Genomic DNA, 221,612 nt, shown 5'->3' on the forward strand with positions numbered 1-221,612 from the left:
CCCTTTTTCACCTCGGTAGCGGTCATGCATTCGAGGCAGCCGAACACCTCGTTCTCGTTGTTCCCGAAGACGCGTGCGAAGTCGCGAGTGACGAAGGACCCGCAGCTTCGGCAACGGTTCTCAGCGACTGTGTCGTTTCCGCTCGTCATCTGATCGTTGGAGACTGTCATGGCTGGGCCTCGGCGATACGACAAAGGACAGTCCGACCACTTTGTTATCCACTACCTACCGGGACGAAAGCATCTCCTGCCGCAGCGCAGGTCTAAGATACGTATTGGCAAGCGGCGTCTACAAAGCCGGTAAGCAGTGGTTACGCGCCGAAAACGGGAAAAACGAATCGACGGTCGAGGTGCCGAGACAGCCGTGAGAGAGCGTCTGGACGGTAACGACGCACACGACGCCGGACCGCCGCAGAGTTTAAAGAACTTCGAGGTCTAAAATAGGACGATGCCCAAAATAACACTCGACGAGGAGACCGTATCTCGCCTCGACAGCCTCCGCGTCGAAGACGAGTCCTACGACGAGATCGTCAACGAACTCATCAACATCTACGAAGCCGAGGAACTGACGCTGTTCCACGGCGGCGACTACTCTAGCGACTGATCTCTTTCGGCGGGGTGACGACGATGGGAGCAACAGCGGAGGCTCAACCTACCGTCCACAGCGTCGACCGCGCGTCACTCGCTCGTCTCGCGGTGCGCGACGACCGTCTCGCCCGCGCGCACGCGGTCGCCTTTCCCCACCCTGACGTCCGAGCGGTCGAGGGCCGGGGGTAGTAGGACGTCGGCGCGACTGCCGAACGCGATGTGGCCGAGCCGGTCGCCGCGACTCACGTCGTCACCGGCCTCGACGTACGGGTGGATGCGGCGAGCGAACGCACCCGCTATCAGCGTCAGGTCGTGGTCGGCAAAGCGGACGTGGACCCGCTCGTTGCGGTCGGACTCCTTGCTGAACGCCGGCCGGTGGGCGCCGGCGTGGTGCTCGACCGACTCGACCTCACCGCCCATCGGCGCGCGGTTGACGTGCACGTCGGTGACGTTCATGAACACGCCGACGCGGACGCGGTCGCCCTCCTCGCGGACGACCGAGACACGGCCGTCCGCCGGCGCGAGAACGCCCTCCGCGGGCGGCGTTCGGTCGGGGTCGCGGAAGAAGAGCAGGACGGCGACCCCGAGTCCGAGCGCGAGCAGGGTCGCGACCGGCGAGAGCAGTCCGAGCGGACCGGAGAGAACGAAGGGCGGGGTGGCGTACCTCCACGCACCGGGTGCCAGCTCCATCGCTACTCGCTGACGGCCGAGCGGACGCGTTTCCACTTGCCCTGGGACTCCAGACGCTCCTGAAGTTCGTCGGCGTACTCCTGGGCGAGGCGTTCGGCCGCCGCGAGGCGGTCCTGGTCGACGCCGTTACCGCCGCCGCCGAGACCGAGCGCGTCCTTGACCGACGAGAAGATTCCCCTGCTCTCTTTCTTGCGCTGACCGCCGCCCATCGCGTTCATCTGCGACTGTATCGACTCCATCTCCGGCATCACCTGCTCGACCTTGCTCGTGTCCGCGACGAGTTTCGCGCGCTCGTCGTCGCCGGGATGCTCGATGTCGAACTCGACGGCGGTCATGACGAGGCCCCACTCCTGGCGGGAGAACTCCGAATCGGTGACGCGCTGGGAGAACTCCCGGTCGACCGCCATCCGGTCGCCGACTATCATGTCCGTCCAATCCTGACTGGGCATGCGTGACAATCGCGCATCGTCGGACTTGGCGCTTTCGCCTACCTCCGGGCTGGCGTCGCCTGACACCCGGCACTCCGGGTCGCCGTTGGGACCGTTTCTCCGGTGAAAAGACCGCGTGGTCGTCGCCGCGCCAAAAGAGCGTCGAGAACGCCGAACTATCCCTTCTTGAAGCCGACCATGAAGCCGCCGGCGAAGCCACCGCTTATCGACAGCGTCGACAGCAGCGTCGCCACCCAGGAGGGCGGCGCGCCACCCTGGGCGGCTTCGCCCGTCTTGAGGATGCCCGCCGAGAGCTTCTCCCAGTCCACCGACATGATGCCGCGCGACTCCAGGAACTTGAACAGGGCGAGTTCCAGACCGACGATGATGGCGAGGAGTTTGGCCACTTTCTTGGCTGCGAACCCGATGATACCGCCGATGAGGGCACCGCTACCGAACTCGAGTCCGAGCTGTTGAGGGTCGATACCGACTTGCATTGGTCGAACCAGAATCCCGATAGGTTAAGTTTCTTGTGGTTTATTAAATCGGATACATCAGAATTACGCCAGCAACGAGCGCCAGCCCTTCGAACTGCTGGCGGTCCTGAATGGTTGGGCTTTTAGCATCCCGACTCTATCGTCCCGATAATGCCCGACCCGGAGGACGTGTGCGTGCTCGTTCCCACGCTGAACGAGGCCGAGACCATCGGCGAAGTCGTCGACGAGTTCGGCGAACGCGGGTACACGAACGTCCTCGTGGTCGACGGTCGTTCCGACGACGGAACGGCGGAGGTGGCGGCCGAGCACGGTGCGCGCGTCGTCGAACAGACGGGCACCGGCAAAGGACAGGCCATCCGCGAAGGACTCCGACGCATCGAGACCGAGTACGTGCTGATGCTCGACGGCGACGGCACGTACCGTCCGGACGACGCCGAGCGCATGCTCGCACCGCTGGACGACGGGTACGAGCACGTCGTCGGCAACCGCTTCGCGGAGATGGAGGACGGGGCGATGACGCGACTGAACACGTTCGGCAACCGCGCCATCAACCGGGCGTTCCGGGTCATCCACGGTCGCAACTTCAAGGACATCCTCAGCGGCTACCGGGCGTTCACCCGCGAGTCGGCCGAGCGGTTCCGCCTCGACGCCGACGGGTTCGGCGTCGAGACCGAGATGGCCGTCGAGTGCGTGCGTCACGACCTTCCCACGACCGTCGTACCCGTACAGTACGAGGAGCGCCCCGAGGACTCCGAAACGAACCTCCACCCGCTGCGGGACGGCGGCAACATCGTCCTGACGCTGTACCAGCTCGCGAAGACGAACAACCCGCTGGTGTACTTCGGCGTCATGGGCCTGTCGAGCGGCCTCTTCGGCGTCCTGCTTGGGGTCTACGTCGGCGTCGAGTGGGTCACCCGGAGCGTCTCCCACGAGGTGCTTGCCATCGTGGCCGGCGTCTCCATCCTCTTCGGCGTCCAGTTGCTCATCTTCGGCGTGCTCTCGGACCTCATCGTGACGCTCCACCGCGAGCAGATGCACCGCATCGAGGAGCGCCGCTGACTCGACGTCCGCCGGACCCCCGGTTCGAACTCCGAGAAGGGCGTTCTCGACGGTCGGAGCGGGACGACGACCGGCAGCCCACAACCTTTTTCTCGAATGATTGAGTGAAACCGCCTAATGGCTGACCTCACGGACCTTCTTGGAGACATCGTCGACGACGCGGACGCCGTGTTTCTCTTCTCCCCCAGCGGGTCGTACTACGAGCGGTTCGACGACCTCACCGACCCGGACCTCGTCGTCGTCGGAGCGGACAACCAGGTCGGCGCGAACGAGTTCGTGGAGCTACCGGTGGAGTTCGAGAACGTCAGGGACCGCGTCCGGTTCGGCCTCGAGGGTGGGCTGGAACAGGGAGTCATCGAGGACGGCGACCTCGTCGTCTGCGCGACCGACGTGTTCGACGACAGTATCGACACGATTTCCCGCGTCCGCGCGGACGAGGAGGACCACTCGGGCATCTACGACCTGTTCGCCAACTCGCGGGCCGACCCCGGCGTCATCCGCGACGTGTTCGAGGTCGCCATCGAACTCGGGAAGAAGGGCCAGAAGGGCAAACCCGTCGGCGCGCTGTTCGTCGTCGGCGACGCCGGCAAGGTGATGAACAAGTCCCGCCCGCTCTCGTACAACCCGTTCGAGAAGAGTCACGTCCACGTCGGCGACCCCATCGTGAACGTGATGCTGAAGGAGTTCTCCCGTCTCGACGGCGCGTTCGTCATCAGCGACTCCGGGAAGATAGTCTCGGCGTACCGCTACCTCGAACCCTCCGCGGAGGGCGTCGACATCCCGAAGGGTCTCGGTGCGCGCCACATGGCCGCCGGAGCCATCACCCGCGACACGAACGCGACGGCCATCGTCCTCTCCGAGAGCGACGGCCTCGTCCGGGCGTTCAAGGGCGGTGAACTGATTCTGGAACTGGATCCGGAGGAGTACTGATGGCAGTAGACTGGCAGGTCATCCTCCAGGAGGAGTACCGCATCGTCCTGGCCGCCCTCATCCTCATCGGGGGCGGCATCGCGGGCTACCTGCTCGGTCGCCTCAACAAGCGCGTCCTCCGTGCCGCGGGCGTCCCCGAGGTCGTCGAAGGGACGCCGTTCGAGCGCACCGCCCGGAGCCTCGGGACGACGACCGTCGCGCTCATCGCCCGCATCACGTCCTGGTTCATCTACGGAGTCACCATCCTGCTGGCGCTCAACACGGCGGAGCTCCCGCTGTCGACCCAGCTGTTCTGGCAGATAACTCTCTTCGTCCCGCACCTGTTCGTCGCCGCGCTCGTCTTCATCCTCGGCTTCGTCATCGCCGACAAGGCGGAGCTGCTGGTCAGCGAGCGCCTGCGGAGCGTCAAACTGCCCGAGATAAGCGTCATTCCGCGACTGGTCAAGTACAGCATCGTCTACGTCGCCTCGCTCATCGCCCTGAGCCAGGTGGGCGTCGCCACGCTGACCCTCATCGTCCTGTTCGCCGCGTACGTGCTCGCGGTCATCGCCTTCGGCGTCGTCGCGTTCTGGGACCTGCTGCGGTCGGGCGCAGCGGGCATCTACCTCCTGCTCAACCAGCCGTACGGCATCGGCGACGAGATTCGCGTCGCCGACAACCGGGGCATCGTGCAGGAGGTCGACATGTTCGTCACGCGCATCGAGAACGACGACGAGGAGTTCATCGTGCCGAACCACGTCGTCATGCGAAACGGCGCGGTTCGGTTCCGGAACTGATCAGTCGTCCGCGACGCTCTCGGTCGACATCTCTCGCGCCGGGACGCCGGCCACCGTCGCACCGGGCGGCACGTCCCGCGTCACGAGCGAGTTGGCGGCGACGCTCGCACCCGCCCCGATCTCGACGCCGGGGAGTATTATCGCGCCCGCCCCGACCATCGCGCGCTCGCCGATGACCACCTCGCCGGTCCGGTACTCGTCCTGGAGGAACTCGTGGCAGAGAATCGTCGCGTCGTAGCCGACGATGGCGTGGTCCTCGACGGTGATGAGGTCGGGCCAGAACACGTCCGGCGTCGACTCCAGGCCCCACGAGACGCCCCGACCGACGGTGACGCCGATGCGGCGGAGCAACCAGTTTTTGAGTCGCAGACTCGGGTTGACGCGCACGAGCCAGATGACGGCGTAGTGAAGCGCGACCCGGAGCGGATTGCGGGCCTCGGTCCAGTACTGCAGGGAGTTTCGACCGCCCGGCGTCGCGTGGTGCGCGATGCGGTCGTGGCGGCGCGTCGTGTCGTCGTCGGTCACGCACCGGGGTAGACGCCGCGAGGGCTTGAAACTACTCCTCGGCCAGTTCGAAGAAGGGATCCAGTTGCGTCGCCGCGTCGGTCAACTCGACGTGACTCCCGTCGTACCGGACGACGCCGGCCGCCGCGAGACGCGGAACGTGCGCGTGGTGGAGACTCGCCTCGACGGCCTGGCGGTCGGGGTCGGCGTCGCATCGGGCCTTCGTCTCGGCCGCGAGTTCGGGAAGCGCCACCGCGCAGTCCCGGTCCCGGAGGACGGCGAGGGCGTTTCGGCGACGCTGGTCGGCGAGCAGGTCGAAGACGTCGTCGGTCGACAGCGCGTCGTCGTACTGGGTGGGGTCGGTTACCATGGTCGGAAATCGACAGGCTTCGGTTTTGTTATGGAACGGCTGACCGTCGACAGGGCGAGCCTACCGCGGTCGACGCCGGTTTCGAGCGAGTTACTCGCCGCGCAGTTCCGCGACGTGGTCGACGCGGCGCTGGACCAGGTCCTCGGTCCCGACGTCGTGGCGGACGCGCAGGCCCTCCTCGCCGGCGACCGCGAGCGCGTCCTCCGCCACGCGCTCGGCGTCCGTGATGGTGTCACTCACCCCCACGACGGCGAACGACCGCGAGGTGGTCGTGTAGACGCCGTCCTCGCGCTCGTCGACGCTGGCGTAGTAGAGGATGGCCTCGCCGTCGCTCCCCTCCGCGGCCCGGGCCGCGCTCCCCTCGTCGATTCGCACCTTCGCGCCGGCCTCGGGGTCGGTCGGGTACCCCTCAGGGACGGCGTACTTGCAGACGGTCGCTTTCGGGGCGAACGATAGCTGCGGCAGGTCCTCGCCGTCGCGGGCCGCGACGAGCACGTCCAGCAGGTCGGTGTTGAGCACCGGCAGCGTGTTCATCGCCTCGGGGTCGCCGAACCGGGCGTTGAACTCGACGACCTTCACGCCCTCGGCGGTGAGCATGAACTGGCCGTAGAGGACGCCCTTGTAGCCGTCGAGGGCCTCGACGGTCGCTTCGAGAACGGAGACGGCCTCGCGGTAGTCGTCCTCCGTCAGGAACGGGAGTTCGAGGCCGGCGTCGCTGTAGCTCCCCATCCCGCCGGTGTTCGGCCCCTCGTCGCCCTCGTAGGCGCGTTTGTGGTCCTGGACCGCCGGTGTGACGCGCAACTGGCCGTCGGCGACGAACGCCTGCACCGTGAACTCCTCGCCGACGAGGCGCTCCTCGAGGACGACGCGGTCGTAGTCGTTGTCCCGGAGGTACTCTTTGGCCTCCTCGGCGGTCACCTGGTCGCCGACGACGCGGACGCCCTTCCCGCCCGTCAGTCCGGCGGGCTTGACGGCGAGGTCGCCGTCGTACTCGTCGATGTACTCGCAGGCGGCCGTCGTGTCGTCGAACGTCTCGAACTCCGGACAGCCGGGGATGTCGTTCTGGCGCATGAACCGCCGCTGGAACGCCTTGTCCGTCTCGATGCGCGCCTCCGCCTCGCGGGGGCCGAAGGCGTAAATCCCGGCGTCGTCGAGCGCGTCGGCGACGCCCGCTTCGAGCGGCCCCTCCGGACCGACCACGGCCAGAGTCGCGCCGACCTCCTCGGCGAAGGCGGTGACGGCCTTCGAGTTCGTCGTCTCCAGCGTCTCGAACGACTCCGCCACTGCGGCGATGCCGGGGTTTCGATTGCCGGCGCAGGCGTGCACCTCGGCGTCGCCGTCGGCCAGCGCCCGGGCGATAGCGTGTTCGCGGCCGCCGCCTCCCACCAGCAGTACCGTTTCGCTCATGTCCGGGGAGAGTGGGCACGGGAGTGTAAAGGTTGCTCTTGTCGCTGCCGAGAGTGTACACGAACGTGGGCATCCATCCCCGTTGCGTCTCTCACCGCGGTGGGACCTCGCGGATTCGACCCGGCCGTCGACCCGGTTCGAAGGCCGACGCGGCGCTTTCGACGGCCGATGTACGGCGACGTCGGCCTCTGCTTTTTTCATTACGACGAACGACCGACATTACGTGGCAATAGCACCCGATCCCTCGGAGATTTTCCAGCGAGCGGTCGAGGAAGGCGACCGCCGCCTCGGCCAGTCGACGCTGGAACTGGTCGCGACCAGCTTCATCGCGGGGTTCACTGTGGTCTTCGGCATCGTCGCGCTCGGCATCGTCCACGCGGTCGTCGAACCGCGCTTCGGCGACCTCGCCACGCTTGCCGGCGCGCTCGCCTTCGGCACCGGCGTCGTGTTACTGGTCGTCGGACGGGCGGAGCTGTTCAACGAGAACTTCTTCGACCCGGTCGCGAAGGCGGTCGACCAGTCCGACACCTGGATGGTCTCGCAACTCCTCCGCCTGTGGGTCGTCACCTTCGCGTTCAACCTCGTCGGCGGCGCTATCTTCGCGCTCGTCTGGTCGGTGGACGGTGCGCTCCCGTCGGGAACGCCGCACGCGCTGCACGCCTTCGCCGAGGAAATAGCGAACCGCCGCCCGACAGCCGGGTTCGCGAAGGCCATCGCGGGCGGCGCGCTCGTCACCCTCCTTTCGTTCCTCCTGGAGGCCGTCAACAGCGTCGACAGCCGCATCACCGTGGCCTACCTCGTCGGCGTCCTGTTGGCGCTCGGACCCTTCGACCACGTCATCGTCACGGTACTGCACGTCTTCTTCGGCATGCTCTTCGGCTCGTCGATCGGTTTCGGAACGCTAGCCCGGACGACGGTCGTCGTCACGGCCGGCAACCTCGTGGGTGGACTCGGCCTGGTCACGCTCACCCACGTCGCGCAGGCGAGAGGGGCGGCCCAGTCCGGGGGGTGACTCCCGACGACACGTGGCAGGTTCGTCGGGGAGCGTCCCGTGACCGGGACGGTGGCGTCGTTCCGTCGGAGGCTGGCGAGGGTCGGGCGGTACCGCGCTCGAACGCGAGTCGTCGAGTACCGGTGTGCCGGGGTTTACATCCCGCCGGTTCGTACTGTCGTCCATGCCCGAACCGACGAGCCGAAACCGACTGGACGAGGAGGAGAGCCCCTATCTCCGCCAGCACGCCGACAACCCGGTTCACTGGCAGCCGTGGGACGACGCGGCGCTCGAAGCGGCGCGGGAGCGCGACGTCCCCATCTTCCTCTCTATCGGCTACTCGGCCTGCCACTGGTGTCACGTGATGGCGGAGGAGAGCTTCGAGGACGAGGAGGTCGCGGAGGTGTTGAACGACGGGTTCGTGCCGATCAAGGTCGACCGCGAGGAGCGACCCGACCTCGACTCGCTGTACATGACCATCTGCCAGCAGGTGACCGGCCACGGCGGCTGGCCGCTCTCCGCGTGGCTCACGCCGGACGGCAAGCCGTTCTACGTCGGGACGTACTTTCCGAAGGAGGCCAAGCGCGGCCAGCCGGGGTTCGTCGACGTGCTGGAGAACGTCCGGCGGTCGTGGGAGCAGGACAGGGAGGAGGTCGAGAACCGGGCCGAGCAGTGGGCGAACGCCATCGAGGGCGAACTGGAGTCGACGCCGGCGGCCGGCGACGCGCCGGGGAGCGACCTGCTCGACACCGCCGCCGGGCAGGCGGTCCGGAGCGCCGACCGCGAGTACGGCGGCTTCGGAACGAACGGGCCGAAGTTCCCCCAGACCGGGCGAATCCACCTCCTGCTGCGCGCCGCCGACCGGACGGGGACGGTCCAGTACCGCGACGTGGCCCTCGAAGCGCTGACCGCGATGGCCGACGGCGGTCTCTACGACCACGTCGGCGGCGGCTTCCACCGCTACGCCACCGACCGCGAGTGGACCGTTCCGCACTTCGAGAAGATGCTCTACGACAACGCCGAACTCTCGCGGTGTTACCTCGCGGGCTACCAGGTGACCGGCGACGAGCGGTACGCCAGCGTCGCACACGACACGTTCGGATTCGTCGAGCGCGAGATGCGCCATCCCGACGGCGGGTTCTACAGCACGCTCGACGCCAGAAGCGAGGGCGAGGAGGGGAAGTTCTACGTCTGGAGTCCCGAACGGGTGCGCGAGGCGGTGGAGACCGACCTCATGGCCGACCTCTTCTGCGACCGCTACGGGGTCACGGAGTCCGGCAACTTCGAGGGGTCGACGGTGCTGACGGTCAACGAGTCCATCGACGCGCTCGCCGAGGAGTACGACCTCCACGGGAGCGAGACGGTCGAACTGCTGGACGAGGCGCGCCGCCAGGCGTTCGAGGCGCGCAGCGAGCGCCCCCGGCCCGCCCGCGACGAGAAGATTCTCGCCAGCTGGAACGGGCTGATGATATCCGCGCTCGCCGAGGGCGGCCTCGTACTGGACGAGACGTACGCGGACCTCGCGGTCGACGCCCTTGAGTTCGCTCGCGAACGCCTCTGGGACGACGAGGCCGGGAAACTCCACCGGCGATTCAAGGAGGGTAACGTGGGCATCGACGGCTACCTCGAGGACTACGCGTTCCTCGCCCGCGGGGCGCTGGACTGCTACCAGGCGACGGGCGACGTCGACCACCTCGGGTTCGCGGTCGACCTGGCGCGCGCCATCGAGTCGGAGTTCTGGGACGACGACGCCGGGACGCTGTACTTCACGCCCGAGAGCGGCGAACGGCTGGTCGCCCGGCCCCAGGAGCTCTCGGACCAGTCCACGCCGTCCAGCCTCGGCGTCGCCGTCGACACCCTGCTCTCGCTATCGCATTTCGTCCCGCACGAGCGGTTCGCCGACGTGGCCGAGCGCACCCTCGAAACCCACGCCAGGACGGTCGAGTCCAACCCCCTCCAGCACGCGACGCTCTCGCTGGCCGCGGACCGTTACGCCGCGGGGTCGCTCGAGATGACCGTCGTCGCCGACGAACTGCCGGAGCGGTGGCGCGGGCGCCTCGCCGAGGCGTACCTCCCGACCCGCCTCCTCTCGCGCCGCCCGCCGACCGAGGAGGGACTGGCCGCGTGGCTGGACGCTCTCGACCTCGACGAAGCGCCGCCCGTCTGGGCGAACCGGGAGCAGGAGAACGACGAGCCGACGCTGTACGTCTGTCGCTCGTTCACCTGTTCGCCGCCCGTGACGGACGTCGACGCCGCGCTGGAGTGGGCGGCCGACCTCGCACCGGAGTAGCGGAAAAGCAGTCGCGCCGTCAGGCCAGCACGTTCGCGTCTATCATCTGCCGGGCGAGGTAGTCCGCGGCCGGGCGGTCCTCTTCTTCCTCGAAGCGCGCGACTTCCTCGTTTTCCTCGCCGTCCTCACCCTGACGCTCGACGACGATGGTGGGAATGAGTTCGACGTCGTACTCCTCGACCAGTTCGCCCTCCTTGTTCTCGTCGACCTCGTGGACCGCCACCCTGTCCTCCGAGACGCCGGCGGCGTTCAGCGCCGCGAAGAAGTCGGGGAGCTCCGAGTGACAGTCTCCACACCAGTCCGCTCCCCAGACGTGGTAGGACACCTCGCCGATGGCGGCCTCGAACGCGTCGACCGTCTCGCTGTGTTCCGCCGCGTCCCACATGGGATCCGGTTCGGTCATTTCCATGTCCCCGGATTCGGACCCGACGTAGTTAAGTTCGTGCCTTGCGGCACGGTATCGAGCACGAGACGGACTATCACGGACGTTCGTGCACGTAATTCCGGCACCGACTGCCGCTGTCCGCTAGGGGTTTACGTTCGCACGTCCTACCGTGGACCAATGAAAGAGAGCATCCTGGACGCCGTGGGGTCGCCGCTCGTCCACGTCAGCTCTCCCGAAGGAGCGACCGTCGCGGCGAAGGTCGAGGCGTTCAACCCGGGCGGGTCGGCGAAGGACCGCCCGGCCCAGGCGATGGTCGCGGCCGCCGAACAGGCGGGCGAACTCTCGCCGGGCGACCGTATCGTCGAACCGACGAGCGGGAACACCGGTATCGGCCTCGCTATCGTCGCCGCCGCGCGGGGGTACGACCTCACCATCGTCATGCCCGAGTCGAAGTCGCCGGAGCGACGGCAGGTGATGGCCGCCTACGGTGCGGACATCGAACTCGTCTCCGGCGACATGGAGACGGCCCGCGACCGCGCCGACCGACTCACCGAGGAGACGGGCGCGATACAGCTCGGCCAGTTCGAGAATCCGGCGAACGCCGAGGCGCACTACCGGACCACCGCCGAGGAGATACTGGACCAGGTGGACGGCCGCGAAGTCGACGCCCTCGTCGTGAGCGTCGGCACCGGCGGCACCATCACCGGCACCGCCTCCCGGCTGCTGGAGGAGTTCCCGGACATGGAGGTCGTCGCGGTCGAACCGGAGCGCAACGCCGTGCTCTCGTCCGGCGAGTCCGGCGACGACGACTACCAGGGGATGGGACCGGGCTTCGTCTCCGACCTGCTCGAGACCGACCTCGTGGACGCCGTGGAGACGGTCGCGCTGGAGGACGCCGAGGACGAGTGCCGCAGACTCGCCCGGGAGGAGGGCATCCTCGTCGGTCAGTCCTCCGGCGCGGCGAGCGTCGCCGCGACCCGGGTCGCCGAGCGCATCGCGGAACCCGAACTCGACTGCCCCGAGGTGCCCGACGACTGGAGCGAGGTGGCGAGCGACGCGGACGGCGAGAGCGACGCCACGGTGTCTTCTGACGGCGGCGCCGAGCAGGGGTACGACGACTGCCCGCTCGTCGTCACCGTCTTCCCCGACAGCGGCGAGCGCTACCTCTCGACCGGCATGTTCGACTGACGCCGTCTCCGACGCAACCGCGGTCGGCGACGTATTCGCATCGCCCGGCGTCGTGTGCGCCCGGCGGGAGGCGCTCAGTTCTCGAACTCCGATTCGGTGACCCGGACGACGAGCGTCTCGGGGACGTCCAGGAGGTCGTACTCCGGGACCTCGCCGTCGGCCCGGGCGACGTACATCGGTTCGACGAGTTCCCCCTCGTCGGTGACGCCGTACACTTCGAGCAGGGCGTCGGTCTCGGCGGGCCGGACCTCGCCGTCCCGGATGGACGCGGCGAGGTCCCTGGAGAGCCACTCCTCGTCGCTGACGCTCGGTTCTCGGACGATGGCGTCGTCGGCGAACCGGACGAGATACCAGTTCAGGTCGTTCAGCAGCGAGACGGCCGCGCCGAGGCTGATGGTCTCCAGTTCGAGGCAGTTGCGATACGGCTCCCGGAGGTCGTAGGTCGCGAGGGCGTCGCGCGCCGTCTCCCGGGAGAGGAGTTCGGCACGCAGGTCCACGTCGTCGGAGCCGACGAGACAGACGCGAGTCACTGTCGATGGGTTCGGACGGCGGACCAAAGCGATTTCGACTTAGACGTCGACCAGTTCGACGTTCGCGGCGGCCTCCCGGGCGCGCTCGAAGAGGTCGTCCGGTTCGGCGTTCTCGACTATCTCCAGCGTCGCGTTCGTCTCCGGGAAGTCGGGCGCGACGCGGTTGCAGCCGGCGGGAATCGTCGAGTCCCGGAACGTGCCGATTTCGCGCGCGCGGTCCGTTATCTCCGTCTTGTCCATCGTGAGCAGCGGCCGATGGACGGGGAGGTCGGTCGCCGCGCTCGTGACGCCGAGGTTGCGCGCAGTCTGGCTGGACTTCTGGCCGATGGCCTCGCCCGTGACGATGCCGCAGGCGTCGACGTCGCGGGCGACGTGTTCCGCGACGCGGTACATGAACCGGCGGTAGACGAGCATCCTGGCCGGTCCGACCTCCTCGACCAGCAGGTCCATCACGTCGCCTGCGGGCACCTTCCGGACGGTCACGTCGAAGTTCGGCGCGTACGCCGCGAGTCGCCGGACCGTCTCCATCGCGCGGGCCTCGTGGTCCTGGCCGCCGTAGTCGCCGAGGTCGAGGTAGACCGGGACGACCGGCGACCCGCGTTTCATCACCTCCCAGAGGGCGACGGGCGAGTCGATGCCGCCGCTGACGAGGCCGACGACGGGTGCCTGGCTGCCGAGCGGGAGTCCGCCTGGCCCCGCCCGCTTCTCGACGAAGACGAACGCCTCGGACTCGCGCACCTCCACCCGGAACGTCGTGTCGGGGTCTTCGAGGTCCACCGCGGGGTCGTCGACGGCGTTCCAGACCGCCTCGCCGCCCTGCCGTTCCACGTCCTCGCTGGTGAACGGCAGGCTCTTGTCCGCTCGACGGGCGCGCACGGCGAACGTGTCGCCGTCGTACAGCGCTCGGGCGGCGTCGGCGAGCGCGCTCCGGACGGCGTCGAGGTCCGGGTCGACGACCACGGCGGCGCTGGCCGACCGCACGCCGAACGTGTCGGCCACGGCGTCGGTCGCCGCGTCGACGTTCTCTTCGTCCGCGTGGACGAGCAGGCGCGACCACCGCCGTTCCACGTCGGCGTCGACGCCCCGCGAGTCGAGCATCGCCGCGAGATTGTCCCGGAGCCGCCGCTCCATCTCCGTTTGGACCTTGCCGCTCTTCACGCCCACGTCGGCGTGCCGGACGAGGACCGTGTCGGCTCCTGGCGGATACACGTGCGGAGATAGTCAGGTGGCGAATAAACGGCCTTCGGTTCCAGCGACGGAACTCGACTGCACCGTGTTGCTCGTCCACCCCCTCGAACCGCGACGCCACGCCGTCCTCCGGTATCTACTCGACCGCGTGGCGTTCCGGGAGGCCGTCGTTCGACGACCCGCGTGGTCAGAACGTCCGCAGTTCGCCGTCGATGACCGACTCCGTTATCGAGGTCACGTCGGCGAGTTCGCGGTCGACGATGTCGACGACGTCATCCTCGATGTCCGAGAAGCCGACGCCCTCCTCCGGGACGACCTCGGCGTCCGCGATGTGGGGCTGGTCGATGGGACGACCGATCTGGGAGAGGAGTCGAATCCGAAGGTCGCGGATGCCCGCTACCTCGTCGACGACGGACTTGGCGATTTCCGTGCCCAGCAGGTTGTATATCTTCCCGATGTGGTTGACCGGGTTCTTCCCCGACGTGGCCTCCATCGACATCGACCGGTTGGGGGTGATGAGCCCGTTCGCGCGGTTGCCGCGGCCGACCGAGCCGTCGTCGCCCATCTCCGCGCTCGTGCCGGTCGTCGTCAGGTAGATGTTCTCCTCGTCCGCGCCCTCGGTGTCGGCGGTGTTGACGTGGACGGTGACCTCGCGGTCGGTGTACTCGTCGGCGACCGAGCGGACGTAGTCCCGAACGGCCTCGACGACGGCGTCGTACTCCGCACGGTCGGAGACGTGCTGGTCGATCATCGCGGCGGCGACGGTCACGTCGATGTGGTCGCGCTGGCGTTTGCCCATTATCTTCACGTCCGGGCCGAGTACGGGGTTCTCGGCCGCGAACTCGGTGTTGAGGCGTCGTTCCGCGTTCAGGACGATCTGTTCGGTCTCGGTGAGCGGTGCGTGTCCGACGCCGAAACTCGTGTCGTTGGCCATCGGCACGGTCGCGCCGTCTTCGCCGAACACCTCCTGGAGGTCGCCGCTCCCCTCGCCGAGTTTCACGTCGAGGATGACGTCGGTACCCACGTCGAGCGCCGGAATCTGTTCACGCAGGTACTCGCGGGCGGCGTCGAGCGCGATGGTCTCGGCCGGAATCCTGGTCCCCTCGTACTCCTTGGTCGCACGACCGACGATGAGCACGTAGATGGGTTCTATCATCTCGCCGCCGCCGAACTGCGGGTTCGCGCTCCCCGCGACGAGCTGCGTCTCGTCGGTGTTGTAGTGCAACACTTTCCCGACCCGGTCGAGGTACGCCTGTGCGAGCGCGCGGGAGACGCTCTCGGCGATGCCGTCGCAGATGGAGTCGGGGTGGCCGATACCCTTTCGCTCGACGATCTCGATCTCCTGATCTTCGACTGCCCGCCGGTCGATGGGTTCGACCTGAATGTTCCGCTCGGTCATTATCGCAGGTTCACAGCCGTAGAATCTATAACTTGCGGAAACGGTTCGCCGCGCTCGTATTACTCGCTCGCATCTTCGTCCGCGAGGAGCAGGCCGAGGTACGAGGTCCGAATCTGTTCGTCCGGGTCGAGACCCAGGTCGTCGAGGACCGCGTACGCGCCCTCGCGGGCCGCTTCGATGTCGGACTCGTCGGCTTCGACCTCGACCTCCACGAACTCGCCGAGGTCGTCGACCGCGTCGAGCGTGACGGTGTACCCGTCGAGTTCGTAGTACTCGCGCTCCTTGCGCACGGTCGCCGCCGGGTCGAACCCCAGCGCGTCGAACACGTCGTGGGCCGCCTCGGCGTCAGCGACGCCGGTCTCGACCTCCCGGCGCGTCTTCGACTCCTCCTCGACCAGCGGTCCCTTGTACGTGACCACCTCCTCGTCGTGCCGGTCGGCCGCGCCGGCGCGCTCGTCGCCCTCGCCCCGCGCTCTCCGGCGCTGCCGGCGCACGCGCAGCGCCTCGTCCGTCTCCGCGAACTCGCGGTGCGGGGCGTCGTAGTAGACGTCCTCCTGGACGACCCGTCCGACGGGCGTCGCGCCGAGTTCGTCCAGGCGCTCCCGGACGTCGTCGTGGTCGGCGCGCACCTTCACTTCGACCTCGTACATGGTCGGAGCGAGGCGTGTCAGGGTCAAAAGCCCTGTGCGACTCCCCGGGGGACGAGCGACGGCGACCGCCACCGCGGGACCGTCGCGACAGACGCGCGTCTGACGCTCTCGGGAAGTTTATTACGAGTGGCTCGAAGAGATACTGTTGTGTCGCTCCGCTCCGACCCACTCGACGAACTGTCGATTCCCGACGAGACCACCGTCGAAGAACACGACCTCGTGACCGACAGCGACGTCATCGTCGGCGCGCAGAGCACCGTCGAGTTCGGCGTGCGCGGAAACAACGTCCTCGCGGGCGAGCGAGTGACGTTCGGCGGTCACATCGAGGCGGAGGAGGACTGTCGCCTCGACCTCTGGTGCGACGTGGACGGCGACGTGCTCGTCGGCCAGGACGCCTACCTCGGCGAGCGCGTCCACGTCTCCGGGCAGTTGATGGTCAGCGGCGACCTCGACATCGGCGACGACGTCCAGATAGACGACGGGTTCGAGGCGAACGGCTGGATCGTCATCCGGAATCCGATGCCGACCATCGTCTTCCTCTTCGTCTACCTCTCCCAACTGCTCCGCATCGGCGAGGAGGAAGCCGCGGAGAGCCTCGTCGACGAGATGCTGGAGGGAGCCGAGGCGGACCCGCTGGTCGTCCCGCGGAACGCGAGCGTCAACGACGACGCCTGGCGCGTCTCGACGCCGGCGACCATCGGCGACGACTGCCGCCTCCACGGCAACGTCCGCGCCGAGGAGATAGCGGTCGGGGCGGGCAACGAGGTGTTCGGCAGTCTCCGCGCCCGCGGCGACATCGTCGTCGGGGAGGGCACCCGCATCCACGGCGACGTGACGACCCGGAACGGGACGGTCGTCCTCGAAGCCGACGCCGAGGTGCTCGGGGACGTCTCCTGCGACGACCTGCGGTTCCACGAGAACGCGACCGCCGACGGGACGATGCGCGCCAGCGGGGAGATGACGATGATACGGGAGCGGGGGCGTCAGCCGACCCACGCCGAAGAGACGGACGAGACCGGCGCGGAGCAGGCGGAGGGCGCGGACTCGCCCGACGATACCGACGCCGACGGCGCGTCAGAATCGGGCGAGGCCGATTCAGACGACTCCGCGCCGACCGGGGAGGCGACCGAAGACAGCGAAGGGGCGTCGGACGAGGACGAGACGGCCACCCCGGACGCGACGGGGGCGGGCGAAACCTCCGGCGACGGGGCCGACCCGGACGACGGGGAGGCTGAGGAGTCCCGGTCGTCCGCCGGCGATACCGACGCGACCGGAGACGACGCGACTGGTGACGCCAGCGACGACGTGACCGGCGGGGTGGACCGCTCCCACGGGAGCGACGAAGCCGACGATTCCGCGAACGGCGGAGCCGACGATTCCGAGAGCGATGCTCACGAGGAGTCCGTCGTGCCGGAGCCCAAGCGGCCGGACGGACCCGGAACCACCTCCGGAGCGTAGGCTCCGACCGGTTTCGAGCCGCCGCCTCTAGCGGTTTCGAGCTACTTACCGCCCGAGCGACAGCACCGGCGAGAGTCGACGGTCGGTCTGCGTGTCGGTTCTCTGTTGATTTGGCGACAATATAATAAAGAATGCGCGAGTTGGTACCGAGTGCCGCATGAAAGACAGACATACACAAGGGACGTGGTATCGATGCACTCAGTCGTGTTGACCAAGGGCGTACCGGACTTCCGCGAGGGGCAGGTGTCGTTCGACGAGGACGGCCACCTCGAACGCGGGAAGACGCCCACGGTGATGAACCCGAACGACGAGTACGCACTGCAGGCCGCCCTCCAGACGAAGGTGAAACACGGGGGGACGGTCAGCGCGATGAGCATGGGGCCACCGGGGTACGGCGACGTGCTCCGGGAGGCGATGACGGTCTACGCCGACGACTGCTACCTGCTCTCGGACCGCGAGATGGCGGCCGCCGACACCTGGGCGACCGCAATCACGCTCAGCGCGGGAATCGAGAAGGTCGGGGAGCCGGACGTCATCTTCGCCGGTTTCAAGACCGCCGACGGGGAGACGGGCCAGACCGGTCCGCAGACGGCGTGGTGTCTCGACCGCCCCATCGTCACGCACGTCGTCGCCATGGAGATCGACGAGGACGAGCGCCGCGTTCGCGCGAAGCGCCTCGTCGAGGGCGACGTCGACGAGATAGAGACGGTGGAGGCGCCGCTCCCGGCGTTCATCGTTCCAGACCCCGAGTTCGAGGCGTCCTACCGGAAGGCCGAACATCGGCTCCGGCGCAAGCAACTGAAAGCCGAAACCGAAGAGCGCGCCGAGAACCACGAGGAACACATGACGACGTGGGACCACGCGGCCCTGAACCTGGACCCGGACTACATCGGACTGGACGGGTCGCCCACCATCGTCTCCGGGGTGGACCCCATCCCGAAGGCCCCGGCGGAGCGCGACGCGACCATGGTGGACCCGGACGACGAGGCGGCCATGGGCGACGTCGTCGAGACGATGCAGACGTTCGCGGGGGGTGACTGACCGTGGCGGACATCGACCCCGACGAGCACACCGTCGACGAACTCGAATCGGAGGTCCAGTCCGTCGACGACCCCGGCGCACTCGACGACCTGCTGACCGACGAGGAAGAAGGGAAGAACCGCGAGACGGCGAAGGAGGCCATCCAGGCCCGCATCGACGAGTTGCAGGAGGAAACCGAGGACGGCGACGCCGCGGGCGACACAGACCACGAGGAGGAGTACGCAGACGCCGGCGAGCGCGGCGACGACGAGAGCGAGGAAACGGCGGACGCGGGGAGCGACGAGGAGGACGCCGAGAGCGGAGACGAGGAGGAAGAGGCCGGAGGAGAAGGCGAAGACGGAGACGACGACGAGGAAGAGGACGGCCTCGACCGCCCGACGGCGGACAAGAGACACGTCCGGGCGCTGGAAGACGGCGTCTACCGGGACATGTACGTCTACTGCGAGACGCAGGGCGGCGACCTGCTCGACGTGTCGAAGGAGATGCTCGGCAAGGCCCGCGAGCTGATGGACGGGTACGCCGAGGACTACGGCCCGCCGGACGACGGCGGACCAAGCGACGAAGAGCGCGTCGTCGCCGTCCTGGTCGGCGACGAGATGGAAGCTCTCGCCGAGGAGGCGGTCGCCTACGGCGCGGACGTCGCGGTGTACCACGAGGACGACCGCCTGGAGCGGTTCCGGCACAAGCCCTACACCGAGATAGTCGCCGACGTGGCGCGGGGCGGGTCGCCGCCGGGCGAACCGGCGGGCGACGACCAGCCCGACTGGCGCGACTACGACAAGCCCCGGTACTTCCTGTTCCCGGCGACGAACAACGGTCGCGACCTCTCCGCGCAGGTGCAGGGCGAACTCGACTCCGGGCTTGCCAGCGACTGCTCGGGGCTGTTCATCGAGAACGAACTCATCACGAACCCCGTGAAGACGGGCGAACCCGGCGAGAAGGTGGAGTTCGAGCGCGTCCTCCACATGAAGCGCCCCGACTTCTCCGGCTTCGAGTACTCCACCATCCTGTGTCTCGACAACCCCGACCGCGAGTTCCACCCGCAGGGCTGTTCGGTCATCCCGGGGAGCTTCGAGGCGATGGACCCCGACTTCGACCGCGAGGGGCTCGTCGTCGAACACGACCTCGAACTGGCCGACGACTGGTTCCGCGTCGAGGTCCCGGAGTGGGACACCCTCGACGCGGGCATCGACCTCACCGGCAACGAGGTGGTCGTCGCGGTGGGTCGTGGCATCGGCGACGACCCCACTCGGGGGCTCGAACTGGCGCTCGACCTCGTGGACGCGTTCGACGACGCCGACCTCGGACTCTCCCGGGGCGTCGTCACCGCCTCCTACGACGTCGACGGACACGTCGAACAGTACGTCACGGAGGAGCGCCAGATCGGCGAGACGGGCCAGGTCATCGAACCCGACCTGTACGTCGCCGCGGGCATCAGCGGCGCAATCCAGCACAAGGTCGGGATGGACGAGTCCGAAACCATCGTTTCGATCAACACCAACCCCGAGGCCGACATCCGGGACTTCTCCGACTACTTCGTCGAGGGCGACCTCTTCGACGTGCTCCCCCGCCTCACCGAGGCCGTCGAGGCGGGCGAACTGGACGCGGTCACTGCCGAGGACGATGACTGACGAACGCACGACGACTGCGAACGCGACGACCGAGAACTGCGAGCGAGGAACACGACGATGACCGAGGAACACGAACACTACGAGGCTGTCGTGGTCGGAGCCGGACCGGGCGGAGCGGCGGCGGCCGCGACACTGGCACAGAACGGTATCGAGACGCTCGTCCTCGAACGCGGCGTCGAGGCCGGGGCGAAGAACGTCTCCGGGGGCCTCATCTACGCCGAGGAGTCCGCCCCCTACACCATCGACTCCCTGTTCCCCGGCTTCCGCGAGGAGGCGACCGAGCGACCCATCTCGAACTACCGCCTCCACAACGTCGCCGGGGAGAAGGTGAAGACCTTCGACATCACCGACCTCCACGAACACGACACGGAGTGGTCCGACGCCGTCCTCCGGCGGCACATGGACTCGTGGCTCGAAGACCGGGTCCACGAGAAGACGAAGGAGACGGGCGGCGGCCTGCTGACCGACGTCCGGGTGAACGGTCTGCTCCGCGAGAACGGCAAGATAGTCGGCGTCACCTGCGACGAACTCGACCCCATCCGGGCGGACTTCGTCGTCGCCGCGGACGGCGTCAACAGCGAACTCGCGCGCGACGCCGGCCTGATGGACTGGGAGGAGCCCGAGGAGTGGTTCCAGGGCGTCAAGGCCGTCATCGACGTCCCGGAGGAGGTCATCGCGGAGCGGTTCGACGTCGACGACGACGAGGGCGAGGCCCACCTCTTCTCGGGCGACCTGTTCGAGGGCGTCCGCGGCGGCGGCTTCCTCTACACGAACGACGATTCGCTGTCCATCGGGACCGTCTTCCACCTCGACAGCCTCGTCGACGAGCGCGCGGAACCGCACGAACTGCTCGACAACCTGCTCACCCACCCCCTCCTCGCCCAGTGGCTCGACGGCCACTACGACGAGGTGGAGTACTCGGCGAAGCTCGTCCCCGACTCGAAGAAGGCGGCCCACCCCGAACCGCATCGCGGCCGCCTCGTCGTCGTCGGCGACGCCGCCGGCCAGATGCAGGCCCAGGGCCCCATCATCAAGGGCATGAACCACGCCGTGACGGCGGGCGCGCTGGCCGGCGAGGCGTTCGCCGAGGCCAGCATGCGCGGCGACCCCGACGCCGCCGGCCAGCTCTACTCGAAGAAGCTGAGCGAAGAGGGCGTGATGAAGAAGCTCCGGCCGCCCCAGTACCGGCTGGCGCGGACGCTCGGCGAGAACGACACCGTCACGGACCTCGCGGAGAGCGTCCTCACGTCCGGACTCGGCCGGGCCGTCCTGCGGGCCGGCCCCGTCGCCGACCGGCTGGAGAACCTCTACAGTTCGCCGTTCCTCTCGATGATGATTCCGGACACGACGACGCCGTACGTCACGCTGCCGACCGTCATCGCCGAGGAACTCGGCACCCGGGTCAGCGACGAGAGCGACGTCGAGCCCAAGAGCCTCGCCGACCGCATCGGCGACCTGACCTACGACACGGACGTGGGCAACCCCCACATCGAACTGCGCGACAGGTCGTTCGAGGCCAGCGGCGCGGCCGTGACCGCCTGTCCGGTCAGCGCCGAGGACTTCGGCGGCGGCTGCTACCGCGCCGAGACGGTCGGGACGAACGGCGACGAGGAGACGGTCGTCAGCCTCGACACCCAGCCGTGCGTCGAGTGTGGCACCTGCGCCATCGTCGCCGACACCGACTGGGAGCACCCCCGGGGCGGCAAGGGGGTCGAGTTCCGGGAAGGATGAGCGAGTACCGCGACCGCATCGCCGTCCTCGCCGAGCGCTCCCGGGTCGACCGCGAGGCGTTCGAAGCGCCCGAGAACCGGCCCGACGAGGAGCGAGCCCTGTCGTATCTCCGTGACGGCGTCGGTGACGTCGTCTCGGTGTACGTCGACGGGCGCACCGGTGAGTTCGCCGCCTTCGACGAGGTGGAGATGTCGATGCTGGAGCGGGCACTGAACGACTGGTTCGAACTGTACGCCCGCTGTTACGGCGAGACCATCGAGGCGGAGTTCACGGTGCGAGAGGTCGCGGAACTCGTAATCGACACGCACGACGTCTCCGACGTCGCGCAACTGCTGACCCACGTCCCGGAGCGACGATAGAGACTCTCCCGGGAACCGCGGCGTTATTCGAGCGCTTCTTCCTGGCCGACGAGTTCCCAGAGTGGGTCGAAGTCGTCCGGTAGCTGGTCGCGGACCTGCTGGAGTTCGCCCTCCGGAACGACCTCGGCGACGAGACTCACGACGGCCTGCGCGTAGTAGTTCGCGTCCTGTTGGTCCACGTTCGCGCGCTCGGCCACGCGGGAGACGAACTCGTCGTAGTCGAACCGCTGGCCGGAGTCGGCGTTCTCCAGATACCAGTCTATCTCCATCGGTAACGGACCGGCGAGGTCGGTCGCCTCGCCCTCCTGAATCCGCTCGCCGAGCGTCGTCAGCACGGCCCGGATTGCACGTACGGTCTTTCCTTGCGTTCCCAGTTCGAGTCGGTGTTGTGTCTGACCGATGAACTCGCTGTAATCCATGTTTCCCCCCATCGGATACAGGTCGCCCCTGTACAAATATCGCATGGCGGCGAGGGGTCGGAACACCGCACCCCACCGAAGCAGGGCGCGCCGTCTAGCCGCGAACCGCTGTGTGCGATTCGGGACGTTTTAGCGGCGGACGCTCGTACCCTCGCGCATGCCCAAGCCGAAAGACGCCTTCGACCGGCTCCACCCCTGCGACTTCTACGAGCCGGACGAACTGCTCGACCCGGACCTGATGTACACCGTCTACGAGATAGCGCGACTCCTCCAGGGCCTCGACGCCGACGCGGAACTCGACGTCGCGGACGAGGAGATACTGCTCGACTGGGCGATACCGTGGATAATGCGCAACTCGGAGCAACTGGTCGTCGCCGAACCGCCGTCCGACGAGGAACCGGGGTACTACGGCCTGAAGACATGAGGCTGCTCGTCGTCGGGAGCGACCGCGTCGACGCCGGCAAGACCACGTTCACCGTCGGCCTGCTGGATCACGTCGACGGCGTCGGGGTCAAGCCACGCGCCGGCAACGACTACTGGTTCGACCACGACGACGTTCGCGAGGCCGTCGGCGAGGGGCGACTCTACGGCAAGGACGCCAGGCGAATCGCGGCCGCCAGCAGGGGGGACCTCGCACCGGAGGACGTCAACCCGGTCCACCGGCTCTGGCAGCCCTCGCCCGGCCCCGATTCGGGGCTGCTCGGGCAGTCGCGCCGGGAGTTCCTCGTCGACCGCGTCGGCGACGGCTTCCTCGCGAACGAGACCGCCGCGTTGCCCGAGTTCGTCCGCCGGCACCTCCCGCTGGGCGACGCCGCGTCGGTCGGGTCGCTCGCCGAGTTGAACGACCGGACCGAGAAGCGCCACCTGCCCCACTTCCGGGCGCTCGCGGAACGCATCCGCGAGGCGGACCGGGCGGTCGTCGAGTCGTACAGCGACATCGCCCGGCCCATCCGGAACGTCGAGTTCGACGCGGTCGCCGTGGTCGAACCACGCCGCGTCAGGGCGTACGACGGCGAACGGTTCGACAAGGCCTGCGATGTCGCCGACGGTAGCCCCCGCGACGGTGCCCTGGAGGAGCGCGTCGAGGACGTCGTCGACCTGCTCGACCCCGCCGCCGTCGAATCGCTCCCACCGCTGTCCGACGCCGAACGCTCGGACCCGGCGGCGGTCGCGTCGGCCTACGAGAACGCCTACGAGGCGTTGCTGTCGGTTTGAGAAGGGGTTAGCGCATCCGGGCGGCCTTCGACGCGAGTTCCACGTCGTGGTAGGGGTTCGTCGTCACGCTCGGACCGTGACCGGTGTGCATCTCACGGAGGTCCTCGTCTATCGCTCCGAGCACGCGGTCGATGCTCTCGACCAGCGCGTCACGGTCGCCCTCTTCGAGGTCCGTGCGGCCGAAGCTCCCGTTCTGGAAGACGAGGTCCCCCGCGAACAGCACCCCTGCCTCGGACGAGTAGAAGCAGAGGTGGTCGTCCTTGTGCCCCGGCGTGTGGAGTGCGCGGTAGTCGTGGTCGCCGATGGGGACGTCCTCGCCGTCCTCGATGCGGTGGTCGACGCCGGGTTGGTCGACGTCGAACCCCCACGCTTCGGCGTCGTAGGCGGCCTTCACGTCGGCGACGTTGCCGACGTGGTCGGGATGCGTGTGGGTGAGGACGACGGCGTCCAGATCCTCGACGCGCTCCTCGATGCGTTCGACCACGTCGAAGTTCGCACCGGTGTCCACGAGCACGGTGCGCTCGCCGTCCACGAGGAAGGCGTTGCTCGTGAACGACTGGACGCCCGCCGCGACGTTGCGAATCATGTCGCGGAGTTGGGCGCGGCGTCGTTTCCCGTTTTCGTTCCGTCGTTCGGGCGGCCCCGCCCGCGACTCCGGGTAGCCAGAGTTTTTAACCACTCGCTCGAATGGGTGGGCGTGAAGCGTCGTAGTTTCCTTCGGGCCGGAGTGGTGGGCGTCCTGAGCGCGACCGCCGGCTGCACCAGCGCCGCGGTCGGGACCAATCAGGGGCGCGTGGTGTCGAAGACGGTCCTCGCCGGAGATCTGCCGATAGCGGAGGACCGTCCGGGCAAGTTCTCGGTTCGCGAGGGGTACGCCGGAGCGTCCAACTCCACCGAGAGCGAGGTGAACACGATAAGTAGCACGACCACGGACAGTAGGACCACGGACGGCGAAACTACGGACGGCGAAGCGTCCGGTACGACCTCCGAGGAAGGAACCACGAGCTGGAACGCCAGCGACGGGAACGAGGGCGGCGGCGAGGGCGGGACGACGCTCAGCGCCGGCAACCTCACGGTCGGCGAGGAGTTCGCGAACCACCTCCGGAAGGAGTTCGGGTCGCTCGCGTTCGTGGTCTCCATCGTGCACTACAAGACGGCCTGGCCCAACGAGGCGGAGGTCGGCGAGCACAAGCGTTACACCACCTACCGGTCGCTGTTCAACCGCATTCAGGTCGGCGAGAGCATCACGTTCCAGCCGGACCCGACCAGCACGTCGACGCTGAGTTCCGTCTCCTGCGTCGCGAAGGACCGCGAGTCGCTGCAGGTCCGGTGTTCGACGGGCGACAACGACGGGTCCCCGGTCTAATCCTCCGCGAGTTCGTCGACGAGCGTGTCGCGGCTGTAGCTCTGGAGCACGCGGTGGGAGTCCCGGAGCGTCGAGATGACGAACGTCGAGTAGGTGCGTTCGACCTCGTCGATGGTCTCGAAGTCGCTGATGAGTCGCTCGACCATCTCACGGTCGGAGAGATGGGCGACGAGGATGAAGTCGGTCTCGCCCATCGTGAAGTACGCCTGGGTGACGCCCTCGACCTCCAGCAGCTCCTCGCCCACGTCCTCGTACGTGCCGCTGTAGTCGGCCAGGACCTCCACGACGACCGTGACGCCGAGGCCGAACTTCTCGAGGTCGATGTCGTAGAGGTCGTTCTCGATGATGCCCTCGTCCCGGAGATTGTTCAGCCGGTAGTGGATGGTCGAGACCGGGATGTCCGTCGCCTCGTGGAGCACCTCGGGACTCCCGGTTTCGAGGTCCGAGATAGCCTTCAGGAGCGTGATGTCGCGTTCGTCCATCGCTCTCCCGTTGTCGTTCGGGATAATTAACGTCGGCCCTTCGCGGTCGGCTACCGTGAGACCGTCGTTCGCTCGCGGGAATCCGAACACTGACCTGCGCCGCCGCCCTCGACGTCGGTATGTCGAAGCGCGCGCTCGAACGCCGCCTCGCCGAGGTCCGGGGCTTCGAGGACCCCCAGGTCGAACTGGAGCAGTACCCCACCCCGGCAGACCTGGCGGCGCACCTCGTCCACCTCGCGGACGTGCACGGTGACGTCGCCGGCAGGACGGTGGTCGACCTCGGCGCGGGAACCGGCGTGCTCGCGCTCGGGGCCGCGACCCGCGACCCCGCTCGCGTCGTGGCCGTCGACGTCGACGAGGCCGCCCTCGACCGCGCCCGCGAGAACGAGCGCAGGGTCGCGCCCGCGGTCGGCGTCGACTGGGTACGGGGCGACGCGACTCGCCCGCCGCTGTGTCCCGCCGGACGAGGTGCGGACGCCGGGGTGACGGTGCTGATGAACCCGCCGTTCGGCGCACAGCGGGGCAACGAGCACGCCGACCGCGCGTTCCTCGACGCCGCGGCGTCGCTCTCCGACGTCTCCTACTCGATACACAACGAGGGAAGTCGCGAGTTCGTCGAGGCGTTCGCAGGGGACGCGGGCGGGGAGGTGACCCACGCGTTTCGCGCTGAGCTGCCGCTCGAACGGCAGTTCGCGTTCCAGCAGGAGCAGCGGCGCGTGCTCGACGCCGAGGTGTTCAGGGTCAAGTGGCCGCCGTCGCCGACGAGCGACGGCGGGAGTCGGGGTGAGCGGTGAGAGCCGTCCGAGTCGCGCGACGTGGGCGGGTCAGTTGTAGCTCTCCTTCTTCGCCACGCGAACCCGGGTGTCGTCGACACGGGCGTAGACGACGTCGTTCTCGCGGGTGAACTGGACCCCCTCGGCCGACACGGTGACGTTGGCCGTCGGTAGCGGCCGGGAGGCGACCGTCGTGCTACCGTTGGTGAGCCGCAGGCGGAACGGGTTCTTCCGGGGGTCGTCCGCCGGAACGATGGAGACGTTCATGCCCGCTACCACGGGGTCGGCCGTCGCCGGGTCGGAGGCGTACGCGTGGCGCCACCCGTCGTCGGCCGGACGCAACCAGACCTGGTACGCGGCGCCGCCGCCGACCGCCGACCAGCCGATGCGTCGCGCGAACACCGTCTCGGCCCAGCCGACCCCGCCGACGCGGACGGCCCTCCTTCCGGCGAACGCCAGCTGTCCTTTGGTCACCTCGCGGGTCCACACCTCCCGCCCCTCGTTGACGACGATGACGCCGCTGGTGTCGACGCTGGTCGTCTCCCCGCCGACGGAGACGTCGACCACGCTCACCTTCTGGTTCGGTACGTCCTCGGCGTACAGTACGGTGTAGTCGCGCACCTGCACGCCGGTCGCACCCTCGACGTTGCCGTCGCCCTGGACGGTCGTGAGGTTCACCGGCGCCGCGACGCCGGCCATGACGATGAGCGGAACGAACACCAGGACGGTCCCCGCCTGCCGCGCGCCCGGTCCGAACGAGGTAGCATCGTGGGTCCGTACCGCGAACGTGACGAGCGTGGCCAGCGCCAGCACGAACACGATGCCCAGCCCGCGGAACAGGACGTACGTCTCGACGCCCCGGTACCACCACAGCGCCCAGAGCGACAGCGACGTCGCCACCAGCAGCGTCCCGGTCCACGTCCGGAGCGCCGGCGGCGTGGCCCGGTCGCGGAACCGGAGGACGAGGAGACCGGCGACGACCCCGAGGAAGAAGCCGAGCGCGTGGCCCTGGACGGCGATGCCGAACCACCAGGGTTTCGAGTAGCTGGCGCTGGCACCCTGGACCACCAGCGGGTTCTGGAGCGCCTGGTAGACCGTCTGGACGACGCCCTGGGCCGACAGCGCGACGACCGTTCCCAGCGGATACCGGACGAGCGCGAACCCGATGAACGCGAACAGAACGCCGGAGAACCCGATGATAGGTCCCCAGGCGAACAGGCTGGTGCAGAGTCCGACGACGCCGACGCCGAGCGGGAAGACGACGAACGCGCGAAGCCAGGGGTTCGTCCGCCACGACCCGAACGACTGCTCGCCGCGCCGGGTCGGGTAGTGGCCGACGTAGTACTCCGCCAGCGGCGCGACGGCGAGCGTGCTCGTCACGTTCCCCAGCAGGTGTCCCGGCCCGGCGTGGGAGAACGGCCCGAGCACGACGCCGAGCGGGTAGAGGTACGACCAGGACGCGAACGCGACCGTGACGGGGTTGCGCCAGTGCTCCCAGCCGTGCTGGACGAACAGGTACACGCCGACGACGAAGGTGACCGAGACCAGCGTTCCCCAGGGGACGCCGAGCAGGAACCGCTTCCGCAGCCTCGCACTCCAGCGACCGTTCGGACGGTCCAGCGCCCAGACGACGAGCAGCGAGACGACCAGGCCGACCGGGATGGCGACCCGTATCGGCCATCCGTCGAACGGAGAAGCCATACGCGGACTGTGTGACCACGGGGATATAAATGAACACGTATCTGTCGACTGACCGGATTGGAGGAGAGCGCCGACCGTGCCGACTGAGTGGCGACTTCGAAAGGAGTAATTCCGGAGGTCGCGAACCCGGACCCATGGTCGACGTACCAGACGAGGGCGACGTGGCGACGTACTCGCGGACGTTCACCGAACGAGAGGTCGAGCAGTTCGCCGACCTCTCCGGTGACCAGGGAACCCACCACGAGGGCGACCGTCCGATGGTCCACGGGCTACTGACGGCGACGCTCCCGACGAAGATCGGCGGCGACATGGACTACGTGGCGCGGTCGATGGAGTTCGAGTTCCGGCGGCCCGTCTACGTCGGCGAGGAGGTCTCCTGTGAGTCGCGCGTCGAACGCGTCGACGAGCACGACGACCGGTACGAGATGGCGGCGACGTTCGTCTGCCGGAACGGAGACGACGAGGTGGTTCTGGAGGGCCGAACCGAGGGCGTGATATTCCGGTGACCGACGCCCGCCGGAGTCTACTGGTCGAACTCCGGCAGGTCGTCCGGCGCGTCGAACTCCGCCTCCCAGTCGACGTAGTCCCGTTCGAGCACGTCGCAGACGGTCTGACCCAGTTCGGTCAGGGCGGCGTTGATGGAGGAGACGGCGTTCCAGGAGTCGAGGTCGGGGTGGACGTCCCGCTCCTGCCAGTCCTCCGGAATGCCCGGGGCGTGGTAGCCGACGCGGTCGGCGAAGTCGTCCCAGAAGAAGTCGAACTCGTAGAACAGGTCGAGGTCGCAGGCCGTCTCGAACTCCCGCTCGTCGAGGTCGGTGTGCTCGGACCACTGGTTGAACGCCTCGGTCCAGGCGCCCTCGCGCAGGAACGTCTCCAGTTCGTCGCGTCGGTAGTCCGTCTCACCGTCGACTGACACGTCCTCGTACTGCTGGATGTCCGCCTCGGCCCGTAGCTCTGGCGGGTCCGGCACCGCAACGTCGAGTCCCATACGCCCCGATAGGACAGACCCGCGGATAAGCGTTCCTTCAGCGAGCACGGTTCGTCACAGTGCCGAACCGTCCTTCCCACTACCGATGCGAACTCCACCGACGATACGCGCAAATCGGCTCTCCGCCGCCGTCGAGTTGCAGCGCCGGTGAATCTGCACCTAACTGGCCGTAATCCTCGTTATGAGCGCCGAAAGAAGGCCGATACGCGGCGCTCGTCGCTGGACGGTCATGGCGTTTTATGCCGGGAACCGCCGGACGGTAGTGCGAAATGAGGAGAACCACACTAACACGAACGGTCGCAGTCGGACTAACGCTGCTGCTCGTCGGCTACGCCGGAGTGGGTGGCGTCCTCGCGGCGCAAGAGACGACGACCGAGACGACAGCGGCGGGAACGCAGGAGGGCGGCGACGGTGACGCGAACGTCAGGGTGGCGCACATGTCGCCGGACGCCCCGCCCGTCGACGTGCTGGTCGACAACGAGACGGTCGTCGAGAACCTCTCGTTCGGTAACGTGACCGACTACCTCGCCGTCTCCGCCGGGGCGCACAACGTGACGATTCGGGCGGCGGGCGACCCGAGCACCGTCGTCTTCTCCGGAGAACTGACGTTCGACGCCGAATCGCGCCGCACCATCGTCGCCGCTGGCGAGGTCACCGACGAGGGGACGACCGACTTCGAGCCGGTGGTTCTCGAAGACGACTTCACCGTCCCCGAGGAGAACGCCTCGGTCAGGCTCGTTCACGTCTCACCGGACGCGCCGCCCGTCGACATCACGGTCCAGGAGACGAACACGACGCTGTTCGACAACGTCTCCTTCCGGACCGCCACGGAGTACACGGAGGTCGCCCCCGGCAACTACACGGTTCAGGTCCGGCCCGCGACCGCGAACGACTCCGGCGAGGTCGTCCGGACGTTCGACCTGTCCGTCGAAGGCGGTACCGTCTACACCGCGTTCGCGGCGGGATACCTGAACCCCGACGACGCGCCGGCCGACGTACCGTTCCAGCCGATAATCGTCGTCGACGCCGGCGGCGCGGCGAACGAGACGACTGCAGCGGAGACGACGACCGAGGCCGCGAACGAGACGACCGCGACGGGGACGACGACCGGGCAAACGACCGAATTCGGCACGACGACCGAAGCGACGGGAACCCAGACGACGGAAGCGACCGGCACGACTGCGGCGGCCGGAACGACGACCGTCGCGGGGACGGTGACCGGCACGACCACCGTCGGCGGCACGACGACCGACGGCGGTTACTGACCTTCGGCACCGAACTTCGCCCGGTGAACCGGGATTTCCGCCGTACGAACAGACGGCCGTAATTCTCGTTACGAGTGCGTTCAGCGGGCCGTTCCGCGGAGTACCGGGCTCTTTCTGTTGTGGACGGTCTTACCGTTTTAATGACGGACCCGTCGAATCGGCGACTCGATGAGGGGGAATAAATCGAAACGAACGCTGAGTATTGTGCTCGTAACATTGCTACTCGTCGGTTACGCCGGAGCGAGCGTCGGACTGTCGACGGACCATTCGGATAGCGCAGACGGCGATGCGATGGTCCGCGTGGCACACATGTCGCCCGACGCACCGCCCGTCGACGTGCTGGTCGACAACGAGACGGCCGTCGAGAACCTTTCGTTCGGCAACGTCACGGAGTACACGGCCGTTCCCGCAGGCGATCGGAACGTGACGATTCAGGCGGCGGGCGACCCGAGCACCGTAGTTTTCTCGGGGAACGTCACCTTCGAGGCCGACACCAACTACACAGTCGCCGCGACGGGCGAAATCTCCGAAAACGCGACGACCGAGTTCGCACCGGTGGTGCTCGAAGATAACTTCACCGTTCCCGAGCAGAACGCCTCGGTCCGACTCTTCCACGCATCGCCGGACGCCCCACCCGTCGACGTGACCGTCGAGGAGACGAACACGACGCTGTTCGACAACGTCTCCTTCCAGAACGCCACCGACTACGTCGAGGTCCCGGCGGGCGACTACACGCTGGAGGTCCGGCCCGCGACCGCGAACGACTCCGGCGAGGTCGTGGCGACGTTCAACGTCACGCTCAACGAGAGCACGGTGTACACCGCGTTCGCCGCGGGGTACCTGAACCCCGAGGACGCGCCGGCCGACGTGCCGTTCCAGCTGTTCTTGGCCATCGACGCCACGGCGGAAAAGAAGACGACGACGGCGGCACCAGCGAAGACGACGCCGAAGAAGACCACGCCGAAAGAAACGCCGGAGAAAACGACCCCGAAAGAGACGCCAGAGAAAACGACTCCGAAGAAAACGACGCCAAAGGAGACGCCGAAGAAGACCACGCCAAAAGAGACACCACGTAAGACTACGCCGAAAGAGACGCCGACGAAGACCACGCCGAAAGAAACGCCGGAGAAAACGACGCCGAAAGAAACGCCGGAGAAAACGACGCCGAAAGAGACGCCGCGTAAAACGACCCCGAAAGAGACGCCAAAGAAGACTACGCCGAAGGAGACGCCACGCAAAACGACTCCGAAGGAGACGCCGACGAAGACCACGCCAAAAGAGACGCCGGAGAAAACCACGCCAAAGGAGACGCCGAAGAAGACCACGCCGAAGGAAACCCCAGAGAAGACTACTCCGAAAGAGACGCCAAAGAAGACTACGCCGAAGGAGACGCCACGCAAAACGACCCCGAAAGAAACGCCAGAGAAGACTACTCCGAAAGAGACGCCGAAGAAGACGACACCGAAGGAAACCACGCCGAAAGAGACGACAACGAAGACGACGACGATAGAGACGACGACGATAGAGACGACGACGAAGACCACGCTGGAGAAACCCAAGACGCCGGAGACGCCTGAGACGCCAGAGAAACCCGAGAAGCCGAAGGAGGACGGCGAAAAGCGGTTGAAGAAGACTACTACGACCAAAGACGACGGCTACTGAACGCCGACATTTTTCTTCCGACGGTTCGGTTCGCCGACGTAGAGTACGCGGTAGAGAGCGTCGACGAGTTGCTCGGACGCGACGGCGTCGGTGACGCCGAACGGGTCGAGCGGCGACCGACGTGGACCACCGCGTGGTCGTCGTGCGCGCCAAGACGGAGTCGATGGTCGCTGGGTCAGCCCTCGATGCGCTCGGCGATGGAGTGGAGTTCCTCCATGCGTTCCTTCTTGGCGGCGTCGCGGAGCGACTGCTGGTTCTCCGTGGGGCAGTCGAGGTCAGGGACGGGCGTCGGCGTGCCGGACTCGTCCAGCGCGACGAACGTGAAGAAGGAGGTCGTCGTCTCGCGCTCCTCGCCCGTCCGGGGGTCTTCGGCGCGGACGTTCACCTTCACGTCGACGCTGGTCCGACCGGTCGAGAAGACGAACGCCTCGACGACCGCGACTTCGCCGAGGTCGATGGGACTGATGAAATCGACGTGGTCCATCGAGGCGGTCACGCACTGCTGATTCGAGAACCGCATCGCCGCGATAGCTCCGCAGATGTCCATCCAGTGAAGCACCACTCCCCCGAGCGCACGCCCGAGGTTGTTCGTGTCGTTCGGCAAGAGTAACTCCGTCATCTCCGTGTACGAGTCCATCAGCGTCGCGCTGTCGCTCATGGCCGGACGTTCGCGTGACGCCCACTTAGTTCGTTGCGCCTCTGGACGACCCGACGCCGAGAAGGTCGCTCCGCACAACGGCCTCACTTAAAAAGTGAAGCATTGAACGGACACGGGGATGGGGCTCGGCCCCGTCGTGTTTGGTATGTCAGGAATGACACTCTCCGAGAACCCCGAACCGATCGCCTCGTCCCGGCATTCATGGGGCGACGACACGTCGCTCGTCCAGACCGTCGTCGAGACGCTAGAGGCGGCGACCGGGCAGCCCTCGGAGTCCCTCGCGCCGCTCCACCATTACGTGGACGTGGACGCTCTCGAAACCGTTTTCGGCCCGCGACCGAACGGAGTAGGGCGATCTGTCGCCGGCCAGATATCCTTCACGGTCGCCGAACACGAGGTCGTCGTCGAGAGCGACGGCCGCGTCCTGGTCAGGTCCGACGAGTGACGTGGGCGAGGTAGCCGACCGCGGTACTCGACCGGAGACGGCCTCGCAGGGCGCGATTCTATTCCCGTGTGGCCGTGACGTGAAAAACTGTCTTCTCACCGACAACGGTAAAAACGGAGGGTGAGAATGTGGACTGATGACCGACCAGGACCCGCCGTCGTCCGAGAACGGCGACGGGAGCGTACGCGTCGTGGGGACGGCCCACGTCTCCGCCGAGAGCGTCGAACGCGTCGAGGAGGCGGTCGAAGACGACCGCCCGGACACCGTCGCGGTCGAACTCGACGAGGGGCGGTACAAGCAGATGCGGGGCGAGATGTCCGACGACCTCGAACCGACCGACCTGCTGCACGGCAACACCGTCTTCCAGTTTCTCGCCTACTGGATGCTGTCGTACGTCCAGACGCGGATGGGCGAGCAGTTCGACATCGAACCCGGCGCGGACATGAAGGCGGCCATCGAGGTGGCCGAACGCGAGGGTAGCGACGTCGCCCTGGTCGACCGAGACATCCAGACGACCATCCAGCGGTTCTGGGCGCGGATGACCGGTCGGGAGAAAGCACGGATGGTCGGCAGCCTCGCGTTGGGCGTCACCGACCCGCTGACGCTGGGACTGCTCGGCGGTGCGATCCTCGGCACGTTCTTCGCGCTCCTGTTCGGAATCTTCTTCGCGCCCCTGCTCGGCGTCGGTGAGTTGCTCACGTTCGGCGCGAGCGCCGGCACGCTCGAACTGTTCGGGGCCGTCGTCGGCGGTGGCGTCGCCGGCCTCGCGGTCGGTGCGTTCGCGCTCTCGATGGGTCTCACTCGACGCTACGACGTCGTACTCGCCGGCGGCGCACTCGTCGGCCTCGGCGTCGGTGCGGCGGTCGGCGTCGGTGCCATCTCCCCCGTGCTGGTCGGCGCTCCGACGCTCGAATCCATCGGTGCGGTCGCGTTGCGCTCGCTCGTCGCCATCGCGGCCGGCGTCGGCGTCGGTCTCGTCTTCGGGCTCGTCGCCGGCTTCGTCATGGGTACGGGCGTCGAGAGCGAGGCGGAACTGGACGAGGAGTTCGACGTCGAGGACCTCACCGACAGCGACGTCATCACCGCCATGATGGAGGAGTTCCGGCGCTTCTCGCCGGGCGGCGCAGAGGCGCTCATCGACGAGCGCGACGCGTACATCGCGCACAACCTCGTCGACCTGCGGAACGCGGGAAAGGACGTCGTCGCAGTCGTCGGTGCCGGTCACCGCGCCGGCATCGAGGAGTACCTCGAACGCCCAGAGACGCTGCCGCCGATGGAGTCGCTGACCGGCACGGAACGGGGCCGGCGCTTCTCGCTCTTCAAGCTGTTCGGCTATCTGGTCTCCGCCGGTTTCGTCGCGTTCTTCGTCCTGCTGTTCATGGCCGGCGTGCGGAACGCCTTCCTCATCAAGGTGTTCGCCGCCTGGTTCCTCTTCAACGGCATCTTCGCGTTCTCGCTGGCGAAGCTGGCGGGCGCACACTGGGGGAGTGCGCTCGTCGGCGGCGCTATCGCGTGGCTGACCAGCGTCAACCCGCTGCTCGCACCCGGCTGGTTCGCGGGCTACGTGGAACTGAAGTACACCCGGGTCAACGTCGCCGACATTGCGACGCTGAACGAGATAATGAGCGACGAGGAGAGTCCCATCTCCGACCTCGTCACGCGGATGATGGACGTGCCGCTGTTCCGGCTCATCGCCATCGTCGCCATGACGAACCTCGGGAGTATGATAGCGACGTTCATGTTTCCCTTCGTCGTGCTCCCCATCGTCGCCCCGGGAATCGGCGGCGTCGACCGCATCACGGAGCTGATGATACGAGGCGCACAGAACAGCGCCGACCTCATCGTGGAGGCGCTCACGTGAACTTCAGCGGCCGCGAACTCCGGGACCTGCTGGTCGCGTGGCTCGCGCTCGGCGTCGCGTTCGCGTTCTTCCTCGAACGCGACCTCGTCCGGGCGCTGATGCAGGGAGGCGCGCCACCGTCGCAGTTCCTGTCGGCGCTCGTGCTCTCGCTGGTCACGGCCGGCGTCGGCTTCCTCCTGCACGAACTCGCGCACAAGGTCACCGCCATCAGGTTCGGGCAGGCCGCCGAGTTCCGCGCCGACTACGGCATGCTGTTTCTCGCCGTCGCGGGCGGCCTCGCCGGCTTCCTCTTCGCCGCGCCCGGTGCCGTCTACCACCGCGGTCGAGCCACGCTCCGGGAGAACGGCCTCATCGCGCTCGCCGGCCCGGCGACGAACGTCGTACTCGGCGTTCTCTTTTTCCCCTTCATCTTCCTCGGACCGGGCTTCGTCTCCGAGGTCGGCTACCGCGGCGCGCAGATCAACTTCCTGCTCGCTGGCTTCAACATGTTGCCGTGGGGGCCGCTCGACGGGAACACGGTTCGCAAGTGGAGCACCGTCGCCTTCGTGGCCGCGCTCGTTCCGACCGTCGGCGTCGGCCTGTTCGCGCTGCTGATTATGTGACGTCGGCGTCGAGCACGATCTGCTCGTCCGTCACGTCCTCCAGCTGGGACTCCTGGAAGGTGTACTTCTCCCCCTCGACGTTCAGAACGGACAGGGCCTCGTCGGACGCGTCGTCGGCGACCGCGACGTAGGCGACGCCCTGGTCGACCTTTTCGACGGTTCCGAGCGTCTCGCCGTCCCGCGTGGCGACGTCCTTTCCCTCCTCGCTCTCGGTCAGCGTCGGTTCCATACCGGGACGACGTGGGCGGTCGTCAAGGGTACTGTGGGCAATCGATGACCCGACTCGCTGTGCGGTCGACGCCGCTCCGCCACGAGGCTCCTTCCCCAGTCGGGCGGGGAAGGTACAACGGCCGTTTCACTCTCGACAAGATACTTACCAATATCAGTCGTCTTTTCGCGTATGCGCCGCAGAACCCTCCTCACCGGCGTCGCGGCCGGTCTGCTGTCCGGTTGCGTCGGCTCGCCCGGAACCGGTTCCGGACCGGAACCGGCCGGTTCGACGTCCGGCGGAACAACGACCAGTACCACGACGAACGACGGGACCACGACCGCCGTCCCGCCGGATGCGCGGTACGCCGTCACGAATTTCTCGGTCGAGACGGAGAAGGTCGCGCCGACGGCGAAGTACGCGCTGGAGACGACGAAGGTGTACTCCCGCGAGGCCGCGCTGGCGGAGGTGGACGCGAACGATATCGTCGACGTGTCGGAACTTCCGGACCCCGACGTGCGCGAGGCCATCGCGGCAGCAATCCGGGACGGAAAACTGCGGACCGACGACGTGCCGGCGGGACTCGACGACGCGCTGGAGCGCTACGCTTTCTTCACGGGCGTGAACGCGGACGGCGGCACCCACACTCACTACGGGCTGAAACTGTACCGTCTCTCGCCGTCGTCGTCGCCGCAACTGCGGTTCGACGCACGTCCCGTAGACCGGGGCGTCGCGCCGGACGACCCGGGCGAGATAGCGTTCGCCGTGACGAACGAGGGCGAGACGACCCAGGAGATTTTCAGCGGTACCGTCCCGCCGTTCGGCATCCTCCAGGCCGAGGCGTCCGACGCCGACCGGCAGTTCCTCCTCTGGCGCGACTACGAGGAAGAGGGCTGCGCGCAGGTGGAGAACGGGCGCGTCCGGGCCGTCTGTGACATCGGGAAGCTCACGCCCGTCGAACCCGGCGAGACGGTGACGAAGCGGTACGAACTCCGGCCGGGAACCCCGGGGATGGAATCCGGCAGCTACGTCGTCGACGGGACGCTGAGCTACAGTTCGGAGATGCAGGAGCCGTCGACGGAAGTCGAGTGGTCGGTGAACTTCGCGCTCGAAGCGCGGTGACGACCGTTACAGCACGTCCATCGCGTCGAGTCGCTCGGGCAGGTAGGTTTCGGTGACGAAGTCGAGGCCGTGGGAGGCGAGTGCCTGCTGTTCGGACTTCTTGTTTATGTCGAGCTGGAGCTCTATCTGTTCCTCCCAGTAGTCGGTCTGGAAGCGCGGGTCCTCGAGTTCCGATTCGAGGGCGTTCACGTCGGAGTCGCTGAGAGGGTCGGTCGGCAGGTCGTACTCAACGATGTCCTCGGGCTGGATGCCGATGAACCGCGCCTCGGGAGTGGCGAGGTAGTCGCTCAGATGTGCGGACTTGATGGAGCCGTACGCCACGGAGCCGAAGATGCGGTACGACCACGGGTCGCCGTCAGTGAACACGGTGACGGGGAGGTCGAGTTCGTCGTGCAGACGCCTGGTGATGCGGCGGGTCGCCCGCGCCGGCTGCCCCTTCAGATGGACGATGAGGGCGTTGTACTCGTCGTCGAACCCGTTCTCGACGAGGCGGTCGCGCATCCCACCGGTCTCCACGGCGAGGATGAAGTCGGCGTCGTTGTCGAGGAACTCGATGGTGTCGGGGTTGTTCGGAATCTGGTAGCCGCCCTCGCCCACGTCCTCCTGGCAGTGAATCTCGCGCTCGCCGCGTCGAGTCTGCTCGCGGAGGTGCAGCGGTCCCATGATGGTCGCGCCGGACTCCTCGGGGCGCATGTGGAAGTCCTCGCGGGTGACCTCCGAGACGATCTCCAGGTCCTCGACCAGCTGGTTCGACTCGTCCTGGTCGGAGAACTGCGCTTCGTCGGCGTCCCAGGACTCCGAGAGGTAGTAGAGCTCACGCAGGGTCGACGAGCGGTCCTCCTCCAGTTGCGTGGCGAGGAACTCGATTGTGTAGACCGCCTTCATCAGCTTCTGGGCACCGCGAACGCTCTTCGCACTGCGGGTGCTCTGGCGGTCGCCGTACACCCAGACGTCCTCGTCCTCGTCGTACTCGATGTTGCTTTTCGTCCGCGTCGGCAGGCTCATCCGCGGCACTTCGCCCTGTTCGAACTGGTCGTAGAACTCCGCCGCGAGTTCGATGAGTTTCTCGCGTGCGTCTGCGTCTGTGTCTGCGCTCATGATTCGTCGGTGATGGTGAGTTTCTCGCTCTCGACGCCGTCGACGTTCACGTCGAACGACGCCTCCTCGTCCGTTTCGTACTGCAGTTCGACCGTCTCCCCGCTCTCGACGATGGGCGACCACTGGACGAACCACTCCTCGTCCATGTCGACCGCCGTCGCGCCGTCGGAGAGGTTCCGCGGCTCGGCGGAGACGATGTCGGTCACGTCGACCTCCTCGTTGCGGTCGGTGTGATTCTCGACCGAGAGGGTGACGACGCCGTCCTCTACCTCGCGCTCGACGAGGACGTTGTTCATTATCCGTGCCAGCGCGTCCCCGTACTCCGGCTCCTCCTGGTCCGTCACCTCGGCCAGCTTCGTCGCCATCTTCGGGAGGATGGAGGCGATGACGTTCTGCTTGCGCTTGCGCTGCTGGAGCGACCGGCGCTTCTTGAGGTACGACTTCAGGTCGCGGGCCGCCTCCCGGATGGCGAGCTCTATCTCGTCTTCGATTTCGGGGACGTTCGCGACGGCGTCCTTGCTCTCGCTGGTGAACGGCACGTTCGTCGACGCGACGTGGACCATGATGACGACCGGTCCGTTCGGAATGCCGCTACCGCCCGGCTGGTCCAGGTTGTAGTTGCGCCAGCCGATGGACTTCACCACGTCGGTCGTCGCGCACGCACCGCGCTGGTACACCAGCGGGACGCGGTTGGCGAACCGCAGCACGTCGGCCTTCCCCTCGCTCTCGAGGTCGCCGCCGTAGGCGATGCCGGCCTCGACGATGAACGGGTCGCCGCCGTGTACGTCGGCCTCGCGGGTCGAGGCGGCGTAGAAGTCCGCATCGAACTCCTTTCGGAGGCCGGCCTCGACCAGCTCCGCGGTGATGGGCGAGAGGCAGTCGGTCGGCGGCGAGATGATGTTCGTCTCTCGCATCGCCTCCAGCAGTTCGCTCGTCGCGTCGCGGTCGTCCGCCAGTTCGCGCACGAGCGGCACGTCGTCCGGGACGGTCACCGTCGACTCCCAGACCGCCTCGACGACGTTCTCGCGAGCCGTCTCGCCGACCGTCGCGTCCGCGTACTCCTCGGTGTTGTCCGCGGCGCGGTCGACGAACTCGGCGAGTTCCGGGCGCGTAAAGCGGTCGGTCCCGTCGTCGCGGTCGAACTGCGAGGCGAGGCGCTCCGCGAGCGCCCGGACGGTCTCGTCGTCCTTCTGGGTCGTCGTCGCCGCGTCGACGTGCTGGTAGAGGTCCGAGACCCGGTCGTCGGTGACGGCGTCCCACGCCGCGTCGACGGCGTTCGCCTGGACCGTGTCGCCGAACGTCGCGCCGTGGTCGTCGGCGACCGCCTCGGCGGCCTCGGCCACGGCGTCCCGGAGCTGGCTGTGTGCGATCGGTTCGCGTTCGCTCACTTCGGCGGCGACGCGCTCGGCGAACGCGGCCGTCGCGTCCGCACCCTTGTTCGCCACCGCGTCCTCGACGGCGGCTTCCACGTCGGCGTCGTCGTGAGCCTGCGGACCGGACCACGCCATCTCGCGGCCGAAGTAGCGGTCGCGGAAGTTGTCGACGATGTTGTCGGCGGTCTTCCGGCCGACGCGGGTGAACTCCTCCTGGACGAACCCGGAGACGCTGTGGGAACTCGTCTCGGCCAGCATCTTCAGCACGGTGCCGAGTTCGACGCCGTGGGGGTGTGGCCGGATTTCTTCGGTCTCGGCCGGCATCTCGTACCCCTCGGCACGCTCGAACACCTGTTCGTCGTCCATGCTCGGCTCCTTGAACCGGATGCGAGCGTGCGGATTGACGACTGCGGTGTGTTTGATGTACCGGAGAAGCTGCTGTCGCGCCCGCATGTTCGCCTCCATCTCCAGCTCGATGCGAGTGCCGTGGGTCGGGTTGAGGTCGCTCTCGCCCGGCGAGAGGTCCCGCTCCGTCTTGATCTCCGGTTCGTTCTCGTCGGTGTCGATGATGAGTTCGAAGTACTCGGCCGACGAGCTGTTCTCGGTCCGGCTGGTGACCTTGGCGGGCTTCCCGCTGGTCAACTGGGCGTACAGGACCGCCGCCGAGATGCCGATACCCTGCTGGCCCCGCGACTGTTCGCGCTTGTGGAACCGCGAGCCGTACAGCAGTTTCCCGAAGACGTTCGGAATCTGCTCGCGGGTGATTCCGGGACCGTTGTCCTCCACGACGAGGCGGTAGTAGTCGCCCGCCTCCTCGATCTTGACGTAGATGTCCGGCGGGTCGAGACGCGCCTCCTCGGTGGCGTCGAGCGCGTTGTCGACGGCCTCCTTGACGGCGGTGACCAGCCCCCGGGCTCCGCTGTCGAACCCGAGCATGTGCTTGTTCTTCTCGAAGAACTCGGCGATGGAGATCTGGCGCTGGCTTTCGGCCAGTTCCTCGGCGATCCCCTCGTCGCCGAGCGTCGACTGCATGGAAGGCATTCTTCGCCTGTACTTATTGGCGGGGAGCTTAAAACTGCCCGGATGGGGCGCGGTGAAAGTGAAAGTGGGCTCGAGACGCCGGCGAGAGGAAGTTTTCGACCCTTCCCGACGGCCGCGGGTACTTCGTCGCCGGAAGCCATCCGCGTTCAACGACGATGGCCCCGGCCGGGTTATCTCCGCCGGAGTCGGTGTCGGACGAATCCCGGCATTCGGCGCTTCGTCCACCCGTTCATTATAATAAATTTACAAATCTCGCGCGCGCGTGCGTGAGCTTTATCAGGGGTCAGGCTCTACGATAAATCAGGATTTATGAGTGACGCAAATGAGTACGGAGCCGGGCAGATACAGGTGCTCGAAGGGCTGCAGGCCGTTCGAAAGCGCCCGGCGATGTACATCGGTTCTACAGACTCTCGCGGACTACATCACCTCGTGTTCGAGGTCGTCGACAACTCCATCGACGAAGCGCTGGCGGGCCACTGCGACGCCATCGACGTGACGGTCCACGAGGACCACTCCGTCAGCATCGTCGACGACGGTCGCGGCATCCCCGTCGACACGCACGAGGAGTACGACAAACCCGCGGTCGAAGTCATACTGACGGTCCTCCACGCGGGAGGGAAGTTCGACAACAAGTCCTACCAGGTCTCCGGCGGGCTCCACGGGGTCGGCGTCTCCGTGGTGAACGCCCTCTCCCAGCGCCTCGAAGTCGAGGTCAGGCGGGAGGGCGTGCTCTGGCGACAGACGTTCGAGCGCGGCGAACCCCAGGGCGAACTGGAGCAGGTCCGGGACCTCGACGACGACGAAGAGACGGGCACGGAGATACGGTTCTGGCCCGACGAGGAGATATTCGAGACGACGGAGTTCACCTACTCGACGCTGGAGACCCGGCTTCGAGAACTCGCCTTCCTCAACTCGGGCGTGCGGATATCGCTCGACGACGAGCGCGACGAGGAGTCGGGTGACACCTTCCACTACGACGGCGGCATCCGGGAGTTCGTCGAGTACCTGAACGAGACGAAGTCCCCGCTGCACCGCGACGTCATCTACTTCGAGGACGAGGAACAGGACATCCAGGTCGAGGTGGCGATGCAGGCCACCGACGAACTCCAGGGGTCGATTCACGCGTTCGCGAACAACATCAACACGCGCGAGGGCGGCACCCATCTCACCGGGTTCAAGACGGCGCTGACGCGCGTCGTCAACGACTACGCCAACGGGAACGACCTTCTCGGAGACATCGACGAGAACCTCAAGGGCGAGGACATCCGGGAGGGCCTCACGGCGGTCATCTCGGTGAAACATCCCGACCCGCAGTTCGAGGGCCAGACGAAGACGAAACTCGGCAACAGCGAGGTACGGGGCATCGTCGAGAGCGTGATGCACGACGGCCTCGGTACGTTCTTCGAGGAGAACCCCGACACCGCCGAGGCCATCGTCGCCAAGGCGGTCGAGGCCGCGAAGGCCCGCAAGGCGGCGAAGAAGGCCGAGGAGCTCACCCGACGGAAGAACGCCCTCGACTCGACGGCCCTGCCCGGCAAACTCGCCGACTGCCAGTCGCGCGACCCCGAGGAGTCCGAACTGTTCGTCGTGGAGGGCGACTCCGCGGGCGGGTCGGCCAAGCAGGCCCGGGACCGCAAGTTCCAGGCCATCCTCCCGCTGTTCGGCAAGGTACTGAACGTCGAGAAACACCGCCTCGACCGCGTGCTGGAGAACGACAAGATACGCCACTTCATCACCGCCATCGGTACGGGCATCGGCGAGGAGTTCGACCTCGACGAGGCGCGCTACCACAAGATAATCATCATGACGGACGCCGACGTCGACGGCGCGCACATCCGGACCCTCTACCTGACGCTGCTGTACCGCTACATGCGGCCCCTGCTGGAGGCCGGGTACGTGTACGCGGCCCAACCGCCGCTGTACCGCATCCGCCACCGCGGGGAGACGTACGACGTCATGACGGAGGAGGAGCGCGACCGCATCATCGAAGAGGAGTGCGACGGCAACCCCTCGCAGGTCCAGCGGTTCAAGGGACTGGGCGAGATGAACCCCGAACAGCTGTGGGACACGACGATGGACCCCGAGAACCGCATCCTCAAGCAGATAACCATCGAGGACGCCGCCGCGGCGGACAAGATGTTCTCGGTGCTGATGGGTGACGCCGTCGAACCGCGCAAGCAGTTCATCCAGGAACACGCGACGGAAGCGGAGTGGGTAGACATATGAGTTCGGAACCCTCGGACGTCCCCGACGAGGTCGCGGAGCGAATCGACAGCGTCCGCGTCGAGGACGAGATGGAGCAGAGTTACATCGACTACGCGATGTCCGTCATCGCGGGACGCGCGCTGCCGGACGTGCGCGACGGGCTGAAACCCGTCCATCGGCGCATCCTCTACGCGATGCACCGCTCCGGCATCACGAGCGGCGCGAGCCACCGCAAGTCCTCGAACATCGTCGGGGACACGATGGGCGACTTCCACCCCCACGGTGACCAGTCCATCTACGACGCGCTCGCACGGATGGCCCAGGAGTTCTCGATGCGTTACCCCCTCATCGACGGCCAGGGTAACTTCGGGAGCGTCGACGGCGACCCGCCGGCGGCGATGCGGTACACGGAGGCCCGGATGGCTCCCATCGCGGAGGAACTGCTGGCGGACATCGACAAGGACACCGTCGACTGGCAGTCCAACTACGACGACCGCCTCCAGGAGCCGGAAGTGCTGCCGGCGGCCGTCCCGAACCTGCTCGTCAACGGTTCCTCGGGCATCGCGGTCGGCATGAGCACCAACATCCCGCCGCACAACCTCGGAGAGATCGTCGACGCGACCGTCGAACTCATCGACAACCCCGACGCGACCGTCGAGGACCTGATGGAGCACGTCAAGGGGCCGGACTTCCCGACCGGTGCGAACATCGTCGGGAAGAACGCGATTCACAGCGCGTACAAGACGGGTCGCGGGCGACTCAGGGTGCGCGCTGAGTACGAGGTCCAGGACGACCGCATCGTCATCTCGGAACTTCCCTACCAGACGAACAAGGCACGGCTCATCGAGAAGATAGCCGACAGCGTCAACGACGGCACCATCGAGGGCATCCGCGACCTGCGCGACGAGTCCGACCGCGACGGCATCCGCGTCGTCGTCGAACTCAAGCAGAACGCCATCGCCGAGGTCGTCGAGAACCAGTTGCTCGACCACTACCTCGAGAAGACGTTCGGCGTCATCAACCTCGCGCTGGTCGACGGCGAACCGAAGGTGTTGAGCCTCAAGGAGACGCTCGAACACTACGTCGACCACCGCAAGAGCGTCGTCCGGCGGCGCTCGAAGCACGAACTCGACGAGGCCGAACACCGCGCACACATCCTCGAAGGCCGACTGCGCGCGCTCGACGACATCGACGACGTGGTCGACCTGATACAGGACGCCGAGGACCGCGACGCCGCCCGCACCGCGCTCGAAGGCGAGTTCGGCTTCTCGGAGACCCAGTCCGAGCACATCGTCCGCATGCAGCTCGGGAGCCTCACCTCGCTCGAGGCCGCGGAGATAGAGGAGGAGTACGAGGACGTCCAGGCGCGCATCGAGCGTCTCCAGACCATCCTCGAAAACGAGTCCGAACTGCTGGCCGTCATCAAAGACGAACTCCGCGAAGTGAAGGCGGAGTACGACGACGACCGCCGGACCAGCATCGTGGAGGGGACCGACGAGGTCACCCGCGAGGACCTCATCGCCGAGGAGGACGTGTTCGTCGTCGTCACCGAGCAGGACTACGTCAAGCGCATGCCCGTCGAGCGGTTCGACGCGCAGGGTCGGGGCGGCAAGGGCATCATCGGCGCGGACGTGAAAGACGACGACCGCGTCTCGAAGGTGTTCCGGGCGAACACCCACGACTACCTGCTCTGTTTCACCAACTACGGGCAGGTGTACCGGCTGAAGACCTACCAGATACCCGAGATGTCACGGACCGCTCGAGGCAAGTCCGCCATCAATCTGCTCGACCTGGACGACGGCGAGGACATCACGGCCGTCGTCACCACCGACGAGTTCGAGGACGACGAGTCCCTGAGCATGGTCACGCGCCAGGGCTACGTCAAGCGAACCAGCGCTGCGGAGTTCGACAACATCCTCTCGACCGGCATCATCGCCGCGAAACTGGAGGACGGGGACGAACTCGTCGACGTGGAGGTCACCGACGGCACGAAAGACCTCGTGCTGGCGACCCGCGACGGGATGACCATCCGGTTCGACGAGTCCGACGCCCGCGAGATGGGTCGCAACGCCCGCGGCGTCCACGGCATCGACCTCCAGGACGGCGACGAGGTCGTCGGGATGGTCGCCGCCGACAGCGAGGGTCGCGAACTGCTCACCGTCACCCGGCAGGGGTACGGCAAGCGGACGCCGCTCGACGAGTACCGCCCGCAGTCGCGCAACGGCATGGGCCTCGTCGACATCAAGACCGGCGACCGGAACGGCCCGGTCACGTCGGTGAAGTCGGTCGCCCCCGACGACCACCTCGTCGTGATGAGCGAGAACGGCCAGATAATGCGCATCCGCGCCGCCGACATCTCGCGAGTCGGCCGCAACACGATGGGCGTGACGGTGATGGAGATAGACGACGAGGACGCCGTCGCGAGCGTCGACGTGCTGCCGACGCCGGACGACGAGAGCGAAACAGTCACCGACGGCGAAGAGTAGGCGACCAGCAGTTTCCTTTTCAGTTCGCTATCTTCGCGACGTCGTAGAGGTCGTCGACCTCGTAGTCCGGTTCGGTCGAGAGCGACGTGTCCGCGCAGTGTGGTCGCCGGACGAACGCCGAGTCGAGGCCCGCGCGGTGGGCGGCCACCACGTCGCTCTCGCTGTCGCCGACGAACAGGGCCGACTCGGCACCGAGGTCGTCGAGCGCGCGTTCGAGGAAGTGCGGGTCCGGTTTCTTACGGTGCAGGTCCTCGACGCCCATGCCACGGCCGTAGTAGGTGTCGAACAGGTCGTCGAACTCGCAGAACTCGATGACGAACTCGACGGTCCTGTGCTGGTTCGAACTCACGATGCCGAGGTCGTGAGCGAGGTCCTCGATGGCCGCCACGTCGTCGTACCGCGCCCGGCCGCCCTCCCGGAACTCGGCGAGTTGCGCGTCGGAGGCGTGGCGGTCGCGGGCGTGCCAGAACTCCGCCGGGTCCACGTCGTAGACGGAACAGACGTCCCGGAGGCTGTCGGAGGTCACGCCTCGTACGACCTCGTCGACGTGGGTCGCGTCGGGGTTCTCGACGCCGACCGCCCGGAACGCCGACTCGGCGGCGTCGACTAGGTTTTCGTCGGTCGGCGGTTCGACCAGAACGCCGTCGTTGTCGAACAGAATCGCGTCGTAATCTGTCACTCTCGCGGGTCGTTCGGCGACCCCCATGACAGTGTCGGTCCCCCTCGCTGGTCTCGTTCCGTCCTCTACCCCCGGGTAGACGCGTGAACTGTCGAATCGGAGGTGGCGACGCGTCTGCGCCGACAAAAGCGAAGCGGGTCGCCTCAGAGGATTCGCTTCCCGAGCGCGCTCGCGGCGAGTTCGGTGGCGAGTTCGGCCGTCTCGTTGTGCTCGTCGAGGATGGGGTTGACCTCGACGACCTCCAGCGAGCGCAGGACGTCCTCGCGGTCGTCGCGCTCGGCGACGGTTTCGAGCGCGGAGTGTGCCTCGCGGTAGGTGACGCCGCCGCGCACGGGCGTCCCGACGCCGGGTGCCTCGTTCGGGTCCAGCCAGTCGAGGTCGAGGCTGACGTGGATGCCGTCGACGCCGTGGGTGGCCACGTCGAGTGCGTCCTCGACGACCGGCGTGATGCCGCGTTCGTCGATGTCCGACATCGTGTACACCGTCACCTCGCTGTCGCGGATGGCCTCCCGCTCCTGGTCGTCGATGCTCCGGAGGCCGACGATGACGACGTTCTCCTCCCGGAGTCGCGGAACGTTGGCCCACTCGGTGTCGGCGAAGTCGTCGATACCCAGCGCGCCCGCGAGGGGCATGCCGTGGACGTTCCCGCTCGGCGACGTTCCCGGCGTGTTGAAGTCGCCGTGGGCGTCGAACCAGACGGCGCCGATGTCCGCGTCGCGCGCGGCCCCGCCGAGCGTCCCCATGGCGATGGAGTGGTCGCCGCCGAGCACGAGCGGGAAGGCGTCGTTCTCTATCGACGCCGCCACTTCGTCGGCGAGCCGCGAGCAGACGTCCGCGGTCTCCCGGAGGAACTTCGCCTTCCCCTCTGGCGGTTCCTCGCGTTCGGGGTCGCGCTCCTCGGCGCGGGGGACGAGCAGGTCGCCGGTGTCGACGGCGGTCACGCCGGCGGCGGCGAGTTCGTCGGCGAGCCCCGAGTACCGGATCGCCGACGGCCCCATGTCGACGCCGCGGCGGTTCGCTCCGTAGTCGACCGGCGCACCGATGATGTGGACCGTTCTTGACATGCTTCGACGAACGGGACGGGGAGAAAAAGAAGCCCCGGTTCGAGCGCGAGGACGGTTCGCACGGAAAAATCGCAGACGGAGCGGCCTCTGTGACGCTGCAGTCGAGAGGGTTATCAGTGGCAGGGCGAAAACGTCGATTATCCGCCAAACTTCATCCACTCCGTGCCATTTAAGGAAATCAATTACTAAGTTTCGGGGTAATGTCTAGCATCGAGTTGACACCGAGCCAGAAGACGATACTGACGGCGCTGTTGAACCTCCACCGCGAGGCGGAAGACGCCATCAAGGGCGAGGACATCGCCGCCGAAGTCGACCGCAACCCCGGGACCATCCGCAACCAGATGCAGAGTCTCAAGGCCCTCCAGCTGGTCGAGGGCGTTCCCGGCCCGAAGGGCGGGTACAAGCCGACCGCCAACGCCTACGAGGCGCTCGACGTCCAGGAGATGGACACCGTCGCCGAGGTCGGACTGCTCCACGACGGCGAGGAAGTCGAGGAGGCCAACGTCGAGGAGATAAGCCTCACCAGCGTCCACCACCCGGAGCTCTGTCGCGCCGAGATACACCTCCGCGGTTCCGTACGCGAGTTCCACGAGGGCGACGAGGTGACCGTCGGACCGACGCCGCTGTCGAAGCTCGTCGTCGAGGGCGTCGTCGACGGCAAGGACGACACCAACCACATCCTCATCCTGAAGATATCCGAGATGGAAGCGCCCGCCGAACAGCCCGAGCACTGACGACCGCCGCCCGCCGTCAGTAGCCGAATCTCGTTTCGCACCTTCTTCGTCTCTTCTCGCCGACCGGCGTCCGTCCCGGCCGTGTCCCCCGTTAGCTCGCGACAGTGGGCTCGTCTCGACGGGGGAGCGCGACCGGGGTTCCGGGAGTCGGCATCGAACTGTTCCGGAAGGTATTATCGCTCGACGCCCCTACCCCCGCTGATGAGCGGTCGAACACGCACTCGGTCCCTCGACGTCGCCCTGGCCGCGACGGTCGTTCTGACCGCGCTCACCGGTCGAGCGCTGGCGCACGGCGGTAGCCTCCGGGGAGCGTCGGGCGACTCGCTGTCGGTGCCGACGTGGTTGTTCCTGCTCACCGGCGGCGGCGTCGTCAGCGCCTCGTTCCTGCTCGCCAGCTTCGTCACCGACCGGGCGTTCATCCGCTCGCTCCACGACTGGCGACGACGCCTGGCGACGCTGAACGACCACCTGGTCACCGCGACCCGGGTCGTCGGTGTGTTCGCACTCGCGGTCGTCGTCGTCGCCGGCTTCGTCGGCCCGTCGGCTCCGCGCCGGAACATCGCCATCCTCGTCGTCTGGGTCGGCTGGTGGGCCGGGTTCACGGCGACGACCTACCTCGTCGGCAACGCGTGGCCGGCCATCAACCCCTGGCGCACGATAGCCGACCTGCTCCCCACGGGGACGACCGACTACCCGGAACGGCTCGGCGCGTGGCCGAGCGTCGCCGGACTGCTGGCGCTCGTCTGGCTGGAGGTCGTCAGTCCGCTCGCGAGCGACCCCGACCTGCTCGCCGGCGTCGTGCTCGTCTACTCGGCGGTGACGCTCGCCGGGGCGGCCGTCTACGGCACCGACCGCTGGTTCGACACCGTCGACCCGGTCGCGCGCGTGTTCCGCTACTACGGCCGGGTCGCTCCGGTCCAGCGCACCGACGACGGCTTCGAACTGCGCCTGCCGGGCGCGCGCCTCGCCGAGACGAAACTCGTCACGGGGTTCGACGAGGTCGCGTTCGTCGTCGCGCTGCTGTGGGTGACGACGTACGACGGTCTCGTCGCCACCGACCTCTGGGCGGACGCGGCCCGGGCCGTCGTCGGAGTCGGCGTCCCGCCGCGCGTCGTCTACCTCGCCGCGCTGCTGGCCGGGTACGCCCTCTTCCTCGGCGTCTACTGGCTGGCCGCGCGGCTCGCGCAACGGTCGGCCGACACCTACCTCACGCCGGCCGCCATCGCCCGGCGGTTCGCCCCCTCGTTGCTGCCCATCGCGGCGGGCTACCACCTCGCCCACTACCTGGGGTACTTCCTCGCACTGTCGCCGACGCTGTTCGGGGCGCTGGCCAGTCCGCTCTCGCCGCCCCAGGCCGTCGTCGTCGTCCTGCCGGCGTGGTTCAGCGGCCTCCAGATGTCGTTCGTCCTGCTGGGTCACCTGCTCGCGGTCTGGGTGGCCCACGCGACGGCCTACAGGCTGTTCCCGATGCGTCTGCAGGCCGTCCGCAGCCAGTACGCCCTCGTCGTCGTGATGATACTGTACACGATGTCGAGCATGTGGATCGTCTCGCAACCGTCCGTCGACCCCCCGTACGTATGACCACCGACCAGCCATCCCACGACCGGACGCCCGACGACCAGCGGACAGACGACCCGCAGTTCGACGACCGGTCGGCCGACGACTGGCCGCTCGAAACCCGGGTTCCGGCCGACGAGTCGCCGGTCGAGTGCGCCTACTGCGGCCGGCCGTTCCCTCGCGAGAAGCAGCTCGTTCTCCACCGGGGGCTCGACCACCCCGACGCGCTCGACGAGTCGGAGGTCAAGGCGTTCCGGGAAGCCTACGACGCGGAGAACGAGGAGCTTCGCCTGTTCCGGCTCAAGGCGGTCGCCCTCCTCGTCCTCCTGTACTTCGGCTTCCTGTTCACCTACTCCGTGGTCACGTGACGGGCGGTCCGGCAGCCGACCCGTCGTTCTCGAACGACGTACGTCCGGCAGTCCGTCCTCGTTCCTGACACGCGCGAATTTCGGCGGCTAAACCAAAAGACACGAAACCCTCGGGAGCAAGGCTTCGGGTATGAGCAACTATCTCGTTGCGATGGAGGCGGCCTGGTTGGTGCGCGACGTAGAGGACATCGACGACGCCATCGGCGTCGCGGTCAGCGAGGCCGGCAAGCGTCTGAACGAGAAGGACATGGACTACGTCGAGGTCGAGGTCGGCGCGACCGGCTGTCCGGCCTGCGGAGAGCCGTTCGACTCCGCGTTCATCGCAGCGAACACCGCCCTCGTCGGCCTCGTGCTGGAGATGAAGGTGTTCAACGCCGACAGCGAGGAGCACGCGAAGCGCATCGCCAAGAGCGAAGTCGGCGGCGCGCTCCGCGACGTTCCGCTATCGGTCGTCCAGACGGTCGAGTTCGGCGAGGACGAGGACATCGAGTTCGGCAGCGGCGACCAGGAAACTAGCGAACTCTGACGAGTCGAACGATTTATTTGATAACCCGGAGTTATTTTAGGTATGGAGATCCCGACGACCCAGGACATCCGCGAACGTCGAAAGGACCTGGGACTCACGCAGAGCGAACTGGCCGAGCGAGCGGGCGTCTCTCAGCCACTCATCGCCCGCATCGAGGGCGACGACGTAGATCCGCGTCTCTCGACGTTCCGCCGCATCATCAACGCCCTGGAGGAGTCCGAGGGTGACATCGTCCGCGCGGAGGACCTGATGCACGAGGAGGTCGTCAGCGTCGCGCCCGGCGACACCGTGAGCGAGGCGGTCGGCCGGATGCAGGACGCGGGCTACTCGCAACTGGCGGTCATCAACGAGGGGGTGCCGGTCGGCTCCATCAGCGAGAGCGACCTCGTCCACGTCGACGAGAACGCTCGCGACCAGCCCGTCCGGGAGTTCATGGGCGAGAGCTTCCCGACGGTGTCGCGGTCCGCCACGTTGAACGAAATATCGAACCTGCTCGACCACTACAAGGCCGTGATGGTCACCGCCGACGGCGAGACGGTCGGTATCGTCACCGAGGCCGACGTCGCGGCTCGACTGTCGTAGACGCGTCCCCCCGCTCGGTTCACCAGTTGCGCGTCGGGAGCAGCGCCGACGCCGTCGCTTTTCGCCGGTCGCCGTCGTGTGGAACGACGACGTCGACGTCCTCGCCGTAGTCCACGATCAGCTCCCGGCACGCGCCGCACGGCGGGACCACCTCGAAGCCGCGGTCCTCGTCCGGAAGCGGATGGCGGACAGCGGCCACGGCGTCGAACCGGGTCGCGCCGTCCGCGACCGCCGCACCGAACGCGACCGGTTCGGCACACATCGACGCTCGACCGACGCTGGCCGGGAGGCTGACGCCGTCGTACACGTCGTCGCTTGTGGTGCGGAGTGCAGCACCGACGAGGTGTGCACCGCCCCACCGCTCGGGGTCGAACGCTGCCTCGGTCGCCGCCCGCGCTCGTTCGACGAGACGCTCGTCGGCCGCCGTCAGGTCCCTCGTCTCGACGGTAATCTCGGAGGTCACACCGTCGAGTCGTAACCGGAGAACAAATGCTTTCCGTCAGGTACCGTCGTGAGGGTCACGTCAGCGTCAGTCCGCGGATTCCCACGCCCTCGCCCTCGCGAACCTCGCCGACGACCTCGCCGTCCGTCGCCGCCGCCAGCGACTCCGCGTCGTCCTCCGGGAGCGCGACGACGAATCCAGTCCCCATGTTGAACGTGCGGTGCATCTCCTCGTCGCTCACGTTGCCCTCCTCCTGGACGAACGTGAACACGTCCTGGGCCGGGAGGGGGTCCGATATCTCGTAGCGGAACGCGCCCATTCGAGAGAGGTTCGTCCAACCGCCGCCGGTCACGTGCGCGGCGGCGTGGACGTCGCGCTCGCGCAGCGCCGGCAGGAGGTCGGCGTAGATGCGCGTCGGTTCCAGCAGTTCCTCCCCGATGGTCCGGTCGCTCCCCGGGAACGGGTCGTCGTAGTCGTGGTTCCGGGTGACCGCCTCCCGAGCCAGCGTCAGGCCGTTCGAGTGGATACCACTGGCGGGGAAGCCGACGAGCGCGTCCCCGACCGTCGCCTCGCCGGGGAAGACCGCGTCCTTCGGCGCGAGGCCGACGCAGGCCCCGGCGAGGTCCAGCCCCCGGATGACCTCGGGCATCACCGCCGTCTCGCCGCCGACGAGCGCGACGCCGGCCGCCTCCGCGCCCGCCGAGAGGCCCTCGCCGACCTGCTCGGAGAACTCCTCGCTCGGCTCCTCGACGGCGAGGTAGTCGACGAACGCGACCGGTTCGACGCCCGCCGCCACGAGGTCGTTGACGTTCATGGCGATGCAGTCGACGCCCACGGTGGAGTAGTCGCCGAGCGCCTCGGCGACGAGGAGTTTGGTACCGACGCCGTCCGTCGCCAGCGCGAGATAGCGGTCGCCGACGTCCAGCAGTCCGGCGTAGTCGGTCGTGTTCTCGATGTCGCCGACGGCACCGACGAGCGCGGCGGTCGCCGCCTCGCTCGCGTCGATGTCGACCCCCGTCTCCGCGTAGGTGAGTTCCTCGTCCGCGTCCTCGCTCATGTGCGACTGGCCGCGTGCCGCGGGTAAATGTCTGCCGCTCTCGGCCGCGAGAACGCCAAGACGGAACGGAGGACGGCTGGTTCGGCGTCGTTGGCTCTGTCGAGCCTATCGTTCGGACGAGAGCAGCCCGTAGTAACTGACGTCCACGCGTTCGCCGTTCGCGTACTCGTGTTCTCGAAGCGTCCCTTCCTGCTGGAACCCCAACTTCTCCAGGACTCGCTTCGAGGCTTCGTTCCCCTCGACGACCTGCGCCCAGACCTTGTGGAGACCCCTGTCGTCGAACGCGTGCTCCAGACACAGGTCCGCCACCTCGGTTGCGTAGCCCTCGCCGTGGTACTCCGGATGGATTATGTACCCGATTTCGGCCCTGCTGGCCTGCGAGTCGAGTCCCGAAAGCAGGACGGTTCCGACGGCGACCCCGTCGCGACAGACGAGGAACACGACTACGTCGTCTCGCTCTTCGACGAGTTCTGCGACGTCGGTCTCGTGCCACGGAAGGGAGATTCCCGCTTGCCGTCGGTTAGACGGGTCGTTGTGCTGCTCCTCGACGAACGCGTAGTCGTCCGGACGAATCGTGTTGAGGGTCACCCCGTCGCCGCCGAGAAAGACCGTCCCGGGCATGAACTCACAGTCTACGCCCGCTCTCTTAGTTGTACCCGGGAAAAGCGAGGCGCGTCACCGGTGCATACCGTCCGCGCGGACCGAATCGTCCGAGCGTCGTTTCGACGTCGTGGACGTCTCCGTGTCGCGTTCCCCCAACGGTGATTCCACGGGTCAGCCGGCTGGCCTGAGCACGCGCCACGCGACGCCCGGGCGCAGCAGCGAACTGGGAGGCCGTTCCATCATCATCACCCGGAAGAAGGCGTCGGATAGAACGCCGTCGGTGTGGGCCCTGCGGACCAATCGAGACAGATATCGGCTGGTGACGTCGGTTCCGCGCGGCTTGGGACCGTCGGTACGCCGGAACTGGAAGTCGGCACCGACCGCCATGTTCCACGCGACGTCGACGGTCCCCGCGGCCCGTTCGAAGAACCGGACCGCGAGGTCGTCGCGGCCGTCCGTCGCGAGGACGGAGTGGAGGATCAGCGCCTCCAGCGCGGCGACCGACATGCCCTGGGCGTAGATGGGGTTGAAGCTGGCGACGGCGTCGCCGACGACGACCAGACCGTCTGGGAACCGTTCGAGGTCCTCGTAGCGGTGCCTGACGTTGGACGGGAAGGGATAGTGCACGATGTCCTCGGAGGTCCGGGAGTGCTCGTCCAGCAACCGTTTCGGGTGGGGGACGGGCAGGCTCGCGGCGAACTCCGCGAATCCCTCCGCGTCCGCCGGCGGGTGGTCGCCGTGGAACCCGAACATCGTCACCAGCCATCGACCGCCCTCGACGGGAAGAATCGCGCCTCCGCGAGTGTGCGGCGGGGAGGGCTGTACGACGAACGCCCGGCGGTCGTCGGCGGGACGCCGGAAGAAGGCGGTGCTGTAGGCGAGGTCGATGCGCACCTCGTCGACGGGCGGCGACGCGTAGCCGTGCGCGTCCAGCCAGACCGGCGTCCTGCTCGTTCGACCGGTGGCGTCGACGACCAGGTCCGCGACGAGTTCCTCCGGCGTCGACCCTTCCCGTTCGACCACGACGCCCTCCACCGTCGTCGCCGCGTCGTCGGTGAGGTAGTCGATCGTACGGCAACTCGGTCGCAGGTGGACGCCGTCGTGCCCGGCGACGCGATGGCGGACCAGTTGCTCGTACAGCGGGCGAGTGGCGCAGTACAGCGGTATGCGTCGCGGGCCGTCGGCGAGGAAGCCTCCCCCGTCGTAGAAGTTGACGTCGCGGGCACCGTCGATTACCAGCCCCCCGTCGGCGAGCAGGTCCTCGCCGTACCCCGGGAAGAGGTCCTCCAGCGTCGCGTGTCCGGCCTCCAGCAGCACGTGGAGGTGGTGGGACTGGGGGACACCCCGGCGGCTGACCGGTTCGTCGGGCAGGGGGTCGCGGTCGACGACCGTGACCTCGTCGAACCCGTCGGCGAGCGTGCGAGCCGACAGCAGACCGGCCATGCCGGCCCCGACCACCACCGCGTGCCCCCCGGGTTCGGAAATCCTGTCGCTGTCGTATCGCGGAACGGTTGCTAAGGTCACGGCTGTCCACTCCTCCCCGTCGAGTTCGCGCAGTGGTGTGTTAAGTGTTACCGCATCAGAGGAGAGAGGTTCGGTGGCGACTCGCGGCCCGTTCGTCGGGGGTCAGGCTCCGTCTCAGAGGTCCACGCGGTCGCCTATCTCGACGATCTCCAGCGACCGCGGACGGTCGAAGCTGCGGACGTGGTCGTAGAGGGCGGTCGGGTCCGCGGTGAGCCCCTTCCACATGTCCCAGTGGCTCGGGAGCAAGCGGTCGAGCTGGAGCGCGTTGGCCGCCTCGGCTATCTCGTTCTCGTCGCTGTACCACTTCGTGCGCTTCGGTTCGCCCGACTCCTTGTCCGGAACGTTGCCGACGGAGCCGAACGCCAGCACGCCGAGGTCCAGGTCGTACCGCTCGCCGACGTCCGCGAGGTCGTCGCCGGGTTTGGTGTCGCCGCCGTGGAAGACGGTCCCGGCGTCGTGTTCGAACACGTACGAGACGGGGTGAGCGGCGTCGGCGTCGTGGGCCGGTTCGACGTGCACCGTGAACTCGCCGACGTCGAAGGAATCGCCCTCCGCGACCTCGGCGAGCTGGTCGTCGTCCACGTCCCACTCGTCGGTCCAGCGCTCGTCCTCGCGGGCCACTTCGAGGCCGGCGTCGGGCGCGTAGAACGTCGCACCCGTGCGTTCGAGGATGGGTGCCTGGCTCGGACCGTGGACGTGGTCGGTGTGTTCGTGGGTGGCGAGGACGGCGTCCGCCGCCGAAACGTCCGCCGGGTCGAAGGGCACGGGGACCATCCGGACCGTCCGCGGCGGGTCGCCCGTCCCGAGGTAGGGGTCGACGAACAGCGTCGTCCCGTCGCGGCCCTTCAGCACGAAGCCGTTGCAGCCGAGATACCAGACGGCGACGCCGTCGGGGTCGGCGTCCTCGACGGCGCGCGGAAGCCAGTCGCCCCAGTCGCTGTGTATCGTCATGTACCACACTGCTGTGAGAACCCGCCTAAGTGTTGCGAAAGAGGTAACCAGACGACGGATTCGAGACGCCCCTCCCGCCAGCCAGGATGAATCCATAGGCAATAATGGTAAAACCGAAGACATATATTCAGACAGTAACTTCGTTCGAACGCCTGCAGACGGTCGCTCGCCGACTGCAGGCGACTGGATCGACGTGTCTCTGACAACTGCGGCGTCCCGCGCCGCGTCGCGTCCGGGAACTCACCCGGATGCGTTTCGGAACCGAACGTTACTCGCCTTCCCACTCCGGTTCGCGGTCCTCGAGGAACGCGTCGATGCCCTCGTTCTTGTCCCCGGAGGCGAACAGTTGCGCGAACAGTTCCGCCTCGTACTCGATGCCCGCGTCGAGGTCCATCCGGCTACTCGCCTTCACGGCTTTCTTCGCGAGTTCCAGCGCGAGCGGGCTCTTCGACGCCATCCGTCCGGCGAGTTCGGACACGCGGTCGTCGAACTCCCCCTCCGGGTGAACCTCGTCGACGAGGCCGATGTCGCCGGCTTCCTCGGCGTCGATTATCTCGCCGGAGAGAATCAGCCGCATGGCCTGGCCCTCGCCGACGAGGCGGGCGAGACGCTGGGTGCCGCCCCCGCCGGGCATGATACCGAGATTTATCTCCGGCTGGCCGAGTTTGGCGTCCTCGCGGGCGATGCGCACGTCGCAGGCCTGCGCGAGTTCGCACCCGCCTCCGAGAGCGTGACCGTTGACGGCCGCGACGACCGGCTTCTCGAGGTCGTCGACGTACTCGTAGACGCGGGGGCGCTTGCTCGCCTCTCGCTGCTCGATGGGGCCGCGTTCGCGCAGTTCCGTCACGTCCGCCCCGGCGACGAACGCGCCGGACTCGTCCGACCCCGTCAGGACGACGACGCGCACCGTCTCGGCCGCCTCGACCGCGTCGAGCACCGCCTTCAGTTCGGCGCGCAACTGGGCGTTCAGCGCGTTCCGGGCGTCCGGACGGGAGAGGGTGACCGTGGCGACGTGGTCCGCGCGTTCGCCGACCGACACGTCCACCGTCTCGCACTCGCCGGCGACCGCTTCGGGGCTTCCGGGGACGTCTCCGGCGTCGTCGCTCATTCGTCGTCACCCCCGTCGCCGTCGTCGGACCGCGTCGCGTCCCGGTCGGTCGGCGCGCCTTGCTCGACGGTGGTGCCCACTATCTCGCCGTCCTCCCAGACGTAGAACCCCTCGCCGGTCTTCTTGCCGAGTTTCCCGGCGCGCACCTTCTGGCGGAGGATCTGGGGCGGGCGGAAGCGCTCGCCGAGTTCCTCGCGGAGGTGTTCGAGGATGTCCAGGCGCACGTCCAGGCCCACGACGTCGCCGAGTTCGATGGGTCCCATCGGGTGGTTGTAGCCGAGTTCCATCGCGGCGTCGATGTCCTCCGGACCGGCGACGCCCTCCTGGAGCATCCGCATGGCCTCGACGCCGAGCGCAACGCCGAGCCGCGAGGACGCGAACCCGGGCGAGTCGTTCACCTCCACGGCGGTCTTGTCGATGCCGTCGACGAACTCGGTGGCGAACGTCACCGTCTCGTCGCTGGCCTGCTCCGGGACGACCACCTCGACGAGTTCCATGATGTGGACCGGGTTGAAGAAGTGGAGTCCGACGGCCCGCGAGGGGTCGTCGAGCGCACTGGCGATCTCTGTCAGCGAGAGCGAGGAGGTGTTCGAGGCGACGACCGTCTCCGGACCGACCAGCGCCTCCACGTCCGAGAACGTCTGTCGCTTGACGTCCATCTCCTCGGGCACCGCCTCGACGACCAGGTCCGCGTCGTCGACCGCGGTTTCGAGGTCGGTCGTCCCCGTGATACGGTCGAGCGCCGCCTCCATCTCCGCCTCGGTCACCTTGTCGCGCTCGACGCCGCCCCGCAGGTTCTCCTCGATGCTGTCGATGCCGTCCGCGACGAGGTCCTCCTGGATGTCCCGGAGCGTCACCTCGTGTCCGCCCGTGGCCGCGACCTGGGCGATACCGTGGCCCATGGTCCCGGCACCGAGTACGCCTACCTTCATGCGTCGAAACGCGAGGGGGGACAGGAAAAGCGTTTATCTACGTGACGCGTCGCCGTCGTCCGGAGAAGACGACGCCGAGCGGGGCACGCGAAGGGGAGACGACGATACGCGTCGCCGGTCCGGCCTTTCGCCGGCAGCAAATCTATCCGGAATCGTCGCCCCGCACCGGACGGACCTTGAACCCGTACCGCGTCACGCCCTCCTGCGTGTAGATGCGACGTATCGTCGCCTCGACGCGGTCGCCGATGTCGAGAGTGCCGGGGTCCGTTCCCGTCACCTGCGCCGGCGCGCTCGCCGTCTCGTCGCCGTCGTCCCGCGCGTCGCCGTCCTCGCGCGACGTCCCGCCGCTCGCGGGTTCCCGCTCGCGCGGGCCATCGAACGCGACGACGACCACGTCGAAGTCGCCGGACTGGGCCTGCTGTTCGGCGAACTCCGGGGGTGCGCCGCCCTGCGAGATGGTCGTCGTCGCCTCGACGGTCCCCGTTCCCGGGAGCGCCGCGTCGTCGTACTCCACCAGCGAGTTGCAGTCGGTGCACGCGCCCTCCGGCGGGAAGTTCAGCGCACCGCAGTCCGGACAGCGGCCGGCGACGAGGCGGTGGCGCTGGTCGAGCGTCCGCCGCCAGGAGGGGACGCTGACGTACGCGCCGCCGCCGCTCGGCGGCCCCGACGTGAGTTCGCCGCGCTGGCGGAGATACTCGGCGTAGGAGAGCGACTCGCTCCCGGAGAGCGAGAGCGACGCCGGAACCTCGTCGGCCCCCACGAGCAGCGCGTCCGCGCCCGCGCCGCTGCCGAACGCGGCGGCGAGCACGCGGTCGTGGCCGTCCGCGAGCGCCGTCGCGAGCCCCAGGGGGACGCTGGCCGCGCCGGTGTCGCCGAGTTCGTGGACCGTCGCGGCCGCCCGTATCTCGTCGGTCCCGACCCCGAGCGCGCCCGCGGCGCGGTAGGGAAGTTTGCCGTCCGGGGCCTGCACTGCGGCGGCGTCGACGGCCTCGAAGTCGAGTCGGTCGACCGCGCTCGACAGCGTCTCGGTGAACGCCTGGCGGTCGTAACTCGTGACGCCCAGGCCCTCCGTGGCGTCCGCACCCCGCCGCCGGAAGCGCGTGCCGGGGTACTCGGCGGCGAACTCGGCCCGCTGGACGACCTCCGCCGGGCCGTCGTCGGCGAGGACGAACGCCGCCGCGCCCGCGCCGGCGGCGTGTTCCTCCTCGCTGTCCGGTTCGCCGCGCGGACAGTCGGCGGCGACCACCAGGCCGACGCCGTCCCACGGCCCGGCGGCGAGGGCGGCGTCGAGCGCTCGCGTCCCCGCCCGCGTGCTCCCGGTGAAGACGTGTCGTGTCACGCTCTCGGTGAGGCCGAGCGTGCCGCCGAGGCGGGCGGTCAGGTCCTCCTCGGCCAGCGGCGGCGTCGTCGAAGCGACGGCGAGGAAGGCGACGTCCTCGCCGGCGCGGTCCGCGGCGTCGAGCGCGCGGGTCGCCGCCTCGTGGGCCATCGTGAGCGCGTCCTCGTCGGCGGCCGGAACCGCCTTCGACCGGACGCCCGCCGCGTGGAACTGCCCCCACGCTTCCTCGAACGCCGCCGCGTCGACGCGGAACCGCGGCGCGTACGCGCCGACCGCCGCGATGTTCGGGGTCTCGCCGCTCATGGTTCCGCCTCCTTCCCTCGCGGACGCCGCCCGCTCGCGCCGTCCGAGTCGTGTGGCGACTCGCGCTCGAAGACGTGCACTACCGCCGCGCCGCCGCTCCCGCCGACGTTGTGCGTGAGACCCCGCGTCGCGCCCTCGACCTGCCGGTCGCCCGCGCGACCGGAGAGCTGCTCGAACGCCTCGACGACTTGGCCCGCTCCCGTCGCGCCGATGGGGTGGCCCTTCGACTTGAGGCCGCCCGAGGTGTTGACGGGGAGGTCGCCGCCGAGTTCCGTCGCGCCCGAGGCGACGAGGTCGCCGCTCTCGCCCGGTTCGCAGAAGCCCAGGTCCTCGTAGGCGAGCAGTTCCGCGATGGAGAAGCAGTCGTGGACCTCCGCGAAGTCGAGGTCGTCCGGACCGACGCCGGCCATCTCGTAGGCCCGGTTCGCCGCCTCCCGGGACGCCGGAATCGAGGTGTACGTGTCGCGCTGGAACAGTCCCACGCGGTCGCTGGCCGCGCCGACGCCCGCTATCCTGATGGGGGCGTCGGTGTACCGTTCCACGACGTCCTCGCCGACGATGAGCGCGGCGGCCGCCCCGTCGGTCGTCGGGCAGCAGTGATAGAGCGTGAGGGGGTCGGCGACCACGGCCGCGTCCCGGGCGTCCTCCAGCGAGCACTCGAAGCCGAGGTGGGCGTGGGGGTTCTTCGCGCCGTGCGCGTGGTTCTTCACCGCGACGCGCGACAGTGCGTCCCGGGAGGTGCCGTGCTCGGCCATGTGTGCGTCCGCCATCTGGGCGTAGACGCCCGCGAAAGTCGTCCCGGAGAGGCGCTCCCACTCCGTCTCGCCGGAGACGCCGAGCCAGTACTTCGTCGCGTCGCTCGACGTGTCGGTCATCACTTCGACGCCGCCCGCGAGCACCACGTCGGCCATCCCGCTCTTGATGGCCTGGACCGCCTGCCGGACTGCGTAGCCCGACGCGGCGCAGGCGTTCTCGACGCGCGTCGTCGGGACGCCGTCGAGGCCGACGTGCTCCGTGGCGGCCGGGCCGGCCAGCCCGAGCTGACGACCGCCGACGCCCAGCGTGCCGACGAACGCCTCGTCCACGTCGTCGGGGGTAATGCCCGCCGGCACGCTGTCGCACGCGTCCTCGAACGCCGTGTGGAACAGCGACCGGTAGCTTTCGTCGGGGAACGACCCGAAGTCCGTCTGGGCCGCGCCGACGAGGTACGCGTCTCGCATGCGCCACACTCACAGCCCCGGAAAGAAATAATTGCCGTCACTTCGGGACTCCGGGGTCCGGGTCGACGGTCCCTACGCCGAACGCCGTTCCGCGAGACGGCACAGTCCGCGACCGACGCCGTACCCCACGACCGCGCCCGCGACGCCGATGCCGACGAACGCGAGCGCGAGCGCCCAGAGCGGTGCCTCCCCGGTCGACTGGCCGGTCGCTATCCGCATCAGCCCCAGGACGACGCTGAACAGTGCTCCGGGGACGACGCCCACGGCGAGCGAGGCGAACACGCCGCCGTCGCTGTACGCGCTCACCGCCGAGACGACCGGCGGCGCGCAGAACAGCACTGCGGGCAGGACGGCGTCGTAGACGAGGCTGACGAGCCCTCTTGCACCGGGGAAGCGCTTGCCGACCAGGACGACGAGCAGCAACGCGAGGACGAGCGCGGCGAATCCGCCGACGAAGCGACGCCAGTGGCGACGCCTGTCGTCCGGCCGACCCCAGAGACGAGTGGATTCGAACGTGGTAACCGACGAGAGCGGCGACATCTTCCGCCATGACGTGCGGCAGTCTGTCGGATAAAAGTTCTGTGACATCTCGACCCGAGAAAGGACTTTGTCGTCGGCTTCCGAACCACCGAGTGGTATGGTATACAGCGACATAGAGGCCGCGTCCCGCGACGAACTCCGGAGCCTCCAGGGCGACCGCCTCGCCGAGACGGTCGCCTACGCGTACGAGAACGTCCCCTTCTACCGCGACGCCCTCGACGAGGCGGGCGTCGCGCCCGACGACGTCGAGAGCGTCGCGGACGTGACGGAACTCCCGTTCACGACGAAAGAGGACTTCCGGGACGAGTACCCCGACGGCCTGTTCGCGGTCGGCCACGCCGACGTGAACCGCATCCACGCCTCCTCGGGCACCACCGGGAAACCGAAGATAGTCGCCTACTCCGACGACGACCTCGACCTCTGGCGCGAGGTGATGGCGCGCTCGCTCGCGGCCGCGGGGGTCTCGGAGGACGACGTCGTCCAGAACGCCTACGGCTACGGACTGTTCACGGGCGGTCTGGGCTTCCACGACGGCACCGAGGAACTGGGTGCCTGCGTCATCCCGACCGGCGGCGGCAACACCGGCCGACAACTCGACATGCTCCAGGACATGGAGAGCGACGTGCTCGCGTGTACGCCCTCCTACTGTCTGTATCTCGCCGAGGCGGCAGAAGAGCGGGGTATCGACCCCCGGGAGCTACCGCTCTCGACCGTCGTCATCGGCGCGGAACCGTTCACCGACCCGATGCGCGAGGAGATAGAGCAGGCGCTCGACGTGACCGCCGTGGACGTGTACGGTCTCTCGGAGGTCATCGGCCCCGGCGTCTCCATCGAGTGCGAGGAGGCCCAGGAGGGACTGCACGTCTGGGAGGACCACTTCTATCCCGAGGTGATCGACCCCGACACGGGTGAACCCCTGCCCGAGGGCGAGGAAGGCGAACTCGTGCTCACGTCGCTGACGAAGGAAGCGCTGCCCGTCCTGCGCTACCGCACGGGCGACATGACCTCGCTCACCTACGAGGAGTGCGACTGCGGGCGCACCGCCGTCCGGATGGACAACGTCACCGGCCGCACGGACGACCTGATAATCGTCCGCGGCGTCAACGTCTACCCCAGCCAGATAGAGGAGGTGATGGTCGACCTCGACGACGTCGCGCCGTACTACCGCATCGACCTCTTCCGCCGGGGTAACCTCGACCGGATGGAACTCACCGTCGAGTACCACGAGGAGTACGGCGGCACCCACGAGGAACTCGAGGACCGCATCCGGACGGTACTCGAAGACACGCTGGAGGTTAACCCCGACGAGATAGAGGTCGTCGGTCCCGGCGTCATCGACCGCTCGGAGACGGGGAAAGTGAAGCGCGTCTACGACCACCGGTGAGCGGATTCCCGCTTCCGTGAGCGCCGCGACCGTCACGGTACGGGTAATTATCCGTTGATTCTAACACTAAACTTATCACGGTAGTCTTCGACACTCGGTCATGAGAATCACTGGAGACTCGCGTTCGGCCCGACCAGCACGATGATTCTCGACGTGTTCCTTCCCGCTATCTTCGGGCTGGTCGGTCTCGTGGGCGTCGTTGGGTTACTGTCGTTTTTGAGCTCTCTGCAGACGGTGCTATCGACCGGCGTGTCTCCACCGGACGCCCTCGGAACGGGCCGAGTCGCTGTAATCGGCGAAGTCGAAGCGACCGACTCGCCGGTTCGCGCCCCGCTCTCCGGCGAGGAATGCGTGGGATACGTCCTCGACAGAGAAGTGAAACATCGTACGGGTGGAACCGGCGTCGGCTTGCTCGTTCCGCGATGGCACCGCAAGGACGTCCACTACGAACTTCCGCCGACGTATCTCGCCGACGTCGAGGGAGACCGCGTGCGAGTCCAGTTCGACGCAGACGTCGAGTCGTGGCGGACGCCCGTGCCGGACGAACTGTTCAGCAACGTTCAGCTCGGGGTCGACGATCGAACCCGATACGACGAAGACGCGTCACCACCCGAGGCTGTACACGGCATTCTGGGAGACGTTCCGGACGTGTCGAGCGCGGGGTCGGTGTTCGGGGTCGGGTCTCATCCTCATCGGTACACAGAATGGCGACTCGAACCTGGCGACCGACTCTATCTCCTCGGACACGCGCACGACGACGCGTCGGAACCGACGATTCGAGCGCGAATCGACGAAGACGTCCTCGTCGACCTCGGGGCGAACAGCCGTCTTCGACTGCTCGGCCTGCTCACCGCCCGATTTCTGGCTACCGGAGCGCTCGCTGCGTTCGGACTCGGCGGTGCAATCGTTCTGGTTTGAGACGTCTCTTCCGTCAACCGACGACCGGTGATTCGCGTCTCGTCGTCGAACGTTCCCTCTTCGACGCCAACGTGATTCAGCCTGTCAAAGCGTGATACGTCGAATCTCGTGTAGTATATAAATTTCTGGTACCGGGCTTCGACAGTTATCAAATCAGATATCTAAGGATATCCTTAATTATACGTGATATGAAATCCGGGTGCATGTATAGAAAAACTGACCGGATATCACGGAGGGACGTTCTCCGAACGAGCCTCTTGCTCGGTGGGTCACTCCCGCTAGCGACGAACGGCGGGGGTGCGTTGGAGATCGACGACGAACCAGCGTTCTACGACGACTGGGAAGACGGGGACTACACTTCGAATCCCGGCTGGCGAGTGTACGACGACGATGGTGACTTCCGAGCGCGCGTACGTTCGCAATCGACTCCGGAAGGCGGACGACACGTTCTCCAGATACGCGAGACGACCGGAGGGGGAACGGACGGCATCATCGGCTGGCGGACCGGGTTGGCCGGCTGGGAGGACGAGTGGACCCTCAGCGGGTCGTTCTACACCCAGAACGTCCCGCTGAATAGCGACTTTCAGGGCCACAACGTCATCCTGTACGACGACCCCGACGAGAATCACAGCCCTCTCAAAGTTCACCTCGGTTTCGTGGACTCTCGCGGGCGGCAGAAACCCTTCCTCGTGGAGGGCGATCTCGTGGATTCCGTCCAGAAGACCGATAGCGTCGATTGGCAGGAGGACATCTGGTACCACTACGAGGTCAAGCACGACGGCGACGGCACCTACCTCGGCCGGCTCTGGGAGGACGGAACGGGACGACCCTCGACCCCGAACGCCAGGAGCGTGGGGAGCCCCCCGAATACCGAGAAGCGATTCGCTTCGCTCCAGATAAACGGTGCCCACTACCGAGCGTTCGATATTAACCACTCGTTCATGGAGTGGCAGGCCGGCACGAGAACTGACGATCCGACGGCCAGTTTAGAGCAACTCATCGACCGGAAAAGCGAGAAAATCGACGCAATCCAGGGTCTCGCGGCGCAGACGATAGGAGAGGACGAGGCGAACTCGACCGTCGACCAGTCGGCGCAGGAACTGTTGGCAGAAATTCGGGAAGACGGTCTGGAAACGTCTACCGAACAGTACGAACGGGCGCTGAATCGGATGAATGCGACCGAGTCGGTGACCGAGACGAGCACACGCGCAGTCGTCGGCGAGGACAACCCGACCGAGAAGACCTCCGAGAACGTCTACTCGTTCGCCACAGGTGCGGCCATCGAACTGATTCCGGAGGTCGGCGAGAAAATCGGTGCGGGCATCCTCAAGCGAATCAACGCGTCGATTCTGGACGACGTGACGGGCTTCCTCGACGATATCACGCAGAGCATCCGGGGGAGTGGCGCGCTACCGACCTCCTCGTTGAACGACATCGACGCCGACCTCAACGCGTACAAGATTTCGCAAGCTTCCCGCAGCGAGAGCGCGATTCGAAACAACAAGGACAACGCACGGGAAGCAGTCAACGGTGCAGCTGGCGGGACGCTGAAGGCGGGCGAGTTGGCTTACGCTGCGACTAATCCCGACGCGAAGCAAAACCTGCTCGACTCGCTGGAGGAGACCCTGTTCGAAACCTACTACTTCGCGCCCGACCTGCCGTCGGTGGACGTTCCGGTTCCATCGAACATCGACCTCCCGGACTTCGAGGTCTCGTACGACGTACCCGACGAGGAGTTACCGTCCTACCTACGCGGTACGGTGCCGGACAGTATCGATATAGATACGACCGACCTCGAAATCCAACTGACGGAAGCGCCCGTCCTCGAAGAGATCTCGGCGTTACTGGACACGTACCAGGACGACGTGAAGACGGGCGGCATCAACACGACGATCGACGCCAGGATGGAGTACCTCCACTCGAACGTCTCGTCGTTGTCGGCGCAGGACGCCGATACGCGTGAGACGTTGCAGAGCACCGCTGCCGACGCAATTCAGGCGGTGGAGACGCTTCTCAACGACATACTGATAGACGGTCTCGAGAAAATTTCGGACGTGCTGAGTCTCGCGGCGGACCTGGCGTCCGCGGGCTCCGTCGCCGCGCTCGTCGGTGCCGCCTTCCTCATCGTCACCGGGTTCGGAGCGGCGACTGCACTCGGACTGGCAGGAACGCTCGCTACCGTCGCAACCGCCCTCAGCGTGGCGGCGTTGTTCATCGACAGCGTCCAGATCGCGTCCGGGTTCGGGTTCGCGATGATCGACAACGAAATCCACCAGACAGCTACGTATCTTCTCGGCGAAACCGACCTCAGCGGGGTGAACCTATGAGCGACGACCGTGTGGTCGCGTTCCGTGACGCGGTGGGTTCGGGCGACACAGCGACAGCGATCGATCGGTTCGACGACTTCGACGAGGCGCTCAACGATAGACAGGCGCGCGAGAGCGCGGTTCGAGACGTCGCCCGAAGGATACTCGCTCGAAGCTCGCAGAACCCGGAGAGTGCCGAGGCGGCAAAACGGTACCTCGAAGCCGTCGCCGAAGCACAGCAGGCGCGACTCCAGGCCAAGTACGACTTTCTGCTTTATCTCAAGGACGGACCAAGCGGAAGCGACGTCGCAGACAAGGTGGATTCGGTGGTCTCGGCGAACGAATCGGTCAGAGAACGAGAAACCTCGATGCGGCAAAACTCCGGGGACATCGCGCTCCCGACGGCTGTGCAAGTGACGGGACCCAGCGTCAGGACCGTCCCACTCGGGGAGTCGCTCGACATCGAATACGAAGTAGTGAACGTCGGACTTCGAGGGGTCTCCGAGGTTGCAATCGACGTAGAAGGCTTCGACGCGACCGCCGAGTCGTCAGCCATCGACGCGCTCCCGGCCGGAAAGGAGACGACCGTCACCGTGTCCGGAACGCCGAAGACGAGCGACGAGACGGCGCTGAAGGTAACGGTCGACGACAGTACGGCCCAGACTCGCGTCGTCCCGCTCGACAAGGCAGAGTACGTCGAACGAGTTGGAACTCAGTTCGAGGAAACGAAGTCGGAGGTAAACGACGCTGCCTCGCTGTCTCGCCGGACCATCGGGAACGGAAACGGTGAGTCGTCGAGAGATCCCTTCTCGAAGGACGGTCTCGAAGTCAAGCTCCAAGCCAACGTCGAGAACGACCGGTTGACGCTTCGAGAGAAGGTACAAGCCAAGGAGAGCGTCCAGATTCGGACGACAGTGAACGTCCATCCCGCGGCGACACCGGAGCAGGGTGCTACGGCGTATCTCGCGGTCGCAACGAGGGTCCTCGAACTCGCCGAGCGTGCGCTCGAGGAGAACCGCCCATCGCTTGCAGATGAACTCCTCCGGGAGTACGTGTCCGCGCTCCAGTCGGCCAGTGACGCTCTCACCGACTCTTCGTCCGGTACTGGGAAGTCGAACGGTAAGGGTAACGAAACGGAGGGCGACTACTCGCCGATCTCCCAGCGCCAACTGGCGATCTGGGTACAGGACCTCGGCGAAATTTCCGATATCGCCGCGACCGCCCTGCGAGCGCAGGCGTAACGACTGCACTCCAATTTCTCGTCGGCGATTCCTGCTATCGGCCCCAGTACTCCTCGGGAGAGACGCCAGCGACTCGTGCACGAACTACCATGTACCCGACCATGACCATCGCGGTGGTCAGGACCAGTACCACGCCGCGAACGCCGGTCGGTATTTCGCGGCCGTCACCGTCGGTCAGATCGAGCGCAGGGTCGTCGAATCCCGTGGCCGCACCGATTGCGGGTCCGATGATCAACAGGAAGACGACGACGTACACCAGTACCACGACTCCCAACTCCGCAACGCGGTGACGTTTCACGTCCTGGAGTAGTTCGAGGAGCGGAAAAGGCGTTCCGCAAACCTCCGTCGAACGCTGTCTCGAGGGGGCGGTCGGTCGACTCCAAGAGTCCGGGGATCCGTCTGAATCGTTCTCCCGGACGACGTTCACGAGCCCCCCGACGGTTCCGAGAGCGAGTACCGCGTTACCTGCGTCTCCGGCGTCCGTGCTGTCATTCTCGTCGCCCGCTGGCGCGTCCAGCACACCGGTACGGGGTATCGTTGCGGACTCGGACGTCTTCAGGCGTTCTGGCAGTTGTCACCGCGCCGACTGCGCAATAGGAGAACGGTCGGCGGGCATCACCTGTAAACGAGGTTTTGGAGCCCAAACGTGTCTCAACGAAACCGGTCTTCACTCGGTGGGGGATCAGTCCGTCCGAACGCTGGCAATCACTCGTCCGGGAGGTACACCCGACCGCGGAACGTAGCAACACGCTCGTCGGCCTCGTCGGTGACGGTGACGCGGTACGAGGCGGTCCGGCCGCGCTGGTGGAGTCGCTCGGCCTCGGCGGTCAGCGTCTCGCCGACCGCGACGGCTTCGAAGTAAGAGACGTTCGTCTCCAGCGCGAGCGCGGTCTCCCCCTCGGCGTTCGACGCCGCGGCGAAGGCCGCGTCCGCGAGCGAGTAGACGGCGCCGCCGTGGGGCGTCCCGTGGAAGTTCAGCAGGTCCTCGGTGACGGCGAGTTCCGTCGTGGCGGTGCCGGGGGCCAGTTCGACGAGTTCGACGCCGAGCGTCTCGCAGAAGGGGTCGGCCGCGATGCGTTCGCGGCGCTCGTCGGGAATCTCGGTCATGGTGGCGGTAGGTGCAATACTTACTTATATTTCACCGAAGTTTTCTCCGATATGCCGTACAGCTACCAGCCACACCACTTCGAGGACTTCGAGGAGGGACAGACGTTCGAGAGCGTCGGCCGCACCGTCACCGAGTACGACTTCGTGATGCACTCGGCGTTCGCCGGCGACTGGACCGAACTCCACACCAACAAGGAGTACGCCGAGGACGAGTACTTCGGCGAGCGGGTGGCCCACGGCCCGATGACGTTCGTGCTCGCCACCGGATTCGTCTACCGCATCGGGATTCTCGAACGCACCGTCCTCGCGTTCCTCGGGATGAACTACATGGACATCCCGAACCCCGTCTACATGGACGACACCATCAGTCTCGACATGGAAGTGACCGAGACGAAGGAGATCAGCAGTCGGGACGACGCAGGACTGGTCGTCATCGACACCACCATGACGAACCAGGAGGACACCGTCGTCTTCGAGGGCGACATGAAGTTCCTCATCAAGACCAGAGAGTAAAGGACGGTTACGCATCTCGCCGTCGTCGGGCCGACGAAGATCTTTCTTCGCACGATTTTTCACGACAGTCCCCGAACACCGTCGCATGTCCAGACTCGACGTCGTCGCCGACCACGAGGACGACTACCCCATCGTCGACACCCACTGTCACCAACCGACGGAGGAGTTCCTCCACGACGCTGGCGGTCTGATGATGGAGGACGCCGCGAACAAGTTCGGCACCTCCATCGAGACCGATACCTACGACCACCTCATCGAGGAGTACCACGAGGCCGGAATCGGTACGACCGTCCTGCTCGGCTGGGACGCCGAGACCAACACCGGCAACCCGCCGGTGCCCAACGATTACGTCGCCGAAGTCCGGGACGAGTACTCCGACTTCTTCGTCGGATTCGCCAGCGTCGACCCCCTCAAGGAGGACTGCGTCGAGGAGGCCGAGCGTGCAGTGAAGGACCTCGACCTCTCGGGGTTCAAGTTCCAGCAGATAGCGCAGGGCTTCGACCCCAGCGACCCCGAACACGAGGAACTCTGGGCCACCATCGAGGACCTGGGCGTTCCGGTCGTCTTCCACGGCGGCAACTCCACCCTCGGCGCGGGCGCGCCCGGCGGTCGCGGACTCAAGATCAAGCACGGCAATCCGATGCTGATAGACGACGTGGCCGCGGAGTACCCGGACCTCCAGATTCTCATCGCGCACCCGGCGTTCCCGTGGGAGAAAGAGCAACTCGCCATCTGCCAGCAGAAGGGCAACGTCTACATGGACCTCTCGGGGTGGATGCCGCGGTACATCGACGACCAGGTGCTCCACTACGCGAAGAGCCTGCTCGCGGACAAGGTCATGTTCGGCACGGACTACCCGATGATAGAACCCGGACCGTGGCTCGACCAGTTCGCGGAACTGGAGTTCCCCGAAGACGTCCAGCGCAAGATACTCTGGGAGAACGCGGAGGAGTTCTTGGGACTGTGAGCCGGGCCGCCGAAGCTCGACGGTAGGAACCGACGGTCACTCGAACTCGGGGTCGCGCCCCTCCAGGAAGGCCGCCACGCCCTCTTCGTGTTCGGGCGTGTCGTAGGCCTGGGACTGCACCATGTTCTCGTAGTCCGCCGCCTCGCGCCATCCCTTGCCCATGTTCTCGTGGATGGCGCGCTTGGCGAGACCGATGGTCCTCGTCGGGCGCTCCTGGAGCGTGTCGAGCAGGTCGTCGACGGCGGGATCGAGCTGCTCGTCCGGGACGACCTCGTTGACCAGCCCCATCTCGGCCGCCTCGTCGGCTCCGAAGTACTCGCCGGTGAACGCGAGTCGCTTCGCGGTCCGGAGGCCGACGATGCGGGGGAGCAGGAAGGAGCCGCCGGTGTCCGGGATGAGGCCGACGCGGACGAACGCACAGCCGAACCTCGCCGAGTCGACGGCGTACGCGAAGTCGCTGACGGCCGTGATGGCCAGTCCCGCGCCGACGGCGTCGCCGTTCACTTTCGCGACGATGGGGACGGGAGCCGAGAGCGCCTCCTCGACGACGCGTCCGAACGTCGCCGTGATGCGCTCGTAGGCCGCCTCCGTGGTCTCCTCGCGCTCGGCCATCGACTGCACGTCCCCGCCCGCCGAGAAGGCGTCGCCCTCCCCGGTCAGCACGACGGCGTCGTGCTCGTCTGCGTCGGCTTCCGCGAGCACGTCTGCCAGTTCCTCGGCCGTATCGGTCGTGAAGGCGTTCATGACCTCGGGACGGTCGAAAGTGACTGTTCGGATGCCGTCGTCGTCCGTTACGTCCATACCGGGGGAGTCGAGTGGCCCACATTTAATTGCCCGCCACTCGGACTCGCGGTATGGACATCGAAGCGTTCTTCGAGGACATGCCGTTCGCCGACCTGCTCGGCGTCGAGGTGACGGCAGCCGAGGACGGCCACGCCGAAGGTCGCATCGAGATGCGCGAGGAGCTCTCGTGGAACCGGGACCGACAGATGGCTCACGGCGGTGTGACGTTCACGCTGGCGGACACCGTCGGCGGCGCGGCGCTCGTCTCGCTGAACGACCAGCCGGTGCCGACCATCGACATGCGCATCGACTACATCGAAGCCGGCACGGGCGACCTGTACGCGGAGGCCGACGTGGTCCGGAACGGCAACGACGTCGGCGTCGTCGACGTGAGCGTCCACGACGAGGACGACGAACACGTGGCCGAAGCCCGCGGCGTCTACAAGACGGGATAGCCGGCACTCGCGCCGACCGGCGTCGGGGAGGCGAGCACGTCCGGACGCCGAACGCTTCCGCGACGCGGAGACTTAAACCGGAAGGCGCGGCCAACGTCGGCGTGACCTGACGAGTCGCCGCGAAGCGGTCCGCGGGAGTACGGCACGCCGCTTCGCGCTCGTGTCCGCCGTCTGTTCGCCACTACACATCGACCGGAGGAACGGTCTGCCGCGGCCGCCGTCCGCGAGCGTCACAGTCCGTCTCGGGGGCGCTACTCGAAGAGCTGTGAGAACAGCGTTCGCTCCGCGCGGTGGACGCGCTCGAGGAACGCCGACTTGCTGATGGCGAGTTCGTCCGCGACCTCGCTCGCGGTGGCCTGCCGTGGGACGCCGAAGTAGTCCATCTCCAGGGCGGTCCGTAGGGCGCGCTCCTGAGCGGGCGTGACGTCCCACGTGCGAGCGACGGCGTCCTCGTCTTCTGAACCGAGGGGATGGACTCGAGAGAGCGTGACGCCCACCGCTTCCCCCGCCGCTTCCAGAACTCCCCGGAGCACGTCGTGACCGACGACCGCGCCCGTGAACGTCGCGCCGCCGTCGCGGTAGCGGAGCGACTCGGCCATGAATCCCGCGTTCGTCAGTTCGTGGACGATGCAGGGATGCTTCGAGAGACAGCGGTAGTTCCGGCGGTCGTCCGTCGTGGAGACGTGCAGGTAACGGATGCGGTCGTCGGCGTCGAGGAACTCGGCCAGGGGGTCGCCCTCGACGTCGTCGAAGCTGGGCGGCACGCCGGCGCTGAACCGCAGGAGTGCGTTACCGTCGTACCGGAGCTGGGGCGGCTGGCAGTCGACGCGGACGCCCGTCTCACGGGACGCCTCCGCGAGCGGACAGTCGTCGCCGGTGACGGTGAACTCGACGACCAGGCACTCCTCTATCACGTCCGACGGAAGGCACCGCGTGTATTTAAAAGCGCTCCATAGGCGGGTCAAGTAGTATGGGACGGGAGGTGTAATGAACGACCATGGACATCGAGACCGTCAAACAGCGGGCCGGACCGCGAGAGTTCAGCCCGAAGGACGACCTGCCGGAGGAGTACCGGAAGGCGGCGACCCGGATGATCCAGTTCCACGCGAACAGCGAGATAATGGGGGCGTACCTCGAACGTCCGTTCATCCGGGAGGCCCCGAGCCTCGACCGAAAGCTGGCGTTCTCGGCGAAGGTGCAGGACGAGATCGGTCACGGGCAACTGCTGTACCGGGCCGCCGAGTCGCTCGGCGTCAAGAGCCGCGAGCAGATGCTCGACGAACTCGCGAACGGGCAGGGGAAGTTCCTCAACTGCTTCCACTACCCGCTGGAGAGCTGGGTCGAGACGCCGATGATCGCGTTCTTCGTCGACGGCGCGGCGATGCGCCGGCAGGCCACGCTCAAACAGACCAGTTGGGAACCCTACGCCCACGCGATGGACAAGGTCTGTTTCGAGGAGGGGTTCCACGTCAAACACGGCGAGGCCATCCTCTACGAACTGATGACGGGGTCGAAGAAGGAACAGGAGATGACCCAGGAGGCCTTCGAGGAGTGGTGGCCCAGGATCATCCAGTTCTTCGGCCCGACCAACGACAAGTCGACCCACCACGACTTCGCCAGCGAGGTCGGCCTGAAGCAGATGTCGAACGACGACCTTCGCAACGCCTTCCTGAACTCCTACGTCCCGAAGGCGAAGAAGTACGGCCTGGAGATTCCCGACGAGCCGCGCATCCGCGAGAACGGCGACGGAACGTTCGAGGTGGTCGAGGACGACCTCGACTGGGACGAGTTCTTCACCATCGCGAAAAACGAGTACGAACCGGGCCTCGGACAGATAAACGGTCGCAAGCGCGCCCAGGAGGCGGTCGAGTGGGTTCGCGAGTCGATGGACAGCCACGAACAGCGACTGTACGGCGGCGAACAGCCGCAGGCGGCCGACTGACCATGATCTGGGAAGTGTTCAGACAGGAGCAGGAAGGAGAGTACCACACCCACTGCGGAAACGTCCACGCGCCGGACCGGGAGATGGCACTGCTGTTCGCGGAGATACAGCACGCCCGGCGCAAGCCGACCAACAGCCTCTGGGTCGCGCCCCAGAAGGAGATCGGCGAGGTCGACACCGAGGACGCGAAGTTCGGCGGGACGACCGACAAGTCCTACCGGTGGGCGACCTCGTACAGCTTCGAAGCGGCGGCCGAGGAGGTCGCCGAGTCCGAGAGCGAACAGGTCGAGGCCGAGCGCAGGGTCGAGGGAGGTGACGACTGATGGCGACCGTCGAGAGCCTCCCGGGACCGGGCGACCTCTCCGACGAGCAGCGCGAGGCCGTCGAGACGCTGCTGTACCGACTCGCCGACGACGAGTTCGTCCTCGCCGAGCGCTACACCGAGTGGCAGGTGCGCGCGCCGACGCTCGAGTCCGACCTCGCGCTCGCCAACATCGCGCAGGACGAACTCGGTCACGCTCGGCTCTGGTACGACCTGCTGCAGGACTTCGGTGCCGAGGAGTCGGAACTCATCTGGGAGCGCGAACCGGGAAGGTGGCACCACAGCACGCTGACCGAACTCCAGTTCGAGGAGGGGGACTGGGCCGACCCCGTCGTACGGTCGTACCTCTACGACGTGGCCGAGGAGCTGCGACTCGCTGCGCTGGCGGACTCGTCGTACCCCCGCATCCGGGACCGCGTCGGCAAGATACGAGACGAGGAGGACTACCACCGCGAGCACGCCGAGAGCTGGCTCGAACGACTCTGCGAAGACGAATCGAGCCGCGAGCGCGTCCAGAGTGCGGTGGACCGACTGCTCCCGTATGCGCTGACTATCTTCGCGCCCGTCGACGAGACGGTCGAGGAACGCATCGACGACCTCGGCCTCCGAACACGGTCGCTTGCGGACATGCGCGAGGAGTGGCTGGACACCGTCGTCCCGTACCTGGAGAGCCTCGGTCTGTCGGTGGACGACGTCGAACTGCCCGAGCAGTACGACGCCCACCACGAGAACGTAGAGTTGCCCGAGACGGTGGGCCGCGACCGCTCTCACACGGACGACTGGGACGACCTCTGGTCGGCGTTCACGAAGACGTACCGCGAACTCGACCGCGACCGGGCCGCCCGCATCATGGAGGACCCCGACGATGTCGAGTGACGGTGACGAACAACGTTCGTCGTCTCGTGAGACTCACGGCGTTCCGTACGACCCCGAGATACCCGACCTCGACGACGAGGGAGCTACGGAACGCGACGGCGTCCCCGGGGTAGACGACTGCGCGGAGCCGGCACTGTGCGCCTACACCGAGTACGTCGAGGGCGACGGCGACGTCGAGGACCTGCCGGCGACCGGCGAAGACGCGACCGGTCTCGAAGCAGACGTCTGGGAGGCGCTATACGGCGTCGAGGACCCGGAGATGCCCATCTCCATCGTCGACCTCGGACTGCTCTACGGCGTCGAGGTGACCGAGAGTGACGAGGACGGCGGTGCGACGGTCGAGATACTGATGACGCTCACGTACTCCGGCTGTCCGGCCCGGAACATGCTGACGGACGAGGTGCGCGAGACGGTGGCCGCAGTCGAGGGCGTCGCGAACGTCGACCTCCGACTGGTCTGGTCGCCGGAGTGGACGATCGACATGGTGACCGAACGCGGCAAAGACGACCTCCGCGAGTTCGGACTGAGCGTATGAGACGGCCCGACCCCAGCGTCGACACGAGCGGCGAGGATTCGGGCGCGGAGTGTCCGTACTGCGGGTCGACGGACACCGAGCGCGAACATCCCAAGGGACCGTCGCTCTGTCGCTCGATGCACTTCTGCAACGCCTGCGAGCAGCCGTTCGAGAAGTTCGAGTAGCGATTACGGGGCCGTCATCTTCTTTGGCGGGAGCCCCCCAACTCCGTGTCTGTCCGCCAATCAGCCGACGCGAGAGGATCTGCGGACGGGAATGACCGTCGAGATAGAGCAGACGGACGCCGACAACGCCGACGACGTCGACCCACTCGTCGGCGACATCGTCAGGTTCCTCTCCGACGAACACACCCAGCCCGGCGGCGTGGAGGTCGAACTGGAGTCCGGAGTCACCGGGCACGTCAATCGCGTCGCACCCGACAAGTAGCTACTCGGATTCGAGTTCCAGCAACTGCTTCTTGAGCGGTACTCCGCCGTTACCCGAGTAGCCACCGAGTCCGTCCGCGGCGACGACGCGGTGGCAGGGGACGACGACCGGGAGCGGATTCCGGCCACACGCCCGTCCCACGGCGACGGCCGCGGTGTCGAGGGCGGCCGCCAGTTCGCCGTAGGTTCGCGTCTCGCCCCGCGGAATCGTCTGCATCGCGTCCATCACCGCTCCGGTGAAGTCGTCGGGCGTCTCGACCGTCAGGTCGAACGAGCGGCGCTCGGCGGCGGCGTACTCGCGGACCTGCCGCCGGAGTTCCGTCGGCGACTCGTCGACGAGCGAGGCGTCGAGTTCGACCGTCCACTGCCACAGCGGGACGGTCACGCGACTCGCAGGAGCGGTTTCCGCTTCCGGCGTCGAGGTACCGTCGTGCGGTTCGGACATACGGTCGAGATTCGGGGAGGACCGGTTTAACGCTCTCGCCGGCCGCCGTTCGACGTCGATACGTACGGCCGCCGTCGAGTGCCCTGGCTCGACGACCGTCGCCGCGGAGCACCGAATAACGCAGGTTTAAACGAGAAGGCGCACAACCCACGACCATGACAGAGGCGGACGAGGGGTGGTTCGCGGGGGTCGACCCCGACGACGTCGACGCGGGCGCGGCAGCCGTCCGCGAGGGGAGCGCCGACGCGCCGGCCGATTGGCCGCGCCGCGCGGTCGACGCCGGATTCGCCGAGGACGACGCGGACTACTACGCGAAGCTCCGCGAGGCCAGCATCCGGGCGACCCGCGAGGCGGTCACCGAGCGCGAGCGAGCCGACGACCGCCAGCTCGTCCACGCCGTGCGGGCGATGGACGACTGCGAATCCGAAGCGAACGAACTCGCCGAGCGAGTCGCCGAATGGGCCGGGACGCTGTATCCCGACGCCGACACCGGCGTGGCCTACGCCCGCGAACTCGCCGAGCGCGACCCCGAATCCCCGGTCGAGCGACGGGTCGTCTCGCTCGCCGAGCGCGTCGCGGACCTGGCCGACGAGCGCGACGCGCTCCGGGAGTTCGTCGAACGACAGGCGCCCGCGGTCGCCCCGAATCTCGCGGCGCTCGCGGGACCGGTGCTGGCCGCGCGGCTGATAGCGCTGGCCGGCGACCTCGAATCGCTCGCCAAGATGCCCGGTGGGACGGTGCAGGTGCTCGGAGCGGAGGACGCGCTGTTCGCGCATCTCCGGGGGCACGCCTCCTCGCCGAAACACGGCGTCATCTACACGCACGAGTCCGTCAGGGGCGCGCCGCCGGACCGCCGCGGCGCGGTCGCCCGCACGCTCTCGGGCAAGCTCGCCATCGCCGCGCGCGTCGACCACTACTCCGGCGAGCGCAAACCGGAGCTGGACGAACAGCTCGGCGAGCGCCTCGACGGCATCCTCGACCGGAGGGGTGACGGATGACGCTACCGGAGGGGGTCGAGCGCCGCGAGTTCGACGGCGAGGAGCGGCTAGCGACCCAGGGACCGCCGGTCTACGGCGAACCGACGGACGGCGAGTGGCGGCTCTGGGACGCCCGGCGCTCGAAGCTCGCGGCCTTCCTCGAATTCGGGATGGAGACCGCCCTCCAGGGCGACGAGACGGTGCTGTACCTCGGCGCGGCCAGTGGAACGACGGTGAGCCACGTCGCCGACTTCGCGGGGCCGACCTACGCGGTCGAGTTCGCTCCCCGCCCCGCTCGGGACCTGCTCGACGTCGCGGAGGCGCGCCGGAACCTCTTCCCCCTGCTGAAAGACGCTCGCAAGCCCGAGACCTACGCGCACGTCGTCGAGTCGGAGGTCGACGCCATCGTCCAGGACGTGGCCACCCGCGGGCAGGCCCGCGTCGCGCGAGAGAACGCCCGATTCCTCCAGCGCGACGGCGTCCTGCTGGCGGCCATCAAGGCCAGGAGCGAGGACGTCGCCAGCGACCCCGAGGAGGTGTTCGACCTCGTCCTGGCGGACCTCCGCGAGGAGTACGAGATTCTGGAGACGCGACAGCTCGACCCGTTCCACGACGACCACCTCGGCGTCGCGGCGGTGCCCCGCTAGCGAACCGAAACGGTCAAACTTCGGAGAGATTTTGAGCCGAGAGTCCGGTGACGAACGTATGTCCTCGGTCTCGGCGCGCGAAGCCCTCCGATACGCGACCGACGACGAGATGCTAAAACTCTACGCGGTTCTCGTCGGCGGATGGGTCCTGCTGCTGGTCGGCCAGTTCGCCTTCCGCACGGCCGTCAACCCGGCCGTGACCTTCGTCGGATTCGTCGTCGCGCTCGCCGCGGTCGTCGCGCTCGCCGCGGTCGTCGCGGTCGTGAGCGGCGTCGTCGCCGTCGCGTACAAGGTCCTCTCGGAGAGCTAGCAGCGGGGGCCGATTTCCGTCGAATCGTTGACAGCGGCGTCGAACACCCGGTAGACGCGGCCGTGTCCCGGAACTATTTACCCGGCGGGTTGCTAACTTCCGCAAAATGGAGTTGGGTTCGGCCGAGAACTTCAGCGAGAGGGGGACTCTTGGCGTCGAAGAGGAGTTCTACGTCGTCGACGAACGGGGTCGCCCCACTGCGGGAACCGACGAACTCGTCTACGAACACGACCCGCCGGAGATTCTGGAGGACCGTCTCGACCACGAACTGTTCAAGTGCGTCATCGAGACGCAGACGCCGAAGACCACGCTCTCGTCGGCCGGCGAGCAGGTTCGGGCGGTCCGGGAGGCGCTGGTCGACCACGCCCGCGAGCACGGGTTCGGCGTCGCCGCCGCCGGCCTCCACCCTGCCGCGAAGTGGCGCGAACTCGAACACGCGGACAAGGAACGGTACCGCGAGCAACTCGACCGAATCCAGTATCCACAGCACCGGAACACGACGGCGGGGCTCCACGTTCACGTCGGCGTGGACGACGCCGACGCCGCGGTCTGGGTCGCCAACGAGATACGGTGGTACCTCCCGGTGATGCTCGCGCTGTCGGCCAACTCGCCGTACTGGAACGGCTTCGACACCGGTCTCCAGTCCGCCCGCGCGAAGATATTCGAGGCGCTGCCGAACACGGGGATGCCGACCGCCTTCGACTCCTACGAGGAGTTCGCCCGCTTCGAGGAACGGATGGTCGAAGGCGACGCCATCAACGACCGGGGCGAACTCTGGTACGACGTGCGACCCCACTCCGGCCACGGCACCGTCGAGGTGCGGGTGCCCGACGGCCAGGCCGACCCCGAGCGCGTGATGGCGTTCGTCGAGTACACGCACGCGCTCGTGACCGACCTCGTGGAACGGTACGAGGACAGCGCGGACCCGTGGGCCGCGTACCGGTCGGCCGGGCACGGGCCGCGAGACCGCGGTGCGGGCTACAACCACCGCCGAGAACTGCTGGACGAGAACAAGTGGCGGGCGATGCGCTACGGCCACGACGCCACCTTCGTCGCTCGCGACCTCGACGGCGAGGTGTCGCTCGCCGAGGTCGTCGACCGCGAGAGTGACCGTCTCGGCGTCTCCGGCATCCGCGACGTCTACGACGGGGAGAGCGGCGCGACCCGGCAACGCCGTCTCCGGGAGGAGGAGGGGGCCGAAGCGCTGTACGCGTCGCTCCTCCTGTAGGCAAGGTTTTTAATCGCGCGTAGCTTTCGTCCTTCTTGAGACAACATGTCCGGGGAGAACACCGACGACGAGCGGGAGGACGTCACGGTCGAAGACGACACCGTGGAAGAAGCCGAGATAGAAGACGTAGACGAGGACGTCACGGTCGAGGAGGAGTTGACGGTCGAGGACGACACGGTGACCGACCGCGTCACCGTCGAAGAGGAGGGCGAGGAGACGGCGGTGGTCGAAGAGGAGATAGACGAGACGGGAACCGAGCGCCTCTCACGAGGGCGGGAGCGTCTCGAAAAGGAGGCGGACCGCGCGGTCGAGGGGTTCGACCAGGGCATCGTCGACCTGCTCTCGTGGGTCCTCGACACCGAGACGCGCGCTCGCATCTACGTCTACCTCCGCCAGAACCCGGGGAGCACGAGCGAGGAGATCGCCGAGGGGACGGGGCTCTATCCGAGCACCGTCCGCGAGTCGCTGGCGGAACTCCACGAGGAGGAGAAGGTCACGCGCGAGAAGCGCGAGAGCGCCGGAGCCGGCAACAACCCCTACGAGTACACCGCCATCGCGCCGAGCGAACTCGTCGGCGGCATCGTCGACCAGGTCCAGAGCGAACTCAATACGGTAATCAACCTCGACCGACACCTCCAGGACGGCGAGTCGGAGACCGAGACCGAACCGGTCAGCATCCGGGTCGAGGACGACCCCGGGGAGGCGGGGTCCGACGTCGGCGCGACCGACGACGAGGAGGGCGACGCCGACGACAGCGACGAGGACAGCGAGGAGTAGCGGAACGGCACGCCGGGCGTTCGTTTTGCTGTGGGAGCGACAAACGCGTCAGTCGGTGACGTCGGCGTTCGTAAGAACGCACCAGTATTCCAGCGTATGTTTTATATATCCCTTCTCGGATGTGAACTGTATGAGTAACTTCACCGAGGGGAACGAAGTGGTGACCAGCTCCGCGAGCGGGGTCACCGTCGAGAAATCGTTCGACGGCGAGGAGTTCGCCGTGCCGGCTATCACGTTCGAGATAGCGTCAGAGCGCGACGAGGCGGTGTCGGTTCGGATCACCGACCGCATCCCGGACGACTTCCCGATGGACAACGTCGGCTTCCATCCCGAGTTCGAGAACGACAACTGGACGGCGTACAAGGACCACCGCGTCCAGTTCGAGCGCGTGCTGGACGCCGGGGAGACGCTGACGACGGTGTACGGAATCCGACTCTCGAACTGGCAGGAGGCCGAACAGTTCCTCCGGCCGCCGATGGTCGACGCCGTCGGAGCGAGCGAGGAGCGCGAGGCCAGCGACGACGAGGAGGTCGCGGACAACACCATCACCGACATCGTCTCCGAGGACAGCAGTCAGGTCGTTCGCGACGTCATCGCGGGCGAGAGCGACTTGCCCGGTCTCGGCGACGACGGGGACGAGGACGGGAGTGACGACCCCCTCGGGGACGACCCGCTCGCCGACGAGGGAAGCGACCCGCTCGCGGAGGCCGACGGCTCTCGCGACGACCCGCTCGCTACCGGTCCGGAGGGTGACGACGACCCCCTTGGCGACGAGGATTCCCTCGACGACCCACTGGGTGACGACGACCCGCTCGGCGGTGACGGCCCCCTCGCGGGCGACGACGCCGACTCCTTCGCGGACGACGGGCGGGGAGGCGACGACCGGCCGGCGGACGGCGCGTCGGTCGACGCGGACCCGCTGGCGAGCGACGACTCGCCGGAGGACGACTCGCTCGCGGGCGACGTACCGGACGACGGGGCCGACGACGAGGACGAAGACGCACTCGCGCTGGGAGAGTCGAACGAGGAGGAGACCGGTCGTGAGCCGGTGGCGGACGCGGAACCGGCCGAGAGAGGCGGCGACGTGACGGTGCCCGACCGCGAGACGTCACCGCCCCGGCCGGGGAGCGTCGCGGCCGCACTGGCCGACGAGATCCGGGCAGGCGAAGTCGCCGAGGGCGACCTGGACGTGCTCCGGGAGGAACTCGACCTCGAGATGCCCGAGAGTACCAACGTGCGCCTTCGTCACCTCCAGTCGCGGGTCGACGACCTCTCGGCGTACACGGAGGCGCTCGAGGAGTTCATCGACGAGAACGGGACCGCCCAGGACGTCGTCGACGACTTCGAGAGCGAGGTCGCCGCCCTTCGCGAGGAACTCGCCGACGTCCGGGAGGGCGTCGAGAACGCGAAAGACGACGGCGCACAGACCAGGGCCAGGGTGGCCGACCTCGAAGACGACGTGGCGGCCGTCAGCGAGGAGACGGACCGGGTCGAGGACCTCGAAGCGGACCTCGAAGACGTCCGGGAGGACGTAGACGGCGTCGCCGACCTGGACGAGGAAGTCGTGGAGCTCCGCGAGGAGCTGACCCACCTCAGGGACCTCGAAGCGGACGTCGAGAGCGTCCGCGAGGACGTCGAGCGCCTGGACGACCTCGGCGAGCGGGTGGACGAACTCGGCGATCTCCGGGACGACCTCGAGGACCTCGAAACCGGCCTCGCCGACGTGCGCGACGACGCGGCGCGCGTCGAAGACCTCGAGGCGGACCTCGACGACCTGGCCGACGGTCTCGACAGCATCGCGGACGTGGGCGAGGACGTGGAACAGTTGGCAGACCAGCTAACGGACCTGGAGGACCTCGTGGCCCAGAACACCCAGGAGACCGCCGCGCTCGACGACGAGGTCGAAGACCTGCGCGACGACCTGGAGGAGGCGATGTCGCTCGAAGACGACATCGCAACGCTGTCGTCGGACGTGGACGACCTGGCGACGTCGCTGTCGAGCACCGAGTCCGACCTCGCGGACCGCATCGAGAGCGTCCGCGGTGACGTCGCCGACATCGAGTCGGAACTCGCCGAACTCGACGAGTGGCGCGAGGACCTGACCAGCGCCTTCGGGACCTGACCTCACTTCAATTACTTGCGAGTGCGGCCGCAAGCAATGGGGGTGCTGGCCGCATACTCCGAAACGAGAGATGTCAAGCACCAAGCGTGGGGGTACGGGCGAGACGGACGGGATCGCCGACGAACAGGAACTGTACGGCGACCCGCAGCACGAACGGGCCGACGATAGTTCGAAAGCCGGACGCTACGGCGAACCGCAACACGAGGTCGAGGAGTACGACTCGCCGACCGAGTGGAAGTTCGTCGCGGGGCCCGGCGACGGGAGCCGTCGTTGCGAACGGCCGATGACCATCACGCGACTGGCGAAAAGCGACTGATTTTCGAACCGGTCACCGCGTCCGATTGCCGCGCTCTTCGGGACCGATAGCGAGGGCGTTCTTCACGAGACTGCGGTGGCCGCGGCGCAGTCGCTCCGAGACGGCCTGGTGGGAGATGTCCAGACCGTCGGCGAGGTCGTCGGCGGTCGAGTCCCGCGGAATGTCGTAGTACCCTTCGTCGAGCGCCATCATCAGCGTCTCGTGCTGTTCCTCGGTGAGGCCGAACAGGCCGTGACGCGTGTCGTTCATCTCGTAGATGTTGCGGATGTCGAGCGACAGTCCCGAGTCCTCGCAGAAATCGTACGTCGCCGACAGGGCGTTGCGGTCGGGAAAGAGGAGACGAAGCCGCCAGCGCTCGTACTCGCCGTGGGCGTTGAGGACGGTCGCCTTCTCCTCGACGAGCACGTGGACGATGACCTCGATAGATTCCACCCAGTTCATCCGGTACAATCGCTCGTCTCCGAGGTCTTCGAGCACTTCGAAGCCGTCGATGCTGGGGTCCTCGCGTAGCGCATCGTCGAGCGCGTCGAAATCGTCCGACTCCGCCCACATGTACGGCAGTACGCTGTCGTCGTCGTGGGCCGCGACGCGCAGTACGTTGAACTCGGCGTCAGGGACTGCGTTCAACGTTTTCCGAAGTGCGAACTCGTCTGCGGGGAGTTCGACCTCCGCGATGGTGCTCATGCCCGGACACAAGCGAGCGAGAGCAATACGCCCTGTGGTTCCGACGACGGCCGTTCACCGGCGGGGCGAACCGGGCCACGCCGTCCGTCGAACGTCGCTCGGGGCGAGCCGCCCCTGGGGTCGTCCGGCGCACGGTCCGGGCCGTGGTCCGTGCGTCGAGCCACGCTGGAGTACCGTTAGTGAACTATAACTTCGGGGGCTCCGAGAGTCGACGTATGGAACTCGACCCCGAGATGGCGGCCGCGATAGCCGAGATAGAGCGCGCCGGCGTCCCGCCGTGGCACTCGCTGTCCGTCGAGTCGGCCCGCCGCGTCGAGGACGAGGTGTTCACCGCCGAGGAGTCACGACCGGTCGCGTCCGTCCGCGACCTGGCGATTCCCGGGCCGGGCGGGGAGATACCGCTCCGGCTCTACCGACCCGGCGAGACGGGAGACGGCCCGTTCCCCGTCGTCGTCTTCTACCACGGCGGCGGCTGGACGCTCGGAACGCTCGACTCCATCGACGGCGTCTGCCGCGAACTCGCGGCCCGGGCCGACTGCGTCGTCGTCTCCGTGGACTACCGGCTCGCTCCCGAACACCCCTTCCCCGCCGCGGTCGACGACGCACACACCGCCCTCTCCTGGGTCGACGACCACGCCGGCGCGTTCGGCGGCGACCCGGACCGCCTCGCCGTGGCCGGCACGAGCGCGGGCGGCAACCTCGCGGCCGCGACGACGCTCCGCGCCCGGAACTTCGACGGTCCCGACGTCGCCGCACAGGCCCTCCTCTACCCCATCACGGACCATAGCTGCGACACGGACTCGTTCGCCGAGAACGCGGACGGGCCGCTGCTCACCCGCGCCGACATGGAGTGGTTCTGGGAGCGCTACCTCCGCAGTCCGGTCGACGGCGCGAACCCCTACGCGTCGCCGCTCCGCGCCCCGGACCTCTCGGGCCTCCCGCCCGCCACGGTCGTCACCGCCGGCTTCGACCCCCTGCGCGACGAGGGGGTCGCGTACGCCGAGCGACTGGCGGCGGCCGGGGTCGACGTCGACCACCGCCACTATCCCGGGATGGCCCACGGCTTCCTCAGCCTGACCGACGACGTCTCGACCGCCGACGAGGCGATGGACGGCGTCGCGGACTGGCTGCGCGAAACGCTCGGATGACGACGGTCTCCGGGAGGCCGTAGAATCCGGAGAACGGCCGTCAAGCGCCAGTTCAGCCCCTCGCCCGTCATGCTTTTGTCGGTGAGTTCGCTCTCTGGGACCGATGCGCACGGCAGCACTCACCGACGTCGAAGAGTTCGAGATACGCGAACGGGAGCGACCGACGCCTGAACCGGACGAGGTGCTCGTCGAGGTCCGGGACGTCGGCATCTGCGGGTCGGACGTTCACTACTTCGAACACGGTCGCATCGGCGACTACGTCGTCGACTATCCGCTCGTGCTCGGCCACGAGAGCGCGGGAGTGGTCGCCGAGGTCGGTGACGACGTCGACGAGCTCGCGCCGGGCGACCGGGTCACGCTCGAACCGGGCGTCCCCTGCCGTCACTGCGCACACTGCAAGCGCGGCGACTACCACCTCTGCGAGGACGTCGTGTTCATGGCGACGCCGCCCCACGACGGCGCGTTCGCCGAGCACGTCGCCTGGCCCGCCGACTTCGCGTACGAACTCCCCGACTCCGTCTCGACGCGTGAGGGTGCGCTGTGTGAACCCCTCAGCGTGGGCATCCACGCCTGCCGGCGCGGCAACGTCGGCGTCGGCGACACCGTGCTCGTCACCGGGGCCGGTCCAATCGGCCTGCTCGTCGCCGAGGCCGCCCGCGCCGCCGGCGCGACGGACGTCCTCGTCACCGACGTGGTCGCGGAGAAACTCGCGTTCGCCGAGGAAGGCGGGGTCGACCGCGCCATCGACGTGACCGAGGAGGACCTGGCGACGGTCGTCGACGAGTACACCGACGGCGTCGGTGCCGACGTGGTCGTCGAGGCCTCCGGCGCGGAACCGTCCATCAGGTCCACGCTCGACGGCGTCCGCCGCGGCGGCACCGTCGTGTTCGTCGGCCTCGCCAGCGAGGCGGAAGTTCCCCTGGACGTCGTCGAGATAATCGACAACGAACTCGACGTTCACGGGTCGTTCCGGTACGCGAACACCTACGACGCCGCCGTCGACCTGCTCGCCGACGACGAAGTCGACGTCGAGCGAATCATCGACTTCGAGAGCCCGCTGGAGGACGTCGACGCCGCCTTCCGGCGGTCGATGGAACCCGAGGTCGTGAAAGGGATGATAACGTTCGACGGATAACTCCGTCGTCCCGGTCCACAGCACCGTCCGGAGACGGTCTGCGACACCGTTCCCGCGCGTTCTCCACGTCGAATCGGCCGACCAAGCGCGCCGCCGAGGACTGTTCGGTGGTCGTCATCGGCACGACCGAACGCGGCCTCCTCTCGCGGCTGGTGCGCGGTTCGCTCATCATGGACGTGGTCGACGTCGACTGCTCCGTCCTGCTCGCGGAGAGAGCGCGCGACAGGAGCCTCCTCGAGCGGCTACTGGCCGGTAGCGACGGTATTTTTCCGATTCCGGCAAGCGACCGGCGGAACGCCGTGGGTTCGTCCCGGTCTCGCGGCCGACGAACGAACGCTCGCGAGCGTCGGTCGCCTCCCACCTGGCCCTCGATTTCGTATAGCGGCATACGGTTTGCGTATCGCGTCTCGACCAGTGTGGCTCTCCGAAGACGTATCTCTTCCTACAGCAACGAGGCGTCAGCGTCGGCCGTACAGCAGATCGAGATACTCCTCGCGGAACGTCGGGAGTTCGACCCTCGCGCCGGAAGCGAGTTTCACGACGACGCCCGTGCTGTCGTCGAGGTAGAGATGGACCGCAGTCGCTTCCTCGTGCTGGACGACGAGCGACTGGGCGTCGCCGAGGTGGGAGTACACGTCCTCGACGTGGCGACGGTTGAACACCGCCATCGAGCGGTGAATGATGATCTGGAGGTCCCGGTCGGAGAGGTCCGTTTTCAGGTCCTCGCGGACGTACCGGACGTTGTAGGCGAACGACTCGCTGTCGAAGGAGGCGATCCAGCGCAGGTCGTCGCCGTACCGCTCCTCGAGCGCAGAGACGAACTCGGGATACTGTGGTTTCGACATGCCGCCTCTTCGGCAACTACCGGCAAAAGCGTGTGGTCGAACCAGAGAGGGTGGAGGACCCCACGTCATCGAAACCGGCGGCTCACGTCGAGACGAGCAGCAGGACGAGGAAACCGACGAGCGCCAGCACGAGTCGGAGGACGCTACTGGCGACACGTTCGTGGAGCGAACGTTCGACCGCCCGGTCCGTGGTCGCCCAATCCGCCACCCGGTCGACGACCCGTACGACGCCGCGGTCGAGCGCCGCCCCGACGCCGGCAACGATTTCGACGGTCGTTTCCTGCGAAACTCGACCCACCGGCCGGTACACCGAATCGAGGTCCGGTACGACCGGAATATTGCCGAGGGGGCGTCGCAGGACGGCGAACGCGACGAGGCCGACCGCCAGTATCGCGCCGGCCTTCTGGAACTGTCCGAACGTGAACGGGGTGGCGGCCGCGGGCGCGCCGGGGAGGACGGCGAACTGGAGGGACGGGAAGAGACCGAAGACGACGCACGGAATCGCGAGCAGCGCCATCGCGGCGATGCCGCGGGCGTTTGTCTCCCGCACCGCGCGGTCGCGTGGGGGGTCGCCGTGCAGGAAGACGTAGTATCCGAACTTGGCGAACGAGAGCACGGTGCCGACGCTACCGACCAGCAGCGCCCACCAGAGCACGTCGCGGTTCGCGGCCGCGGCGGCGTCGACGATCATGCCCTTGCTGACGAACCCGTTGGACCCCGGGACGCCCGAGATGGCGAGCGCGGCGACGACGAACGCCGCGAACGTCGCCGGCAACGGGCGGGCGAGCCCGCCGAGTTTCTTCACGTTCTCGTCGCCGGTCCGGACGGCGACGACGCCCGCGACCGCGAAGAGCAGGCTCTTGTAGAGGACGTTGTTCTGGAGGTGCGCCATCGCACCCGCCAGCCCGAGCCCAGTTCCGAGACCGACGCCCGCGACCATGAACCCGACCTGCGAGACGACGTGATAGGAGAGCAACTGGCGGAGGTCCGTCTGGAGGACGGCCAGCGTCACGCCGACGAGCAACATCGCGCCGCCCATCCACGCCACCGCGACGTTGCCGCCTGGGAACGCCCGGGCGAGCGCGTAGACGCCGACCTTCGTCGTTACCGCGGCGAGCAGGACGCTGGCGGCGACGTGCGGCGTCGGGTAGGCGTCGGGAACCCAGACGTGCAGGCCGACGAACGCGGCGTTCAGTCCGATGCCCAACCCGGAGAGGAGCGCCGGGAGGCCAGCGGCGACGCCACCGCCGTAGAGGAAGGTTCCGGTCTCGACGAACTGGAGCAGGACGCCGGCGGTCAGCAGCAGGCTCCCGATCTCGTGATAGACGGCGTACCGGTAGCCGGCGGGGACCGCGTCGCCGCCCGCGTGCCAGAGCAGCAGCGTCGCGCCGACGGCCATCACCTCCCAGAAGACGAGCAGCGTCAGCCAGTCCCCGGCGAAGACGGCTCCGACGCCGGCCCCGGCGTACGCAACCATCACGGCGACCTGCCCCCGCGGCGCGTCGGTCGCGTCCGCGTAGAGCACGGCTACGGCGGAGGCGTACCCGAGCGTCGCGCCGAGGAACCGCGAGAGTGCGTCGGCCTGGAAGACGACCGTGTCGAAGCCGAACAGCGAGACGGAGAGATGCGTTCCCGACGGAACCGCGAGCGACCAGGCGGCGACGAGCGCGCCGGCCGAGACGCCGACCGCGTGGCCCGCACGCCGCGGCAGGACGAGCGCGGCGACCGACGCGACGAGGAGGAACACTGCCGGCGGCGCGAGGGTGAGCGGTTCAGCCACGAGCCAGCACCTCCTCGACGTCGAGCGCGGTATCCCCGAGGACGTCCGTGACGACGCGCTCCGCGAGGGCGAAGAACGGGAACGCGCTGGGCCGGACGCCGAAGAGGACCGCGAGCGCGGCGGTGGCGAGAAGCGGAGCGAGCAGCGACCACGGCGCTTCGCGGCCGTCGTCCTCGTCGCCGTCTGCGACCGGGTCCGTCCGGAAGCCGGCCCGCGCGAAGATGGGCCAGAAGAAGAGGAGTTTCAGTAGCCCCGAGAGCAGGACCGTCGTCGCGAGGAGTGGACGCCCGGCCTCGAACGCGCCGAGGATGACGTACAGTTTGCTGACGAAGCCGGCAACGCCCGGGATGCCGACGAGGCCGGCCGCCGCGACGGCGAAGGCGGTCGTGGTCGCCGGAAGCCTGCGAGCGACGCCGTCCATCCCGGAGACGCGGTCGACGCCCGTCTCGTGGGTCACGACGCCGACCGAGAAGAACGCGGTTATCTTCATGAATCCGTGGGCGACGAGATGGAGCAGCGCCCCGAACACCGCCGCGGGAGCGAGGAGGGCGACGCCGAGCACGATGTACGACAGCTGGCCGACCGTCGAGTACGCCAGTCCCCGCTTGAGTTTGTCCTGGCGAAGCGTGAGCACGCTACTGACGATGACGGTCGCGGCGGCCGCAGTCGCCAGCGGTAGTCCGACCCCGAACTCCCGGACAGCGTCGGGACCGAAGACGAAGAGCACGACCCGGACGACGCCGAACGCGCCGCTCTTGACGACCGCGACGGCGTGCAGGAGCGCGGAGACGGGCGTCGGCGCGACCATCGCCTCCGGGAGCCAGCGGTGGAACGGCACGAGTGCGGTCTTCACGCCGAACCCGACGACCAGCAACGCGAACGCGGCGGTGGCGGCCGGCGCGTCTGCGCTCCCGAGACCGACGCCGCCTGGCACGAAGGCGACGGTGCCGGCAATCTGGTGAAAGAGCGCGGTTCCGCCGAAGACGGCGACGCCGCCCGTGAAGGTGTACGCCAGGTACGTCCGGCCCGCGGCGCGCGCTTCCGCCGTTCCGAAGTGGACGACGAGCGGGTACGTCGCGAGGGTCAGCAGTTCGTAGAAGACGAAGAGGACGAGCAGGTTCGCCGCGAAGGCGACGCCGATGGAAGTGGCGACGCTGGCCGCGTAGGCGGCGAAGAAGCGCCCGCGGCGCTCCTCGTGTGCCACGTAGCCCGCGGCGTAGACGGTCGCGAACACCCAGAGGACGGCGACGAGCAGCGCGAAGAGCACGCCCAGCGCGTCCGCCCGGAGCGCGAAGGGGACGCCGCCGGGCAGCGTCGCCAGTCGGACCGCCCCGCTTCGGCCCGCGACCGCCGCCGGCACCAGTGCGGCGACGATTGCGAGTTCGGCCAGCGCGACGGCGACCGTCGCCGCGTTCCGCGTCCGGTCGCCGAGCGCGAGCGCGGCGGCGACCGCCAGCCACGGGAGGACGGTCGCGAGCAGGACGCCCCATCGAGCGGCGAGGTCGTCGAGTATCATTCGAGCAGAGCCGTCAACGTCGGTTCGAGGAACGTTTCGAGGGGGGCGGCGACGAAGCCGAGCAGGACACCGGCGAGGACGGCGATTGCGGCGGCGACGGCGGTTCCGGTCGGCGCGCGGGCGCCGCTACCGTCGGTCGCGTGCGGAGGGTGGGAGTCGGCTCCTGCGTCTCCGGGGGCGACCAGTCGCTCGAGCACGCGCCAGAAGTACAGCAGCGAGAGGAGGCTGCTGGCGACGACGAGCGCGGCCAGCGCCGGCGCGTCGGCGGTCAGCGTCCCGACGACGAGGTACCACTTCGAGGCGAACACGCCGGCCGGCGGCACGCCGACGAGTCCGAGCGCGGCGGCGGCGAGCGCGGCGCTGGCGAGGGGCGCGCGCCGGGCGACCCCCGCGTACTCCCGGACCGTCTTCGCGCCGGTGGACTCCGCGATAGCTCCGGCAGCGAGGAACGCTCCCGTCTTCAGCGCGGCGTGGGAGAGCAGGTGGACGACCGCGCCGGTCAGCGCGAGGCGGTTGGCCAGCCCCACGCCGAGGACGACCAGCCCGAGTTGCGAGACGGTCGAGCAGGCGAGCAGGCGCTTCACTTTCGACTGCCGGAGCGCGAGCAGCCCCCCCACCACGACGCTCGTCGCGCCGACGGCGACGACGGCGACGCGAGCGAGCGGCACCGCCGCCAGGAACTCGATTCCGAACGCCGCCAGCACGAGGCGAGCGAGCGCGTACGCCCCGGCGGTCGTCACCAACCCCGACAGCAGGACGCTGACCCCGACCGGGGCTTCGCCGTGCGCATCGGGGAGCCATCCGTGCAGCGGCACCACGGGCACCTTGACGCCGAGACCGACCGCGACGAGCGCGAACGCGGCGATGGCGGGTGTTCCGGCACCCAGGCGCTGGCCGAGGAGGGAGACGTTCAGCGCGCCCGTCGCGACGTAGGCGTAGCCCACCCCGAGCAGGTAGAGGGCCGCACCGACAGTTCCGACGAGCAGGTAGCGCAGTGCCGCGCCAGCCGCGACGTCCGTGTCGGCGGTCGCGACCAGCGCGTACGACGAGAGTCCGGCGAGTTCGAGGAAGACGTAGAGGTTGAACGCGTCGCCCGTGACGAACACGCCCGTCAGGCCGGCGACGAGCAGGAGGACGAGCGCGAGAAACGACCCCGCCCGTTCCGTCGTCGTCGTCACGGCGACCACCAGCAGACCAATCGCCGCGACGAGCACGACGAACGGGACCGCGAGGCGGTCGACGACGAGTTCCACGCCGGCGAGCGCCGGGAACCCGCCGAGAACCGCGCGAACGGAGCCGGACCGCGCAACGGCCCGGAACAGCGCGAGCGCCAGGACGGCCTGTGCGGCAGTGGCGGCGAGCGCCGTCCAGCGGGCGGCGCGGGCCCACAGCCGACCGAGCAGGGCCACCGCGACCGCGGCGACGGCCGGTATCAGGACGAGCAGCGCGGGCAGGACGGAGAACGGGGTCGACGGGTCACTCACCCACGCCACCCCCGACGCGGACGACGAGCGCGAGCGCGACGGCAGTGACGCTCACCCCGACGACGATGGCGGTCAGCACGAGAACGTGCGGGAGCGGGTCGACGTACCGGACGCTATCGGTCGCCGTGCCGGAGACGAGCGGCGCGCGACCGCCTCGACGGAAGCTGGCTCCGACCAGAAAGAGGAGGACGCCGGTCTGGAAGAGGTTCAGTCCGAGCACCTTCTTCCTGAGGTCCGGGTCGGCGATCACGACCAGCAGGCCGACGCCGACCAGCGCGACGCCGGCGAGGAAGACGAGTCGCGTCACGCCGCCCCTCCCTCGAGCAGGCTGAACAGCGCGGTGAGTGTCGCGGCCACCGCGACCGCGATGCCGAGTTCTGCCAGTTCGACGGCGTAGACGACGGCGACCGGGAGCGCCCGGAGGTCGAGGACGCCGGCGCCGACCGAGAGGGGAGCGAGGACGACGACGGCGAGTGCGACGACGCCCACAGCGGCCGCACCGCCGAGCGACTGGACGTCGAGCCACCGCTCCGCGGCGTCTCGACCGAACGCCAGCGCGAGCAGGACGGCGGTCGCGGCGACGACGACGCCGCCCTGGAACCCGCCCCCGACCGAACTCGTGCCGTGGAACGCCGTGAACAGGCCGAACGTCATGGCGAAGGGCGCGACGACCCGAACCGCGGCCCGGACGACGACGCTCACCACTCTCGCCCTCCGAGCACGACCAGCGCTGCGAGACCGGCGGCGAAGACGACGAACACCTCGCCGACCGTGTCGAAACCGCGGTAGACGACCAGCACCGCCGTCACGACGTTCTCCACGCCCATCTCCGGCGCGTTCGCGAGGTAGAATCCGGCGGGACGGCCGACATCGCCGGCAACACCGGGCGCTATCGGCTCGCCGCCGGTCGGGAGCGCGGGCACCGTCGCGGCGAGTGCGACGACGAGCGCGGCGACGGCCAGCGCGGGTCGCCAGTCGAACGACGCCGGGACGGTCGCGCGGCCGGTGCGCGCGATCGCGACCAGCAGCAGCGCCGAGGTGATACCGGCACCGACCGCGGCCTCCGTCAGCGCCACGTCCGGGGCGCGGAGGACGGCCCACAGCGTCGCCATCCCGAGGCCGTACCCTCCGAACGCGACCGTCGCGGCGAGCGGGTCGCGGAGGACCGCGACGACGAGCGCGCCGCCGACCACGACGACCAGCGCGACCGCGAGCAGGGGATTCACGGCTCCTCGCCCTCCTGACGCATCCACGGTTCGACGCCGGCCTCGCGGGCGGTGCGGACGATGGCGTGCGTGGCGACTGGCGAGGTCACGAGCACGACGACGGCGAGGACGGCCACCCGCGGACGGGCGTCGGCCGGCACCGCGACGCCAACCGCGGCGAGCGTCAGCAGCGCGCCGAGCGTCTCGCTCTTGGAGGTCGCGTGCGCACGGGCGAAGCAGTCCGGGAGCCGCACCAGCCCGACCGCGCCGACCGCGACGAAGAAGACGCCGCCGGCGGCGAGCGTGGCGGCGAGGTCGGCAGGGGTCACGCCGGCCCTCCCGCGTAGCGCGCCAGACCGATGGCCAGCAGGAAGTTCAGGAGGGCGTACGCCAGCGCGACGTCGAGCAACCCCGGCTCTGCGAGCACGGCGGCGAGCAGCGCTATCACCACCACCGTCGTCGTCCCGACGGCGTTGGCGGCGACCGCACGGTCGTACAGCGTCGGCCCGCGGTAGATCCGGTAGCCGGCGACGCCCGCCAGCGCGACCAGCGCGACCGCGGCGGCGAACAGCGCGTTCACGAGCCCTCACGCTCCGCCGGGCCGACGAGCCGCAGTTCGCCCCCGCCACCCCGCCCGCGGAAGACGAACGCGACGGTGCGCCGGAGGCGTCCCTCGCGGAGCGTGGCACGGGACCCCGCCGTCAGCGAGTGGACGAGCAACGTCCCCTCGTCCGCCTCGACCGTCACCGTCCCGGGCGTGAGCGTTATCGCGCTCGCCAGCGTTGCCAGTTCGGTTCGAGATTCGGCGTCCGTCTCGTAGTACTCCAGCGCCGGGTCGACGGGCAGCGACGGATGGAGGACGGCGTACGCGACGGCGACGTTCGCCTTCGCCACCTCCCAGATGAGGACCGGCAGCGCGAGCGCGGCCCGGACGGTGCGACCGCCGCTCCGCCGGAGTGCCGCCGGACGTGGGAACGTCACCCGCGCGAGCAGGCCCGCGACGACCGCGGCGCTGACCGCGCCGGTGGCCGCGTCGTAGGCCGTCGGCTCTCCGAGCAGGAGATAGAAGCCGAACGAGACGGTGAAGAGCGCGAGAAACGAGCGTACCTCGGGTAGCCCGCGGAGAGTTCCGTCGCGCATAGACTCTCGAAACGACTGCATCCGACATTACTTTGGTGCCAACTAGAGTAGGCGGTCGAGCCGCAGGAACCGACGACCGGAGTCGGCGTCGACGCGCCGGAGCGACTCGACTCGTTCGCCGCTCGGCCGTCCGCGAAGGGTGACGGTCAAGACCCCGCTCCGCGTACGCGGAGACGATGATTCCGCTCCTGCACGACTTCGAGGGCGAGCGAGTGCTCGTCTTCGGCGGCGGGTCGGTCGGCCTGCGGAAGGCGTGCCGGTTCGCCGGCGAGGCCGAGGTGGTGGTCGTCGCGCCGGCTTTCGACGAGCGCGTCCCGGCGGCGGAGATGGTCCGCGCCAGCCCCGCGGCCGACGAGGACGCCGGAACGTCGACGGTGGCGGAGTGGTTCGACCGGGTCGAACCGGCCCTGGCGGTCGCGGCGACCGACGACGCGGCGGTGAACGCGGCCGTCGAGCGAGCGGCCCGGGAGCGCGGGGTGCTCGTGAACCGCGCCGACGAGTCGGGCGAGCGCGACGCCGGCAGCGTCGTCGTCCCGGCGACGGTGCGAGACGGGTCGGTGGTCGCGTCGGTCGCGACCGGCGGGCTGAGCCCCGCGCTGAGCAAGCGTCTCCGGGAGCGCATCGAACCGGAACTCGACGGCGCGGGCCGGGTGGCCGAGGCGGCCGCCGAACTGCGAGGAGACCTGCGCGACCGTCCACCGGAAGAGCGACGTGACGCCCTCCGTGCAGTCGTCGACTCCGACCGCGTCTGGCGGGCGGCGCGCGAAGGAGAGGACGTCCGGGCGACGGCGGAACGGGTGGTAGAAGAAACGCTGGACGTCTAGTCGGCGCGTTCGGGAACGCGTTCGCCCGGGTCGAAGGCCCGGAGCGCGGCGAGGCGGTCGGCGGCGTCGCCGTCGGCGAGAACCTTCCGCGCGAGTTCGACGCCGTCTGTCAGCGTCTCGACGTCGCTCCGGGCGTACATCCGGAAGGCGGCGTTGACGGCGACCGCGTCGGCGAACGCGCCGTCTCGCTCGCCGGACAGGACCGCCTCGGTGATGCGAGCGGAGTCGGCGCGCACGTCGGTCACTTCGAGTGCGGCGGTGTCGCCGTCGAGACCGAGCGTCGCCGTCTCTATCTCGTCGTCGCGGAACTCGCCGTCCCAGTCGGCGAACCGGGTCGTGCCGGGGCGCACGTCGTCGTACCCCTCCAGTCCCTGGAACGCGACGACGCGGTCGACTGACTGGTCGCTCTCGCGGAGCGCGCCGACCAGTTTCTTCGCGAACGAGAGGTGGAAGAAGCTCCCGAGGTGGGCGTCGGCGTCCGCCGGGTTCGCCAGCGTCTCGACCGTGTTCACGAACGAGCGCACGCCGAGGTTCCTGCGGGCGGGGAGCAGGGCGTCGACGCCGGGGTTGGCCCGCGACTGCGGATAGAAGCCGAAGCCGACCTCGTCCACCATCGCCGCGCTCGCGGCGGGCGCGAGGTCCGTCTCGACGCCGAGTTCGTCGAGCACGTGGCGGTAGGCGACCCCCTCGCTTGCCGGAACGCGGTCGGCGCTGTGGACGACGACGGGCGTGCCGGCGGCCGCGGCGACGAGGCCCGACGCCACGCCGAGCAGAGCCGTGTCTGACTTGCCGTCGTAGTTCGCGCCGCAGTCCACGGGGTCGGCGTCCGGGCGCGCGACGTCGACCGAGCGCTCGCGCATGGCGTCGACGAAGCCGGCGAGTTCGGTCGGCGTGTTGCGCTTCCACCGGTTCGCCATCCAAAACGCGCCGAGCGTCTCCGGGGCGGGGTCGCCCGCCAGGATGCGCTCGAAGGCCTCCCGGGCCTGGTCGTAGCTCATGTCGTCGGCCGACCGCGGGCCGGAACCGACCGCTTCGGTGAGGAGGCGCTTCAGCGGCCACTCGCCCGTCATTCCGACCCCCTGTCCGATGCGGTGGCGTTCCACGGTCCAGCGCGCGCGGCGGTCGCACCTTCGAGGCAGTCGACGACCTGGTCGCGCACGCCGACCACGTCGCCGAAGACGGTCGCCGCCGGCGGTTCGACGCCGACCTCGCCGCTGCGCTCGGCGATGGTGCCGACCGTCCCGGTGACGGTGAACTCCTCGTCGCAGGTCGCCTGCTCGACCACCGCGGCCGGCGTCTCCGCCGGCACGCCGTGTTCGCGCAGCGCCCGGGCGTTGTCCGCCATGCGCCCGACGCCCATCAGGACGACGAGCGTGCCCCCGGCGACGACGCAGTCGGCGAGCGCCGACCAGTCGATGGCGCTCTCGTCCTTCGTCGGGTCCTCGTGGCCGGTGACGACCGTCAGGCTGGAGGCGTGCTCTCGGTGGGTCACCGGGATGCCGGCGACCTCCGGCGCGGCGATGGCGCTCGTGACCCCCGGTACCACCTCGAAGGGGATGCCTTCACGCGCGAGGTGTTCGGCCTCCTCGCCGCCCCGGCCGAAGACGGTCGGGTCGCCGCCTTTCAGCCGGACCACGTCGTTTCCCTCCCGGGCCTTGCGGACCATCAGGCGGTTTATCTCCTCCTGGGTCGTCCGCTCGCCGTTCGGGTCCTTTCCAACGTCGATACGTTCCGTCGCGTCGGCGTAGCGGTCGACGACGTCGTCGCCCACGAGCGCGTCGTGGAGGACGACGTCGGCGGTTTCGAGCACCCGTGCTGCCTTCACCGTCAGCAGTTCGGGGTCGCCCGGACCTGCGCCGACGAGGTACACCGTTCCCTGATACATAGTTAGCTCTCCTCGTTCGCGAAGCGCGTCTCGCGCAGGTAGCGTGCGCGGTAGCGGTTCGCGGGGTCGCTCACGTCGCCGGGGCGGACGCCCTCGACGCGGCCCTCGGCGGCCGCGTCCACGAGCGCCGACAGCTGCTCGTGCTCCCCCGACGTGAGCGTCAGTTCGCGCGTCGATTCCTCGTCCGTCGCCGCGAACTCCCGGGCCGCGGCGACGAACAGCGAGCAGGCCTCGCGACACGGGAACTCGCCGTCGCCGCGCGGCGCGTCCACGTCCGCGTCCGACGCTTCGTCCCACTCGCGGCGTTTCAGGCACTGCGAATCCGCACAGCAGGCGCGGGACGCCCGGTCCAGCGCGTCGCCGGAGAGGTCGTCCACGTCCGCGTAGATGCCCGTCTGTCGGTCGGCCGTCTCGCGCCAGTGAGTCACGTCGAGGTCGCCCTCTCGCTCGCGGTGCCAGTTGGCGACCGTCGCCGGGTAGAACCAGTCGACGGCCCGAACGCAGTCGTCGCCCGAGAGGTCCACCAGCGCCCACCCGGTCCGCAGCGTCGGCGCGGTCTTCAGCGGCCGGTACTCGCCCTCGGCGTCGTACTTCGCCAGTTCGCGCGCCTCGCGCGGGTCGGTCCGCTCGTCGAGGTCCGCGCGCTCGCTCTCGCGGTCGTCGACGTGGCGCAGTTCGTACCGGCGCTCGCCGTCCGCTCGCCGGACCGTCACCGCGAGCTGGCCCCACGTCCGCGTGACGCCGTCCGCGAGGGCGTCGTAGCGCGCGGGAACGGCGTCGTCCGGTTCCAGCCACCGGAGGAAGGCCCGGCGGTAGCCGCCGTGGCCCTCGACGACTCGCTCCCAGTGGTGCCAGTTGTCGACGTACGCCGCGTGGTCGCGGGCGACCGCGCGGAACTCGGCCTCCGTGAGACCGACGTGACGGTCCTCGGGCGTCTCGAACGCGAGTCCGGCGTCTCGGTCGTCTCGCGCGACCCGCAGGCCGTCGAACGCGACGCCGTCCGTGGCCGCCGCGAGGAGTTCCTCAACCTTCGAGTCGTTCATCGTCCACCTCCGCGCCGAGGTCCGCGGCGCGCTCGACCGCCACGTCCGCGACGAGCGGTTCCGTGCCGACCGCACCGGCGTACCAGACCTCCCGGCCATCGACCGTCGCCGGCACGTCGTAGTCGGCGTCGCCGCCCTCGCCCTCGGCGACCAGTCCCAGGTCCTCCGGGATGTCCTCGGTCGTGTGGTAGCCGTCCGCCACGAACAGCGGGACGACGACGAGCGACTCGCTGTCGAACTCGTCGTACAGGTCGTCGACGTACGGCGGTTCGTCCATGAACAGCGCCTGCACCTCCTCGAAGCGGTCGCGCTCGCGGATGCGGCGGACGTGGCGCTGGGTCGCGCGGGCGCTGTTCTCGTTGCGCTCGGTGCCGTGGCCGACGACCGCGACGCCGACGCCGTCGCCCACGTCCGGGTCGCCGGTCACGCGTTCTACGCGGCGGACGACGACGTCCGTCATCGCGTCGTGCGTCCCGACCGGCGGCGCGTAGCGAACCGGAAATCCGACGTCCAGGTGGCGGTCGTCGGTCAGTCGGAGTTCGCGAGGGAGCACCTGCTCGGTGAAGTACCCCTCGCTGACGAACAGGGGGACGACGTAGGCGGCGTCGCTCTCGACGGTGCGGAGCACCTCGGAAAGCGACGGCTCCTCCTTCCAGAACGCCGTCCGAACCTCGTCGAACGCGCTGCGTTCGCGGACGGCGTCCGCGTGGTCGAACACCGGACGGTCCGACCGGGGGTTCAGGTGGGAGCCGTGGCCGGCGAGCACGAGCGCCTGCGTCGTCCCCTCGCCCATCAGCGTTCGCCCTCCAGCGTCCTGTCGGAGTCGGTCGCGGCGTCGCGTTCCGATTCCGAACCCCCGCTGCGGTTCTCGGAGAGGTGCTCCCATATCTCCGTGCAGCCACCGCCGTCCGCGACGTCCTGAAGGTGTTCGGTGTCCGCCGCACGGTCGCTCGCCGACCGTCGACCGGACCGGTCGTCGGCGTTCTCGCTCATCGACTCACCTCTGGCGTCGGCGATGCGTCCGGCAGCCGGTCGTCCAGATACGGACGCTCCTCGTCAGGGGTCGTCTCAGTTCTCATCGACGTTTCGTAGAACGGAAACACGGATAAGGACGCCTCTACCCGTAAACGACGCCGTCGCTTCGAAATAGCGGCAAGACCGGTCGCAATCTCCGATGGCCCGAATTCGGCGAATCCCTTTCGAGCAGCGTCCGTTCGCCCGCGAGCGGCGAGAACGGCCGAATCTCCGTGACGAGCACCGCGGCGGTCGTTGCGAGCGACGACGCGCTCAGGTGGCTCCCCCGCGAAGCAGCGAGCGTGACTGTCTCCCTCCGACTTCTGGACGAAGGAGCCTGGGTGAGCGTGAACGACTCGCGGGTCGTCGGCAACAGCGACGTGTGGCGACTCGCCGACCACGCCGTCTGTGACTGCGAGACGGCCTTCTTCGTCGTCGAGGTGTTCACCGAGACGGCCGTCGACGCCCGCAGCGTCGACGTGCGCGCGGGCGGTCGCTGCATCGGCTGCGGCGAGAGCGCGACGACCGACTGGCTCACCGTCGGCCGCGTCGACGACGGCGCGTTCCGCCGCGTCGCGGTCGGCGGCGTCCACGTTCCGGGGTGATCGGTCGCTGTCGTCGGTTACCGTCGTCTCCGCGAGACCGCGAAAGAATTGCCGGTTTCGGGAAGTCAGGGAGAGGATTGACGGCAAGCGTGGGGGTATACCCGGCGACTCCCTAGTTGGCCTCATGCCGAGCGACGTCGAGAAGTGGAAAGACGAGGTGTACGGCGAGGAGATACGTGACCATCTCCGACGATTCGCCGAAGAGGGCTGGGAGGCCATCCCGGACGACGAACACGACGCGTGGTTCGAGCGGTTCAAGTGGTGGGGGCTGTACCACCAGCGCGACGGACAGGAGAGCTACTTCATGATGCGCATCGGGCCGCCGAGCGGCGTGCTCGACCCGGGTCAGTTGCGCGTCATCGGCGAGATAGCGCGCGACTACGCCACCGGCCCGGCCGCGAATCCCGAGTTCGGGAACGGCTACGCAGACGTGACCACCCGGCAGGCGGTCCAGCTCCACTGGATAAACATCGAAGACGTCCCCGAGATATGGGACCGACTGGAGGAGGCCGGTCTCTCGACGAAGCAGGCCTGTGGCGACTCGTGGCGCAACATCGTCGGCTGTCCCGTCGCCGGCAAGGACGAACGCGAGTTCGTCGACGCCCTGCCCGTCGTCGACGACCTCCAGGAGAACCTCAAGGGCAACCCCGACTACGCGAACCTGCCCCGGAAGTGGAAGGTGTCCGTCACGGGCTGCCGGGAGGGTTGCGGCCAGGGCGACATCAACGACGTGGGCATCGAGCCGGCGGAGAAGGAGATCGACGGCCAGCAGGTCCGCGGGTTCAACGTCCGCGTCGGCGGCGGTCTCGCGGGTCGGGAACCGCGGTTCGCCCGCGACATCGACGTGTTCGCCGAACCCGACGAAGTCGTCGACGTGCTGGGTGGCCTCTCCGGGCTGTTCCGCGACCACGGCAACCGCGACAACCGCCGGCGCGCCCGCATCAAGTTCCTCGTCGACGAGTGGGGGACCGAGAAGCTCCGGCGCGTCCTCCAGGACGACTACGTCGACTTCGAACTGAAGACGGCGGGGCGCGACCTCCGGGAGCAGTACTCCTACAACGCGGGCGTTCCGGAGGACCACGGCCACGCCGACCACGTCGGCGTCCACCGGCAGAACGACGGGAACTACTACGTCGGCCTGAACGTGCTCGTCGGCCGCGTCGGCGCGGAGGACTTGATAGAAATCGCCGACGTCGCCGAGAAGCACGGCTCCGGCGAGGCTCGGCTCACCCAGCGCCAGAACATTCTCCTGACGGACGTCCCCGAGGAGAACGTCGACGACCTCCTCGACGAGCCCGTCCTCGAGCACTACAGTCCGGACCCGCACCCCTTCCAGCGCGGCTCCATCGCCTGCACGGGCACGGAGTTCTGCTCGCTGTCCATCGTGGAGACGAAGAACCGACAGGTCCGGTTCTCGCGCTGGCTCGTCGACAACGTCGACCTGCCCGACGACGTGGAGAACTTCCACATCCACCTCTCGGGCTGTACGGCCTCCTGCGCCCAGCCCCAGATCGCGGACGTGAGCCTCCGCGGGATGAAGACGCGCAAGGACGGCGAACCGGTCGAGGCGCTCGACATCGGTCTCGGCGGCGGACTCGGCGAGAATCCGGCGTTCGCGGACTGGGTCCGCGAGCGCGTCGCGGTCGACGAGGTGCCCGGCGCGATACGGAACCTCGTCGAAGGGTACGCCGCCGAGCGGGGAGACGGCGAGACGTTCCGGGAGTTCGTCCAGGCTCGCGACGAGGAGACGCTGACCGAACTCGTAGAGCCGGAGGAGACCTCCTACGACGACCCGTACATGCACAACACCAAGAAGACGTGGTACCCGTACGCCGACGACGACGAGCCGGAGTCGAGTCCCGCGCCGAACAGCCCGGAGGACCAGCCCGTCTCGGGGGACGACTGAGATGGCCGACCGGGTGATGAGCGTCACCGCCTACACGACCTTCGACCTGCTCGACGCCGTCGCCGAGGGCCACGGCTGGACCGACGAGGCCGACGCCGTCCTGGACGTGAGCACGCCTCGCGTCGAGGACCCCGAGGTGGTGACGCTCCAGCTCGAACTCGACAACACGCAACTCGACGACTTGCCGGCCCACGCCGACACCGTGACGCTCTCCCCGGACCGCGCCCGCGAACTCGCCGCCGAACTCGAACGCTACGCCGACACGGTCGAATCCTGACCGTCGCGACTCCCCGCCGACGCCCCCGGCGTTGGATATAGCGGTATGTGATTTACGAGTCGCTCGTCGGACGGCGTCGTGACGTCGACCGACGACTCCGTCGCTCACCGGCACTCGTTTTTTGCCGGCATCGGACCGCCGACGACCGCTTCGTGCGAGAGACGGAACCGACGACCGGTCGTCGACACTCCATCGTCCACCCCGCCACACGTCGCCACACGGTCGACTACCAGACGACGCTCTTCACGCCAGCACGTAGCGGACTGCAGTCGCGTTCCGGAGAGCGCGCACGGTCGACGTTCGGGGGTGCCCCGACCGCCACCGGCCGAGGGAACGATTCCACGACCGTTCAACCGGGTGCGTGCTCGTGGCAACCGAGACAGCGAACTCACTCGCCCCCGCAAATGGAGTCGCCCGCGATTCGACCGATGCTTCCATCTCTCCCGGAGCCGTCGAGAGCCCTCTCACTTGCCGAGCGCCAGTGCCGACGCCTCGACCGCTGGCCTCGACCCCCCGCCGAGCGACGCGCAGTTCGGAATCGAACCGAATCTCCCCGACGACGACCGTCGTCGTCGCCGCCGAGTTATCAGCGTTACTGGTACTACGATGGGTGGTTAGATAGTGTCGCTCGCCGAGATAATAATCATATCCGGCCGCAGTTAGAGTACTAATTGAGGAGATAAGTTCGCTTATCACGATTCGTGGGACAAGTTGAAGTGGTGGGGGTGAGATGCCCCGTTCATGCCCGACGACGGGACGGACCGCGCTGTCGTGAAGACCTACGTGCCGAAGTACCAAAAATCCGAGTGGAAGGCCCACGCCGACGACCTCGACATGAGCCAGAGCGAGTTCGTCAGGACGATGGTACAGGCGGGACGACGGGGATTCGACCTCGGCTCTGCGGAACCCTCTGAAGGCGGTTCGAACCCTGGGGGTGACGGCCTCGAAGACGCCGTCCTCGACATCCTGGCCGACGAGCCGCTCTCGTGGGACGAGCTCGTCGAGCGACTGGCCGGGGACTTCGAGGACAGACTCGACGACGCGCTCGGCGACCTCCAGGACGAGAACCGCGTCCGGTACAGCGGACGCCACGGCGGGTACGTGCTCGTGGAGGCGAACGATGGCGAGTAGTCCGGCAGCGGGCGAGACGGACCCAGAGGACCCGGTGGGCTACTTCCTCCAGGACCTGGAGTTCCACGGCAAGAGCGAGCGCACTCGCGGGGCGTACGAACGCGTCCTCCGGGAGTTCGAGTCCTTCCTCGACGACCCCGACCGAAACCCCTCGGGGCGGGCCGTCGCACCCGGCGACGCGAGTCGACGGGAGTGCATGGCCTGGATTCACACGCTCCGCGGCGAGAACGCCGAGAGCACGGTCGCCACCTACGCCTCCTACCTGCACCGGTTCTACGCCTACATGACCCAGGTCGGCGCGTTCGACTCGAACCCGATGGCGCTCGTCGTCGAGGAGATGCACGAGTCCATCGACAAGGACCCGACGCGCCGCGAGATCTCGATTCCGCGGATGGCGGCGTTCGTCGACGGAATTCGCCATCCGCTGGAGCGCGCGCTCGTCGTCACGCTGCTGAAGACCGGGATGCGCGTCGGCGAACTCTGCAACCTCGACCTCCGGGACCTGAACCTCACCGACGAGGACGTGCGCACGGCGTACGAACTCGGCCAGCGCCCGCAACTGGACGGGAGACCGGACTCGCTGTACGTCGCAGCCGACGTCTCGCGCGGCGAGGTGGTCAACGGAGAGGAGCGCAGCGCCTCGAACAAGCGCAAGCGAGGGACCGTCGTCCCCGTGGACGACGAACTCCGGGCGACGCTGGTACGCTGGCTGGCGGTACGTCCGGACGCGCAGTCGCCCGCCGCCCCGCTGTTCGTCAGCACGAGCGGCGACTGGGGGTCCCGCGTCACGCCGAAGACCGTCCGACACGTCGTCGAACGCCACGCCCGGGAGGCAGGCTGGTACCGGACCGGCGGCGGCGCGGAGGAGAACGTCACGCCGCACTACTTTCGGCACTTCTTCACCACGCATCTCCGGGACCGGACCGGCGACCGGGGAATCGTCAAGTACCTCCGCGGCGACGTGGCGAGCGACATCATCGACACCTACACCCACAACTGGGGCGACCGGGTGCGTGAGGTGTACGAGGCGAACGTCTACTCGCTGCTGTAGTCCGAGACGGAACTCGTAAATCGTATTTCGCTATACTGAACTCGGTGTGGAAGGTTCCGACCGCCGCCATCCGCGCTGGAGAACTTCCGTTCGAACTCGGTGGGTGACGGACGTGGCGTGTCGAGTACGGGGTTCGTAGGGTCACCGAGGCCGTTCGGTCCGCGGTGCGAATCGTCCCTCCTAGATACCGACGGCCGTCATTTCTCACGGTCGGTCGCTGGTCGCCGGTCTATATGCCGAGCCACTCGTCGTTCCGAATCTGGTACCCGTTCGCCCGGCAGTACTTCGCCGCTTGCCGGCGTACCGCCCGGGACCCCGGAAGCTTCTCTTTGTCGCGGATGCGCTCGACGATCCAGTCGGTGATGGCCTGAATCCCTTCGTCGTCGTCGTCGGCGTCGATCGCTTTGAGTTCCCGAAGCGTCTTCTCGTAGGCTTCGCGCTGTGAGCCACGGAGATCAGCGTTCGGGAGCATCTCGCTGGCTTCCACGATCTGTTTCATGGCCGCGGCGACCGTCGGCCGCTGTACCCGCGCCCGGACGGAAGTGGGAGAGCGGAACGTCTCCTCGTCCGTGTCCGGTACCAGTTCCTCGACGGTGTACGTCCCGTCGTCCGATTCGACCTCGCGGTCGCCGACCGCCGCGACGACGTCGGTCCCCGTCGCCGGAAATTCCAGAGATTCGAGTTCCGTCTCGAAAGCGGTGAGTTCTGCCTCGTCGACCGGTGGTTCCGTTTCGTCTTTGCGTTCCAGTTCCTCGGCCATGTCGCGCTCTCGCTGGCGTCTTTCGTCGTCGTGCGCTTTCTTGTCTCGGCCATTCTTGTTGTCTGCCATCCCTCATTTTAGGGTCTCTAATCGGATAGTCCTATGGGCAGTGGGACGGGAGCTCTCGAACGTCGTCGGGAGACGTCGAAAACCGAATCCAGCGGATGCCCTCTTCGTGAAGCCCTGCCGAAGGTGTCGCTCGACCTCGGAGGAGCCGACCCGCTGCGGAACAGCGCGGACTGTGAGACGAATCGGCTGTCTTCCCCCTCGCGGATCGAACGCGGGTACTGTCGCGGTGGCGTCGCGAGCGCGAAATCCGCCAGTTCACCGTCAACGTGGCCGAAGCCGTCGGTCGGACGGCGTCTCGCACGCGCCGCATGAATCGTATTACGCTATATCAAATTTCGGGCGCGGTCGAGCGCCGAACGTTCGGAGAGACGCCCGGAGAGAGCACCGCAGTCGCGTTCGGAGGGGTTGGCCCACGCACGGACCGGACGGCGACGCCGGCGCGGCGAAACGGAGTCGCGGTCAGTCCTGGGCCGCCTCGGCCGGCTGGCCGTGTTCTATCTCGGTTCCGAGTACGTCGAGGAACTGGGCGATCCACTCGACGTGGTCGCCCCAGTCGCGGCCGGTGACGAGGTTGCCGTCGGTCGTGACGCCGTCGTAGTACTCGCCGCCGGCGTCCTCCACGTCGTGCTGGAGGGCAGGATACGCCGAACAGGTCCGGCCCTCGACGACGTCGGCCGCGGCGAGAATCTGTGCGGCGTGGCAGATGGCCGCGATGGGTTTGTCCGCCTCGTCGAAGTGACGGACCACGTCGAGGACCTCGTCGTAGGTCCGGAGGTACTCCGGCGCGCGACCGCCGGGGAGAACGAGTCCGTCGTACTCCGCCGGGTCCACGTCGTCGAGCGACGCCGTCAGCGCGAAGTCGTGGCCGCGGGACTCGACGTACGTCTGGTCGCCGCGGAAGTCGTGGACCGCCGTCTTGACCGTCTCGTCGCTCCCCTTCTCCGGACAGACGGCGTCCACCTCGTGGCCCACCGCCTGGAGCGCCTGGAACGGTACCATGATCTCGTAGTCCTCGCCGAAGTCGCCGACTATCATCAGCAGTTGCTTGCCGGGCATGCCGGACGGACGTACGTGAGACGGTAGCATATACGTGGCGGTGGCCGAATCGCGAGAATCGACGGACGGACGACGACGGCCGGAGCGACGCCGCGTTCCGTCGAATCTGAACGCTCAAGTTCGCCGGGGAGCTACCGACTGCCAATGAGCGACCCGCAGAAGCACGAGGGCTTCACGTTCGACGACGTGAGCGTCGTGATGGGGACGTACAACGAGGAGGAGGCTATCGATGCAGTGCTCTCGGACGTGGAGCGCGTGACGGACGGGCGGGCCGAGATCGTGTGCGTCGACGGTTCCACGGACCGGACGCCGGAGATAGCTCGGGAGCACGGCGCGCGGGTCATCCGCCAGGAGCCGGAGGGGTACGGCGTCGCGGTACGAGCGGCGCTGCTGGCGGCCGAACGTCCGGTCGTCGTCACTACCGACTGCGACGACACCTACCCGATGGAGCAGTTGCCGGCGTTCCTCGACGCCATAAACGAGGGGTACGACGTGGTCAGCGGCGACCGGCTCTACTACGGCGCGCAGGCGATGCCGGAACTGAACCGCTGGGGGAACCGGGCGTTCGCGGCGCTGGCGAGTCTACTGCTCGGCGAACGCGTCCACGACACGACGACCGGGATGCGCGCCTACCGGAAGGAGGTCTTCGAGCACATCTCGTGGACGGAGAACACCGGCCTCTCGGCGGAACTGCTCGTCAGGCCGCTCGTGCGCGGGTACCGCGTCAAGGAGATTCCCATCGCGTACGACGAGCGGCTGGGGGAGACGAAACTCGACCCCCTCTCCGGCGGCGCCGCCATCGCGAAGTCCATCGCCAAGGTCGCACTCCAGGAGCGACTCCGGCGCATCGTCAGGGGTCCGTCTCCACCGTCGCGTTGACGAAGGTACCGTCCAGCGTCGTCTCGCCCGGCAGGTAGGTTCCCTCGCGCCCGCAGTGGACCGTCAGCCGGCAGAGCCGTTCCTCCGGGGGCCAGAGCGTCCGAACCGTCCCGTTCGCCGCCAGCATCGACGCCTCCTGTCGGTAGGTGAACGTCGACCCGCCGGGCTGGACGACGGTCACGGCCAGCGACACCCTCTCCGCGCCGTCGACGGGCACGCGCGCCCGTCCCGTCTCCGTGAGGTTTGCGCCGACGGCGTCGACGACCCGGGCTCCGTCGGGCGTGACGACCCACGTCAGCGTCGCGCGGTCGTCGCCGGTTCGGGTCAGCGAGTAGGTCGCCACCCGGTCGCCGGCTTCGAGTCGGACGTTGACGCCGCGGGTGTCGTCGGGAATCCCTACGGTCGTCGTCACGCGAACGCGCTCGCCCTCCCGGACGCGGAGACGCTGGAGCGCGGGCGTCACCGTCGCGTCGGCGGCCGGCGACCACCGTCCGCGGTAGGTGTACCGGTAGAGCTTCCGGTCGTCGTAGGCGTCGACGATGCGGAAATCGCCCGCCGCATCGCGATTCTGGGCGTACACCACGTCGCCGTGCAGCGACGGGTCGTTCCGCAACGCCTGGAACGGATGGTTGAGCCAGACGCCGTACGGCGTCGGAACGAACACGAGGGCGTTCGAGAGGTCGCGTCGCTCGAACGGCTGGTAGGCCGCGGCGTGCTTCTCCGAGAGGTCCGCGTTGGCCGCGACGGGCCGCGAGACAGCGCGCTGCTCGGCGACGGCGACGACGGGCGCGGCGACTAACAACAGCGCGAGGAGGACGGCCCGGGCCTGCGAGCGGTCGAGGCGAGCGCGAACGAGCCGGCGGGCGCGAGACGCGAGGGCCACGGCCCCGCTGGCAGCGAACGCCGAGAGGGGGAGCAGCAGGTCGAAGTGGTAGAACGGACCGAACAGCGCGATGAAGCCGTCCCCGGGGTTGTCCAGTTCCGCGAGGACGTTGAGATTCCCCCAGAAGTAGACGTTGCCGGCGACGAATGAGAGGAGGAGGCCGGCGAAGACGGCCCGGAGTTCGAGGTCCGAGAGGCCGGGACGGCCGGTCGTTCCGGGGCCGGACCGCGCGGCTCTCGAGCGCGAGACGAACGCTCCGAGGCCGGCGGCAGCGAGGAGCGTGCCGAGGGGCGCGGCGACGGTCCATCTGGCGGCGAACGACCACAGCACGCGGGCGTTCGCCCGGAGCGCGAGCAGCGGCGTGTAGTTGCGCTCGTACCCGAGCAGTTCGCGGCGACCGAAGCCGAGGCCGTCGTGCGGCGCGAACGCGGCGTAGGGGAACCGGAGCGGCGACCCGGTGACGTGCCAGTTGTACGCGAGCGTGACCCCGACCCAGGCGAGCCCCAGCGCCGAGACGACGGCGTAGCGGCCCGCGATTCGGCGGAACGTTGGGGAGCCGAACAGCGACGAGGGATTGCGAAGCGAGCGGTCGGCCGGCCGCGCGCGGGCGAGTTCCAGCAGGGCGTGCGCGGCGAAGGGAACGACGAACAGGACCGCCGTGTACGGCCGGGCGAAGAACGCGAGACCGACGAAGCAACCGGCGAGTGCGGCCCACCGGTGGTCGTCCAGGCGGACCGCCCGGACGTACGCGGCGGCGAACGCGAGGTTCAGCATCGTCGTCGGCGCGTACGGGAGGAAGGTGGCGGACGTGACGAGGAAGAGCGGCGTCCCGAGCAGAGCGACTCCGGCCAGCAGGCCGGTTCGGGTGTCGAAGGCGTCGCGGGTCAGCGCGACGACGAGCGCGGCGTTGGCGGCGGCGACGCCGGCGAGCGCGTAGCGGTAGCTTCCGGCGAGTTTCCCGAGCGCGAAGACGGCGGCCGGGACGGGGGTGTACTTCGAGTACATGCGGTCGCCGTCGACGACGAAGAACCAGGGACGGAAGGCGTCGGGAAACGGCGTCCGGAGGAACAGCCGACCGTCGAGCAACATGGCGGCCTGCTGGAGGTAGACGCCCTCGTCGTGGTTGACCGAGAGGTAGGGGAAGACGGTGGTCGAGAGCCAGAGGACGACGACGGCCGCGGGCAGGCCGACCGCGAGGGGAACGGCGACTGCGCGGAGGGTGCGGTCGACGCGCGGTCGGCCGGTCGGCTCCCTGAGCGCGCGCCGTAGGTTCATCAGTCGGCTTCGGGGGCGCGAGCCTGGGTCTCGCGCTGGCCGCGGGGGAACCACGCGAGGTCGTGGTCCGCGGCGAGTTCGACGTTCACGGGCGTGTCGAGCGGAATCTGCCGGTCGTGGTTGTGCATGCACTGGAGCACGTCGGCGTCGTCGTCATCGTCGCCGGCGTCGAGTTCGACCCGGTAGAGCACGGTCGGGCCGAGGTACCGCCGGTAGGTGACGCGGCCGTCCGCCGCGTCGGCGTCGGCGGGGACCGCTTCCAGGTCGTCCGGGCGGACGAGCACGTCGACGCGAGTCTTGTCGTACTGGCTCGCGAGGCCGTGAATCTGGTCGCGCGGGATGGGCCCGACGCCGGTCAGCACCTCGTCGCCGTCGACGTACCCCGAGAGGAAGCCGGCGTGGCCGAGGAAGGAGGCGACGAACCGCGACTCCGGATGCTGAAACACCTGTTCCGGCGCACCGACCTGCTCTATCTCGCCGCCGTTCATCACGGCGACTCGGTCGCTGATGGACATCGCCTCCTCCTGGTCGTGGGTGACGGAGACGGCGGTCACCCCCGCTTCCTTCAGGATGCGTCGCACCTCCTCGCGCATCTCGACGCGAAGGTCGACGTCGAGGTTCGAGAACGGTTCGTCCAGCAGGAGGATGTCGGGTTCGGGCGCGAGCGAGCGCGCGAGCGCGACCCGCTGCTGCTGGCCGCCCGACAGTTCGTCGGGGTAGCTGTCGCGGTGACTCTGGAGGCCGACGAGGTCGAACATCTCGTCGACGCGGCGTTCGCGTTCCGCATCGGAGACGTCCGTCAGCCCGAACGCGACGTTCTCCTCGGCCGTCAGGTGGGGGAACAGCGCGAACTCCTGGAAGACGACGCCGATGCCGCGCTGCTCGGGAGCGACGAACGAGCCGTTCCCGGCGACGGCGCTGCCGTTCAGCACCACCTCGCCGCCGTCCGGGCGTTCGAGACCGGCGACGAGCCGCAGGGTCGTCGTCTTGCCACAGCCGGAGGGGCCGAGCAGGGTCAGTATCTCTCCGTCGCGAACGGACAGCGAGAGGTCGTCGATGACGCGCGGTCCGCCGCCGTAGCGTTTGACCACGTCGTGGAGTTCGAGCACCGTCTCGCTCGACGGGCGGTCGTCGGTCGGTACGTTCTCGGGGCCGCTTGCGAGTTGACTATCTGACATCGTATCCCTCCCGTGAGAGTATCACGAGCATCGAGAGTCCGGAGACGACCAGCAGGACGAGCGCGGGCACCGCGGCCGCGCCGAAGTGGCCCGCCTTCTGCGCCTGCCAGATGAACGTCGACAGCGTGTCGAAGCCGATGGGCCGCAACAGCAGGGTCGCCGGCAGTTCCTTCATCGTCGTCAGGAAGACGAGCGCCGCCCCGCCGAGGAGGCCCGGCGCGATGAGAGGCAGCGTGACCGCCCGGAACGCACCGACCGTGGTGCGGCCGAGCGTCCGGGCCGCCTCCGGCAACTGCGGGTTCACCGTCAGGAACGACGCCCGCGTCGACCCGACCGACTGGGGCAGAAAGCGGACGACGTAGGCGAACACCAGCAGCGGGACGGTCTTGTACAGCGGCGTGGCGTAGCGGTTGCCGAAGTACACGAGCGCCAGTCCCAGGACGACCCCCGGCACCGCGTAGCCGACGTACGAGAGGCGCTCGTACGCGTCGGTGAGCACGGAGTCGTGACGGGCGGCGAGGTACGCGACCGGCAGGCCGGCCAGCGTCGCGGCCAGCGCCGCCAGGGCGGCGACGTAGACGGAGTTGGTGACGTACTGCCACTCGAACTCGAGCGTCGTGGCGTACTCGGAACCGCCGCCGACCAGCCACAGCGCGAGGATGGCGAGCGGTACCGCGAGCGCCAGACCGGCGACGAGCGCGGGGACCGCCATCGCGGGCCACCGCCAGCGGCCGAGTCGCACCCGGTCGTCCGCCCGGCCGCTCTGCCGACCGGCGTCGCGCTCCTCGCCCCGGATGCGGGACTCGACGGCGAGGATGACCAGCGTCCCCGCGACCAGGACGAGCGAGAGCAGGGAGGCGTAGTCCCGGCCTATCTGCTGTTCGACGTAGATGACGCGAGTGAACACGTCGAACTGCATGATAGCCGGCGTGCCGAAGTCCGACAGCGCGTACAGTGCGACCAGCAGGCTCCCGGCCGCGATGGCGGGCTGGACCTGCGGGAGCGTGACGCGCTTGAACGCGTCCCAGCGCGAGTGGTCGAGCGTGCGCGCGGCTTCGACCAGCGTCGTGTCCAGGGACTTCAGCGAGGCTCGCGTCGTGATGTAGACGTAGGGGTAGGTGTACAGCGTCAGTACGAGCAGTGCACCCTCGAAGCCGTAGACGGCCGGCAGCGACTCGACGCCGAAGGGTGCGAGTAGCTGCTGGAGTTCGCCGCGGGGACCGAACGCCGAGACGAACGCGAACGCGCCGATGTAGCTCGGGATGACCAGCGGGAGCGACACCGCGACGGTCCAGAACCGCCGGAACGGCAGGTCGGTCCGGACGGTCAGGTACGCCAGCGGCACCGCGAGCAGAATCGACGCGCCCGTGACGCCGACGACCAGCAGCGCGCTGTTGAGAAGCACCTGGACGGTGCGCGAACTGGTCAGCAGTTCCAGGGCGCGGGCCTGCCCCACGCCCGCGGCCATGCCGACGAGCCACAGGAGCGGTAGCAGGACGGCGGCCGACACCGCACCACCGAGCAGGACGAGGCCCAGGGGTAGCTCGCGCAGCCCCGAACGCCCGCTCGTCCGCTCGGTTTCGGCGTTCATGTCAGAGGAGTCCGACCTCTCGAAGGATGTCGAGCGTCGGTTTCAGCTTCGAGAGCTGGCCGAGGTCGAGGTCGGCCGGCGGTTCGAGTTCGTCGATGGTCGGCAGGCGGCCGAGCGGCTCGACTTCGGGAATCAGCGGATACTCGTAGGTCTTCACGGCGAAGTACTCCTGGGCCTCGGCCGAGAGCAGGTGGCGGACGAAGTTCGACGCCAGTTGCTGCTTGCCGGTCGTGTTCACCACGGCCGCACCCGCGACGTTGAACATCGACCCCGCGTCGTTCTTCGTGAACGCGGTGCCGATGGAGGCGTTCTCGTTCCCGGCGAGTACGCGCTGGATGTAGTAGTGGTTCGTGAACCCCGCCTTGATTTCGCCGCGGGCGACCGCCTGCGCGACGAGGAACTCGTCGGAGTAGTTCTTGACGATCTTCTCGCGCTTCATCGCCTGGAGCCACTGCTTGGTCTTCTGCCGGCCGTTCAACAGGCGCATCGCGGTGACGAACGCCTGGAACGAACCGTAGGAGGGTGCCCACCCCATCTTGCCGTCGAACTTCTTCTGGTTCGGGAACGCGAAGATGTCGTTCGGAATCGCGCCCTCGTCGAACGCGTTCGTGTTGAACGGAACGGACCGCGCGCGCCCGGAGGTACCGACCCACTCGCCCTGGGGGTCGCGGAACCGCTCGTCGACCATCGTCAACACGTCCTTCGGGAGCTTCGCCGTTCGACCGGCCTCCGAGAGCATCCCCAGCGACCCCGCGTTGACGGAGTAGAACACGTCGGCAGGGCTGTTTTTCCCCTCGGTCTGGATCTGCTGGACGAGTTCGGTCGAGCCGCCGTACTGCGTCTTGACCTCGAAGCCGTCGTAGAGGTTCTCGATGAATCCGATGAGTTCGCCGACGAGCGCCTGTCCGCGCCCCGAGTAGAGAGTTAGCTTGCCCTTCAGGTCCGGCATCTCCTGCATCGACGTGCCGCCGGGTGGCCCGCGGTTGCCGAACGGCGACCGTCCCGAGCCTATCTGGCCCGCGACGTCGGTGCTGTTGTTTCCGCCCCCACCACCACCGCCGTCGTTGCCGTCCATCAGTCCGCCGAGACAGCCGGCCGTCGCGCCGACGGCACCGGCACCAACTGCGGCCAGAAACCGGCGGCGACCCCCGTCGTTGCCTTCGTAGCCAGCGGAGTCGCGTCGCTCCATATCATAGATTAGGCCGGCCTAAAGCGCTTATACCTACCGGTTTATTCCGTGGACCGGACGGGACCGAGGTCGTCGTGGCGGGGGCCGTCGCGAGAAGCGACGTGGACCGCGCGTCGCTCCGGACCTAGTCGTCGGCCGGGACCGGTTCGCGGGCGGCGTCGAGTTCGTCGAGGCAGGCGAGCCAGTCCACCATGTGCTCGCCGACGTAGTTGAGGAACGCGCCGTTCTCGTACTCGTCGTAGTCGCCGTCGGCGAGCGTGGCCGCCATCGCCGCGTACGCCTCGGCGAACGAGTCCGCCTCCTCGCCGTCTCCCGCGACGAGCGTCCAGAGGTGCTCGTTCAGTTCCAGGCCGGCGACCTCGTTGCTGAGGTCGCCGAACGTCGAGCGCGGGGCCTTGTCGTGTCGGCAGAGCGGCGCGCCGTTGACGATCTGCTTGCCGAGCACGTCGCAGGCGCGCTTGAGGAAGACGCCGCTCCAGATGTCGTCGAACCGCCCCACGTCCCAGGGGTTGTCGTCCATCGGCAACTGGTAGAACGCGGGGACGACCTCCCGGCGGAACGCGAGGTTCATCGAGCAGACCGTGAGGTAGTTCCCCGGCGCGGCGACGAAGTTCTCGCCGTAGTCCGCCGGGGACGTGCGCGTCTGGGCCTGTCCCCGGAGGTCGCCGTCCATCAGGATGCGGACGGCGTCGAGGTCGGGCACGTTCGTCCAGAGGCCCTGCGAGGCGACCACGTCGCCGACGCAGGTCTGCTCCGTCGCCGTCTCCTCGTCCATCGCCGAGTAGGGGTAGCCCCGGGGGTAGAGGCCGTGCTCGTCGGCGTTCTGGTAGAGGACGTTCACCCAGTTCTCGTCGGAGGACACTCGCTCGATCTCCCCCTCGTACCGGAGGTTCCGGAGGTGGCGACCGAAGTAGTCCACGCCCGGCAGGGGACGGGTGTCGTCGTCGACGAAGACGCCGTACTCGAAGTCGCCCGCCCAGAGGTACAGCAGCCCGAAACTGGTCTGGGCGTGGCTGGCCTCGGGGACCAGATGGTCGTACTCCGCGACGCCGCGCTCGTCGAACCACCGTTCGCGGCGGGGACCGTCGAACACCCCACCCGAGACGGCGAGGTCGTCGAGCATCGCCTCCATCGCGTCGGTGTCGCAGAACGATTCGGTGACCAGCACGAAGTGCAGGCGGTCGGTGTCGAAGCCGTGGTCGCGGGCGTTTCCGACGTAGTCGCGCACGCACTCCGGTTCCCGGATGGTCGGTACGACGACGCAGATGTCCTCCTCGCTCATCTCTCTCGGTACGTGATGGTTTAGGCTACCCTAAAAGGTTGTCTGTTCCGCCTCGACGTCCCGCCCCCGAACGTCCCCGTGACCGCCGTCGTCCCCGGGCCGCGCCGGTCGGGGGAGTCAACTTCCTTATACGTCTCGATAAATCCAAATAATCGAAGGTACACGTTTCCTCCGTCATGGAGATCGATTATCAGCGCGAACGCGAGTCGTTCCAGTGGGAGATTCCGGACGACTACGCCATCCCGGCGGTCGTCGAGGACCACGCAGACGCCTTCGGCGACCGACTCGCCGTGCGATTCCGGGACGAAGCGGGCCGCGAGGAAGAGCGCACCTACGCCGACCTGCGCGACGACGCGAACCGGTTCGCCAACGCCCTCGAAGCGCTGGGCGTCGGCGAGGGCGACCGCGTGATGCATCTCCTGCCGCGCGACCCGGACGTGTTCGCGGTGCAACTCGGCGCGCTGGCTCGCGGCGCGATTCTCGTCCCCTCCTCGGCCATGCTGAAACCGAAGGACATCGCCTTCCGCGCGAACGACTGCGACGCGACGACGATGGTGTGTCACGCCGACCTGACCGACATGGTCGAGGACGTCGTGGCGGAGACGCCGCTCGACACCTTCGTCGTGCTGGGCGACGACGAGACCGACGGGAGCGAACGCGCGGCGGACTGGCGGTCCTTCTCGGACCTGCTCGACGGCGCGGCCGCCGACCACGACGGTCCCGACCTGTCGGCGTCGGACCCGATGTCCATCAACTACACCAGCGGAACGACCGGCCAGCCCAAGCCCGTGCTCCACCGCCACCGCTGGATGCACTGCTTCGAGCGCGTCAACGGACGCTACTGGTGGGGCGTCGACCGCGACACCGACTTCTCGGACGAACTACTGTGGGCGACGACCGGCACGGGGTGGGCGAAGTGGTTCTGGAGCCCCGTCGGCGTCGCGCTGACGACCGGCGCGCCGCAGTTCCTCTACGCCGGCGAGTTCGACGCGGAGACGTTCCTCGACCTCCTGGAGGAGGAGGGCGTGACCCGCCTCTGTGCCGTCCCGACCCAGTACCGGATGTTCGCCCAGCAGCCCGACCTCGACGCGTACGACCTCTCGCTCACGGAGGCGGTGTCGGCCGGCGAACCGCTCAACCGCGAGCCCATCCAGGCGTTCGAGGAGGCGTTCGGCGTCACCCCGCGAGACGGCTACGGCCAGACCGAGACGGTCGCGCTCGTGACGAACTACCCCGACATCGACGTGAAGCCCGGCAGCATGGGCAAACCCGTGCCGGGCATCGACGTGACGCTGCTCGACGACGACGACGAGGCGGTCGAACCGGGCGACATCGGCGAGATAGCGGTGCCGGTCGACAGCCCCGCCATCTTCGACGGCTACTTCGAGAAGCCCCACCTGGACGAGCGGACGTTCGCCGGCGACTACTACCGGACCGGCGACCTCGCCTCCCGCGACGAGGACGGCTACTTCTTCTTCGAGGGCCGGGCCGACGACATCATCATCTCCTCGGGCTACCGCATCGGCCCGTTCGAGGTGGAGGACGCCCTCGTCGGCCACGAGGCCGTCACCGAGGCGGCCGCGGTCGCCAGCCCGCACGAGGAGCGCGGGAACGTCGTCAAGGCGTACGTCGTGCTCGCCGAGGGCCGCGAGGGCGGCGACGAACTCGTCGAAGAGCTACAGGAGTACATGAAAGCGGAGACTGCGCCGTACAAGTACCCCCGCCGGGTCGAGTTCGTCGACGAACTGCCCAAGACGTCCAGCGGGAAGATCCGCCGCGTCGAACTCCGGGACCGCGAGGAGTCGAAGTTCGGCGAGTGAGCCGTGAGCGTCGGGCTCCGACGGACGCAGGGCAGCGGCTACCGCCGGCAGAAGAGAAACGCCCGCCTCGTCCGGAATCCCCGCCCGTTCCGCGCTACTCGACCGTGAATCCCTTGTCGGTCAGTATCTCCCGAACGCGGTCGCGGTGGTCCCCCTGGAGTTCTATCTCGTCGTCGTCGTTCACCGTCCCCCCGCTGGCGACCTTGCTCTTCAACTCGGACGCGAGGTCGCCGACGTCGACGTCGTTCGGGTCGAGACCCGTGACGATGGTGACCGGCTTGTCGTACCGGCGTTTCTCCGTTCGTATCGTGATTCGTTGCTCCGTCCGCCCGAGGTCTTCTTCGATACCGAGTTCCTCCGGCAGTCCCGTGATGGAGCTAAGGTCGTCGTCCTCTGGCACAGCAGTACTCGTACGCCGTCGAGACGTTTTACGTTGTCCCCCCTCGCAACGCTGACGAGTCGGACGACCAGGCGTCGCCCTCGGGACGGTCGAGTCGCTACTCCAGGTGGCGACTGGGCGACGCCAGCGTGTCGACTCCCGGACTGTAGTAGAACACGGCGTCGCCCGCGGGACGGTCGAAGCCGTTGGCGCGAAAGAGGTCCTCGGCGTCGACGGTCGCCTCCGCGTCGTACAGCGGCCATCGTTCGTGGGCCACGGTCGTGTAGCGTATCGACCCGTCCTGTGCCTCGGTGAAGAGGCAGTGACGCTCGGTGAGGAACTCGGCCAGCGACCCCGGGTCGGACCGGAACTGCTCGCCGGTCGGCCGATACGTGGCCGAGACGCGGACCGGGCGCGAACCCGGATGGCGGCGGCGGCTCTCGAAGCGGACCTCCCCGTCCGCGACCGAGAGGTCGATGTCGGCGTAGTAGTACGGCAGGTGGTGGGAGAGGCGCGCGCCGAGCACGCTCAGGAGACCGTCGGCGTCGAGGTTGAAGAAGTAGATGCCTGGCTCGCCGTCGCAGGTGACGTACGTTCGGAGGTTGAGTTCCGGGAGACGTCGACCGAGCCGTTTCGGGGTCAGCCTCGGGCGGACGTTGACGTTCGTGAACGGGACGACGGAGAGCCACGCCTGGCCGTCCCGTGTCTGGACGTCCAGCGCGTCGGGAACCTGTCTGGCGACCAGTTCGGGGTCGACGGACCAGTTGGCGAACAGGACGTGTCGCCAGTCCAGGTGGAGCGACGGGAGCACGGGGACGGCTACGTTCCGGCGGCAGGTAACCGTACTCCCCGCACGGAGTCGACCCGTCAGAGCGAGTCGAGCACGTCGCCGAACGCGTCCAGTCCCGCGCGGGCCGCCGAGGGGTCGCGACCGAGGCTCAGCCGGAACCGGTCGGCGTCGGCGAAAAAGCGCCCGGGAACGACGAGGACGCCCGCCTCCCACGCCGCCTCGGCGATTTCGTCGCCGTCCGCGGACTCGTGGGCGAGGAAGCCGTACGTGCAACCGGGCGCGACGAAGCCGTGGAGGTCGTCGCGGTCTGCGACGAAGGAGGCGAGCAGGTCGTGGTTCTCGGCGATGCGTGCGCGCGAGTCGCCGTCGAGACGACCGGCGTCAGCGTCGGCGGGGGCCTCGCTCCGCCGGCGCTCGTCGTGGAGCGCGCGACGCGCGAGCGCCACGCTCGGTCCGGCGACGCCCGGGACGTGGAACCCGACCGACCGCGCGCGCTCGACGAACGACTCGTCGGCGACGAGCCACCCGACCTGCAGCGAGCCGAGTCCGTGGAACTTCGTCAGCGAGTTCGTCACGACGGCGTTCGGCAGGTCGGCCGCGGTCGGACCGCCGAGCGGGCCGTCGCCGCGCTCCCCGTCGAACGGCGCGTACACCTCGTCGACGAGCAGGGGGACTCCGGCGTCTTCCGCGACGCGACTCGCGGCGGTAAGCGTCTCGCGGTCCGACAGTCGACCGCTCGGGTTGTGGCGGTTCGTCACCGTGATACACCGGGTCGCGTCCGTGACGGCGCCGGCGATGCGGTCCGGGTCGAGCGCGTAGTCGTCGTCCGGCGTGCGGCGGAAGCGGTCGACGGTCGCGCCGAACCCCTGGGGAGTCGCCGTCAGCGGTTCGTACCCCGGCTTCTCGACGAGCACGCGCTCGCGTCGCGACTCCTCGTCGTCGTCCGCCGCTTCCTCATCGCCGTCGAACGCCGCGGCGACCGCGAGGAAGTTGGCGTGGGTCGCGCCCGCCGTGACGAGGACGTTCTCGGTGCCGACGCCGTACGCGTCCGCGAGCAGGGCGTCGAGGCCGACGTCGGACGGCGGGGCGGGGAGGTCCTCGAGCGCCGGCGGGACGACGCCCTCTCCCTCCGGTCGTCTCCGGCGCAGGTCGCTCGACCCGAGGTCGTGGTCCGCCCGCTCGGGGCGACCCGTTATCCATTCGAGGTACTCGATGTCGGGGAACACGACGAGAGATAGGCGGACCCCGCGTTTAGTTCTCCGGGCTCCGGCAGTGTCATTACCCGCGGACCTTCACGGTGTGTCCGGCGTTCGCGACGAGCTCGTCGAACGCGGCGTCGGCGTTCTCGGCCAGCGGATAGGTCCCGTGGTAGGGGTCGGGGTCGCCGTCCACGCCCGTCACGGTCCGGATGGCGTCCGCGACGGACTCGTAGTTCTCGCCGACGATGTCCTGAACGAGCGTCGGCATCCCGGCGCGGTCACAGAGTTCGCGGGCGGCCTCGCGGCCGACGTACACCGTCCCGGTCCGGCGGTCGGCGAGGACGAGCGCGAACGGCGTTTCGCCGAACTGCGCCCGGAGGAACGTCTGGGCGGCGTCGTCCTCCCACGATATCGCGCCGACGTCCCGGAGTCGCCGGAGCGCGGAGGCGGCCGCCGAGCAGAACGGACAGTCCCCGTCGAAGACGAGCACGGCGTCGTAGTCGCTCATGGACGTAGATACGGGCTCCCGGAGCATAAGCGTCCGCGGTCGACGCGTTCAGCGCTTGGAGTTGCCCGGCGGCCTGTCGTGGGCGGCGCGGTGGTCGAGCATCTCCTCGTACTGGCAGGCCCGAATCGTCAGGTCCGAGCGCGGTTTCGCGGTGCAGGGAAGAATCAGGTTCGCGTCCTCGTCCTCCTCGAAGTAGCGGCGGGCGTCGGACTGGTCGACCTCGCCGGAGAGGAGTTCGGCGGCGCAGGTCGTACACCAACCCTGCTGGCAGTCGGCGGGGAGCCAGACGCCCTCGGAACGCGCGGCGGCGAGGACGTACTCGTCTTCGGGGACGTCGATGGTCACCGTCTCGCCGGCCTGGTCGACGTCACAGTCCTCCGGCACCTCGATGTCGACGGAGTAACTACTCACGGGAGAGGATACCAACCAAAAACGGATGAGCGTGTCGTTTACGCCGAGTCGTTGATGCGGTTGTTCGTCGAGTACGGCGCCTCGCCGGGTTCGCCGCGGACGAAGTGGCCGGCCGGGTTTATCTCGCCGTCGCGCTCCATGCTGAGGAGTTCGACGAACCACGCCTCGTGTTCTATCTCCTCCTGCAGGATGCGGCTGGCCATGTCGTAGGTGCGCGGGTCCTTCCCCTGGGTCATGTCGCAGATTTCGCTCCACGTGCGGATGGCGCACCGCTCGGCCTCCAGCAGGACCTCGAGGACGCCTTCGGCGTCGAGGTTCGAGAGGTCCGGTTCCTCTCCCTCGTGGGGCACCGGCAACTCCGCGTGCGGGCAGGAGGCCCGTCCCATGAACTCGCCGATGTCGTAGGGAAGGTGTCCCCCGAGTTCGTACACCCGAGGGGCGACCAGTTCGAAGTGTGCGCGGTCTTCGAGGCGGGCGTCCTCCGTTATCTCCTTGTAGTCCTCGTGACCGGCGAGGTGCATCCGGAGGTTCGTGTAGTAGTAGTACGTCGAGAACTCGGCACCGATAGCGTCGACGAGTCGCTCCCGGAGTTCCTCTGGGTCGAGCCCCCGGTCGCGAAGCGTCTCCATCCCCACTCGTTTGTCGGTACTTCCCGGTTCGACGCTTCCTGAACCGTGTCGTCGTTCGTCGTCTGCCATTTTGGTTCCCCCCGACCACGCGAACGGTTAACGAACCCTTAACGTTTCTTGCCAGTTCGGGAGCAGGAGTTGCGACTCGACGAGGGGGTCGTCGGAGCGTCTCGCTCGAAAAGGAACGGCGGTCGTCGCGTTACGCCGAGTCGTTGAACCGGTTGTTCGTCGAGTACGGCGCGTCGCCGGGTTCGCCGCGGACGAAGTGGCCGGCCGGATTGACCTCGTCGTCGCGCTCCTTGCTGAGGAGTTCGATGAACCACGCCTCGTGATCGATCTCCTCGTTGAGGATGCGCTGGGCCATGTCGTAGGTGCGCGGGTCGCATCCCTCGGTCATGTCACAGACCTCGGCCCACGTGCGGATGGCACAGCGTTCGGCCTCCAGCAGAACTTCGAGTATGTTCTCCGGCGTCGGGTCGTCCGGCAGTTCGGCGTCCGGACAGGACGCGCGGTCCGCGAAGTCGCGGATGTCGGTCGGCAGTTTGCCGCCGAGTTCGAAGACCCGCGGGAAGACGAGTTCGAAGTGCGCGCGGTCTTCGAGACGGGCGTCCTCCGTTATCTCCTTGTAATCCTCCTCGCCGGCGAGATAGCAGCGGAGGTTGGTGTAGTAGTAGTATGTGGTGAACTCCGCGCCGATGGCGTCGACGAGCTTCTCGCAGATTTCGTCGGGGTCGCCGCCGCGCTCGCGGACGAACTCCTTCCCGACTCGCTTGCTCGTATCACCCGGTGCGATGCTTCCCGAGGCGTGCTGCTTTTCTTCGTCAGACATAGTTTTACCCTCGTTTTGCGAAATAGTATTTCTGTTACTTAAAATCTGATTTATGATTCCGAACGAAGTTTTGATATACCGAAACCCGATCCCTCTGGTAAAAGCGTCGTGGCCGTTTCCGCGACGAGTATCGCGGTGGTTCCTCGACGGGCACTGTACCGTTCGGCGCTCGCCGACGTATCGTAAGCGAACGCTCGACGAGAACGCGAAACGCCGCGGGCGACGAAACGCGTTAGACCCCCCGTCACCAAGACGGGACCAGTGCAGGAGACCATCGACTGGCTTCGCGGCCGCCCGTACTACGAGGGCCAGATCGAACGGCACGAGACGCTCGCCGGGAGCGACGGCGAGTTCCGCGAGGTCGCGGTCGAATCGCGGCTCGAATCGGCGCTCGCGTCCAGAGGCATCGAGCGCTTCTACCGTCATCAGGCGGACGCTATCGACGCGGTCCGCGACGGCGAGAACGTCGTGCTCGCGACGCGGACCGCCAGCGGGAAGAGCCTCGCGTACACCGTCCCGGCGTTCGAGCGCGCGATGGACCACGGCGGACGCACGCTCTACGTCGCGCCACAGAACGCGCTCATCAACGACCAGGAGGAGACGCTGTCCGAACTCGCCCGCGACCTCGGCTTCGGCAGTCGCGTCTCCGTCGACCAGTACACCGGCCGGCTCGACAAGGGGGAGAAGCGGGACGTCCGCGACCGCCGGCCGACGGTCGTGCTGACGACGCCGGACATGCTCCACTACGCGCTGTTGCCGTACGCCCACCGCCTCTGGGACTGGTTCTTCGAGGGACTCGAAACCGTCGTCGTCGACGAGGTCCACGAGTACCGCGGCGTCTTCGGCAGCCACGTCGCGCTCGTCTTCCGGCGGCTGGCGCGGATCTGCGACCGCTTCGACGCGGACCCGGACGTCGTCTGCTGTTCGGCGACCATCGGCAACCCCGTCGAGCACGCCAGCGGCGTGACGGGGCGTCCCCAGTCGTCGTTCCGTCTCGTCGACGAGGACGCGAGCGTCACGGGGCCGACCCACTGGCTGCTGTGGAACCCGCCGGAGTACGAGGACGGCGCCACGACCCGCAGGCGGTCGAACCACACCGAGACGAGACGCCTGTTCGTCGACCTCGTCGCCCGGGACCACCAGACGCTCGCCTTCACGCGAGCGCGGCAGGCCGCCGAGCAGTACGCCATGCAGAGCGAGGAGGACCTCAGAGAGCGCGGCCGGAGCGACCTCGCCGACAGCATCGCGGCCTACCAGGCGGCGCTCCGGAACGACCGCCGCCGGGAGCTCGAAACGGGTCTCCACTCGGGGGACGTCAGGGGCGCGTGGAGCACGAACGCGCTCGAACTCGGCGTCGACATCGGCGAACTGGACGCCGTGCTGCTCGACGGCTACCCCGGCACGCGGATGGCGGCGTTCCAGCAGGCCGGTCGCGCGGGCCGCGGCGACGACGCTAGCCTCGTCGCGCTCGTCGCGGGCGAGGACCAGCTCGACCAGTACCTGATGAGCAACCCCGACGAGTTCTTCGAGGGCGACCCCGAGCGGGCAGTCGTCAACCCCGCGAACGACGAACTGCTGCCGGACCACGTCACGTCCGCGGCGCGCGAGACGTGGCTGTCGCCCGACGACGAGGAACACTTCGGGGAGTCGTTTCCCGACCTCGTGGCGGACCTCGAATCCGAGGGCGACCTCGAACGCCGCCAGACCGACGCCGGGGTACGCTGGACGTACGACGGCGGCGGCAGCCCCCAGCACGAGATGAGCCTGCGGACCATCGACGACCGCGAGGTCGACGTGCTCGACCGCTCCACGGGCGACGTCATCGCCTCGCTGCCGTTCGGGGACGCCCTGACCGACGTCCACCCGGGAGCGATCTACCACCACCAGGGCCAGAGTTACGAGGTGGTCGACCTCGACCTGGAGCGCGACGTGGCGGAACTGTCGCCGACGTGGGCGGACTACTACACCCGGGTCCTCCACGACAAGGAGATAACCGTCGAGACGGACCTGGCGGAGAAGACGCTGTCGACCCGCGACGACTGCGTCGTCCGGTTCGCCGACGTGACGATGCGAAAGACCATCACGGGGTTCGAGCGCCGCGACGCCTCCCGCGGGGAGACGCTCGGCCGCGAATCGCTCTCGCTGCCGGAACTGCCCCTCCGGACGAAGGCGCTGTACTTCACCGTTCCCGACTCGCTCGACCGCGAACTCCGGGCGATGGACGGGAGTTTCAACGGAGCCATCCACGCCGCCGAGCACGGCATGATATCGCTGTTCCCGCTCGAACTGCTCTGCGACCGCCGCGACATCGGCGGTCTCTCGACGCCGCTCCACCCCCACACCGGGGCGAGCACCGTGTTCATCTACGACGGCTACCCCGGCGGCGTCGGACTCACGCGCGAGGGGTACGAGACAGTCGAGGAACTGATGGACAACACGGCGGAGATGATACGGAACTGCCACTGCGACGCCGGCTGTCCGGCCTGCGTTCAGTCGCCCCACTGCGGGAACGCGAACGACCCACTGGACAAGGACCTCGCCGCACACCTGCTGGAGCGACTCGTCGGCGCGTGAAGCCTCGTCGCGACCACCGGACTGGTCCCAGAGAGCCGATAGTTCGAGAGGTCACAACGCTTTTAGGCCATCCTAAAATATGTTAGGCCAGCCTAAACATGGACGAAACACTCCGGGCGGCCCGCAGCGAGATCGAGGAACTGGCGGTCGAAGACGGGGAGTTCTGCGTCGCGTGCGCCGAGACGGGCGAACGCCCGCCGCCCGTCACCGGCGCGCGGTTCGCGGACGCCGACGACGCCCGACGCGCCGCCGCTCTCGCCCGCGAGTACCGCGACGGGCTCCGCGAACACGACCCCGACCTGCCCCACCACCGGTTCGTCGTCAGCGAGTCCGCCGCCCGCTCGCTCCAGTTCGCCGGCGTCCGGGAGCGAACCGACGACACCCGGGCGAACGGCCTGCCGCGGACCAGTCGGTCGGTCGTCGCCGCCGGTGACGGCGAGGGCGAGTGGCTCCGGATGGCGAACGCACCGCTGGTCCACCTGACGCGAAACGGCGACCCCGTCGGCGACGACGCCGTGGGCCGACAGCTCGACTCGAAGCTCTAAACCGACTCTTCTTCTCGGACGACCGCGCGCAGGTCCGGAATCAGGTCGAGGGCCGCGTCGGCGTCGCCGAGCACGAGCAGCGCGTAGTAGCGAAGGTACGCCTGGACGGGGACGCGGACGACCGCGAGCACGAACAGGAAGACGGCCACGTAGGCGACCGCGAGGAGGCCGACGACGACCAGCCCCGCCGCGCTCGAAATCAGCGCCGAGACGCCACCGAACCCGACGACGACGCCGACCGCCACGACCGCGAACGGCACCAGCACGACGGCGGCGAGGAACCCGCCGACGAGAGAGACGGCGATTCCGGCGGCGATGGCGAGGACGATTCGCAGTAGGGCGTAGACGGCGAACTGCTTCCACTCCGTCCGGAGCGTCGGCCAGAACGTGCGCCAGCCGTCGAGGACGCCCTCGTCGCGCAGCAGCATCACGGGGACGACGAAGTTCGTCGTGAACCCGTCCACCACCGCGACGACGAGCGAGAGGACGACGAACGCGGGGACGAACAGGGCGAGCGCCCCGACGACGACCGCCGGCGACCCCGTCGCCAGCCCCGGGAACAGCAGGAGAGCGAGGCCGACGACCGGGACGAAGACGACGAGGAACAGGACGATGCGAAAGACGAACAGGCCGAGTCCCTTCCGGAAGTTGTCGCTGGCGTATCGGCGCACGTGGACCTGCTGGCGGCGGAGCGACTCGAGGAATGCGAACTCCATCACCGACCCGACGAGCACGAACGCCAGCGCGACGAGCAGACCGAGGAGTACCAGCACGACCGCGGCGGCGACGAGCGTCTCCGACGGAACGAACGAACCGTCCGGCACGACGAACGTGTCGTCGGTCGTCACCGTCCCACCGTCGACCCCGCCCGGCGTTCCGGTCCCGGTCATCGGCGGCGTCGCGCCGCTCCCCCCGAGGAAGAGGACGACGAACGCGAGCTTCAACCACTGTCGAACGTCGAGCGGAAGGAGGAGCGACCGGACCGGTTCGACCGCGTCGTCCAGGGCTTCGACGGCGTACCAGACCATGATGAACGGTTCGGTCTCCTGATACTTAAACAATCGCAGGAACGCCCTCTTCCCGGGGACGAGATGTAAAGAATCAGTTACGGAAGAGGTTGAAAGAAGAGACTGGGCTCAGTCGGCCCGCGAGCGGGCGTGTGCCGCCCGAACCGCCCGCTCCAGCGCGTCCCGCTCGGCGGGGCCGTGGAGGTGGGACCGACAGTCGCAGTCGGACGCGCCGACGCCGGACACCTCGGGAATCGCGTCGGCGACCGGTCCGTCGGCCCCGAGTCGCCGTGCGACGTCGCACTCGACGTCCCGTTCCGCGGTCCGAACGTCGTCGGCGAGGCGCGACGCTGGATGACCGAGCAGGTAGTCGACGTGCCAGTGGCGCGCGTCGTGGTCGCCGCGCGCGACTCGCTCGTGGCGTTCGACGCGCGAGAATCCGCCGGAGCCGAACGCGCTGCCCGTGTAGGCGTACCAGCCAGGAGAGAGGTCGCGGTCGCCACGCGCACCGAACGCTATCTCGGCGTGCGACCGAAGCTCCACGAGCAGCGTGTACGTGCCTCGCTCGGTCATGGGTGGGGTCGAGTCGACGTCGGGGCACAATCAACGTTCTGCAATGCGCCAACAATTACCAAAACAACTATGTGTAGGATATTTTAATGGTGCGTATGAGGAGACGACAGTTCCTTTCGACGGCAGGGGTCGCGAGCGCGCTCGGTCTGGCCGGGTGTGGGGGCATGCTGGAGGAGTCACCCGAGTCGAAGGTCGACGCGTGGCTCGAAGACCACCAGGAGTCGAGACGGCTGATGGAAGCGGGGTTCCAGGCCGGGGACAGCGCGTACCGGCGGGGCCGATACGAGGAGGCCGCCACCCAGTACGCCAACGGACTCGACGGCGTCACGACGCTGCTGACCGACGCGAAAGAGCGGCGGAAGAAGATAGACGACGGCAGTCGCCTGCACGAACTCTTCACGAAACTCGTCGACTACTACGCGCACGTCGAGAAGGCGATGACGATACGGCGAGACGCCGCGCGCCTCGCCGCGGACGGCGATACGGCGGCAGCCGAGCGCAAGCGCGACGAGAGCACGCCGCACGTCGAGAAGGCCAACGAACTCTGGGCGACGCTGGCCGACGAACTCGACCTGACGGCCTCGACCACCACGACCCAAGGGGAGAGCTTCCCGCCGCTGGCCGTCCGGGTACTCTACGACGGCGAGTGGCAGGGTGCCGTCTCGGCCGGAGGATCGTCGCGAAGTATCTCCGGAGTGGGCGAGAGGGTCGTCGAAGTCGACTCCGACGCGAACGTCGTCTCCGCGAACGCCCAGAAGGAGGGCGGGGGCGGGTCGAAGCTGACCATCCAGGTACTGGAGGACGGTAACGTCGTCAAGGAAACCAGCACGACCGCCGAGTACGGCGTCGCACAGGTCACGGCGGACGTCTAAACTCGCACGTCCGCCACGTCCGCGTCGGCGTACTCCCGCAGCGTTTCCGGGTCGACGGGGAACACCGCTTCCGGGGTGCCGGCGGCAGCCCACACCGTCTCGAACTCCGCGAGCGTTTCGTCGAGGTAGACCGGCAGGTCCCCGTCGTGGCAGAACGGCGGTACGCCGCCGATGGACCAGCCGAGGGCGTCCCGAATCTCGTCGGCGTCGGCCATGGACACCGCCTCTTCTGGGACGCCGCGGCGGTCGGCGAGTTTCGCCTCGCTCACGCGGTTCGCACCGCTGGTGACGACGACGACGAGGTCGGTACCTGCGCGCATGACGATGCTGCTCGCTATCTGTGCGACGTCGCAGCCGACGGCGTCGGCGGCGTCTTCGGCCGTCTTCGTCCCCTCCGGGAACTCGTGGACCTCGACGTCGAAGTCGTGTTCCTCCCGGGCGCGCTCCCGGAACTCCGCTGCTCGTTCGTGCATGTCGAGGCAGGTCGTCCGCGCGGCCAAAGACGTTAGCGGTCCCCCTCCGATCGGTCACCGCGTCACTCGCCGGACGACATCTCGCCACGGTCGTCGAGTCGACGCTCGTACTTCTCCAGCGCCTCGTCGAGGGCCGCCTCGGCGTCGACGTCCAGCGACGACGCCAGCGCGAGCAGCGCGAACAGCGCGTCCCCGATCTCGTCGGGGTTCACCGACACCTCGTCGGGGTTCGCGCCGTACGCGGAGGACTCGTTCGCGTCTTTCGCCAGTTCGCCGACCTCGGAGGCCAGGTCGAGCAGGCGAAACGCGGGCGGGGCGTCCATCTCGTGTTCGGCGACGAACGCGGCGACTCGCTGCTGAGCGTCCATGTCAGGGTAGTTTCACGCCGGAGATTTAGGTGCTACGAGTAGACGGTCGGGTATGGCACTCGAAGTCGAAACCGACGAGCGCGTCGAGGTGGTGGACGTGACCGACCGCGTCGCCGAACGCGTCCCGACGGACGGAGACACCTGCACCGTCTTCGTCCCGCACACGACCGCCGGCGTCGTCGTCAACGAGAACGAGCGGCGACTGCTCGCCGACCTGGAGGACGCCCTGGCGGACCTCGTGCCCGAGGACGGGGGCTACGGCCACGACGAACTCGACGGCAACGCCGACGCCCACCTGCGGTCGATGCTGCTCGGCGAACACGTCACGGTCCCGGTCGAGGACGGCGACCTGGCGCTGGGGACGTGGCAGTCGGTTCTGTTCGTCGAGTGCGACGGGCCGCGGAGCCGCCGCCTGCGAGTTCGGTGACTACACCAGGCGTTCACCGCAGTTCGTACACTCGACCTTCTTCTTCCCGGTCGCGGTCCGCTCGACGCTGAGCGCGCCCCCGGAGTTGCAGCTCGGACAGACGCTCTTGCCGGTCTCGGTCGCCTGCTGCTGGGCCATCCAGCGCAGGTTCCGCTCGGTCTGCCGGAGCCGCTCCGTCGTTTCGTCGAGCTGGGACCGGAGCTGCTCGACCTGCGACTGGAGTCGCTGGACCTGGGTATCGTCGCTCTCGTCGGAGGGGCGGCCACCCTCTGACGAATCCATCTCGTCGGCGACCTCGGACTCGTTGGACGTCATGAGGTACGTGTTACCGACACTCATAGGTACAAAAATCTGGTGTCGGTACGCGTAGATTTTTGTCGGTGACGACGCCGCTCGATGCGATATATTCTGTCTTCCGGTACGGGAATCGACGAGCGTCGGCGCGGTCAGTCGCTCCGGACCGCGCGGGCGTCGTCCGAGCCGAAGCGGTCGAACGCGGACTCGAAGTCGGTGTCGTCCTCGGAGATGGCGTCCCAGGCTTCGAGACCGCGCTCCTTCCGGGTGCCGGGGATGGTGTTGTCGAGGAGGAACGCGACGAGACCGCCGACGGCCATCCCGGTACCGCCGATGACGTAGACGGTGTCGGCGACGACCTTCGTCCCGAGGACCGGACCGAGCACGGCGACGTTCCGCATGTTCTGGCGGAAGAACGCCGCGCCGCCGACACCCTCGGGGGCCGCGCTCGCGACGTTGGCCATGTAGGCCGGAATCGCCAGTCCGACGAACAGCGCGACGCCGATGACGTAGATGTTCCGCGAGGAGTCGAGGTCGACGTACTTCAGGTTCGAGAGGCCGACGGCGACTATCTGGCCGAACATGGCGACGTAGAGGCCGCCGATGACGGGGTCCGGAATCGAGCGGATGAACGCGCCGAAGTAGCCGACGAAGCCGACGCCGAGCATCGCGACGGCCCCGATCTGGACGACGTAGCGCGAGGCGACGCCGGTCAGCCCGATGGCCCCGATGTTCTCGGAGTAGGAGGTCGACCCGCCGGCGCCCATGACGCCGGCGAAGACGTTCATCAGCCCCTCCATGCCGATGCCGTGGTTGATGCGTCTCTCGCTCGGCGCGCCGAGACCGGAGAGGCGTGCCACCGCGTGGTAGTCGCCGAAGCTCTCGACGATGGAGGCGCCCACGCCCGCGAGCATCCCGACGACGAGCGAGGCCTCGACGCGGGGGACGCCCCACTGGAGCGGCGTCGGAACGACCACGGCGGGTGCCTCGAAGATGGTCCCCATGTCGACGTACCCGGCGGTTCCGGCGGCGTAGACGCCCAGTGCGGAGAGGACGGCGGCGACGGCGTACGCGGTGACGACGCCGAGCAGCACCGGGAAGAGCTTGAACGCCCGGACGCGGGTGTCGAGGTACTGCGAGAAGAGGGTGATGAGGACGAGCGTGAGCAACAGGAGCGGCCAGTTCTGGGTCGCCGAGGTCACCTGGCCCGTGCTGAAGAGGGAGAGACCGATGAGCGCGATGGTCGGCGCGATGACGACCGGGGAGAGGTAGCGCCGGATGCGCCCGATGAGGCCGAGGTAGCCGACGGCGACCTCGAACAGCGCAGCGACGATGATCGCCCCCTGGAGGCTCAGGAGGGCGGCGCGCCAGTCGGCCATCCCGGTGGGGTTCGTCGCCTGCACGACGCCGATGACGGCGAGGGCGGGCGCGAGCATCGAGAACGGCGCGCCCTGCACGATGGGGTAGCGGTTGCCGAACGTCGTCTGGGCCAGCGTGGCGAGACCGGAGACGACGAAGAACGTCCCGATGAACCGCGGCCAGAGGTTCGCCGGCATCCCGAGCGTCCCCGCGAGGATGAGCGGGACGGCGACGTTCGCTCCGACCATCGTCAGGTAGTGCTGGACGCCGAGCAGTATCGATTCGCCCAGCGGCGGTCGGTCCTCGATGCCGTACTCGACGAACGACGCCACCGACCCGTCCTCCGACGGTTCCTGGCCCGGTCGGCCACCGTCGGGTCGCGCGTCGCCGGTCGCCGCTTCGTCCGGTCGCGTTTCGTCGACCACCGCTCCGTCGGAGCGTGCAGCGTCCGCCGCGTCGTCCGGTCGTGCGCCGTCCGCCGCTCCGTCGTCGGGGCGTGCAGCGTCGGAGACTCCTCCGTTCGATTCCGCCGTGTCGCTGTGTTCCTCGCTCATTCGCCAGTCCGTTCGTCGGATTCCTCGTAGTCGGCTTAAAAGTGGCGTTACGAAGAGCGAAGTAAATCCTACGAATCTCGCAATCGAGCGGCGGCGTCGCGGTCGGGCAGGGCGGCCATCGCGCCCTCCTCCGTCGTCGTCCGGGCGGCCACGGCGTTCGCGAAGGCGAGCACGTCCGAGAGGGAGACGTCGGAGCGGTCGTCCTCGGCGGCGAACGTGGCGAGCGCGCCCGCGGTGAAGGCGTCGCCGGCACCGGTCGTGTCCCTGACCGTCACGTCGTAGCCCCGGTGGGAGGCCGCCCCTGCGCCCCAGGGAGCCTCGGCCTCGGAGTGGGCGTACGCCCCAGTTCCGCCGAGGGTCAGCAGGACGGTGTGGGGGCCGCGGTCGCGGACCGCGGCGGCGAGTCGCTCCGGTTCCTCGGTCTCGAAACCCGCCATCGCGAGGTCCTCCGGCGTCGCCTTCACGACCGTGGCGACGTCGAGCAGTTCGGCGACCGCGTCCTCGAAGCCGCCGTCCGGCCACAGTTCCGGCCGGGCGTTCGGGTCGAAGACGACCTCGCAGTCGCGCTCGCGGGCGCGTTCGGCGAGGTCGACCGTGGCGGTCCGTCCCGGTTCGGTGGCCAGCATCACGCCGCCGACGTACACCCACTCGACCGCGTCGAGCGCCTCGTCGGGGACGCCGCCGGGTTCGAGGCGCGTGTCGGCGGTGCCGTCGCGGTAGAAGGAGAACTCGCGGTCGCCCGTCTCGTCGTGGGTGACGAACGCGAGCGTCGTCTGGGCCGCGGGGTCGCGTTCGACGAACCGCTCGGGGACGCCGCGCTCGTTCAGCGTCTCGGCGAGGAAGTGGCCGAAGGGGTCCTCGGCGAGGCGCGTCCAGAACCACGGCGTCTCCTCCAGGCGGGCCAGCGCGACGGCCACGTTCGCGGGCGCGCCGCCGGGCCGTCTGGCGAACGACGGAACGTCGGAGAGCGGGCCGGGACGTTCGGGCAGGAAGTCAATCAGCGTCTCCCCCGAGACGAGTACGTTCGGGTCGGGCATGCTCGTTGTTGGGTCGTCCCCCGAAATAGTGTTTGTCACCCGCTTCCCGCCGGACTCGGACGTCCGTCGACGTTACAGCAGGTCGTCGAGGTGTGCCTTGCTGGTCTCGACGTACTCGTACTCCAGCGTGAACACCTCCAGGGAGAGCGTCCCCGACCAGTCGTCGGGGAACGCCGCGAATATCCGCTCGAAGTCGATGGTGCCCGCGCCGAACGGGAGGTGTTCGTCCTTCGGTTGCCGGGTGTCGTTCAGGTGGACGTGACTCACCCGGTCGGCGTGGTCGGCGACGAACGCGGCGGTCTCTGCGGAGTCCAGTCCGTCGATGCGCGCGTGGCCGGTGTCGAGCGTCATCGAGACGTCCGTCTCGGCGAACAGCCGGTCGAACTCCTCGATGGAGAACCAGCCGCCCGGCACGTTCTCGGCGCAGAGTTCGACGCCGCGCTCGGCGGCGAAGGCGTCCAGGTCGGCCAGCGAGTCGACGACGGTCGCTCGCACCGTCTCGCCGTCCCACGCCGGCCGCCAGGCGTTCGAACTCGCGTGGACGACGCCCTTCTCCGCGCCGAACGCGGCGGCGGCCTCGACGGCCGCCCGGAGCTCCCGGAGCGCGCCCTCGCGGACGTGGTCGTGCGGCGACCCGACGTCGAGCGTGAACGGCAGGTGGACCGCGAGGTCGAGGTCGCGCTCCTCGGCCGACTTCCGGACCGACTCGGGGTCGACGTTCCGATGTGCGCTCGGGCCGTCCAGCATCACTTCGACGTAGTCGAACCCGAGGTCGGCCGCCACGTCGAACGCCGCCTCGCGGTCCATCCCCATCTGGGTGACGAAGCCGGTTCGCTCGTCCATGCCGGAGCGACGACGGACGGCGTGTTAGCTCTGGCGGGGCGGACGTCCGAGGGGTCGGCGTTACGCGGCGACGTCGCCCGCGACGCTACCGGCGGTGCTGTTGTTCCCACCGTCGGTGAGGCGAATCTGGGCCGACTGCTCGCTGTCGAAGGCCCGGACGCTGTGCGTGTACGCGCCCGGTTCGCCCGGAATCTGACCCGACCTGACCTGGAACGTTACCGTGCGGGACTCGCCGGGGGAGAGTTCGACCGTCTGTCGCTGGACGACGACGCCGCCGAACGCGTAGAAGACCTGCTCGACGCCGGACTGGTCGCCGGGGTTGGTGAGTTCTGCCGTCACCTCGAACGACTCACCGACGGAGACGGTGTCGGGTGCCGAGAGGTTCGTCACCTGGAACCCCGGCTCCTCCGGACCCGCGGTGGCGTTCCCCTGCGACAGCCGGGTCGGTTCGCCGAGCGTCACCTGCTGGTCCGCGTCCCGGAAAATCGTCTCGTCGCGGCTCTCGACCGCGAGAAAGCCGTACAGGAACTGGACGTTCCGCACGCCGTCGGGGACGTCGAGGGTACCCGCGTCACCCCGCGCCAACTGTTGGCGGACTCGGCTCGCTTCGGCCGCGCTGATTCGGTTCCCGAGGACGAGCCGCAGGTTGGTCACCCTCGCGTCCGCCGGGCCCGCCGACAGCGTCCCGGTCTTCACGAACAGCGTCAACGTTCCGTTTCGCAGCGTGAGGAATCCGCTCTCGACGAGTAGTTCCGTGCCCGCGAGCGACACCCGTTCGTCGGTGAACTGGACCGGTTCGAACGTGGCGTTCGTCTGGTTAGTCTGGTTCGTATCCTGTGCCGTGCGTTCGCTCGCGACGTCGACGGATGCCGAACCGTTCTGTCCGGAGGCGCCCGTCGTCCCGGCGACAGGTGCCGCGACGAGCGCGAGGACCGCGAGGAACACGCCGAACTGCTGGACGTTCATACCGACGTACGTACGCCGCTTTCGTCGTTAAACGAGGCGACCGTTCGCGCTGTTCGGGGCCATACGCTGGCGTTACGGTCGGTGGTCGGCCCGGCGGGTCTCGTTCCGTCGACCCAAGCGTCGGTGCGCGGGAGGCGATGTCTGCAATACCGAGATTCGGCAGGGGTTTCACCTCGGAAAGGTGGCGATACCGCGTGAACGGTTACCAACGGTCGTTAGTTACTATTCGGTGGCTCTGGTCGAAGGTGCGGGGGAAACGATGACCAACGAACCACCGGACGACGCTCGATTCGACTTCTCCCGTCGCGCGTTCCTCGGAAACTCGGGGCTCGCAGGCGGGGCCATGCTACTCGCGGGACAGGCGGCGGACGTCGCTCGCGGGGAGCAGCGAAAACGACAGCAGGCGGACGACGACGCCGGCGTCGACGAGGAGGGACTCAAGTATCTCGACGTCGACGAGGCTCGGGTCGTACAGGCGATGGCGTCGCGCATCGTACCGTCCGACGAGTACGGGCCGGGAGCGGTCGAGGCCGGCGTACTCTACTTCATCGACCACCAGCTCGACAGCGAGTGGGGTGCGGGCGACAAGTGGTACATGGAGCCGCCGTTCGTCAACCGATACGAGGGGGCGATTCCCAACCAGGGATGGCAGTCGAATCTCGTTCCGCGCGAGGTGTACCGGTTCGCCGTCGAGTGGATAGAGGAGTACACGAACGAGCAGTACGACAGCAGTTTCATCGAGCTGTCGGACGAGCAGCAGGACGAGGTGCTGCTGGCCGTCCAGGAGAACGAGGTCGACACGTTCCAGTCCATCAAGCCGCGGGAGTTCTTCACGCTCTTTCGGCGGAACGTGCTGGAGGGGATGTACTGCGACCCGATGTACGAGGGCAACCGCGAGATGGTCGGCTGGAAGCTGAAGCGGTTCCCCGGGTCGCCGGGAGCGCTCGGAAGCTACAAGCAACTCATCGACCGCGGGGAGTTCATCCGCATCCCGCCGCGGAGCGTCGAGGACGACGTGGAGTCGGTCGGCATCGAGACCGGCGCGAGCGAGGGCGGGAACCAGGAACAGGGCCAAGGTGCCGTCCACAACCACGACCACGGCCCGCGGTACGAACTCGAAGGCGAGAACCCCGACGACGTGCACGGGGACGTCGAGGAGGACACCGATGCCTGAGCGACTCGACCCCGTCGACGTCGTCACCGTCGGCGCGGGATGGACGGGTGGCATCGTCGCGAAGGAACTCGCGGAGGACGGCAAGCAGGTCGTCAGCATCGAGCGCGGCCGCGATCGGAGCCCCGACGACTACCTCACGATGCACAACGAGCTGCGGTACGCGCTCCGCTACGAGATGTTCCAGGACCTCTCGAAGGGGACGCTGACGTTCCGGCTCGACCCCGACGACGAGGCGCTTCCCATGCGCCAGCTCGGGTCGTTCCTGCCGGGGAAGGGCGTCGGCGGGGCGGGCGTCCACTGGAACGGCCAGACGTGGCGGTTCCTGCCGTACGACTTCCAGATACGGTCCAAGACGCTCGACCGGTACGGGCCGGAGAAGATTCCCGACGACATGCTGCTCCAGGACTGGGGCATCACGTACGAGGAGCTCCGTCCGTACTACAGGGAGTTCGAGAAGATGGCCGGCATCTCGGGGAACGCCGGCAACATCGAAGGCAACATCCAGGACGAGGGGAACCCGTTCGAGGGACCGCGCAAGATAGACTACCCGACCGAGGCGATGATAACGACGCCGGTCCTGGAGCGGTTCATGGACGCCGCGGCGAGTCAGGGCAACCACCCGTTCATGGCCCCGTCCGCCAACCTCTCGGAACCGTACACGAACCCCGACGGTGTCGCCCGTGGACCGTGTCAGTACTGCGGATACTGCGAACGGTTCGGCTGCGAGTGGGGCGCGAAGACCGACCCGACCGTGACCGTCCTTCCCGTCGCCGAGGAGACGGGGAACTTCGAACTCCGGACCCACTGCGACGTGCGCAGGCTGCAGTACGACGAACAGAAGGGCCGCGTCACCGGCGTGAAGTACGTCGACACCCGCGACAACACGGTGTACATCCAGCCGGCGGAGACCGTCGCACTCACGGCGTACGCGCTCTGGAACGTGAAGCTACTCCTGCTGTCCGGTATCGGGGAGCCGTACGACCCGGAGAATCCCGAGGACAGCGGTAACGTCGGGAAGAACTACTGCTACCAGAACTTCGGCGGGAGCGCAACGGGCTTTTTCGACGACGAGGAGTGGAACCTCTACATGGGCGCGGGCGCGCTCGGCGCGGCCGCCGACGACTGGAACGGCGACAACTTCGACCACACCGACCTCGACTTCATCCACGGCGGCAACATCGCCATCACCCAGACCGGCAAGCGACCCATCGCGAACAACGCCTCGCCGCCGGACCTCGACCGGAGCTGGGGGTCGGAGTTCAAGCGCGCCAGCCTGAAGTACCACAACAGCTCCGTCGGCATCTCCGCACAGGGCGCCGTGCTGCCGCACCGGACGAACTACCTCGACCTGGACCCGAACTACACCGACGAGTGGGGCGACCCGCTGCTCAGGATGACGTTCGACTGGACCGAGAACGACAAGAAGCTCGCCGAGTTCGAGGGCGAACGCTGCGCCGAAATCATGGAGGCGATGAATCCGACGAAGATGCAGGTGAGCAAGACGGTCGTCGGTCAGGACGAGAGCTACGACATTCGGCCGTACCAGTCGACGCACAACACCGGCGGCGCGATAATGGGTCCGAACAGCGACGTCTCGGTCGTCAACTCGTATCTCCAGTGCTGGGACGCCGAGAACCTGTTCATCCCGGGCGCGTCGGCGTTCGCCCACAACAGCGGTTACAATCCCACGGGCACCGTCGGCGCACTGGCGTACCGGGCCGCGGACGGTATGAAACAGTACTTCAAGCGCCCGCGGATGCTCGACTGAGAGGTTTCTCTTTCGAAGACTATTTTCTCTCGAAAACTGGGTGGTCGTCTCTGTTACTCCCGTCGGAGTCGCCTATCATCTCCCTCGTCGAACCGGGCGCCACCGCTCTCGACCGACGGGCGACTGAACTGACGGGGGTACGACCGTCGGTCCAGTCCCTGACGGTCTAGTTGCCGCCGTCGCCGCCGTTGCCACCCCCACCGTCCTGAATCTCCACGTCGCCGACCATCGTCGTCGGGTGGATGGTGCAGATGTACGTGGTGATATCGGACGTAGCGACGAACCGCAACGTCTGGGTGGCTCCCTGCTCCGCGAGGGTGTCCGTCACCGAAATCGCGTCGTCCGGCGGCGTGACCGTCTCGACGGTGGTCTGGGTGGCGGTACCCTCCGTGGTCGTCGTCTGGGTGGTCGTCGTCTGGGTACCGGCGGTGCCGGTCTGGACGTCCGGGAAGATGACGGAGAGGTTGTTCCCCTGATCGTCCTGGAGCGCCCAGTTGTGAGGCTGGCCGTCGAGGTTCTCCCACGTCACCTCGTACACCCGACCGGGCTGGAGCTGGAGCGTCGGGTTCTCCTGGTCGGCGATGCGCTGCGGTTCGCGCCCATCCCACGCTTGCACCCGCCCGCCGAAGCTGAACGACGTCGCGGGTTCCTGTTGCGCTGTCGTCGTTGTCGTCGTCTCCTGTGCGGCCGACACCGCGGAGAGTCCGAACACCGAGCCTCCCGCGACGGCGAGGAAGCGCCTGCGTGACTGGCTACTACCGGAACGTGAGTTCTCGTCCATCATCTCAGAACACCACCATCGAGGACCACCGACGAGACAATAAACGAGGGCTATCGTTCGGAGAGTAATCGAGCGGGCGAACGACGAAACCCACGTTTCGAACGGGTAAGCGGCAGATAACGCCGCCCGTCGGTGGGGCCGACGGTACGAGACTAATTGGACCGACAGCGCAAAGGTCGTGGGAAGGATAGCGCGAAGCCGGTTAGGTCGACGGTGCGCGGTCAGTTGGGTCGACGGCGCGAGTCGTCTGGTGGGGTTCAGACGTACCCCTTGACGCTGGTGTGGACGCCCATCGCCTCGAGGGTCTCCTCGAGCGCGTCGAGGACGACCGCGAGGTCCTGCTGGAGGGCGTACTCGCGGTACTTTCCGCCCGCGGAGCCCTCGTTTATCTCGCTGACCGTGAGGATGCCCAGCATCGCGAGGTCGTCGAGGTGTTCGCGGAGCCAGCGCGCCGTCAACGTCTCGCGCTGGGCGGCCTCCGAGAGGGCCTTGTACCGGGAGTATATCTCGCGGGAGCGCGCCGGCGTCTCGTCCTCGGCTTCGAGCGTCGCCAGCGCGTAGACGACCAGGCGCTCGTGGTCGTTCAGGTCCGCGATGCCGCGCGCGACCTGCTCGCGTTCCAGCAGGTCCCGACCGCGACGGACGTGTTCCTCGGTCACCTGTTCGGCGTTCTCCTCCCGCGCGAGGTCGCCCGCCTTCATCAGCAGGTCGAGCGCCTTGCGGGCGTCGCCGGACTCCTGGGCACCGAACGCCGCACAGAGCGGGATGACGTCCTCCGAGAGCACGTCGTCCTTGAACGCGACTTCCTTGCGCTGTTCGAGGACGGCTCGAAGTTCGTTGGCGTCGTACGTCGAGAAGGAGATGGAGCGTTCACAGAGCGACGACCGGACCTTCGGCGAGAGGCTGTCCCGGAACGTGAGGTCGTTGCTGATGCCGATGAGACCGATTCTGGCCTCGGTGATGTTCTCGTTCTCTCGGGCACGCGAGAGCTGGTAGAGGATACTGTCGTCCTTGAGGTGGTCGATCTCGTCGAGCACGAGCAGGATGATGCCGCCGTGGTCGTCGAGTTCGTCCCACATCAGTTCGTACACCTGCGAGCGCGAGTACCCCGTCTCGCTGATGCGGTTGGCGGGGTCCCGGAGCATGTTGACGAGGTGGCTCGCGACCCGGTAGCTCGAGTTGAGACCGTCGCAGTTGACGAGTTCGGTCACCACGTCGAGGTCGTCGTACTGTTCGGCGTTGTCCGACAGTTTGTCGAGCAGGAACCGCGTCGCGGCCGTCTTCCCGACCCCCGCCTTCCCGTAGAGGAAGATGTTGTCCGGCTGTTCGCCGTAGATGGCCGGCTGGAGCGCGCCGTGGTACTCGTCCAGTTCGTCGTCGCGTCCGACGAGCGTGTCCGGCGTGTAGTCGTCCAGCAGTGCTTCCCGATTCTTGTAGGGAGAGTGCTCTCGAACGAATTCGAACGAACCCATTACCTGGGCGGAAACAGGGGACGCTCATAACGGTTCCGAACCACCCGTTCCGCTGATTCCGCTGATTCGTGTGTGTCAGACGGTGCGCCGACGGCGAGCGGGCAGAGAATCACTTCCCCGCGCCGGTGGATGCGGACTCCGTCGACGCACACCCGACGTCGACGCTCGGCCGATATCCCCGCATCGACCGATATCGACACGTTGACCGATACAGACGCTTCGACTGACGTCGACGAACCGACTGACCTCGGCGGACCGACCGACGTCGACGAACTGGCCGACGTCGACACAGTGATCCCACGTCGACGCCGTGACTTCACGTCGACGGAGACCACCGAACGTTCAGACGACCGTCGCCAGGGGAGGTGCGGACCCGAGGTGATTCAGAGGCACACCACCCGTTCGTCTGTTTCCAGTGATTCGTCTGAAGCTAGGACTTAAAAGACACCCCCACCCCTTCGTTCCGCTGTGTGTGGCGAGTAAGGAGGGATGGGGAACGACGTGGAGGCTTTGTAGTAGAAACTTTGAAGAGACCACCCCGAAAACAATATCCGCAAACTAGGCGAAAAAGACTATTTCAGCTATTTAGTCGAGATATAAACCGAGCCGGTCGGTCGTCTCACACGAACGGTTCTGATCACCGCCGCCCGCTCGTCGACCCTCCCCACTACGACCCACGAAGACAGAGGAACGCCGGGGTGGGGGTATACTTAAACCACTGCGAACAGAGGAAACTCCGGAAATGGTTCCCCTGAGGCTGAACCGCGCTCGTTCGCCGGCAAGAGGTTCGGGATATCGAGGGACGCTGGTCGAGAAAGGCCCGGACGCGGTCCAGCGTCCCCGACCGGCCTCTCGAAGACAGAGGAACGACGGTGTGTGCGAACCGTCGGCTAGCCACGCCGTCCGAACCGGCGACGAACTGACGGTCGGTGAGGTCGCCGCCGGAGCGGTCGACCCTGCTGAGGACACGGTCCCGGGGACGACGGGGTTCCGCGTCCGCCAGGAAGACAGAGGAACGACGGGGTGGGGTGGTGGCGAACGACAGAAACGAGAAAGGAGGTGAGGGCACGAGACAGAGAGCGAAAACGACGGTCCGCGCGGCGGTCGCCAGTTAGAGGATGATGCTCTTCTGTCGGACCATCTCCTCGATGGTCAGGTGAAGGCCCTGCCGACCGATGCCGGAGGCCTTGTTGCCGCCGAAGGGAATGTCGCCGATGCCGTGACTCGGCGCGCCGTTGATGCGGACCGCGCCGGCGTCGAGTTTGTCGGCCACGCGGCGCGCGCGGTCGTAGTCCGACGTGAACACCGCGGCGTCGAGCGCGAGGTCGCCGCGGTTCGACACCTCGATGGCTTCCTCCTCGCTCTCGAAGGTCGTTACCGCAGCGACGGGACCGAACTGCTCCTCGTGGACGATGCGGGCGTCCTGCGGGACGTTCGCCAGCAGCGTCGGTTCGAAGAACTGTCCGTCGCGCTCGCCGCCGCGCACGAGGTCCGCGCCCCTCTCTAGGGCGTCCTCGACGAGTTCCTCGACCCACTCGGCCTGGTCCTCGCTGATGAGCGGCCCCATCTGGGTCTCCTCGTCGAAGAGGTCGCCGACGACCCAGTTGTCGACCTCGGCTTCGAGACGCTCGACGATTTCGTCGTGGACGTCCTCGTGGGCGACGACCCGGCTCACGGCCGAGCATCGCTGGCCGGCGTACTTGAACGACCCCTTCGCACAGGAGCCGGCGACGTCGGAGAGGTCGGCGTCGGGGAACGTGACCGCGGGCGCGTTGCCGCCGAGTTCCATGTGGAGATTGACCATGCCGCTCTCGCGGGCCACGTGCTTGCCGGCCGCGCTGCTGCCGGTCATCGTGACCATGTTGATGCGGTCGTCGCCGACGAGCAGGTCCCCGATGGTGCTCGCACGGCCGGGGACGAAGTTGAACGCGCCCGTCGGGAGGTCCAGGTTCGAGACGACGTCCGCGAGGATGGCGGCGCTCACGGGCGTCTTGCTCGCGGGCTTGAGGATGACCGAGTTACCGGCCGCGAGCGCGGGCGCGACCTCCAGGGCGGTGGTCGAGAGGGGGTAGTTGTACGGCGTGATGGCCAGGACGGTGCCGATAGGTTCGGGTTTGACGATGGCCTCCCAGCCCTCGTGTCCACTGGTGGTCCCCTGGCGGAACTCGCCTTTGAGGTCGCGGGCTTCCTCGGCGGCGCGGTGGAACCGCTCGGCGGCGCTGTCGACCTCGCCGCGCGCGCTGGAGATCGGCTTGCCGGCCTCGCGGACGATGACCTCCGCGAGTTCGTCCTTTCGCTCCAGCAGTTCGTCGGCGATGGTCTCGACCCATTCGACGCGCTGGGGGATGGTCGTCTCGCGCATCTCCACCTGCGCTCGCTGGGCGGCCTCGAGCGCCGCGTCGGCCTGCTCGCCGTCAGCCGCGGCGACTTCCGCGAACACGCCGCCGTCGGCGAGGTCGGTTACTTCGAGGACGTCGTCGGCGTCGCGCCACTCGCCGTCGACGTAGAGCTGTTCCCGCCGGTGGATCGGTCGTTGTGACATACTTCGACTTTGGTGCCCCTGCGGTAAATCATTTACTCACAATCGGATTAATGTTCTATCCAGTACCCGAATCTGTTCGAGAATCCCTGCTCGCCTGGACGTGTCGAGAGCTCTCGTCTCCGAACTGAACGCCGGATCAGTTCCCCCTCGCTACGCTCGGGGTCGGAGTCCGGTCGGCCCGAAGTCGGATTGCCGTCTCTCCCTCTACTGTCCCAGGGTCGGACCGCTGCCGCCTTCTCGTCTCGGGCCCGAGTCGTACGGGCAAGGACCCCGTTTTCCGCTATCGCGGTCGTGTCGTTCGACGCCGCACGGACGAAAAAGTGTGACGGGCACGACGTGACGGAGAAGAGGTGAAGGGAGCGGCGTAAGGGGTAGGATGGACCGAGCACGACGCGACGGACCCAGTCCGATTATTGGCGACGATAATCTGAGTGAGACATTTATACGAGCTACGGAAACTCACGGACGAGGAGATGGTCTCGAACGTCCGGACGGCCCCGGGAGTCATCGAACGAAACGACGGCAGGCACGACTACCTGCTCCACGAGGGCGAGCGATATCTCCTGTCGCTCTCGGAGGTGGGCCGGAGCGTCATCGCGCTCTCGGAGGCGGGACTGGACACCGACTCCCTCTCGGCAGTGCCGGACGAGCGAGCGCGCGAGACCGTCGACGAGCGGACGGAAGCGTACGCGACGGCGCTCGACGCCATCAACGACCACTACTTCGAGGCCAGAGTGTTCGAGGAGGACGCTCGCGGCAAGTTCCACAGGTACGACTCGACGGTCGAACGGAACCTGCGGTCGACGGTCGCCGAGGAAGCCTCCGCCTGCGTCGAGGACCTCCGGCGGCTACTGGACGCACACGACGCGCTCGTCGACGCCCTCGAGTCGACGGGGTTCGCGGACCGCGACGAACGCCTGGAGACGGTCGCGTCGCGCAACACCGGCCGGGCCGTCCGGGAGGGGTGGTATCCGGTGGTCCGGGCGTACGACCTCGCACTGAATCCGGGCGAACGCATCGCGGAAGGGAAAAAGCGCAGGCGACAGCGCCTGTACGGCCAGTCCGACCTGCCGGGCGTCGCCGGACTGCTCGACACGGCGCTGTTCGAACGGTTGACCCGCGACGACCTCGACCGCCTGCGAGCGTTCGATACCCGCGCGCCCGAGGACGCCCTGCGGGTTTCGAGCCGACTCGTCGAACGTCACCGGTGGCTGCTGGCGGAGACCGGCCGGCGGCGTCAGTGAAAGCGACTCGCGTCGCACTCAGAGCGACAGCCACCGCGTCGTGACGTCCTGTTCCTGCAGGTGCCAGCGTTGCTCCGCGTACCCCTTTCGGCAGCGGACCTCGACGACGGCGTCGAAGACGGGTGCCAGCGTCCGGACGAGGTCCGAGTTCACGTCGGTCGGCAGGTGGAAGTGCCCCATCCCGTCGTCGCAACGGACGCGTGCGGTGAGCACACGCAGGAATCGAAACACCGCCTCCGCGCCGTGTTCCTCCACCAGCGGCACGACAGAGTCGACGCAGACGCGAAGTTCGGCCGGGTCGAGACCGCCGCTGACTGCGCGGAACTCGTCGATACACTCGACGATAGCGTCGTCGAGAGCGGGCAGGGACTCGTCGGTGACCCTGACCGCCGTCACGTCGGCGTCGGGCGTTCCGGCGGCCCCGGACGTTTCGGCGGCCTCGGACGTTCCGGCAGCGGAGGCGCCCCGGGTTCGGGTCGTCCGGTCGACGACGCGGACCGTCTCCGAACCAGTTCCGGGGGAGGGATAGTGGGAGTGGTTCGAGAGGCGGTCGCAGCCACTCGCGTCCGTGCACACCAGCAGTCGCCGTCGCGGTCGCTCGCGTGATTCGCCGAGGAAACGGTCGCACGCTCGGTCGAGAGCGTCGTCACATCTCGGCCCGACGAGAAGGATGCCGCATCCTCGCCGCTTGAGCCCCGCGAGCGCTCGTCTGAAGACGGCAGCCTCCGACGACGAGAGGGTATTTCCGTCGCTACTATTCATCTCTCAAATATGTCGATGTATCGTGCAATAAGGCTTCGGGTGCCGTCTCGGCCGAAAATCCGGCAAACCTCTCCCCGTCTGCTGGTGGTTTCAATCCCCGACCGACTACGGTGACGTGATGACCGACCACCTGTTCAGTCCCCGCTCGTTCCGCGAGACGACGGTCCCGAACCGCGTGATGGTGTCGCCGATGTGTCAGTACTCCTGCGAACCGGACGGACTGGCGACCGACTGGCACCTCGTCCACCTGGGGAGTCGCGCCGTCGGCGGGGCGGGCATCGTGATGACGGAGGCGACCGCGGTCGAGCCGCGAGGCCGCATCACGCCGAACGACCTCGGCATCTGGAGCGACGAACACGCCGACGCGCTCGCGCCCGTCGCGGAGTTCGTCCGCGGTCAGGGAGCCGTCCCGGCCATCCAGCTCGCCCACGCCGGCCGGAAGGGTAGCAAGACCCCGCCGTCGGAGGGCAGCGAGACGGTCGCGCGGGACGAGGGCGGCTACGAGGCGCTCACCCCGAGCGCCGACGTCTGGCCGTACGACCGGCCGAAACCGGCGCTGACCGAGATGGACCGCGACGACATCGAGACGCTCGTCGGAGATTTCGCCCGCGCCGCCGAGCACGCTCTCGACGCCGGCTTCGAGATAGCCGAGGTCCACGCCGCACACGGCTACCTGCTCCACGAGTTCCTCTCGCCCGCGGCGAACGACCGCGAGGACGAGTACGGCGGCAGTTTCGAGAACCGCACGCGTCTCGTCCGCGAGGTCGTCGACGCGGTCCGGGAAGCGTGGCCCGACGACAAGCCCGTCTTCGTCCGCATATCGGCGACCGACTGGCTTCCCGACCGCGAGTCGTGGACCGTCGACGACTCCGTGCGCCTCGCCGACCGCCTCGCCGACCGGGTCGACCTCGTCGACGTGAGCGCGGGCGGCCTCCATCCGGACCAGCAGATTCCCAGTCCGGGGCCGAACTACCAGGTGCCGTACGCCGAGCGCATCCGGGAGGAGGCCGGCGTCCCGGTCGGCGCCGTCGGCGGCATCGTCGAACCGGCGCAGGCCGACGCCCTGATTCGCAACGAACGGGCCGACCTCGCCATCCTCGGTCGCGAACACCTCCGTGACCCGTACTTCGCGCTCCGCGCCGCCCAGGAACTGGACGCCGAGGACGTGGAGTGGCCCGTGCAGTATCGACGCGCCGTCTGACGCCGTCCGGAAATCTCAAGTTTATAATCGCGGCGTGCCGTGGATGCCCGCATGGACCGAGTTGCAGTCATCGGCGCGTCGATGACGGAGTTCGGCGAGCGCGACGCGTGGCTCCGCGAGTTGCTCGCGGAGGCCGGCGAAGCGTGTCTCGACGACGCGAACGTCTCGCCCCGGGCGGTCGACCACCTGTACGTCTCGAACATGGCCAGCGGCGAGTTCGAGGGCCAGACCGGCGTCCCGAACGCGCTGGCTCACGACCTCGGCGCGATGCCGGCGTACACCCAGCGCGTCGACCAGACGAGCGCCAGCGGCGGCGCGGGCATCTACTCCGCGTGGCAGTCCGTGGCCTCGGGCGCGAGCGACCTGACGCTGCTCGTCGGCGGCGAGAAGATGACCCACAGGACGACGGCGGAGGCGACGGACGTCATCGCCTCGCTCACCCATCCTGCCGAGTACAAGCACGGCGTCACGCTCCCGAGTTTCGCCGGCCTCACGGCGCGGCGCTACCTCCACGAGTACGACGCACCGCGGGAGAGCCTGGCGAAGGTCGCCGTGAAGAACCACCGGAACGGCCTCGACAACCCACACGCGCAGTTCCGCAAGGAGGTCGACCTGGAGACGGTGATGGACTCGCCCGTCGTCGCCGACCCCCTCAGGCTCTACGACTTCTGTCCCATCACGGACGGGAGCGCCGCGCTGTTGTTCTGTCCCGAATCGACGGCCGAGGAGTACGTCGACGAGTACACCGTCGTCTCGGGCATCGGGGGCGCGACCGACACCCACGTCGTCCACGAGCGCACGGACCCCACTGTCATGGGAGCGGCCGTCGAGAGCAGCGACGTCGCCTACGAGATGGCCGACCGCGAACCGGACGACGTGGACGTGGCCGAACTCCACGACATGTTCACCATCCTGGAGTTCCTCCAGAGCGAGGCGGTCGGCTTCTTCGACCAGGGCGAGGGCTGGCGGGCCGTCGAACAGGGTATCACCGACCGCGACGGCGACCTCCCGATAAACACCTCCGGCGGCCTCAAGTCGAAGGGCCACCCGCTCGGCGCGAGCGGGGTCGCACAGGCGTACGAACTCCACCAGCAGTTGCTCGGCGACGCCGGCGCGCGCCAGGTCGACGCCGAGGTCGCGCTGGCGTGCAACGTCGGCGGGTTCGGCAACTGCGTCACCACCACCATCATGGAGGAAGCATGAGCGAGGACGAGTCCACCACGTTCGAGGCGCACCGCTGTCCCAACGGCCACCTGACCTACCCGGGCCACCCGCGCTGCCCGGAGTGTGCCGAAGCGCAGGTCGAAACCGTCGACCTCGCGGACCGCACCGCCGAGGTCGTCACGTGGACGACGAACACCGCGACGCCGCCCGGCGTTCGCTCGCCGAACTCCCTCGCCATCGTGGAGTTCACGGTCGACGGCGAACCGGTACGCGCCATCGGCCAGTTGACCGAGGACGCCGAGGTCGACATCGGTGACCGGGTGCGGCCCGTCTACGCCGAGGAACTCAGGGACCCCGACGCCGGCATCCGGGAGAAGGAAAGCCAGGAGTGGGACGGGTACCGATTCGAACCGGTCTGAGCGCGGTTCATCCGCCTCTCACGGTTCGAATCGGTGGTGAGAATCGGCCTGAGCGCGGTTTTGCTCGGCCTCTCGGGAATCGAGCCGACGGTGAGACCTCCCCGCCTTCGTGCGTTCGATGGTACCAGTTCACAAAAATTCTTTTGTCGACACTTCCCGAACGTCCGGTCATGCCCGACCCGTTCGGTCGCGCCATCCGCGACTTCCATCGCGGCGAGCAGGACGAACCGCTGCTGCAGCGAGACGGCGACCTGACCCTCGACCACCCCATCGAGCGGTTCTACTTCTCGTCGTTCACGGTCAACGGCGAAGAGAGTGAGTGGCTGGCGTCGCGGCTCGACGGCCCGCTGCTCGACATGGGGGCCGGCGCGGGCAGACACTCGCTGTACTTCCAGGAGCGGTTCGAGACGGTCGCCGTCGAGGTCAGCGACCACCTCGTCGAGACGATGCGCGAGCGCGGCGTGGCCGACGCACGCCGCGGAGACATGTTCGCGCTCCGCGAGCAGTTCGGACGCGGCCGGTTCCGGTCGGCGCTCGCCATCGGCACCCAGCTCGGCCTCGCGCAGTCGATGCAGGGCCTGCGGAAGTTCCTCGGGGACCTCGCGTTCGTCACGACCCCCGACGGAACGGCGGTTGTCGACTGCTACGACCCCGACCACGAGGAGACCGAGGAGCTGCTGGGGTACCGCGACGACCCGACGCCGGGGCTGGCCCACCGCGTGATGCACTTCGAGTACGAGGGCGACGTGAGCGACGTCCTCCTGTTTCGGCTGTTCGCCCCCGACCGGCTCCGGGAGGCAGCGGTCGGCACGGGCTGGACGGTCAGCGAGGTCCGGTACGGCGACGACGGCCCGCACTACCGGGCGGCGCTGGAGAAGTCGTAGCGGCCCCGTCGCGAGGGGTCAGATTCCGGCGTCCGCGTCCTCGTCGTCGCCGTATCGGTCGTCGTCACCGTGTCGGTCGCCGGCGTCGTTGCCGTCGTCCTCGCCTGCGTCGCGGTTCGCGTCCTCGTCGTTCTCGTCGTCGCTCTCCTCGCTCCCGTCGGGGTCGCGTTCGCCCAGTTCCTTGCGAATCGACCGCAGTTCGGCGTCCACGTCCACCTCCGGACGGTCGTCCTCGCCGTTCCCGTCGTCCTCGCCGTTCCCGTCGTCCTCGTCGCTCTCCTCGCGCACTTCGATGTCGACGGCGTCGTCTCCGAGTCGCTGGTCGGCGCGGTCGCTCTCGGTCGTCTCGGCGTCGATGTTCGCGGTCGTCTCGCGACCGGCGTCGGCCCGTTCGCGGCCGGCCGACACCTCCTCGCGGATGTCGTCGTTCAGCCGCCGGGCCTCGTCGAGGAGCCGACGAGCGGCCGGTTCGCGCGGAAGGTCGCCCTCCGTGAGCGTCTCGTCGAGGTCGGCGAGCGCGGCGTCGAGTCGGTCGAGCGTGGCGCGACTGGCGCGCTGGGCGCGCGAGCCGAGTTCGTCGCGGGCCTGGCCGGCCGCGTCGGCGGCGGTGTCGCGCTCGGGGTCGACCAGACGGATGACCCGCTGGAGCATCTCCAGCGCGCGCACGTTCGCCTCGAGCACCGCGATGGCCGTGGGAATGCCGTGCTCGCCGGTGAACCGGAGTAGTTCGCCGGGCGTCGGCGGTCGCGGCAACCCCATTGGACCCCGCGGCGGCCGACCGAACTCGTCGCGGAGTTCCCGCAGCGTCGCCTCCAGTTCCTCGACGCGCTCCTCGAGGTCGTCCCGGTCGTCTGTCATGTACGAACGTTCGCACCGCAGGACAAAAGCGTTGGTTGCTCGACGGCGGTCAGAACCCCTCGCGGAGGAAGACCTCGCGCGGCGGGAACAGCGCCGCCAGGCGCTCGCCCGCGTCGGCGTCCGCGACCGAGAGGTTCCCGAACCGTTCGGCCTCGCCGACGGAGTGGTAGCCGGCCACGACCTGCGAGAGCGCGTTCACGTCCGTCGTCACGTCGGGGGCGGCGTCCGTCCGCGTGCAACTGGCGTCTTCACCGTCGAGTTCCAGCGCGAAGGTTCCCTCGTTCCAGTCGACCAGCGGGTCGGTCACTTCGAGGACGACGCGTCCCTCCGCGTCGGCGTCCCGTCCGTCAGGGTCGGCGACGCGGGAGAGCGCCCGGGGAACGTCCACGAGACGGAACATCGGACCCGTCCGAATTTCGCAGTCGACCGCGCGGGGGTCGTCGACGACGTCGAGAAGGTCGGCGTTCGCGGGTTCGTAGAAGCGCACTGACTCGACCTGCGAGTCGTGGTAGTGGAGGAAGCGCAGCAGGTGGCGGTACGCCTCGTCGTCCGCGAAGGCCAGGTCGCTCACGTCTAGGCGCTTGCCGTCGTCGCCGTCGTCGACGGTGTAGACGAGGTAGCCCCGTAGCTCCCCGTCCCGGAACCAGCCGTAGGCGTAGGGGTCCCCGTCGCTCCAGGTGTCGAAGGTCCGCTCGCGCCACCAGTCCTCGGTGCGGTCGACGGCCAGCGCGTGGTTCTCGCCGTGCGTGCGCAGGACGCGGGCGAGCGATTCCCAGTCGTCGGGGTCCAGACGGCGGAACTCGCCCGCGCGGTCGGTGTCGAGCGCCAGCGCCTCCGGCGTCGTCTCGTACCGCGTGTACCGGGTGATCGTCGCCCAACCGTACCGCCGGTAGAAGCCGTAATCGAACGGCCAGAGCGCCGAGAAGTCGACGTCGCGGTCCCGGTACTCTGCGATCGACTCGCGGAGCAGCCTGCCGACCAGTCCCCGGCGTCGATTCTCGGGCGGCGACGCGACCGCCGACAGTCCGGCGACGTCGCGCCACGCGCCGCACACGCGTGCGGTGAGCCAGTGGTGGGCGCAGACACAGCACAGGTCGTCACCGTCGTACAGCCCCCGGCGGTCGGCGAGGTCGACCGAGAAGTCGTCGTCCGACTCGTAGGTCTGTGGCCCCGCCTCCGGCTGGAACGCGTAGTCGAGCATCCGCTGGTACGTCTCGCGGTCCGCGTCCGGGACCGGTCGATACGTTGGCATGCCCCGAGGTGAGACGGGGAAGGAAGAAATAGGTTAGCAATCCGTCATCGACCGGAGCGTTCTCCCGGTGGTCGTTAGGACTCCGCGGCGGACCGTCGAACCGTTTCGGCGACCGCGTCGGAACGAGCGCCCAAGACCATCACAAATTTCGATTTTACATACTGCGTGTCGAGAATATGTTATGGTATCATCAACCAGCGAGTGAAATTTACTGTCGGAGTCCATGAACGGGCGAACACGACGCAACTTCCTCCTCGCCACGAGCGCGAGCGTCGCGGCCACGCTCGGCGTGATGAGCACGGGGACGAGCACACCGACCGAATCGTCGACCGACTGGAACGCCGTCGAATCGCCGACGACCAAGACGCTCAACGACGTCGTCGACACCGCCGACGGACCGTTCGCCGTCGGCGACGGCGGCGACGTGGTCGCGCGCCGCGAGAACGGCTGGCAGAAGGTCGTCGAGTACGGGCCGCAGGCGCGCAGTCGACCGCTGACCGGCGTCGACGTGACCGACGACGGCGAGCGGATCTGGTTCGTCGGCGGGAGCGGCGTCATCGGCGAGTACGACGTGACGACCGAGACGCTGACGAACTACTCCGCACCGAAGGACAAGACGAGCACGTGGGAGGACGTGGCCGTCAGGGGACGCGCCGGGGAGAACGAGCGGCTCTACTTCGTCAACGGGTCCGGTGAACTGCTGATCGGGGTTCGCGAGGACAGCGGCGCGCTCCGGTACGCTGACGTGCTCAAGCCGGGCGGCGGTTCCACGATTCCCGGTATCGAGTTCTACTCCCGCTGGGGCGGTCACGTCTGTAGCACCAGCCAGCTCGTCTCGAAGTCGACGACGGGCGGTATCGAGTGGGAACAGATCGGTATCGGGTTCTCCGGCGAGAGCTTCTTCGACGTCGCCAGCGTTGGACCGAGGGACGCGAACGTCACGGCCGGGGCGGGAATCATCTACCGATACGACGGGTTCCGATGGACGCCGCACGTCGTCGACCACGGGCGGCAGGCAATCCGCGCCATCGACCGCGACGGAGACGCGGGTCTCGCTGCCGGAGCCGGCGGGAAGGTCTACGAACGCCGGTCGACGGGCCAGTGGCGTCGCTACCGTACCGGCTCCGACACGAAGTTCCGGGGCGTCTCGCACGGGAGCGACGGCGTCGACGTCGCGGTCGGCAACAACGGTTCCATCGTCGAGCGAACGCGCGACGATTCGGACGGAACGCCGACCGCGACGACCGAGTCGTCTACCACGACCACGACGACCGCAACGACCACGTCGAACACATCGACCACGACGACCACCGGTACCACGACGACCGGTTCGACCGCAACCAGTGCTTCGACGGACACCGCGAGCGCTGCGCGCGTCTCGACTCCCGACGCCGGCGAGACGGTGAGCGAGTACGTCGAAGGGGAGTGGGTGTAACGCGACGGCGAACCGCCCGGACTACTGTCGCTTCGGTGACCTTTACGGTGCTCGCACGAGTACCCCGGCGCATGCCTGGCCCGGTCTTCCTCGACGGCGACGGCGTGACCCTGCGGACGGCGACCGAAGAGGACGTTCCGTTCCTGCGGGAGAACCACGACGACCCCCGCGTTCGGGCGACCCGGAGCGTCCACGAACCGGCGGACGACGAGTGGGCACGGCGCCGACTCGGCGGGACGATGGGCAGGGACGGCGACTCGCTCGCGCTGCTCGTCTGCGACGACGACCCCGTCGGCCTCGTCTACCTCGTCCGCGAGGACCCGAACGCACACACGCAGCGTCTCGGCGAACTCGCCTACTGGATCGCGCCCGACGAGTGGGGCAACGGCTACGCGACGGCAGCCGCCGACCGTCTCGTCGCCCACGCGTTCGACGACCTCGGTCTCCACCGCGTGACCGCCTCGGCGTTCGCCGACAACGTCGCCTCCCGGCGCGTGCTGGAGTCGGTCGGGTTCCAGGAGGAGGGCGTGGCCCGGAAGGAGGCGTTCGTCGACGGCGACTGGCAGGACGTGGTGCGCTACGGCCTGCTGGTCGAGGAGTGGCGGTGAACAGAACGCGGAGCCCGGGCCGTCCGCAGGCGGTCTACCAAGAATTAAGGTCCAGCCACACAATCGGACCTCATATGGACGAATCCCCCGAGGAGATTACGACGCTCGTCGGTCGCGAGGTGTACTCTAACAACGGCGTCTTCGTCGGCGAAGTCGATGACGTGCGACTGAACCTCGACGCGACGACGGTGACGGGTCTCGCGCTCGGTCGTCTCAACGACGAACTGTTCTCGAACCGCATCAACCCCAGCCAGGGCGTCATCCTCCCGTACCGCTGGGTGCGCGCGGTCGGTGACGTCATCCTCGTCAACGACGTCGTCGAACGGATGAAAGAGCCCGAGGAAGAAGTGAGCGACGACGAAGTGACCGTCTAGCTGCCGTTCGTCTCGCCGTCGACGCCCATCGCGTCGAACAGTTTCTTCTTGACGGCTTCCTCGGTCAGCGACAGCAGCGTGTCGCGGTTGTCGTCGCTCGTCTCGATGCCGGTGAAGATGCCGAGGGGAATCTCCGTGCTGGCCTGCGTCGAGTGGCCCGCGGCCTCGCCGATGTCGCCGAACGCGTCCTGGAGGACGTTGCCGATGTTCATCCGGATGTCCTTCGAGCGCGCCGCGAGGTAGATGGTGTCGTCGGCGATGCCGAAGACGGCGGTCGTGGTGATGCCTTCGAGGTTGAGGAGATGAGAGGCGGCCTGCGAGAGGGCGTCCCGGTCGCGGATGAAGCCGGCGTTGCTGACGAGGTGGCTCCCCTGCACCTCGCGATTTGTGATGGCCTCCGCGAGCACGTCGAGCGTCTCCGGCGACATCGAGGGCGACTCGACCTGTTCGAGGGTGTCGTGGTTGGCGAAGGGGTAGAGGTACGCGGCCGCGGTGAGGTCGGCCGGGGTGGTGTCGCGCTTGAAGTCCAGGGTCTCGGCCCGGATGCCGTAGAGGAGCGCCGTGGCGACCTCCTCGCTGAGGCTGATGTCGAACTCCTGGACGTACTTCGTCATGATGGTCGAGGTCGAACTGACGTTTGGTCGGACGTCCGAGAACGCGACCTCGTACTCCTCGTCCGGTTCGTAGTGGTCGATGAGGATGTCGACGGGATGGGCGAGTTCCGTATTGCTCGCTTTCACGTAGTCGATGAGCGCGAACGTGTCGTACTCGTCCATGTCCATCTCGTCGCGGGCGAGCAACTCGATGCCGAGCAGGTTGACGAACGCGCGGTTCTCCTGGTGGCCGATCTCGCCGAGATAGAGGATGTCCGCTTCGACGCCGAGACCGTCGGCGATCGCCTGGAGCGCGGCAGCGCTCGCGATAGAGTCGGGGTCGGGGTTGTCGTGCGTGACGATGGCGAGGCGGTCGTCGGTCTCCTCGATGACGGTCGAGAGCTTGCGCGCCTTGTACTCCAGTTCGCCGGCCTCCAGCGACCGGAGCGCGGAGTTGGCGATGACCGTCGAGGGGTTGATGACGACGTCCGCCCCGAGTTGCGTCAACTCGTCCGCGGAGACGGGGTCGCTCGCGCGCACGACGATGAAACGCTCGTCGTCGCGCCCGCGGATGTTCTCCACCGCCTCCTTGTTCGCCTCCACGTCGGACGAGAGGATGAGGACGACGTCGCGGTCCGCGACCATCTCCGCGACGTCCTCGTTACGGATGTCGGCCGACCGGGCGTTCAGGTCCTGGTCCCGGAGCGCCTCCACGCGGTCGGAGTCCCGGTCGACGATGAGAACCTCCTTGCCCTGTTCGACGAGTTCCTCGGCGACGGCGAACCCGACGCTCCCGCACCCCAGGATAGCGTACGTGGACATCGAGGAGATAGTGATCCCGGCACTCATTACGTGAGCCGTTTTCCCGGCCACCACTTAATGTTCCCGGAGCATGGTCGGAACCGAACGCGGGCGTCGAATGCCTCACGCCCCCGGACCGGAGCAACCGAGTCGACCCCCGCCCCGACGTTCGGAGAGGGCGGCGTCGACGCGGCCTGGACCGTGACTCCGCGACGGTCGAGTTCGGCCGTTTTCGGGCGACGGAAGCGCCCTCGGCGTTCCGAAAGGAAACGTATTTACGTCCATCCCGATTTTGTCAGAATGCGCTGGGCCGGTAGCTCAGTCCGGCAGAGCGTCTGACTCTTAATCAGACGGTCAGGGGTTCAAATCCCTTCCGGCCCGTGATTTTCCCACGACCGACACCGTGAGCGCTCCGTTCGCGGGATACGGCGGTCGAGCGTTTCAGGTCCTCACGTCGACGACGGTCGCCGCCTCGTCGACGGTCAGGTGTAACTCGTCGCCGTCACAGGAGACAGTGACGCGAATCCGGACCGGGTCTTCGGAGACGAGTTCCGGTCTGTGACTGCGAACCGCCTCCCGGATGGAGGGAACGCCGTCGAAGTCGGCGACGCGAAACTCCTCGTCGATGACGCAGTCGTAATAGAAAGCCTTCGTGACGGGATGCAGTACGACCGCTCTCGACAGCGGCAGTTGCGCACCATCCTCGCAGACGGCGCAGGTGAATCTGACCAGGAACCGGTCGCGTCTACCGCAAGCCCGACACACCGCTCCGGTCGCCGGGTCGTGTTCCCCACACCAGAACAGCGTCGACGCGACCGACCCGGCACACCTCGGACAGACGCCCTCGAACAGCATCGCGTGCCGGTGGTGTCGCTGGATGGTGGCTGCCTCGAGTATCTCCTCGGGAGCCCGCCCCGTCAGTCCCGCCGGCGAGAACGTCTGGAGGAGGACTATCCCCGGAGGAAACCCCTCTATTGAGAACCGGCCCTCGCACTCGGTGCAGGTCACGAGCAGGTGTGCGTCCTCGTATCTGAGCACCGTCGAACCGCCACAATACGGACACGGCTCGTCGAGTTCGCTGGCCTCGAACGGAGGGCTCTCGACGCCCGCCCTCTCGATGACCGCCCAGACGATGGCGCGTCCGGTGCCGCGTAGCTTGTAGCCGTCGTCCGTGCGACGGACGAAGGTCCCGACGAGTTTGTCGAGATGGTAGGTGAACTGCGAGCCGTCCTGCATGCCGACGCGTTTGCGGAGTTCGGCGAACGACAGAGCGGACCCCTCGTTGTACGGTGCACTCGCCTCCCAGAGCGACAGCAGAATCGCCAGCCGCGTCTCGTTGCTCAGGAGCGCGAACGCGTCGGCCATGGTCGGAGCAACCGGATTCGCCACCGTTTCGAGCGGCGAACCCATCCGGGATGGCGAAGTCATGTGTAATGCTAGCATCAACCACGATATGTGCCTGTCGGCGGGTTTCCGTGCCGCACTCGCGGGTGAGTCACCGGAAACGGGGACGGTCGGAGCCCCCACGTAGCGGTTCGACGTCTTCCCGGCCGACTCGTTCAACGTCCCCCCTCTCGGCTTCCCTCTTGGGGGCTGGCGTCTCCGGTCTGGTCCCGGCGCGACGCGTCGTCGGCCGCTGTTCAGTCGCTTCGAGGATGCGGGTCGTCAGCGCGATTACGACCCACGGAATCACGACGAAGAGGCCGAAGATCGCCACCCACGCGGCCAGGAGCAGGAGCAGTTCTCCCCTGGTCATCGATTCGTTTCCCTCTCGGTCTCCGTCGTCCAGACGAAGCTGACGAGCGGAAAGACGACCGCGAGCGCGAGGGTCGTCCCGGTTGGACGGCGTTCGTCAGTGGTCACTCCTCTCATCGGTCGTCAGTTCGCTCCCCGCCGCCATATATATTAGCTGAATTATATTTCCCTAAGACAGATTACCGAATCGGCCTTCCCTGAGACGGTCGACAGGTCAGGCTGACGGCCGGTCGCGACCGCTCGCCTCACGACTCGTCGACGGGTCGTCCCGGACGAATCGTGAACTCCCCGTCGGCGGCGAACCGGAGGAGCGCCCGCGACCCGAGGTCGAGTCGCTGCAGGCGCTCGGCCCGCGGATGGTCACCGAGCGCGTACGACGCGCGGCGACTGAAGGGCCAGCCGCCGACGTCGCCGACGAACTCCAGCGGTTCGCGGAGAAGCGTCCCGTCCTTCACCGTGAAACTGGACGCGGAGAGCCGCGCACCGAACGTCGGCGGTCGGTCGATCTCGACGGTGAGGAGGCGCTTTCCGTCGACGGTGACCGTCGTCCGCCGTCGGCTGCCGTCGTCGTCGAAGGTGACGTCGCCGACCGCCTTCGGATATCCCCAGACGTCCACGCCGAGCGCCCGCCCCGGTTCGGTCGTCACGGGGAGGTACCACACGTAGCCGCCCGCGCCGCCCCGGAGGGCCGACGCGAGCGGCACGGTCCCGGTCGAGCCCCGGACGGCCGGGAGGAGGACTCCGAACTCGCCGTACGGCGCTATCTCTCCCGCTCCGATTCGACGGTACTCGACGCAGAGGAACGTCACCGCGGCTCGCCCCGGTGCCGTCCGAATCGGAACGAGCCCCTCGGGCAACAGCTCTCGCACGCCCCCGTAGTCGGCCCCGAACGCGGCCCCCGTCATCGCCGCGTCGGTCGACAGCGGAAGGTCGACCGTCTCTCCCGTCGAGAGGGTGAACGGCTCCGCGGTCGTGCCGCCGACCGGACCGGTCATGAGTCCGGCCGGGCGTACGCGCGTGTTCGTCTTAAAGTTGGAGTCGAACCGTGGTCACTCCTCTTCGTCGCCGGGCAGTGGGGCGCTCCAGGCGTCTGGTTCAGCAAAGGGTTCGGGCCTGCCTTCCTCACGCCCACCGGTTTCCTTTAGGGTCTCGCGCTCGTCGTCTCCATGCCCATACTGTTCTACGAGACGGTGACCTGGCCGAGTGACGTTTCGGGCGGTGGTGGTTCTGGCGGTGCTTTAGCCGGCAGACAGATAGATAGTGGGGCTTTCTCTCATATAACCGAGAAAAAGGACATAGATAGCGAATGTATCTCTAAGAACTCAAACCCCAACTAATCGGCTATCTAAGATGAGCTACTATATCCAAAATGCCAGATAAACACCGATAGAATAACAAATATGTACAATAGGGGTAGCATAACTAAGATTATAGATGGGAATTCTGGATTTGTTGCATTGAGTATTCTTTGAACAAGCACTATAAACAAAATTATACCGCCCATGAAATTTATAACGCACATGTGACGGTGAATATTAACACATAAGGGTTATTAGGTAGTATATTTCTAGTGACTTTGGAAGCATCAGTGACCCGCTTTACCATTGATACTGATTTATTGTCCCTTTTTACTCCTTGTCTCGTAGATGTCCTCTCTGAGATTCTTTCCATTAGCTTCTTCATCTGTCTCATTGAAAGGTGTGTCATAGAACCCGCAAACATTAAAACTACAGTAGAAATCAAACTTAGCTCACTTGGAGAGTGCGAGTATATCAACAGTGAGGCGGCTGTGGGCCAAAATGCCATTTCTGGAGTTCCCTTTGCAGCAGCATCAAACCCAAGGTTCATATAAAGAAATACTCATTTTAGGCTATAAATATCTGGGTTTGTTTATTGCTAAGAAGAAATAGTTAGAAATGTATAATTAAATAGAGTTCCACTTCAGGTTGAGATGTATTGAGGTACATTCTGTTACGTTCATATGAAAATAATACTCAAGCAATGAGATAGCTCACGGAGTGGCGAGCACACGCTACGCGGTGCTCGCCGTGTTGTTCGCGGGAAATTGAGTGGGGTCGGAGGGATTTGAACCCCCGATCGACTGATATCTCCGGTGCGCCTCGGAACTCCAGAGGGTCGTCAACGCGAGCGATGATCAGTCGCCCGCTCGGTATATCAGCTGGAGTCTCGTCCCGGGCGCGTGCCTCTGGAGTCAGTCGCCATGCCGGGCTTGGCCACGACCCCTCGCCAGTGAATTGGGCGAAATCGCCTAAAGGGGTTTCGATTTCTACTCTTCGCGGGCCTTCCAGTCGCACTCCTGGCACTTGTAGCCCGTGACGAACGCCGTCACGCTCGGCATGTATCCGACTTCGAGCACGTCGCTGCCGCAGTCGGGGCACTGCCGGTCGGCCTCTTCGATGTCCTCGGCGTCCATCACGGACTCGCCCTCGATAATCTCGGCCAGCTTCGCTGGCGTCACCATCCGTCCCTGCACGACGCGGTTGTCGGCCATACTCGTGTTCGGGGCCGGGGGTGGAAAAGCGTTACAGCCAGGGTTTGCGCTCGCCGTCGGACTCGGTGGGGTAGCCGTAGTCGGCCTTCCCCGTGTCCTCGTCGCCCTCGTCGTCCGACAGGAGGTCGACGTCCCGCGACGCCTCGGCGATGTGGCCCGCCGTCACGGGGGTCTGGCCCTCGCCCGGCCCGTCGGAGACGTCCGCGAGCACGCCCGCTTCGAGCCGCGAGCCGTCGGAGCGGCCGCTGCCGTCCGTCACCGTCTTCGCGTCGGCGGCGGCCGCTTCCGCGGGCGTCGCTCCGGGGTCGTCGTCCGACGACTCGACGACCTCACCGTGTTCGCCGGGGTCGAGCGCCAGCAGCACGGCGACGGCGAGGACGGCCAGCGCCAGCGGCGCGTCGCTGTCGACCACGTGGAGTATCGACAGCGGGAGGACGCCCAGCGCGACGGCGCTCCCGAACCGGAAGCGGTCGATGTCGACGACCTCGCGCAGACGCGGCGCGAGCAGCGCGACCACGAGCGCGAACGCGACCCCGCTCCCGGCGGCGGCGATGGCGTGGACGACCCGCGTCACGTTGGGGTCGGTGACGAGTTCGAACCCGGCCGGCTGGAGGCTGGCGAGCATGCCGAGACCGATGATGATGCCGGGGCTGGGGAGATACTCCCCGATGCGCGCGCTCGCCGTCTTGGCGGCGATGGCGGCGATGACGAGCGCTGCGAACCGCTCGAACACGTGCATGTTCAGGACGCTCTCGATGGTCGGTGCGAACGCCGCCTCCAGGGCGGCGATGGCGATGATGCCGGTGCCGACGAGCAGGACGCTCGCCGCCTGTTCGCGGGGCGTCCCGTCCATCTCGGCGAGGATGACGGCGACGGTGGCGCTGCCGCCGAACACCAGCAGGCCGACCTGGACGATGCCCGCCCAGGTGTCGAGCGCCCCGGCGAGCACCATCGCCGGGAAGATGCCGTCTACCAGGGGCAGTCCCATCACCGTCGCCAGCAGCTTCGTCTTGCCGCCTACCTGCCTCTCGAGGCGATAGGCGACCGGGTGGCGTGAACTACTCATTCACTATCTGGGATGGCCCTGACCGTCGGGCGAACGGCGATAGCTCTCGCGGTACGACGAGCCGTGGCGTCCGAACCGAAATCCGAATCGGACCGCGAGTTTCTCTACCAGTGTCGGGAGCATCGTCGGAAGGAAAATGGTCGGGTTGCTGGAGGCGGCGTTCTTCTGACCAGCAGTGCGCTCCGCGAGGGGACTGGTAGAGTCCATATCGAATGATACTGTCGTTTTGGTCTTAAGCGTTGCGTGTGAAACGGCCTCATTGAGCGCGAAAGTGAAAGACTGACCCGTAATCCGGTTACGAATCGTCGACGGATTCTGCGGACCGCTGGCGAGTCGTCAATGTGAACAGTTGTCAATGAACTATCGCCGGGGTGGTCCATCGTCGCCGGTGCGCACCCGGTTCGGCCCCGTCGCCGACGGGTGGCGGTCGACGAGGCGGGCCGACGAAGCGACCGTACTGGCCGGGCTGTACGCACGCTCGTGTACATCGAGCACTCGCCGAGGGAGGATGAAGCCACAATCTCGCAACGTTTTTCACGGGGGGCCACGTTCGATTTACATGGCGAACGATTCTCATCACGGTGGCCCGTTCTCCGAGAAACTCCGCGTACCGGAGGCGCTCACGTTCGACGACGTGCTCCTCCGTCCGAAGGAGAGTCACGTCGAACCGGACGACGCCGACGTGAGTACGCGCGTCTCGAAGTCCGTCGAACTGGAGGTCCCGGTCCTCTCGGCGGCGATGGACACAGTCACCGAGAGCAGGATGGCGACCGAGATGGCCCGCCAGGGCGGCCTCGGCGTCCTCCACCGGAACATGGACGTCGACGAGATGGTCGAGGAGATAGAGGAGGTCAAGCGCGCGGACGAACTCATCATCCGCGACGTGGTCACCGCGAACCCCGACCAGACGGTGCGAGAGGTCGACGCGATGATGGAGCGCGAGGGCGTCAGCGGCGCGCCCGTCGTCGGCGACGACGGCCGCGTGCTCGGCATCATCTCCGGCACCGACATCCGTCCGTACCTGGAGGTCGGCGAGAGCGACGAGGTCCGCGAGGCGATGACCGACGAGGTCATCACCGCCACCGAGGACGTGACCGCGCGCGAGGCGCTCGAGTTGATGTACGAGCACAAGATCGAGCGCGTGCCCGTCGTCGACGACGAGAACCGCCTCACCGGTCTCGTCACGATGCAGGTCGTCCTCCAGCGCCGCGAGTACACCGACGCGGCCCGCGACGAGGAGGGTCGCCTGCGCGTCGGCGTCGCCGTCGGTCCCTTCGAGACCGACCGCGCGACGGCGGCCGACGAGGCGGGCGCGGACGTACTGTTCATCGACTGTGCACACGCGCACAACCGGAACGTCATCGACGGCGCACGCGACATCGGCGAGGCCGTCGAGGCCGACGTCGTCGTCGGCAACATCGGCACGCGAGAGGCCGCGGAGGACATCGTCGACTTCGCCGACGGTCTCAAGGTCGGCATCGGCCCGGGTAGCATCTGTACGACCCGGGTCGTCTCCGGTGCCGGCATGCCCCAGATAACCGCCATCGCACAGGTCGCGGACGTGGCGAACCAGCACGACGTCCCCGTCATCGCGGACGGCGGCATCCGGTACTCCGGCGACGCCATCAAGGCCATCGCCGCGGGCGCGGACGCCGTCATGCTCGGGTCGTACTTCGCCGGCACCGACGAGGCCCCCGGTCGGGTCATCACCATCGACGGCAAGAAGTACAAGCAGTACCGCGGCATGGGCAGCGTCGGCGCGATGACGACCGGTGACGGCGACCGCTACCTCAAGGACGAACCCGAGGACGACGAGGAGTACGTCCCCGAGGGCGTCGAGGCCGCCAAGCCGTACACCGGCACCCTGGAGAGCGAACTCCACCAGCTCGTCGGCGGGATGCAGTCCGGCATGGGCTACGTCGGTGCGGAGACCATTCCGACGTTCAAGGAGCGCTCGGAGTTCGTCCGCGTCTCCTCCGCCGGCCAGACCGAAGGTCATCCCCACGACGTGATGATTACGGACGAAGCGCCGAACTACAGCCCCGGCGAGTAGCGACCGACGACGTCCCCCGAAAAAAGATTTCTTCGGAACGCCGTACGGCGAGCGTCACGCCGCCGCGTCGAAATCCGTCTACGTCCCGCCGGTACACCGCGGGCTACACGTCTCGTTCTCGGCGGCGTTCGCGCCCGGAACCGCCTTGAACTCGGTACCACACTCGGTGCACTCGTAGGTCTCGAACTCCGGCATATGCGGTGGTTGGCGGCTCGAATCTCAAATCGATTACAGAGGTTGGCGTGGGCGACGACCTCCGTCGAACGCGGCCCGCGCGAGCCGACGGAACGTTCCGAAGGCCAGCGGGACGTTTTGCGTTCACCCACGGTCGGCGCGTCTCGGCGAGCGAGTTCGATACGCTTTACCACCGGGAGCGTCTCCCCACCGTCGATGGTACGCTGCGAGCAGGAGAACTGCGGCTGGGTCGCCATAGCGCCGTCCGAACAGGCCGCGTGGCGACAGTACGAGGAACACGTGCTGGCCGAACACGTCGAATCAGTCGAGGCCGACGTCCCCGACGGCCACGTCCAGGTGAGGACCGACGACGGCGAGTGGACGACCATGGAGATAGAGGAGGCGAAGGACGGCAGCGGCGACGAGTCGCCGGAGTGAACGGACCGCTCTCGCACGGTTTCCGAATCCGATTTTCTTAAATATTGTGGCCGTAAACTACCGCAAGACCACGGGGCATGTTGATCACAGAGTTCACCCTCGACCATCCGATTCTCCGGCAGACGCTGCGTTCTAATCGGGAGACGACGCTCTTCCACGAACGATCGAACGCAGTGGACGGCGACCGCGTTCGCATCCTCTTCTGGGCGGAGGGTGGGGACCTCGACGCGTTCGAGAGTGCACTGAGCGAGGACCCGACCGTGACCGAACCGAACCAGATCGCGACGGTCGACGACCGGCGACTCTACCAGACCGAACTCTCGGGGGAGGGACTGGAGAGCAGCGTCTACCCGATGCTGGTCGAGGTCGGCGGCGTCAACCACGAGGTCACGGCCACGCACGAGGGCTGGGATCTCAAGACATCGTTTCCGGACCGGCCGTCGCTCGAACGCTTCCACGACTACTGCCAGAACCACGACATCGACATCGAACTGCACCGGGTGTACGAACAGCAGTCGACCGGCGACGGGGGCGGGTTCGGACTGACGGACGAACAGCGGGCGGCGCTCCGAACCGCTTTCGAGGCCGGCTACTTCGATATACCGCGCGATTCCTCGCTCGAGGAACTCGGCGACCAGCTCGACATCTCGGCGAACGCCGCGTCGAACCGGTTGCGACGCGGGACGAAGACGCTCCTGAAGAACACCGTCTGCGACGAGAATCGACGGGTCGCGTCGGAGTCCGACCACCACGCCTGACGACCGCGACGGCGCTCGCTCTCGTCGCTTCTCCGACGGTGCGGCCGCGACCGAACCGTGGCCGCGCCGTCGCTCGTCACTCCTCGTTCTCTTCGCTTTCCTCGGTCGCGGCCACGTCGCCGAGGAGCGAGTCCACGTCGGCGTGGTCGTGGAGGAGTTCCCGCATGCGCTCGACCGTCTCGGCGTTGCGAGTGCGTCCGCTCCGCACCACGTCCTCGGCGCGCTCGACGGCGGTCAGCGTGTCGGTCTGGACGAGCAGGACGGGAACGCCCTTCTCCTCGGCCTTCCCGACGACCGCGCCCGGCGGCCGGAACCCGCCCGTCAGGATGAGACACTTCACGCCCGGCGCCTCCAGCGCGACCGTCTGGAGGTCGGGGCGGTCGCCGCCCGTGATGAGCGCGGCGTCCTTCGTTCGGCGGAGGTGGCGCAGCGCCGAGTCGCCGCTCATCGCACCGACGAGGAACCGCTCGACGAACGCGTCGGTGTCCGCGTTCGTCAGCACGTCGGCGTTCAGTTCCGCGGCGATGTCCTCGACCGTGACCCCCGCGAGGTCGCGTTCGCGCGGCACGACCCCGATGACGGGGACGCCGCGGCCCTCGAGGAACGGTACCACGTCGGTTTCGAGCGGGTCGAAGTTCGCGTTCTCGACGGCGTTGAAGAGCACGCCTGCGAGGCGGTCTCCCACGTCGTTCGCGGCGGCCAGCAGGTCGTCGACGTCGCCGGCCTGACCGTACTTCGAGATGAGCAGGACCTCGGCGTCGAACAGGTCGGCGACCTCGGGGTCGGTGAGGTCGACGATGCCGCCGGTCGTCAGTTCGCCGCCGCCCTCGACGACCATCAGGTCCTTGTCCGCCGCGAGCGATTCGAAGCTCTCGCGGACCTGCTCGCGGAGTTCGTCCGGGTCCTCGCGCCCGCGAATCGCGCTCTCGATGAACGTCGGCGAGTAGACCACGGGTTCGAGTTCGTGCATCTCCGCGTCCAGGTCGAGCAGCTCGCGGGCCAGCATCGGGTCCTCGTCCAGGGTCTTGCCGACGTTGCTCTGGAGGCGGGTGCCCTTCGGTTTCATGTAGCCGACCGACAGCCCGCGCTCTTTCGCCAGGCGAGCGAGCGCGAGCGCGACGGCCGTCTTGCCGGTGCTCTCTTCCGTTGCGGTGACGAGTATGGTTTTCGTCATAGTTTGTCGGTGTCCACGGTCAGTCGCACGTCGATGGCCTGCACGCCGTCCGGCGTGGCGACCAGGGGGTTGATGTCCAGTTCCAGGATGGCCGGGAAGTCGGTGACGAGTTGCGAGAGGCGCTGGATGCTCTCGACGACGTCGTCGACGTCGGCCGGTTCGCGGCCGCGAGCGCCCCGCAGCAGCGGCGCGGCGTCTATCTCCTCGGTCATCTCGCGGGCCTCCCGCTCGCTGACGGGCGCGACCCGGAAGGTGGTGTCCTCGATTATCTCGACGAAGATGCCGCCGAGGCCGAACAGGAGCAGGGGGCCGAACTGCGGGTCGCGGTTCATCCCGACGATGGTCTCGGTCCCGGCGTCCAGGTCGACCGTCTCCTGGACCTGCACGCCGAGGATGGTCGCGTCGGGCTGGTAGTTGCGCGCCCGCGTCACGAGGTCCTCGTAGGCGTCGTACACGTCCTCGTTCCCCACGCCGACCTTCACGCCGCCGATGTCGGACTTGTGCAGGATGTCCGGACTGACGATCTTCATCACCACCTCGCCCTCGATGTCCTGGGCGACGCTGACGGCGTCCTCGGGCTTGTCGACGATGTCGCTCTCCGGCGTCGGGATGCCGTAGGCCGAGAGCAGGTCCATCGCTTCGACGCCGAGGCGGTTGTCGCCGCGCTCCTTCGCGCGGGCCAGCACGGCCTCCGCCTGCTCGCGGTCCACGTCGAACTCGGTCGGGGCCTCGTACGTGCGCTCGCTGATGTCGCGGTAGGTCGCCAGCGCGTCGAGGCTCCGGACCGCGCGCGCCGGGTCGAAGTAGTTCGGGATGCCCACTTCGCCGAGCACCTCCGCCGCGCGCTCGGTTCGCTCGCCGCCCATCAGCACCGCGGCGACCGGCTTGCCGTGCTCCTCCTGCAGGTCGGCGACCTCCTCGGCGAGGTCGCGGAAGTCGATGACCGCCGTGGGTGCCGAGAGGACGACCGCCGCACCGACGTTGTCGTCGGCGAGCGCAAGGTCGAGCGCCGTACGGAACCGCTCGACGTCGGCGTCGCCGATGGTGTCGATGGGGTTGTAGATGTTCGCCTCTTCCGGCATCGTCTCGGAGAGTTCGGAGAGCGTCTCCTCCGAGAACGACGCCATCGAGAGGTCGGAGTCGCCGACGGCGTCGGTCGTCATCACGCCCGGACCGCCGGCGTTCGTCACGATGGCGAGGTCGTCGCGTTCGGGAAGGGGCTGGCCGGCGAGCATCTGGGCGTAGTCGAACAGCTCCTGGACCGTCTCGACCCGGAGGACGCCCGCCTGTTCGAGACCGGCCTGGTACGCCCGGTCGCTGCCCGCCAGCGACCCCGTGTGCGAGGAGGCGGCCTGCGCGCCGGCGTCGGTTCGCCCCGACTTCACCAGCACGATGGGGGTGTCGTCGGTCACCTCGCGGGCGGCGTCGACGAACGACTGGCCGTCGTCGATGCCCTCCAGGTAGCCGAGGACGACGTTCGTGTCCGGGTCGTCGCCCCACGCCCGGACGAAGTCCGTCTCGTCGAGGACGGCCTCGTTGCCGAGCGACACCACGTCCCGGAAGCCGATACCCTGGTCGTTCGCCCAGTCGAGCACCGCCGTGATGAACGCGCCGGACTGGCTCATGAACGACATCGACCCCTGAAGCGCGTTCTCCGGGCCGAAGGTGGCGTTCAGGCCGACCGGCGTGCTCATCACGCCGAGGCTGTTGGGGCCGACGAGGTTGATGTCGTACTCGTCGGCGACCGACTGCAACTCGCGTTCGCGCGCTGCGCCCTCGCTGCCCGTCTCGCCGAACCCGGCGGTGATGACGACCACGTTCGGCACCCCGGCCTCGCCCGCGTCGCGGACCACGTCCACGACCGCGCCGGGCGGGACGACCACCACCGCGAGGTCCACGTCCGGCGCGGACGCGAGGTCGGGATAGCTTCGGAGGCCGAACACCTCGTCGTAGTTCGGGTTCACGGGCACCGTCTCGCCGTCGAAGTCGTCGCGCAGATTCTCGACGATGGCGCGACCGATGGAGCCTTCGCTCTCGGTGGCCCCGACGACGGCGACGCGCGACGGCGCGAACATATCGGAGAGTACGCGGTCACCCATCGTCCGGATGGTCGTCGAGTCAGGGGTTAAAAGTAGTGTCCGTTTCCGCGGAGTGGGAGGCCGCGGAGGCAGACGGTCGGACCGTCGGCGTCACGCGGGCCGCTCGGTCGGCCACGCCTCCGGCAACGGCGACGGGCGGCAGACGAAGTCGGCGGCCCCGAAACGGGCCCGCGGCGACCGTCAGCGCTCGGCGTCGTCGAGACGGGCGTCGATGAACTGGCCGAGGACGGACGCGAAGCCGGTCTGGGAGCTCCAGATGGCCGTCTCCCGGTCGCTGTCGTCGAGCACGCTGATGAGGACGGTGTCGTCGTCGACCGAGAGCACGCGCCCGGCGTGGGACTCGTCGGGGGCGTCCGGCGGGTCGACGACGGGGATGTCGTCGAACCGCTCGTGGACGGCCTCGTCCTCGCTGATGACGACGACCGAGACGCCGGCGTCGAAGCGCCGACGGAGCCCCTCGACGATGCCCGGCGTCACCAGCGGGTCGCGCGACCCGAAGACGATTCGCTCCTCGGCCTCGTCGACGAGTTGCTCGACTCTGCTCGCGACGCCCCCGTGCCCGTGGATGGTCCAGACGTCCTCGCGCTGTTCGTCCTCGCTACCCTCCTGGCGGGCGGTTTCGAGGTAGTCGAACGCCTGCTCCTCGGTGCGTTCGAACCGGTTCCGGAGATGCGACCGCGCCTCCTCCAGGCCGACGGGACGGTACTGGAGGGGTTTCGACTGCTGGACCTCGACGAGTCCCTGCTCCTGGAGGCTCTCGGCCGCGCCGTACACCTGCGAGCGCGGCACGTCCGTCGCCTGGTGGATGTCGCGGGCGGTCCCGGTGCCGAGTCGCTGGAGCGCGACGAACACCTTCGCCTCGTAGTTCGAGAGGCCGAGTTCTTCCAGGGCCTCGATGGCGTCGCTCTCGTCCATCAGTCCTCACCCGGGGTCGGCGTCGCGTCCGTGGTCTTCGTGTCCACCGTGCCCCGCGCGCCGGGGCCGAGATAGCGCGTCCAGACGACGAGCAGACTCGGCAGCACGAACACGCTCGCGAGGAACGCGTAGATGATGGTCAGCCCGGTGATGATGCCGAACTGCTGGAGCACGGGCAGGATGGCGAACGCGAGCACGCCGAACCCGCCGACAGTCGTCGCCGCGCTCCCCAGCAGCGCGCCGCCGGTACCGGTGAGCGCCGTCTCCATCGCGTCCCAGGCAGACCCGCGGCGTTCGAGTTCGACGTTGTACCGTTCGGAGAGGTGGATGCTGTAGGCCACCCCGAGTCCGACAGTGAGGCTGGTTATCATCCCCGTCAGGACGTTGAACGGCATGTCGATGAGATACATCGTGCCGAGGATCCACGTCACGCTGAACAGCACGGGGAGCAGGGTCACCGCGCCGAGCGTCGCGCTCCCCTCCGTGATGCGGTAGACCAGCATCAGGAACGCGAACACCGAGACCATCGTGATGACGAGGCTCTGGATGACCGTCTCCAGCAACTGCTGCTGGACGATCTCGAACACCACGGGCTGGCCGGTCGCGGTCACGTCGAGTCCGTCGACCGAGTCCGCGACGTCGGTCATCTGGGCCTTGACCGCCGCGCTGCTCGCGCCGCCCTCGATGGAGACGGACATCCTGAGCGCGCGGTACTCGCCGTCCTCGCGGTGGACGACGCTCTTCGCCTGCGAGGGCGCGACCTCGTACAGGCGGTCGTACACTTCCTCCACGTTCCTGTCGGGCACGCCGTCACCGTCGGTGTCCGCGGCCGTGAACGTCTCGTTGAACGACTCGTTCTGCGCCGCGACCTGCTCCATCACCGACAGCGGACTCGTGACCTCCGGGTCGCCGTTCGAGAGGACCACGGTCACGTCCTTTTCCCCCGCCCGCTCGCGGAGTCGCTCCACCTTCTCGAGCGTCTGCGGTCCCGTCACGTCGCCCTGGAGCAGTAGCTGGGCCTGCGAGTTCCGGTTGACGAAGTTCTCGTTGACGTACTCCATGTTCGCCTTCGCCGAGTAGCTCCCGGGCCTGAACGGTTCGGGCAGGTCCTTCGTCCACCCCGGCGGGTCCTCCGCGAGGAACTCCTCCTGGGAGAAGCTGGTGTCGACCTGCGTCGCGCCGTACGCGCCGACCGAACTGACGACCAGCGTGACCGCGATGACGACCCACGGGGCCTTCCGCGCGGCCACCGCGCCGACCGACAGCGCGCGACCGAGCGCCCCGCCGCCGGTGCCGAAGGCGCGCTTCTTGCGGTCGAAGCCGCGGTTTTCCAGGAACTCGTCAACCTCGACCTTCAGCGCCGGGACGAGAGCCCCGAAGACGACGAGCGCGGCGACGATGCCGAACGAACTCACCACGCCGAAGTCCTGGATGGGCGGCAGCGGACTGACGAGGTTCGAGAGGAAGCCGATGACCGTCGTCGCGGTCACCCACGTCAGGGCCGCGCCGACGCCGACGAGCGCGACGCGCATCGACCCCCGAACGTTCTCGGACTCCTCCGCGCCGTCCGCGGAGCGCTGCTCCCGGTGGCGCATGAAGACGTGGATGGCGTAGTCGATGGACAGTCCGATGAGGAGGACGGGCACCGCGATGAACATCTGGTTGAACGTGATTCCCGCCCAGCCCATGAAGCCGAACGTCCACACCAGCACCAGGGCGATGCCGAAGACGCCGAGCACGATGTCGAGCAGGTCGCGGTAGGCGACCAGCAGCGTGAGGACGACGAACAGGAGCGCCAGCGGGCCGACGATGGCGAGGCTGTCGGTCATCGACTGGTCGATCTCCTGGCTGATGATGCCGCTCCCGAAGACGAGCGCCTCCTGGTCCAGCGTCTCCTTCGCGACGGACTGGATGGCCTGCTGGGATTCGACGAGACCGGTCGACCCCATTCCCTGGGCCGCCTGCCCCTCCTGCTGCTGGAAGATTATCAGCATCGTCGCGTTCGCCTCCGTGCTTCCCGGCTCGTAGGAGGTGGGCATGAACGCGAACGACTGCGCCGCCATCCCGGTCGCGTTCTCGCTCAGCACAGACGTCAGCGTCCGGTCGATGGCCGACTGGTTCATCGACTCCAGTTGCGCTATCTGTTCCTCGATGGTCGGCGACGACTCCCGCAGGGCCGTCCGCTGCTCCCGCAGTTCCTCGGACGACCGCCGTAGCTCCTCGTACTCGGCCGAGAGCACGCCGCGCGTGCCGAGCCGGTACACCTGCTGGAACTGCGAGCGAATCTCGGCCGACCGCTCCCGGTAGGCCGACTCGTTTATCTCGCCTCGCTCTCGGGAGGCGTTCAACCGGTCCAGTTTCGCCTGCAGCCCTCTCGTCTGGCGGAACGCCTTCGTGAACGTCGCCGTCTGGTTCGCGGTCAGGTTCTCGGTCGCGTTCAGGCGAACCTGGCTCAGGTTCGACTCCAGACCCGCGGCGCGCCGCTGGTAGGTGGACTCGTTTATCTCCTCTTGCCGATAGGAGGCGTTCAGCCGGTCGTACCTGCTCTGCAGGGTCCGTGTACGGTTCAGCGCGGCGCGCAACTGCGCCGCCGTCCGGTTGAGTCGGTCGCTTCGCCGCTGAATTTCGGTCGCCTGGGCGCGAAGCTTCGCGCCCTGCTCGCGCTGGATGGCGACGGTGGCGACGACGTTCGCGATGCCCGAGGTCGGCGTCTCGTCGGCGAGCGTCGGTCCGACCGTCTCGTTCTCGCGCAGGCGCTGCTGGAGTTCGAGCGTGTCCACCAGCGTTCCCTTCGAGAGGACGTCGTCCCCGCGGACGATGACCTGTACCGTCGTCGTGTTCTCGCGACCCGTCGTGAAGTTCGACTCGATGTAGTCGAGTTTCTTCGCCGCCTCGCTGTCGCTCTGGAACTGCTCCAGCGAGGAGGACTGCTCGACCATCGGCGCGCCGGCACCGACCAGGACGGTCAGCACCAGCAAGCTGGCGACGATGACCCGACTGTGCTCCGTGACGTTCTCGAACAGACGGTCTAGCACGTCCGTTCCTCCCGTGCTCCCGACGTCGTGATTCTGCGTTCGGTCATCGGTGGACTGTTGTTAGAGTCCTACTAACAGCTCGGCCAAAAAGGTACAGGTTCCGCGCGTGACACCGACAGCTCCGGGAGCCCCCGGCGTAGCGCGGTCGTGGCCCCGGCCCGGGGGAGTGACGACGAACCGACGTGGCGGAGACCGACGGGAGCGGTCGAGACGGCGCTCGGCGACCTCGAAATCCGGTCGACGAGACGCTCGCGGCCCGACCGCGCCGACCGCGCCGACTGCGACGGCCCCGTCACCGACCGTCCCTGGCCGGCACATCACGGCGTGCCATTTATCAGTAGAGGCGGTAAACCGTAACACATGGTACAGTGCGAGATGTGCGGTGCCGAGACGTCGTCGCCGAAGACCGTCAAGGTCGAGGGCGCGGAACTCGACGTCTGCGACAACTGCGCGGACTTCGGTACCGAGGTCCAGACTCAGGATACCTCGTCGACGTCGACGAAATACTCGACGTCGTCGTCGTCGAGCACGTCCAGCACCAGCGGTAGTTCGAGTTCGGGAGGCGGCGGTAGCTCCCGGACGCGGCGTTCGGACATGTTCGACGACATGGACGAACTCGCCCAGGACTACGACGACCGCATCCGGAACGCCCGCGAGTCGACGGGAATGAGCCAGGAGGACCTGGCGAAGGAGCTCAACGAGAAGGCCAGTCTCATCCGGAAGCTCGAACGCGGCGACGTCCTGCCGAGCGACGACGTGCAGACGAAACTCGAACGGGAGCTCGACATCAGCCTCTCCGCCGGCGGCTCCGGCGGGGACGAGGAGTGGAGCGGCGGAAGTTCGACCGGCGGCACCACGCTCGGTGACGTCGTGAAGCGCAAGGACTGAGACGTCCCCGGCCCCGCGATTCGATTCGCTTTCGACAGAACGCGCGGAGCGTCGGCCACGACCGTCCACGTCGTCGGAAACCCCAACCAGTTTAGACGCGCCGACCGAACGCTCCCCCAATGGACGAGGACCTGCGCGAGAGAGTCGAGGAGGAGGCCAAAAAGCACGCGCTGTTCAACGCATTGAAACACGAAAGCGACGCCGAGGTCGGCGCAATCATGGGGTCGCTGATGGGCGAGAACCCCGAGTTCCGCGAGCACGGCGACGAGGTGCCGGGCGTTGCGGGGAAAGCGGTCGCCGAAATCAACCGTCTCGACCGCGAGGAGCGGCGGGAGCTACTCGGCGAACTCGACCCGGAACTCGTCGAGGAACTCGAGCGCGAGGACGAGGGCGACGACCGCGTGCTCCCCGACCTGCCGAACGCCGACGAGTACGACGAGATCCGGATGCGCTGTGCGCCGAACCCGAACGGCCCGTGGCACATCGGTCACGGCCGGATGCCCGCCGTCATCGGCACGTACGCCGAGGAGTACGACGGCGAGTTCATCGTCCGGTTCGACGACACCGACCCGGAGACCAAACGCCCCCTGACCTGGGTGTACGACGAGATTGTCGAGGAGGTCGAGTACCTGGGCTTCGAACCCGCCGAGGTCATCAAGGCGAGCGACCGCCTCGACACCTACTACGAGCACGCCCGACGGCTCATCGAGAAGGACGGGGCGTACACCTGCTCCTGTTCCGGCGAGGCGTTCTCGGAATTGAAGAACAGCGCGGAGCCGTGCCCGCACCGCGACAAGGACCCCGAGACGACGCTGGCGGAGTTCGAGGACATGGTCGCCGGCGAGTACGACTCGGGCGAGATGGTGCTCCGGGTGAAGACCGACATCGAGCACAAGAACCCCGCGCTCCGCGACTGGGTGGCGTTCCGGATGATAGACACGCCGCACCCGCGCGAGGAGGCCGCCGACTACCGGTGCTGGCCCATGCTCGACTTCCAGTCGGGCGTCGACGACCACCTGACCGGCGTCACCCACATCATCCGCGGCATCGACCTCCAGGACTCAGCGAAGCGCCAGCGGTTCGTCTACGACTACTTCGACTGGGAGTACCCCGAGGTCATCCACTGGGGGCACGTCCAGGTCGACGAGTACGACGTGAAGATGTCCACCTCGACCATCAAGGAACTCATCGAGAAGGGCGAACTCGACGGCTGGGACGACCCGCGCGCGCCGACGCTGCTGAGCTTGCAGCGACGGGGAATCAGGGGCGAGGCCGTCACGGAGTCGATGATAGAGCTCGGCACGTCGACGAGCAACGTCGACCTCGCGATGAGTTCCGTCTACGCCAACAACCGCGAACTCGTCGACGACGAGGCCCAGCGCTGCTTCTTCGTCCGCGACGGCGTCGAGTACCCGCTCGTCGGCGACCCCCCCGAGGCCGCGGAGCCGGCGGTCCACCCCGACCACGAGGACCGCGGCACCCGACACGTTCCCGCCGGCGAAGCCGTGTTGGTCGAGTCCGGCGACGTGCCGGACCACGACGACCGCGTCTGGCTGAAGGGACTCGGCTGCTTCCGGCACACCCGCGACGCCCTCCAGTACACCGGCGACGACATCGACGCGGTCCGTGAGGAGAACGTCCCCGTCGTCCACTGGGTGTCGGCCGACGCGAACGTCCCCGTCCGCCTGCGCACGATGGACGGCGACGTGCACGGTCACGCCGAACCCGGATTCGCGGAGAGAGACCCCGACGAGGTCGTCCAGTTCGAGCGCGTCGGCTTCGCGCGCGTCGACAGACACGAGAGCGGCGAGTCCGTCGCGTACTTCGCTCACGAGTAGGCGCACGGAGCGACGGACACTGTTTTCTCCGAACTCGTCACCCGCGTCACGTCGAGGCGCTCAGTGGCCGCCCGAGGAGAGGTGGAGGCCGACGATACCGACGACGACGACGCCGATGAAGAAGACGCGAGTCAGTTCCGCCGGTTCGTCGAAGAGGACGATGCCGAGCGAGGCGGTGCCGACGGCTCCGATACCCGTCCAGACGGCGTAGGCGGTACCGACGGGCAGGGTCTCGACCGCCTTCGCCAGCAACAGCATGCTGACGACGAGCGCGACGACGGTGCCGGCCGTCGGCAGGGGTTTCGACAGCCCGTCGGAGTATTCGAGGCCGACTGCCCACGCTATCTCGAACACGCCTGCGACCACCAGGACGTACCATGACATCGGTCCGGTGTAGTTGGACCGGACGACTATACCTTCCGTTCTGCACCGGCGGCTACCGCCGGGAGACCTCCGCGGACGCGTCTCGTCGTCACCGCCACTCCTCGGCGTCCGCCAGCGGTTCGGCGACCACGCCGTCCTGCCTGGCGAGGACGCGGGCGTGGCTCGTACAGACCTCCCGGTTCGCGTCCCACGGGACGTGCAACCGAACCGCCGCCTCGTCGTCGCAGTCGTCTTCGGCGCACTCCATCGTCCGGAACGACGGTCCGGTTCCTAATCGGTGTACCGCTCTCGCTCCTCGCGGGCCGCATCGGTGCCGTACCGGTCCACGAGCGGTCGGAAGGCCTCGCCGAGCGCGCGCATCGCCTGGCCGGCGGAGTGGAAGCCGAGTTCGTCCGCGACCCGCGGCCAGCCGCGGGCCTGGAGCACCTTCCGGACGAGCAGGCGCTCCTGGCGCGGCGAGAGGTCGCAGTCGGACTCGACGAGATGTTTCACGGCCAGCCGTCGGAACGGTGCGGGGTCCTGGTCGAACTGCCCGGGGCCGTACGCGCTGGCGGCGACCATCCGCCACTCCCAGTCGGTGCAGTCGAGCGCGACCGGTGCGTCGACGGCCCGGAGCGTCGCGCGGGCGACGTCGGGGTCGAGGTCCGAGAGGGCGTCCGACAGCACCGCGGCGATGCGCCCGACGAACCGCCGAGCGGTGCGGTCGTGCAGGTCGCGTCCCGCGTCACTTGTCGGGTCGAGCAACAGCGCCGAGTGCTCCCCGCTGGCGTCGTTCCGGGTGGTCGAGAGCTGGACGGCCCGGTAGCCGTTCTCCCGCCAGAACCCGAGGAGTTCGGGGGTCGCGCCGAACCCCGTGCCGAGCCAGTCCACCTCCCCGGCGAACTCGGCGCGAATCTCGGCGAGCAGGCGCGAGCCGAGGCCGCGGGACCGGACTGCGTGGTGGGTGGCGATGCGCATCACCCGCAGGCCCTCCGGCCGCCCGGCGTCCTCGTCGCGCAACTGGCTGGTGAGCACGTCGGGGAGCATGTTCCCCCGAACGCGACCGCCCTCGTACATGTGTTCGCGCACGCTCGCGGGGAGGTTGCCTTCCCGCGCCAGCAGCGCGACGCTGACGACGTGGCCGTCCCGGCAGAGCGCCCGGACCGCGACGTTCGGCGCGTCGAGCAGGCGCGCGAGGTCTGCGGGTTCGGTCCGGTAATGTGCGAGCACGAGCAGACCGAACGCCTCCCGGAGCAGGTGTTCGTCGGCGAGCAGGTCGTCCGGGTCGAGCGTGCGGTACTCCGTTCCCGCCGGGTCGGCGTCGGCGACGAGGGGGTCCACGGCGGGTCGCGCGTCGAGTGCCAGCGCGTCGAACGCCCAGACCTCCACGGGGTCGCCCGCGACGTACCGGATGGGTTCGACCATGCTCACCTCGCTCACGTCGTGGTCGCTCTCGTCGAGGCGGTCGCGGAACCGGACGGAGAAGCCCCGGCCTGCGCCCTCGTACCCGTGGACCGTCGTCGTGAACGCGACGCGGGGGCAGCCGAGGAAGCGTTCGAGCAGGTGGACCGGGAGGGCGGCCGCTTCGTCCACCAGCACGGCGTCGGGTCCCTCCTCGTCGGCCGCGTCGACGGCGTCGGCTGCGGCGGTCGGCGTCGCGAACCGGACGCTTCCATCCTCGCTCGCGACGCGTCTCGGCGGGTCGCCGTCGGTCCCCGCCAGTTCGCCGAGCGAGTCGAGCAGCGCGCCGGAGCGGACGAACGCCTCGCGAGCGCTCCGGTACTCCGGCGCGGTGACGACCACGTCGCTGCCCTCGGCGGCGAGCGCCCCGGCGGCGATGCCCGCCGCGCTGGACTTGCCGCGGCCCCGGTCCGCTTCCACGACGACGGCGGCGGGGGAGGCCGTCGTCTCGCGGAGGGCTTCGAGCGCGCGAACCGCCGCGACCTGGTCGCCGGTGCGGCAGGCCTCGTACGCCGCCCGGGGGAACTGGCGGTCCGCGGGAATCGACGCCTCCCGCCGGGCGAGTCGCGGCGCGGGGTCGGTCAGGCCGTCGCGCTCGACGGTTCCGGCGTCAACGTCGACGACGGCGACGCCGGGTCGCGTCCGGAGCGTGGCGACGAACCGCTCGCGGAAGCGTCCCGTCACGTCGCTCGTCTCGAACGGCGGGACGGCGAGCGAGGCGTCGAACTCGTCGCGACGGTCGGGCCACGCGTCGAGGGCGGGCGCGAGCAGAAGGAAGAGGCCGCCACCGTCGACCGCGCCGACGACGCGACCGACGGCGTTCGGGTGGAGTTCGTCGTGGGCGTCGAAGACGACCGCCGCACGCGTGGTACCGAGGAGTTCGGCGGCACGGTGCTGGCCGACGCGCTCGCAGTCGAGCGCGCGCTCGGGGGCGACCTGCGTCGTCGCTTCGCGGGAAATGCCGGCGGCGTCGAGCGCCCGCCGCGCCGCGTCGACGGTCGCCGCGCGGTCGCCCGCCAGCACGAGCAGTCGGCGCTCGTTCGCCCGCCGGGCTTCCGCGGCGAGCGCGGCCGCCAGTTCCTCCACGTCCATGCCGGGGAGTTGGCCGGAACAGGGCAAGGGCCTTTCCGTTCGACCACCTCGCCGGAACGCCGTCCCTCGAAGCTCCGCCTGCGACGACGCCTCGCGCTCGTCGGTGCCGGACCCTCGGCCCGCTCGCAGTCGACAGGACCCCGTTGCAGGCAGCGCGGCCGCGTGACGACCGGTTTCGGAATCGAACGGTGGTCGGTCTCCTCTTCACCCTCGATGACTGCGCCGGGGTGACAGGTTCTCCTCGCCGGGCGATAGGGGGAATCTACCCGGAATCGAGGGTGTGTAAGCGATTCGCAGTCCGTCGCTCGTTTGGAAGCTCTTTTATGGGGGAACCATCTACAGATGTGTACGACCTGCGCGCGGTTGATGATGCTCCTAGCCGCACAGGACTCGAACGGCAGGGGAGCCTGAGCCGACGCGTGGGGAGGTGAACAACCATGCCAGTTTACGTAAACTTCGACGTCCCAGCCGACCTCCAGGACAGCGCGCTCGATGCGCTGGAGGTCGCCCGAGACACAGGAACCGTCAAGAAAGGAACCAACGAGACGACCAAGGCGGTCGAGCGCGGCAACGCCGACCTCGTCTACATCGCCGAGGACGTCCAGCCGGAGGAGATCGTGATGCATCTGCCCGAGCTCGCCGACGAGAAGGGCATCCCGTTCGTCTTCGTCGACACGCAGGACGACGTGGGTCACGCCGCCGGTCTGGAAGTCGGCAGCGCCGCCGCCGCCATCGTCGACGCCGGCGATGCGAGCGAGGACGTCGACGACGTCGCCGACAAGGTCGAGGAACTCCGCTGAGGTGATAGAGGATGAGCGCTGAAGAGACACAAGAGGAAGACTCCACGCCCGCCGAAGTTATCGAAATCGTCGGCAAGACGGGGATGCACGGCGAGGCCATGCAGGTCAAGTGCCGCATCCGCGAGGGCGAGAATCAGGGGCGCATCATCACGCGCAACTGTCTCGGTCCCGTCCGAGAGGGCGACGTGCTACAGCTGCGCGAGACCGCACGCGAAGCCGACTCCATCGGAGGACAATAATGCCACAGACGCGAGAGTGTGACTACTGCGGCCAGGACGTCGAGCCCGGTACGGGCACGATGTTCGTTCGCAAGGACGGAACGACTATCCACTACTGTTCGTCGAAGTGCGAGAAGAACGCGGACCTTGGACGCGAACCGCGCGACCTCGAGTGGACCGAAGAAGAGCCGCCCGAGGAGGCCACGCAGGAATGAGCGAGGCCGAGCGCACGTTCGTGATGGTCAAGCCCGACGGCGTCCAGCGCGGTCTCATCGGTGAGGTCGTCTCACGGCTGGAGGACCGCGGCCTGAAGATGGTCGCCGGGAAGTTCATGCAGATCGACGAGGACCTCGCCCAGGAACACTACGGCGAGCACGAGGGCAAGCCGTTCTTCGAGGGACTCGTCGAGTTCATCACGTCCGGTCCCGTCTTCGCCATGGTCTGGGAGGGCCAGGACGCGACCCGCCAGGTCCGCAAGATGATGGGCGAGACCGACCCCGCCGAGTCCGCCCCCGGCACCATCCGGGGCGACTACGGCCTGGACCTCGGTCGCAACGTTATCCACGGCTCGGACCACGAGGACCCCGGCGCGAACGAGCGCGAGATCGACCTGTTCTTCGACGAGGACGAACTGGTCGACTACGAGCGCGTCGACGAGCAGTGGCTGTACGAGTAACGCCGTCGCCGCTACCGCAATTTTCCGACCGATCACGTCCGCGAAGAGCGAGCAAGCCGCCGATTAACCGCGGTGCTCCGCGCAGGGACTCCGGAGAGAGCGAGCCGGCGGAATAGACGAACTGGGGCCGGGCGTGGTGCCATCAACCATTTGCGCCTCGGCGTGGAAAGCGGGTTCCATGGGGGACGAGGACGTTTCGTGGCCGTCTCACGCCGGACGAGTCCTGCTCGCGTACCTCATGGACGGCGAAGACGGCCTGGCGGAGCTCGCCGAAGAGATACATCACCGCGCCCACGACCGGCACGGCGAGAAGTTCGGGAAGGAGGAGGCTGGCTACCTGCCGCAGTCGCCGTTTCCGCCCACCATGTGGGTGAACACCTGCGGGCGCTGTCGCTTCTGGGAGGAGGGCGCGCCCGGCGAGGCCGGCAAGTGCCACGTCGTCGGACGGAAGGAAGACCGATTCGGCGGCGAGCACATCCACCCGCGCGGATGGTGCAAGCTCTGGCTCCCACCCGAGGGCGAACCCGCGTTCGCCTGGGCGTTCGAGCAGTTCGACCCGACCGGCGCGGACCTCGACCGCGGGGAGTTCCGCCCGCGCGACGAGACGGACCAGCAGACCATCGACGAAGCGGTCGAGAGCGAGCGAGGCTCCGAAGGGACGGAAGCCGAGTAGCCGCCGATTCGGCGTTCGGTCCCACGGGTCGACCGGCGCGAGTCGACGGTCGCGTCAGGCGGGGGGCGGACGGACTCGTGCCTCTCGGTCGTCCGAACCGACCGACACCCTCCACGAACTTCCGGCAATTATTGCCGATACGTTCCCGGTCAGGATGACCGGCAGCGTACCCTTGTCGGGGGAGAGAACATGAACGACACCGAATCACCCGGAGAGAGCGGCGCAGCGGCGCACGAAGAACACGAACACCACCACGACGTCGAGGGGCCGGGGTACGCCACGCCACAGGCCGCCATCGAGCAGTCCGAGCGCGAGCGCGTCGCCTACGTGCCGTCGCTGTACGTGGGCACCGACGTGGACGCGCCGGACTTCCTGTCCGTCGTGGACGTGGACCCGGACTCGGACACGTACTGCGAGGTCGTCGACCGCGTGGAGATGCCGAACCGGGGCGACGAACTCCACCACTTCGGCTGGAACGCCTGCTCGTCGTCCTGTCACGTCGAGGGCCTGGAGCGACGCCACCTCGTCGTTCCGGGCCAGCGGTCGTCGCGACTCCACATCATCGACACGAAGGACCGACGGAACCCGGAGATAGTGAAGGTCATCGAACCCGAGGAGGTGTACGAGTACGACCTGAGCGCGCCGCACACGGTCCACTGCATCCCGGACGGCGAGATACTCATCTCGATGCTGGGTGACGCGGACGGCGACCTGCCAGGCGGCTTCCTCGAACTGAACGACGACTTCGAGATAGAGGGCCGGTGGGACCCGCCGGGCGAGATAGAGATGAACTACGACTACTGGTACCAGCCGCGCCACAACGTGATGGTGTCGAGCGAGTGGGCCGCGCCGAAGACCTACTATCCCGGCTTCGACCTGGAGGACGTCGAGAAGGGCAAATACGGTCGCAGCATCCACATCTGGGACTGGGAGAACGGAACCGTCGAGCAGTCCATCGACCTCGGCGAGGAGGGCCTCATCCCGCTGGAGGTCCGGTTCCTTCACAGTCCCGAGTCCGTCCACGGCTACGTCGGCGCGGCGCTGTCGTCGAACATCTTCCACTTCTACGAGGACGACGGGGAGTGGCACGCCGAGAAGGCCATCGACGTCGAGAGCCGCGAACACGAGGACTGGGACATGCCGGTTCCCGGTCTCATCACGGACCTGGTCGTCTCGATGGACGACCGCTACCTGTTCTTCTCGGACTGGCTGCACGGCGACGTCCGGATGTACGACGTGAGCGACCCCACGAACCCGCGGCTGGCGGACCGGCTCTGGGCGGGTGGCCTCTTCGGACCGCGGCACCCGACCGGCGAGGACGACCGGCCCGTGGTCGCCGGCCCGCAGATGCTCCAACTCAGCATCGACGGCGAGCGACTGTACTGGACCACGTCGCTGTTCTCGACGTGGGACAACCAGTTCTTCCCAGAGGAAGGCGAACTCGGTTCGGTGATGCTGAAAGCCGACGTCGACCCGCGCAAGGGAACGATGGAACTGGACGAGGACTTCCTGGTGGACTTCGGCGAGATGCCGAACGGGCCGGCCCGGGCGCACGAGATACGCTGGCCGGACGGCGACTGCACCAGCGACGTCTGGCAGTGAGATGGCGACGGGGCGCGACGCGACGCCGACCCACCGCGTCGAACTCGTCTGGCGCGACGGACGCGAGCGTGCGATCCGCGCCCGCGCCGACGAGCCGGTGCTGGCGGCTGCAGAGAGCGTCGGGGTCGCGCTCCCCTTCGGCTGTCGAACCGGTGCGTGCGGAACCTGCACCGGGCGACTGCTGGTGGGCGAACTCGACCACGCCCGCGAGCCCCGGGCGCTGAAGGACCGTCACCGCGAGGCTGGCTACGTCCTGCTCTGTATCGCTGAACCGCGGACCGACTGCTCGATAGAGGTCGGCGTGGACGTCCAGCGGGACCTCGTCTCGAACCCCTGGAAGTGAGTCCGGCGACGCACCTCGACGCGCCCCCGGCGGTTACGTTCTTCGTCCGCACCACCCGGGGCGTCGCCGTCGACCTCACGCTGCTGCCGTCCATCTACACGGGAGGCTTCGTCGCCGCCGTGGGCGCGCCCTACCTCGTCCGCGTCGTCCCGAACGCGGTGTGGCGATACGTCATCCCGCTGAACGCGTTCGCTATCGGCGTCCTCGGACTCACGGCCGGTCCGGGCCCGTGAGCCGGGAACGCGGCGAAACTGGCCCGCAGTTCGACAACGGTTTTACATCGAAATCGCCACAGGTCCAGGTATGGACATCGATACCAAGCGACGGGCGCTGGTCGGCGCGATACTCGGAGGCGTCGCGACCGGCAGCGCCCTCTCGCCGGTCCGGAGCTACCTCCGGCGGTTCGCGCCACTGTCGGGGTCGGCGTGGCGGTCCGCGACCGACCGTCCGCAGGGGACCGTCGAGAGTCCGCATGGGCCAGCGACGCTGCGGTACGACGACCACGGCGTCCCCAACGTCTCCGCTGCCGACGAGCGCGCGCTGTACTTCGCCGTCGGGTACGCCCAGGCGCGGGACCGGCTCTTCCAGCTCGACCTCCAGCGGCGGCTGATGCGCGGACAGCTGTCGGCCGTCGTCGGGGACGCCGCGTTCGAGTCCGACGAGTTCCACGTGAAGATGGACTTCGCGGGCGCGGCAGAGGCGACCTGGCGACACCTCCGGGGCACCGACACTGCCCCGGTGGTCCGCGCGTTCGCCGACGGCGTGAACGCCTACGTCGAGAACGAACCGCTCCCGCTGGAGTTCGGCCTGCTGTCGTACGAGCCGGCGGCGTGGACGCCGGCCGACACGCTGCTGATGGAGAAACAGATATCCTGGGAGCTCACGGGGAGCTTCCGGACGCTCCGGCGCGCGACGGTCGCCGAGAAACTCGGCGCGGAGGCGGCCCGCGAGCTCTACCCCGCGCGTCTCGACCACGACGCGCCCATCGTCCGGGAGGGCGGCGACGGGGGGACGGCCGCCCGGGAGTCCCCTCCGGACCGCGCCGTCGGGAGCGATCTCGTGGAGTGGCTGGCGGACTTCGAGAGCGACCCCGGCGTCGGCTCGAACAGCTGGGTGGTCTCCGGCGAACACACCGCGAGCGGGAACCCCATCGTCGCCAACGACCCCCACCTCTCGCTGATGGCGCCGCCGGTCTGGTACGAGATGAACCTCCGCGCCAGCGACGCCGGCGTCCGGGGCGTCACCTTTCCCGGCGTCCCGTTCGTCGTCATCGGCGAGAACGACGCCGGCGCGTGGGGATTCACCAACACCGGCGCGGACGTGATCGACTTCTACCGGTACGAGACGGACGGCGACCGGTACCGCTACCGTGGCGAGTGGCGCGAGTTCGACGTCGACATCAGGACCGTCGCGGTCGCGGACGGCGAGGACCGCGAGGTGACGGTGCGGAAGACGGTCCACGGCCCCTACCTCGAACGCGAGGGCGAGCAGGTCGGCGTCGCGTGGACCGGCCACACCGCCACCGAGACGACGCTGGCCGTTCACCGGTACGCGACGAGCGAGGGCGTCGAGGACGTGCTGGCCGCGACCCGCCACTTCGACCTGCCGACCCAGAACCTGGTCTACGCCGACCGGGACGGCGAGACCCTCTTCTACGTCACCGGCCGCATCCCCGTCCGGACCGTCGACGGCGAGCGCGTCCGCGGCGACCGCATCTTCGACGGTTCCGCGGGGGAGGCCGAGTGGCGGGGGTTCGAGCCGTTCGGCGTCTCCTCCTGGGAGGGGTTCGTCCCGTTCGAGGAGAAACCCCACGTCCGGAATCCGGCGTACCTCGCCACCGCGAACCAGCGCGTCACCGACGACCCGTACCTCTCGGAGGCGTACGCCAGCCCCTACCGCGGCCAGCGCATCTACGAACTGCTCGACGAGCGCGCGAACTCCGACCGCCCCGTGACGCCCGCGTTCGTCGAGGAGATGCAGGCCGACGCGCTGGACGGGCGCGCCCGGGACCTCGTGCCGGAACTGGTCCGGGCCGCGGACGGGGCAGACGGACTCCAGTCGGCCGTCGAGACGCTCTCGGGGTGGGACTACCGGATGGACCGCGATTCGCGTGCCGCGCTCCTGTTCGCCCACTGGTTCGACGCGTTCCGGGAGGAGGCGCTCGGGGCGGCGTTCGAGCGGGCCGACCTCGGCGAGGCGTACCACCCCCGCGACTGGGTGGTCGCGCATCTCGACGGCCAGCGCTGGTTCGGCGACGGGAGCCGTCGAGCGGCGATGGTGCGCGCGCTCCGGAGCGCCGTGACGACCGTCGAGGAGGAGGGCTACGAGACGTACGGCGACTACAACGACACCGCAGCCATCACCCACCCCTTCGACCAGTCGTTCCTCAACTACCCCGCCGTCCCCACGGACGGGTCGAGCCAGACGGTGAACAACTACCGCGTCGAGTCCGCCGTCGGGAGCAGCTGGCGGATGGTCTGCCCCGTGGGCGGCGAGTCGGTCGCCGTCCTGCCCGGCGGCAACTCCGGCGACTACTTCTCCGAGCACTACCGCGACCAGTTGCGCGCCTGGGCCGACGTGGAGTACAAGTCGATGACCCGCGAACTGCGCGGCGAGGAGACGGTCACCTTCGAGGAGGCTCGAAGATGACCCTGCGACTCGACGTCGTCAGGTCGGACCCGACGCGGCGCTGGTCGGCGTACGCCGTCGCCGCGTTCGTCGGCCTGACGCTCGCGACGGTCCACCCCCTCGGGTTCCTCGTCGGCGGCGCGCTCGTCAGCCTCCCGACCCGGAACTGGCGGCGGGGCCTCCTCGCCGGCCTCGCGTTCGGCGTCCTCGGCTGGCTCGCGTTCGCCGCCCTGCTGGCCGCCAGCGGCTCGCTCGGCCGCTACCTCGACACGGGTCGCCTCCTCGCCGTCAGCGTCGCCATCCCCGTCCTCGCCGGTCTCGTCGGCGGTCTCGCGCGAGCGCTCGACTGACCCTCGGCGGTCACTTTCACTTTCGCCGCGGGTAAGGCCGAGAGCTTTTATCTCCCCGCGCGTCGGTCGCAGTACGGGCGGGTCGTCCGCCCGGCCGAACACCAGGTTGTCACACCCCTACCCCAAGCCGAATCGGACACTCTCTCCCCCCTTTCGGCGGTGTTCGTTACTTCTGGCCCTGTTGAAATGCTCAGAGGCTGACAGGATTGGCGTGCTGTATAGAGGGGTGTATTCAGCAGGGCGTAACAATAGGCTATGAAAATCATGGGCCGACGCACAAGTTTCATTCTACTGGTAGTAGTTGATTGTCGTATGTATGAGGATACGCCCAACAAAGAGGAGATTGACTGGATAGCCGAGCGGGTGCGGAAAATCTATGACTACGAGCGGTTGAAGGATTGTGACATCGACTTCCTGTATAACCAGGAGTTCGGAATGCGCGCGGACGCCCAGATCTTCGAGGCGATATTCCCCGCCGAGGAAAGCCCTCAAGGACCCGCTCGGGCATTCTTGTTGGATGAAGAGAATGCGGACAGGGAGGCACTAACTGAGGCGGAGAAACTACGCCTCCACATGTTGAAGAAAGAAGCGGAGATAGAGATTCGGCGTGCCTTCGGGCATCGGAAGGAGCTACGGCGAGAGCATCGGAACAAGCTTGCTAACTCCGTCTCGGACGCACTTAGCCCTCTTGGATCACTATTCCCCTGGGGCTAAACAATTAGACCGAGAACAATTGCAGATTGCATTGTTGACTGGTTCAATGAAATCCGACATGCAAGATGCGCACCCTGTATACAGCACGGCCACTGAAACCTATCATCAATTGACTGTTTCAACAAGGCCATACTTCTCAAATGCCGGATTGAGGTTCTGCTGTCATGTAGAAATCGCTGTCTAGGGTTTTGTAGCGCGATACCAATGTTACTCCAAGAAAACTGGGATGGGAGGTAGTTAGATAGTGTGCTCTTCGTTGTTGATGACTGTCTTCTTCTCGCCGTTTTCGCCAACTGCAGTCACGATTACCTGAACCGTATTATGATTACTGGCAGTTAGCTCTACATCAGCATTTTCTTTGATGGTTACAGAACTACCGACAGAGGTCAATGGTTCTGACGCTGAGTCGCTACCCTTCTTCACTTTCACATTTAATTTACTGGCAGAACCTTTTGATACCCACGTGACGGTGACTCCTCCATCTGTCGTAGAATTATTAACGCTAATTGAAGCACCGGCATTCACGTTGTTTTCTACGTTGCTGCCCATGCCCATCACGAACGTCCCGATGACTGCGGCGAGGATGACCGTGATGGCCACCATCAGGATGACGCCGATGACGGGGCTGACGGCGCGGTCGAAGTCGCGTCCGGTGATCGCCTCGAACTTCTCTTTGAGTGTCATAGTCGTGTTTCTCCTTGGACGCGCGTTATCGCCGATGAGACCAGTCGGGGAAGTTATATGTCCCGACGACTAGTTTCGAGTGTCGGGAGATGGGATGCGGTCCCGGCAGGTCTCCGTTATTTTCACGGCTTCGGCGCGGTGTATCACCCGTTACCTCTCATCCCTAATAAATATGTGGCTGGACAAATCCATTTTCTGGTAAGTGACTCGAAGCGGCTACGTCCGGTATTTAAATGAGGTTGTCCTATGAAATAATCAACCGAGGAGTCATTATTCCCTCCCGACACGTTTGGGCGTTGAAGGTCGAGAGTTCGAGCCGCTCCGGTCGACGTCCGGGGCGCGGCGTTAGTCGAAGTAGTCGGCCAGTCGCGCGGCGGCCTCCTCGACGCGCGGGGTCACCAGCGCGAACCGGAACCAGTCGGCGCGGCTCTCGCCGAACGCCTCGCCGGGCATGCCCGCGACGCCGGCCTCGTCGACGAGTCGCTCGACGTTCGACAGCGTCCCCGGGTAGTCCTCGAACCGGGCCATGACGTAGAACCCGCCGTCGGGCGAGGTGTACTCCGCGTCCGCGGCGTCGAGGGCGTCGGTGAACGTCTCCACGCGGGACTCGAGCAGTTTGCGGCTCTCGGCGTAGTAGTCGGGGTCGGTGTCGTGGAGCGCGTTGAGGACGGCGTACTGGCCGGGCCGCGTCGTGGCGACGTTGGTCAGCATGTGCCGGGTCTTGGCCACGTCGACGAGTTCCGGCGGGAAGACGGCGTACCCGACGCGGAAGCCGGTGATGGCGAACGTCTTCGAGTAGGCGGTGGTGACGACGCGGTGGTCGGAATCGAACGCGAGCGCGGACGTGAACTCGCCGGAGAAGTCGAAGTGGTCGTACACCTCGTCGCTCACGAGCAGGGCGTCGTACTCCTCCGCGACGGCCACGAGTTCGCGCATCGTCGCCTGGTCGTACACCGCGCCGGTCGGGTTGTTCGGCGTGTTGACGACGATGGCGGCGGTGTCGTCGCTGGCCCGTTCGCGCACCGCCGCGGGGTCCAGCGTGCCGTCGTCGGCGACGGGGACGTACCGCGCCGTCGCGCCGAGCATCTTCGTCTTCCCGGGGTAGTAGGGGTAGACCGGGTCGGTCAGGAGGAACTCGTCGCCCGCGTCTCGTTCGAGCGCGCGGGCCATCGCGAGGTAGTTGGCCTCCCCGCCGCCGTTGGTCACGACGACCTGGGACGCGTCGACGTCGCGCCGGGCGGCTATCTCCGCCCGGAGTTCGGCCAGTCCTTCGCTCGGCGGATACTGGAAGTCCTCACCGCCGAGGTCGGCGTACTCGTGCAGTCCCTCCGCGATGCCGGGCGGCGACCCCCAGTCGGGGTTCCCGCTCACCATGTCGACCACGTCGCGGTCAGCCTCCGTCGCGTAGGACATGACGTGGAAGAACAGCGGCGTCTCGTAGTCCATACACCACTCTTCGAGCGGGGGCAAGTCTTTCTTTCGACCGAAACTACTACTCGCGTCACCGGCGTGGACCGTCGTATGGCCCCGACAGCCGACCCGGACGCGGTCCGGGACTACTACGACCGCGTGGACGCCGAGGAGTACGAGCGACTGTTCGACCTCTTCGCCGACGACGTCGTCTACGAACGCCCCGGGCAGGCCGACCTGGACGGGATGGCGGAGTTCCGCACGTTCTACCTCGAAGACCGGCCGCTGGACGAGGGCGAACACGAAGTGCACTCGCTCACCGTCGACGGCGACACGGTGGCCGTCCGCGGCACCTTCCGCGGCGTCCAGGGTGACGACCGCGTCGAGTTCGGCTTCGCCGACTTCCACCGGTTCGACGGCGACGGGAAGATAGCGAAGCGCTGGACGTACACCGACCGGGACACGGTCTGAACGCCTCGCCGTCGCAGCCGCGGCGGTTCCACGGGACAACCCTGAAGATAGTTCGACGAGGAGTACGTGACATGGGTAGTGAACGGAGCGTCACGCTCACCGTCCGGGGCGCGGAGAAACGCGACGGCGGGCGTGGCATCGCCCGCATCTCCGACGCCGTCCGACAACACCTGGAGGTACTCAGCGGCGACACGCTCGCCATCGAAGGCGACCGGAAAACGGTGGTGAAGATGTGGCCCGCCGCGGCGTCGGTCCCGGACGACGTCATCCAGATAGACGCCGAGACGCGCTCGAACGCGGGCGTCAGCATCGGCGACACCGTGACGGTTCGACCGATGGCGGTCGAGGACGCCGAGTCGGTCACCGTCTCGCCCGAGGCGAACTTCTCGCTCGACGACGTGGACACCCTGGAGGTCGCGGTCAAGCGCGAACTCCGCGACCGACCCGTCAGCCCCGGCGAGCGCGCTCGCATCGAACGGCTCGGCGACGCCGGCCTCTTCACCGTCACGGCGACCGACCCCGACGGCACGGTCCGGGTGACCGGCGAGACGGACGTGAAGGTCTCGCTGGCCGGCGTCGCCGACTCGACGGTGACGCCCGCCGCGGCGACCGGCGACGTCGGCGACGACGCGGGCGAGATGACCGGCGCGACCTACGAGGACATCGGCGGCCTCGACGACGAACTCCGGCGGGTCCGGGAGATGATCGAACTCCCGCTGGCGAATCCCGAGATATTCCGCCGACTCGGCATCGAACCGCCCAAGGGCGTCCTGCTCTACGGGCCGCCGGGGACCGGCAAGACCCTCATCGCGAAGGCGGTCGCCAACGAGGTCGACGCCCACTTCATCTCCGTGTCGGGCCCGGAGATAATGAGCAAGTACAAGGGCGAGAGCGAGGAGCGCCTGCGCGAGATATTCGACGACGCCGCCGAGAACGCGCCCGCCATCGTCTTCTTCGACGAGATAGACAGCCTCGGCGGGAAACGCGACGACGAGAGCGACGTGGAGAACCGCCTCGTCGCCCAGATGCTGTCGCTGATGGACGGACTGGAGTCCCGGGGCGACGTGGTCGTCATCGGCGCGACGAACCGCGTCGACGCCATCGACCCGGCACTCCGGCGCGGCGGCCGCTTCGACCGCGAGATAGAGATCGGCGCGCCCGACGAGGGCGGACGACGCGAGGTGCTCGACGTTCACACCCGCGGGATGCCCCTGGCGGACGACGTGGACCTCGACCGCCTCGCGGCGACGACGCACGGGTTCGTCGGCGCGGACCTGCACGCGCTCGTGACGGAGGCGGCGATGGCGGCGCTCCGCCGCGCGCGAGACGACGGTGCCGACGACGACGCGCTGCTGGACGTGACCGTCTCCCGCGACGATTTCAACGCCGCGATGGCGTCGGTCGACCCCTCGGCGATGCGGGAGTTCGTCGCGGAGACGCCGACGGTCACCTTCGACGACGTGGGCGGTCTCGACGAGGCGAAACAGACGCTCGTCGAGGCGGTCGAGTGGCCGCTCTCGTACCAGAACCTCTTCGAGGTGACTCACACGGAACCGCCGAGCGGCGTCCTCCTGTACGGCCCCCCGGGGACCGGCAAGACGCTGCTCGCGCGGGCGCTGGCCGGCGAGAGCGACGTGAACTTCATCCACGTCGCCGGACCGGAACTGCTCGACCGCTACGTCGGCGAGAGCGAGAAGGCCGTCCGCGAGGTGTTCGACCGCGCCCGACAGGCCTCGCCCGCCATCGTCTTCTTCGACGAGATAGACGCCATCGCGGCCAAGCGCGGCGATTCCCACGAGACGACGGAGCGCGTCGTCTCACAGTTGCTGACGGAACTCGACGGCCTCACGGACAACCCGAACCTCGTCGTCCTCGCGGCGACGAACCGCCGCGAGGCGCTCGACCCCGCCCTCCTCCGGCCGGGTCGCCTGGAGTCCCACGTCGAGGTGCCCGCGCCGGACGAGGCGGCCCGCCGCAAGATACTCGCCGTCCACGCCGACGAGAAACCGCTGGCCGACGACGTCGACCTGGACGAACTCGCCGCCGACCTGGAGGGGTACACGGGCGCGGACCTGGAGGCGCTCGTCCGGAACGCCTCGATGCGCGCCATCCGCGAGGCCGCGGACGCCTGGGGCGTCGCGGAGGCCGACCGGAACGCGGACGAGATCGTCGTCGAGGAGCGCCACTTCGACGCCGCCCGCGACCACGTCCGCCCGACGCTGTAGGAGACGGGTCGCTTTCTTCGTCGTCGACTGCCGAGCGGCCGCGGAACCCGTTCGACGGTCGGCGGAACGGGGTCGGTCGGGGTCGAGACGGGCGTCCGACGTGCTACGGCTGCCAGTATATCGCCGTCGCGCGATGGCGGTCGTCGTAGGCCCGGAGCCCCTCGCCGAGCAGTTTCTGGACGCCGAGGTCGTCGTACAGCGTCGTGTGCGTGTAGTCGACGAACGTCATCGGAACGACGAGGTCGCCGTCCCTCCTGACGACGCTCGCCACGCCGGTGTAGACGTGCTTGTGGCGGTCGTCGAACACTTTCGCGCCGACGACGGGCGTGCGCTGGCGATGGGCGGGGAGCGCGTGGAGGGCCTCGACCGACCGCCACGTGAACTCGTAACAGAACATGCCCGAGTCCTCGCCCGACTCGATAGCGTCGAACGTCGTCGGCGACTGGAAGTACTTCCGCAGGTCGGTGGCGCCGAAGATGACGTTGTCCTCCACCGACCCGGCGACGTACCGGGGAACGTCGTAGGAGGTCTGGTCGCGGAACCCGCCGACGAGTCCTTCGACGACGGCTTCCGGCCGCTTCGGCGACGCCCCCGTGAACGATTCGACCGTCTCGGGAGGGACGTCCGCGAAGCGGTTCCCGCGAACCGCCTGCACGGTGAACGGTCGGTCGTCCGCGTCTCGCACCCGGTCGAAGAACTCCTCGTACTGGGCGAACTCGAACCGGAACTCGCCGGCCGAGATGGCCCCCAGGTCCCGGACCAGTTGCTCCAGCGGACCGCCTTCCAGCCCCAGTTCTGCGTCCAGTTCGGCCGCCTCCTCGGGCGACGCCGAGAGGGGGAGCGACCGCCAGGCGTCGCCGTCCCGAACGCGAATCTCGTCGCCCCGGAAACGGAGCCGGTGGCCCGACACCGAGACGGAGAACGCGGAGGGACCGAACCGCTCGCGCGCCAGCGCCCCGAGATTCTGGTCGCGGAGATTCGTCCCGACGAGAACGCCGTACCCGAGAAGGACGTTGTCGACGGCCTTCGCTCCTCCGACAGTCGCCGCGCCGCCGCCGATGCCCGCGAGCAACTGCCGGCGGGTTAGCTCGCGGTCGGTGAGATTCCTGAAAGCGCTCCGACGAGTCACGAGCGAACGATTTCCCTGGAACGGAATAAGCTTTCTACTCCGGTCGGCGGTGAGAACGGGACGTCACGCAGACACGCCGGTCCCCGTTCGGGTCCGTCACCGGACCGACAGCGCCGACCGCGGTTCCCGCAGGCCGACCGCAAGCCGGACATCGCTACCGAGGAAGACGACCGCCCGTCGTCCGCGGCCGGTCGGCCCTGGGTCCTCCGTGGGTCCTGGTTCGGCAGGAAAGTTGAAACCGGGGAGGCCACTAGCAGGGGTAGGTGGGGAGACTATGGACATCAATGACGCGGTTACGACCGATTACGTGGACGTGAACCCGGGTACCAGACTCGGGAAGATTCGGGGACTCTTCGACGGCGACCAGAACCTCAAAGCCATCGTCGTCTGGGGCGAGAGCGACAAGTTCGCGGGCATCGTCACCCGCAAGGACCTCGTGAGTTCGCACCACGACCCCCAGGAGAAGGTCCAGTCGGTGGTGCGACATCCGCCGACGGTGACCCGCGACGAGGACGTGCGCGAGACCGCGCGGCTGATGGTCGAGGGGCAGGTCAAGATGCTCCCGGTGCTGGACGACGACGAGGTGTTGCGCGGCGTCGTCAACGCGAAGGACCTCCTGGCGATGGTGCAGGACAACCTGGGGGCGCTCGACGTGTCGGACGTGTACACCGAGAACGTGATGTCGGTCGCCCCCGACACCGTCCTCGGGGAGGTCATTCACACGATTCGAACCCACAGGTTCACCCGCCTCCCGGTCGTCGACGACACCGACGCGGTGGGGATGATAAGCCTCTACGACCTCGTCGACTTCACGACGCGGAAGATGAGCAAGGAGCAGGGCGGGAACAACAACGCCACCGACTCCTTCGAGGGCGAGGTCTCCAAGAGCCAACAGCGCACCCACGGCGGGTGGGGCGAGCGGTCGGGCTTCCAGGCCCGGATGACCGACCTGCCCGTCCGCGACGTGATGAGCACGCCCTGCGAGACGATTCCGCTCGACGTCGGACTCGACGAGGCCTTCGAGAAGATGCAGGACCACGACTACTCGTCGCTGGTCGTCGTTCCCGAGGAGTTCGGCACGCCCGTGGGCATCGTGACGATCACCGACCTGCTCGAGGCGCTGACGTGGACCGGCGAGGAGGAGCGGGCCGACGTGCAGGTGTACGGCGTGGACCTGCTGGACGTCCTCTCGCGCGAGGAGATCGCCGACCGCATCGACGGAATCGACGGCAAGTACCGGGAGATGGACCTCCTCGAGGCGAACGTGCGGTTCCACAAACACAAGGAGCAAATGCGGGGTTCCCCGCTCGTTCGGTGTACTATCAGGCTGTTCACCGACGAAGGGCTGTTCTCGGGCACCGGCGAGGAGTACGGCGCGGGGCCCGCGTTCAAGGACGCCGCAGAGACGGTCGAGCGGAACGTGCTCGACCAGAAACAGCGCACGTCGCCGCGCCATCAGAAGGAACAGGAGCGCGAGCGCACCGTGAACCTGGTCGAGTGGTGGGCGGCCACGGAAACGTCGTAGACGCCGAAATCCAGCCGGCGAACGCGAAAGCGGGTCGCCGGAGGGCTAGTCCCAGAACGCCTGCGTCCGGGCGTACTCGCGCTCCTGGGCGAGGATGTCGCGGTAGAAGTCGTCCTCGTCCTCCCGCAACTTGGCGATGATGCGGGCGGCGTTGTGCGGGCCGACGCCGCGGGCCGCGAGCGCGACGACGGCCCGCTTGCCGTGGCTCTGGACGAGGCTGGCGGCCCGGTAGGCGCGCTCGGTCATCTTCTCCTGTTCGTCGTCCTTCTCGTCGGCGCGGACCGCCGTCACCACCTCGTCGGCCCACGGGTTCAGCGCGGCCACGCGCGTCGACCCGCAGCTCGGGCACGTCGGCTGGTCGGAGACGCGCTTGACCGTCGTCGTGCGCTCGTAGTCCTGACAGTGCAGGCAGAAGAGGATGACCTCGTCCTCGCGGATGCGCTCGCGGACCGTCTCGATGACGCTCGCGTCGGCGTTCTCCGGCGCGAGCAGTTCGCGCCCGGACGAGCGCCCGCCGGTCCCGACCGGGGTGTGACCGCCGGTCGAGACCACCTCGACGTCGCCCGACCGTATCCGCCGGAGCACGTCGCTGGCCGCCTCGACGGCGAGGTCGTCGTGGAACACCTCCCGCACCGCCTCGTCGTACATCGGCGTCTCCTCCAGGGCTCCGAGCAGGCGGTCCATCGACATCCGCCGGTCGCCCTGCCGGCGGTCGAGCGCGCCGAACTTCGCGGCGACCTGCGCGAGCGTGAACTTCAGCGTGTCCGAGCGCTTGAGCGAGAGTTCGATGAGCGGTCCGACGTGGTCCGGGTCGGTCGTCTCCAGTTCCTCGACCACCGCCCTGGCGTCGAGTTTGGGCGGCACGTCGAGTTCGATGCGGTAGGGGTCGACCTCCATCCCGACCGACGACCCCGTGCGCTGGCCGACCAGCGAGGAGAGCATCCGACCGAGCGTCTCGTTGACCTTGTGGCCGAAGCAGGCGTTGACGACGACCGACCGGGGCGCGTGCTCGACGACGATGCGGTCGCTCGTCGGGACGGGCGCGTCGGCCTCGGCCTGGCGGTCCAGCTGTTCGAGCGCCTCGCCGGCGGTGTGTTCGTCGGCCGGGTAGCGGTTGGCGAACTCGCGGGCCACTGCCTCGCGGGGCGCGCCGCGTTCGAACTGTGGTCCCGCCACGGCGCGCATCTCGCCGACCTCCTGGGCCACGTCGCGGGGGACCGGAATCTCCTCGCCGACCCACGACGGAATCTCGCCGCCGGGGTCCTCGATGGGCGAGACGTCGACGCGCTCCTCGTCGCCGTCTATCTCGACGATGCGCCACATCTCGCCGCGCTGGATGAACACCTCGCCCGGCTCCGCGAAGTTGACGACGAACCGCTCGTCGAGCGTGCCGACCTGCGACCCCGAGGCGACGTCGTGGACCTCGTACGTCGACTCGTCGGGAATCATCGACAGGTTGGCGTAGAAGTACTGCCAGGTCCCGCCCGACTTCTCCAGGCGGTCCTCCTCCTCGTCCAGCCAGACGAGGCGGTTGCTCTGCAGTTCGCGCACCACCTGCTTGAACTGCGCCTCGTCGAGGTCGCGGAAGGGGTAGGCCCGCGTGAGCACGTCGTACGCCCGGCGCGCGTCGAGGTCGCCGAAGTCCATGACGAGTCCCACTATCTGGTTCGCCACCGTGTCGAGGCTGCCGTGGTGGATGTTGGCCGGCTCTACGTCCCCCTCGGCGGCGCGCCGGGCGATGGCCATCGCCTCCAGCGCGTCGTCCGGGTGAGCGGTGAGTATCGTCCCCTCCGATAGCTCGTCCATGCGGTGGCCGGCGCGGCCGACGCGCTGGAGCAGGCGCGCGACCTCCCGCGGGCTCTGGTACTGGACGACGTGGTCGATGCGACCGACGTCGATGCCCAGTTCCATCGATGAGGTACAGAGCAGCCCGTCGAGGTCGCCGGCCTTGAACCGGTCCTCCACGTCGATGCGGGCCTCCTTCGAGAGGCTGCCGTGGTGGACGCCGACGTTCGCGTCCAGTTCCTTGAACCGCGACCCCAGCGCCTCCGCCGTCTGTCGCGTGTTGACGAATATCAGCGTCGAGTCGTTCGTCGCCACTATCTCCCGGATGGCCCGGACGTGGCTCGCTATCTCCGGGCTCGTCATCAGTTCGCCGGCGAGGTCCTCGTCCTCGGGTCGAATCTCCGGCTCCCGGACCGTGAAGTCGACCTTGCTCCCGACGTCCACCTCGACTATCTCGCAGCCGCGGTCGCCGGTGAGGAATCGTCCGACCTCGCCGGGGTCTCCCACGGTCGCCGAGAGGCCGACGCGCTGGAACTCCCCGGCGAGTTCGACCAGGCGCTCCAGCCCGATGGAGAGTTGCGCCCCGCGTTTCGCGCTGGCGAGTTCGTGCACCTCGTCGACGACGACGTGGTGGACGTCCGAGAGCGCCGTCCGGAGTTTCGACCCCGTCAGCATCGCCTGCAGCGTCTCGGGCGTCGTCACCAGCACGTCCGGAGGGTCGTTGGCCTGCTTCTGGCGCTGGTAGTCGGTGGTGTCACCGTGGCGAACGTCGATGTCCAGGTCGAGGTGCTGGCCCCACCACTCCAGACGTTCGCGCATGTCGCGGTTCAGCGCCCGGAGCGGCGTGACGTACAGCGCGGAGATGCCGAATCGCGGACTGGCCTCGGCACCCCCGTCGGACGTCGAGCGATGCTCGACGATGGCGTCGAAGACGGGCAACATCGCCGTCTCGGTCTTGCCCGTCCCCGTCGGTGCGATGACGAGCGCGTTCTCCCCCGCGGCCAGCGGCGGAATCGCTCGGCGCTGTGGCTCGGTGGGCGTCGAGAAGCCGCGCTCGGAGAGCGCCGACCGGACCTCCGGACCGAGTTCGGCGAAGGCCCCGAATCCCACGGCCTGCTCGTCAGTCATCGAGATTTCTTAGTGGTTCGAGGAAATTAAGCGCGTTGCCCTGCCAGACAGTGGCAGACGCGGGACTCCGTGAACCGTTCGAGACGGGCCAGTCGCTCGCGGTCACCCTCGACGGTCGGCCGGCGAAGCCATTTTGTCATCGATTGGGGAAGAACGAACGATGAAGCTCGGCACGACGCTCGGTCCGAACCGCCACCTCGTCGAGGAGGAGACGGCCGCCTTCGACTTCGTGGAACCGGCACTGAACCCCCGGGACTGCCCGGTCGAGGAGTTCGACGCCGTCGACTTCCGGTCGAAACTGGACGACGCCGACCTCGACTGCACGGTCCACCTGCCGCACTTCCCGGACCTGGCGACCACCGTACCCGAAATCGACGCCGCAATGCGCGAGTACCAGGAGCGGGCGCTGGCGACGGCGGAGACGCTCGACGCCGAGGTCGGGGTGGTGCACGCGTCCGCCAGGGTCCACGACGACCGACATCGCGAGGCGTTCGTCGAGCAGGCGTCCTGGCTGGCCGACGCCTGCCGCGACCGCGGCCTCGAACTCGTCGTCGAGAACCTCGGGCACCTGAGCGAGGGGTTCCCCCTCGCGGAGGTGGCCGAACTCGCTCGCGAGGCGGGCGCGAGCGTCTGTTTCGACGTGGGGCACGCCTATCTGGAGGGCGGGCAGGCGGCCGTCGAGTCCTTCCTGACCGACCACGGCGACCTCGTGCGCCACCTGCACGTCCACGACGCCCGCGAACGGGGGGACGACCACGTTCCGGTCGGCACCGGCAGCGTCGACTTCGCGCCCGTGATGGCGTGGGCGGCCGGCCGCGACGTGACGGTCGCGGTCGAGTTGCTCGTGGACGACTACGAATTCCAGCGCGACAGCGTCCGGCGACTTCGTGACCTCGCGCTGACCTAAACACGTTCGGCACAACGCCTACTCCCGCGTCGGCCGAACGCTACTCCGTGTAGTTACTTACGAACCACAGCGGCTGGGACGAACCGGTGGCACCGCCCTGAAACGACCCTGCCGCGGTAGCGCGGCGTACCCAACGACCTAACAGATGTCTACGAGCGAGAACCTCTACGAGCAGATAGGCGGCCGAGAACGGATAGCAGCGATCGTCGACGAGTTCTACGACCGCGTCCTGGACGACGAGACGGTCGTGCACTTCTTCGACGACATGGACATGGCGGCCCAGCGAGCGCACATGACGCAGTTCCTCAGTTCGGTGGCCGACGGCCCCGTCGAGTACACCGGCGGCGAGATGCGCGACGTCCACGAACCGCTCGACCTCGAACGGGAGCACTTCGCCGCCGTCGCGACGCATCTCGAAGGCGCGCTCCGGGCGTTCGACGTCCCCGACGAGAAGGTCGAGGCGGTGATGGCGGAGGTGGCGGCGCTGGAGGACGACGTGCTCTGTCGCTGACGCCGCGGCTCCGACGTCGACCTCCCGAGATGGACGCTCGGAGCCGCGGTCGACTGCACGTACCACTTCCCGGCAGACGAACGGGTTTCCCCGAGGCCGCTCAGTTCGGCTGAACCGGGAACGTCACCTCGGAGTCAGCGTCGTCCCCGTGGTAGAGACGCGCGCCGGCGGCCTTCCGCGAGGAGTAGAACCCCGCATCGGTCGCGGCCACGGTGATACGCAAACTCTCGCCGACGTCGAGGGAACGCTGGAGCGCGGTCATCTCCACCTCGGCCGTCCGACGCCCGTCGCCGGTCGGGTGAACCGGCGTCACCTGGTCGTGAACGAGCGTCTCGCCCGTCTCGTCGACGTGATACACCTTCACGAACAGCCGTGGGTCGGTGCCGAGCGGTTCGAGGTCGAGCCGGAGCGAGGGAGCGCCGAGAAGCTCCCGCTGCTCCGTGATCGGGAACTCGAAGTGGACCGCCGTCACCCCGTCGAGGAGGTCTTCTTCCTCGCTGGTCAACTGACTGGTAGAACTCGGCGCGACGCTGTTGTAGACGACGGTGCTCTCGTCGAGTCGGGCGTCCGAGAACGCCACCGACCACTCCTTGCTGTTGTGCGGGTCGATATCGTCCGTCGTCGACCACGAATCGGTCTGCGTCTCGTAGTACTCGACCGGCGGGAGCTCCGACTCCTCGTTCCGACGGAGATGAGCGTCGATGAACTGGAGTGCCCGCGAGTCGAGTCGGGCGTTCATCTCCTCGTCCGCCGTCTCCTCGAAGGTGTGGGCGCCGCGGAACAGCACCAGCCTGGATTCGGCACCGTTGTCCCGGACGGCGCGGTAGTTCCACACCGCCTCGTTCGGAACGAACAGCGTGTCCGTCCACGAGGAGACGAACAGCGACGGAGTGTCGAGCGTCTCCGTCTTCGAGACGGGCGAGCGGGAGGCGTAGAACGCCTCGCTGTCACCGTCGAAGTCGTTCTGCGCCGTCGCCGTGACGAACGCCTCGGGCACCTCTTCGGTGACGCCGTACTCGAGGTCGTAGATGCTGGGTTTCCCGTCACCGGAGGTCAGCCCCCGGGAACCGGTCGCGCCGGTCGCGAGCAGTAACGAATCCCAGCCCGCTTTGACGACGCCCCGTGGAGCGAGCGAGAAACGCAGGTCGTGCCAGGCCCACCGCGGCACCGCCGCGTCGAGGGGGCTGCCCTCGGCGAACGAGATAGTTTCGAAGCTCGCGTCGGCGGGGAGCAGTCGCTCGGCCGTCTCCGGGGTAGATACGGCCATCGTGTTGAGCTGAATGCCGCCCGCGTACGAGAGGCCGTCCATCGCACACACTGGTCCGTTCGCGTCGGTCGCGACGTTCACGGAGACGTCGCCGACCTCGCCGAGCGCGAGTTGATCGAGCAGGGCGAGCGCGTCGGCGACCTCGTTCGGTCCGTCGACGCCGACCTCGCCGCCGGACTCGCCGAATCCGCGCGAATCGTACGCACAGAACACGTAGCCGTTGCTGGCGTAGACGTCCGCGCGGCGCTGGATGGCAGCGGTCGTGTGGTCGTTGCCGTACCCGTGCGTTCCCAGGACGACCGGATGCGGGCCGTCTTCGTCGGGGACGTACATCGAGCCGACGAGTTCGGTCCCGTCCCACGATGCCGTCGTGAAGTCGGTGCGCGAGTACGGCGCGTCGGCCGCGACGGGTTCGGTCGACGTGACGCTGACCCCTGTGGTCACCAGTCCGGCTCCTACCAACCCGGATAACACGCTCCGACGCGTATAATTTTGTGTCACACGGTAACGTAGCAATTGCCGGGAAAAAGCGTTGGGGCCGCCATCGACTCGGCTGGAAGCCCGGCCGCAGACGGCCGCGACCGGATACGGCGGGAACGCGATTACCAGCGGGAGTAGCCTCGATGCGCCGGTCCAGCAGACGCCGAATCGTTCGTGGGGACGGGACGCCGGTTCCTCGACGTTCGGCGAAGGGAGCCGGCTCCTCGTGGAACGGGTCCAGTCCGTTGCGACGGCGTTCGGCGGCTCCGCGGCTTCACGCCGGCCGACGAACTTCGAGGAGCGGTTCGGGGACAATCGATTTCCCGTCGGCGGTTCCAGTGACGGGCATGGCATCCGAAGTCCACTACCGTGAGACCCAGCGGTACCGCCAGCCCTGGCTGTGGGCGCTGCTCGTCGTGCGCCCGGTACTCGCGCTCGTCGGCCTCGCGCGCGGGACGAAATCGAAACGGGACGTCGTCCGCGAACTCGCGGCGTTCGGCGGCGTCGCGCTCCTGCTCGGCACCGCCCGACTGACGACCGAGGTGCGCGACGACGCCCTCTATCTCAAGTTCGAACCGTTCCACCGCTCGTTCCGTCGCATCCCCTTCGACGAGGTGACGGGCTTCGAAGCGACCGGGTACAGCCCGGTCCGCTTCGGCGGCTGGGGAGTCAGGTGGACGCCGGGCACGACCGCCTACACCGTGAGCGGGCGGAGCGGGGTCGAGATCGACCGCACGAACGACCGGTCGACGTACGTCGGGTCGAAGCGCCCGGAGGAACTCCTCGCGGCCGTCCAGGAAGCGACCGAGCGCACCCTGTGACCTATATCTCCGCGTACGCCCCGAGCCGCGTGCCGTCCAGCAGGTACGCCTCCCCGTCGCGAAGCCCCTCCGGGAGGAACGGTGCGAGAAACTCCTGCCCTTCGACGTTGACCCACGTTCCGCCGGAGAGGTCGTTGAACCCCGGGAAGACCGTCAGCTCCGCGTTCGTCGTCAGCGACTCGCCGTAGTGGGTCTCGAACGGCGCGGGGTCGAGTTCTCCCCGGAGCCAGACGCGCTCTACGCGACTCCCGCCGACCGAATCCTCGAGGCGGACGCAGGGGTGTTCGTGGCCGACGCAGACCACGTCCGATTCGAGCACCTCGCGCGCCGGCCAGGTGTGACCGTGCGCGAACCCCACGTCGCCGAGGCGGACGCCGTCGCCCGGCGTCACCTCGCAGTCCACCCACGATTCGATGTCGCCGTCGTGGTTGCCCTTCACGAGCGTCACGGCAGCGCGCTCTTCGACCGTCTCCAGCAGCACCTCTATCTCGCCGCGCTCCGCACCGCCGGGACCGGCGATGGACTCCATCAGGTCGCCGAGGAAGACGACGCGGTCCGGGTCGGTGCGGTCGAGCAGCGTGCGGAGGTGGTCGCGGCGCTGCTCGGCCGCGCTGTCGAGGCTGACGCCCTGCTCCTTGCGGAGCGCGGCCTCGATGCCGGCGTGGTAGTCCGCGACGACGAGCGCGCGCTCGTGGCCGAGGTCGGCGGTCGCGGCCGGTTCGCCGGGGACCGGTTCGACCAGCGCCATCAGATGGGTTTGAGCGTGTCCTCGCCGGACTCGTAGCAGCGCCCGGCCATCAGCGCGTCCTGGAGCGCGTCCTCGACGTCCGCTGGCGTCACGTCGTAGCGGTTCACGACGGCGGCGAGCAACTGCTCCCGCTCGACCCCGTCGTCCCCGTTCAGGTCCTGCATCACGCGCATCACCGTGTTCTCCAGGTCCTCCGGCTCGCCGGCGGACTCTTCCTCGGCGTCTTCGTCGCCGGTCGCCGTGTCGACCGCCTCCGGATTGTCGGTCGCTTCCTCCGATTCACTGTCCTCGGCCGGTTCGGACCGCTCGGCCTCGGCGTCGGTCGCGGTCTCGCCGGGCTCGAAGTCGCCGAGTCCCTCGTCGGCGTCGAACTCGTCGGCGTCGTCCGCCGACTGTTCGGCCTCGTCCTCCGGCGCGGGCGTCTCTATGCCAGCCTCGCCCGGTTCTCCGACCTCGGTGGCCGTCGAGAACTCGGTGCCGTACTCCTCCTCGATGCGTTCGCGCTCTCCCTCGTCGAACTCGTACATCTCGTCGGCGGCCCCGTCGGTGCCGGGTTCGGTCTCCGCGTCGACCTCGGGCTCGAACTCCTCGTCGCTCACCGTCTCCTGCTCCGGCTCGACGGAGGGCTCGTCCTCTGTCTCGGCCTCCAGTTCGGCCGCGTCGGACGCGTCCTCGACCTCGGGTTCGGACTCGTCTTCCCCGGTGGGTTCGGCTGCCTCGTCCGCACCGGCGGATTCGGCGACCTCGTCGAGTTCCTCCGGTGCAGTCTCGATTTCGTCTCCCTCCTCCGGTTCGGGCTCGAACTCGTCCGCCTCCTCGGCGTCGACGTCGGCCTCGGTCTCTTCGAGTTCCGGGGAGTCGGGCTCCTCGGCCGGTTCCGGCTCGCCACCGGTTTCGACGCCGCTCACCGCGGCCACGTCGGGCGCTTTCTCGGTGAGGGCCACGGTCACGTCGCCGCTCTCGTCGGGGGCCGTCGAGAGCGGCCCGACCTCGTCGGCGTCGATTTCGCCCGCGACGACCCGGGCCGCGTCGAGCGCGAGGTCGTGAACCGCGGCGAGGTAGGCGGGCGTCGTGCCGTAGTGGTCGAGCGCGAGCGGAATGCCGTCGGCCAGGCCGGCGTCGACGCCGCTGGCCGCGAGCGACCGCTGGAGGTCGTCGCCGCGCTCGCCCGACTCGAGCGCGCCGGCGAACGTTCGCACCCGCTGGAGCGTCTGCTCGGCGGTCTGGACCGTCCACCGGTCGCGCGTCTCCGCGTCGACCTCGTTGATGCTCTCCGGGCGGACGGAGGTGTACACGACGTCGGAGTCCTCGGGCCGGAAGGTGCGGGCCTTCCCGGTGACGGCGACGAACGCCGGCGGGTCGGCGCGTTCGAGGAACGCCATCGCGTCCGGCTGGTACTGGCCGGCGTAGACGACGAACCCGCCGGTCGGGTCGACGACCCGTCCCCGGAGGACGTCGTCGCTCACCTGCTCGACCTCCGTGAGGACGCCGACGACGAACAGGCGGTTGATCCGTGCGCCCGTCGGCGTGACGACGTAGTTGGGCGCTCGCTCCTCGTCGCTGTCGGAGTGTTCGAGCGTCGCGTCGTCGTACTCCGCCGCGAAGACGCGCCACGCGACCTCGCGTCGGCCCGCGCCACCCTGTCCGCTCATGCTTCCACCTCCGCGAGCAGCGCCGCGGCACGCTCTTCGGGGTCGTCGTCGGTCGCCTCGAACTCCGAGGTTTCGATGTTCGCACCGTAGTCGTCCACCGAGAGATTGCCGCGGACGCGGAACTCGTGGCCGACGAGTCGCTCGCGAATCGTGTCGGCGACGACCTCCTGGTCCATCGCATCGCGGGCCTGTTCGCGCGCCTTCTCCAGCCCGCCGCCGTACACCTCGGCGGTGAGTTCGTCGTCGAGGATGGCGGTGACGGTGCCCGTCCCGTCGTCGACGATGGCCTTCACCCGGAGGTCGTCCTGGCCGTCGACCTCGCCGTGGCTCCGGCACTGGCCCTTCTGGATGACGCGGCCGCACTGCGGACAGCGCTGGATGAGGCCGGAGCCGTCCCGGACCGCGACGACGTTGCCGACGACCTCCACGTCGAACACGCCGCCGGTTTGGACGGCGTCGCGGACGCTCTTGCGGGTCGCGGTGTCGCTGACGTCCACGTCGCGGTCGAGCGGAGCGACCGTCGTGAACTCCGAGAAGTTGACGGAGGGGACGCCGCGGAACTCCCGGACGTAGACGTTCTCCGCGCGCAGCGTCGCGCCCTCGACGAGTTCGTCGCGGGCCTCCCAGTCGGTGAAGGGGAGCCGTGCGGACTCGTCGGCGACGACGCCGCTCTTTATCTCGGTCTCGCCGTCCCGGCCGTCGATGGTCTTCTGTTCGACCTCGACGGCGACGACTTCGAGCGAGACGCCGCGGTCGCCGGGGCGGAGGTCCGAGAGGCTGGCGTCGCCGCCGACCTCGTAGGGAACGTCGATGTCGGCGTCGGCGCTGGCGACGTTCGTGCTCTCGCCGAGATTGAGTTCCGGTTCACCTTCCCACTCGCGGACGCCGGCGTTGCCCGCGGTGATGACCTGGCCGGGTTCGAGGCCGAAGTCGTTCCAGGCGGTGTAGGATATCTTGCCGGACCCGTCGGCGAGTTCCCCCTCGAAGATGACCTGGTCGTCGCCCTGGTAGCGAATCGAGCGCTTGCCGACCGTCAGCACCTTGGCGGTGACGGTGACGTTGCCCGACTCGGTGGTCACCTCCGCGACGTCGACGGTCGACGGCTCGCTGGACTCGCCGCCACCGCCGCCGTACTTCCGCCGGAGGCTCTGTTTGGCCTCGTCCATCGGGACGCTGTACTCTACGAGATTCTTCAGGTCGGATTTGACCTCCTCTTTGTCGACACCGAGGTCGGAGGCGAGTGCCTCGGCATGGTCGTCTAAACTCATCACTCGAACTTGGGAGGGGATAGTTTAAAAGTATTCGTCGTGTCCGGAAGGTGCGCGGGGGAGACGCGCCGTCGGTCGTTCCGTCGCCGCGACCCCCGGACGAGCGCCGCGGGCGTCACGCCGCGACCACTTCTCCGTCGCGGCGGGCGCGCGGTCGCTCAGCAGTTACACCAGTAGTCGGTCTTGCAGTCGCCGTTACAGCAGGTCGTGCACTTCTGCGACCGCGTCCCGTCGCACAGGATGTTGGTGCACGTACAGGTGGTCTCGCAGTCGGGACTGACCTCCGCGCCGCTCGTATCCTGGTCGTAGAGGTACCGGGTGTCCTCGTCGCTGGGCGAGAAGAACGCGTACGCGCGACCGTCGTCCGGTTCGACGGTGATCGTCAGGACGCCGTCGTCGACGTGCGTGACGAGGTCGATCTCGGCGTGGTCCTCTCCTTCGAGGTACGCGGCACCCTCGTTCTTCTTTGCGACCTCGCCGAAGCCGACGTCGTGGGTCGGCAGTTCGGCGACGTCACCGCGGTCGAGCAGGCCGTCGGCAGCGAGGTCGGCCAGCAGGGGACCGGCGTTCTTCCGGAACGCCGCTTTCACGTCCCGCTCCTCGATTCGCCTGGCTTCCAGGTCCGGAGAGGCGGTCGCGCTTCCCGCGAGTCCCGCGGTCGCGCCGACGGCGACGGTCGCAGTCGCGGCGGCTTTCTTCAGCATGCTGCGTCGCGTCAGGTCGGATTCTTGTTCTGTCACGTGGGTCACCCCGAGAGTACGTACCGGAGAAAGAGTATTAAATCTAGTCTAGAAATACATTGAATAAATACCTATCTGCGAAACGTCACTGGCCACTCCAGGTCGACGGTGAGCGAGGAGTCACGGAGTTCGAGTCCCGCCCAGGCGAGGACGGCGAGGGCGGCGACCGCGACGGCGAGCAGTTCGCCGAGGCCGGCCCACATCGGCAGCACGAACGTGACGCCGTTCACCGTCTTGCGCGGCAACAGGGCGTGCGCCACCTCCTCGTAGACGCCGCGGGGGTCCCCCGGCGTGTTTCGGGAGGTGAGATTCGCCCGCACGGCGCTCGGACCGCCCGCGCTCTCGTCGCCCGTGCCGAGGCGTTCGGCCTCGTAGACCGAGTAGAAGGGGATAGACCAGGTGACGCCGCCCGACTCGTTCACCTCCAGCACGCGGTTGCTGTTCGAGTCGGAGACGAGCGTGTTGCCGTTCGGCAGGCGGTCGGCGTCCCGGGGCCAGATCATCTCGGAGTCGTTCCAGACCCAGGTCTGCTCCCACGACCCGTTGCGGCGCTGGTACTCGACCACCCGGTCGTTCAGCGAGTCCGCGACGACCACCGCGGGACCGCCCCGAGACTCGGGGATGTAGTCCGGGTTGTGCTGCTCGTAGAGGACGTCGTAGTCGTCCTCGCTCCCGAGCGTCCACTCCTCGATCAGACCGCTCTCGTTCAGGAAGACGACCTGGTCCTGGTTGCGGAGGCTCGCCATGTAGCGGCCGTCGGGGAGGCGTTCGACGTCGTTCAGGTGCGCCCAGTCGGTGGGGTAGGGTCCGCCCTCCGTGATGGGGTAGTCGTCGGCGACGCTCCAGCGCCAGGTCGTCACGTCTGTGGTCGTGTTGACGACGAAGACGGCGTCGCGGTGGATGTCCCCGACGAGCAGGCGGTGCTCGTCGAGGCGGTCCACGTCGTGCCAGTTCGCGCCGCGGTCCTGCGGGATGATTCGCGAGTGGACGCGCGTGACGTCCCCCGTCGAGAGGTTGACGCGCTCGACGAGCGAGACCGTGCACTTCGCGTCGCAGGCGTCGCCGCGTTCGCCGGTCAGCGGTTTCTCGGCGACGTACTCGACCGTCGCGGACGTGTTCGGGACGGGGTCGACGTCCTCGTAACCGGCGTAGGTGTCGTTGTAGTACAGCACCCGGCCGTCGGGAGCGAAGGCGACGACGGCGGCCGCGTCGCCGTTCATCCCGTGGCCGGTGACGACCGTGGCGTTCTCGCGCGGCGGGACGACCGGTTCGCGCTGGTCGAAGGGAACGCTGGCTTGCTGGCGGTACTGGTCCATCTTCGGTTTCGTCTCTGCGGTGGCGTAGGCGTAGCCGACCACTCCCGCACAGCACAGCAGGAGGACGACGAAGAAAGGACGGTAGACGCTCCGGGAAACCATCGTTTTCGGTGATAGGGGGCCAGCCTATAAAACCAACCATCCGACGGCGGCGGTTTCCGGACCGGGAACGTCTCTCGACGGGACACCCGCGGCCAGTCGTCGCGTCGCGCCCGCCGCCTCGGACGGGAGATTTTTGCTCCGGGGCGACGAGTTACGGACGTGCAAGAGTACGAGCGCAAGCAACTGCTCGAACGCGTCGAGCGCGAGGGGGCGACCGTCGGGGCGACGATTCCGGAGACGATAACGGTGCAGGGCGAGCCCATCGAATTGCGCGAGTTCGTCTTCGAGATAAAGCGCCGCGATACGGTGCCGCCGGGCGAGCGAGACCGCGTCGAGCAGGCGAAATCGAACCTGCGCCGCGAGCGTCTCCAGCGCAAACAGCGCCTCGAAGAGGAGGACATCAGCCGCGAGACGGGCGAGGACATCGTCGAAGCTATCGTCGGCATCGACCGCGCGCTGAACGCCCTCGAGAACCTCGGCACGACCGACCTCGAAGCCGAGACGAGGGCGAACGAGGCCGCGGACAAGAAGCGCTGGATGTCGTTCCTCAAGAAGGCCCTCGGCCGCGACGATTCCGGCTCCCACGGGAGGTCGAAGCTGTGAGCCGTAACGCCGAGGTGGCTGCGCTGCTGGAGGAGTACGCCGCGCTGCTGGACGCCCAGGACGTGGAGTACAAACCTCGCGTGTACGAGCGCGCGGCGGACAACGTCCGCGACTACCCCGAGGACGTGGAGGAGCTGGCGGCCGAGGGGCCGGACGCCGTCGCCGACATCGAACAGGTCGGCGACGCCATCGCGGAGAAGATAGTCGAGTACTTCGAGACGGGCCACATCGAGGAACTGGACGAGCAGCGCGAGAAACTGCCGGTCGAGATGGGCGCGCTGACGCGCGTGGAGGGCGTCGGCCCGAAGACGGTCGGGGACCTCTACGAGGAACTGGGCGTCCAGACGCTCGACGACCTGGAGGCGGCCGCCAACGAGGGCCGAATCAGGGAGCTGAAAGGGTACGGCGAGAAGACCGAACAGAACATCCGGGAGGGCGTCGAGTTCGCCCGGCAGGTCCAGGGCCGGGAACTGCTGGGCAACGCCCGTCCCGTCGGCGAGCAGGTGCGCTCGTACTTCGCGGACGTGCCGGCGGTCGGACGCTGCGAACTCGCCGGGTCGCTGCGGCGCTGGCGCGACACCATCGGCGACGTGGACCTGCTGGCCGCGAGCGAGGACAAGCAGGCGGTCGTCGACGCGTTCACCGACTGGGAGCGCGCCGCGGAGGTCATCGAGGCCGGCACGGACAAGGCGGCCATCCGCGTCGAGGGGATGCGCGTCGACCTCCGCGTGGTCGTCCCCGACGAGTTCGGGAGCGCGCTCCAGTACTTCACCGGGAGCAAGAACCACAACATCACGCTCCGGAACTACGCCATCGAACGCGGCATGAAGATAAACGAGTACGGCGTCTTCGACGTTAGTAACGTCGATGACCCCGACGCGGGCCAGCGCGTGGGCGAGCGCGTCGCCGGGGAGACGGAAGAGAGCATGTACGCGGCGCTGGACCTGCCGCTGATTCCGCCGGAGATGCGCGAGGACCGCGGCGAGATAGACGCCGCCGCCGCCGGCGACCTGCCCGACCTCCTCGAAGAGGGCGACGTGCGCGGCGACCTCCACGTCCACACCACCTGGTCGGACGGCAACGACACCATCGCGGAGATGGCGGCGGGGGCCGCGGAGTTCGGCCACGACTACGTCTGTATCTCCGACCACGCGACCGGTCCGGGGATGGTCGGCGGCGTCGGCCTCGACGACGAGGACCTCCGCGAGCAGATAGCCGAGGTCCGGGCGGTCGACGAGGACGCGGACGTCGACGTGTTCGCGGGCGTCGAGGCGAACGTCGACGCCGAGGGCGGCATCAGCGTCGCCGACGACGTGCTCGCCGACCTCGACTGCGTGGTCGCCTCGCCCCACAGCGGACTCGGCACGGAGGCCACCGACCGCCTCGTCGCCGCCGTCGAACACCCGAGCGTCGACGTGCTCGGTCACCCCAGCGGTCGCCTCATCAACCAGCGCCAGGGGCTGGAGTTCGACGTGCGCGAGGTGGCGCGGGCCGCCGCCGACCACGACGTCGCCCTGGAGGTGAACGCCAACCCGAACCGTCTCGACCTCTGGGGCGGGGCCGTCCACGTCGCCGTCGACGAGGGCGCGACGCTCGCCATCGACACCGACGCCCACAGCCCCGGCGAGTACGCGAACGTCCGCTACGGCGTCCACACCGCTCGCCGCGGGTGGGCCGAAGCGAGCGACGTGCTGAACGCCCGGGACGCCGACGGCGTCCGCGAGTTCCTCCACTGATGACCTCCCGGTCCTCGCCTCGCCTCCTCCTCGACGCGATGCTCGGCAAGCTGTCGACGTACCTCCGGATGTGCGGGTACGACGCCGCCTACGCGCTGGACCGGGGCGTCGAGGACGACGACGCCGTGCTGGCCCTCGCCCGCCAGGAGGGCCGAACGCTTCTCACGCGCGACGCCGGCCTCGCGGGCCGCGCCGGCGACGCGCTCCTGCTCGAATCGAAGGACGTGACCGACCAGCTCCGGGAGCTCCGGGCGGCCGGCTGCACGCTCTCGCTCGACGACCCCTCGCGCTGTTCGGCCTGCAACGGGGACCTGGAGCGCGTCGAGTCCGGCGAGACCCCGCAGCACGCCCCCGACGTCGACGAGCGGCGGGTCTGGCGCTGTCGGAACTGCGGCCAGCACTTCTGGAAAGGGAGCCACTGGGAGTCGGTCGAGGAGACGCTCTCGAAACTCTGAGAGCGGTTTCACCGGAATTTGTCCCTCGACCCCGTGAGCGGAACGCGACCGGCGTTCACCGGAATTTTCCGTCTCCGTCCGGCGTTACCGGTTCGGCTCCCACCGCTCGCAGGCGTCCATGTCGGTCATCCGCTCCGAGTGGCGCTTGCAGTACGGCGTGATGCCGTTCTCGGTGCGGACGTACTCGAAGTGCGTGCAGTTGCCGCAGTACCGGTCGGTCGGATCCGCCTGCGTTCCGGGCGTGCGCTGGCTCTCGGGGTCGATGGGCGACGTGAGGGCGTCGCCGGTCGCGCCGCCGTCGCTGGCGGCCGCGTCGCCGGACGACACGTCCGCGGTGTCGACGTCGCCGTCCGGTTCCCCTCCGAAGACGCCGACGCCGCCGAGACCGCCGCTGGACGATTCGACCTCGACGACCTTCGTCTCGCCCTGGCGGGTCACCTCCATCGTGACGGTGCCGCCGGGGTCGTTGCGCGTCTTGAAGTTCACGACGGCGCTGAACAGGCACCAGAACGTCGTGACGAGACCGAAGAAGTAGACGGCGACGACGGGGAGGGTGAGCTGTCTTCCGTGGCTGGCCCAGTGGTCGGGGTAGGCGTACCAGAACATGCCCACGCCGAGCACGGCGATGGACGAACCGATCGCCGCCGCGGCCCGGACGCGGTCGCTGGTCGCGGGGAAGACGGTGAACACCCCGACGAACGCCGCCGGGACGCCGAGCCCCGCCGTGACGCCCGCGAGTTTGCGAGAGCCGTAGGTGGAGAGTCCGACGGCGGCGAACAGGTCCGTCGTCGCGGCCAGGATGGCGACGACGACGAGTAACGACCCCGAGAGGAAGAGGCCAACCCCGGCGTAGAGTCGCCGTGGGCGCTTTTTCACGCCGTCGCGACCCGCGTAGGTTTCACCGAGGCTTGTCATGTCTCCGTCATTGAACCCCTCATACTAAACAACTGCGTCAGACCATTGTCAGACGCCCGTCATCTACGCTCACAGCGGCACCGGTAGCCACTGGAGCCAGTCCAACACCGTCTCGGGCGCGATGAGGGGTTCGTGTAGCACCAGCCAGTCCAGCAGGACGAGGCCGAGGCCGTGAGCGACCACGGAGGGAAGCAGGGAGTTCCCGTCGTAGTCGAACGCGCCGAAGAGCACGTCGGTCGGTCCGGACAGCAGCAGTTCTATCGGCGGTTTGCCGAGGTGGTGCAACGCGTACACGACGGGACTGATGAACACGCTCTTGAACCCTATCTTGCGCACGCCGACGCAGAGCAGACCGCGGTAGTACGTCTCCGCGGCGAGCACCACGACGAACTGCTTGACGGCGTGCGGGAGAAAGTCGCCCAGCGCGGGGCTGGTCTGCCACATCGGGTAGTAGGCGCGTATCGTCGGCAGCGACGAGCCGACGACGTAGAACGGAACGACGATTATCGCCAGGACGACGGCGTTGCGGACCGCGCGGCGGTCGACCCGGTAGCCGAGGTGGCGGCCGTGCGTGACCGCGAGCGCACCCGGGATGGCGATGTACAGCGTCACGTCGCGGACGAGGCGAGCCTCCAGGTCGCCGGCGGGGACGGCCCACAGCGACCACAGCACGGTCAGCAACCCCCCGACGAGTAGCGACAGCCGGACCCAGGTCAGACCCGGCACCCGTCCGGCGACCGACCTGGAGACGTTCACGAGCCGTCGGCGGTCGGAACGGGACCGTTCCCGATGACCCCTCGAAGCTCGTCGGTGAACTCCTTCTCGCTCTGGAAGTAGGTCTCCTCGACCTCGTCCAGAAGGTCGCTCAGCTGTCGGGGCCCGTCCGGCGTCCGGATGGTCGTCTCGCCTTCCCGGCGGACGATTTCGCTCTTCTGGATGGGCCAGAAGAGCCGCGACGAGACGCGAGCGAGCGGCGCACCTTCGACCGGCGTTCGTTCGCCGAGTTCGACGGCAGGTTCCTCTTCTTCCTCGTTGTCGTCGGCCATACCCGCCAGTTTGTCAGCGCGTGGATTAAGTTTTTCCGAACCCACCGTGCCACGGTCGCCGCCGTCTCGGCCGGGGAACCGCCTCTCTCGCGTCGTCGCTCGCGCGTTCTCGCCCGGCGTCCCGCTTTCGACCACCACCTCGTGGTCCGGAGTCTCGAACCGACCCGCTGGCCCGTGTGAGCACGCTTAAGGCCCGGCGGACTCTCCTCCCGGACATGAAACCACGGGACCTCTCCGCCCACGTCGAGTACCAGGCCGGGCGGGGCATCGAGGAGGTGGCCCGCGAACTGGGCGTCGACCCCGACGAACTGGTGAAGCTCGCGTCGAACGAGAACCCCTTCGGCCCGAGTCCGGCGGCGGTCCGGGCGATGCAGCGCGCCGCCGAGCGCGCGAACTCGTACCCGAAAGCCTCCCACGCCGACCTCGTCGACCGCCTCGCGGAGCGGTGGTCGGTCGCGTCCGAGCAGGTGTGGCTGGCAAACGGCGGTGACGGCGCGCTCGACTACCTCGCCCGAGCGATGCTCGAACCCGGCGACGACGTGCTCGTGCCGGACCCCGGTTTCGCCTACTACGGCATGAGCGCGCGCTACCACCACGGCGACGTGCGCGAGTACGACCTCTCGAAGGCCGACGACTTCGCGCTGGCCGCCGACACCGTCCTCTCCGCCTACGACGGCGAGCGCATCGTCTACCTGACCAGCCCGCACAACCCCACCGGCGGTCGCTTCTCCGTCGACGCCGTCGAGGACGTCGCCGACGCGACCGCCGACGAGACGCTCGTGGTCGTCGACGAGGCGTACGGCGAGTACGCCGACGCGCCGAGCGCGGTCGAACTCCTCGACGCGCGCGACGACGTGGCCGTCCTCCGGACGTTCTCGAAGGCCTACGGCCTCGCCGGCGTGCGCCTCGGCTACGCCCTCGTCCCCGAGGAGTGGGCCGACGCCTACGCCCGCGTCAACACGCCGTTCGCCGCGAGCGAACTCGCCTGCCGGGCCGGCCTCGCCGCGCTGGACGACGACGAGCACGTCCGGCGCTCCGTCGAGACGGCCCGCTGGGCGCGGGAGTACCTCCGGACGGAACTCGACGCGCCGACCTGGGAGAGCCACGCCAACTTCGTGCTGGTGGCGGTCGGCGACGCGACGGGCGTCGCCGCCGACCTCCGGGAACGCGGCGTCATCGTCCGCGACTGCACGAGCTTCGGCCTCCCCGACTGCGTCCGGGTGACCTGCGGGACGGAAGAGGAGACCCGGACGGCCGTCCGGGAACTGAACGAGGTGCTCGCGGAATGAGGGTCGCCGTCACCGGAACGCCCGGAACGGGCAAGACGACCGCGACGGACATCGTGGCGTCGAGCCTCGGCGATGCCGCCGTCGACGTGGTCCACCTGAACGAGGTCGTCCGCGAGGAGGGGTTCCACGAGGGCGAGGACGCCGAACGCGGGAGCCTGGTCGCCGACCTCGACGCGCTCGCCGACTGGCTGGACGACCGCGAACGCGAGAGCGAGGCCGACCACCTCCTCGTCGAGTCGCACCTCGCCCACCGCTTCGACGCCGACCGCGTGGTCGTCCTGCGCTGTCGCCCGGAGCAACTGGCGGAGCGACTGGAAGACCGCGGCGAACCGGAGGCGAAGGCGACCGAGAACGCGGAGAGCGAGGCGCTGGACGTCGTACTCTCGGAGGCCGTCGCGGAGCACGGCGCGGACGCGGTGTACGAGATAGACACGACCGACCGCGACCCGGAGGCGGTGGCGGACGACGTCGAGGCGGTCGTCCGCGGCGACAGAGCGCCGTCCGCCGGAGAAGTGGAGTTCACCGACTACCTATGACGCTCGACCGGTTGCGCCCACTGGCCGACCGCGCGCTCGACCCGTTCGTCTCGGCGTCGCGGCGACTCGGACTCACGCCGGACTCGGTGAGCGTCGTCGCCTTCCTGCTGGCGGCCGCGGCGGCCGGCAGCTTCTACCTCGGCGGCGAGACCGGCGTCTGGTATCTCGTCGGTGCCGTCCTCGTGTTCCTGAACGGCTGGCTCGACCTGCTCGACGGCGCGCTCGCCCGGGAACTCGGCACGGAGTCGAAGGCTGGCGACCTGCTCGACCACGTGCTCGACCGCTACGCCGACATCGTTCTCATCGCGGGGTTCACCGCAGGCGTCGGGCGGTACGCGCTCGGCCTGGCCGCCGTCACGGGCGTCCTGATGACCTCGTACCTCGGCACGCAGGCCCAGGCCGTGGGACTCGACCGCGTCTACGGCGGACTCCTCGGGCGCGCCGACCGCCTCGCGCTGATGGGCGTGACCGCCGGCGTCGCGGCGTTCGTGGAGGGCGTCGCCGGAGTCTCGCTCGTCGTGCTGCTCCTCGGCGTGTTCGCCGTGGTCGGCCACTTCACCGCACTCCAGCGGTTCTATCACGCCTGGCGCGCGCTGTCCTGAGCTACCGAGGAGGTCGACGACCGACGCCGGCGGTGACGTCAGCGCGCCGGCAGCGTGTCGCCCGGTTTCGCGTCCGAGCGCCGCTGTTCGGGGCTGGCGACGGCGCTGACGCGCCGGAACACCGTCTCGGGGTCGCGGGTCCGCCGCCAGTGCCAGCGCGTTCGGGCCAGCAGCGACAGTTTCCGGAGGGTCCCGAGCGACGGCTCGCTCGTCAGCACGTCGTTCGCCCATTCGCACGTGAGCGTCCTTCACGTACACCAGTCCAGGAACGATGCGTTCTACGGCATCTGACAGAAAGAAAGCGGGCCCAACCCGTTGGGGTGACGGCCGGACGGCCACTCCGTCGAGTGTCAATTATCCACGAAAACGGCATAATAAAGCTAATAGACGCGGGGTCGCTAGGGGTGTAACATGCACCGACGTACCTTTCTCTCGGCGGGGGCAGTCTCGCTCGCCGGACTGAGCGGTTGCCTCAGCGGCGGGAGCGGGTCGTATCCGATGCCGGAAGACGGCAACACCGACGGCTATCCGCCGAAGTCGGCCGTGAACGGAGCGAAAGACCCCCAGGTCGACGTTTCGTCGCTGGCAACGACGAAGCAGAACGGCCGGAACGTGCCACTGCTGCCGGTCGACGACGCCATCAAGTGGTACAAACGACGCGAGGCGCGCTTCGCCGACGCGCGCGGCCCGAAGCAGTACGAGACGTCTCACATCTCCGGTGCGGTGCTCAGCCCTGCCCCGGGCATCGACACGAACTTCGACAAGGACCCGGTGAAAAACTGGTCGAAGGACGATCGCATCGTCTGCTACTGCGGCTGTCCCCACCACCTCTCGTCGCTCCGGGCGGCCGCGCTCATGAACAGCGGGTACGAGAACGTCTTCGTCATCGACGAGGGGTTCTGGGCGTGGCACGAGTCCGGCTACCCCATCAACGGCCAGAACACGAAGAAAGCGCCGGACAACTACGCCATCGAGGGCGTCACCAGCGACGAGTTCGCCGGCAAGTCGGCGTGGGCGCGCCACCCCGACTCCGGACAGAACGAGGCGACCGACATCCAGGACGACGGCACGTACACCATGCATCTCAAGTTCCACGAGGTGACGCCGTCCTCGACCATCGTCGTCGAGACGCCCGAATACACGGTCGAGGGAAGCCTCGAAGAGCTCTCGAACGGCGTCGTCGAGGGCTGACTCGGGAACCGACCGCGTTCTGCTCTCCGTCCCGACCGTCTCTTTCTTCTTCGCATCCTCGTCGGACGTCGAGCGCCGAGCGTACGCTACGAACGAGCGTCGGGTGCTGGCCTGCCCTCGATAGACAGATCTCCGACACCATCCTTCCAAAATAGTGCCAGATTCAACACCTGTAATATGCTCTTTATATATCGGTAGATGCTATCGGGGGCGCTTATAAAAAATTCCCATTTGAAGCCGAAAAGATACGGACAGAACGTAGATGTGTCTAACTGCGGAGAAATCCAAACCGGTTGGAGAAAATATATGACACACGACGATAACCGAAATTCTGAGAAGGAAGCAGAAGGAGTACATGTCGGTCGGAGAGAGTACGTGAAGCTCGGGGCGTGCGCCATAGGGGGCGCGGGAATGGTGGCGTCGGCCTCGCGGCCGGCGTCCGCACGGCTCTCGCGGTCGACGTACACGATTCGTGCGGGGACTGCCGAGGAGACGACTGTGTACGTCACCGAGGCGGCAGACGACGGGCCGACGCTGATGGTGACCGGGGGCGTCCACGGCGACGAGACGAACGGCTACCGCTCCGCACACAGGATTCGAAAGTGGGACATCGACGCCGGGAAACTCGTCGTCCTGCCGGAGGCGTGCAAGCCCGCGGTCGAGGCGGGAACCCGGCAGTACGAGGACGGCGACCTGAACCGTCACTTCCCGGACGGTACGGAGGAGGAATCGCCGCTCGCGGACGCCATCTGGGACGTGGTTCTACAGGAGGACGTCGACTTCCTCTGGGACCTCCACAGCTCCTACGGCGTGTACGAGTCTGGCGACGGCGGGGTCGGCCAGGCGCTGTTCGCAACCGACGCGGGTGACGCCGGGGTCCACTCGAAAGCCATTCGCGACTACCTGAACGCCGAGGTCGTCGACGACTCGCTGGACGACGAGTACGACTTCCGCGAGCACACCCACAACGACGACGGCTCCCGCGACATGCTGAAACACAAGATGGGTGCGACGCTCGACACGCCCGCCATCATCTTCGAGACGACCGAAGAGCTGTCGCTCGACCGGCAGACGAAGTACACGACGGCCGCCGTCGAGCGGTTCATGTACCGGTTCGGCCTCCTCGAAACGGTGAGCGTGACCGAAAGTTCGAGCCACCTGAGCTACGACGGCGACGCGACCGCCGTGAACACGCCCGCGGACGACAACGGCCAGCGTTCCGGCCTCCTCTTCGGGGTGACGAACGACGCGGACCGGGAGGCGACGATCACCGATATCGAGGTCGCGCCGGCGAACGCCGCCGTCGACGAACTCGGCGACCACTCCTACGACGAGGGCAAGTGGACGAGCGAGCTCCACGTCGCCGCCGACGTCCAGGACGGTCTCACGGACATCAACGGCGGGACGGCGCTCCCGGCGACCATCGACCTGAGCGCGGACGGCTTCAGCGACAGCGCGGACCGCGAGGCCATACTCTCGGCCGGGTCGTCGGCGACCGTCTCGCTCTACCAGTTCGAGTCGGGCGGCGCGCCGGTCGACATGGTCGGCGAGGAGCTCGACGTGACGGTGCAGTATCGCCTCGGCAGCGATACGAGCGGGTCCACCTCGTTCACGGTCTCCGGCGGCCGGCTCGGCTACGACGGCGACGCGACCGCCGTGAACACGCCCGCGGACGACAACGGACAGCGCTCCGGCGTCGAGTTCGGCCTGACGAACCGGTTCGACGACGAGGTGCACGTCACCGACCTCGAAATCGCGCCGGCGAACGCCGCCGTCGACGAACTCGGCGACCACTCCTACGACGAGGGCAAGTGGACGAGCGAGCTCCACGTCGCCGCCGACGTCCAGGACGGTCTCACGGACATCAACGGCGGGACGGCGCTCCCGGCGACCATCGACCTGAGCGCGGACGGCTTCAGCGACAGCGCGGACCGCGAGGCCGTCCTCTCGGCCGGGTCGTCGGCGACCGTCTCGCTCTACCAGTTCAAGGCCGGCGGCGCGCCGGTCGACATGGTCGGCGAGGAGTTCGACGTGACGGTCGACTACCGGCTACCGAGCGGTCGGACCGGGTCGGAGTCGTTCACGGCCACGGCCCCGGGAATCGGATACGACGGCGACGCGACCGCCGTGAACACGCCCGCGGACGACAACGGACAGCACTCGGGCGTCGAGTTCGGCCTGACGAACTACCACGACCAGCGCCTCCGGGTGACCGACCTCGGCGTCGCGCCGGCGAACGCCGCCGTCGACGGACTCGCCGACCACTCCTACGACGAGGGCAAGTGGACGAGCGAGCTCCACGTCGCCGCCGACGTCCAAGACGGCCTCACGGACATCAACGGCGGGACGGCGCTCCCGACGACCATCGACCTGAGTGCCGACGGCTTCAGCGATAGCGCGGACCGCGAGGCCGTCCTCTCGGCCGGGTCGTCGGCGACCGTCTCGCTCTACCAGTTCGAGTCGGGCGGCGCGCCGGTCGACATGGTCGGCGAGGACCTGACCGTCACGGTCGAGTACGAACTCGCCGACGGTCGGACGGGGTCCGCCGAGTTCGCGCTCGCCCTCTGACGGCTCAGCCCCCGATTCGGGGAGCGACGGCGCACCGTCCCGGAGAAACGCCTTTGTTCACGGATGGCGAGGGTTCCAATATGGTGGCCGAGACCGAGCGCGACGACATGACCTGGTACCAGTGCGAGGAGTGCGGACTCCTGTTCGACGACCCGGAGGACGCCAGCCAGCACGAACAGAACTGCGACGCCGAAGACCCGTCGTACATCCAGTGAGTCACTTCAGGCCGGCGCGTTCGCGGTGTTCGTCGGCCAGTCGTTCGGCGTGATCGCGCGACTGGCAGGCCTCCCAGCGCACCTGCGTCGCGTCGCTGTACGACAGTTCTGTCTTCAGTTCGTCGCGGAGGACGCCCGCTTCGACCGCCAGGATTTCGCCGTCGTCGCCGAGTTCGTAGACCCCCCAGCGCTCGGGCGCTCGACCGACCGTCGAGCGGTCGAGCGTCCGCCACCGCTTCGGGAGACTCATCCGTCGACGGGGTCGTCCGCTCCGTCGCTCTCCTCGGGAACGAACTCGAACGAGCGCTCGCCCCGCTCGTCCTCCTCGAAGACGAAGACGCGGCCGCGGGCCACCTCGGGGTCGGCCTCGACCTCGACGGCGTACCCGTCGGCGCGGACGGTCACGCCGGGGAACAGCTCTTCTTCCTCCCCCGGTTCGAGCATCACCCGGCCGACGCCCGTCGACTCGAGGATGTCGTCGTGGGTGTTGCGGTCGTTGACGTACATCAGGACGCCCTCCGTCTCGGTCGGGTCGGTGACGAGCACCTGGACGAGCTTTCCGGGCTGGGTCCGCAGGGTGCCGTCGACTTTCTTGGGAACTCCGTTGTAGAACGCTTCTCGCCCGTCGGTGTACTCGACGACGATGCCGTCCTCTGTGAGTTCGACGCCGAGGGTGTCCGGGGAGACGTCGTTGCGGGCGCTCATGGCCGGACGTTCGGCCGCCGCCGACTAAAGGGGCACGTTCCGAACGTCCACCGGGAACCGACCGGAGTTGCCACGACCGCCAGCGTGAAGACGCGGCCCCGCGAACCGCGAGGTATGCACGGCCGGGCCGAGGCCCCCGCGGCGGGAACGGTGCTCAACGCGCTCGCGACCGGCGTCGGGTCCGCGTTCGCCATCGACGCCGTCACGACCGTCGAGGTCGACCTCGACGACTCCGGCGCGTTCCGCGGCGAGGTCGCCGGTGCTCCGGACGCCGACACGGCGCTGGTCGAGCGCTGTGCCGAACTCGCGGTGGCGGAGTACGGCCACGGGGGCGACCGCGACGGCGACGAATCGGACGTCGGCGGCACGGTCCGGACCGACAGCGAGGTGCCGATGGCGGCGGGGCTGAAGAGTTCCAGCGCCGCCGCGAACGCGACGGTGCTCGCGACCCTGGACGCGCTCGGTGTCGCAGACGACGTCGACCGCGAGGACGCCTGTCGCGTCGGCGTGCGGGCGGCCCGCGACGCCGGCGTCACCGTCACGGGCGCGTTCGACGACGCGAGCGCGAGCATGCTCGGCGGCGTCACGGTGACCGACAACCGCGAGGACGAACTGCTCGCTCGCGACGAACTCGACCGGGACGTGCTCGTCTGGACGCCGCCGGAGCGCGCCTACAGCGCCGACGCGGACGTCGAACGCTGTCGCCGCGTCGCGCCCGTCGCGGACCTGGTCGCGGACCTCGCACTCGACGGCGAGTTCGAGCGCGCGATGACGGTCAACGGCTTCGCGTTCTGCGCGGCGCTGGGATTTCCGGCGGACCCGCTGGTCGAGGCGCTCCCCGACGCTGCGGGCGTCTCGCTGTCGGGGACCGGACCGAGCTTCGTCGCTATCGGCGAACGAGACGCTCTATCGGAGGTACGTGAACAATGGAACGAACGGGAGGGAACGACGTGGCTGACGACGACACAGACAGACGGGACCCGACGGACATGAGCCTCGCGGAGCTCCGCGAGGAGATAGAGAGCATCGACCGCGAGATAGTCGAGTTGATAGCTCGGCGCACTTACGTCGCCGACACGGTGGCGGCGGTGAAAGACGAGCGAGACCTGCCGACCACCGACGAGTCCCAGGAGCAGGCGGTGATGGACCGCGCCGGCGAGAACGCCGAGCAGTTCGACGTGGACGCGAATCTCGTGAAGGCCATCTTCCGACTGCTCATCGAACTGAACAAGGTTGAGCAGCGGGAGAGGCGGTAGCCGAATTCGGGGTTTCAGAGCTTCTACTCCCGCCGAGGTAGTCAAATCCTCTTCCGGCAGTTGCTCTTTCATTCCCCGACGGATGAGCGATACCAAAGAATCCGTATCCTTGAATCCTTCAGCTAACAGGACTGGCGTGCTGCATACAGAGGATGTATCCAGCACGCTCTTTGAGACGAGTCGGACGACGAGTCGAAGTTCGATGTCGCGGTGAGTCGACAGTAAGCGAACAGCATGGCTACAGCCGGGCGCTTGCCTCACTCCACGGGCTGGGCCTCGGGGAACTGATACCTCCCGTCGAGAATCGGCTCGCGCGGCTGGTAGAGCCGGACGATATAGTGCCATCCTTCCGGCGTGTAGATGAAGTTCGGCTGGTCGGGGTCGCCGCCGAAGTGAATCGTGACGCTGCCGTCAGCGTCCCGCTCTGCGGTCACGTTGTTGACCGAATACGCGTCGTACTCGTTCTCCTCGAGGTAGAGGTCACGGTTGTAGACGGTGACCGACCAGAACGCGTCGACGGGGACATCCTCGACGGTAAGTGTGTATGGCGTCGTGCCATCATTCTGGGTGGGAATCCGTTGGAGGAACAGCGCTTCCGACGGCTGCGGGACGCCAGTCCACCCTGACGGACTGGCGACGAAAAAATTCACCGGGTTGACCTGGCCGACGTCACCATATGCGCCCGAGAAGTTCTCGAGCGTGGTAAAGACAGTCGTGAGCGCGTCGTCGAGTTGTTTGAATGATTGTGGCTCCCACTTAGGAATCTCGAACGAACCAGCCGATGCTTGTTCCACGTCGATCTCGTCCTGGAGTTGCCGGACTTGCTTCACATCGTTTGGGTCGTTCGGGTCAACAAATGTGCGGATCGCGACGCCAGCATACCGAGTACCGACCATATCTCGGGTTATCGTGTACGTTCCAGGTTCGTCGGCGTACAGCTTCACATATTGGCCCTCGTTCTGGACATTCAGTGACTGGTAGCGGTCACCGCTGTCTGGGAGCGTGATGGTGACTGGCTCGGTCAGATCGAACACCCCGAGTGAGTATATCGTGTCACGATTTGGCTCGACGTCCAACTGCTCCCCGACAGGGGTTATATTTCTGAAATGATAGAGCTGTCCGAACCCGCCCTTGTCGACGGTCGCCTGGAATGAAGCATGACAGTTGGCGCGTGGGTAGTTCTCCCACGTCACCGGGACTGACTCGTCATCTGTTGACGTCTGCTGATCCGTCTGCTGGGCGTTTGCGTCTAGGACGTCTTGGCGGGCGCTGGCGCTGCCGCCCATCGCGAGTAAGCCGGCGAGGCCCACCCCGCGAAGTGCGCTTCGACGAGTTGTTTGGAGCAGTTCGGAGTTCGATTCAGCGGTCGTGTCGTGTATCTCGTTGCTCATGACTATTGGTTCTCTTTTTACTTGAAAATCTGGCAGCACGGCCCTGCTGAATCCTGAGGATACATGCAGCAGGCCACCTCTCCGGTTGAAGACGACGTTTGCAATCGTCATCCCTCCACAGGGACGATCTCGGGCATGTCGTAGGACCCGTCGACCACCGACCAGCGGGGGCCGTAGAACCTGGCCGCGAAGCGCATGTCCCCTTCGGGGGCCGGCAGCCAGTTCTTCAATCTCTCAGGAGCAATCGGTTTCTCGTGTTGCACGTAGATGACGAACTGACCGTTTTCGGTGTGCAACAGTCCTTCTTCGAGCATGTAGCTGTTGATGCTGTAGCGGTCGAGTTCGTTCTCCACGAAGTAGCCCTGGGCGTCGTAGATCGGGACTTCCCAGAACTCGGTGACCGGCGGAAGGTTATCGAGGTCGAACGTGATGGTGTAGCGCTTCGACCCGTTCAGTTGCTCGCCATTCGAGTCGGTGAACCGAAATCCAGCGATGTGCGATTTAGGCGAGTCGGGGCCCGCATAACCCAGGTCCGCCATGACGGCCCGGGTCAACCAGTCGGTCCTGAAGTCTCCTGTCGGCACAAGAACTTGCCAGCCGTTCATGTCGATCAAGTCCTCCTGGCCGGCGGTCCTGACGCGATTGAATCCGTTCTCGAATCCCCTAGCCAGCGCCTCCTGTACGTCGGTATCGAGGGCGGACCAATCGAACGCCAGTCCCGGGCCGATTCCGACCTCTTCCAACCGGTCGAGCATGGCGGACTCCTTGAGCGAGTCGTCGATGAGCGACAGGCTCGGGTCGTTCAGGACAAGGTCGAGGAGGGTGAAGAAATCTGATGGGGTCTGGTTTTCGACCTGCCTGGTCGTGAGTTCCCGCATCCTCGGGACCGTTTCGTAGTTGCCGGCGACGACCGACCGTTCCGCCTGTGGCACGCCCGCGTGGTCGTTTTCGAGCCACTCGCTGAGCGGCGTGATGGTCGTCTGAGCCTGCAAGTCATTGACGTGAGCGATCTCGGATTCGTCCGTGGCGTCGCGCAGCGCGTACCGGACGATGGTTATCAGACTCTTCGTCCCCGTCTGGACGACGTCGGTCGCGGCGAAGTCGCCCGGGACCTCGCCGTCGTAGTCGTCCGGCAAAATCAGGTACGACCGCGCGTCAGTTCCGTTGAACTGGTTCCCGGCGTAGAGTGGGTAGATCCCGTACTGATTCATCATCTGTAGCGAGAAGTAGCGGTCGGTGACTTCGGCATCTCGATGACGACTGGTTCGTCCTGCAAGTCGAGGAAGGCCTGCGAGTACAGGGTGGTAGCGTTCGGAGAGACGACAGCCTCGAAGTCGGCTGTTATCGGTTGGCCACCGTTGGGACGGTACCATCGATTGACGCCCACGAAGACGTCGCTGTCTTTCTTCTGTGTGTAGTTGAAGCGAGTCTCGTAGAAGATGACCTGCTGGAGTCCGTAGCGGTACGCGTCTTCTGCTATCGAAGCCACCCTGGTATCCATGTCGGTGTCCTGACTCTTTCCGGACTCTCGATTGGCGGCGACTGTCCGCGTCATCACCGGTCCGCTGAGTGTGAGTCCCCCCGCTGCGATTCCCCCTATCTGGAGCGCCTCGCGACGTGTCAGTTGATCCATGTTGGATTCTTCCTCTGTGTGCAGTCTCCGCATTTCTTGGCGACCCCGGTCAGACTCTCCGTGAGAATTTAGTTATTGTTGGTCGTTGAAGCAGTATTCCGACTTTTCGATGAGCAGGGTCGCCATTGACTGGCTGCGCTGGGTGGTAATCGTCGTTTCTATACCGCACGATGACAATACGCTCTCCGAACACTCAGTAGCGTGGTCCTCGTGAGAACGACGGTGATACACGCTCGAAGTATTCCTATAAACGAATAGAGGGATTCGATAACTACAGATGCTCACTTTTCAGACGTGACAAACAGAACGATAAGTGCTAGTCCCATAGTTACCGCCGACAGCGGTTCCCAGTTTCCAGTCTTTCCCACGTAGTAGGTAGCTGCACAGGCCGCTATAATCCCCACCAAAGATACAGCTATCTCCACTTTCTCGTCAACGACGAGCTTCGGTACGGAACTGTCGGTCATCGCATAGGTAATTGACGTGTTGAAATTTAATCATTATGATGCTCGGTGGCGTGGTCCTAATCTTTCACCTATACTGAAAACGATTTTCTTCCCCTATTATGAATAAAGAAACCGTATTACCAACTACTGGTATGGACGCCGATAACTGGACGGTCTCGAACCGTCGGCAGGGTACAGTAGTCACGCTCGTTCACGCCACTCCCGACGGAGGAGTCCGTACTGGACCATGTCGCGGTACTCGCCGTCGACGAACATGAACTTGCGGCGGCGTCCCTCCTCGGTGAACCCGAGCGACTCCAGCAGACCGCGGGAGGCGTCGTTACAGTCGTAGGCCCCCGCACCCACGGCGGGGGTGTCGTACTCTCGGAAGACGTACTCGACGACGAGCGAGACGGATTCCGTGCCGTAACCCCCGCCGTGAACATCCGGAACGAACCAGTAGCCGAGTTCGGGGCGTTTCCAGTCGGCGTCCGAAACGCTCACCTGGCCGATTCGCGTCACGTCGTCTTCGTCGGGTCGACCGGGACCGGCGTCGTCTTCGTCGAGACAGACGAGGAACTGGTCCGTCCCCTTCTCGTCCGACACGTCGATCTGCTCCCGGTTCCTGAGAGGATTGCCGAGCGGATACCGGATCTCGGGGTTGGCGCTGGCGCGCTGGAGGAACGAAACGTCCTCGCTCTCGACCGTCCGGAGCGTGACCCGCTCGCCACTCGTGATGCGTGCGCCTGGCATGAGTACAGGGGAACGGGGGTCCACAATACGCTTTCTGTATCGGAGCGGCACGAGGTGGAGTCCTCCACGCGGCACGGCGGGTAACGGCGCTGCATCTCTCGGAGACGCGCGAGCGGTTTACTCACCGCTGGTGATTCGTCGGGCCGGCGAACGGAAGTCTGTCTCCCCGCTCTCCGTCGCTCCACCGCGTTCGACTCGGTCGGGGTGACCGACGTTCCCGGATACGACGATACGGGGAGAACAGCCACCTGGTCGGAATCCCTCACCGTATCCGCTTATGGAACGAGGCGGTGTGTCTCCTTTGTATGACCGATTCGAACAGCGACGAGTTCGACCCGACAGCGTCAGACCAACGGGAGATAGGCCGCGAAATGGTCGACGAAAGTACGGGCCTCGGTTCGGTGATGGCTCACGCCTATCGCGGAGAACTGGACCGAGTGGGGACGTGGCGCCAGCGCCTCGACCAGACGACGACGTGGGCGGTGACCGTGCTGGCCGCGATACTGACGTGGGCGTTTTCGAGTTCCGATAACCCCCACTATATCTTGCTGATCGGGGTCGTCGTCGTCACCATCTTCCTGGGCATCGAAGCCCGGCGGTACCGGGACTACGACGTCTTTCGCTCGCGCGCTCGACTCCTCCAAGAGAATCTGTTCGCAAACGCCCTCGATCCGTCCCAGGGCGTCGAAAGCCACGACTGGCGGGTGAAACTGAGCAGGGACTATCGCAGGCCGACGCTGAAGGTCTCGTTCTACGAAGCACTCGCGAACCGCCTTCGGCGCGTGTACCTCGCCTTGCTCGGCGTCCTGGTCGCCGCATGGGTCTTCAGGATTACAGCGTTCGCGCCGCGCCAGGACTGGCTGGCAACCGCCGGAGTCGCCCGTATCCCCGGAATTGCTGTGGTCGTCGTCGTCGTCGCGTTCTACGTCACACTACTGGGCCTCGCGTTCTGGCCCCGAGAGCGTCACGCCAAGGGCGAATTCCGCGAAGGGGATACGGACGAATGGAAAGAGACGGACCAATAATCCGTTGCCGTACCGAGCACGACTCGCGGGCGAACGAGGGAAACGGTCAGCAGCGCGTTTCGGCGGCGTTCACCGGTTCTCTCGTGCTACGCGGGGCGTCCGAAGCAGACCGGACGCCGATCGAAGTCGACCGATACCGTGGGTCGAACCGTCGCGGAGCAACTCGCCCTACAGGCTACCGGCGGTACGCTGTCCTTCGGTCTGGAGTCTTCGGAACGAGAGATTTTTCCAGATGTGTCGAAAAGGAAAGTCAGATGAGTGACGACGACGCAAACACCGACGAAACGGTTCGCGAAGCTATCGAGCACTCGCGTCACGGCGCACCCGCTGTCGGATCGGTCGTCCGGGACCGGTTCGAAACCCACGAGGTGTTCCAGCGGATCCTCGCTGCCGCCGACGAGGAGGCCACGACCGGGGACCGGGAGTTGTTCTTCAGCGCCCTCGCGGCCGGATTCGCGATCACGATTACCTACCTGCTGTACGCCTCGCTGACCGCTGCAACGGGCGGTGACCCGGTTCTGAGCGCACTGCTCTACCCGCTCGGGTTCATCTACATCATCCTCGGCGGATACCAGTTGTACACGGAGAACACGCTCCCGCCGGTGGTGCTCGTGCTGGAGCGACTGGCGAGTCTCCCTCGGCTGCTCCGGATCTGGGCGATCGTCCTCGTCGGTAACTTCGCTGGCGGCGGCCTGGGTGGGATCGTGCTGGCAACGACCGGCGTCCTCTCGCCGGACGCGGCGGTCGCCGCCAGCACCATCGCGACGAAGGGCATCGAGACGCCGTTCTGGGATCTGTTCTTCAAAGCTTGCTTCGCCGGGCTGATCGTCGCCGGTGTCGTGTGGCTCGATTACGCCGCCCGTGACACGATCTCTCGATTGGTTCTGGTGTACGTGGCGTTTCTCGCCATCCCCTTCGGGAACCTGTTCCACGTCGTCGTTTCGTTCACCGAGGTCGTGTATCTCGTCGTCCGCGGACAGGCCGCGCTCGTCGGATCCCTGGTGGACTTCGTCCTGCCGGTGCTGCTCGGCAACACCGCTGGCGGCGTCCTGCTCGTGACCGTGGTCAACTACTTCCAGACGACGTCGGAACGACGCAAGATGGCCCGAACGGACGCTGCCGACCGGCGACTGTCGGTCCGGGACTGGTTTCTCGGACGAGGGGAGAATCGGTCGTACATTCCGGACGGCTGGAACGGAGACGGCGGGTCGCATCGCCACGACGACTGACCGGTCCCGTTCGACGGAGCCGAACGCGAGGTCGGTGGACTAGTTTCCAATGGCCGTCTCGAACGAGACTACTTTTCTGCGAGTATCCACACGGCCAAACCGATGAGCAGTCTCCTCGTCCCGTTCGTCGTAGCGCTGACTTCGACCGGCGTCATCTGGAAGGCGAGCCAACTTCTCGAACGGTCCGCCGAACGTCTCAGCAAGCACTACCGCTTGCCCGTCGCCGTCCACGGAGCCGTCGTCGTCGCCGTCGGGTCGAGCTTTCCGGAACTCAGCTCCGTCGTCGTCAGCACGGCCCTCCACGGGGAGTTCTCGCTCGGTCTCGGCGCTATCGTCGGGAGCGCCATCTTCAATCTCCTCGTCATCCCGGCCGTGTCCGCGCTCACCAGCGAGAAACTCGAAGCGACCCGCGACATCGTCCACAAGGACGCTCAGTTCTACATCATCAGCGTCCTGGTCCTGTTCATCACGTTCGCGCTCGGTGCAACCTACGTCCCCGGCGGGACGAACAGGGTCGCCATCCTCACCCCCACGCTCGTGCTCTTCCCACTCGTCACGTACGGCGTCTACGTCTTCCTCCACCACCAGGACACCCGCGAGCACGCGAGCACCGACCACGTCGACGTGGAACCGCGTCGCGAGTGGACGAAGCTCGCGGTTTCTCTCGTCTTCATCGCCGTCGGCGTCGAAGGTATCGTCCGCGCGGCTCTCAGCTTCGGCGCGATTCTCGACACGCCGAGTTTCCTCTGGGGGTTGACCGTCATCGCCATCGGGACGAGTCTCCCCGACGCGTTCGTCAGCGTCCGCGCCGCCAGAAACGACGAAAGCGTCACGAGCCTGACGAACGTCCTCGGGAGCAACACGTTCAACCTCCTCGTCGCCATTCCGGTCGGCGTCCTCATCGCCGGGTCGGCTACCATCAACTTCCTCGTCGCCGTCCCGCTGATGGGTTTCCTCGGGTTCGCGACCCTGGTGTTCGTCGTCTTCACCCGCACGCACCTCGAACTCACCGAACGGGAGGCGTACGTCTTCGTGGCCCTGTACGCGGCGTTCCTCCTCTGGATGGTGCTCGAAACGGTCGGCGTCGTGGAGACCGTCCAGGGTCTCTGAACCCGGGCCGACGCTCGGGCGAGCGGAGTCGGTACGGACGACTCGTTTCGGAGAGTCCCGTCGAACTCGCCTCTCCGGGGGTTCGGCAGACGACGTCGGCGGGCGGCTCAGTACTCCCAGAGTCGCTCGACCCGCGAGGCGATCTCCGGATGGTCCTCCCGCAGCGCCTCGACGTCCGTCTCGCCGTCGACGTTGACGACGTGGACCTGCCCGCGGCGTCCGGAGTACGCGTCCTGGAAGTCGTACACGACGCCGACGACGTCGACCGCCGACGGGATTTCGTCGCTCTCGACGAGGAACTCGACCTGCCTGTCGACGTTGTACTCGACGAGCCGGTTCACGGCCTCCGTCCGGCTCAGGTCCGCGGGGAGCGACTCGACGCCCGCTTCGAGTCGGGGCTTCAACAGTTCGAGACAGTGCTCGATACCCGGCGGCTCGGAAATCCCGCCGGTCAGGTCGTCGTACGTCGCCGTGACGGCCCCACAGCCCGTGTGTCCGACGACGACGACGGTGTCCGTTCCGGTGTGTTCGACCGGATAGAGGACGTCTCCCGAGACCGCCTCGCCGGATTCGGTCCGCTGAACGACCCGGTTTCCGATGTTACTACACGTGAAGATACGCCCGGGCCGGTCGTTCCCCCACATGTGGTCCTGCAGGACGCGCGAGTCCGAGCAACAGACGGTGACGACGTCCGGTCGTTGGGAGTCCTGTACGTCGTCGAACCGGGACTGGAACTCTTTCGCGTGGTCCGAATTGCTCCGCAGTAGCTCGACGAATCCCCGATGCATAGTTGGAGCGAATAACGCCTTCGGATATATTCCTTGCTTCTACCGTCTCCACGAAGGGGGGCTGTTCGGTCGCGTCGGTCGAGGTGCGTGTCGTTCGGTCGCGTCGGTCGCGGTGCGGCGCGGTCGTCCCGGCAACGACGAGAACGGCCTGACGGACGGTCGGTTGCAGGTCGCATCTCTGCTCGGGAAGGGAGACACCGCTGGCCCTGACCATCTTTTATTGACCACAAGAGCGTATCCCACGGAGAGCTACGATGGTTTCGTTTCTCGTACTGTACGGAACCGGAGAGGGACAGACGGCGAAGGTCGCCGAGCGAATCGCCGAAGTGCTCGTCGAGCGCGGCCACGATGTCACCACCGTGAACGCCGAAGAGGTTCCGACCGACTTCGACGTCGAGGAGTTCGACGCGGCGTGTATCGGCGCGTCGATCCACGTTGGAAAACAGCAGCCTGCGGTGCGGGAGTTCGTGAGTGCCCGGCGCGACGCGCTGGCGGCGCGACCGACGGCGTTCTTCCAG

At 67.7% G+C, this 221,612-nt stretch carries 229 protein-coding genes, 2 tRNA genes and 3 pseudogenes (2 of these 234 running past the window's edge); 112 read left to right on the forward strand and 122 right to left on the reverse strand.

What is annotated here, in order from left to right; all coding sequences use genetic code 11:
* Positions 1-170 carry the 5' portion of a DUF7563 family protein gene (locus tag ACTF4R_RS03540; RefSeq protein ID WP_433624572.1) on the reverse strand. Its footprint begins 64 nt before the window's first position, so only the first 170 of its 234 coding nucleotides appear in the window; it begins with the start codon at positions 168-170; its stop codon lies beyond the left edge, outside the window.
* A gap of 277 nt (positions 171-447) precedes the next feature.
* On the opposite strand from ACTF4R_RS03540, the gene ACTF4R_RS03545 reads away from it, so the two are divergent.
* A complete protein-coding gene (locus ACTF4R_RS03545) occupies positions 448-603 on the forward strand; it encodes a DUF7557 family protein (protein WP_433624574.1) in 156 nt (51 codons plus the stop codon).
* Positions 604-677: 74 nt separating this feature from the next.
* Here the strand turns inward: ACTF4R_RS03545 and ACTF4R_RS03550 are convergent, their stop codons facing one another.
* The 3 genes from ACTF4R_RS03550 to ACTF4R_RS03560 form a co-directional block, all read right to left on the reverse strand.
* A complete protein-coding gene (locus ACTF4R_RS03550) occupies positions 678-1,277 on the reverse strand; it encodes a protein sorting system archaetidylserine decarboxylase (protein WP_440006266.1) in 600 nt (199 codons plus the stop codon).
* A 2-nt stretch (positions 1,278-1,279) separates the two neighbouring features.
* A complete protein-coding gene (locus ACTF4R_RS03555; RefSeq protein ID WP_440006268.1) occupies positions 1,280-1,726 on the reverse strand; it encodes a DUF5799 family protein in 447 nt (148 codons plus the stop codon).
* Positions 1,727-1,881: 155 nt separating this feature from the next.
* A complete protein-coding gene (locus ACTF4R_RS03560) occupies positions 1,882-2,202 on the reverse strand; it encodes an FUN14 domain-containing protein (protein ID WP_440006270.1) in 321 nt (106 codons plus the stop codon).
* Between the two features lie 150 nt (positions 2,203-2,352).
* On the opposite strand from ACTF4R_RS03560, the gene aglJ reads away from it, so the two are divergent.
* The 3 genes from aglJ (at position 2,353) to ACTF4R_RS03575 (ending at position 4,967) form a co-directional block, all read left to right on the forward strand.
* Positions 2,353-3,261, forward strand: a complete 909-nt coding sequence (gene aglJ, locus ACTF4R_RS03565) for an S-layer glycoprotein N-glycosyltransferase AglJ (protein ID WP_440006271.1) — start codon at positions 2,353-2,355, stop codon at positions 3,259-3,261.
* Positions 3,262-3,378: 117 nt separating this feature from the next.
* Positions 3,379-4,191: a diadenylate cyclase DacZ gene (gene dacZ / locus ACTF4R_RS03570; RefSeq protein ID WP_440006273.1), complete on the forward strand. Its 813-nt coding sequence runs from the start codon at positions 3,379-3,381 to the stop codon at positions 4,189-4,191.
* Positions 4,191-4,967, forward strand: coding sequence for a mechanosensitive ion channel domain-containing protein (locus ACTF4R_RS03575; RefSeq protein WP_440006276.1), 777 nt, complete (start codon positions 4,191-4,193; stop codon positions 4,965-4,967). The genes dacZ and ACTF4R_RS03575 overlap by 1 nt, the downstream gene beginning before the upstream one ends.
* Here the strand turns inward: ACTF4R_RS03575 and ACTF4R_RS03580 are convergent, their stop codons facing one another.
* From ACTF4R_RS03580 to purD, 3 genes are all read right to left on the reverse strand, one after another.
* On the reverse strand, positions 4,968-5,492 hold the full coding sequence (locus ACTF4R_RS03580) for an acyltransferase (protein ID WP_440006277.1): 525 nt from the start codon (positions 5,490-5,492) through the stop codon (positions 4,968-4,970).
* Between the two features lie 31 nt (positions 5,493-5,523).
* Positions 5,524-5,841, reverse strand: a complete 318-nt coding sequence (locus ACTF4R_RS03585; protein WP_440006279.1) for a DUF7344 domain-containing protein — start codon at positions 5,839-5,841, stop codon at positions 5,524-5,526.
* A 90-nt stretch (positions 5,842-5,931) separates the two neighbouring features.
* A complete protein-coding gene (gene purD / locus ACTF4R_RS03590; protein WP_440006281.1) occupies positions 5,932-7,248 on the reverse strand; it encodes a phosphoribosylamine--glycine ligase in 1,317 nt (438 codons plus the stop codon).
* 223 nt (positions 7,249-7,471) lie between these two features.
* Here purD and ACTF4R_RS03595 point away from each other — a divergent pair, with 223 nt between their 5' ends.
* Positions 7,472-8,260, forward strand: a complete 789-nt coding sequence (locus ACTF4R_RS03595; protein WP_440006282.1) for a formate/nitrite transporter family protein — start codon at positions 7,472-7,474, stop codon at positions 8,258-8,260.
* A 163-nt stretch (positions 8,261-8,423) separates the two neighbouring features.
* A complete protein-coding gene (locus ACTF4R_RS03600; protein WP_440006284.1) occupies positions 8,424-10,529 on the forward strand; it encodes a thioredoxin domain-containing protein in 2,106 nt (701 codons plus the stop codon).
* 19 nt (positions 10,530-10,548) lie between these two features.
* Here the strand turns inward: ACTF4R_RS03600 and ACTF4R_RS03605 are convergent, their stop codons facing one another.
* A complete protein-coding gene (locus ACTF4R_RS03605) occupies positions 10,549-10,938 on the reverse strand; it encodes a thioredoxin family protein (protein WP_440006285.1) in 390 nt (129 codons plus the stop codon).
* Positions 10,939-11,091: 153 nt separating this feature from the next.
* On the opposite strand from ACTF4R_RS03605, the gene ACTF4R_RS03610 reads away from it, so the two are divergent.
* Complete coding sequence (locus ACTF4R_RS03610) at positions 11,092-12,102, forward strand: PLP-dependent cysteine synthase family protein (RefSeq protein WP_440006287.1); 1,011 nt, start codon at positions 11,092-11,094, stop codon at positions 12,100-12,102.
* Positions 12,103-12,176: 74 nt separating this feature from the next.
* Here the strand turns inward: ACTF4R_RS03610 and ACTF4R_RS03615 are convergent, their stop codons facing one another.
* The 4 genes from ACTF4R_RS03615 to cyaB form a co-directional block, all read right to left on the reverse strand.
* Positions 12,177-12,632 (reverse strand): DUF5804 family protein, encoded by a 456-nt coding sequence (locus ACTF4R_RS03615; protein WP_440006289.1) that lies wholly within the window; start codon positions 12,630-12,632, stop codon positions 12,177-12,179.
* 39 nt (positions 12,633-12,671) lie between these two features.
* Positions 12,672-13,841: a tRNA sulfurtransferase gene (locus tag ACTF4R_RS03620; RefSeq protein WP_440006291.1), complete on the reverse strand. Its 1,170-nt coding sequence runs from the start codon at positions 13,839-13,841 to the stop codon at positions 12,672-12,674.
* A 166-nt stretch (positions 13,842-14,007) separates the two neighbouring features.
* Positions 14,008-15,219 (reverse strand): methionine adenosyltransferase, encoded by a 1,212-nt coding sequence (locus ACTF4R_RS03625; protein WP_440006293.1) that lies wholly within the window; start codon positions 15,217-15,219, stop codon positions 14,008-14,010.
* Between the two features lie 59 nt (positions 15,220-15,278).
* Positions 15,279-15,869, reverse strand: a complete 591-nt coding sequence (gene cyaB / locus ACTF4R_RS03630; protein WP_440006295.1) for a class IV adenylate cyclase — start codon at positions 15,867-15,869, stop codon at positions 15,279-15,281.
* Between the two features lie 147 nt (positions 15,870-16,016).
* On the opposite strand from cyaB, the gene ACTF4R_RS03635 reads away from it, so the two are divergent.
* The 5 genes from ACTF4R_RS03635 to ACTF4R_RS03655 all read left to right on the forward strand — a co-directional run bounded on the left by ACTF4R_RS03635 (position 16,017) and on the right by ACTF4R_RS03655 (position 22,089).
* Positions 16,017-17,327, forward strand: a complete 1,311-nt coding sequence (locus tag ACTF4R_RS03635) for a polymer-forming cytoskeletal protein (RefSeq protein ID WP_440006296.1) — start codon at positions 16,017-16,019, stop codon at positions 17,325-17,327.
* 192 nt (positions 17,328-17,519) lie between these two features.
* Positions 17,520-18,368, forward strand: coding sequence for an electron transfer flavoprotein subunit beta/FixA family protein (locus ACTF4R_RS03640; RefSeq protein WP_113275837.1), 849 nt, complete (start codon positions 17,520-17,522; stop codon positions 18,366-18,368).
* A 2-nt stretch (positions 18,369-18,370) separates the two neighbouring features.
* On the forward strand, positions 18,371-19,999 hold the full coding sequence (locus ACTF4R_RS03645) for an electron transfer flavoprotein subunit alpha/FixB family protein (protein WP_440006298.1): 1,629 nt from the start codon (positions 18,371-18,373) through the stop codon (positions 19,997-19,999).
* Between the two features lie 57 nt (positions 20,000-20,056).
* Positions 20,057-21,730 carry an FAD-dependent monooxygenase gene (locus ACTF4R_RS03650; RefSeq protein ID WP_440006300.1) on the forward strand — a complete coding sequence of 558 codons (1,674 nt, stop codon included), beginning with the start codon at positions 20,057-20,059 and terminating at the stop codon, positions 21,728-21,730.
* Positions 21,727-22,089 (forward strand): DUF8055 family protein, encoded by a 363-nt coding sequence (locus ACTF4R_RS03655; protein ID WP_440006302.1) that lies wholly within the window; start codon positions 21,727-21,729, stop codon positions 22,087-22,089. The genes ACTF4R_RS03650 and ACTF4R_RS03655 overlap by 4 nt, the downstream gene beginning before the upstream one ends.
* Positions 22,090-22,112: 23 nt before the next feature.
* On the opposite strand, the gene ACTF4R_RS03660 is transcribed toward ACTF4R_RS03655, so the two are convergent.
* A complete protein-coding gene (locus ACTF4R_RS03660; RefSeq protein WP_440006304.1) occupies positions 22,113-22,508 on the reverse strand; it encodes a DUF2267 domain-containing protein in 396 nt (131 codons plus the stop codon).
* Positions 22,509-22,665: 157 nt separating this feature from the next.
* Between ACTF4R_RS03660 and ACTF4R_RS03665 the strand changes: the two genes are divergently transcribed.
* The gene (locus tag ACTF4R_RS03665; RefSeq protein ID WP_440006306.1) at positions 22,666-22,932 is read left to right on the forward strand and encodes a DUF5827 family protein; all 267 of its coding nucleotides are present in this window, start codon (positions 22,666-22,668) and stop codon (positions 22,930-22,932) included.
* Positions 22,929-23,723 carry an ATPase gene (locus ACTF4R_RS03670; RefSeq protein ID WP_440006307.1) on the forward strand — a complete coding sequence of 265 codons (795 nt, stop codon included), beginning with the start codon at positions 22,929-22,931 and terminating at the stop codon, positions 23,721-23,723. Before ACTF4R_RS03665 ends, ACTF4R_RS03670 begins: the two co-directional genes overlap by 4 nt.
* A gap of 7 nt (positions 23,724-23,730) precedes the next feature.
* Here ACTF4R_RS03670 and ACTF4R_RS03675 read toward each other — a convergent pair whose 3' ends face one another.
* On the reverse strand, positions 23,731-24,309 hold the full coding sequence (locus ACTF4R_RS03675) for an MBL fold metallo-hydrolase (RefSeq protein ID WP_440006309.1): 579 nt from the start codon (positions 24,307-24,309) through the stop codon (positions 23,731-23,733).
* A gap of 111 nt (positions 24,310-24,420) precedes the next feature.
* Between ACTF4R_RS03675 and ACTF4R_RS03680 the strand changes: the two genes are divergently transcribed.
* The gene (locus ACTF4R_RS03680; protein WP_440006311.1) at positions 24,421-25,089 is read left to right on the forward strand and encodes a hypothetical protein; all 669 of its coding nucleotides are present in this window, start codon (positions 24,421-24,423) and stop codon (positions 25,087-25,089) included.
* On the opposite strand, the gene ACTF4R_RS03685 is transcribed toward ACTF4R_RS03680, so the two are convergent.
* Positions 25,086-25,571 carry an Lrp/AsnC family transcriptional regulator gene (locus tag ACTF4R_RS03685; protein WP_440006313.1) on the reverse strand — a complete coding sequence of 162 codons (486 nt, stop codon included), beginning with the start codon at positions 25,569-25,571 and terminating at the stop codon, positions 25,086-25,088. The two genes, ACTF4R_RS03680 and ACTF4R_RS03685, sit on opposite strands and share 4 nt — an antisense overlap.
* Before the next feature lie 119 nt (positions 25,572-25,690).
* Here ACTF4R_RS03685 and ACTF4R_RS03690 point away from each other — a divergent pair, with 119 nt between their 5' ends.
* Positions 25,691-26,365: an METTL5 family protein gene (locus tag ACTF4R_RS03690; RefSeq protein ID WP_440006315.1), complete on the forward strand. Its 675-nt coding sequence runs from the start codon at positions 25,691-25,693 to the stop codon at positions 26,363-26,365.
* A gap of 30 nt (positions 26,366-26,395) precedes the next feature.
* Here ACTF4R_RS03690 and ACTF4R_RS03695 read toward each other — a convergent pair whose 3' ends face one another.
* The gene (locus ACTF4R_RS03695; RefSeq protein ID WP_440006317.1) at positions 26,396-28,045 is read right to left on the reverse strand and encodes a rhomboid family intramembrane serine protease; all 1,650 of its coding nucleotides are present in this window, start codon (positions 28,043-28,045) and stop codon (positions 26,396-26,398) included.
* Positions 28,046-28,179: 134 nt separating this feature from the next.
* Between ACTF4R_RS03695 and ACTF4R_RS03700 the strand changes: the two genes are divergently transcribed.
* Positions 28,180-28,551 (forward strand): hotdog domain-containing protein, encoded by a 372-nt coding sequence (locus tag ACTF4R_RS03700; protein ID WP_440006319.1) that lies wholly within the window; start codon positions 28,180-28,182, stop codon positions 28,549-28,551.
* Between the two features lie 17 nt (positions 28,552-28,568).
* On the opposite strand, the gene ACTF4R_RS03705 is transcribed toward ACTF4R_RS03700, so the two are convergent.
* Positions 28,569-29,033: a DUF7992 family protein gene (locus tag ACTF4R_RS03705; RefSeq protein WP_440006320.1), complete on the reverse strand. Its 465-nt coding sequence runs from the start codon at positions 29,031-29,033 to the stop codon at positions 28,569-28,571.
* Positions 29,034-29,302: 269 nt separating this feature from the next.
* Between ACTF4R_RS03705 and ACTF4R_RS03710 the strand changes: the two genes are divergently transcribed.
* A complete protein-coding gene (locus ACTF4R_RS03710; protein ID WP_440006322.1) occupies positions 29,303-30,298 on the forward strand; it encodes a DUF4397 domain-containing protein in 996 nt (331 codons plus the stop codon).
* Positions 30,299-30,589: 291 nt separating this feature from the next.
* Positions 30,590-31,960: a DUF4397 domain-containing protein gene (locus tag ACTF4R_RS03715; protein ID WP_440006324.1), complete on the forward strand. Its 1,371-nt coding sequence runs from the start codon at positions 30,590-30,592 to the stop codon at positions 31,958-31,960.
* 175 nt (positions 31,961-32,135) lie between these two features.
* Here the strand turns inward: ACTF4R_RS03715 and ACTF4R_RS03720 are convergent, their stop codons facing one another.
* On the reverse strand, positions 32,136-32,618 hold the full coding sequence (locus ACTF4R_RS03720; protein ID WP_113275852.1) for an acyl-CoA thioesterase: 483 nt from the start codon (positions 32,616-32,618) through the stop codon (positions 32,136-32,138).
* A gap of 145 nt (positions 32,619-32,763) precedes the next feature.
* Here ACTF4R_RS03720 and ACTF4R_RS03725 point away from each other — a divergent pair, with 145 nt between their 5' ends.
* The 3 genes from ACTF4R_RS03725 to ACTF4R_RS03735 all read left to right on the forward strand — a co-directional run bounded on the left by ACTF4R_RS03725 (position 32,764) and on the right by ACTF4R_RS03735 (position 35,526).
* Positions 32,764-33,063 (forward strand): HalOD1 output domain-containing protein, encoded by a 300-nt coding sequence (locus ACTF4R_RS03725; RefSeq protein WP_147253150.1) that lies wholly within the window; start codon positions 32,764-32,766, stop codon positions 33,061-33,063.
* Between the two features lie 136 nt (positions 33,064-33,199).
* A complete protein-coding gene (locus tag ACTF4R_RS03730; protein ID WP_440006326.1) occupies positions 33,200-34,924 on the forward strand; it encodes a TraB/GumN family protein in 1,725 nt (574 codons plus the stop codon).
* A complete protein-coding gene (locus ACTF4R_RS03735) occupies positions 34,921-35,526 on the forward strand; it encodes a zinc metalloprotease (RefSeq protein WP_113275855.1) in 606 nt (201 codons plus the stop codon). The genes ACTF4R_RS03730 and ACTF4R_RS03735 overlap by 4 nt, the downstream gene beginning before the upstream one ends.
* On the opposite strand, the gene ACTF4R_RS03740 is transcribed toward ACTF4R_RS03735, so the two are convergent.
* Positions 35,519-35,755, reverse strand: coding sequence for a hypothetical protein (locus ACTF4R_RS03740; RefSeq protein ID WP_440006327.1), 237 nt, complete (start codon positions 35,753-35,755; stop codon positions 35,519-35,521). The two genes, ACTF4R_RS03735 and ACTF4R_RS03740, sit on opposite strands and share 8 nt — an antisense overlap.
* Before the next feature lie 171 nt (positions 35,756-35,926).
* On the opposite strand from ACTF4R_RS03740, the gene ACTF4R_RS03745 reads away from it, so the two are divergent.
* Positions 35,927-36,856: a DUF8130 domain-containing protein gene (locus ACTF4R_RS03745; protein ID WP_440006329.1), complete on the forward strand. Its 930-nt coding sequence runs from the start codon at positions 35,927-35,929 to the stop codon at positions 36,854-36,856.
* 6 nt (positions 36,857-36,862) lie between these two features.
* Here the strand turns inward: ACTF4R_RS03745 and ACTF4R_RS03750 are convergent, their stop codons facing one another.
* Together ACTF4R_RS03750 and ACTF4R_RS03755 are read right to left on the reverse strand one after the other, a co-directional pair.
* Entirely contained in the window at positions 36,863-37,954 is a 1,092-nt protein-coding gene (locus tag ACTF4R_RS03750) for a DNA topoisomerase IV subunit A (RefSeq protein WP_440006331.1), read from the reverse strand.
* Positions 37,951-40,368 carry a DNA topoisomerase VI subunit B gene (locus ACTF4R_RS03755; protein WP_440006332.1) on the reverse strand — a complete coding sequence of 806 codons (2,418 nt, stop codon included), beginning with the start codon at positions 40,366-40,368 and terminating at the stop codon, positions 37,951-37,953. Before ACTF4R_RS03755 ends, ACTF4R_RS03750 begins: the two co-directional genes overlap by 4 nt.
* Positions 40,369-40,677: 309 nt before the next feature.
* On the opposite strand from ACTF4R_RS03755, the gene gyrB reads away from it, so the two are divergent.
* Both gyrB and gyrA read left to right on the forward strand, forming a co-directional pair.
* Positions 40,678-42,594: a DNA topoisomerase (ATP-hydrolyzing) subunit B gene (gene gyrB, locus ACTF4R_RS03760; protein ID WP_440006334.1), complete on the forward strand. Its 1,917-nt coding sequence runs from the start codon at positions 40,678-40,680 to the stop codon at positions 42,592-42,594.
* The gene (gene gyrA / locus ACTF4R_RS03765) at positions 42,591-45,059 is read left to right on the forward strand and encodes a DNA gyrase subunit A (protein WP_440006336.1); all 2,469 of its coding nucleotides are present in this window, start codon (positions 42,591-42,593) and stop codon (positions 45,057-45,059) included. The genes gyrB and gyrA overlap by 4 nt, the downstream gene beginning before the upstream one ends.
* A 19-nt stretch (positions 45,060-45,078) precedes the next feature.
* Here the strand turns inward: gyrA and ACTF4R_RS03770 are convergent, their stop codons facing one another.
* The gene (locus ACTF4R_RS03770; RefSeq protein WP_440006338.1) at positions 45,079-45,738 is read right to left on the reverse strand and encodes an HAD family hydrolase; all 660 of its coding nucleotides are present in this window, start codon (positions 45,736-45,738) and stop codon (positions 45,079-45,081) included.
* A gap of 143 nt (positions 45,739-45,881) precedes the next feature.
* A complete protein-coding gene (rocF, locus tag ACTF4R_RS03775; protein ID WP_440006340.1) occupies positions 45,882-46,802 on the reverse strand; it encodes an arginase in 921 nt (306 codons plus the stop codon).
* Between the two features lie 200 nt (positions 46,803-47,002).
* On the opposite strand from rocF, the gene ACTF4R_RS03780 reads away from it, so the two are divergent.
* The 5 genes from ACTF4R_RS03780 (at position 47,003) to ACTF4R_RS03800 (ending at position 50,569) form a co-directional block, all read left to right on the forward strand.
* Positions 47,003-47,536, forward strand: coding sequence for an Rrf2 family transcriptional regulator (locus ACTF4R_RS03780; RefSeq protein ID WP_113275863.1), 534 nt, complete (start codon positions 47,003-47,005; stop codon positions 47,534-47,536).
* A gap of 201 nt (positions 47,537-47,737) precedes the next feature.
* The gene (locus ACTF4R_RS03785) at positions 47,738-49,117 is read left to right on the forward strand and encodes a hypothetical protein (RefSeq protein ID WP_440006342.1); all 1,380 of its coding nucleotides are present in this window, start codon (positions 47,738-47,740) and stop codon (positions 49,115-49,117) included.
* Complete coding sequence (locus tag ACTF4R_RS03790; protein ID WP_440006344.1) at positions 49,114-49,461, forward strand: DUF7410 domain-containing protein; 348 nt, start codon at positions 49,114-49,116, stop codon at positions 49,459-49,461. Before ACTF4R_RS03785 ends, ACTF4R_RS03790 begins: the two co-directional genes overlap by 4 nt.
* Positions 49,462-49,591: 130 nt before the next feature.
* Positions 49,592-49,987 carry a DUF555 domain-containing protein gene (locus tag ACTF4R_RS03795; RefSeq protein ID WP_433624669.1) on the forward strand — a complete coding sequence of 132 codons (396 nt, stop codon included), beginning with the start codon at positions 49,592-49,594 and terminating at the stop codon, positions 49,985-49,987.
* 42 nt (positions 49,988-50,029) lie between these two features.
* Positions 50,030-50,569 (forward strand): CBS domain-containing protein, encoded by a 540-nt coding sequence (locus ACTF4R_RS03800; RefSeq protein ID WP_440006347.1) that lies wholly within the window; start codon positions 50,030-50,032, stop codon positions 50,567-50,569.
* Between the two features lie 19 nt (positions 50,570-50,588).
* On the opposite strand, the gene ACTF4R_RS03805 is transcribed toward ACTF4R_RS03800, so the two are convergent.
* The 10 genes from ACTF4R_RS03805 to ACTF4R_RS03850 form a co-directional block, all read right to left on the reverse strand.
* Positions 50,589-51,032, reverse strand: coding sequence for a cytidine/deoxycytidylate deaminase family protein (locus ACTF4R_RS03805; RefSeq protein WP_440006349.1), 444 nt, complete (start codon positions 51,030-51,032; stop codon positions 50,589-50,591).
* A gap of 55 nt (positions 51,033-51,087) precedes the next feature.
* Positions 51,088-52,068 carry a phosphoribosylformylglycinamidine cyclo-ligase gene (gene purM / locus ACTF4R_RS03810; RefSeq protein ID WP_440006351.1) on the reverse strand — a complete coding sequence of 327 codons (981 nt, stop codon included), beginning with the start codon at positions 52,066-52,068 and terminating at the stop codon, positions 51,088-51,090.
* Between the two features lie 105 nt (positions 52,069-52,173).
* A complete protein-coding gene (locus ACTF4R_RS03815) occupies positions 52,174-52,689 on the reverse strand; it encodes a GNAT family N-acetyltransferase (protein ID WP_440006352.1) in 516 nt (171 codons plus the stop codon).
* 153 nt (positions 52,690-52,842) lie between these two features.
* Positions 52,843-54,195 carry an NAD(P)/FAD-dependent oxidoreductase gene (locus ACTF4R_RS03820; protein ID WP_440006354.1) on the reverse strand — a complete coding sequence of 451 codons (1,353 nt, stop codon included), beginning with the start codon at positions 54,193-54,195 and terminating at the stop codon, positions 52,843-52,845.
* 114 nt (positions 54,196-54,309) lie between these two features.
* A complete protein-coding gene (locus ACTF4R_RS03825) occupies positions 54,310-55,146 on the reverse strand; it encodes an MBL fold metallo-hydrolase (RefSeq protein ID WP_440006356.1) in 837 nt (278 codons plus the stop codon).
* A gap of 268 nt (positions 55,147-55,414) precedes the next feature.
* On the reverse strand, positions 55,415-56,254 hold the full coding sequence (locus ACTF4R_RS03830; protein ID WP_440006358.1) for an enoyl-CoA hydratase/isomerase family protein: 840 nt from the start codon (positions 56,252-56,254) through the stop codon (positions 55,415-55,417).
* Positions 56,251-57,186, reverse strand: a complete 936-nt coding sequence (locus ACTF4R_RS03835; protein ID WP_440006360.1) for a 3-hydroxyacyl-CoA dehydrogenase family protein — start codon at positions 57,184-57,186, stop codon at positions 56,251-56,253. Before ACTF4R_RS03835 ends, ACTF4R_RS03830 begins: the two co-directional genes overlap by 4 nt.
* 142 nt (positions 57,187-57,328) lie before the next feature.
* Complete coding sequence (locus ACTF4R_RS03840; protein WP_440006362.1) at positions 57,329-58,828, reverse strand: zinc ribbon domain-containing protein; 1,500 nt, start codon at positions 58,826-58,828, stop codon at positions 57,329-57,331.
* Positions 58,825-60,048, reverse strand: coding sequence for a thiolase domain-containing protein (locus ACTF4R_RS03845; RefSeq protein ID WP_440006364.1), 1,224 nt, complete (start codon positions 60,046-60,048; stop codon positions 58,825-58,827). Before ACTF4R_RS03845 ends, ACTF4R_RS03840 begins: the two co-directional genes overlap by 4 nt.
* Positions 60,049-60,120: 72 nt before the next feature.
* The gene (locus tag ACTF4R_RS03850; protein WP_440006366.1) at positions 60,121-60,588 is read right to left on the reverse strand and encodes a hypothetical protein; all 468 of its coding nucleotides are present in this window, start codon (positions 60,586-60,588) and stop codon (positions 60,121-60,123) included.
* A 97-nt stretch (positions 60,589-60,685) separates the two neighbouring features.
* On the opposite strand from ACTF4R_RS03850, the gene paaK reads away from it, so the two are divergent.
* From paaK to ACTF4R_RS03870, 4 genes are all read left to right on the forward strand, one after another.
* Positions 60,686-61,972 carry a phenylacetate--CoA ligase PaaK gene (gene paaK / locus ACTF4R_RS03855; RefSeq protein WP_440006368.1) on the forward strand — a complete coding sequence of 429 codons (1,287 nt, stop codon included), beginning with the start codon at positions 60,686-60,688 and terminating at the stop codon, positions 61,970-61,972.
* A gap of 141 nt (positions 61,973-62,113) precedes the next feature.
* Positions 62,114-62,890: a hypothetical protein gene (locus ACTF4R_RS03860; protein ID WP_440006370.1), complete on the forward strand. Its 777-nt coding sequence runs from the start codon at positions 62,114-62,116 to the stop codon at positions 62,888-62,890.
* Positions 62,891-63,093: 203 nt separating this feature from the next.
* Complete coding sequence (locus tag ACTF4R_RS03865; RefSeq protein ID WP_440006371.1) at positions 63,094-65,217, forward strand: hypothetical protein; 2,124 nt, start codon at positions 63,094-63,096, stop codon at positions 65,215-65,217.
* Complete coding sequence (locus ACTF4R_RS03870; RefSeq protein ID WP_440006373.1) at positions 65,214-66,437, forward strand: CARDB domain-containing protein; 1,224 nt, start codon at positions 65,214-65,216, stop codon at positions 66,435-66,437. Before ACTF4R_RS03865 ends, ACTF4R_RS03870 begins: the two co-directional genes overlap by 4 nt.
* Before the next feature lie 34 nt (positions 66,438-66,471).
* Here ACTF4R_RS03870 and ACTF4R_RS03875 read toward each other — a convergent pair whose 3' ends face one another.
* Positions 66,472-66,957: a hypothetical protein gene (locus ACTF4R_RS03875; RefSeq protein WP_440006374.1), complete on the reverse strand. Its 486-nt coding sequence runs from the start codon at positions 66,955-66,957 to the stop codon at positions 66,472-66,474.
* Between the two features lie 185 nt (positions 66,958-67,142).
* Complete coding sequence (paaI, locus tag ACTF4R_RS03880) at positions 67,143-67,544, reverse strand: hydroxyphenylacetyl-CoA thioesterase PaaI (protein ID WP_440006376.1); 402 nt, start codon at positions 67,542-67,544, stop codon at positions 67,143-67,145.
* A 51-nt stretch (positions 67,545-67,595) separates the two neighbouring features.
* Between paaI and ACTF4R_RS03885 the strand changes: the two genes are divergently transcribed.
* Positions 67,596-68,057, forward strand: a complete 462-nt coding sequence (locus tag ACTF4R_RS03885) for a MaoC/PaaZ C-terminal domain-containing protein (RefSeq protein ID WP_440006378.1) — start codon at positions 67,596-67,598, stop codon at positions 68,055-68,057.
* Between the two features lie 85 nt (positions 68,058-68,142).
* Positions 68,143-69,024 (forward strand): amidohydrolase family protein, encoded by an 882-nt coding sequence (locus ACTF4R_RS03890; protein WP_440006380.1) that lies wholly within the window; start codon positions 68,143-68,145, stop codon positions 69,022-69,024.
* A gap of 36 nt (positions 69,025-69,060) precedes the next feature.
* Here the strand turns inward: ACTF4R_RS03890 and ACTF4R_RS03895 are convergent, their stop codons facing one another.
* Positions 69,061-69,825, reverse strand: coding sequence for an enoyl-CoA hydratase/isomerase family protein (locus tag ACTF4R_RS03895; RefSeq protein ID WP_440006382.1), 765 nt, complete (start codon positions 69,823-69,825; stop codon positions 69,061-69,063).
* A 53-nt stretch (positions 69,826-69,878) separates the two neighbouring features.
* Here ACTF4R_RS03895 and ACTF4R_RS03900 point away from each other — a divergent pair, with 53 nt between their 5' ends.
* Positions 69,879-70,262 (forward strand): PaaI family thioesterase, encoded by a 384-nt coding sequence (locus tag ACTF4R_RS03900; RefSeq protein WP_440006384.1) that lies wholly within the window; start codon positions 69,879-69,881, stop codon positions 70,260-70,262.
* A 251-nt stretch (positions 70,263-70,513) separates the two neighbouring features.
* On the opposite strand, the gene ACTF4R_RS03905 is transcribed toward ACTF4R_RS03900, so the two are convergent.
* A complete protein-coding gene (locus ACTF4R_RS03905) occupies positions 70,514-71,176 on the reverse strand; it encodes a helix-turn-helix domain-containing protein (protein WP_440006385.1) in 663 nt (220 codons plus the stop codon).
* 83 nt (positions 71,177-71,259) lie between these two features.
* Between ACTF4R_RS03905 and paaA the strand changes: the two genes are divergently transcribed.
* The 6 genes from paaA to ACTF4R_RS03935 are packed head-to-tail and all read left to right on the forward strand — an operon-like array spanning position 71,260 to position 74,363.
* Entirely contained in the window at positions 71,260-72,204 is a 945-nt protein-coding gene (gene paaA, locus ACTF4R_RS03910; RefSeq protein ID WP_440006387.1) for a 1,2-phenylacetyl-CoA epoxidase subunit PaaA, read from the forward strand.
* A 2-nt stretch (positions 72,205-72,206) separates the two neighbouring features.
* On the forward strand, positions 72,207-72,527 hold the full coding sequence (gene paaB / locus ACTF4R_RS03915) for a 1,2-phenylacetyl-CoA epoxidase subunit PaaB (RefSeq protein ID WP_433630904.1): 321 nt from the start codon (positions 72,207-72,209) through the stop codon (positions 72,525-72,527).
* Positions 72,527-73,402 carry a 1,2-phenylacetyl-CoA epoxidase subunit PaaC gene (gene paaC, locus ACTF4R_RS03920; RefSeq protein ID WP_440006389.1) on the forward strand — a complete coding sequence of 292 codons (876 nt, stop codon included), beginning with the start codon at positions 72,527-72,529 and terminating at the stop codon, positions 73,400-73,402. Before paaB ends, paaC begins: the two co-directional genes overlap by 1 nt.
* On the forward strand, positions 73,392-73,937 hold the full coding sequence (gene paaD / locus ACTF4R_RS03925; RefSeq protein ID WP_440006391.1) for a 1,2-phenylacetyl-CoA epoxidase subunit PaaD: 546 nt from the start codon (positions 73,392-73,394) through the stop codon (positions 73,935-73,937). The genes paaC and paaD overlap by 11 nt, the downstream gene beginning before the upstream one ends.
* The gene (paaE, locus tag ACTF4R_RS03930; RefSeq protein WP_440006393.1) at positions 73,934-74,101 is read left to right on the forward strand and encodes a 1,2-phenylacetyl-CoA epoxidase subunit PaaE; all 168 of its coding nucleotides are present in this window, start codon (positions 73,934-73,936) and stop codon (positions 74,099-74,101) included. Before paaD ends, paaE begins: the two co-directional genes overlap by 4 nt.
* Positions 74,102-74,150: 49 nt before the next feature.
* Entirely contained in the window at positions 74,151-74,363 is a 213-nt protein-coding gene (locus tag ACTF4R_RS03935; protein ID WP_440006674.1) for a DUF2196 domain-containing protein, read from the forward strand.
* On the opposite strand, the gene ACTF4R_RS03940 is transcribed toward ACTF4R_RS03935, so the two are convergent.
* On the reverse strand, positions 74,364-74,807 hold the full coding sequence (locus ACTF4R_RS03940; protein WP_440006395.1) for a methylated-DNA--[protein]-cysteine S-methyltransferase: 444 nt from the start codon (positions 74,805-74,807) through the stop codon (positions 74,364-74,366).
* 155 nt (positions 74,808-74,962) lie between these two features.
* On the opposite strand from ACTF4R_RS03940, the gene ACTF4R_RS03945 reads away from it, so the two are divergent.
* The 7 genes from ACTF4R_RS03945 (at position 74,963) to ACTF4R_RS03975 (ending at position 81,184) form a co-directional block, all read left to right on the forward strand.
* Positions 74,963-75,805, forward strand: coding sequence for an NOP5/NOP56 family protein (locus tag ACTF4R_RS03945; protein ID WP_113275888.1), 843 nt, complete (start codon positions 74,963-74,965; stop codon positions 75,803-75,805).
* On the forward strand, positions 75,802-76,431 hold the full coding sequence (locus ACTF4R_RS03950) for a fibrillarin-like rRNA/tRNA 2'-O-methyltransferase (RefSeq protein WP_440006397.1): 630 nt from the start codon (positions 75,802-75,804) through the stop codon (positions 76,429-76,431). The genes ACTF4R_RS03945 and ACTF4R_RS03950 overlap by 4 nt, the downstream gene beginning before the upstream one ends.
* A 58-nt stretch (positions 76,432-76,489) precedes the next feature.
* Positions 76,490-76,741 (forward strand): hypothetical protein, encoded by a 252-nt coding sequence (locus ACTF4R_RS03955; RefSeq protein ID WP_440006399.1) that lies wholly within the window; start codon positions 76,490-76,492, stop codon positions 76,739-76,741.
* A 106-nt stretch (positions 76,742-76,847) separates the two neighbouring features.
* Entirely contained in the window at positions 76,848-77,969 is a 1,122-nt protein-coding gene (locus ACTF4R_RS03960) for a glutamate--cysteine ligase (protein WP_440006400.1), read from the forward strand.
* Positions 77,970-78,014: 45 nt separating this feature from the next.
* Positions 78,015-78,746, forward strand: coding sequence for a winged helix-turn-helix transcriptional regulator (locus ACTF4R_RS03965; protein WP_440006402.1), 732 nt, complete (start codon positions 78,015-78,017; stop codon positions 78,744-78,746).
* Between the two features lie 130 nt (positions 78,747-78,876).
* On the forward strand, positions 78,877-80,868 hold the full coding sequence (locus ACTF4R_RS03970) for an AAA family ATPase (protein ID WP_440006404.1): 1,992 nt from the start codon (positions 78,877-78,879) through the stop codon (positions 80,866-80,868).
* A gap of 70 nt (positions 80,869-80,938) precedes the next feature.
* A complete protein-coding gene (locus ACTF4R_RS03975; RefSeq protein WP_440006406.1) occupies positions 80,939-81,184 on the forward strand; it encodes a hypothetical protein in 246 nt (81 codons plus the stop codon).
* Between the two features lie 12 nt (positions 81,185-81,196).
* Here the strand turns inward: ACTF4R_RS03975 and ACTF4R_RS03980 are convergent, their stop codons facing one another.
* Entirely contained in the window at positions 81,197-81,868 is a 672-nt protein-coding gene (locus ACTF4R_RS03980) for a helix-turn-helix domain-containing protein (protein WP_440006407.1), read from the reverse strand.
* A 215-nt stretch (positions 81,869-82,083) separates the two neighbouring features.
* On the opposite strand from ACTF4R_RS03980, the gene ACTF4R_RS03985 reads away from it, so the two are divergent.
* Positions 82,084-83,016, forward strand: coding sequence for an alpha/beta hydrolase (locus ACTF4R_RS03985; protein WP_440006409.1), 933 nt, complete (start codon positions 82,084-82,086; stop codon positions 83,014-83,016).
* A gap of 103 nt (positions 83,017-83,119) precedes the next feature.
* A complete protein-coding gene (locus tag ACTF4R_RS03990; protein ID WP_440006410.1) occupies positions 83,120-84,151 on the forward strand; it encodes an NAD(P)-dependent alcohol dehydrogenase in 1,032 nt (343 codons plus the stop codon).
* Between the two features lie 458 nt (positions 84,152-84,609).
* Here ACTF4R_RS03990 and ACTF4R_RS03995 read toward each other — a convergent pair whose 3' ends face one another.
* From ACTF4R_RS03995 to ACTF4R_RS04040, 10 genes are all read right to left on the reverse strand, one after another.
* Positions 84,610-84,996, reverse strand: coding sequence for a DUF7522 family protein (locus tag ACTF4R_RS03995; RefSeq protein WP_440006411.1), 387 nt, complete (start codon positions 84,994-84,996; stop codon positions 84,610-84,612).
* Between the two features lie 82 nt (positions 84,997-85,078).
* Complete coding sequence (locus tag ACTF4R_RS04000) at positions 85,079-86,776, reverse strand: Na(+)/H(+) antiporter subunit D (RefSeq protein ID WP_440006413.1); 1,698 nt, start codon at positions 86,774-86,776, stop codon at positions 85,079-85,081.
* Complete coding sequence (locus ACTF4R_RS04005; RefSeq protein ID WP_440006414.1) at positions 86,769-88,292, reverse strand: complex I subunit 5 family protein; 1,524 nt, start codon at positions 88,290-88,292, stop codon at positions 86,769-86,771. The genes ACTF4R_RS04000 and ACTF4R_RS04005 overlap by 8 nt, the downstream gene beginning before the upstream one ends.
* Positions 88,289-89,776, reverse strand: coding sequence for a complex I subunit 5 family protein (locus ACTF4R_RS04010; protein ID WP_440006416.1), 1,488 nt, complete (start codon positions 89,774-89,776; stop codon positions 88,289-88,291). The genes ACTF4R_RS04005 and ACTF4R_RS04010 overlap by 4 nt, the downstream gene beginning before the upstream one ends.
* Positions 89,769-90,083: a cation:proton antiporter subunit C gene (locus ACTF4R_RS04015; RefSeq protein WP_440006417.1), complete on the reverse strand. Its 315-nt coding sequence runs from the start codon at positions 90,081-90,083 to the stop codon at positions 89,769-89,771. The genes ACTF4R_RS04010 and ACTF4R_RS04015 overlap by 8 nt, the downstream gene beginning before the upstream one ends.
* Complete coding sequence (locus ACTF4R_RS04020; protein WP_440006419.1) at positions 90,080-90,478, reverse strand: MnhB domain-containing protein; 399 nt, start codon at positions 90,476-90,478, stop codon at positions 90,080-90,082. Before ACTF4R_RS04020 ends, ACTF4R_RS04015 begins: the two co-directional genes overlap by 4 nt.
* Positions 90,475-91,002 carry a DUF4040 domain-containing protein gene (locus ACTF4R_RS04025; protein ID WP_440006421.1) on the reverse strand — a complete coding sequence of 176 codons (528 nt, stop codon included), beginning with the start codon at positions 91,000-91,002 and terminating at the stop codon, positions 90,475-90,477. Before ACTF4R_RS04025 ends, ACTF4R_RS04020 begins: the two co-directional genes overlap by 4 nt.
* Positions 90,999-91,310 (reverse strand): monovalent cation/H(+) antiporter subunit G, encoded by a 312-nt coding sequence (mnhG, locus tag ACTF4R_RS04030; protein WP_440006423.1) that lies wholly within the window; start codon positions 91,308-91,310, stop codon positions 90,999-91,001. The genes ACTF4R_RS04025 and mnhG overlap by 4 nt, the downstream gene beginning before the upstream one ends.
* On the reverse strand, positions 91,307-91,561 hold the full coding sequence (locus ACTF4R_RS04035; protein WP_433630834.1) for a monovalent cation/H+ antiporter complex subunit F: 255 nt from the start codon (positions 91,559-91,561) through the stop codon (positions 91,307-91,309). The genes mnhG and ACTF4R_RS04035 overlap by 4 nt, the downstream gene beginning before the upstream one ends.
* The gene (locus ACTF4R_RS04040; protein WP_440006426.1) at positions 91,558-92,121 is read right to left on the reverse strand and encodes a Na+/H+ antiporter subunit E; all 564 of its coding nucleotides are present in this window, start codon (positions 92,119-92,121) and stop codon (positions 91,558-91,560) included. The genes ACTF4R_RS04035 and ACTF4R_RS04040 overlap by 4 nt, the downstream gene beginning before the upstream one ends.
* Positions 92,122-92,297: 176 nt before the next feature.
* Here ACTF4R_RS04040 and ACTF4R_RS04045 point away from each other — a divergent pair, with 176 nt between their 5' ends.
* On the forward strand, positions 92,298-92,945 hold the full coding sequence (locus tag ACTF4R_RS04045; RefSeq protein ID WP_440006428.1) for a precorrin-2 dehydrogenase/sirohydrochlorin ferrochelatase family protein: 648 nt from the start codon (positions 92,298-92,300) through the stop codon (positions 92,943-92,945).
* Here ACTF4R_RS04045 and ACTF4R_RS04050 read toward each other — a convergent pair.
* From ACTF4R_RS04050 to ACTF4R_RS04070, 5 genes are read right to left on the reverse strand one after another with little or no spacing between them, the layout of a single operon-like run.
* A complete protein-coding gene (locus tag ACTF4R_RS04050; protein ID WP_440006430.1) occupies positions 92,942-94,015 on the reverse strand; it encodes an anthranilate phosphoribosyltransferase in 1,074 nt (357 codons plus the stop codon). The genes ACTF4R_RS04045 and ACTF4R_RS04050 overlap by 4 nt on opposite strands.
* Positions 94,012-94,830, reverse strand: coding sequence for a uroporphyrinogen-III C-methyltransferase (gene cobA, locus ACTF4R_RS04055; protein ID WP_440006432.1), 819 nt, complete (start codon positions 94,828-94,830; stop codon positions 94,012-94,014). Before cobA ends, ACTF4R_RS04050 begins: the two co-directional genes overlap by 4 nt.
* Positions 94,831-94,832: 2 nt before the next feature.
* On the reverse strand, positions 94,833-95,873 hold the full coding sequence (locus tag ACTF4R_RS04060; RefSeq protein ID WP_440006434.1) for a DR2241 family protein: 1,041 nt from the start codon (positions 95,871-95,873) through the stop codon (positions 94,833-94,835).
* Entirely contained in the window at positions 95,854-96,666 is an 813-nt protein-coding gene (locus ACTF4R_RS04065; RefSeq protein WP_440006436.1) for a CbiX/SirB N-terminal domain-containing protein, read from the reverse strand. The genes ACTF4R_RS04060 and ACTF4R_RS04065 overlap by 20 nt, the downstream gene beginning before the upstream one ends.
* Complete coding sequence (locus tag ACTF4R_RS04070; RefSeq protein WP_440006438.1) at positions 96,666-96,866, reverse strand: hypothetical protein; 201 nt, start codon at positions 96,864-96,866, stop codon at positions 96,666-96,668. Before ACTF4R_RS04070 ends, ACTF4R_RS04065 begins: the two co-directional genes overlap by 1 nt.
* 254 nt (positions 96,867-97,120) lie before the next feature.
* Between ACTF4R_RS04070 and ACTF4R_RS04075 the strand changes: the two genes are divergently transcribed.
* The 5 genes from ACTF4R_RS04075 (at position 97,121) to ACTF4R_RS04095 (ending at position 101,857) form a co-directional block, all read left to right on the forward strand.
* Positions 97,121-97,492 carry a DUF8134 family protein gene (locus ACTF4R_RS04075; RefSeq protein WP_440006439.1) on the forward strand — a complete coding sequence of 124 codons (372 nt, stop codon included), beginning with the start codon at positions 97,121-97,123 and terminating at the stop codon, positions 97,490-97,492.
* Between the two features lie 124 nt (positions 97,493-97,616).
* Positions 97,617-99,398 (forward strand): nitrite/sulfite reductase, encoded by a 1,782-nt coding sequence (locus tag ACTF4R_RS04080; protein ID WP_440006440.1) that lies wholly within the window; start codon positions 97,617-97,619, stop codon positions 99,396-99,398.
* Position 99,399: 1 nt separating this feature from the next.
* Positions 99,400-99,675, forward strand: a complete 276-nt coding sequence (locus ACTF4R_RS04085; RefSeq protein ID WP_440006442.1) for a DUF6360 family protein — start codon at positions 99,400-99,402, stop codon at positions 99,673-99,675.
* Positions 99,676-100,416: 741 nt separating this feature from the next.
* Positions 100,417-100,806 (forward strand): DUF5805 domain-containing protein, encoded by a 390-nt coding sequence (locus ACTF4R_RS04090; protein WP_440006444.1) that lies wholly within the window; start codon positions 100,417-100,419, stop codon positions 100,804-100,806.
* Positions 100,796-101,857: a tyrosine-type recombinase/integrase gene (locus tag ACTF4R_RS04095; RefSeq protein ID WP_440006446.1), complete on the forward strand. Its 1,062-nt coding sequence runs from the start codon at positions 100,796-100,798 to the stop codon at positions 101,855-101,857. Before ACTF4R_RS04090 ends, ACTF4R_RS04095 begins: the two co-directional genes overlap by 11 nt.
* Before the next feature lie 229 nt (positions 101,858-102,086).
* Here the strand turns inward: ACTF4R_RS04095 and ACTF4R_RS04100 are convergent, their stop codons facing one another.
* Together ACTF4R_RS04100 and ACTF4R_RS04105 are read right to left on the reverse strand one after the other, a co-directional pair.
* Entirely contained in the window at positions 102,087-102,686 is a 600-nt protein-coding gene (locus ACTF4R_RS04100; RefSeq protein ID WP_440006448.1) for a DUF5789 family protein, read from the reverse strand.
* Positions 102,687-103,145: 459 nt separating this feature from the next.
* Complete coding sequence (locus ACTF4R_RS04105) at positions 103,146-103,742, reverse strand: DJ-1/PfpI family protein (RefSeq protein ID WP_440006450.1); 597 nt, start codon at positions 103,740-103,742, stop codon at positions 103,146-103,148.
* Between the two features lie 144 nt (positions 103,743-103,886).
* Between ACTF4R_RS04105 and ACTF4R_RS04110 the strand changes: the two genes are divergently transcribed.
* The gene (locus ACTF4R_RS04110; protein WP_440006452.1) at positions 103,887-104,621 is read left to right on the forward strand and encodes a dolichyl-phosphate hexose transferase; all 735 of its coding nucleotides are present in this window, start codon (positions 103,887-103,889) and stop codon (positions 104,619-104,621) included.
* Here ACTF4R_RS04110 and ACTF4R_RS04115 read toward each other — a convergent pair.
* The 5 genes from ACTF4R_RS04115 to ACTF4R_RS04135 form a co-directional block, all read right to left on the reverse strand.
* A complete protein-coding gene (locus tag ACTF4R_RS04115; protein ID WP_440006453.1) occupies positions 104,593-106,779 on the reverse strand; it encodes a DUF7846 domain-containing protein in 2,187 nt (728 codons plus the stop codon). The genes ACTF4R_RS04110 and ACTF4R_RS04115 overlap by 29 nt on opposite strands.
* Positions 106,779-107,957, reverse strand: a complete 1,179-nt coding sequence (locus ACTF4R_RS04120; protein ID WP_440006455.1) for an ABC transporter ATP-binding protein — start codon at positions 107,955-107,957, stop codon at positions 106,779-106,781. The genes ACTF4R_RS04115 and ACTF4R_RS04120 overlap by 1 nt, the downstream gene beginning before the upstream one ends.
* The gene (locus tag ACTF4R_RS04125; RefSeq protein WP_440006456.1) at positions 107,947-109,548 is read right to left on the reverse strand and encodes an ABC transporter permease; all 1,602 of its coding nucleotides are present in this window, start codon (positions 109,546-109,548) and stop codon (positions 107,947-107,949) included. The genes ACTF4R_RS04120 and ACTF4R_RS04125 overlap by 11 nt, the downstream gene beginning before the upstream one ends.
* Position 109,549: 1 nt before the next feature.
* Positions 109,550-110,737: an extracellular solute-binding protein gene (locus ACTF4R_RS04130; protein WP_440006458.1), complete on the reverse strand. Its 1,188-nt coding sequence runs from the start codon at positions 110,735-110,737 to the stop codon at positions 109,550-109,552.
* Between the two features lie 124 nt (positions 110,738-110,861).
* Positions 110,862-112,019 (reverse strand): alpha-1 4-glucan-protein synthase, encoded by a 1,158-nt coding sequence (locus ACTF4R_RS04135; protein ID WP_440006460.1) that lies wholly within the window; start codon positions 112,017-112,019, stop codon positions 110,862-110,864.
* A gap of 176 nt (positions 112,020-112,195) precedes the next feature.
* Here ACTF4R_RS04135 and ACTF4R_RS04140 point away from each other — a divergent pair, with 176 nt between their 5' ends.
* Positions 112,196-113,839 carry an acetate--CoA ligase gene (locus tag ACTF4R_RS04140; RefSeq protein ID WP_440006462.1) on the forward strand — a complete coding sequence of 548 codons (1,644 nt, stop codon included), beginning with the start codon at positions 112,196-112,198 and terminating at the stop codon, positions 113,837-113,839.
* A 94-nt stretch (positions 113,840-113,933) separates the two neighbouring features.
* Here ACTF4R_RS04140 and yciH read toward each other — a convergent pair whose 3' ends face one another.
* The 7 genes from yciH to dps (ACTF4R_RS04175) form a co-directional block, all read right to left on the reverse strand.
* A complete protein-coding gene (gene yciH, locus ACTF4R_RS04145) occupies positions 113,934-114,239 on the reverse strand; it encodes a stress response translation initiation inhibitor YciH (protein WP_113275936.1) in 306 nt (101 codons plus the stop codon).
* A 97-nt stretch (positions 114,240-114,336) separates the two neighbouring features.
* Complete coding sequence (locus tag ACTF4R_RS04150) at positions 114,337-115,029, reverse strand: YqjF family protein (protein ID WP_440006463.1); 693 nt, start codon at positions 115,027-115,029, stop codon at positions 114,337-114,339.
* Positions 115,030-115,085: 56 nt separating this feature from the next.
* Positions 115,086-116,234 carry a pyridoxal phosphate-dependent aminotransferase gene (locus ACTF4R_RS04155; protein ID WP_440006465.1) on the reverse strand — a complete coding sequence of 383 codons (1,149 nt, stop codon included), beginning with the start codon at positions 116,232-116,234 and terminating at the stop codon, positions 115,086-115,088.
* Between the two features lie 52 nt (positions 116,235-116,286).
* Entirely contained in the window at positions 116,287-116,715 is a 429-nt protein-coding gene (locus ACTF4R_RS04160) for a DCC1-like thiol-disulfide oxidoreductase family protein (RefSeq protein ID WP_440006466.1), read from the reverse strand.
* Positions 116,716-116,763: 48 nt separating this feature from the next.
* Positions 116,764-117,126 (reverse strand): 2Fe-2S iron-sulfur cluster-binding protein, encoded by a 363-nt coding sequence (locus ACTF4R_RS04165; protein WP_440006467.1) that lies wholly within the window; start codon positions 117,124-117,126, stop codon positions 116,764-116,766.
* 38 nt (positions 117,127-117,164) lie between these two features.
* Positions 117,165-117,824: a DNA protection during starvation protein gene (dps, locus tag ACTF4R_RS04170; protein ID WP_440006469.1), complete on the reverse strand. Its 660-nt coding sequence runs from the start codon at positions 117,822-117,824 to the stop codon at positions 117,165-117,167.
* Between the two features lie 130 nt (positions 117,825-117,954).
* Complete coding sequence (dps, locus tag ACTF4R_RS04175) at positions 117,955-118,584, reverse strand: DNA protection during starvation protein (RefSeq protein ID WP_433630761.1); 630 nt, start codon at positions 118,582-118,584, stop codon at positions 117,955-117,957.
* Between the two features lie 261 nt (positions 118,585-118,845).
* Here dps (ACTF4R_RS04175) and ACTF4R_RS04180 point away from each other — a divergent pair, with 261 nt between their 5' ends.
* Both ACTF4R_RS04180 and ACTF4R_RS04185 read left to right on the forward strand, forming a co-directional pair.
* Positions 118,846-121,158 carry a DEAD/DEAH box helicase gene (locus tag ACTF4R_RS04180; protein WP_440006471.1) on the forward strand — a complete coding sequence of 771 codons (2,313 nt, stop codon included), beginning with the start codon at positions 118,846-118,848 and terminating at the stop codon, positions 121,156-121,158.
* Between the two features lie 98 nt (positions 121,159-121,256).
* A complete protein-coding gene (locus ACTF4R_RS04185; protein ID WP_440006473.1) occupies positions 121,257-121,703 on the forward strand; it encodes a DUF7552 domain-containing protein in 447 nt (148 codons plus the stop codon).
* Here the strand turns inward: ACTF4R_RS04185 and ACTF4R_RS04190 are convergent.
* Complete coding sequence (locus ACTF4R_RS04190) at positions 121,700-122,731, reverse strand: DUF7544 domain-containing protein (RefSeq protein WP_440006475.1); 1,032 nt, start codon at positions 122,729-122,731, stop codon at positions 121,700-121,702. The two genes, ACTF4R_RS04185 and ACTF4R_RS04190, sit on opposite strands and share 4 nt — an antisense overlap.
* Before the next feature lie 108 nt (positions 122,732-122,839).
* The gene (locus ACTF4R_RS04195) at positions 122,840-123,283 is read right to left on the reverse strand and encodes a GIY-YIG nuclease family protein (protein ID WP_440006477.1); all 444 of its coding nucleotides are present in this window, start codon (positions 123,281-123,283) and stop codon (positions 122,840-122,842) included.
* Positions 123,284-123,378: 95 nt separating this feature from the next.
* Here ACTF4R_RS04195 and ACTF4R_RS04200 point away from each other — a divergent pair, with 95 nt between their 5' ends.
* Positions 123,379-124,155 carry a hypothetical protein gene (locus ACTF4R_RS04200; protein WP_440006479.1) on the forward strand — a complete coding sequence of 259 codons (777 nt, stop codon included), beginning with the start codon at positions 123,379-123,381 and terminating at the stop codon, positions 124,153-124,155.
* On the opposite strand, the gene ACTF4R_RS04205 is transcribed toward ACTF4R_RS04200, so the two are convergent.
* Together ACTF4R_RS04205 and ACTF4R_RS04210 are read right to left on the reverse strand one after the other, a co-directional pair.
* Positions 124,152-124,628 (reverse strand): YbaK/EbsC family protein, encoded by a 477-nt coding sequence (locus tag ACTF4R_RS04205; RefSeq protein ID WP_433630745.1) that lies wholly within the window; start codon positions 124,626-124,628, stop codon positions 124,152-124,154. The two genes, ACTF4R_RS04200 and ACTF4R_RS04205, sit on opposite strands and share 4 nt — an antisense overlap.
* Before the next feature lie 62 nt (positions 124,629-124,690).
* Entirely contained in the window at positions 124,691-124,996 is a 306-nt protein-coding gene (locus ACTF4R_RS04210; RefSeq protein WP_440006481.1) for a MazG nucleotide pyrophosphohydrolase domain-containing protein, read from the reverse strand.
* 52 nt (positions 124,997-125,048) lie between these two features.
* Between ACTF4R_RS04210 and ACTF4R_RS04215 the strand changes: the two genes are divergently transcribed.
* On the forward strand, positions 125,049-125,423 hold the full coding sequence (locus tag ACTF4R_RS04215; RefSeq protein WP_440006483.1) for a secondary thiamine-phosphate synthase enzyme YjbQ: 375 nt from the start codon (positions 125,049-125,051) through the stop codon (positions 125,421-125,423).
* On the opposite strand, the gene ACTF4R_RS04220 is transcribed toward ACTF4R_RS04215, so the two are convergent.
* The 5 genes from ACTF4R_RS04220 to ACTF4R_RS04240 form a co-directional block, all read right to left on the reverse strand.
* The gene (locus tag ACTF4R_RS04220; RefSeq protein WP_440006485.1) at positions 125,424-125,762 is read right to left on the reverse strand and encodes a zinc ribbon domain-containing protein; all 339 of its coding nucleotides are present in this window, start codon (positions 125,760-125,762) and stop codon (positions 125,424-125,426) included.
* Positions 125,763-125,869: 107 nt separating this feature from the next.
* Positions 125,870-127,630: a uracil-xanthine permease family protein gene (locus ACTF4R_RS04225; RefSeq protein ID WP_440006487.1), complete on the reverse strand. Its 1,761-nt coding sequence runs from the start codon at positions 127,628-127,630 to the stop codon at positions 125,870-125,872.
* 68 nt (positions 127,631-127,698) lie between these two features.
* Positions 127,699-128,667: a carbohydrate kinase family protein gene (locus ACTF4R_RS04230; RefSeq protein WP_440006489.1), complete on the reverse strand. Its 969-nt coding sequence runs from the start codon at positions 128,665-128,667 to the stop codon at positions 127,699-127,701.
* A gap of 72 nt (positions 128,668-128,739) precedes the next feature.
* Entirely contained in the window at positions 128,740-129,510 is a 771-nt protein-coding gene (locus ACTF4R_RS04235) for a sugar phosphate isomerase/epimerase family protein (protein WP_440006491.1), read from the reverse strand.
* 60 nt (positions 129,511-129,570) lie between these two features.
* Positions 129,571-130,476, reverse strand: coding sequence for a CARDB domain-containing protein (locus ACTF4R_RS04240; RefSeq protein ID WP_440006493.1), 906 nt, complete (start codon positions 130,474-130,476; stop codon positions 129,571-129,573).
* A 259-nt stretch (positions 130,477-130,735) separates the two neighbouring features.
* Between ACTF4R_RS04240 and ACTF4R_RS04245 the strand changes: the two genes are divergently transcribed.
* Both ACTF4R_RS04245 and ACTF4R_RS04250 read left to right on the forward strand, forming a co-directional pair.
* Positions 130,736-131,650, forward strand: a complete 915-nt coding sequence (locus tag ACTF4R_RS04245; protein ID WP_440006495.1) for a gluconate 2-dehydrogenase subunit 3 family protein — start codon at positions 130,736-130,738, stop codon at positions 131,648-131,650.
* Positions 131,643-133,418 carry a GMC family oxidoreductase gene (locus tag ACTF4R_RS04250; protein ID WP_440006497.1) on the forward strand — a complete coding sequence of 592 codons (1,776 nt, stop codon included), beginning with the start codon at positions 131,643-131,645 and terminating at the stop codon, positions 133,416-133,418. The genes ACTF4R_RS04245 and ACTF4R_RS04250 overlap by 8 nt, the downstream gene beginning before the upstream one ends.
* A gap of 166 nt (positions 133,419-133,584) precedes the next feature.
* On the opposite strand, the gene ACTF4R_RS04255 is transcribed toward ACTF4R_RS04250, so the two are convergent.
* From ACTF4R_RS04255 to ACTF4R_RS04265, 3 genes are all read right to left on the reverse strand, one after another.
* Positions 133,585-134,202, reverse strand: coding sequence for a plastocyanin/azurin family copper-binding protein (locus ACTF4R_RS04255; protein ID WP_440006499.1), 618 nt, complete (start codon positions 134,200-134,202; stop codon positions 133,585-133,587).
* Between the two features lie 254 nt (positions 134,203-134,456).
* Complete coding sequence (locus ACTF4R_RS04260; protein WP_113275957.1) at positions 134,457-135,671, reverse strand: Cdc6/Cdc18 family protein; 1,215 nt, start codon at positions 135,669-135,671, stop codon at positions 134,457-134,459.
* 1,111 nt (positions 135,672-136,782) lie between these two features.
* Positions 136,783-138,213 carry an aldehyde dehydrogenase family protein gene (locus tag ACTF4R_RS04265; protein WP_440006500.1) on the reverse strand — a complete coding sequence of 477 codons (1,431 nt, stop codon included), beginning with the start codon at positions 138,211-138,213 and terminating at the stop codon, positions 136,783-136,785.
* A 473-nt stretch (positions 138,214-138,686) separates the two neighbouring features.
* Here ACTF4R_RS04265 and ACTF4R_RS04270 point away from each other — a divergent pair, with 473 nt between their 5' ends.
* A complete protein-coding gene (locus tag ACTF4R_RS04270) occupies positions 138,687-139,457 on the forward strand; it encodes a hypothetical protein (RefSeq protein WP_440006502.1) in 771 nt (256 codons plus the stop codon).
* An 18-nt stretch (positions 139,458-139,475) separates the two neighbouring features.
* Here ACTF4R_RS04270 and ACTF4R_RS04275 read toward each other — a convergent pair whose 3' ends face one another.
* Positions 139,476-140,219: a DUF7504 family protein gene (locus ACTF4R_RS04275; RefSeq protein ID WP_440006504.1), complete on the reverse strand. Its 744-nt coding sequence runs from the start codon at positions 140,217-140,219 to the stop codon at positions 139,476-139,478.
* Positions 140,220-140,337: 118 nt separating this feature from the next.
* Here ACTF4R_RS04275 and ACTF4R_RS04280 point away from each other — a divergent pair, with 118 nt between their 5' ends.
* From ACTF4R_RS04280 to ACTF4R_RS04295, 4 genes are all read left to right on the forward strand, one after another.
* A complete protein-coding gene (locus ACTF4R_RS04280) occupies positions 140,338-141,420 on the forward strand; it encodes an NADH:flavin oxidoreductase/NADH oxidase (RefSeq protein WP_440006505.1) in 1,083 nt (360 codons plus the stop codon).
* Positions 141,421-141,471: 51 nt separating this feature from the next.
* Complete coding sequence (locus ACTF4R_RS04285; protein WP_440006507.1) at positions 141,472-142,623, forward strand: thiolase family protein; 1,152 nt, start codon at positions 141,472-141,474, stop codon at positions 142,621-142,623.
* Positions 142,620-143,003 (forward strand): Zn-ribbon domain-containing OB-fold protein, encoded by a 384-nt coding sequence (locus tag ACTF4R_RS04290; protein ID WP_440006509.1) that lies wholly within the window; start codon positions 142,620-142,622, stop codon positions 143,001-143,003. Before ACTF4R_RS04285 ends, ACTF4R_RS04290 begins: the two co-directional genes overlap by 4 nt.
* 170 nt (positions 143,004-143,173) lie before the next feature.
* Positions 143,174-143,887 carry a class I SAM-dependent methyltransferase gene (locus tag ACTF4R_RS04295; protein WP_440006510.1) on the forward strand — a complete coding sequence of 238 codons (714 nt, stop codon included), beginning with the start codon at positions 143,174-143,176 and terminating at the stop codon, positions 143,885-143,887.
* Positions 143,888-143,905: 18 nt separating this feature from the next.
* Here ACTF4R_RS04295 and ACTF4R_RS04300 read toward each other — a convergent pair whose 3' ends face one another.
* Both ACTF4R_RS04300 and ACTF4R_RS04305 read right to left on the reverse strand, forming a co-directional pair.
* Complete coding sequence (locus tag ACTF4R_RS04300) at positions 143,906-144,745, reverse strand: DUF7547 family protein (protein ID WP_440006512.1); 840 nt, start codon at positions 144,743-144,745, stop codon at positions 143,906-143,908.
* Positions 144,746-144,794: 49 nt separating this feature from the next.
* Entirely contained in the window at positions 144,795-145,997 is a 1,203-nt protein-coding gene (locus ACTF4R_RS04305) for a GNAT family N-acetyltransferase (protein WP_440006514.1), read from the reverse strand.
* Between the two features lie 223 nt (positions 145,998-146,220).
* Here ACTF4R_RS04305 and ACTF4R_RS04310 point away from each other — a divergent pair, with 223 nt between their 5' ends.
* The 3 genes from ACTF4R_RS04310 (at position 146,221) to ACTF4R_RS04320 (ending at position 148,414) form a co-directional block, all read left to right on the forward strand.
* Positions 146,221-147,432 (forward strand): hypothetical protein, encoded by a 1,212-nt coding sequence (locus ACTF4R_RS04310; protein WP_440006515.1) that lies wholly within the window; start codon positions 146,221-146,223, stop codon positions 147,430-147,432.
* Between the two features lie 71 nt (positions 147,433-147,503).
* A complete protein-coding gene (locus ACTF4R_RS04315) occupies positions 147,504-148,040 on the forward strand; it encodes a GNAT family N-acetyltransferase (RefSeq protein WP_440006517.1) in 537 nt (178 codons plus the stop codon).
* Positions 148,041-148,114: 74 nt separating this feature from the next.
* The gene (locus ACTF4R_RS04320) at positions 148,115-148,414 is read left to right on the forward strand and encodes a PRC-barrel domain-containing protein (RefSeq protein WP_113275969.1); all 300 of its coding nucleotides are present in this window, start codon (positions 148,115-148,117) and stop codon (positions 148,412-148,414) included.
* Here the strand turns inward: ACTF4R_RS04320 and ACTF4R_RS04325 are convergent.
* Positions 148,411-149,856, reverse strand: coding sequence for a DHH family phosphoesterase (locus ACTF4R_RS04325; protein ID WP_440006518.1), 1,446 nt, complete (start codon positions 149,854-149,856; stop codon positions 148,411-148,413). The genes ACTF4R_RS04320 and ACTF4R_RS04325 overlap by 4 nt on opposite strands.
* Positions 149,857-150,115: 259 nt before the next feature.
* Between ACTF4R_RS04325 and ACTF4R_RS04330 the strand changes: the two genes are divergently transcribed.
* Positions 150,116-150,189, forward strand: a tRNA-Lys gene (locus ACTF4R_RS04330).
* Between the two features lie 60 nt (positions 150,190-150,249).
* Here ACTF4R_RS04330 and ACTF4R_RS04335 read toward each other — a convergent pair.
* The 8 genes from ACTF4R_RS04335 to ACTF4R_RS04370 all read right to left on the reverse strand — a co-directional run bounded on the left by ACTF4R_RS04335 (position 150,250) and on the right by ACTF4R_RS04370 (position 155,348).
* Positions 150,250-151,236, reverse strand: a complete 987-nt coding sequence (locus ACTF4R_RS04335) for a winged helix-turn-helix domain-containing protein (protein WP_440006520.1) — start codon at positions 151,234-151,236, stop codon at positions 150,250-150,252.
* A gap of 67 nt (positions 151,237-151,303) precedes the next feature.
* Positions 151,304-151,564: a hypothetical protein gene (locus tag ACTF4R_RS04340; protein ID WP_440006522.1), complete on the reverse strand. Its 261-nt coding sequence runs from the start codon at positions 151,562-151,564 to the stop codon at positions 151,304-151,306.
* A 244-nt stretch (positions 151,565-151,808) separates the two neighbouring features.
* Positions 151,809-152,558, reverse strand: coding sequence for an acetoacetate decarboxylase family protein (locus ACTF4R_RS04345; RefSeq protein WP_440006523.1), 750 nt, complete (start codon positions 152,556-152,558; stop codon positions 151,809-151,811).
* 514 nt (positions 152,559-153,072) lie between these two features.
* A complete protein-coding gene (locus ACTF4R_RS04350; protein ID WP_440006525.1) occupies positions 153,073-153,411 on the reverse strand; it encodes a hypothetical protein in 339 nt (112 codons plus the stop codon).
* A 222-nt stretch (positions 153,412-153,633) separates the two neighbouring features.
* Positions 153,634-153,807, reverse strand: a tRNA-Trp gene (locus tag ACTF4R_RS04355).
* A gap of 43 nt (positions 153,808-153,850) precedes the next feature.
* Positions 153,851-154,075: a DUF5795 family protein gene (locus tag ACTF4R_RS04360; RefSeq protein ID WP_433630676.1), complete on the reverse strand. Its 225-nt coding sequence runs from the start codon at positions 154,073-154,075 to the stop codon at positions 153,851-153,853.
* A gap of 31 nt (positions 154,076-154,106) precedes the next feature.
* Positions 154,107-155,141, reverse strand: a complete 1,035-nt coding sequence (locus ACTF4R_RS04365) for a DUF5794 domain-containing protein (RefSeq protein ID WP_440006527.1) — start codon at positions 155,139-155,141, stop codon at positions 154,107-154,109.
* 3 nt (positions 155,142-155,144) lie between these two features.
* On the reverse strand, positions 155,145-155,348 hold the full coding sequence (locus ACTF4R_RS04370; protein ID WP_440006529.1) for a DUF8099 family protein: 204 nt from the start codon (positions 155,346-155,348) through the stop codon (positions 155,145-155,147).
* A gap of 352 nt (positions 155,349-155,700) precedes the next feature.
* On the opposite strand from ACTF4R_RS04370, the gene guaB reads away from it, so the two are divergent.
* The 3 genes from guaB (at position 155,701) to ACTF4R_RS04385 (ending at position 158,564) form a co-directional block, all read left to right on the forward strand.
* The gene (gene guaB, locus ACTF4R_RS04375; protein WP_440006531.1) at positions 155,701-157,194 is read left to right on the forward strand and encodes an IMP dehydrogenase; all 1,494 of its coding nucleotides are present in this window, start codon (positions 155,701-155,703) and stop codon (positions 157,192-157,194) included.
* Between the two features lie 390 nt (positions 157,195-157,584).
* The gene (locus ACTF4R_RS04380; RefSeq protein ID WP_440006532.1) at positions 157,585-157,806 is read left to right on the forward strand and encodes a hypothetical protein; all 222 of its coding nucleotides are present in this window, start codon (positions 157,585-157,587) and stop codon (positions 157,804-157,806) included.
* A gap of 77 nt (positions 157,807-157,883) precedes the next feature.
* Positions 157,884-158,564: a helix-turn-helix domain-containing protein gene (locus tag ACTF4R_RS04385; RefSeq protein ID WP_440006534.1), complete on the forward strand. Its 681-nt coding sequence runs from the start codon at positions 157,884-157,886 to the stop codon at positions 158,562-158,564.
* A gap of 76 nt (positions 158,565-158,640) precedes the next feature.
* Here ACTF4R_RS04385 and ACTF4R_RS04390 read toward each other — a convergent pair whose 3' ends face one another.
* The 5 genes and pseudogenes from ACTF4R_RS04390 to ACTF4R_RS21165 form a co-directional block, all read right to left on the reverse strand.
* Positions 158,641-159,738 (reverse strand): phosphotransacetylase family protein, encoded by a 1,098-nt coding sequence (locus tag ACTF4R_RS04390; RefSeq protein ID WP_440006535.1) that lies wholly within the window; start codon positions 159,736-159,738, stop codon positions 158,641-158,643.
* Complete coding sequence (locus ACTF4R_RS04395; RefSeq protein WP_440006537.1) at positions 159,735-161,837, reverse strand: acetate--CoA ligase family protein; 2,103 nt, start codon at positions 161,835-161,837, stop codon at positions 159,735-159,737. Before ACTF4R_RS04395 ends, ACTF4R_RS04390 begins: the two co-directional genes overlap by 4 nt.
* Before the next feature lie 180 nt (positions 161,838-162,017).
* A complete protein-coding gene (locus tag ACTF4R_RS04400) occupies positions 162,018-162,752 on the reverse strand; it encodes a TrmB family transcriptional regulator (protein WP_440006538.1) in 735 nt (244 codons plus the stop codon).
* Positions 162,752-165,787 (reverse strand): MMPL family transporter, encoded by a 3,036-nt coding sequence (locus ACTF4R_RS04405; RefSeq protein WP_440006540.1) that lies wholly within the window; start codon positions 165,785-165,787, stop codon positions 162,752-162,754. Before ACTF4R_RS04405 ends, ACTF4R_RS04400 begins: the two co-directional genes overlap by 1 nt.
* A gap of 317 nt (positions 165,788-166,104) precedes the next feature.
* Positions 166,105-166,212, reverse strand: a pseudogene (locus ACTF4R_RS21165) (DUF8138 family protein); the annotation flags it as partial.
* On the opposite strand from ACTF4R_RS21165, the gene ACTF4R_RS04410 reads away from it, so the two are divergent.
* Positions 166,163-166,675, forward strand: a complete 513-nt coding sequence (locus ACTF4R_RS04410) for a multiprotein bridging factor aMBF1 (RefSeq protein WP_473965261.1) — start codon at positions 166,163-166,165, stop codon at positions 166,673-166,675. The pseudogene ACTF4R_RS21165 and the gene ACTF4R_RS04410 sit on opposite strands and share 50 nt — an antisense overlap.
* Before the next feature lie 119 nt (positions 166,676-166,794).
* A complete protein-coding gene (locus ACTF4R_RS04415) occupies positions 166,795-168,513 on the forward strand; it encodes a glutamate--tRNA ligase (protein ID WP_440006544.1) in 1,719 nt (572 codons plus the stop codon).
* A 60-nt stretch (positions 168,514-168,573) separates the two neighbouring features.
* Here ACTF4R_RS04415 and sugE read toward each other — a convergent pair whose 3' ends face one another.
* From sugE to tmcA, 3 genes are all read right to left on the reverse strand, one after another.
* Complete coding sequence (sugE, locus tag ACTF4R_RS04420) at positions 168,574-168,897, reverse strand: quaternary ammonium compound efflux SMR transporter SugE (protein WP_440006546.1); 324 nt, start codon at positions 168,895-168,897, stop codon at positions 168,574-168,576.
* An 88-nt stretch (positions 168,898-168,985) separates the two neighbouring features.
* Positions 168,986-169,144 (reverse strand): DUF8014 family protein, encoded by a 159-nt coding sequence (locus ACTF4R_RS04425; RefSeq protein WP_440006547.1) that lies wholly within the window; start codon positions 169,142-169,144, stop codon positions 168,986-168,988.
* Between the two features lie 23 nt (positions 169,145-169,167).
* Positions 169,168-171,429: a tRNA(Met) cytidine acetyltransferase TmcA gene (gene tmcA / locus ACTF4R_RS04430; RefSeq protein WP_440006549.1), complete on the reverse strand. Its 2,262-nt coding sequence runs from the start codon at positions 171,427-171,429 to the stop codon at positions 169,168-169,170.
* Positions 171,430-171,866: 437 nt separating this feature from the next.
* Here tmcA and rpl7ae point away from each other — a divergent pair, with 437 nt between their 5' ends.
* From rpl7ae to ACTF4R_RS04485, 11 genes are all read left to right on the forward strand, one after another.
* The gene (gene rpl7ae, locus ACTF4R_RS04435; RefSeq protein ID WP_113275987.1) at positions 171,867-172,229 is read left to right on the forward strand and encodes a 50S ribosomal protein L7Ae; all 363 of its coding nucleotides are present in this window, start codon (positions 171,867-171,869) and stop codon (positions 172,227-172,229) included.
* Positions 172,230-172,240: 11 nt separating this feature from the next.
* Entirely contained in the window at positions 172,241-172,468 is a 228-nt protein-coding gene (locus ACTF4R_RS04440) for a 30S ribosomal protein S28e (RefSeq protein ID WP_113275988.1), read from the forward strand.
* On the forward strand, positions 172,468-172,662 hold the full coding sequence (locus ACTF4R_RS04445; protein WP_440006552.1) for a 50S ribosomal protein L24e: 195 nt from the start codon (positions 172,468-172,470) through the stop codon (positions 172,660-172,662). The genes ACTF4R_RS04440 and ACTF4R_RS04445 overlap by 1 nt, the downstream gene beginning before the upstream one ends.
* Positions 172,659-173,123, forward strand: a complete 465-nt coding sequence (ndk, locus tag ACTF4R_RS04450; RefSeq protein WP_113275990.1) for a nucleoside-diphosphate kinase — start codon at positions 172,659-172,661, stop codon at positions 173,121-173,123. Before ACTF4R_RS04445 ends, ndk begins: the two co-directional genes overlap by 4 nt.
* A gap of 178 nt (positions 173,124-173,301) precedes the next feature.
* Positions 173,302-173,796, forward strand: coding sequence for a high-potential iron-sulfur protein (locus tag ACTF4R_RS04455; protein ID WP_440006555.1), 495 nt, complete (start codon positions 173,302-173,304; stop codon positions 173,794-173,796).
* A 189-nt stretch (positions 173,797-173,985) separates the two neighbouring features.
* The gene (locus ACTF4R_RS04460) at positions 173,986-175,398 is read left to right on the forward strand and encodes a selenium-binding protein SBP56-related protein (protein ID WP_440006557.1); all 1,413 of its coding nucleotides are present in this window, start codon (positions 173,986-173,988) and stop codon (positions 175,396-175,398) included.
* A gap of 1 nt (position 175,399) precedes the next feature.
* On the forward strand, positions 175,400-175,741 hold the full coding sequence (locus ACTF4R_RS04465; protein WP_440006558.1) for a 2Fe-2S iron-sulfur cluster-binding protein: 342 nt from the start codon (positions 175,400-175,402) through the stop codon (positions 175,739-175,741).
* A complete protein-coding gene (locus tag ACTF4R_RS04470) occupies positions 175,738-175,974 on the forward strand; it encodes a hypothetical protein (protein ID WP_440006560.1) in 237 nt (78 codons plus the stop codon). Before ACTF4R_RS04465 ends, ACTF4R_RS04470 begins: the two co-directional genes overlap by 4 nt.
* Positions 175,975-176,044: 70 nt before the next feature.
* A complete protein-coding gene (locus ACTF4R_RS04475; protein WP_440006561.1) occupies positions 176,045-178,390 on the forward strand; it encodes a penicillin acylase family protein in 2,346 nt (781 codons plus the stop codon).
* Positions 178,387-178,719, forward strand: a complete 333-nt coding sequence (locus ACTF4R_RS04480; protein WP_440006563.1) for a hypothetical protein — start codon at positions 178,387-178,389, stop codon at positions 178,717-178,719. The genes ACTF4R_RS04475 and ACTF4R_RS04480 overlap by 4 nt, the downstream gene beginning before the upstream one ends.
* A gap of 312 nt (positions 178,720-179,031) precedes the next feature.
* Positions 179,032-179,433 (forward strand): hypothetical protein, encoded by a 402-nt coding sequence (locus tag ACTF4R_RS04485; protein WP_440006565.1) that lies wholly within the window; start codon positions 179,032-179,034, stop codon positions 179,431-179,433.
* Positions 179,434-179,670: 237 nt separating this feature from the next.
* Here ACTF4R_RS04485 and ACTF4R_RS04490 read toward each other — a convergent pair whose 3' ends face one another.
* Both ACTF4R_RS04490 and ACTF4R_RS04495 read right to left on the reverse strand, forming a co-directional pair.
* Positions 179,671-180,117 (reverse strand): type IV pilin domain-containing protein, encoded by a 447-nt coding sequence (locus ACTF4R_RS04490; protein ID WP_440006567.1) that lies wholly within the window; start codon positions 180,115-180,117, stop codon positions 179,671-179,673.
* Between the two features lie 345 nt (positions 180,118-180,462).
* Positions 180,463-181,563, reverse strand: coding sequence for a pyridoxal phosphate-dependent aminotransferase (locus ACTF4R_RS04495; RefSeq protein ID WP_440006569.1), 1,101 nt, complete (start codon positions 181,561-181,563; stop codon positions 180,463-180,465).
* 75 nt (positions 181,564-181,638) lie between these two features.
* On the opposite strand from ACTF4R_RS04495, the gene ACTF4R_RS04500 reads away from it, so the two are divergent.
* Together ACTF4R_RS04500 and ACTF4R_RS04505 are read left to right on the forward strand one after the other, a co-directional pair.
* Positions 181,639-181,998, forward strand: coding sequence for a nuclear transport factor 2 family protein (locus ACTF4R_RS04500; protein ID WP_113275999.1), 360 nt, complete (start codon positions 181,639-181,641; stop codon positions 181,996-181,998).
* A gap of 71 nt (positions 181,999-182,069) precedes the next feature.
* Complete coding sequence (locus ACTF4R_RS04505; protein WP_440006570.1) at positions 182,070-184,223, forward strand: CDC48 family AAA ATPase; 2,154 nt, start codon at positions 182,070-182,072, stop codon at positions 184,221-184,223.
* Positions 184,224-184,326: 103 nt separating this feature from the next.
* Here the strand turns inward: ACTF4R_RS04505 and ACTF4R_RS04510 are convergent, their stop codons facing one another.
* Positions 184,327-185,352, reverse strand: coding sequence for a hypothetical protein (locus ACTF4R_RS04510; RefSeq protein ID WP_440006571.1), 1,026 nt, complete (start codon positions 185,350-185,352; stop codon positions 184,327-184,329).
* A 274-nt stretch (positions 185,353-185,626) separates the two neighbouring features.
* Here ACTF4R_RS04510 and ACTF4R_RS04515 point away from each other — a divergent pair, with 274 nt between their 5' ends.
* Positions 185,627-186,877 carry a CBS domain-containing protein gene (locus ACTF4R_RS04515; RefSeq protein WP_440006573.1) on the forward strand — a complete coding sequence of 417 codons (1,251 nt, stop codon included), beginning with the start codon at positions 185,627-185,629 and terminating at the stop codon, positions 186,875-186,877.
* A gap of 45 nt (positions 186,878-186,922) precedes the next feature.
* Here the strand turns inward: ACTF4R_RS04515 and ACTF4R_RS04520 are convergent, their stop codons facing one another.
* Complete coding sequence (locus tag ACTF4R_RS04520; RefSeq protein ID WP_440006575.1) at positions 186,923-189,790, reverse strand: DEAD/DEAH box helicase; 2,868 nt, start codon at positions 189,788-189,790, stop codon at positions 186,923-186,925.
* 160 nt (positions 189,791-189,950) lie between these two features.
* Between ACTF4R_RS04520 and ACTF4R_RS04525 the strand changes: the two genes are divergently transcribed.
* Together ACTF4R_RS04525 and ACTF4R_RS04530 are read left to right on the forward strand one after the other, a co-directional pair.
* Positions 189,951-190,697 (forward strand): sugar phosphate isomerase/epimerase family protein, encoded by a 747-nt coding sequence (locus ACTF4R_RS04525; RefSeq protein WP_440006577.1) that lies wholly within the window; start codon positions 189,951-189,953, stop codon positions 190,695-190,697.
* A 145-nt stretch (positions 190,698-190,842) separates the two neighbouring features.
* Entirely contained in the window at positions 190,843-191,208 is a 366-nt protein-coding gene (locus tag ACTF4R_RS04530; protein WP_440006579.1) for a group I truncated hemoglobin, read from the forward strand.
* 100 nt (positions 191,209-191,308) lie between these two features.
* Here ACTF4R_RS04530 and ACTF4R_RS04535 read toward each other — a convergent pair whose 3' ends face one another.
* The gene (locus ACTF4R_RS04535) at positions 191,309-192,919 is read right to left on the reverse strand and encodes a CocE/NonD family hydrolase (RefSeq protein WP_440006581.1); all 1,611 of its coding nucleotides are present in this window, start codon (positions 192,917-192,919) and stop codon (positions 191,309-191,311) included.
* 383 nt (positions 192,920-193,302) lie between these two features.
* Between ACTF4R_RS04535 and ACTF4R_RS04540 the strand changes: the two genes are divergently transcribed.
* Positions 193,303-193,776, forward strand: a complete 474-nt coding sequence (locus ACTF4R_RS04540) for a DUF6141 family protein (protein WP_440006583.1) — start codon at positions 193,303-193,305, stop codon at positions 193,774-193,776.
* A 1-nt stretch (position 193,777) separates the two neighbouring features.
* On the opposite strand, the gene ACTF4R_RS04545 is transcribed toward ACTF4R_RS04540, so the two are convergent.
* The 5 genes from ACTF4R_RS04545 to ACTF4R_RS04565 all read right to left on the reverse strand — a co-directional run bounded on the left by ACTF4R_RS04545 (position 193,778) and on the right by ACTF4R_RS04565 (position 199,602).
* Positions 193,778-194,524: a metallophosphoesterase gene (locus ACTF4R_RS04545; protein ID WP_440006585.1), complete on the reverse strand. Its 747-nt coding sequence runs from the start codon at positions 194,522-194,524 to the stop codon at positions 193,778-193,780.
* The gene (locus tag ACTF4R_RS04550; protein WP_440006587.1) at positions 194,524-196,176 is read right to left on the reverse strand and encodes an RPA family protein; all 1,653 of its coding nucleotides are present in this window, start codon (positions 196,174-196,176) and stop codon (positions 194,524-194,526) included. Before ACTF4R_RS04550 ends, ACTF4R_RS04545 begins: the two co-directional genes overlap by 1 nt.
* A complete protein-coding gene (locus ACTF4R_RS04555; RefSeq protein ID WP_440006589.1) occupies positions 196,173-197,444 on the reverse strand; it encodes a Single-stranded DNA binding protein in 1,272 nt (423 codons plus the stop codon). The genes ACTF4R_RS04550 and ACTF4R_RS04555 overlap by 4 nt, the downstream gene beginning before the upstream one ends.
* A 158-nt stretch (positions 197,445-197,602) precedes the next feature.
* Positions 197,603-198,184 carry a hypothetical protein gene (locus ACTF4R_RS04560; RefSeq protein ID WP_440006591.1) on the reverse strand — a complete coding sequence of 194 codons (582 nt, stop codon included), beginning with the start codon at positions 198,182-198,184 and terminating at the stop codon, positions 197,603-197,605.
* Between the two features lie 71 nt (positions 198,185-198,255).
* A complete protein-coding gene (locus tag ACTF4R_RS04565; RefSeq protein WP_440006593.1) occupies positions 198,256-199,602 on the reverse strand; it encodes an aryl-sulfate sulfotransferase in 1,347 nt (448 codons plus the stop codon).
* Between the two features lie 159 nt (positions 199,603-199,761).
* Between ACTF4R_RS04565 and ACTF4R_RS04570 the strand changes: the two genes are divergently transcribed.
* From ACTF4R_RS04570 to ACTF4R_RS04580, 3 genes are read left to right on the forward strand one after another with little or no spacing between them, the layout of a single operon-like run.
* Positions 199,762-200,205, forward strand: coding sequence for a DUF5788 family protein (locus ACTF4R_RS04570; protein ID WP_113276013.1), 444 nt, complete (start codon positions 199,762-199,764; stop codon positions 200,203-200,205).
* Positions 200,202-201,941 carry a helix-hairpin-helix domain-containing protein gene (locus ACTF4R_RS04575; RefSeq protein ID WP_440006595.1) on the forward strand — a complete coding sequence of 580 codons (1,740 nt, stop codon included), beginning with the start codon at positions 200,202-200,204 and terminating at the stop codon, positions 201,939-201,941. Before ACTF4R_RS04570 ends, ACTF4R_RS04575 begins: the two co-directional genes overlap by 4 nt.
* Complete coding sequence (locus tag ACTF4R_RS04580) at positions 201,941-202,396, forward strand: Mut7-C RNAse domain-containing protein (RefSeq protein ID WP_440006597.1); 456 nt, start codon at positions 201,941-201,943, stop codon at positions 202,394-202,396. Before ACTF4R_RS04575 ends, ACTF4R_RS04580 begins: the two co-directional genes overlap by 1 nt.
* Positions 202,397-202,480: 84 nt before the next feature.
* Here ACTF4R_RS04580 and ACTF4R_RS04585 read toward each other — a convergent pair whose 3' ends face one another.
* The 3 genes from ACTF4R_RS04585 to ACTF4R_RS04595 all read right to left on the reverse strand — a co-directional run bounded on the left by ACTF4R_RS04585 (position 202,481) and on the right by ACTF4R_RS04595 (position 204,357).
* Positions 202,481-203,311 (reverse strand): cell division protein CdpA domain-containing protein, encoded by an 831-nt coding sequence (locus ACTF4R_RS04585; protein ID WP_440006599.1) that lies wholly within the window; start codon positions 203,309-203,311, stop codon positions 202,481-202,483.
* 69 nt (positions 203,312-203,380) lie between these two features.
* Positions 203,381-204,067: a CPBP family glutamic-type intramembrane protease gene (locus tag ACTF4R_RS04590; RefSeq protein WP_440006601.1), complete on the reverse strand. Its 687-nt coding sequence runs from the start codon at positions 204,065-204,067 to the stop codon at positions 203,381-203,383.
* Complete coding sequence (locus tag ACTF4R_RS04595) at positions 204,064-204,357, reverse strand: DUF5789 family protein (RefSeq protein ID WP_113276018.1); 294 nt, start codon at positions 204,355-204,357, stop codon at positions 204,064-204,066. Before ACTF4R_RS04595 ends, ACTF4R_RS04590 begins: the two co-directional genes overlap by 4 nt.
* Before the next feature lie 215 nt (positions 204,358-204,572).
* Here ACTF4R_RS04595 and hisC point away from each other — a divergent pair, with 215 nt between their 5' ends.
* Genes hisC through ACTF4R_RS04610 form a run of 3 tightly spaced genes read left to right on the forward strand, consistent with a single transcriptional unit; the run spans position 204,573 to position 206,784 of the window.
* Positions 204,573-205,646, forward strand: coding sequence for a histidinol-phosphate transaminase (hisC, locus tag ACTF4R_RS04600; RefSeq protein WP_440006603.1), 1,074 nt, complete (start codon positions 204,573-204,575; stop codon positions 205,644-205,646).
* A complete protein-coding gene (locus ACTF4R_RS04605) occupies positions 205,643-206,182 on the forward strand; it encodes an adenylate kinase family protein (protein WP_440006605.1) in 540 nt (179 codons plus the stop codon). Before hisC ends, ACTF4R_RS04605 begins: the two co-directional genes overlap by 4 nt.
* Positions 206,179-206,784, forward strand: coding sequence for a CDP-alcohol phosphatidyltransferase family protein (locus ACTF4R_RS04610; protein ID WP_113276020.1), 606 nt, complete (start codon positions 206,179-206,181; stop codon positions 206,782-206,784). The genes ACTF4R_RS04605 and ACTF4R_RS04610 overlap by 4 nt, the downstream gene beginning before the upstream one ends.
* A 38-nt stretch (positions 206,785-206,822) precedes the next feature.
* Here ACTF4R_RS04610 and ACTF4R_RS04615 read toward each other — a convergent pair whose 3' ends face one another.
* A complete protein-coding gene (locus ACTF4R_RS04615; protein ID WP_440006607.1) occupies positions 206,823-207,002 on the reverse strand; it encodes a hypothetical protein in 180 nt (59 codons plus the stop codon).
* A 193-nt stretch (positions 207,003-207,195) separates the two neighbouring features.
* Between ACTF4R_RS04615 and ACTF4R_RS04620 the strand changes: the two genes are divergently transcribed.
* From ACTF4R_RS04620 to ACTF4R_RS04630, 3 genes are all read left to right on the forward strand, one after another.
* On the forward strand, positions 207,196-207,975 hold the full coding sequence (locus ACTF4R_RS04620; RefSeq protein WP_433633099.1) for a rhodanese-like domain-containing protein: 780 nt from the start codon (positions 207,196-207,198) through the stop codon (positions 207,973-207,975).
* A 375-nt stretch (positions 207,976-208,350) separates the two neighbouring features.
* A complete protein-coding gene (locus ACTF4R_RS04625) occupies positions 208,351-210,543 on the forward strand; it encodes a succinylglutamate desuccinylase/aspartoacylase family protein (protein ID WP_440006609.1) in 2,193 nt (730 codons plus the stop codon).
* Between the two features lie 80 nt (positions 210,544-210,623).
* Positions 210,624-210,758, forward strand: a complete 135-nt coding sequence (locus tag ACTF4R_RS04630; RefSeq protein ID WP_440006610.1) for a DUF7128 family protein — start codon at positions 210,624-210,626, stop codon at positions 210,756-210,758.
* 1 nt (position 210,759) lies between these two features.
* Here ACTF4R_RS04630 and ACTF4R_RS04635 read toward each other — a convergent pair whose 3' ends face one another.
* Positions 210,760-211,008 carry a DUF7508 domain-containing protein gene (locus ACTF4R_RS04635; RefSeq protein WP_113276022.1) on the reverse strand — a complete coding sequence of 83 codons (249 nt, stop codon included), beginning with the start codon at positions 211,006-211,008 and terminating at the stop codon, positions 210,760-210,762.
* Entirely contained in the window at positions 211,005-211,463 is a 459-nt protein-coding gene (locus ACTF4R_RS04640; RefSeq protein WP_440006613.1) for a DUF5796 family protein, read from the reverse strand. Before ACTF4R_RS04640 ends, ACTF4R_RS04635 begins: the two co-directional genes overlap by 4 nt.
* A gap of 114 nt (positions 211,464-211,577) precedes the next feature.
* Between ACTF4R_RS04640 and ACTF4R_RS04645 the strand changes: the two genes are divergently transcribed.
* Together ACTF4R_RS04645 and ACTF4R_RS04650 are read left to right on the forward strand one after the other, a co-directional pair.
* The gene (locus ACTF4R_RS04645) at positions 211,578-212,456 is read left to right on the forward strand and encodes a shikimate kinase (protein ID WP_440006615.1); all 879 of its coding nucleotides are present in this window, start codon (positions 211,578-211,580) and stop codon (positions 212,454-212,456) included.
* A complete protein-coding gene (locus tag ACTF4R_RS04650; protein WP_440006617.1) occupies positions 212,390-212,719 on the forward strand; it encodes a chorismate mutase in 330 nt (109 codons plus the stop codon). Before ACTF4R_RS04645 ends, ACTF4R_RS04650 begins: the two co-directional genes overlap by 67 nt.
* 257 nt (positions 212,720-212,976) lie before the next feature.
* Here the strand turns inward: ACTF4R_RS04650 and ACTF4R_RS04655 are convergent, their stop codons facing one another.
* The 5 genes and pseudogenes from ACTF4R_RS04655 to ACTF4R_RS04675 all read right to left on the reverse strand — a co-directional run bounded on the left by ACTF4R_RS04655 (position 212,977) and on the right by ACTF4R_RS04675 (position 216,942).
* A complete protein-coding gene (locus ACTF4R_RS04655; RefSeq protein WP_440006618.1) occupies positions 212,977-214,221 on the reverse strand; it encodes a DUF1214 domain-containing protein in 1,245 nt (414 codons plus the stop codon).
* The gene (locus tag ACTF4R_RS04660; RefSeq protein WP_440006676.1) at positions 214,218-214,988 is read right to left on the reverse strand and encodes a DUF1214 domain-containing protein; all 771 of its coding nucleotides are present in this window, start codon (positions 214,986-214,988) and stop codon (positions 214,218-214,220) included. The genes ACTF4R_RS04655 and ACTF4R_RS04660 overlap by 4 nt, the downstream gene beginning before the upstream one ends.
* A gap of 147 nt (positions 214,989-215,135) precedes the next feature.
* Positions 215,136-215,776, reverse strand: a pseudogene (locus ACTF4R_RS04665) (DUF1254 domain-containing protein); the annotation flags it as partial.
* A gap of 248 nt (positions 215,777-216,024) precedes the next feature.
* Positions 216,025-216,210 carry a hypothetical protein gene (locus ACTF4R_RS04670; protein ID WP_440006620.1) on the reverse strand — a complete coding sequence of 62 codons (186 nt, stop codon included), beginning with the start codon at positions 216,208-216,210 and terminating at the stop codon, positions 216,025-216,027.
* A gap of 180 nt (positions 216,211-216,390) precedes the next feature.
* The gene (locus ACTF4R_RS04675) at positions 216,391-216,942 is read right to left on the reverse strand and encodes a GNAT family N-acetyltransferase (RefSeq protein WP_440006622.1); all 552 of its coding nucleotides are present in this window, start codon (positions 216,940-216,942) and stop codon (positions 216,391-216,393) included.
* A 305-nt stretch (positions 216,943-217,247) separates the two neighbouring features.
* On the opposite strand from ACTF4R_RS04675, the gene ACTF4R_RS04680 reads away from it, so the two are divergent.
* The 3 genes and pseudogenes from ACTF4R_RS04680 (at position 217,248) to ACTF4R_RS04690 (ending at position 220,306) form a co-directional block, all read left to right on the forward strand.
* Positions 217,248-217,967, forward strand: coding sequence for a DUF2270 domain-containing protein (locus ACTF4R_RS04680; RefSeq protein ID WP_440006624.1), 720 nt, complete (start codon positions 217,248-217,250; stop codon positions 217,965-217,967).
* A gap of 254 nt (positions 217,968-218,221) precedes the next feature.
* Positions 218,222-219,151, forward strand: a pseudogene (locus ACTF4R_RS04685) (formate/nitrite transporter family protein); the annotation flags it as partial.
* Between the two features lie 147 nt (positions 219,152-219,298).
* The gene (locus ACTF4R_RS04690; protein ID WP_440006626.1) at positions 219,299-220,306 is read left to right on the forward strand and encodes a sodium:calcium antiporter; all 1,008 of its coding nucleotides are present in this window, start codon (positions 219,299-219,301) and stop codon (positions 220,304-220,306) included.
* 107 nt (positions 220,307-220,413) lie between these two features.
* On the opposite strand, the gene ACTF4R_RS04695 is transcribed toward ACTF4R_RS04690, so the two are convergent.
* Complete coding sequence (locus ACTF4R_RS04695; RefSeq protein ID WP_440006628.1) at positions 220,414-221,094, reverse strand: carbonic anhydrase; 681 nt, start codon at positions 221,092-221,094, stop codon at positions 220,414-220,416.
* A 254-nt stretch (positions 221,095-221,348) separates the two neighbouring features.
* Between ACTF4R_RS04695 and ACTF4R_RS04700 the strand changes: the two genes are divergently transcribed.
* Positions 221,349-221,612: the beginning of a flavodoxin domain-containing protein gene (locus ACTF4R_RS04700; protein ID WP_440006630.1), read on the forward strand. It continues 327 nt past the right edge of the window; 264 of the gene's 591 nt are visible here — the first part of the coding sequence; the start codon lies at positions 221,349-221,351; the stop codon falls past the right edge of the window.

The organism is Halomicrococcus pelagicus, assembly GCF_051917725.1.
Classification (GTDB): domain Archaea; phylum Halobacteriota; class Halobacteria; order Halobacteriales; family Haladaptataceae; genus Halomicrococcus.

Coding starts and splice junctions, on each gene's coding strand:
- ACTF4R_RS03545 (WP_433624574.1), top strand. CDS start 448: ATGCCCAAAATAACACTCGACGAGGAGACCGTATCTCGCCTCGACAGC.
- ACTF4R_RS03550 (WP_440006266.1), bottom strand. CDS start 1,277: ATGGAGCTGGCACCCGGTGCGTGGAGGTACGCCACCCCGCCCTTCGTT.
- ACTF4R_RS03555 (WP_440006268.1), bottom strand. CDS start 1,726: ATGCCCAGTCAGGATTGGACGGACATGATAGTCGGCGACCGGATGGCG.
- ACTF4R_RS03560 (WP_440006270.1), bottom strand. CDS start 2,202: ATGCAAGTCGGTATCGACCCTCAACAGCTCGGACTCGAGTTCGGTAGC.
- aglJ (WP_440006271.1), top strand. CDS start 2,353: ATGCCCGACCCGGAGGACGTGTGCGTGCTCGTTCCCACGCTGAACGAG.
- dacZ (WP_440006273.1), top strand. CDS start 3,379: ATGGCTGACCTCACGGACCTTCTTGGAGACATCGTCGACGACGCGGAC.
- ACTF4R_RS03575 (WP_440006276.1), top strand. CDS start 4,191: ATGGCAGTAGACTGGCAGGTCATCCTCCAGGAGGAGTACCGCATCGTC.
- ACTF4R_RS03585 (WP_440006279.1), bottom strand. CDS start 5,841: ATGGTAACCGACCCCACCCAGTACGACGACGCGCTGTCGACCGACGAC.
- purD (WP_440006281.1), bottom strand. CDS start 7,248: ATGAGCGAAACGGTACTGCTGGTGGGAGGCGGCGGCCGCGAACACGCT.
- ACTF4R_RS03600 (WP_440006284.1), top strand. CDS start 8,424: ATGCCCGAACCGACGAGCCGAAACCGACTGGACGAGGAGGAGAGCCCC.
- ACTF4R_RS03605 (WP_440006285.1), bottom strand. CDS start 10,938: ATGGAAATGACCGAACCGGATCCCATGTGGGACGCGGCGGAACACAGC.
- ACTF4R_RS03610 (WP_440006287.1), top strand. CDS start 11,092: ATGAAAGAGAGCATCCTGGACGCCGTGGGGTCGCCGCTCGTCCACGTC.
- ACTF4R_RS03625 (WP_440006293.1), bottom strand. CDS start 15,219: ATGACCGAGCGGAACATTCAGGTCGAACCCATCGACCGGCGGGCAGTC.
- cyaB (WP_440006295.1), bottom strand. CDS start 15,869: ATGTACGAGGTCGAAGTGAAGGTGCGCGCCGACCACGACGACGTCCGG.
- ACTF4R_RS03640 (WP_113275837.1), top strand. CDS start 17,520: ATGCACTCAGTCGTGTTGACCAAGGGCGTACCGGACTTCCGCGAGGGG.
- ACTF4R_RS03650 (WP_440006300.1), top strand. CDS start 20,057: ATGACCGAGGAACACGAACACTACGAGGCTGTCGTGGTCGGAGCCGGA.
- ACTF4R_RS03655 (WP_440006302.1), top strand. CDS start 21,727: ATGAGCGAGTACCGCGACCGCATCGCCGTCCTCGCCGAGCGCTCCCGG.
- ACTF4R_RS03660 (WP_440006304.1), bottom strand. CDS start 22,508: ATGGATTACAGCGAGTTCATCGGTCAGACACAACACCGACTCGAACTG.
- ACTF4R_RS03665 (WP_440006306.1), top strand. CDS start 22,666: ATGCCCAAGCCGAAAGACGCCTTCGACCGGCTCCACCCCTGCGACTTC.
- ACTF4R_RS03670 (WP_440006307.1), top strand. CDS start 22,929: ATGAGGCTGCTCGTCGTCGGGAGCGACCGCGTCGACGCCGGCAAGACC.
- ACTF4R_RS03675 (WP_440006309.1), bottom strand. CDS start 24,309: ATGATTCGCAACGTCGCGGCGGGCGTCCAGTCGTTCACGAGCAACGCC.
- ACTF4R_RS03685 (WP_440006313.1), bottom strand. CDS start 25,571: ATGGACGAACGCGACATCACGCTCCTGAAGGCTATCTCGGACCTCGAA.
- ACTF4R_RS03690 (WP_440006315.1), top strand. CDS start 25,691: ATGTCGAAGCGCGCGCTCGAACGCCGCCTCGCCGAGGTCCGGGGCTTC.
- ACTF4R_RS03695 (WP_440006317.1), bottom strand. CDS start 28,045: ATGGCTTCTCCGTTCGACGGATGGCCGATACGGGTCGCCATCCCGGTC.
- ACTF4R_RS03700 (WP_440006319.1), top strand. CDS start 28,180: ATGGTCGACGTACCAGACGAGGGCGACGTGGCGACGTACTCGCGGACG.
- ACTF4R_RS03705 (WP_440006320.1), bottom strand. CDS start 29,033: ATGGGACTCGACGTTGCGGTGCCGGACCCGCCAGAGCTACGGGCCGAG.
- ACTF4R_RS03710 (WP_440006322.1), top strand. CDS start 29,303: ATGAGGAGAACCACACTAACACGAACGGTCGCAGTCGGACTAACGCTG.
- ACTF4R_RS03715 (WP_440006324.1), top strand. CDS start 30,590: ATGGTCCGCGTGGCACACATGTCGCCCGACGCACCGCCCGTCGACGTG.
- ACTF4R_RS03720 (WP_113275852.1), bottom strand. CDS start 32,618: ATGAGCGACAGCGCGACGCTGATGGACTCGTACACGGAGATGACGGAG.
- ACTF4R_RS03725 (WP_147253150.1), top strand. CDS start 32,764: ATGTCAGGAATGACACTCTCCGAGAACCCCGAACCGATCGCCTCGTCC.
- ACTF4R_RS03730 (WP_440006326.1), top strand. CDS start 33,200: ATGACCGACCAGGACCCGCCGTCGTCCGAGAACGGCGACGGGAGCGTA.
- ACTF4R_RS03740 (WP_440006327.1), bottom strand. CDS start 35,755: ATGGAACCGACGCTGACCGAGAGCGAGGAGGGAAAGGACGTCGCCACG.
- ACTF4R_RS03745 (WP_440006329.1), top strand. CDS start 35,927: ATGCGCCGCAGAACCCTCCTCACCGGCGTCGCGGCCGGTCTGCTGTCC.
- ACTF4R_RS03750 (WP_440006331.1), bottom strand. CDS start 37,954: ATGAGCGCAGACACAGACGCAGACGCACGCGAGAAACTCATCGAACTC.
- ACTF4R_RS03755 (WP_440006332.1), bottom strand. CDS start 40,368: ATGCCTTCCATGCAGTCGACGCTCGGCGACGAGGGGATCGCCGAGGAA.
- gyrB (WP_440006334.1), top strand. CDS start 40,678: ATGAGTGACGCAAATGAGTACGGAGCCGGGCAGATACAGGTGCTCGAA.
- gyrA (WP_440006336.1), top strand. CDS start 42,591: ATGAGTTCGGAACCCTCGGACGTCCCCGACGAGGTCGCGGAGCGAATC.
- rocF (WP_440006340.1), bottom strand. CDS start 46,802: ATGTCAAGAACGGTCCACATCATCGGTGCGCCGGTCGACTACGGAGCG.
- ACTF4R_RS03780 (WP_113275863.1), top strand. CDS start 47,003: ATGTCTAGCATCGAGTTGACACCGAGCCAGAAGACGATACTGACGGCG.
- ACTF4R_RS03785 (WP_440006342.1), top strand. CDS start 47,738: ATGAGCGGTCGAACACGCACTCGGTCCCTCGACGTCGCCCTGGCCGCG.
- ACTF4R_RS03790 (WP_440006344.1), top strand. CDS start 49,114: ATGACCACCGACCAGCCATCCCACGACCGGACGCCCGACGACCAGCGG.
- ACTF4R_RS03795 (WP_433624669.1), top strand. CDS start 49,592: ATGAGCAACTATCTCGTTGCGATGGAGGCGGCCTGGTTGGTGCGCGAC.
- ACTF4R_RS03800 (WP_440006347.1), top strand. CDS start 50,030: ATGGAGATCCCGACGACCCAGGACATCCGCGAACGTCGAAAGGACCTG.
- purM (WP_440006351.1), bottom strand. CDS start 52,068: ATGAGCGAGGACGCGGACGAGGAACTCACCTACGCGGAGACGGGGGTC.
- ACTF4R_RS03815 (WP_440006352.1), bottom strand. CDS start 52,689: ATGCCCGGGACGGTCTTTCTCGGCGGCGACGGGGTGACCCTCAACACG.
- ACTF4R_RS03825 (WP_440006356.1), bottom strand. CDS start 55,146: ATGACGATACACAGCGACTGGGGCGACTGGCTTCCGCGCGCCGTCGAG.
- ACTF4R_RS03830 (WP_440006358.1), bottom strand. CDS start 56,254: ATGAGCGACGACGCCGGAGACGTCCCCGGAAGCCCCGAAGCGGTCGCC.
- ACTF4R_RS03835 (WP_440006360.1), bottom strand. CDS start 57,186: ATGAAGGTAGGCGTACTCGGTGCCGGGACCATGGGCCACGGTATCGCC.
- ACTF4R_RS03840 (WP_440006362.1), bottom strand. CDS start 58,828: ATGAGCGGCGAGACCCCGAACATCGCGGCGGTCGGCGCGTACGCGCCG.
- ACTF4R_RS03845 (WP_440006364.1), bottom strand. CDS start 60,048: ATGCGAGACGCGTACCTCGTCGGCGCGGCCCAGACGGACTTCGGGTCG.
- ACTF4R_RS03850 (WP_440006366.1), bottom strand. CDS start 60,588: ATGTCGCCGCTCTCGTCGGTTACCACGTTCGAATCCACTCGTCTCTGG.
- paaK (WP_440006368.1), top strand. CDS start 60,686: ATGGTATACAGCGACATAGAGGCCGCGTCCCGCGACGAACTCCGGAGC.
- ACTF4R_RS03860 (WP_440006370.1), top strand. CDS start 62,114: ATGATTCTCGACGTGTTCCTTCCCGCTATCTTCGGGCTGGTCGGTCTC.
- ACTF4R_RS03865 (WP_440006371.1), top strand. CDS start 63,094: ATGTATAGAAAAACTGACCGGATATCACGGAGGGACGTTCTCCGAACG.
- ACTF4R_RS03870 (WP_440006373.1), top strand. CDS start 65,214: ATGAGCGACGACCGTGTGGTCGCGTTCCGTGACGCGGTGGGTTCGGGC.
- paaI (WP_440006376.1), bottom strand. CDS start 67,544: ATGACCGAGATTCCCGACGAGCGCCGCGAACGCATCGCGGCCGACCCC.
- ACTF4R_RS03885 (WP_440006378.1), top strand. CDS start 67,596: ATGCCGTACAGCTACCAGCCACACCACTTCGAGGACTTCGAGGAGGGA.
- ACTF4R_RS03890 (WP_440006380.1), top strand. CDS start 68,143: ATGTCCAGACTCGACGTCGTCGCCGACCACGAGGACGACTACCCCATC.
- ACTF4R_RS03895 (WP_440006382.1), bottom strand. CDS start 69,825: ATGGACGTAACGGACGACGACGGCATCCGAACAGTCACTTTCGACCGT.
- ACTF4R_RS03900 (WP_440006384.1), top strand. CDS start 69,879: ATGGACATCGAAGCGTTCTTCGAGGACATGCCGTTCGCCGACCTGCTC.
- paaA (WP_440006387.1), top strand. CDS start 71,260: ATGGACATCGAGACCGTCAAACAGCGGGCCGGACCGCGAGAGTTCAGC.
- paaB (WP_433630904.1), top strand. CDS start 72,207: ATGATCTGGGAAGTGTTCAGACAGGAGCAGGAAGGAGAGTACCACACC.
- paaC (WP_440006389.1), top strand. CDS start 72,527: ATGGCGACCGTCGAGAGCCTCCCGGGACCGGGCGACCTCTCCGACGAG.
- paaD (WP_440006391.1), top strand. CDS start 73,392: ATGTCGAGTGACGGTGACGAACAACGTTCGTCGTCTCGTGAGACTCAC.
- paaE (WP_440006393.1), top strand. CDS start 73,934: ATGAGACGGCCCGACCCCAGCGTCGACACGAGCGGCGAGGATTCGGGC.
- ACTF4R_RS03940 (WP_440006395.1), bottom strand. CDS start 74,807: ATGTCCGAACCGCACGACGGTACCTCGACGCCGGAAGCGGAAACCGCT.
- ACTF4R_RS03945 (WP_113275888.1), top strand. CDS start 74,963: ATGACAGAGGCGGACGAGGGGTGGTTCGCGGGGGTCGACCCCGACGAC.
- ACTF4R_RS03950 (WP_440006397.1), top strand. CDS start 75,802: ATGACGCTACCGGAGGGGGTCGAGCGCCGCGAGTTCGACGGCGAGGAG.
- ACTF4R_RS03955 (WP_440006399.1), top strand. CDS start 76,490: ATGTCCTCGGTCTCGGCGCGCGAAGCCCTCCGATACGCGACCGACGAC.
- ACTF4R_RS03960 (WP_440006400.1), top strand. CDS start 76,848: ATGGAGTTGGGTTCGGCCGAGAACTTCAGCGAGAGGGGGACTCTTGGC.
- ACTF4R_RS03965 (WP_440006402.1), top strand. CDS start 78,015: ATGTCCGGGGAGAACACCGACGACGAGCGGGAGGACGTCACGGTCGAA.
- ACTF4R_RS03970 (WP_440006404.1), top strand. CDS start 78,877: ATGAGTAACTTCACCGAGGGGAACGAAGTGGTGACCAGCTCCGCGAGC.
- ACTF4R_RS03975 (WP_440006406.1), top strand. CDS start 80,939: ATGTCAAGCACCAAGCGTGGGGGTACGGGCGAGACGGACGGGATCGCC.
- ACTF4R_RS03980 (WP_440006407.1), bottom strand. CDS start 81,868: ATGAGCACCATCGCGGAGGTCGAACTCCCCGCAGACGAGTTCGCACTT.
- ACTF4R_RS03985 (WP_440006409.1), top strand. CDS start 82,084: ATGGAACTCGACCCCGAGATGGCGGCCGCGATAGCCGAGATAGAGCGC.
- ACTF4R_RS03990 (WP_440006410.1), top strand. CDS start 83,120: ATGCGCACGGCAGCACTCACCGACGTCGAAGAGTTCGAGATACGCGAA.
- ACTF4R_RS03995 (WP_440006411.1), bottom strand. CDS start 84,996: ATGTCGAAACCACAGTATCCCGAGTTCGTCTCTGCGCTCGAGGAGCGG.
- ACTF4R_RS04005 (WP_440006414.1), bottom strand. CDS start 88,292: ATGATACTCGACGACCTCGCCGCTCGATGGGGCGTCCTGCTCGCGACC.
- ACTF4R_RS04040 (WP_440006426.1), bottom strand. CDS start 92,121: ATGCGCGACGGAACTCTCCGCGGGCTACCCGAGGTACGCTCGTTTCTC.
- ACTF4R_RS04045 (WP_440006428.1), top strand. CDS start 92,298: ATGATTCCGCTCCTGCACGACTTCGAGGGCGAGCGAGTGCTCGTCTTC.
- ACTF4R_RS04050 (WP_440006430.1), bottom strand. CDS start 94,015: ATGACGGGCGAGTGGCCGCTGAAGCGCCTCCTCACCGAAGCGGTCGGT.
- cobA (WP_440006432.1), bottom strand. CDS start 94,830: ATGTATCAGGGAACGGTGTACCTCGTCGGCGCAGGTCCGGGCGACCCC.
- ACTF4R_RS04060 (WP_440006434.1), bottom strand. CDS start 95,873: ATGAACGACTCGAAGGTTGAGGAACTCCTCGCGGCGGCCACGGACGGC.
- ACTF4R_RS04065 (WP_440006436.1), bottom strand. CDS start 96,666: ATGGGCGAGGGGACGACGCAGGCGCTCGTGCTCGCCGGCCACGGCTCC.
- ACTF4R_RS04070 (WP_440006438.1), bottom strand. CDS start 96,866: ATGAGCGAGAACGCCGACGACCGGTCCGGTCGACGGTCGGCGAGCGAC.
- ACTF4R_RS04080 (WP_440006440.1), top strand. CDS start 97,617: ATGCCGAGCGACGTCGAGAAGTGGAAAGACGAGGTGTACGGCGAGGAG.
- ACTF4R_RS04085 (WP_440006442.1), top strand. CDS start 99,400: ATGGCCGACCGGGTGATGAGCGTCACCGCCTACACGACCTTCGACCTG.
- ACTF4R_RS04090 (WP_440006444.1), top strand. CDS start 100,417: ATGCCCGACGACGGGACGGACCGCGCTGTCGTGAAGACCTACGTGCCG.
- ACTF4R_RS04095 (WP_440006446.1), top strand. CDS start 100,796: ATGGCGAGTAGTCCGGCAGCGGGCGAGACGGACCCAGAGGACCCGGTG.
- ACTF4R_RS04100 (WP_440006448.1), bottom strand. CDS start 102,686: ATGGCAGACAACAAGAATGGCCGAGACAAGAAAGCGCACGACGACGAA.
- ACTF4R_RS04105 (WP_440006450.1), bottom strand. CDS start 103,742: ATGCCCGGCAAGCAACTGCTGATGATAGTCGGCGACTTCGGCGAGGAC.
- ACTF4R_RS04110 (WP_440006452.1), top strand. CDS start 103,887: ATGAGCGACCCGCAGAAGCACGAGGGCTTCACGTTCGACGACGTGAGC.
- ACTF4R_RS04115 (WP_440006453.1), bottom strand. CDS start 106,779: ATGAACCTACGGCGCGCGCTCAGGGAGCCGACCGGCCGACCGCGCGTC.
- ACTF4R_RS04120 (WP_440006455.1), bottom strand. CDS start 107,957: ATGTCAGATAGTCAACTCGCAAGCGGCCCCGAGAACGTACCGACCGAC.
- ACTF4R_RS04125 (WP_440006456.1), bottom strand. CDS start 109,548: ATGAACGCCGAAACCGAGCGGACGAGCGGGCGTTCGGGGCTGCGCGAG.
- ACTF4R_RS04130 (WP_440006458.1), bottom strand. CDS start 110,737: ATGGAGCGACGCGACTCCGCTGGCTACGAAGGCAACGACGGGGGTCGC.
- ACTF4R_RS04135 (WP_440006460.1), bottom strand. CDS start 112,019: ATGAGCGAGGAGGACATCTGCGTCGTCGTACCGACCATCCGGGAACCG.
- ACTF4R_RS04140 (WP_440006462.1), top strand. CDS start 112,196: ATGGAGATCGATTATCAGCGCGAACGCGAGTCGTTCCAGTGGGAGATT.
- ACTF4R_RS04160 (WP_440006466.1), bottom strand. CDS start 116,715: ATGAGCGACTACGACGCCGTGCTCGTCTTCGACGGGGACTGTCCGTTC.
- dps (WP_440006469.1), bottom strand. CDS start 117,824: ATGGCAGACGACGAACGACGACACGGTTCAGGAAGCGTCGAACCGGGA.
- dps (WP_433630761.1), bottom strand. CDS start 118,584: ATGTCTGACGAAGAAAAGCAGCACGCCTCGGGAAGCATCGCACCGGGT.
- ACTF4R_RS04185 (WP_440006473.1), top strand. CDS start 121,257: ATGGACGAAACACTCCGGGCGGCCCGCAGCGAGATCGAGGAACTGGCG.
- ACTF4R_RS04190 (WP_440006475.1), bottom strand. CDS start 122,731: ATGGTCTGGTACGCCGTCGAAGCCCTGGACGACGCGGTCGAACCGGTC.
- ACTF4R_RS04195 (WP_440006477.1), bottom strand. CDS start 123,283: ATGACCGAGCGAGGCACGTACACGCTGCTCGTGGAGCTTCGGTCGCAC.
- ACTF4R_RS04200 (WP_440006479.1), top strand. CDS start 123,379: ATGAGGAGACGACAGTTCCTTTCGACGGCAGGGGTCGCGAGCGCGCTC.
- ACTF4R_RS04205 (WP_433630745.1), bottom strand. CDS start 124,628: ATGCACGAACGAGCAGCGGAGTTCCGGGAGCGCGCCCGGGAGGAACAC.
- ACTF4R_RS04210 (WP_440006481.1), bottom strand. CDS start 124,996: ATGGACGCTCAGCAGCGAGTCGCCGCGTTCGTCGCCGAACACGAGATG.
- ACTF4R_RS04215 (WP_440006483.1), top strand. CDS start 125,049: ATGGCACTCGAAGTCGAAACCGACGAGCGCGTCGAGGTGGTGGACGTG.
- ACTF4R_RS04220 (WP_440006485.1), bottom strand. CDS start 125,762: ATGAGTGTCGGTAACACGTACCTCATGACGTCCAACGAGTCCGAGGTC.
- ACTF4R_RS04225 (WP_440006487.1), bottom strand. CDS start 127,630: ATGAGCGAGGAACACAGCGACACGGCGGAATCGAACGGAGGAGTCTCC.
- ACTF4R_RS04230 (WP_440006489.1), bottom strand. CDS start 128,667: ATGCCCGACCCGAACGTACTCGTCTCGGGGGAGACGCTGATTGACTTC.
- ACTF4R_RS04235 (WP_440006491.1), bottom strand. CDS start 129,510: ATGGACGAGCGAACCGGCTTCGTCACCCAGATGGGGATGGACCGCGAG.
- ACTF4R_RS04240 (WP_440006493.1), bottom strand. CDS start 130,476: ATGAACGTCCAGCAGTTCGGCGTGTTCCTCGCGGTCCTCGCGCTCGTC.
- ACTF4R_RS04245 (WP_440006495.1), top strand. CDS start 130,736: ATGACCAACGAACCACCGGACGACGCTCGATTCGACTTCTCCCGTCGC.
- ACTF4R_RS04250 (WP_440006497.1), top strand. CDS start 131,643: ATGCCTGAGCGACTCGACCCCGTCGACGTCGTCACCGTCGGCGCGGGA.
- ACTF4R_RS04255 (WP_440006499.1), bottom strand. CDS start 134,202: ATGATGGACGAGAACTCACGTTCCGGTAGTAGCCAGTCACGCAGGCGC.
- ACTF4R_RS04260 (WP_113275957.1), bottom strand. CDS start 135,671: ATGGGTTCGTTCGAATTCGTTCGAGAGCACTCTCCCTACAAGAATCGG.
- ACTF4R_RS04265 (WP_440006500.1), bottom strand. CDS start 138,213: ATGTCACAACGACCGATCCACCGGCGGGAACAGCTCTACGTCGACGGC.
- ACTF4R_RS04270 (WP_440006502.1), top strand. CDS start 138,687: ATGGTCTCGAACGTCCGGACGGCCCCGGGAGTCATCGAACGAAACGAC.
- ACTF4R_RS04275 (WP_440006504.1), bottom strand. CDS start 140,219: ATGAATAGTAGCGACGGAAATACCCTCTCGTCGTCGGAGGCTGCCGTC.
- ACTF4R_RS04280 (WP_440006505.1), top strand. CDS start 140,338: ATGACCGACCACCTGTTCAGTCCCCGCTCGTTCCGCGAGACGACGGTC.
- ACTF4R_RS04285 (WP_440006507.1), top strand. CDS start 141,472: ATGGACCGAGTTGCAGTCATCGGCGCGTCGATGACGGAGTTCGGCGAG.
- ACTF4R_RS04290 (WP_440006509.1), top strand. CDS start 142,620: ATGAGCGAGGACGAGTCCACCACGTTCGAGGCGCACCGCTGTCCCAAC.
- ACTF4R_RS04295 (WP_440006510.1), top strand. CDS start 143,174: ATGCCCGACCCGTTCGGTCGCGCCATCCGCGACTTCCATCGCGGCGAG.
- ACTF4R_RS04300 (WP_440006512.1), bottom strand. CDS start 144,745: ATGACAGACGACCGGGACGACCTCGAGGAGCGCGTCGAGGAACTGGAG.
- ACTF4R_RS04305 (WP_440006514.1), bottom strand. CDS start 145,997: ATGCCAACGTATCGACCGGTCCCGGACGCGGACCGCGAGACGTACCAG.
- ACTF4R_RS04310 (WP_440006515.1), top strand. CDS start 146,221: ATGAACGGGCGAACACGACGCAACTTCCTCCTCGCCACGAGCGCGAGC.
- ACTF4R_RS04315 (WP_440006517.1), top strand. CDS start 147,504: ATGCCTGGCCCGGTCTTCCTCGACGGCGACGGCGTGACCCTGCGGACG.
- ACTF4R_RS04320 (WP_113275969.1), top strand. CDS start 148,115: ATGGACGAATCCCCCGAGGAGATTACGACGCTCGTCGGTCGCGAGGTG.
- ACTF4R_RS04325 (WP_440006518.1), bottom strand. CDS start 149,856: ATGAGTGCCGGGATCACTATCTCCTCGATGTCCACGTACGCTATCCTG.
- ACTF4R_RS04335 (WP_440006520.1), bottom strand. CDS start 151,236: ATGACTTCGCCATCCCGGATGGGTTCGCCGCTCGAAACGGTGGCGAAT.
- ACTF4R_RS04340 (WP_440006522.1), bottom strand. CDS start 151,564: ATGACCAGGGGAGAACTGCTCCTGCTCCTGGCCGCGTGGGTGGCGATC.
- ACTF4R_RS04345 (WP_440006523.1), bottom strand. CDS start 152,558: ATGACCGGTCCGGTCGGCGGCACGACCGCGGAGCCGTTCACCCTCTCG.
- ACTF4R_RS04350 (WP_440006525.1), bottom strand. CDS start 153,411: ATGAACCTTGGGTTTGATGCTGCTGCAAAGGGAACTCCAGAAATGGCA.
- ACTF4R_RS04360 (WP_433630676.1), bottom strand. CDS start 154,075: ATGGCCGACAACCGCGTCGTGCAGGGACGGATGGTGACGCCAGCGAAG.
- ACTF4R_RS04365 (WP_440006527.1), bottom strand. CDS start 155,141: ATGAGTAGTTCACGCCACCCGGTCGCCTATCGCCTCGAGAGGCAGGTA.
- ACTF4R_RS04370 (WP_440006529.1), bottom strand. CDS start 155,348: ATGGACTCTACCAGTCCCCTCGCGGAGCGCACTGCTGGTCAGAAGAAC.
- guaB (WP_440006531.1), top strand. CDS start 155,701: ATGGCGAACGATTCTCATCACGGTGGCCCGTTCTCCGAGAAACTCCGC.
- ACTF4R_RS04380 (WP_440006532.1), top strand. CDS start 157,585: ATGGTACGCTGCGAGCAGGAGAACTGCGGCTGGGTCGCCATAGCGCCG.
- ACTF4R_RS04385 (WP_440006534.1), top strand. CDS start 157,884: ATGTTGATCACAGAGTTCACCCTCGACCATCCGATTCTCCGGCAGACG.
- ACTF4R_RS04390 (WP_440006535.1), bottom strand. CDS start 159,738: ATGACGAAAACCATACTCGTCACCGCAACGGAAGAGAGCACCGGCAAG.
- ACTF4R_RS04395 (WP_440006537.1), bottom strand. CDS start 161,837: ATGGGTGACCGCGTACTCTCCGATATGTTCGCGCCGTCGCGCGTCGCC.
- ACTF4R_RS04400 (WP_440006538.1), bottom strand. CDS start 162,752: ATGGACGAGAGCGACGCCATCGAGGCCCTGGAAGAACTCGGCCTCTCG.
- ACTF4R_RS04410 (WP_473965261.1), top strand. CDS start 166,163: ATGTGCGGTGCCGAGACGTCGTCGCCGAAGACCGTCAAGGTCGAGGGC.
- ACTF4R_RS04415 (WP_440006544.1), top strand. CDS start 166,795: ATGGACGAGGACCTGCGCGAGAGAGTCGAGGAGGAGGCCAAAAAGCAC.
- sugE (WP_440006546.1), bottom strand. CDS start 168,897: ATGTCATGGTACGTCCTGGTGGTCGCAGGCGTGTTCGAGATAGCGTGG.
- ACTF4R_RS04425 (WP_440006547.1), bottom strand. CDS start 169,144: ATGGAGTGCGCCGAAGACGACTGCGACGACGAGGCGGCGGTTCGGTTG.
- tmcA (WP_440006549.1), bottom strand. CDS start 171,429: ATGGACGTGGAGGAACTGGCGGCCGCGCTCGCCGCGGAAGCCCGGCGG.
- rpl7ae (WP_113275987.1), top strand. CDS start 171,867: ATGCCAGTTTACGTAAACTTCGACGTCCCAGCCGACCTCCAGGACAGC.
- ACTF4R_RS04440 (WP_113275988.1), top strand. CDS start 172,241: ATGAGCGCTGAAGAGACACAAGAGGAAGACTCCACGCCCGCCGAAGTT.
- ACTF4R_RS04445 (WP_440006552.1), top strand. CDS start 172,468: ATGCCACAGACGCGAGAGTGTGACTACTGCGGCCAGGACGTCGAGCCC.
- ndk (WP_113275990.1), top strand. CDS start 172,659: ATGAGCGAGGCCGAGCGCACGTTCGTGATGGTCAAGCCCGACGGCGTC.
- ACTF4R_RS04455 (WP_440006555.1), top strand. CDS start 173,302: ATGGGGGACGAGGACGTTTCGTGGCCGTCTCACGCCGGACGAGTCCTG.
- ACTF4R_RS04460 (WP_440006557.1), top strand. CDS start 173,986: ATGAACGACACCGAATCACCCGGAGAGAGCGGCGCAGCGGCGCACGAA.
- ACTF4R_RS04465 (WP_440006558.1), top strand. CDS start 175,400: ATGGCGACGGGGCGCGACGCGACGCCGACCCACCGCGTCGAACTCGTC.
- ACTF4R_RS04475 (WP_440006561.1), top strand. CDS start 176,045: ATGGACATCGATACCAAGCGACGGGCGCTGGTCGGCGCGATACTCGGA.
- ACTF4R_RS04480 (WP_440006563.1), top strand. CDS start 178,387: ATGACCCTGCGACTCGACGTCGTCAGGTCGGACCCGACGCGGCGCTGG.
- ACTF4R_RS04485 (WP_440006565.1), top strand. CDS start 179,032: ATGTATGAGGATACGCCCAACAAAGAGGAGATTGACTGGATAGCCGAG.
- ACTF4R_RS04490 (WP_440006567.1), bottom strand. CDS start 180,117: ATGACACTCAAAGAGAAGTTCGAGGCGATCACCGGACGCGACTTCGAC.
- ACTF4R_RS04495 (WP_440006569.1), bottom strand. CDS start 181,563: ATGGACTACGAGACGCCGCTGTTCTTCCACGTCATGTCCTACGCGACG.
- ACTF4R_RS04500 (WP_113275999.1), top strand. CDS start 181,639: ATGGCCCCGACAGCCGACCCGGACGCGGTCCGGGACTACTACGACCGC.
- ACTF4R_RS04505 (WP_440006570.1), top strand. CDS start 182,070: ATGGGTAGTGAACGGAGCGTCACGCTCACCGTCCGGGGCGCGGAGAAA.
- ACTF4R_RS04515 (WP_440006573.1), top strand. CDS start 185,627: ATGGACATCAATGACGCGGTTACGACCGATTACGTGGACGTGAACCCG.
- ACTF4R_RS04520 (WP_440006575.1), bottom strand. CDS start 189,790: ATGACTGACGAGCAGGCCGTGGGATTCGGGGCCTTCGCCGAACTCGGT.
- ACTF4R_RS04525 (WP_440006577.1), top strand. CDS start 189,951: ATGAAGCTCGGCACGACGCTCGGTCCGAACCGCCACCTCGTCGAGGAG.
- ACTF4R_RS04530 (WP_440006579.1), top strand. CDS start 190,843: ATGTCTACGAGCGAGAACCTCTACGAGCAGATAGGCGGCCGAGAACGG.
- ACTF4R_RS04540 (WP_440006583.1), top strand. CDS start 193,303: ATGGCATCCGAAGTCCACTACCGTGAGACCCAGCGGTACCGCCAGCCC.
- ACTF4R_RS04545 (WP_440006585.1), bottom strand. CDS start 194,524: ATGGCGCTGGTCGAACCGGTCCCCGGCGAACCGGCCGCGACCGCCGAC.
- ACTF4R_RS04550 (WP_440006587.1), bottom strand. CDS start 196,176: ATGAGCGGACAGGGTGGCGCGGGCCGACGCGAGGTCGCGTGGCGCGTC.
- ACTF4R_RS04555 (WP_440006589.1), bottom strand. CDS start 197,444: ATGAGTTTAGACGACCATGCCGAGGCACTCGCCTCCGACCTCGGTGTC.
- ACTF4R_RS04565 (WP_440006593.1), bottom strand. CDS start 199,602: ATGGTTTCCCGGAGCGTCTACCGTCCTTTCTTCGTCGTCCTCCTGCTG.
- ACTF4R_RS04580 (WP_440006597.1), top strand. CDS start 201,941: ATGACCTCCCGGTCCTCGCCTCGCCTCCTCCTCGACGCGATGCTCGGC.
- ACTF4R_RS04585 (WP_440006599.1), bottom strand. CDS start 203,311: ATGACAAGCCTCGGTGAAACCTACGCGGGTCGCGACGGCGTGAAAAAG.
- ACTF4R_RS04595 (WP_113276018.1), bottom strand. CDS start 204,357: ATGGCCGACGACAACGAGGAAGAAGAGGAACCTGCCGTCGAACTCGGC.
- hisC (WP_440006603.1), top strand. CDS start 204,573: ATGAAACCACGGGACCTCTCCGCCCACGTCGAGTACCAGGCCGGGCGG.
- ACTF4R_RS04605 (WP_440006605.1), top strand. CDS start 205,643: ATGAGGGTCGCCGTCACCGGAACGCCCGGAACGGGCAAGACGACCGCG.
- ACTF4R_RS04610 (WP_113276020.1), top strand. CDS start 206,179: ATGACGCTCGACCGGTTGCGCCCACTGGCCGACCGCGCGCTCGACCCG.
- ACTF4R_RS04620 (WP_433633099.1), top strand. CDS start 207,196: ATGCACCGACGTACCTTTCTCTCGGCGGGGGCAGTCTCGCTCGCCGGA.
- ACTF4R_RS04630 (WP_440006610.1), top strand. CDS start 210,624: ATGGTGGCCGAGACCGAGCGCGACGACATGACCTGGTACCAGTGCGAG.
- ACTF4R_RS04635 (WP_113276022.1), bottom strand. CDS start 211,008: ATGAGTCTCCCGAAGCGGTGGCGGACGCTCGACCGCTCGACGGTCGGT.
- ACTF4R_RS04640 (WP_440006613.1), bottom strand. CDS start 211,463: ATGAGCGCCCGCAACGACGTCTCCCCGGACACCCTCGGCGTCGAACTC.
- ACTF4R_RS04645 (WP_440006615.1), top strand. CDS start 211,578: ATGCACGGCCGGGCCGAGGCCCCCGCGGCGGGAACGGTGCTCAACGCG.
- ACTF4R_RS04650 (WP_440006617.1), top strand. CDS start 212,390: ATGGAACGAACGGGAGGGAACGACGTGGCTGACGACGACACAGACAGA.
- ACTF4R_RS04655 (WP_440006618.1), bottom strand. CDS start 214,221: ATGACGATTGCAAACGTCGTCTTCAACCGGAGAGGTGGCCTGCTGCAT.
- ACTF4R_RS04660 (WP_440006676.1), bottom strand. CDS start 214,988: ATGCGGGAACTCACGACCAGGCAGGTCGAAAACCAGACCCCATCAGAT.
- ACTF4R_RS04670 (WP_440006620.1), bottom strand. CDS start 216,210: ATGACCGACAGTTCCGTACCGAAGCTCGTCGTTGACGAGAAAGTGGAG.
- ACTF4R_RS04675 (WP_440006622.1), bottom strand. CDS start 216,942: ATGCCAGGCGCACGCATCACGAGTGGCGAGCGGGTCACGCTCCGGACG.
- ACTF4R_RS04680 (WP_440006624.1), top strand. CDS start 217,248: ATGACCGATTCGAACAGCGACGAGTTCGACCCGACAGCGTCAGACCAA.
- ACTF4R_RS04690 (WP_440006626.1), top strand. CDS start 219,299: ATGAGCAGTCTCCTCGTCCCGTTCGTCGTAGCGCTGACTTCGACCGGC.
- ACTF4R_RS04695 (WP_440006628.1), bottom strand. CDS start 221,094: ATGCATCGGGGATTCGTCGAGCTACTGCGGAGCAATTCGGACCACGCG.